Genomic DNA, 224,740 nt, shown 5'->3' with positions numbered 1-224,740 from the left:
GCCTGGTCAAGTCAAGGCCGCGAGCGGGGCCTTTCGCCAAAGCGTGATCGTGCCGGGTTCGGTCCGGCGCAGGCTGGCCAAGAGATGCGGGGTTGAGAGGCCCTCGAGCCGGGTGAAAGCATCAAACAATATATCTGCTCCGCTCGCATCCGTGGGAATGACCAGCACCTGTTCCACTTCGGCCAAGACCCAATAGGTCTTCCCATCGCCAGCGCGGCGAAGCGACAAGGCCTCCAACTCATCCAGCGCGACCGCGCCGCCGTAATAGGGACCCATATAGGTGACCTTCCCCTCAATCAGATCGACAACCCCCGGCCCCTCGCCCGAGCCTGCAAACCGCATCCGGCGCACGGCAATTGCCCCCATCGGCACCGCCACGACCACCAGAACCCATCCGAATGCCGGTACGATCCGCCCGTGATCCAGCGCGATCCAGAGGCCCAGTGCGGCCAGGACCAGGGCCGCCAAGACCTCACGCCAGCGATAGAGCGTCCGACGTGCCTCGGGGCGGAGAAAGCTAGACATGGGTCGGCTCCTCAAAAAGGCAGATTGAAAACGTCCCGATCCGTTCAAATCCGATTGCAATATAGGCCCGCGCGGCGCTCTCGCTGGCGGCGAAAAGCGTTGCGCGGGAGGCCCGGCTAGCGTCGCGCAACCCAGCTAGGTGCAAGGCCACTGCCCGGCGTGCATAGCCGCGACCACGCAACTCCGGTGGCGTATAGACCCCGCCGACCTGCACAACATCCAGAGCCGAGGCGTTGATGCCAGTCAGCGCCAGCGGCACGCCATCGTCGATCAACACGGCATGCGAGCCCTGCACCAACCAATCCGATATCGCCGCCTCTGCTTCGGCTTCGGCACGCTCCGGGGAGCGGCCAACCACCTCGATCTCATAGGCCACACGCCAGTCATACAGAAATGGGCGGTGCGTGTCGGAGAGCGGAACCAGTTCACCCGGCCCGTCAGGCACCCGCAGATCGCTCAGATCAAGCGCGAATTGAGGCTCATCATCATCAATCGACATCGGCTGCGCAGAGAGACCTAACGCGGTGCAAAGGGGCCGCACTTGATCTTTTGCGCCGACAAACCCGGCCAGCGGCAAGTCTTGGAGCAGGGTTCGCGCATCGGTCCAAGGTGCTGCGCTTGTTCCTTGCGGCATCACCATACCACTCTCACTGACACCAAGAAGATCGGTGATCTCCTCCCCTGTCCGGGCAATCCAGAACCGCATCGCATGGCGGTGTCCGCCTACCATCCCGTATCTCAAAAGGTTAGAAAGCGGGAACATGGCGGTCATCACATGTTGGCCCAGAAACACAATAATCGCCTCCCGATCATCAAGCGTTGCGGGGATCATTCCCAATCGCCTTTCGTGGCCTGGAAGAGGGTAAGCGCCGCAACGGCCGCTGTATCGGCGCGGAGAATGCGCGGGCCGAGGCTGATTGGAGTGACATAGGGCAAGCCGTGCAAACGGTCCCGCTCCGATGGGCTGAAGCCTCCCTCCGGTCCGATCAGGATCGCCCATTTCGATCCATCTGGCGCACGCTCAAGCGCGGCTTTCGCCCCAACGAGCGCCTCATCCGCAAAGATCAGGTGCCGATCCTCGAGCCAATCGGCCAAAACGGCGCTCAGTTTCTGCAACCCCACCACCTCGGGCACATAGGTCCCACCGCACTGCTCCGCCGCCTCAACCGCGTGGGCCTGGAGCCGGTCCTGGCGGATGCGTTCGGCATTGGTGAACTCGGTCTGCACCGGGCAAATCCGGGCCGCACCAAGCTCGGCGGCTTTTTCGACGATGAAATCCGTCCGCGTCTTTTTGATCGGCGCAAAGAGCAACCAGAGATCGGGCGGCATCTGCAATGGCGCGGTCTGCTCGACACAGGCCAAGACACCGCCCCGCTTGCCGGCCTCCGCGATCTCGGCCCGCCATTCGCCATCGCGCCCGTTGAACAGCAAAACGGCCCCGCCAACGGCCTGCCGCATCACGCCAAAGAGGTAATGCGCCTGCTCCCGCGACAGAGGGACCATTTGCCCAGGACCCAAAGGGTGCTCTACATAAAGCCTGATTTTTGCATGTGCCGACATGGGGCCAAACTATGAGCGAGACGCCAGGAACGCCAGAGGGCCAAGTTGCCGATGCGGTGCGCGACAACTGGGTCGACACATATGCGCCAGATTGGTCGCGGCCCTATCTGCGGCTAAGCCGGGCGGACCGTCCGATTGGCACGTGGCTCCTGCTTCTGCCGTGCTGGTGGGGCGTGTTTTTGGCCGCCGCTGCTGACCCTGAGGGCTTGCGCCTCTTTGACCTCTGGATCGTTATCGCCACCGCTTTTGGGGCGTTTTTGATGCGCGGTGCTGGGTGTACGTGGAACGACATCACGGATCGCGACTTTGATGCTGCCGTCGCCCGCACCAAATCTCGGCCAATCCCGTCCGGGCAGGTGACCGTCAACCAAGCGCTCGGCTGGCTGGTGATCCAAGCGCTGATCGCCCTCGGCATCCTTTTGACGTTCAACCTGAACACCATCTTGCTCGGCATTCTCGCGCTTGTGCCGGTCGCGATTTACCCGTTTGCCAAGCGCTTCACCTGGTGGCCGCAGGTGTTTTTGGGTCTCGCCTTCAACTGGGGGGCGCTTCTGGCCTGGACCGCCCATAGCGGCAACCTTGCCGGGCCAGCGGTGGTTTTGTACCTGGCCGGGATCGCCTGGACGCTGTTTTACGACACGATTTATGCCCATCAGGACACCGAGGATGATGCGCTAATCGGGGTAAAATCCACCGCGCGATTGTTTGGCGAGCAGAGCAAACTCTGGCTCCGGGCGTTCTTGATCACCTCGGTCCTGGTGATGGCCATCGCCGTGATCATGGCGCTGGCGCCTGGTGGCAACCTCTTGGCGATGGTGTTTGCGCTTGCCGGGGCCTGGGCATTCGGCTGGCATATGGTCTGGCAATTGGGCCAGCTTGATACAGATGATCCCCAGACCTGCATGCGGCTTTTCAGATCAAACCGCGATACAGGCCTTCTTGTTGCGCTGTTTTTCGCCTTAGCCGCGCTGGTTTGATTGAACGCCCCCCACCAAGGCGCTAAGCCCTTTGGCATCCGTGACCAGAGCTGGACGTGACCTGATGAGCAAGATTTCCACCCTTATTGCCGCGCTGGCCTTTGTGGTCGCCGGCGCGCTCTGCGTTATCGTTGCGGTCGTCGCAGCGCTCCGGATTGAGGATCGCTCGACCGAGGCGGTGGCCTTTGCGATGCGCGAAGAAGGGTTGGATTGGGTCTCGGTCGAGGCGGATGGGCTGCAAGTCCAACTGATCGGCACAGCGCCTGATGAGGCCGCCCGCTTCCGGGCGCTGGCGCGCGCCGGTGCCGTGGTGGACGCGGATCGGGTGATTGACGCCCTTGATGTGACGGAGCCCGATAGTGTCGCGCCGCCACGTTTCTCCCTCGAGATGCTCCGGAACGGCGATGGCATTTCGCTGATCGGATTGGTCCCCGAGGCGATTGGGCGCGAGGCCGTGGCCGATGGAATTTCTGGCATTCGCGACGGTGTCGAGGTGGCCAATATGGTGGAGACCGCGACCTATCCGATCCCCGCCGATTGGGAGGCCGCGATGGCCTTTGGCTTCCGGGCGCTGAACGAACTGCCACGGTCACAAATCTCGGTCTTTGACGGGCGCGTCGAGGTGACGGCGGTGAGCGAAAGCATCGAAGAGCGGCGGCGTTATCTCGCCGCTCTGAACCGGGCGCGGCCCGATGGCGTCGAAGTGATCATGGACATCTCGGCCCCGCGCCCGGTGATCACACCCTTCACGCTACGCTTCGTCCGCGATCTCGACAGCGCGCATTTCGAGGCCTGCTCCGCTGATACCGTCACAACCCGCGCAGCCATTCTCAGCGCCGCCCGTGAGGCCGGGCTGAACGGCCCGGAAAACTGCGTGATCGGGATTGGCGTGCCGTCCCCGCGATGGGCCGAAGCGGTGACCATCGGGATGGAAGCGCTGACGGCGCTCGGCGCCGGAACGCTGACCTTTTCCGACGCCGATGTCACCCTGATTGCGGCGGAGGGCACACCGCAGGGGCTGTTTGATCGGGTCATCGGCGAACTGGACGCCGATTTGCCCCCGGTCTTCTCCCTCCATGGTGTTTTGCCGGAACCACCCGAGGACAGTGATGAAGAGGGCCCGCCCAGCTTTGTCGCGACCCGCAGCCCGGAAGGGTATGTGCAACTGCGTGGCCGCCTGCCCGATGATCAAGCGGAGCGTGCGATCTATGCCTATGCCCGCGCCACGCTTGGCCGTGACGACACTTATCTGGCCACCCGCAATGACGACGACCTGCCCGATGGCTGGGTTATCCGCGTTCTGGCCGGGCTAGAGGCCCTTGCGTTGCTGAACAATGGCAGCCTGACGGTGGAGCCCGGCCTCGTCTCCATCCGCGGCAACACGGGCAGCCAATCGGCAGTATCTGACCTCTCGCGGCTTCTTTCCGAGAAACTGGGCGAGGCCGATAATTACGAGATCGACGTCACATATCAGGAACTTCTGGACCCAACGGCCAACATTCCAACCGCCGAGGAATGCGTCGCGCGGATCACGACCCTTCTTGGAGAGCGCAAAATCACCTTCGATCCCGGCTCGGTTGAGATCAACGAAACCTCGGGCGAAATCCTCGACCAGATCGCCGAGATGCTGCCGGATTGCCGCCATGCGCGGATGGAGATCGGCGGCCACACCGACAGCCAGGGCCGCGAAGTGATGAACCTCAACCTCAGCCAAGCCCGCGCCGATGCGGTTCTGAATGGGCTTCTGGCGCGCGGCGTGCTGGTCTCAAACCTTACCGCGCAGGGTTATGGCGAGACGCAGCCGATCGATGACAATGGCACCGAAGAGGGCCGCGAGCGCAATCGCCGCATCGAATTCCGGTTGCTTGCGGGCGGCGTGCCGTCTAGCCAGAGAGAGACGGCGGAGGACCCCGCCGAAGAGGCTGCGGCAGAGGCGGACGACCCGCCCGCCGAAGAGGGATCGGATGAACAGAACTGAGTTTATTGTCGCCATTGCCATCATTCTGTTCGTGGCGTTTGTGTTGGGCTGGTTTGCGAATTGGCTGGTGCATCGGTTCAGCCGGGTGACCGGCGCCGATTTGAGCGAAATGGATGAGATGGCCAAGGCGCTGCACGATGCGGAAGAAACCCGCGATCAAGCGATCACGTATCTGCAGCAGCGCGAGGCCGAACTGACCAACCAGCTAAGCCAGACCGAAGCGGAACTGCGCGCGGCGATGGAGGGTTTGCGCGAAGCCCGGCAGGAAGCCGAAGAGCTGCGCGCGTATGTCGAGCGGGCCAATCAGGGCTAGACCTGTAAGCCCCGAGACTTACCAGCGCTTGAGCGCCGCCTCATCTTCGTCACGTGCCGCGACCCAATCGGCCTTATCGCCGGCGATTTCCTGTTTCCAGAATGGCGCGCGAGATTTCAGGTAATCCATCAGGAATTCGGCTGCGGCAAACGCATCCGCGCGATGGCGTGCGGCCGTGGCGACCATCATGATCGGCTCGCCTGGCGTCATCTCGCCATAGCGATGCAAGACAAATACATCCGTCAAAGACCAGCGGAACCGCGCTTGATCCGCGATCTCGCCCAACGCCTTCTCGGTCATGCCGGGGTAATGTTCGATGATCATTTTGCTGAGATCACCCGTCGCCACGTCCCGCACCAAACCGGAAAAGCTGACCACCGCGCCCGCACCTGCGGCATCGGCGGCGAACCGGTTCAGCTCAGCACCCATATCGAACAGGTCGGACTGCACACGGATCATGCGGCTCAGCCCCCGGTCATCGGTGGGAAAAACGCAATCTCGCGGGCACCAGCCAGCGGCGCATCAAACTCCACCAGTTCTTGATCAACCGCGGCGCGGATCGCAGAGAGGTCAGAGAACGCGAACGCATAGGCCTCGTCGCGCGCCTTGAGCTCGTTGATCAACTCGCCGACGGTGGCGGCTTCCGTCTCGACCTGTTCATGGCCGACACCGACGCGCTCCCGAAGCCAAGCAAAATAGCGCAGTTCCACCATATCAGTCCTCTCGCAGATGCGGCATCGCCTTTAGGAAATAGTCGACGCCAGTCACCAATGTAAGGCCTGCTGCCAACCACAGCAGCGCCAAACCGCCCCATGAGGTGAGCAGCAGCCCGTAATACTTCCAGATCAGCCCAAATTCGTCTTCGATCACGCCGCCCAGCACATCGCGCACGATCTCGCCATCCATGCCATAGGTCTGCATCCCGAAATAATGCTCAAACAGACCCCAGGCAAAAAGCAGCGCGATCGCCACCATCTGCACGGCTGTCTTCCACTTCGCCAATGGCGTGACCTTAAGCGTGCCAGCGGTGTCGCCCAAAAACTCCCGCAGGCCAGAGACAAATACCTCCCGAAACAGGATCGCGACGACCGGGATCATCAGCCAAACAGAGACCCCCAATATGCCAAGCAGCACCGCGAGCGCCATCACCACCATCGCTTTGTCGGCAATCGGATCCAACATCGCGCCGAATTTGCTCACCTGATTCCAACGTCGGGCGAGATCGCCATCGATATAGTCGGTGAGTGAGGCGGAGATGAACAGAACAACCGCCACCCAATCGGCGTAAGGCCTGTCCAGAAAAAGAAAAATCAGACCCAAAGCCGGGGCGGCCAAAAGACGGAAGACGGTCAGGATATTGGGAATGGTCCAACGCATGTGCCAGCCTTATCGCCTTAGCCGCGCTCATGGAAGAAGTCATAGATCGTCTCGGCCATCGCATCGGAAATCCCTTCAACGGCTTTGAGATCGGAGAGGTCGGCACGGGCCACCGCCTTGGCGCTCCCGAAATGGCTCAGAAGCGCACGTTTGCGGGTTGCACCGACGCCTGGCACGTCATCAAGCGGCGTAGCCCCGACCGCTTTCGACCGTTTCTGACGGTGCGCGCCGATGGCAAAGCGGTGCGCCTCATCCCGCAGACGTTGGACGAAATACAGCACCGGGTCGTTGTGTCTCAAGGCGAAGGGGCGCGTGCCGGGGCGGTGGAATTCCTCTTTCCCTGCATCCCGGTCGATGCCTTTTGCCACGCCGATGAAGGGCACATCATCGACGCCCAGATCGCCCATGATCTCCGCCACCGCGCTGATCTGTCCCGCACCACCATCGATCAGCAGAAGATCGGGCCAGGCCTCGGTCTGGCGATCAGGGTCTTCTTTCAGAAGCCGTTGGAACCGGCGAGTGAGCACCTCTTTCATCATCCCGAAATCATCGCCTGGCGTGATATCCGTCCCCTTAATATTGAACTTCCGGTACTGGGATTTCATGAAGCCATCGGGGCCGGCGACGATCATCCCACCAACCGCGTTGGTGCCTTGAATATGCGAGTTGTCATAGACCTCGATCCGCTTGGGCGGCGCATCCAGATCGAAGGCCTCCGCCAGCCCGCTCAACAGTTTGGTCTGTGTCGCGGTCTCCGCCATCTTGCGCGCCAAGCTCTCGCGGGCGTTGCGCTCCGCACCGGCCACAAGCTCTGCCTTTTCGCCGCGCTGTGGCACCAGAATTTCCACCTTGCGGCCAAGCTTCTGACTCAGCGCCTCGGCCATCAGGTCTGTGTTTTCGATGCCGTGAGACAGGATCAACTGCCGCGGCGGCTCTTTGGTGTCGTAGAACTGTCCGATGAAGGCTTCCAAGACCTCAGGTGCCTCGGCGCCCGCCACGCGGGGATAGAAATCGCGGTTGCCCCAATTCTGATTGGCACGGATGAAAAACACCTGCACACAGGCCTGCCCGCCCTCCATATGCAGCGCGATGATGTCGGCCTCTGTGACACCTTTTGGGTTGATGCCTTGGGCCGACTGCACATTGGTCAGCGCGCGGATCCGGTCGCGGAGCGCGGCGGCCCGTTCGAACTCCATCGCCTCCGACGCCGCCGCCATATCCCGGGCGAGGGTTTCTTGGATTTTGGTGCTGTTCCCCGACAGAAACCGCTCCGCATCCTTAACGGAGGCGGCGTAGTCTTCCTGGCTGATATAGCCGACGCAGGGCGCGCTGCAGCGTTTGATCTGATAGAGCAGACAGGGTCGGGTGCGGCTATCGAAGGTCGCGTCGGAGCAGTTGCGGAGCAAGAACACCTTCTGCAATTGGTTCAGGGTCCGGTTCACGGCGCCGGCACTGGCGAAGGGGCCAAAATAGCCGCCTTTCTCTTTCTTCGCGCCGCGATGTTTTTTGATCTGTGGGAAGTCATGCTCGGCCGAAACCAAGATATTCGGGAAGCTTTTATCGTCCCGCAGCAGCACATTGTAGCGCGGCTTGAGCTGCTTGATCAGGTTCTGCTCCAGAAGCAGCGCCTCGGTCTCCGTCCGCGTGGTGAGGAACATCATCGAGGCGGTTTCACGGATCATCCGGGCGATGCGAGGATCATGCCCCGTCGGTTTGGCATAGTTCGACACACGCTTTTTCAGCGCCCTTGCCTTGCCGACATAGAGCACCCGCGACTGCGCATCGAGCATCCGGTACACACCCGGCGAATTGTCCAAAACCTTGAGGTAGGATTGGATCACCTGGTGCCCGGTTGGCGTGGTTTTTTCGGCCTTATCAGACATGTCTCAACGGTCTTAGCGATTCCCGTTCTGGCTGCAATGAGATGGGTCAGGGATCAACCCTAAAGGTTTCCACCATTCCTGTGGATAAGCTTTCGGATAAATCTTGGGCAGGGCGATTTTTTTGTTGTTTTTGGCCCAGTTCATCGGTTTGCCTATTTTTTAGGCACTTTCTCAAAACGTTGTTTTCAAAGGAAACTTTTTGATGATTCCTTCATGGCAACACGGCTGTCATAAAAGAGTCGTCGGAGCGTTACATACGCGTTCACGGTGGACAACTGACCTTTCGGAACCGCGCGTGCTCCTATTCGACGCCCAACACATCCGGCGTCTGCCACCCCAGATGCTGCCCCCCGTCGACACAAATCAACTGTCCAGTGACAGCGCTGGCAGAGAGGAGATATCGCAGCGCCCCGACGATGTCCTCCGGTGACGCGCCGCGCTCCAAAACCGTTGCTTTGCGTTGTGCCGAAAAATGCTCAGCTGATTGTCGCGCACCCTGCAGGGTCGGTCCAGGTCCGATGGCATTGACCCGTACCTTGGGCGCCAGAGCTTGCGCGGCGGTCTGGGTGAACGCCCAAAGCCCCATCTTGGCAATCGTATATGTCATGAATTCGGGCGTCAGCTTGCGGACCCGCTGATCGATCATGTTAACGACGAGCCCCCGGGCCATGGGTTCACCCGCCGCATCAACAGCCGCCTCCGGGATCTGATCGGCCAACGCTTGCGTCAGAACAAACGGTGCGCGGAGGTTGGACTCCAAATGCCGATCCCAGCTTTCGCGCGTCGCGGTGGCCAGCGTGTCATATTCGAAGATCGAGGCGTTGTTGATCAGGTGCGTGATCGGGGTGCCCAACGCGTCCACCGCGTGCGGCAAGAGCGCGTCAGTTTCTTCCTCCGAGAGCAGATCGGCCTGCAAAGCAACCGCCCGCCGCCCAAGCGCCGTGATCTGCGCCACCGTTTCCGCGGCCTCTACCTCGGAGCTTGCGTAATGCACAGCCACGTCAAACCCCGCCTCTGCCAGGGCAACGGCCATTGCGCGGCCCAGACGTTTACCCGCCCCTGTCACCAATGCGGCCATGTTTCCCCCAAGTCTCAGGCCAGAAGAGTGCCGATATAGATGATGTAAAGCGCCACGAAGGCCAAACCAACCACCCGGCCCATTTTCAGCTTCATGAAGACAAACGGCGCCAAGACCAAGGATGCGGCCAGCATCACCCAGAAATCGAAGACAAAGAACTCAGGCGCAACCGGGATCGGCCCAACAAGGGATGCCACCCCAATAATCGCCAGCAGGTTGAACATATTCGAGCCGATGACATTGCCGATCGCCACCTCGGCATGCTGTCGGATCGCCGCCATGACCGTGGTGGCGAGTTCTGGTAGCGACGTACCGATGGCCACGAGGGTCAGACCAATCACCGTCTCACTGATCCCATACGCCCGCGCGATAGAGGTTGCACTATCCACTAGGAGGTCCGCCCCCAAGGGCAAGCCAATCAAGCCCAGAAGCATATAGAGACCGATTTTCCACCACGGCATCGACGGATCCGCTTCTTCCAGTTCTTCTTCGGCAATCATCGCGCCATTGGCTTCGGCGCGGTGGGCTTGTGCGCTGCGAAAAGCGTCGCCCAGTACCAAGCTCAAACCCGCCAGAAGCACCAACCCATGCCACCAGATAAACGGACCCGCATAGGCCAGGCCGATGAAAAGAAACGTCCCGGCAATCATCATCAAATACGTGCGACGGGTTTCGCATTGCCTGGTGTCCAGCCCGGAGATCAAGGCCGGAACCCCAAGCACCAAAAGAACATTCGCGGTGTTGGAACCGACAACATTGCCCAGCGCCAGCCCGGGCACGCCTTCCCAAATCGCCTGGATCGAGATCAGCAGCTCGGGCGCAGACGTGCCAAAGGCCACAACCGTCAAACTGACAATCAACGCCGGAATGCCCAGCCGCAGGCTCAAATTGACCGCACCCCGCACCAAGACATCGCCGGCCAAGAGCAAGATGATCAGGCCAAGGCCCGCAAGCAGAAACTCGATGATCATCTTTTAGTCCTGCTCCTCGGAACACCGACGGCATGGCCCGCCTTTGAGATTGTACCGGCCACATTCCGGGCAGAGCCGCGGTTTCGGCAATCCGCCGGACCCATCGCGGCGCCCGATCCGCGGCAGGCGCAACCGCCCAAACATCGCCAAAACGACCATACCAATCAAAAAGAGTGAGACGATTTTAACCATCATCAGAGCCCATACCTGGCCCAAGCCGCGCGGGCATCCACCGCACCGGCTAGGTCATCGACGATCTGCACGCCGACCCGCTGCAACAAACCGCGCCGAGGCCCGTAAGCTGCGAACCGGGTTTTGTCGCCATAAAGCTCTTTCATCTTTGGCTTGAGATGCGCCACACCGTCGGCCAGACCCAGACCAACCGCCGTCTCGCCCACCCAAAACTCTCCAGTGAACAGGTCATCATCCTTTGCCAGACGATCACCTCGGCTGGATTGGACATGCGCAATAAACGCATCGTGAATCTGCGTTTGGATCGACTTCAGACGCTCGACATCTTCGGCACGCTCGGCACGAAACGGGTCGAGCATGGATTTGTCTTTGCCCGCCGTGTGCACCCGCCGTTCAATGCCAAAGCGCGCGATAAAATCCTGCAATCCGAAGCTGGCCGAGATCACACCGATGGAACCGACAATTGAACTTGCATCGACCCAGATCTTCTCCGCTGCGCAGGCGAGCCAATACCCGCCAGAAGCCGCCACATCCTCGACAAAGGCGTGGACCGGCACCTCTTTCTCTTCCGACAGCCGTTTGATCCGCGCAGCGATGAGCGACGACTGCGCCGCAGATCCGCCCGGCGAATTGATGATCAGAGCCACCGCTGCGGGCTTGCCGCGCGAAAAGGCCTTTTCGATCATCTGAGCCGTGTTCGCGTCGTTCAAAACACCGCCGCGGCCCGTGCCTGCGATCACACCTTGCAACCGCAAAACCGACACAAGCGGATCGCTTTTCATAAAAGGAATGAAGCGCTTCATGGAGGGGCATGTAGCCTGCGACCTCGCTTGGAACAAGGTACAGGGCCAAGAATTGGTGTCCCTGTGATCAACAGGCGGCAGACAATCGGAAAAAACCGCGCAAGTGGTTGCGTTCCCCGGAAATCTGACGCGCAATTGCGCCATGTGCCGGAATACTCTCTTTGCCCCTTTGCGCGCCCTTGGGGTCGTGACCCTGATCTTCTCCGGGTTGCCCAGTCTGGCGCAGGCCGAAGATCTTCTGATCTTTGCCGCCGCCAGCATGCGCGATGCACTGGAAGATGTGGCCGAGGCTTGGGACGGCGCGCCGCTGGCGATTTCCTACGCTGGCAGCGCTGTTTTGGCCCGGCAGATCGAAGCAGGCGCGCCCGCCGATATCTTCATCTCGGCCAATGAAGCCTGGGTCAGCCACCTCGTGGATCAGGCGGCAATTGACCCGGCGCGGACCGAGGTGATTGTGTCCAACCAACTGGTCGTGGCAGGGCCGATAGACGCCGTGGAGACCAACACGGACTTCGCCGCCGCGCTCAACGCGCTGCCCGACGACACACGTATTGCAACAGGGTTGCTCAACGCGGTTCCCGCCGGGATTTATGCGCGCCAAGCACTCGAGGCCGAAGGGGTATTGGATCGTTTTCTGCCGAGATTGGTGCAGACCGACAATGTCCGTATCGCGCTGGCCCTCGCCGCACGGGGCGATGTCGCGCGTGCGATTGTCTATCGGACGGACGCGCTGGCTGACCCGCAGGTGGCGATTGACGTGCACATTCCGGGCCATCTGCACGACCCAATCCGCTATCCCGCCGCCGTGACCACGGGCAGTGACCACCCTGACGCCACCGCCCTGCTCGACTTCCTAACCTCGCCGCAAGCCCGCGCGATTTTTGAAAGCCACGGATTTGAGGTGCCGCAATGACCCTGGGGCTTGGTCCGGCGGAATGGCAGATCGTGGGCCTGTCGCTGCAGATTGCGGTTTGGGCGATCATGGCCAGCCTGCCCCTTGCGGTCTTGGTCGCGCTCGCCCTGGCACGGAGGCAGTTTTGGGGCCGCGAGATTCTCAACATTGCGGTGCATTTGCCCTTGGTTTTGCCGCCGGTCGTGACCGGCTACCTTCTGTTGATCCTCTTTGGTGCCCAAGGCCCTTTGGGGCGGTTCTTTGAAACAGTCTTTGGCCTCACCTTCGCGTTCCGCTGGACCGGGGCGGCGCTGGCCTGCGGGATCATGGCCTTCCCCTTAATGGTCCGCGCCATCCGCCTCGCTCTTGAAGCCGTGGACCCGAAACTGGAAGAGGCCGCGGCAACGCTTGGCGCATCGCGGGTCCGGATATTCGCGACCGTGACGCTTCCCTTGATGCTGCCCGGTATTCTGGCAGGCACCATCTTGGGCTTTGCTAAAGCGCTTGGCGAATTTGGGGCAACCATCACCTTCGTGTCGAATATCCCGGGACAGACCCAGACGATCCCCACGGCGATCTACAGCTTGCTCCAAGTGCCGGGGCAGGAAGCCGCAGCGCTGCGGCTGATCTTGATCTCCATCGCGCTTTCCGCCGGGGCGTTGATCGCGTCGGAATGGATGGCGCGTGGCATGGCCAAACGGGTGCGCGGCACATGAACGTGCATCTCTCTTTCCACCACCGGTTTCCGGATATGGAGTTGGCGCTCAACTGCACCATCCCGAACGGGGTTACAGCGTTTTTTGGCCCCTCGGGTGCGGGGAAAACCAGCGTTCTGCGCGTGGTCGCCGGGCTGGAAACACCCGATGAAGGGGTGGTCGAGATCGGCGATCACCGCGTCTTGGACACCGACGCCAAAATCAACGTCCCAACCGCCGCACGGCGCATCGGCTATGTGTTTCAGGAGCCGCGCCTGTTTCCACATCTGAGCGTCGCCGCCAATTTGCGCTATGGGCAAGCGCGCTCCGAAACCCGCGCCCTGCCCCTCGGGTTTGACGATCTTGTAGCACTTTTGGGCCTCGACGCGCTGCTTGACCGGCGCCCGGCGACCTTGTCAGGCGGCGAGGGGCAGCGCGTGGCGCTTGGGCGCGCTTTGCTCTCCGGCCCCGATCTTCTGCTGATGGACGAGCCGCTCTCAGCACTGGATGCGCGCCGCAAAGCGGAACTCTTGCCCTATTTCGAGCGGCTCAGGGATCAGCTTGGCCTGCCAATCCTGTATGTCAGCCATGACGTTGCCGAGGTGACCCGGCTGGCCGATACGATTGTCCTGATGGAGAAAGGGCAAATGCGCAGCATCGGCCCAGCGGCGGAGATCATTGCGGGCGGCGAAACCGGCAGCCAGATCAGCCGCGATCTGGCGGGCGCGATTCTCAACGTCACGATTGCTGGTCATGACCCGACCGATGGCCTGACCGAAGCCCGGATCGGCAGCCAGCCGATCTGGCTCCCCGGTCAAGTTGGGGCCGCCGGGGACCAACTACGTGTCAGACTCGATGCGCGCGATGTGATGTTGATGCGTGAAGCGCCGCAAGGGATCAGCGCGCTGAATGTGCTGCCTGTCACTGTGGTGAGCATCGTGCCCGGCCCTGGGTCCGGCGCTCTGGTGCGCCTTGATCACCAAGGCCAAATATTGGTGGCTCGGGTCACCAAACGCTCGGTCCGCGCCTTGGCTCTCGCACCGGGTATGCCCCTGCACGCCATCGTCAAATCCATGTCTGTCACGCCGGAGCGGGTCGGGACGGGGTAGCGCTCACTGCGCCGTCCAACCACCATCAATCGGGATCGACGTGCCCGTGACGTTATGAGCAATCGGCGCGCAGAGCCAAAGTACCAGCGCGCCGATTTCAGCCGGGTCAGACGTCCGCAAACTGGGTTGTTTCTCCGCCAACAGCTCCGCGACCCCGGCCGCCCGATCCCCACCATGGGCCTTGGCGCGCATCTCGATCTGCGGCTCTATGATCGCGGTTTCGGTCCAGCCTGGGCAAATGCAGTTGACCGTCACACCACCCGAAGCCTTCGACCCGGCTGCGGCATATTCCAGGGCGGCAACCCGGCTAAGCCCCACCAACCCAAATTTCGCCGCCACATAGGGCGCTTTGTCTTTCGAGGCGACCAACCCATGCACCGACGCGATATTGATCACCCGGCCATATCCCCGCTCCGCCATGATCGGCATGGCGGCTTGCATCGTGTGAAACGCGGCGGAGAGGTTCACCGACAAGATCGCCTCCCACATCTCGCGCGGCATCTCGGCCAGGGGTGCGGTATGTTGCACGCCCGCGTTATTGACCAAAACATCGGCCCCGCCCCAGGCCGCGACCGCCTCCATCAACGCAGCGATCTGGTCAGGGTGGCGCAGGTCTCCGTTGAAGAATTCGGCCTGCGGCGCGCCCAGCTGACGCAGATGTTCGCAGACCTCATGAATTTGCGCATCCCCCGCCAACCCGTGCACCGCGATTCGTGCGCCCGCGCTTGCCAAAGCCTCCGCAATCGCCAATCCGATCCCCTGCACCGATCCGGTGACCAAGGCGGTTTTGCCTCTGAGATCACTCATGCCTCGCTCTCCAATCTCTGGCGCAGTTCCGTCTTCAGGACCTTGCCATAGTTGTTCTTGGGCAACTCCGGCAGCGCGATATAGGCCTTCGGCCTTTTGAACCGCGCGATCTGCTCCAGGCACTGCGCGTCAAGCGCGGCTTCGTCCAAGTCGGCACCTGGCGCGCAAACCACAAAGGCCACGACATCCTCGCCCCATTCCGGCGAGGGGCGACCAACAACGGACACTTCATGGACGGTTGGATGTTGCAGCAAGACCTCTTCGATCTCACGCGGATAGATATTGCTGCCGCCGGAGATAATCACATCTTTCGACCGGTCTTGCAGGGTCAGATATCCATCCTCGTCCAACCGCCCCACATCGCCGGTCATCAACCAACCGTCTTTCAGCGCCGCCTTTGTCGCCTCTGGATTGCGCCAATAGCCGGGCATCACCGGCGCGCCGCGCACCATGATTTCGCCGACCTCGCCACTAGGCAACGGCACGCCATCGGCCCCCGCGATTGCGATCTCAACCTGCGACTGCGCGCGACCGACCGAGGCAAGACGTGCCCGCCAATTCGGATGGGTCCGGTCCGCGACCTCCGCGCGGCTCAGCGCCGAGATCGCCATGGGGCATTCGCCCTGGCCGTAGATCTGCACGAATTTCGGGCCGAACCAATTCACAGCCTCTTCGATATCCGCCCGATACATGGGACCGCCGCCATAGACGATGGTTTTAATCCCTTCCCCGGTCTTCTCGCTGGCTTTGGCAGTATCGATGAGACGGCGCACCATCGTGGGGGCCATGAACATCGACGTTGGCCCATGGGCCTGCGACAGGTCCAACAGCTCGACCGGGTCGAACGCGCCCGAGACCGGGCAAATGTGCCGAGCGCCCATCCGCACATGGATGGGGGCATAGATCCCCGCGCCATGACTCATCGGCGCGGCGTAATAGGCCGCATCCTCCACGCTGACCGGATCGACATCGACGGGGTAACAGAGCGAGGTGGCGGCGATCATCCCATGCGTGATCTGAACACCTTTCGGCTGTCCGGTCGTGCCGGAGGTGTAGAACAGCCAGGCGAGGTCGTCCGCATTTCGCGCGACGGTGGCGAGCGGTGGCGCCGCACACATGTCCGCAAACGCATCGGTACTGATGTCAGTCAGAGGCACGTCGGTCGCCTCGGCCAGGTCTGAGACAAGGTCGGGCGTGACAAATACTTGGCTTGCGCCGCTATCTTGCAAGATGAACGCCGCTTCTTTCGGATGCAGCTTCGCGTTGATCGGGACCACTGCCGCTCCCGCAGTCCAAACCCCATAATAGACCGTCAGATAGTCCGGACAGTTCTTCATAAACAAGCCGACTCGGTCACCCGGGCCGACACCCCTGGCCTGAAGAGCCGTCGCCAGACCTGCGGCCTGCCGGGCAAAATCTTCATAGGTTGCAACAACCTGATCGCCCAGCAACAGCGCCGGCGCGTTGCCATTCGTCTGCGCAACTCGGTGCAGCCAATCGGCGATGTTCATCGGCCCAACCCTCCCCGTTTCGATTAGTTGAAGCCGCAAATAGTCATGTATGCAACCCGTCGTCCCGACAGGTCTATTGGCGAACGTGGTGGCCATATCTGAGCGATTGGCGTTAAGGTCAGCAGGCTATCGGAGGTGGCTATTGGCACAGATCAGCTTGAAACAACTTGAAGCGTTTGTGCAGGTGGCGGACCTCGGCAGCTTTCGCAGGGCAGCTGAAAAACTTCACACGACACAACCCAACATCTCCTCACGCATTGCCGGGCTTGAGGAGCAGCTTGGGTTGAAACTCATGGATCGAGACGCCGGATCCGTTCGGCTGACACCGGTTGGCGAGACCTTGCTGGCCAAGGCGCGGGATGTCCTCAAATCAATGGACGCGTTTTTTGTGGCCGCAGGGGATGAGCACCTCTTCGATGGCGTGCTGCGCCTCGGCGTTACCGAGATGATCGTGCATTCCTGGCTTGGCGATTTTCTAAGTGCGCTGACGGAGCGGTTTCCGAATATCGACGTGGATTTGACGGTCGATTACTCGGCCAATCTCTCAACCTCGTTGTTCAACCGATCCATCGACCTGGCGCTTCAAAGCGGGCCGTTCAATCGACAGACCTCCGCCAATATCGAGCTGGGGAGTTTCGATATGATCTGGGTGGCCGAACCCAAGCTCGGCTTCACCGACCGCGTCTTGTCGATGGCCGATTTGGCGGAACGCCCGATACTCACACATGCCCGAGGCACGCTGCCCTATGAGCAGTTGAAAGATCACGTTCAGAAACTACCGGAAACCTCTGTCCGGCTCGTGGCATCGACCAATATGTCCGCCTGCCTTCAGATGACCCGCAATGGGCTTGGCATTGCCTGTTTGCCCGAGGTGATGGTGCGCGACGATATCAAATCAGGTGTCTTGGCGCCTCTCCGCTATCTTTGGGTCCCGGATCCGCTCTGGTTCCGCGCCCGGTATGATGGTGAGACCGCGCCGTCCTATGTCGCGCAGGCTGCGGAACTGGCCGGGCAAATCTCTCAGGCGTTCCAGCCAACGGATCAAGATCAATAATTTCAATCGTTTTGATCCAATATAATAATTTGTTTGAATTTTCCGACGTGTCTAGGATGACCTCGACCAAGACGAGAGGATTGACAGAATGGCGAGCGTCACAACCCGTTTGGGCGTCGATATCGGAGGGACGTTCACCGATGTCGTTCTTGAGATTGATGGGACCCGATATTCGACCAAGGTTCTGACAACTTATGCCGCCCCGGAAGATGCGATCATTGACGGGATGCATCAGGTCTGCGGCAAGGCAGGGATCGCAACAAACGAGATTGGTCAGATTATTCATGGAACGACCCTCGCGACCAATGCGCTGATCGAACGGCGCGGCGCGAAGACGGCTCTGATTACCACGAAAGGCTTTCGCGACGTGATCGAGATGCGGACCGAGAGCCGGTTCGAGCAATACGATCTAAACCTGACCCTTCCAGAACCACTTTTGCCTCGCAATCGCCGCTATGTCGTCGACGAGCGCATCGACGCAAGGGGCGATGTTTTGCGGCCTCTTGATCGCGCCGAAGTTGAGGCGCTGGCCGATGAGCTGGACCAAGCGGGTTATGAAAGCATCGCGGTCGGCTTGCTCCACAGCTATGTCAGCGATGTCCATGAACGTCTGATCGCCGAGGTTCTAGCGGAGAAGCTTCCCGGTGCGATGATCTCCCTGTCTTCGGACGTCTCGCCACAGATGCGAGAATACGAACGCTTCAACACCACCATCGCCAATGCCTATATCAAGCCGCTGATGAAATCCTATCTTGGCCGCTTGAAAGAGCGCCTAGCTGCGGAAGGCGCGGAATGCCCGGTGTTCCTGATGCATTCGGGTGGTGGGATTATGTCCTTGGAGAGCGCCGCGGAGTTTCCTGTACGCCTGGTCGAATCCGGCCCGGCGGGCGGCGCGATTTTCGCCGCCGATATCGCTGCGAAACACCAGCTCGACAAGGTGCTGAGCTTTGATATGGGCGGCACAACGGCGAAGATTTGCTTGATCAAAAACCAGACGCCGAAAACCGCGCGCGTCTTCGAAGTGGCCCGCACATATCGCTTCAAAAAGGGCTCCGGCATGCCGATTTCGATCCCGGTGATCGATATGGTTGAGATTGGCGCGGGCGGTGGATCGATCGCTCATGTCGACGCGATGAATCAAATCCGCGTCGGCCCTGAAAGCGCAGGGTCCGAGCCTGGCCCCGCCTGCTATGGTCGGGGCGGCGCTGAGCCCGCTGTTACCGACGCCGATCTTGTGCTTGGCAAGCTTGATCCCGACAATTTCGCAGGCGGTTCCATTCCGCTCCACCCAAAGAACGCCGCCGAGGCGCTTCAGGCGGCGATCGGTCAAAAGCTCGACATGGATCCCCGCGAGGCCGCCTGGGGCCTAGCAGAAGTGGTCGATGAGAACATGGCCAACGCCGCACGCGTTCATGCGGTCGAGAATGGCGAAGACCTCAGCGAGTACACAATGATCGCCTTCGGCGGCGCGGCCCCGCTTCACGCGGCACGCCTTTGCGAAAAGCTTGGTGTCGCGCGGTGCCTCGTCCCGCAAGGGGCCGGGGTTGGGTCCGCCATCGGCTTTCTCAGAGCGCCCTTTAGTTTTGAGGCAAACCGTTCCGTCTTTATGCGTCTCTCGGCGTTCGACCCCGATCTTGTGACCAAGCTTTTCGCGGACATGAAAGAGGAAGCGACGCGGTTCGTCCGATCCTGCGATGCGACTGCCGAGATACTGACGGACCACAAAATCTATATGCGCTATGCGGGCCAGGGATGGGAAATTCCGATCCAGCTGACCGCTGAGCAAGCCGCCAATCCGGATGCCGAGACGCTTCTTGCCCTGTTCGAAGCCGACTACGCCAATCTTTTTGGGCGGGCCGTTGAAAGCTTGGAAGTTGAGATCACCGTCTGGTCGGTCAACGCCTATACACAACCCGGCGAAGCCCAGCCGATTGGCGCGGTTGACGCCACCCGCCCCGCCGACACTGCGGGACAGCGGCATCTCTTCGACCCCGGCCTCGGTTCTCAGGTCACCGCGACGGTTGTAAACCGATCCGACATTCGTCCAGGGCAGATCGCAGAAGGCCCCGCCATCGTTGTCGAAGACGAGACCAGCGTCGTCGTGCCGAGCAGCCGCGAAATTCTGTCCCATTTGGACGGGACATTGGATGTCCGGCTGAAGACCAACAAAGACCGATCAGCGTCAACGCCGCAGACAACCGAGGAGACAACTCATGCCTGATCACAGCAAAGTCGCCTATCAGGTCATGTGGAACCGCTTGATCTCCGTCGTCGAAGAGCAGGCCCAAGCCCTGGTCCGCACGGCGTTCTCCACCTCTGTGCGGGAGGCGGGCGATCTGTCGGCTGGTGTCTATAACGAAAAGGGCGAGATGCTTGCCCAGGCCGTCACCGGCACACCGGGCCATGTTAACGCCATGGCCGATGCGGTGGGCCATTTCATTCGGCGGATCGGCCTGGCGAATATGGCGGCGGGCGATATCTACATCACCAATGATCCTTGGGAGGGGACGGGTCATAAGCATGACATCACCGTCGTCACCCCATCCTTTCATGAAGGTACCCTTATCGGGTTCTTTGGCTGCACCGCCCATGTGACCGATATCGGCGGGCGTGGCTTCGGAGCGGACGCCAATGATGTGCATGAGGAAGGGCTTTATATCCCAATCATGAAATTCGCGGACAAAGGCACGGTCGATCAGACGCTCTTGTCGCTCATCCGCGGGAATGTTCGGGAACCGGATCAGTTGGTGGGCGATATCTATGCCCTGGCAAATTGTAACGAGATCGGCCACCGACGCCTGATTGATATGATGGCTGAGTTCGGGCTGACCGATCTGCGCGGGATTTCCGACTTCATCCTGACCAACTCGCGTCAGGCCACATTGGAACGGATCAACGCGCTCAAACCCGGTATAGCCGATGGCCATATGCGGATTGATGGGTATTCCAAGCCCATTGACCTCAAGGTCCGGCTGACCATCGAAAAAGATCGGGTGTTGAGCGATTGGGCGGGAACAAGTGGCATCGACAAAAAGGGCATCAACGTCCCACTGGTCTACACCAAAGCCTATGCTTGCTATGCCTTGAAATGCGCGATTGCGCCGGAGATCCCCAATAACGCGGCCTCGCTCGCACCCTTTGAAATCGTGGCCCCAGAAAACTCGATCGTGAACGCCGTCCACCCGGCTCCGGTCGCGCTGAGGCACGTCATTGGCCATATGGTCCCCGATACGGTCTATGATGCGCTCGACAAATTGCTGCCCGGTGTTGTGCCCGCGGAAGGGGCGGGATGCTTGTGCAACTTCCAGGTTTCTTTGCGGCCACGCATGGATGCGCCCGCGCCGGAAGATGCGGTTCGGGCCGAGGTGTTGACCTTCAACTCCGGCGGCTCAGGTGCGCGACCGACCCTTGATGGGATGAATGCAACCGCCTTCCCTTCTGGCGTCATGACCATGCCGGTGGAGGCGACGGAGCAGGTTGGCCCCGTGATCATCTGGCGCAAAGAGCTCAGGCCCGATAGTGGCGGCGCCGGTCAATATCGCGGCGGGCTGGGACAATTCATGGAGGTTGGCGCGCGCGACGGGCACGAGTTCGACATTTCCGCCATGTTGGATCGTGTCGATCACCCCGCCCACGGACGCCAAGGTGGCCAAGATGGCGCGCCGACACGCATTGCGCAGGATGACGGCACCCCGATGAAAGGCAAAGGTAAGCAATTCGTGGCCCATGGCCAACGCGTCTGCATGGCCTTCCCGGGCGGGGCTGGATATGGCGCGCCGAAGGACCGATCCTTGAACGATATCAAACGCGATTTGGCGTATGGCTATATCACAGCGGAGTTTGCCGCAGAGCACTATGGGCTTGCCGACGCGCAAATCACTGACATCCTGACTCGGGCAAAACTGGGCGAGGTCTTCTGATGGCAAATGGTCAGGTTTCGGCATCGCCGACCAAATCCTCTTATGATGTTGTCATCATTGGCGGCGCGATCATGGGGTCTTCGACCGCTTGGTTTTTGTCGGATAATCCGGATTTTAATGGCTCTGTTTTAGTCGTAGAGCGCGACCCGACCTATGAAACCGCATCGACGACCCACACGAACTCCTGCATGCGGCAACAATTCAGCACCGAGCTGAATGTCCGCGTCTCTCAGTTTGCCGCCGAGTTTGTAAAAAATCTCCGCAGCTATATGGGAGGAGATGACCGGGTGCCCGCGCTCTCCATCCGCTCGTTTGGCTACATGTACCTGGCCGATACAGATGCGTTCGCCAACGTCCTGCGCGCCAACCAAAAGGTGCAACTGGCCGCTGGTGCCGCCACGCAACTGATGACGCCTGAGGAGATCGCGGCGGCATATCCGTTCTACAATACCGATGACATCGTGCTTGGCTCAATCAATCTCGTTGACGAGGGCTATTGGGACGGGGCGACCGTGTTCGATTGGTGGCGTCGGCAAGCCCGCGAGCGAGGCGTCGAATATGTGACCAATGAGGTCGTCGCGATGACCAAGAACGCCTCCGGCACACGGGTGGACAGTGTGACATTGAAATCAGGTGACGTCATTTCATGCGGTCAGGTGGTGAATGCTTCCGGCCCACGCGCCGCACGGACCGCGCGTATGGCTGGCATCGATGTGCCTGTTGAACCACGCAAACGGTATTCTTGGGTCTTCAAAGCCGAAACGCCGCTGGATCGCGATCTGCCACTGACCATCGATCCGTCTGGCGTTCATGTGCGCGAGAATGGCGGCGGTACCTATCAATGCGGTGGTCATTCTGATGCCGACCCGGCAGTGGCCCATGATGACTTCTCCATGGACCACGGGATTTGGACCGATCATGTTTGGCCCATCTTGGCGACGCGCATTCCGCAATTCGAGGCCATTAAGGTTCAAAACGAATGGGCCGGGCATTATGCGATGAACACCTTTGATCACAACGCGATCACAGGGTCTCATCCGGAGATTGAGAATTTTGTCTTCCTTAATGGGTTCTCAGGGCACGGATTGCAGCAATCTCCGGCAATGGGGCGGGGAACAGCCGAATGGCTGACCTATGGCGAATATCGCAGCCTTGATCTAAGCCCGTTCAGCTTTGACCGCATCGGACAGAATGCCCCCATCGTCGAGAAGGCGGTTATCTGACGGGCTGGGGTCAACATCCGAACGTAATGGCCCCCGAGGTCTGTCTGGGAGCGTCGCGCCTGATCTGACGCGCCTACTCGACCGCCTCATCGGACTTGAGCGAGGTCCACGCATCATATTGCGACAGAAAGACCTCTCCATTCAGGGCATCAAGAAAATGCGCCTTCCCAAGCCGGTCCATAACCGGCCCCTTCACTTCGCTCAGGTGCAGCCCAACACCCAGATCGGTGAGCCGGTGATTGATCGCCTCGAGACTTTCCAGGGCCGAATAATCCACCTCGTTCACAGCAGAGAACATCAGAACGACATGGCGAATCTCGCAGCCTTCGGCGATCCGATCCTGAACCAAGTCTTCCAAGAACCGGGCATTGACGAAGTAGAGGCTCTCATCCACGCGCAGTGTCAGCACGCCCGGGTCGGTTTTCACCTCATGGCGGAGGATATTGCGAAAGTGCTGCGTATTGGGAACAAGCCCAACCTCGGCAACATGCGGCCTGGATGTTTTGTAGAGATGCAGCGCGATGGACAGCACCACACCACTGGCAACCCCAACTTCGACACCGGCGCCGAGTGTTAGTAGAATCGTCGCGGTGACGGCGGCAAAGTCACTCTTCGAATAGACCCAAGTTTTCTTGAGGATGGAGAAATCCACCAGGCTCAGAACCGCGACAATGATCGTCGCCGCAAGGGTCGCTTTGGGCAGGAAATAGACCAGCGGTGTCAGCGCGAGGGCCGCAATCGCCAGGCCAACGGCCGTGAAGGCACCGGCCGCGGGCGTCTCTGCGCCCGCATCGAAATTCACGACCGATCGCGCGAATCCGCCCGTCACTGGGTAACCTCCAGTAAAGGCCGCCCCCAAATTGGCCGTGCCCAGGCCGATGAGTTCTTGGTTCGGATCGATCCGCTGCCGCTTTTTGGCCGCCAGCGTTTGCGCGACCGACACCGATTCCACAAAGCCGATTACCGAAATCAGGATCGCCGGAACGGCGAGTTGTCGGATCAAATCCGGTGACATCCCCGGCAGGGTCAGCGGCGGCAAGCTCTGAGGCACCGCGCCGACAATGGCGACACCCTGGTCGGCCAGGCCGAAGGCCCAAGTCGCGACCGTGGTCACCACGACCGCTGCAACCGGCCCGGCTTTGGTCAAAACATCCGCAGCCCGCGCGCCAAGCCCCAGGGCGCGCAAGAGCGGCTTCAACCCCTTTCGGACCCAAAACAGGAAAGCTGTCGCGGCACCGCCGATGATAAGGGTGATCGGATCGACCTGCCCCAGATGCGACAAGAGCGTCGCCCCCATTTCGATCAGGGTGTGGCCGCCAGCCGGAACGCCAAGAATATGGGTCAACTGACTGGTCGCAATCAGAATACCAGACGCCGTGATGAAGCCCGCGATAACCGGATGGCTTAGAAAATTCGCAAGAAAACCGAGCCTCAGGACACCCAGGAGCAGAAGGAAGCCGCCGGAAAGAAACGCCAGTGTCAGAGCGGCGATCGCATATCCCGCCGTCCCCTGCTCCGCCACCTGCCCAACGGCAGACGCGGTCAACAACGACACCACTGCCACTGGCCCAACCGCGAGCGCGCGGGACGTTCCAAAGATTGCATAGAGGATGATCGGCACAATCGAGGCGTAAATCCCGGCCTCGGGCGGCAAACCGGCCAGAAGCGCATAAGCCAGCGATTGTGGGATCAGCATGATCGTGACGATCACAGCCGCAATCAAGTCGTTTGAAAATGCACCGCGACTATATCGCCGTCCCCAATCGAGAATCGGTACGTAGTTGGAGAGCTTGCGCATTCAGGGTCTCGGATCAAATGGTTAGACAGGGATCGGCGGCGAGCCATGGAGGCAAACCGCCAAGTCCAACAGTTTCATTCAGCGGCGCCAATAGGTGTCTACCCTGCGCGGGATGCGGCAAGTTAGTCTCTAGCAATCCTGGCAGGTCTTGAGGCCCACAATGCGATAGAGCGGGCAGTTGCCGAGCAAAGCCGTGATCGTGAAGATCGCCGCGACCGCGATGGCGAGCCAGTGTAGGAGGCCTGTGGCCGCGAGCGTCGTGCCGAAGGCGACCCAGAGTAGCAGTGCAGCCGCCACAAGGCGTAGGCCGCGATCAAGTTTGCCCATGTTGATTGTCATGTCATGCTCCATCTCGAATCATTTCGAGGCCGATCATCTCACGAAACATCGCGGCTCAACGGTGACTAGGTCACAAAGCGGTTGGTTCTGCCCGGACAGCAGATCAGTTTGCGCCCGCTGACCGGGCAAACCGCGCGAGGCTCGGACGGTCAGTTATGCGCACCGCACCACGCGTTTGCTCGACCCATCCGCGGCGATGAAACTCAGACAGAGTTCGAGAGATCACCTCGCGCGCGGTCCCTAACTCCGTCGCCAAGACGGCATGAGTCGCGTGAACAGTGTCAGTCTGACCCACCAGCTCGAGAAGTCGCTCGGCAAGCCGAACATCCATCCGCTGAAAGACGATGTCATCGATCAAAGCAAAGAGGTCCGTGATACGACGGGAATAAGCGGCAAAGACAAACTCTCGGAAGATCGGTGACCGGGCGAGGAGATCGTCGAATGTCTTGCGCGGAATGGCGGCTGCGGTGACATCCGTTTCGGCGATGCCGTCGGCAGAGTAATCTTCGAAGGCAAGCATGCATGCGGTCGTCAAAACGCAGCTTTCGCCAGCATGCACCCGATAAAGAAAAATCTCTCTACCAGTCTCAGAGCGCTGCTGAACCCGCACGGTACCGTCGATCAACAAAAGCAAGTTGTCGGCGGATTGTCCGGGTTGGAAGATTTGGGTCCCTGCCGCGACCGACAGGACCTGACTTCCCCTGACAAGGTCCGCGCGAATATCGGATGGGAGCTGCGCAAGGCCCCGAAATCGCTCGATCCAGCTTTCATTGGAACCCGAGAGTTCTTCTTTCATTTCAATCCTCTGACATTCTTGTAACGTCGTCCCTCCAGCCATCATGCGCTGCGACAGTTCGTATGCAGCGCAGGGTAAGCCACGCGGCGTTGTATCGTCAGGTCACGCCAACACTTGAGCCGAATAAGTCAAAGTCCAAGGCAGATACAACCACGCGGCATTGTGAGACAACTCGCTTTACGAGCGGAGAGAATGTGGGGTTGGGCGCTCGACCGAAACAAATGGCTCGGAAATTGGTTGCGGGGGTAGGATTTGAACCTACGACCTTCAGGTTATGAGCCTGACGAGCTACCGGGCTGCTCCACCCCGCGCCAATGGCTTGTCATCTATCTGTCATTGACGAGAGCCGCAAGAGCACCAGTCAGAAAAAAAGTCTTGATGGGCGGAAGGAATCAAGCATCGTCTAGCGAACCTGCTTTCCCTTCGGCGCCAGCACCACAGGCCTTAGAGTGGCGCGATCAGATGAGGATCGTCAGGATCGGTTTTAAATCAGGCTGTCCAACACCTGATCAGCGTCACGCATCCTTGCAGAGCATCGAAGCCTAACCTCGGCATTCCTCGACGAACTCTTTGAATTGCGCGCGTTCGAGATAGAGGGGCCTATGGTGTGCCAGTTCGACAAGTTGTTTCTGGAGACCGTGTTGTGTGACAAACTCCCGTATGACTCTCGCGAACCTCGGCCTGAGCTCCAATGGAAATCCATCCCAGTTGGGCTCAAGTCCAGGCAAGACACCAAAGTTTTGCACGATACGCCAGGAAGACGCAGTTGCATCGACCGTGTGTTCGAAAAGTGGTGTATCGCCAACAAACAGCTCATTGTAGCGGCGGTAGACTTCGCTCTGCCACAACACGGTGATCATTGAAGGGTCCATTTCCTTAATGAGACGCGCCATAAGGTATGGGCCGGCGAAATCCATCACTCGATAAACATCTTTGCGTTCACGCAAGTTCTTCGTGATCTGTTCGAGCATCGCGCGAGCCAAGTCCGATCCGCGGGGCATATAGAGAAACCCGTTCATCACATCGCCGCGCTGTTTCAGCCTCGGCTTCGTGTCACGGAAAACGATGACATTCGTATCACCGGTCAATGGCCGGAGATCTCCAGTGGGGAGGGTGTCTGCATCAAGATACCAGCCGCCAAACGCATAAAGCGCCGCCAGCCGCGCGATGTCGGAGCGGCAAGCAGGGATCCATATGTCATTGTATTCTTTGGCGATCTCCGGCCAATCGCGCTCAAGCAACCGGTGTGCGGCGACATCAGTAAGGATCGAAAATGTCCACTCTGGATAGCGTGCCTCTGCAAAATCCAGGTTTTCGTGAAACGCTTTGGGGAGCGACTCAAGATCGTGCCAAAAATAGAAAAGATTTGGAATCCCTTGATCCGTCAAAGCGCCCAAGTGTTCTAGATCAATCTCAGCGGTTTTCATTACCCTCGTTACGCGATTGTTTTCTTTTTGCGCATCGTGAAGGAGACAGCCGCCATTGGCAACGGTCAGTCATTCGAGATGCACGAAGACACGCTTGTCGGTCAGGCGCTTATGTTTATGGTGGAGACTATCGTCAGAGAGATAAAAGATGTTTCTTACTAGGTTTGGCGGTGACCTACTCTCCCACACCTTAAGATGCAGTACCATCGGCGCAACGGCACTTAACGGCCGGGTTCGGAATGGAGCCGGGTGTTTTGCTCGCGCTATGACCACCAAACCGAGAAAGAAACATCGTATCCAAGTCAGATACACGTGGTGTATGCTTTTGATCCGCAAAGCCTAGCTTTTACTGGATCAAATCAAGCCTATCGAACAATTAGTACCGGTCAACTGAACGCATTACTGCGCTTACATCTCCGGCCTATCGACGAGATGGTCTATCTCGGTTCTCAGGGATACCTTGTTTTGAGGGGGGCTTCCCGCTTAGATGCCTTCAGCGGTTATCCTTTCCGATCATAGCTACCCAGCACTGCCATTGGCATGACAACTGGTCCACCAGTGGATCGTTCACCCCGGTCCTCTCGTACTAGGGGCAACTCCTCTCAAGTATCCTACACCCACGGCAGATAGGGACCGAACTGTCTCACGACGTTCTAAACCCAGCTCACGTACCTCTTTAAACGGCGAACAGCCGTACCCTTGGGACCTGCTCCAGCCCCAGGATGAGATGAGCCGACATCGAGGTGCCAAACGGTGCCGTCGATATGGACTCTTGGGCACCATCAGCCTGTTATCCCCGGCGTACCTTTTATCCGTTGAGCGATGGCCCTTCCACTCGGGACCACCGGATCACTATGGCCGTCTTTCGACTCTGCTCGACTTGTCAGTCTCGCAGTCAGGCTGGCTTCTGCCATTGCACTCAACGAGCGATTTCCGACCGCTCTGAGCCAACCTTCGCGCGCCTCCGTTACGCTTTAGGAGGCGACCGCCCCAGTCAAACTACCCGCCACACAGGGTCCCGGATCCGGATAACGGACCGCGGTTAGACATCAAGCAATGCAAGGGTGGTATCTCAAGGGAGGCTCCACAGAAACTAGCGTTCCTGCTTCAAAGCCCACCACCTATCCTGCACATGCATGGCCTGATGCCAATGTGAAGCTGTAGTAAAGGTGCACGGGGTCTTTCCGTCTAACCGCGGGAAGCCTGCATCTTGACAGGCAATTCAATTTCGCTGAGTCGATGTTGGAGACAGCGGGGAAGTCGTTACGCCATTCGTGCAGGTCGGAACTTACCCGACAAGGAATTTCGCTACCTTAGGACCGTTATAGTTACGGCCGCCGTTTACCGGGGCTTCAATTCGGAGCTCTCACTCCTCCTTTTAACCTTCCGGCACCGGGCAGGCGTCAGACCCTATACGTCGTCTTGCGACTTCGCAGAGCCCTGTGTTTTTAGTAAACAGTCGCCACCCCCTGGTTTGTGCCCCCAGCCACTAGTTGCCTAGAAACTGGGCCTCCTTCTCGCGAACTTACGGAGGTATTTTGCCGAGTTCCTTCAACATCGTTCTCTCAAGCGCCTTGGTATTCTCTACCAGTCCACCTGTGTCGGTTTAGGGTACGATCTCATGGAAGAGCTATTTCCAGGAACCTCTTAGCAGCCCATTCAATCCGATAAGGATGAACTACCTTCGAGATCCGTCACTACTTCCTGGCCCAGGAATATTAACCTGGTTCCCATCGACTACGCCTTTCGGCCTCGCCTTAGGGGTCGGCTTACCCTGCTCAGATTAGCTTTAAGCAGGAACCCTTGGACTTTCGGCGACAGGGTCTCTCACCCTGTTTGTCGCTACTCATGTCATCATTCTCGCTAGTGATCACTCCACCGGATGGCTCACGCCCCGGCTTCACAGTCAAACCTGGTCCTCCAAAACACCCGAAGGCGCTAAAGAGGAACGAGTTTATTCACACTACGCTCCGCTACCATGCACTATGTGCATCCTCAGCTTCGGCTCATGGCTTGAGCCCCGATACATCTTCGCCGCAGGACAACTTAATTAGACCAGTGAGCTGTTACGCTATCTTTAAAGGATGGCTGCTTCTAAGCCAACCTCCTGGTTGTTTTGGTCGTCCCACCTGCTTTCCCACTTAGCCATGAATTAGGGGCCTTAGCTGGAGGTTAGGGTTGTTTCCCTCTTCACAATGGACGTTAGCATCCACTGTGTGTCTGCCATCTAGTACTCCCGGGTATTCGGAGTTTGGTTAGGATCAGTAAGCCTGTGGGGCCCCATTACCCATCCAGTGCTCTACCCCCCGGGGTATTCGGATGACGCTCTACCTAAATAGATTTCGCGGAGAACCAGCTATCTCCGAGTTTGATTGGCCTTTCACCCCTAGGCACAACTCATCCCGACCTTTTTCAACAGGTGTGGGTTCGGACCTCCAGTAAGTGTTACCTTACCTTCATCCTGGTCATGCCTAGATCACTCGGTTTCGGGTCTGATCCCACGAACTCATGCGCCCTATTAAGACTCGCTTTCGCTGCGCCTACACCTATCGGCTTAAGCTTGCTCGTGAGACCAAGTCGATGACCCATTATACAAAAGGTACGCCGTCAGCTCTCAAGGAGCCTCCGACTGCTTGTAGGCGCTCGGTTTCAGGTACTGTTTCACTCCCCTCGTCGGGGTGCTTTTCACCTTTCCCTCACGGTACTGGTTCACTATCGGTCAGTAAGGAGTACTTAGCCTTCGAAGGTGGTCCTCCGATGTTCAGACAGGATTTCACGTGTCCCGCCCTACTTAATACGTCTGATCATGCTTCCAATACGGGGCTGTCACCCACTATGGCCAACCTTTCCAGGTTGTTCTTGTCACATTCACAGCTCGGCTGGTCCCCGTTCGCTCGCCGCTACTAGGGGAGTATCTATTGATTTCCTTTCCTCCGGGTACTTAGATGTTTCAGTTCCCCGGGTTTGCCTTTATAACCCTATGTATTCAGGTTATAAATCCCTGGTTCAGCGACCTATTGATTACCGAAGTAACAATAGGAAACTGTCAGGTGGGTTGCCCCATTCGGAGATCTGTGGGTCAAAGCCTATTCTCGGCTAACCACAGCTTATCGCAGAGTATCACGTCCTTCATCGCCTCTTACTGCCAAGGCATTCACCAAACGCCCTTCTTGCGCTTGATTTGATCCAGAAAAAGACAGGCTTTTTCTGCACCCGACCCCCTTTTGTGAAAAGGTCGGGCATTGATCAAAAGCATACTTTCCCGCTCCCCCGACTGGTTCATCCGGGGGAACTTTGTCGGCCGTCCGAAGACGACCTTGGGTTAGTGTACTTGACTTGGATTAGTTATCTTCACTTTCGGGGTCGAACCCCAGACCTGCCACACTTGGCAGCTCAGTGAAGAAACTGATGTTATTATCTCTCTATACGATGTCAATTCGTCCGATTGGACGGCTAAACGCAGCTGCGCTTAACGGTCAAATCGAAATCGGGTTTTGGTGGAGCCTAGCGGGATCGAACCGCTGACCTCCTGAATGCAAATCAGGCGCTCTCCCAGCTGAGCTAAGGCCCCTAGGGATATGGTGGGTCGAGGAGGACTTGAACCTCCGACCTCACGCTTATCAGGCGTGCGCTCTAACCACCTGAGCTACCGACCCAAGTCCCGGGCGGTAACCCGTTCATGTTCTGAAGAGATATGAGGACGGCTCGGTCCGATGCGGTCATCTATGATGACCTTATGCTCTTGCGAGCTGCTAAGTGTTTCATGAGATGAGCAAGCTCATCTGACTAGAAACATCCTTAGAAAGGAGGTGATCCAGCCGCAGGTTCCCCTACGGCTACCTTGTTACGACTTCACCCCAGTCGCTGATCCTACCGTGGTTGGCTGCCTCCTGCGAACAGGTTGGCGCACCACCTTCGGGTAGAACCAACTCCCATGGTGTGACGGGCGGTGTGTACAAGGCCCGGGAACGTATTCACCGCGTCATGCTGTTACGCGATTACTAGCGATTCCGACTTCATGGGGTCGAGTTGCAGACCCCAATCCGAACTGAGATAGTTTTTGGGGATTAACCCATTGTCACTACCATTGTAGCACGTGTGTAGCCCAACCCGTAAGGGCCATGAGGACTTGACGTCATCCACACCTTCCTCCCGCTTATCACGGGCAGTTTCCCTAGAGTGCCCAGCCGAACTGCTGGCAACTAAGGATGTGGGTTGCGCTCGTTGCCGGACTTAACCGAACATCTCACGACACGAGCTGACGACAGCCATGCAGCACCTGTCACTGATCCAGCCGAACTGAAGGAAACCGTCTCCGGTAACCGCGATCAGGATGTCAAGGGTTGGTAAGGTTCTGCGCGTTGCTTCGAATTAAACCACATGCTCCACCGCTTGTGCGGGCCCCCGTCAATTCCTTTGAGTTTTAATCTTGCGACCGTACTCCCCAGGCGGAATGCTTAATCCGTTAGGTGTGTCACCGAGATGCAAGCATCCCGACGACTGGCATTCATCGTTTACGGTGTGGACTACCAGGGTATCTAATCCTGTTTGCTCCCCACACTTTCGTACCTCAGCGTCAGTATCGAGCCAGTGAGCCGCCTTCGCCACTGGTGTTCCTCCAAATATCTACGAATTTCACCTCTACACTTGGAATTCCACTCACCTCTCTCGAACTCAAGACTTCCAGTATTAAAGGCAGTTCCAGGGTTGAGCCCTGGGATTTCACCTCTAACTTAAAAGTCCGCCTACGTACGCTTTACGCCCAGTAATTCCGAACAACGCTAACCCCCTCCGTATTACCGCGGCTGCTGGCACGGAGTTAGCCGGGGTTTCTTTACCAGGTACTGTCATTATCATCCCTGGCGAAAGAGCTTTACGACCCTAGGGCCTTCGTCACTCACGCGGCATGGCTAGATCAGGGTTTCCCCCATTGTCTAAGATTCCCCACTGCTGCCTCCCGTAGGAGTCTGGGCCGTGTCTCAGTCCCAGTGTTGCTGATCATCCTCTCAAACCAGCTATGGATCGTCGGCTTGGTGAGCCGTTACCTCACCAACTACCTAATCCAACGCGGGCCGATCCTTCTCCGATAAATCTTTCCCCCGAAGGGCGTATACGGTATTACTCTCAGTTTCCCGAGGCTATTCCGTAGAGAAGGGCACGTTCCCACGCGTTACTAACCCGTCCGCCGCTCGCCCCGAAGGGTGCGCTCGACTTGCATGTGTTAGGCCTGCCGCCAGCGTTCGTTCTGAGCCAGGATCAAACTCTCAAGTTGAAAAGCAGTTACCTGCTTAACCTTGACGTTCGAACCTCTGCACATCGTCCCTCCCGGCAAGGAAGGGACAGTCTTCTGTTTGTTGTGCTTCTGGTTTCATAAGAAACCGGAAACCGTCCAAACAGTGAAGCTGACACTGGATCATCGGATCGAAACCCTACCAGCGCGATATACAGACGTTGATCCATCGAATGAACCAAACCGCCCACATATCTCTTCAGATACCATCGATTTCAAAGAGCGTGAGACAAAACAAACTGAGATGCGCCGTAACTTGTTTGGCGCGCCCCGCCTGTATTATCTCGATTTTAGTCTGCGTCTCGTTGCCCTGCGGCCCGTTTGGCGCCCCGGTCAGTCGCCTCAGCGCCGCCGGTGAGGGGGTATTTACGGATTGGGTGGGGGGGCCGCAAGGGGTTTTTTGCAGAAAGATGACATTTTTTGCGAGATAACGTGTTTTTTGTTTATTTTCATGATCTTAGATATCCACGAACCTTTAGGGTGAGGTCTTGGCTGGACGCCCCGCCAGATCGGCCCCACGACTCAGGGTACGGTAATACCCCAAGATATCGGCTTATCCCCAGAGATGTCCCCAGATATGGATTTTTGGCACGCCGAGTCCCTGCGACTCGGGCCGACTCAACTGGCGAGTCGGGTGCGAATAACCGGCAGTCGGAGTGCCAAAAGCCCCAAAACCACCGCCAGATAGATCATCGGCTCTAGCTGGAAGCCTTTTGCCAGCCAAACGTAATGCACCGCACCGAGAAGCGCCGCCGGGTACACAAGCTTATGCAGCTTGCGCCAAGCGGCCGCGCCCATCCGCCGAACCGACAGGTTGTTTGATGTGACCGCCAAGGGGATCAGCAAAGCAAAACCCGCCATCCCAATCGTGATATAGGGCCGGTCCACGATATCCGCCCAGACTCGGCTCAGGCTTTGGACATCAAGCAGGGCCCAGACCAAGAAATGCGCCAAGACATAGAAGAAGGCGACGACCCCGATAGCGCGGCGGAACTTAAACGCATTAATGCCTGCAATCTGGCGGAGCGGGGTGACGACAAGACCAAGGATGACCAGTTGAAGCGCGATCTCACCATATTCATGCTCCAGCGCTTCGATCGGCTCGACACCAAGCCCGCCGGTCGCCCCGAGATAGAACAACCATGCCGCCCAAGCCGCTCCTACGATGTAGAGAAGCCACGGCGGCACCAGCCGCAAACCGCGATTGATCCGATCGGTCAGCATGACGCACCTCGTGTCCCGTTGCGGACTTCAACGGTTGGCCCGAACGCATGGATGTTTGGCAAAAAACGATCAACCCGACTCATTTCAAGATCCACAGCAATTCTGGCCAGCCTGAATCGGTGGGCAGGGCACGGTTCCATAAGAACAGAAGACGCAGCAATCACCAGGGCGAGGTTTCAACACATCTCCACACCCGACGCAGGCGTGAAACCACTGGCAGGCCTCCGTTGGCATCGTAAGCGTCTCGACATGGCCGCAAGACGGACAGGTCAGCACGGAACTCAGCACAATATCAGCCAGCGCAGTGGACATCAGAAATACTCTGACAGATCCATGCCCTCATAGAGACTGGCCACCTCGTCCTCATAACCGTTGAACATCAGCGTGTCCTGGCGACTGGCAAAGAGCCCGCCACCGATCCGCCGTTCTGTGGCTTGGCTCCAGCGCGGGTGATCCACATTTGGATTCACATTGCTATAGAAGCCGTATTCCCGGGGTTGGGCCATATTCCAACTGGCAAGCGGTTGGTCTGCCGTCAGGGTGATCCGCACGATGCTCTTGATGCTCTTGAAACCGTATTTCCAGGGAACGACCAAGCGGATCGGCGCACCGTTCTGGTTCGGCATCGGTTCCCCATAAAGACCAGTCGCCATAATCGTCAGCGGGTGCATCGCCTCGTCCAGGCGCAATCCCTCCCGATACGGCCATTCCAGAACAGGGAAGCGGAGGCCGGGCATTTCCTCGGGCCGGTTCAGCGTCTCAAACGCCACATATTGCGCGCCATCCTGCACGCCGACCCGCTCCAGCAGATCGGCCAATTCAAATCCGTTCCACGGCACAACCATCGACCACGCCTCGACACAGCGCAGGCGATAGATACGTTCTTCAACCGTCATCCCCTCCATGATCTCGGCAAAGGAATAGGTGCCGGGATTGTCGACCAGCCCATCGACCACGATCTCCCATGGCTCGGTCGTCATCATATGCGCATGTGCAGCAGGGTCGTCCTTGCCGGTCCCGAACTCATAGAAGTTGTTATAGTTGGTGATCTCTTCCCAGGTATTGGGCTCCAGGTCCTGAGCCTGTGCCTGCCCCCCGATCAGCCCGGCGCCAAGAAGCGCGCCACTGCCCGCCATGATCTGGCGGCGGTTCAGATACATCTCTTTCGGGGTCACATCCGCCCAAGTCAGGGGGGAGCGATAACGTCCTGCCATGTCAATCTCCGTGTCGGTTGGCCGCAACTTGCCTTAAAAGATGCGTCCGGCCCAAGCCAAAGCACGTCTGATCACGAAACTGTTTGGCCCGCGCGATCAGACGGGAACAATTCGTTCATCGGGATTGACGTCCCATCTGGCTGCACGAGCCGCACATGGCGGCGACGCAGCAAACGCGGCTCGGACACCCCGACAGAATGGGCAATCGTCTCAACTTCTTTGACAATCGACGTGCCATACATCGCGACGCGCTTGTCCTTGTCTTCGACGACCAGCCCCGCCTGAAAACGCGGATCATGCGTAGTGATGCCGGTCGGACAGGTGTTTTTGTTACATTTCAGCGCCTGGATACAGCCAAGCGAGAACATGAACCCCCGCGCCGATGTTACAAAATCCGCGCCCGCCGCCAGCGCCCAGGCGACATCGCCCGGATTGACCAGCTTGCCGGAGGCGACAATCCGGATGCGATCCTTCAAACCCGCCTTGTTTCTGAGATCGGTCAAAAGCGGCAGCGCCTCACGGATCGACATGCCAACAAGATCCATCAGCGGCATTGGCGAAGCGCCCGTCCCGCCCTCGCCACCATCAAGTGTGATGAAATCGGGCGCGCATTCGCCGCCGCGCGCATTGATCCGGTCAAACAGATCGTTGAACGCCTCGACACCGCCCATCACGGTCTTGATGCCAACCGGTTTGCCCGTCACATCGCGGATATGGCAGATCATGTCCAAGAGATCGTCGAAATTGTTGATCTCCTTGTGCCGGTTCGGCGAAAGCGAGTCCTTGCCAGGATCAATTCCCCGAATCTCGGCAATCTCATCCGTGATCTTCTCCGCAGGGAGAATGCCGCCTTTACCGGGCTTGGCCCCTTGCGCCAGCTTCAACTCGAACATCTTGACTTCGGTCTTCTCGGCGACACGTTTCAGCTTCTCGTCATCGAGATTCCCATCCGCGTCGCGCACGCCGTATTTCGCCGTACCGATCTGATAGACAATGTCGGCCCCACCCTCGAGGTGATACGGCGACAGCCCCCCTTCACCGGTGTTCATCCACATCCCCGCAGCGCGCGCACCACGGCTGAGTGCGCGAACCGCTGGTTTCGAGATCGCGCCATAACTCATGCCCGAGATGTTGAAGAACGACCGTGCCATGAACGGAATCCGCGCATATGGCCCGATCTCCATCGGTTCGGATTTGGCGAACTGATCATCCAGCGGCGGAAATGGGTCCGGCGTAAAGAGCGGCGTGCCGACGACACCAATATTCCGCGTGGAACCAAAGGCCAGCGTATTGCTGCCCCCATCCGCCGCATGCTGCACCCAATCGCGCTGCGCCCGGTTGAACGGCAATTCCTCACGATCCATCGCAAAGAAATACTGCCGGAAAAACTCCCCCAATGTGCTGAACAAGCTGCGGAACCGCCCGATCACCGGGTAGTTCCGCCGGATCGCATCGCTCTTCTGCGCCCGGTCAAGCACGAAGATCACGACGATCAGAAGAGCGCCAAGACCGATCACCAGCCAAAACACCAGGGCGAGAGCTTCCAAATACCAGGTCATATTCTTCTCCAAACCGCGCTGCGCCATCTTTGCGATCACATATCACAAGGCAAGCCAAACCCGCGTGATCGGTTCACGTCCGATAACACCGGGTAACATCCGTTTTACTGGATTTCGTTAACCGTCCCGGCTTAGGCGCGAAGGACATCCCGTCAACCCCCTCAGCGGGTCGTCGCTTATCTTGTCTGCCTGTCGACCGCGGCCATCTCCCGCCACACGGGGAGCAACCCCGCAGATGACTTATGGGAGACATCCAATGCTACGACGTACGCTTCTTGCCCTCACGGCTTCAAGCTTTCTGGCCGCTCCGGTTTTCGCCGATGGCCACGCGATGGATATCGTCGACACAGCCGTTGATGCCGGCACCTTCAACACACTCGTGGCGGCTGTTGAAGCCGCTGGCCTGGTCGACACGCTGAAGAGTGAAGGGCCGTTCACCGTTTTCGCCCCCAACGATGATGCCTTCGCCGCCCTGCCCGAAGGCACGGTCGAGTCGCTTCTGATGGAAGAGAACCGCGATCAGCTTGTGGCGATCTTGACCTATCATGTGGTGCCGGGCGCCGTGATGTCCGGCGATCTCAGCGATGGGATGATGGCGGCCACGGTCCAAGGTGGCGAAGTCATGATCGGAACCGAGGGCGGCGTGACGGTTAATGAGGCCAATGTGGTGGCCGCCGATATCGAAGCGTCCAACGGCGTGATCCATGTGATCGACGCGGTGATCTTGCCGGAGATGTAAGTAGGAGTGCCAGTCGAGCGCGGTCTCAGACCCGGCCGACGGGTGATACTCATCAGAGATAGACAAAGGCCCCGGCGCAAACCGGGGCCTTTTCATAGTGACATCGGGTGTCCCTAGTGAACGACGGCATCCTCGGGCGGTTGCCTGTTTGAGGCGCTAACCCGATCGCCCACAATCAACCCTTCGGACCCGGCGCTGATATGAAGCGTCTCGCCGTCTTTCACCTCACCCGCCAAGATCATTTCGGCCAATTGGTCTTGGAGACTCCGCTGGATCACCCGTTTCAACGGACGGGCCCCAAAGACCGGGTCATAGCCCTCATCGGCCAGCCAGGTCATTGCGCCCTCATCCAGATCAAGCGTGATTTTGCGCTCGGCCAGTCGCGCGCCAAGCCGCTGAAGCTGGATCGTCACGATGCCGTCCATATCCGCCCGGCTCAGCCGGTCGAAGATGATCGTCTCATCCAGACGGTTCAAGAACTCGGGCCGGAAATGTGCCCGAACCGCATCCATCACATCGCGTTTCGCGTCTGAGGCATCGGCCCCATCTGGCAACTGGCTCAACGCCTGCGCGCCAAGATTCGAGGTCAGCACAATCAGCGTCTGCTTGAAATCGACCGTCCGCCCCTGACCATCCGTCAGTTGCCCGTCGTCAAGCACCTGCAACAGCACGTTAAAGACATCCGGGTGCGCTTTCTCCACCTCGTCGAAGAGAACGACCTGATAGGGCCGTCGCCGCACCGCTTCGGTCAGCTTGCCGCCTTCATCATAGCCGACATAACCCGGAGGCGCCCCGATCAGCCGGGCGACCGAATGCTTCTCCATAAACTCGCTCATGTCGATCCGGACCATCGCCTGATCATCATCGAAGAGAAACTCAGCAAGCGCCTTGGTCAACTCGGTCTTGCCGACACCGGTCGGCCCAAGCATCAGGAAGGAGCCAAGCGGCCGATTCTCGTCATTCAACCCGGCACGCGCCCGGCGCACGGCGTTTGAAACGGCCCGCACCGCCGTATGCTGGCCAATGACGCGCTTGCCGATCTCCTCTTCCATCCGCAGAAGTTTCTCCCGCTCACCTTCCAGCATCCGAGACATCGGAATACCGGTCCAGCGCTCGACAACAGACGCGATCTGCTCGGGCCGCACGGCCTCTTCCACCAGCATCTCGTCTTCTTGCGCTTCAGCCTCGGCGAGATCTTTCTCCAATTGCGGGATGACGCCATAGCTCAACTCACCCGCCTTGGCCAAATCACCGGCGCGCTTGGCCTGATCCAACTCCGCCCGCGCATGGTCGAGCTTTTCTTTGATGCTCCGCGCACTTTCCAGTTTATCGCGTTCCGACTGCCATTGGGCGGTCATCTCCGCGGATCTCTGCTGCAAATCGCCCAGCTCTTTCTCAAGCTTCTCAAGCCGATCTTTCGAGGCCGCGTCATCTTCTTTCTTCAACGCCTCCGCCTCGATCTGCTTTTGCAGAATGTCGCGATCCAGCGCATCCAACTCCTCGGGCTTCGAATCCACCTCCATCCGCAGGCGGGAGGCCGCCTCATCGACCAAATCGATCGCCTTGTCGGGCAAGAACCGATCCGTGATGTAGCGCTGACTCAATTGCGCTGCGGCCACCAAAGCGCCGTCCGAGATTCGCACCCCGTGGTGCAGCTCGTACTTCTCTTTGATACCCCGCAGGATCGAGATCGTGTCTTTGACCGTTGGCTCTTCCACCATCAATGGCTGGAACCGGCGCGCTAAGGCCGCGTCTTTCTCGACATATTTCCGATATTCATCAAGCGTCGTGGCCCCAACGCAGTGCAACTCACCGCGGGCCAAAGCCGGTTTGATCAGGTTCGCCGCATCCATCGCGCCATCGGTCTTGCCCGCACCCACCAGCGTGTGCATCTCATCAATAAAGAGGATGATCTCACCGGCGGCGGCACTGATTTCGTTCAAAACCGCCTTCAGGCGCTCTTCAAACTCGCCGCGATATTTCGCGCCCGCAATCAACGCCCCCATATCAAGGGACATGAGCGTCTTGTTGCGCAAACTCTCCGGCACATCGCCATCGACGATCCGCATCGCCAAGCCCTCGGCGATCGCAGTCTTACCCACGCCCGCCTCGCCGATCAGCACCGGGTTGTTCTTGGTCCGACGGCTGAGCACCTGCATCGCGCGGCGGATTTCCTCGTCGCGCCCGATGATGGGGTCGATCTTGCCCTCTCGTGCAGCCTCGGTCAGGTCGCGGGCATATTTGCTCAACGCCTCGTAATTGTCCTCGGCGCTGGCACTGTCGGCGGTCCGCCCCTTACGAATATCGTTGATCGCTGCGTTCAAGCTCTGCGCATTCACGCCACCGGCTTCCAACGCGCTTTTCGCAGCCGATTTCACCATCGCAAGCGCCGTCAAGAGGCGCTCGACCGGCACAAAACTGTCGCCGCCCTTTTCGGCCAGTTTCTCCGCCTCGCTCAGCACTTTCGTAGTCTGACCATCAAGATACAGTTGCCCTGCGTCGCCGGTCACCTTAGGCAGCTTGCCCATCGCGACATCCAGCGCCTCGACAACCCGCGCGGGCTCGCCGCCGGCGCGCGCAATCAGATTGGAGGCGAGCCCTTGCTCGTCATCCATCAGCGCTTTCAGCACATGTTCCGGGGCCAGTTTCTGGTGGTCTTCACGCTGCGCAATTGTCTGGGCAGCCTGCACAAACCCGCGCGCGCGATCCGTGAACTTTTCAAAGTTCATCACGTCTCTCCTTCTCAAAGCGCTTGACCTTTGCCTCGCCCTCAAGCGGCACGACGACAGTTGCAAGCCTTGAGGGATAGATGGGAGAACACCGCGCCAATCTCAAGATTATTGCGGCAAATTCACCCCAAATTCCCGCGCCAAAGCCCGCGCGCGCGCCTGCATTGCCTTGGACCGGTGGGTCAGACCTTGACGGATACGTGCCGCCCGGTCGGCCTCTTCTCCCGCCGGCGTGGTCCGGCAATAGGCGTCGAACGCCCAAACAGTCACCAACAGCTTGGGATGCCCCGCCAGAGGCACGATGGCCTCCCGGATCGGGCGCGCCAGGTCCGGCGCGTGTTGAACCATCTGGAGGATATGGAGAATGGCGTCGGGCTCCGAGAGCTTCGGCAAGGCCGCAAAAGACAGCGTGAGCGCACCCGCGGGAAGCCGTCCGGTCTCGGCCAGCGCTTTCAGACACCAGGTGGCGGCAATCTCATTCGGTCCTGGCAAAGCGGTTACAAGAGCATCAACAGCCTCCGGCTCCATCCTTGTCTGAACAAGCGCCTTAAGCGGCGTGGTACGCACCCCATCAAAGGCCCGAATTGCCTCGGCGACGGCTTTGGCGGTTTGTCTCATGCGCCCAATAGTGCCGCATCCGATGCCGACGCGAAAGGTCGTTGACCCTGAGCTTCTATGTCCTCTTGCGCAGATAGCTGACGTCATTTGTCAGGAGGCCCATGATAGGGTTCCGCGCGACTGCGATCACACAAAGGATCTGCCGGTGCACATCATTCTTAGCGGAACAGGACAGGTTGGCTCGGCGACAGCGCGCGCGCTGCTCCAGGCCGGTCAAGCCGTGACGATTGTGACACGCGATCCGCAGCGGGCCGAGGCACTTGCCAAGAAAGGGGCTCACGTTGCCGTCGCCGATTTGCGGGACCGTGATGCGCTCGGCGATATCTTCCGATCGGGCCAGCGTGCTTTCGTGCTCAACCCACCTGCCGATCCATCGACCGACACCGATAAAGAAGAACGCCAAAACGTGGCTGCGATCCTCGCCGCTTTGGAGGGATCAGGGCTGGAGAAAATCGTTGCTGCATCCACCTACGGGGCTTTCGAAGGTGAGCGATGTGGTGATCTCACGGTGCTCCACGAACTGGAGACACAGCTTCTGGCGCAGTCCATACCCACGGCCATCAACCGTGGCGGTTACTACTTTAGCGACTGGGCGGGGATGGCTGGGATGGTGCAGGAGAGCGGTCTGCTGCCCAGCTTCTTTCCCGCCGATTTATCCATCGCAATGGTCGCGCCACATGATCTTGGTTTGGAAGCCGCGCGGCGGATGATGTCGGATGTCTCCGATATTGGCATCGAACATATCGAGGGGCCGGAACACTATACGCCAAATGATGTGGCGGCGGCGTTCGCAGAGGTGCTGGGTCGCGAGGTTGAGGTGCAAGAGATCCCGCAAGATCAACTAGAAAATACGTTCATTCAGTTTGGGTTCTCGGAACACGCCGCCGCATCCTATGCCTGCATGACGCGGCGCTTGATCGACGGCAAGATCGAGATGGTCGGCAAAGCAATCAAAGGACAAACAGGTTTGAAGTCCTATATCGCCTCGGCGCTGAAGGGCTGAGCAAAATCCGCTTAACTGACTGCGTTGGACCCCCGCCGGCTCCAGGTATCGGTTAGCGATCGACTCCAACCACCTCCTTTTGATGCGACCGTTTGGACCGTCACCAACAGCGGCGCGCCGGTAGAGACCATCCCGCAGGCCGATTTCAATATCTCCGCCCGCCGGTTCAAGAAAGATTTGAACCCTCCGCTCTGCCGGACCGTCCTACAGGCAGAGATGAAGGAGGTCATTATGCCCCGTATCAGATTGAACACCGTGATCTACGATGCCCGCCGCCGGGGCTTTTCGGCGCCCACCCGCATCGATGACGCCCCGCTTCCGCGCCATCTGGCTTGTTTCTGGCCCGGCCCGCAGACAGCCGAGTTTTCGCAGATCAGCCGAGGCCTGGCCCACGCGGCGGCCCGCACCACACATTGAGTTCCCTCTGGGTTGCGGCCTGTCCCGGCTGCACCCCATCCCGCAGATTCGGGCTTCTGTCTCGCCCGGCTGCTGCCTCAGGCCCGGATCGCGGATCATCCTCCGCATCCGGGTCCTTTTTTGTCTGGAGCGATGGACAGCTTGATCGACCACCTCTAATCACGGCTCCGGACAAGTTGGGGGAATTGATATGAGTGATGACCGTCTGATCGTGGCCTTGGATGTGCCAGATGCGCTCTCCGGCCTGCAATTGGCCGAGCGGATCGGCGATGCCGTGAGTTTCTACAAGATCGGCTTGGGCATGTTGACCGGCGGCGGGCTGGCGCTGGCCAATGAGCTGAAACAGGATCACGGCAAGCGCATATTCCTCGATATGAAACTGTTCGACATCTCCGCGACGGTCGAGGCCGCCGTGCGTGGATTGGCGCAGTTTGATCTGGATTTCCTGACGGTTCATGGCGACCCGCATGTGGTCCGCGCTGCGAAAGAAGGGGCGGCGGGCTCAGATATGAAAATCCTCGGTGTCACCGTGCTGACCTCGCTCAACCGCGCCGATCTCGACGCCTGCCTGATCCGTGATGGCGCGATCCCCGATCTGGTGGTCGAACGCGCCATCCGGGCATTTGAAGCGGGCGCCGATGGCATCATCGCCTCACCGCAAGAGGCTGCGATGATCCGGGCGCTGCCGGAGGCGCAGGGTCGCTTGATCGTTACGCCAGGTGTTCGCCCGTCTGGCGCAGATTTGGGTGATCAAAAGCGCGTCGCGACCCCGGCCAAGGCGATCGCCGAGGGCGCGGATCATATCGTGGTGGGGCGTCCGGTCTGGCAGGCCGAAGACCCTGCCGCAGCAGCCCAAGCGATCTTGGCCGAACTGCCGTAAGACTCAGTTGTCGTTGATATCGTGATCGAAGGTCCGCACCTGCCCGGTTCGGACCCCCAACCAACGGCGGAGCCCCAACCACGCCAAAAGCGAAAAGATCGCAAAGGCCAGGAGCGTCAGATAGACGGACGCGCCCACCCAGACCGCCACCGGCCCGCCCACCAGCAGGATCACCCCGACCAGCACCGCGCCGATGCCGAAGCCAAGGAGGACATAGCTCGGTAGCAAAACCTCTCCGACGGCGAGCACAAGCCCCGCCGCCATCCAAGCCCACCATTCGCCGAGCAGCATCAGCCCCGCCCTTTCAACATCTGGAACGCCTTGCCAAAGGCATCCGCCGCATCCGCAGGGACAACAATCGTCTGCGTGCCTTGGCCCGCGGCGATCTGCGAGATGCCTTCGACTTGTTTCAGCGCGATATTGTACTGCACCGCCTCAAGCCCACCTTTGGCAATCGCTTCAGCCACCACATTGGTTGCGTATGCCTCCGCATCGGCTTCAACCCGGCGGGCCTCGGCGGCCTGTCTCGCGGCATAAAGCTCCGCATCCGCTTGCAACTCGACATCGCGCTTTTGGCCTTCCGCACGGGTCACTTGCGCCCGGCGTTCCCGCTCTGCGTTGAGCTGCTGCAACATCGCATCGCGCGTTGCCTGGTCCAGCGCCACGTCGAGAATCTCGGCACGCGTCACCTCGATCCCCCAATCGTTCACGGCCGTTTCCACCATCGCCTTGATCTGGCCGATCAACTGGTTCCGGTTGGATTGAACCTCATCAAGCTCCATTTTGCCGATTTCCGCCCGCACGATACCCGCAACGGTTGTGGAAATCGCCGCATCCACATCGCGAATCCGATAGACGGTCTTTTCAGGCTCCAACACACGGTAGAAAACGCTGGTCTCAACCTGCAACAGCACGTTGTCCGACGTGATCGCGTCTTGGCTCGCATTGGGCAACTGCCGCTCCAAAATACTGACCTTATGGGCCACACGGTCCAAAAACGGGACGATGAAGTTAATCCCCGGCCCCAGCACCGATTTGAGACGGCCAAACCGCTCCACCACATGCTGTTCGGATTGCGGCACAATCCGAATACCCAGGAAAATGCAGAGAATAATGAAGCCGGCCAGCAGCAGGATCACGATATTCCCGCCCAGAAGATCGGCGAGCAGCTGATTAAAATCCATTGTGTTATCCTCAGGTTTCATAGCGCTATATAGGCGCGCTCAGATCGATTTGCCTAGAACGAACTGCTGCCAATTGGGATCGTATATCATGCCCGCGCTGTGCCGCGATTGCCTGACCACCTTTGAGACTGGTGCCCGCTGCCCCGCCTGCGCCCGGCCGCGAATCGTGTCGCATCCCGAACTGTTTGATCTCTCCATCGCCCATATGGATTGCGATGCGTTCTACGCCTCGGTCGAAAAGCGCGACAATCCGGAGCTGCGCGACAAGCCGGTGATCATCGGCGGCGGCAAGCGCGGCGTGGTCTCGACGGCCTGCTATATTGCGCGGATCAAAGGCGTGAAATCCGCCATGCCGATGTTCAAGGCGCTGAAACTGTGCCCCGAGGCGGTGGTGGTGCCCGGGCGGATGGAGGTCTATGCCCAGGTCTCCCGCCAAATCCGCGCGATGATGGAAGATCTCACACCGGCGATCGAGCCGCTCTCTCTTGATGAGGCGTTCATGGACCTGGCCGGCACCGCCCGCCTGCATGGCAAACCGCCCGCCGCGATGCTTGCCGGCTTGGTGCGCCGAATGCGCTCAGAGCTTGGGATCACCGGCTCGATCGGCCTCAGCCACAACAAATTTCTCGCCAAGATCGCCTCTGACCTCGACAAGCCGCGGGGGTTTTCGGTGATCGGGGCCGCGGAAACGCTGGACTTCCTGGCGGAGAAACCCGTCCGGATGATCTGGGGCATCGGCGAGGCGGGCCAGGCCTCGCTCGACAAGGCCGGCATCCGCACCTTCTCGGATCTCAGGCGGTGGGACCGCAAATCCCTGTCAGAACGCTTTGGGACTATGGGGGATCGGCTCTATTTCCTGTCGCGCGGGGAGGATTATCGCCGTGTCAAACGCGACCGCGCGGTCAAAAGCATCTCCAACGAAACCACATTTTTTGACGACATCGCCGATCCGGATATCCTCGACGGCCATATCTGGCGGATGACTGAGAAAGTCGCCGCCCGGGCCAAGGCGAAAGACATCGCCGGGCGTGTTGTGACGCTCAAACTGAAACGGGCGGATTTCAGCCAGATCACCCGCCGCATCTCGCTTGGCGACGCGACCCATATGGCCGACCGCATCTATCGCACGGCGCGGGAGCTTTTCGACGCGGTGGAGCACACGAAACCCTACCGGCTTTTGGGCGTCGGCCTCTCCGATCTGGTCCCGGCCGATGAAGCCGACCGTTCGGGCAACCTGCTCGACCCAGACCAAAGCAAACGCTATGAGGCCGAACGCGCCGCCGATGCGATCCGAGATCGGTTCGGCAAAGATGCCATCGTGAAAGGCCGCGCCCTCCGCTGATGGATCGAAATTCCCGATCTACGATGACCCGCTCACCTCCCTCAAAGGTGAACGTCCCCTAGCTTCTCTGCTTCAAAAATATCCCCGCCGGAGGCATCTATCATCGGCCACGGGGCGCAACCGCGGTTCAACTCACTCCGCCGCCAGCGGCACTTGCCCGGCTTGCGGCCCGATCACCCGGCGCAGAACCTCCGCAATCAGCGCCTTCACGTTTTCGAAATTGCCATTCGGGCGGATCAATTGCTCGTTCATATAAAGCGACCGGTCGATCTCGATCTGCACCGCATGTCGTCCGCGCGCGGGGCGGCCATAATGCTGCGTGACGAACGCCCCGGCAAAGGGCGCATTCCGGCTCACAATCAAACCGGCCTCCTCAAAAGCCGCCTCTATCTCCTCGACAACAAACGGATCACAGGACGCCCCAAAGCGATCGCCCAATACCACTTCGGGCCGTCGCTGCCCCGGTCGCGACATGCTGTCGAGCGCCTCATGTGGCATGGAGTGGAAATCCAGCAGCACGGCGCGCCCAAACCGGTCATGAGCCTGGCGCATCAGCCCGTCCAGCGCCTCATGATAAGGGTGCCAGACCTGGCTAAGCCGCGCTTCCGCCTCTTCCAGGGTCAGTTTCCCGCGATAGATCACCCGCCCATTGGCCACCACGCGCGGGATCACGCCAAGGCCTGAACTGATCCTTGGGTTCTGCGACGGGCGGCGCAGACCAGCCACGACACTGGGGTCCAACTCATCAGAACTGCGGTTCAGATCCACATAGGCGCGGGGATATTCCGCCACCAAAAGCGGCGCGCCAAGCGCGGGCGCATCGGCCACCAGCATATCCATAAACGCATCTTCCGAGGAACGGATCGCGCGTTCATCCAGCACCGTCCGACGGGTAAAACTCCAGGGATAATGCCGCCCCGAATGCGGCGACGCAGCAACCACCGGTGTGGTCACGGTCTCAGGCAGATCGAGGCGATAGGCTTGGCGCGGCATCTAAACCCTTTCCTTGCCCTGAATATAGTCGGATTCTTCTCGTGGCCAAAAGCCCCTGAAAGCTCTTGAACCACCCACCGACTCCTTTTATAGAGCGGCTTCACTGTGCGGCGGGTGCCGGACCGGGCCGTCTCTCGGCTTGTTCTGATTCTCGGTGTCACACGGGCGATTAGCTCAGCGGTAGAGCACTTCGTTGACATCGAAGGGGTCACTGGTTCAATCCCAGTATCGCCCACCATTTCCGCCCTTATCTAAAGGGCTTAACCCTAAGGCGCATCGCCGCGCCGCGACGAAGGAGATAGGCCATGAAGGTCAAGAACTCGCTCCGCTCGCTCAAGCAGCGCCATCGCGATTGCCGCGTCGTGCGCCGTAAGGGCCGCGTTTATGTGATCAACAAAACGCAGCGCCGGTTCAAAGCCCGCCAGGGCTAAGCCAAAGCGCCAGAGCTGAAAAGGCCGCCCTTGGGGCGGCTTTTTTGTTGTCTGCGCTCAAAAGACCGATGGTGAACGGCGCGACCCTAAGCCGAACCAGTCACGCGCCGAGGATGAGGAGTTCTTCAAACCGGGTCATATCATTGAACCGACAGAATGCAGGCGCGGTCAGCGGAATGACCGGCGCCGCTTCTACGAGGTCTTCGAGAATCGCAGGCAGCTCGGCCTCCCAGACGGGCAAATCGGCATCTGTAATCCAGCCAGTCGGATAGGCAAAGGTCATGTGGTGGCGATAAGCATCATGCTCCTCATGGCGGTACCCGAACGGCTCGGTCAAAGCCTCGCGCCACGCCCGCATATGCGCCGCATCCTCAACCGTCGCACCTTCGAGGATGAGACCCGACGGCCTGATCCCAACGGCGCTCACGGCAAAGCGCGGCGGCGGACGAAACCGCGCCAACCGGTCGGAGAGGATCTCCGTCACATGCGCGATGGAGGCCTCTCGATCAAGGCCCTCTGGCCAGGCGTCGGGCGTTCGGCGGGTCTCGATCACACCTTCAAACACTGTCATATGCAGGCTGTCGACAGGCGTGTAGAGAAACTGCTCCGCACCTGGCAGGGCCTGTATACGGGCACGGGCCTCAATCACGGCTTGATGGGCGGGTGCATTGAAATCCAAATGGCAGACCACCGTATTGCCCGCTTCGGGCAGAAAGCGCGTCGCGTCATAGCGTGTGCCCAAACGCGAAGGTGGGCCGCTATGGCTGCGGGCGGCGTAGTTGATGATTTCGATATTGCGCGTCATGGCCTCTCTCCAGCTGTTGTGCCGCATTTAGGGGCCTGCGTTAACAGCACGATGACACTAGAGATGACGACCCTTAGCGCCCCTCACCGCGCCAAGCCAAGCAAACCGCTCACATCCAAATGCGCCTCCATATGATCGGCCAGCGCATCCAAGGTCTGCTCGACACTCTCCCCGTAAGCGGCATCCGACGCGGCGACATCAAATTGACCAAGCCACGCGGCCCGGAACTCATCATCACGGAACATCCCATGCAGATAGCTACCCTGCACCCGCCCATCCGCGCTCACCGCCCCTTCGGGCGTATCGGCGATATAGGCAAAGGGGCGGGCGCGATCCGGCCCGTCGCTCACCCCGATATGAATCTCATAGCCGTGAAATCCTGCCCCGCTCGCCGCGTGAACCGCGTCCACTTCCGTCAGCCGCTTCGCTGGTGTCATCACCGTCTCAATATCCAAGAACCCAAGGCCAGGCGTTTCGCCGGCCGGCCCTTCGATCCCCTCAGGGTCAGCCACAACCCGGCCCAACATCTGATAGCCGCCGCAAATCCCCAGGATATGCCCGCCCCGGCGATGATGCGCCGCCAGATCAACATCCCAGCCCTGCGCCCGCAAAAAGGCCAGATCCCCACGAGTCGACTTCGTCCCCGGCAAGATCACCAAATCCGCATCCCCGGGGATCGCCCGGCCCGGCCCCAGCATGGTCAGCCGAACGCCCGGTTCTTGCATCAACGGGTCCAGATCATCGAAATTCGCGATCCGCGAAAGCGCCAGACAAACGATATGAAAACCACCTTCGCGCTTCGGCGCGCCCATCGACAGCGCATCCTCCGCAGGCAGCTTCCAAGCGTCATGGAACCACGGCAGGACGCCGAATCCGGGCCAGCCCGTCTCGCTCTCAATCCGCGCATATCCATCATCGAAGAGGCTCACATCGCCCCGGAACTTGTTGACCAAGAACCCCGCAATCATCGCTGCATCGCCCGGGTCGATCACCGCTTGCGTGCCGACAATCTGCGCAATGACCCCGCCGCGGTCGATATCACCCGCCAACACAACCGGCACATCCGCCGCCACAGCAAATCCCATATTGGCGATGTCGCGCGGGCGGAGATTGACCTCCGCCGGGCTGCCCGCGCCTTCGACAATCACCAGATCATGCGCCGCTTTCAGCCGCGTGAAGCTCTCCAAAACCGCCGCCATCAGCGTTGGTTTCAGCGCGCCATAATCCCGCGCCGAGGCCGAAGTCAGCCGTTGGCCCTGCACCACCACCTGCGCGCCGATATCGGTTTCCGGCTTCAACAAAACCGGGTTCATATCGGTCATGGGCATCAGGCCACAGGCCATCGCCTGCAACGCCTGCGCCCGCCCGATCTCGCCGCCATCGGCGGTCACCGCAGCATTGTTCGACATGTTCTGCGGCTTGAACGGCGCGACCGAGAGCCCGCGCCGTCGCGCGGCTCGGCAAAGCCCGGCGACCAGCATCGACTTGCCCACATCCGAGCCCGTGCCTTGGATCATCACTGCCCGCATGAAGGCGCCCTATTTTGCCGCACTCACCACTGGCTCTCGCGCTGGCGCAATTGCTGCAAGGTGTATCGTGGTGCAATCGGTCCGGCATCTCCGGCGATAAAACGCGGGTCCTGGCCCATGCAGCCCAGGCCACAGATTTGCGTCGCAACGCCGGTGCGACCATCGATGAACCAGAGCCGCCCGCCGGGCGTCGCCACATAGCCGTTCACACCTTCGGACATGTCGCCTTCGACATCGTTGCTCGACGGCACCTCGCTATCGGCTTCGGTGTCAAACCCGGCATGGGTGTGGAACGAGGCCGTCACCTCGACGAACCGGCTCTCATCGCCGCGTGAAAGGCAGCTGTCGCTGCGCCCGCGCGTCACCTCGGTGGCGGCATATTGGCCGTTTTCGATGATCCCGATATAGCCGCAGTATTCCCGGTTTTCGGCGAAGGACCGACCCTGCAACTGGCCCAAAGCCTGCCGCGCGGCGGCCAACTCACCCGCCGGTTGCGCTGACGCCGGAACGGGTAAACTCATGACAACCGCAATAGCCAAGATTCCAAAGCTGCGCATGAAGGGTCCCCATTTTTCGTCTTATTGCCGGATGATCACACCCACCGCATCGGCCAACAGCCGAACCACCGTAGACTGATCCAGATACCCCGTCACCTGCAAGTTGCGTGCCTGTTGATAGCGGCGCATCGCGCGGCGGGTGTCGTTGTCAAACACACCGTCGACCGGCCCCGGGTCGAGGCCCGCGCCCGCCAAGCGCTGTTCGATCAGGCGCCGCGTTACAGGGGTCAAATTCAAACCCGCTTCCCGCGCCTCAAGCTGCGCAATGACATCGCGGTCGCGCCCGTCATCGTCCAGCTCATCCAACCGCGCATTGGCGGCCCCAGCAAAGGCACCATCCGGATAGTTCTCCAGATACCCGCGATAAGCGGCCTCCGTGTCCTGATCCTGCGCCCAGTCCCAAGCCGCGCGCTCCTCCGCCTCGGTTTCCGCGCGGGCCACAGCTTCGATCTCGTCCAACCGGTCGCGGGCGAGATCGGAAAACACCCCATCGGGATACCGCTCCAAGTAAGACCGAAGCCCGGCTTCATCCGCTCCCTGACCCGAGGCTTGCCAATAAGCCCGGTCAGCCCGTTCCTGCGCCTCGGCCCGCAACTGTGCCTCTCGCTCCAACTCCGCTGCCCGCGCATCGGCCATATCCGACAGTCGGGTGATCTGACCGGTGTCGAGATAACCTGACGCCTCGATCCCCTGCGCTGCCTGCCAAGCGCCGATCGCGCCGCGAGAACCGGGGCCGAAAATCCCGTCAATGCCGCGTGGATTGTAGTCCAGAAGGGTCAGATCGCGCTGAATCTCCTGCCGTTCCGCCCGTGTTAGCTCCAGCGCCTCTTCGGCCAAACGCGCCGCCCGGCCCGGTTCGGCGCGAATAGCATCGACCCGCGCCCGCGCTTCGGCCGCATTCGGCCCTGCGGGGTATTCGTTGAGATAGGCGGTATAAGCCGCTTCGGTGTTCAGTTCAGCAACCGCCTCCCAAAGCGCCCGTTCCTCAGGGTCCGGCCCAGTCTCGATCGGCGGCGGTGCGATAACCTCGGCGCCGCCTTCGGCCTCTGGCACGTCGAGAAACGGCAGTGATTGCGGCAGAAACCCAAACCCGGTCAAGGTGTCGGACTGAGCCACCATTTCACCGATAGACACGCCCGGCTCCAACAGGTCCCGCCGGGCAAACCGGGCTACATCCCGCGCCTCACCTGTGATCACCGTAACCCCTTGCGGCACATCGATTTGCCCCATGCCTGGCTGCAACCCCGTCCCAAGTTCAATCGACCGATCCTCGGTGCCCAAGAGCACAATAGCCCGCCCCTGGGCTTGGCTCGCGATCTCGAGAATGGTGCTCAGCGCGACGCCCTGTCCGCCAACGGTCGCCAGATCGGGCGCATCCACGTCGCGGCCCAGAAACCAGCTCTCTCCGCCAGCGCCGTCGAAGACGGTCGACTGCACAAAATGCCCACTGAGCGCGACGACGAAACGGCTCTCCTCACCTTCAGCCAAAACCTCCGAAAGCAGCGCCCGAATCTCTGCGGCGGTTTGATCCTCGCCGGCGAAGACCCGAAACCCCGCCTCTTCCAAATCATCCGCCGCATCCAGAAGATCATCCGCCGCCCGGATCGTCACGGCCTCGTCAAAGCGGCTGTTGCCAATCACAAGCGCCGTATCGGCAAACGCGACTTGCGGCAAAAGTAGGCCAAACGCGGCCCATAGATAACTATAGCTCATACGGTCTCTCCCAGGGGTCGATTTTACCCCAAGAGACTTAGCATGATGCGCTTTGTTAGCCGATAACAGGTGCGCGGTTAGTCATAAACCCGCTGATCATCGATGACTTTGCCATCATTGGGCAGGCTCCCCGGGGCCACCAATTCGATCTTGGCTTTCAGCTTCAGACTATCCACCACGCTTGCCGCGTAAACATCAGCTTCGCCTCCCTCGGCCTCGATCTGAACCGTCATCGCATCCATCTCGCCCTCGCGTGTGGCGATAACGCGCGCCTTGCCCACTTCGGCATGTTTGGCGACAAAATCGGCCACCTGTTCCGGGCGCACGAACATACCCTTGATCTTGGTGGTCTGATCCGCGCGGCCCATCCAGCCCTTGATCCGCATATTGGTGCGTCCACAGGGGCTTTCTCCCGTCATCACGGCGCTCAGGTCACCCGTTGCAAAACGAATGAGCGGGTAATCGGGGTTGAGCGTCGTGACCACAACCTCGCCCACTTCGCCTTCGGCGACCCGATCGCCGGTGCCCGGGCGCACGATCTCCACGATCACGCCCTCGTCGACAATCATCCCCTCCATCGCGGCGGACTCGTAAGCGATATTGCCCAAATCCGCCGTGGCGTAGCTTTGCAGACAGGAAATCCCACGATCCGCGTATTCCTGGCGCAAGCTGGGGAACAGCGCGCCCCCCCCCACAGCCGCCTTGGTGATCCCAAGCGGCACACCCATCTCTTCGGCCTTGTCGAGGATAACTTTCAGATAATCCGGCGTCCCCGCATAGGCGGTGGAGCCGACATCTTTTGCCGCCCGGACTTGCAATTCGGTCTGCCCCACACCAGCGGGCAACACCCTTGCACCAACCGCTCGTGCACCGCTTTCAAAAATCATCCCCGCAGGCGTCAGGTGATAGCCGAAGCAGTTCTGCACCACATCACCGGCGCCGATTCCGGCAGCATGTAAGAACCGCCCCATCCGCCACCAATCATGGGTGATCCCACCGGGTTCATAAATCGGACCTGGGCTTTGGAACACATGGGCCACATTTGACACCGGAATGCCCCCAAAGGGCGGCGCGGCGGCCTGCCATTCGCTCAACTGCGATTTCCGCAGAACCGGGAGTTTGGCCAGATCATCGAGGCTTTCTACCTGTCCGATTCCCGGCAAACAGCTCCCTGGCGCGGCCAAAACCCGGTCGATCTGTGCCTGCAGGCCAGCCAGTTGATCGGCGGCGCGGGCGTCGGCGCGGCGGGTCTCTAAGGTGTCGAAATACTGGGTCACATCGTCCCTCATTAGCTCAGCCACCGTTTGCGGCGACGATAAGAGCGCACGTCACGGAACGATTTGCGCCCGTCATCGCCCACACCGAGATAGAATTCTTTGACATCCGGGTTTTCGCGCAGATCGGCGGCGGGGCCATCCATCACCACGCGCCCGCTCTCCAGGATATAGCCGTAATGGGCAAAGCGGAGCGCCACATTGGTGTTCTGCTCAGCCAAGAGGAAGCTCACGCCCTCTTTCTCGTTCAGGTCTTTGACGATCCCGAAAATCTCTTCGACCAGCTGCGGCGCGAGGCCCATGCTCGGCTCGTCCAGCAGAATCGTCTCTGGCCGCGACATCAGCGCCCGGCCAATCGCCGTCATCTGCTGTTCGCCGCCGGAGGTGTAGCCCGCGAGGCTCTTCCGCCGCTCTCTCAGCCGCGGGAAATAGTTGTAGACCAGTTCGAGATCGGCATCGATCGCCCCGCGCCCGTCTTTGCGCGTATAAGACCCAGTCAGAAGGTTCTCTTCGACGGTCAAATGCTCAAAACAGTGGCGGCCTTCCATCACCTGGATCACGCCCCGTTCCACCAGATCGGAGGGGCTCAAATCTTGCACCCGCTCGCCGCGATATTGGATCGACCCTTTGGTGACCTCACCGCGTTCGGAATGCAGCAGGTTGGAGATGGCTTTTAGTGTCGTGGTCTTACCGGCCCCATTGCCGCCCAAAAGCGCCGTGATCCCGCCCTTCGGAACAGTCAGGCTAACGCCTTTCAATACCAGAATCACGTGGTTGTAGATCACCTCGATATTGTTGACCTCAAGAAGCGTCTCCGCCCCTTCCAACTCTGGGGCTTTTCCGTCCCCGTGGATCTCGGCATCCAGCATGTCGTGGCTCTCCAACTCCGGCCTGGGGATCACTCGATCGCCCCACCGTCATCTTTCCAAAAATTCGAAAAATCCCCGGCGGCAGCATTGGCCGCCGCCGGAGGTGTTCAGATCAGCTTTCGTTGCACCGCAGCTCGATATTGTTCTCGGCTGCAAACGCGGCGCTGTCTTCCAGAACCAGCGGCGTGGTCACACTGTCATCGGGTGCGATGAACTCGGTGAGGGTCACCCATTCGCCGGCTTCGGCATTCCACTGCTGCATCCGGGCCATGCCGGTGCCGCCGTGATCTTCGCAGGAGACCGCGAATTCCGGCCCAATGCCTGGCATGCCAAGCTCGTCCATCCGTGCATTGGTCAGCTCAAGCGCCTCCATACCGTCACGCATCATCGATGCATCGATATCGGCTACGCCGTGGATTTCCTGCGCGGTGCGGGCAGCTTCGGCGGCCAACATCGCGGCATACATGCCACGGGTGTAGAGCACCGAACCCAGATTGGTGCCGTCACCGGCGGCCATGCCCGCATCGATCACATGCTCCTGGATCTCGTCAAAGACCGGCAGATCGCCCAGCACATTCATGTTCAACGCGCGGTAGCCATTGGCATCCATGCCCGCAGGTTCCACGTCATGCTCGGCCCCGGCCCACCAGTTGCCGATGAAGTTTTCCATCGGGAAGCGGATGTTCGCGGCTTCTTGGATCGCGACCTGGTTCATCACGCCCCAGCCCCACATGATCACATAATCCGGACGCTCACGGCGGATGGTGAGCCACTGGTTGCCCTGCTCTTGACCAGGATGGTCCACGGCCAGTTGGCTCAACTCGAAGCCATGCATCTCTGCCAGGGTTTCCAAGGTCCGGATCGGCTCCCGGCCATAGGCCGAGTTGTGATAGAGCAGTGTAATCGACTTACCTTCGAGAGATCCATCATTCTCGGTCAGCAAGTTGTTGATGATCACCGAGGCCGCGTCCCAGTAGTTCGCCGGATAGTTGAACACATGGGAGAAGACGGCACCGTTGGAGGCCGAGGTCCGGCCATAGCCCATCGTGTGAAGTGGGATGCCATCCGCCGTCGCGCGCGGGATCAACTGATAGGTGATACCAGTTGAAAGCGGCTGATAGACCAACGCGCCTTCGCCTTTGGTCGACTCATAGCATTCCACACCACGCTCGGTGTTATAGGCGGTTTCGCATTCGATCACCCGGGTCATCACCCCGCCGATGCCCCCATCGCGTTGGTTCAGAAGCGTCATGTAATCCTGGTAGCCATCCGAGAACGGAATGCCGCCCGCCGCATAAGGCCCTGTCCGATAGCTGAGATCGGGGAACACAAGATCGGCAAGTGCCGGGCCTGCGGCCATCGCGCCTGCGATGGCGAGGGTTGCAAGTTTCTTCATCGGGGTAATCCTCCCTTTGGTTGATCCGATGTTGCGAATGCCGGGGTACGCCCCCGGTCGTCTGATGCGGCCCGCCCCGTCAGTGCGGGAAGGGCCACAGCCGTAGTTTTTCCTTCAAAAGTGCCCAAAGACGGGCCAGGCCGTGCGGCTCAACAATCAAGAAGAACATGATCAATGCGCCCACGATGACAAACTCGAAATGGGTGGCCAGCGCCGTATCCCAGCCCAGCACATCCGTCAGAACGTTCCGTAGCAGCACCGGCAGCAAGACCATGAAGGCCGCGCCCGCAAAGGCTCCAAAGATCGACCCGAGCCCGCCAATGATGATCATGAAGAGCACCAGGAAGGACTTGGTGATGCCGTAAGCCTCACCCACTTCAACCGCACCCAGATAGACGGTGAAGAGCAGCGCGCCGGAAACGCCAACATAGAAGGAGCTGACCGCAAAAGCCGTCAGTTTGGCCTTCAGCGGATTCACACCAATGATCTCCGCCGCAATATCCATATCGCGGATGGCCATCCATTGCCGCCCAATCGACCCGCGTGTCAGGTTCCGTGCGGCCCAGGCCAAAACGAAGACAAACCCCAGACAGAACAGGTATTTCACCCAAGATTCCGCGTTCGGCCCGGTGATCGCGAGGCCGAACATCGTCCGCTCCGGCGCGTTAATCTGCCCCGAGGCGGAATAGTTGTAGAACCACGGCACCTTGTTGAAGAGCCAAACCAGGAAGAACTGCGCCGCCAGCGTCGCCACGGCGAGATAGAACCCCTTGATCCGCAAACTTGGCAGACCAAACATCACACCGACAATCGCGGTCATGAACCCCGACAGCAGGGTGATCGTCACCATGTCCATCCATGGGAAGGCCGTCATCAGTTTGTAGGAGGTATAGGCACCAACCGCCATGAACCCGCCGGTCCCCAGGCTCACCTGCCCGCAATACCCGGTCAGGATGTTCAACCCCATCGCCGCGATGGCGTAGATCAGGAACGGCAACAGAATGGCGTTGGACCAGTAGTCGTTGATGATGAAGGGAATAACCGCCAGCGCCACAAACAGGACGAAGTAATAGCGATAGCGATCGAACGCGATCGGGAAGGTCTGGTTGTCCGTTGTGTAGGACGTTTTGAAATCGCCGGCTTCACGGTAGAACATCAGACCGCCTCCTCGTCGTCAAAAGTGGGCGTCCCACGGTTCGGCCGTTTGGCATAGCCGGTGTTTTCGGAATGGCGGACCAGCCAGAGATAGGCGAAGAGGCTCAAGCCGCCGCCCACCGCTGCCAGGATCACGGCGGTGATCATCTGCCCAGTCTGGGAAACATCCGCCGAAAGCGCCAGGTAACCAAAGGCCCAAAAGCCGGACCAGGCCACCACATTGAGGATCGCAATAAGCTTGGCCATCGCTATACCCTCTCGATGATTTTTTCGCCGAAGAGGCCCTGCGGTCGGAAGACCAGGAAGACCAGCGCCAGCACATAGGCAAACCAGTTCTCCGTCGCGCCGCCGATCATCGGGCCGATGGCGAATTCAAACAGCGCTTCGCCCACACCGATGATCAACCCGCCGACAATCGCGCCCGGGATCGAGGTGAACCCGCCCAGCATCAGAACCGGCAGCGCCTTCAGCGCGATCAGCGACAGCGAGAACTGCACGCCCGATTTCGAGCCCCACATGATGCCCGCGACCAACGCCACGATACCGGCCAGGGACCAAACCAAAATCCAGACGTAGTTCAGCGAGATACCGACAGACAACGCCGCTTGGTGATCATCCGCCACCGCGCGCATCGCGCGGCCGTTCTTGGTGTATTGCGAATAAGCGATCAGCCCGGCCACCAGAACAGCCGCGATCACCGCCGCCCAGATATCCAGATTGTCGATGAAGAACCCATAGCCGAAGATATTGAAGGTCGCCTGATCAATCGCGTCATTGATCCCCTGCGGCAAACCCACATCAAGATTGCGGATCTCCGAGCCCCACATCAGATCGCTCACGCCTTCGAGGAAATAGGCCAAGCCAATCGTCGCCATGAACAGAATGATAGGCTCCTGCCCCACCAGATGTTTGAAGATCACCTTCTGCACAAAAAGCGCGAACAGGATCATCACACCCACGGTCAGCAAAATGGCGATCAGCGCCGGGACCTCCCACCCGAAATAGTGGATATCCGTGCCGAAAATCTCGTTGATCAGATGGCCAAACGGCACCCGGCCATCCTGGATGCCCACCAGCGTCATCGCCGCAAAAAGCGCCATCACGCCTTGGGCATAGTTGAAGATACCCGAGGCCTTGAAAATCAGCACAAAGCCAAGCGCAACAAGGGCGTACATAACCCCTGTCATGAGGCCGTTCAGCGTGACCTCCATCGCGAAGATGAGTTGTTCAGGCATTGGTGCCTCCGCTTGCTTTGTGTCTGCTCTGGGAGAGAGAGGGGAAACAGGGGTCAGTCATGGGCCACCCCCAGATAGGCGTCGATCACATCGGGGTTGTTGCGCACCTCATCGGGAGTGCCGTCACCGATCTTCTTGCCATAATCCATCACGACCACGCGGTCGGACAGGTCCATCACCACACCCATATCATGCTCGATCAGCGCGATCGTGGTGCCAAACTCGTCATTCACGTCGAGGATGAAGCGCGACATGTCTTCCTTCTCCTCCACATTCATCCCCGCCATCGGCTCGTCCAGCAGCAAGATGCTCGGCTCCGCCACTAGGGCGCGCGCCAGTTCGACCCGCTTTTTCAAACCATAGGGCAGGCGGCCAACGGGCGTTTTGCGGATGTTCTGAATTTCAAGGAAGTCGATGACCTCCTCGGCCTTCTCGCGATTCTCAACTTCTTCGCGCTGCGCCTTGCCCCACCAGAGCGTCTGATCAAGGAAGTTCGACGTCATATGGTTCAGACGCCCGGTCATGATGTTGTCGAGCACGCTCATCCCGTCAAACAGCGCGATATTCTGAAATGTCCGCGCGATCCCCTGGCGGGCAACCTGATAAGGCCGCATCGCCGGGCGGCGTTTGCCGCGATACCAGACCTCGCCTTCCTGCGGATTGTAGAAGCCCGAAATCACGTTCAGCATCGAGGATTTGCCGGCGCCATTCGGCCCGATGATCGCCCGGATCTCGCCTTCGCGGATATCGAAAGAGATATCCTTGATCGCCACCACACCGCCAAAGCGCAGCGTGATATTGCGCATCTCCATGACAACGCCGCCGATCTCACGACCGTCTGCCGTGGTGTAGCCCTCTGGGCTCATCTCATTCATCACGTCTCCTCCCGCCGCGCGCGGGCCGCGCGAAAAACCAGGGCCCCGACGAACCCGTAAGCCAGCATAACGCCAACCGCGATCACCAACTCGTTGGCCCAAAGCTCAGGCATTCCCAAGATCAAAGCGGCCACCCCGCAAAGCCCGATGGCGCCGCCTTGCACGACCGTCGCGCCGCGCTGCAAAAAGCGCCCCGCGATCCAACTGGCAGCCAGGCCAATGGCAAAGAAACCAACCGCGATCAGGCTCATTCCGCAGCCACCTTCTGCACCGCATCCGTCGCGGCGATTGCGGCGTCGCGAATCTCCAGTGTCGCGGTGATCTTGCCCTTGCGCCCATCCTCATAGGTCACTTCGGTTTCGGTATAGACGCTGTCCGATCCGTCATAGAGCGCGGTGATCAGGTCCGCGAACTTGTCTTCAATGATCCGGCGGCGCACCTTCCGGGTCCGGGTCAGCTCGCCATCATCCGCGTCCAACTCCTTGTGCAGCACCAGGAAGCGATGGATTTGACAGCCCGAGAGCATCTCGTCCTGCGCCACGCTGCGGTTCACCTCTTCCACATGGGCTTGGATCGTGTCCAAAACCTGCGGGTGGCCCGCCAGTTCCTGATACGACGCATAGGCAATGTTGTTCCGCTCGGCCCAGTTCCCCACCGCGGTCAGGTCGATATTGATGAAAGCGGTGCAGGTGTCGCGGTCACTGCCGAACACAACAGCCTCAAGGATATTCGGGAAGAATTTCAGCTTGTTCTCGACATATTTCGGCGCGAACAGACGACCATCGGCCATCTTACCGACATCCTTGGCCCGGTCGATGATCCGCAAATGCCCGGTATCGGGCTCGATGAACCCGGCATCGCCGGTTGCGACCCAGTTTTCGGCGTCTTTGGTCGAGGCCGTGCTTTCGGCATTCTTGTAGTATTCCACAAACACGCCAGGCGAGCGGTAGAAGACCTCGCCATTATCCGCGATGCGAATCTCCACACCGGGGCTTGGCACACCAACCGTATCGGGGCGCACTTCATTGTCGGGCTGTTGGGTGATGAACACGCTCGCTTCGGTCTGACCGTAGAGCTGTTTCAGGTTGATCCCCATCGAGCGGTAGAAATCGAAAATCTCCGGCCCAATCGCTTCGCCCGCCGTGTAGCCAACGCGCACGCGGGTAAACCCAAGTGTGTTTTTCAACGGCCCGAAGATCAGCAACTCACCAAGCTGATATTTCAGCTTATCCATCGCGCCGACCGGCTTGCCGTCAAGCAGCGCGGGGCCGACCTTCTTCGCGTGATCCATGAAGTAATGGAACATGCGCTTTTTGAAATTGCCGGCATCTTCCATCCGGATCATCACATTGGTGAGCTGTGTCTCAAACACGCGCGGTGGGGCGAAGTAATAAGTCGGCCCGATCTCGCGCAGGTTGGTCATCATCGTCTCGGGGCTTTCGGGGCAGTTCACGCAGAACCCCGTCCACATCGCCTGCCCGATGGAGAAGATGAAATCGCCAACCCAAGCCATGGGCAGATAGGCCAACACCTCATCGCCTTCGCGCAGATGATCGAACTCGGCGGAGTTTTTCGAGGTCTCGATGATGTTCTGATTGCTAAGCACCACGCCCTTGGGCTTCCCCGTGGTGCCTGAGGTGTAGAGCATCACGCAGGTGCTATCCCATTTCAGCTCGGCCTCGCGGGCAGCGAGTTCCTTTTCAAACCGTTCATGGGCCGCGCGGCCCTCCGCCTGCACATCGGCCAAAGCGTGCAGTTTCGTATGGTCGTATTTCCGCAAACCGCGGGCATCTTGATAGACGATATGCTCGATCTGATGCACGGTCTCTTGCACCTCGATCACCTTGTCGACCTGCTCCTGATCGCCGCAGATCACAAAGCGCGCCCCGCAATGCTCCAGCACATAGGCCATCTCTTCGGCAACAGCGTCCTGGTAAAGTGGCACCGGCACCGCGCCGACTTTTTGCGCCGCAACCATCGACCAATAAAGCGCCGGCCGGTTCCGCCCGATCACCGCGATATGGTCGCCCCGATCCACGCCCAATGCCAAAAGACCGAAGGCGATCGCGTTGATCTCCTCTTCGGCCTCACGCCAGGTCCAGCTTTGCCAAATCCCGAACTCTTTTTCGCGATACGCAGGTTTCGAACCGAACTGCGCGACGTTCCGCGCCAAAAGTGCGGGAACGGACTCGGGAATTCCCGCCGCCACGGATGCTTGTGCCAAATCTTCTTCCTCCCTTTGTCGGCCATTGCCGACACCACGGGTCGCATAGCTCTGCGACTCTCGCCGCCTTACCGTGGCATGAAATCTTTCACGGTCAAACTTTTCCTGACTTTTTCCCAAACCTAACGAATTGTAACAGGCACCGTGCAGGGCTTGACGCGCGGTGTCCGCCGGTGCCAGCGATGAAAGAGGGAGGCCCGAGACAGCATGCCCAGAGGCGATTTAACCAATCAGATGACGCGCGCGGGGCTGAACCTGATTCAGCAGGCGTTGACGATCTATGATGCCGATCTCCGCTTGGCGGTCGGCAATCGCCCCTTCCGCACGATGTTTGGCCTGCCGCAGCATCTGGTGACACCGGGTGCCAGTTTCGAAGACACGATCCGCTATCTCGTCACCCATGGCGAATATGGCGAGGTGGAGGATACCGAAGGGTTCGTCCGCGACCGGGTTGAGCAGGCGCGCGCCTTCGTGCCGCATTACATGGAGCGCCAACGCTCCAACGGCCGCACGATCAGCGTCGAGGGTTCCCCACTGCCCGACGGCGGATGGGTAACCGTCTATACCGATATCACCGAGATCAAACGGCAAGAGAAACTGCTCCGCTCGCATTCCAAGGAACTGTCCGATCAGCTTTTGACCCATGCCGAACAACTGGCGCAGACCAACCGCGAACTGGCCGCCACCAATGCGCAACTTGAAGAGGCCAAACGCGGACTGTCCGAGATGGAAGCGCGCATCCGCCTCACCACCGAGATGACGCCGGCCCATATCGCCCATGTGGATCGCGACCGGGTCTATACCTATACCAATCACCGCCTCTCCGAGATCCTGCCCGGGCGCCCGAAAGATGTGGTCGGCCTCGATATGGGCCAAGCGCTTGGGATCAGTACCGCCGCACGGCTGTCCCCGAATCTCGAACGCGCCCTGGCCGGCGAAGCGAGCGTTCTTGAGTTTACCGAGCCTGACAGCGGTCGCCGCATCCGCACCGCCTTCACGCCGGATCAGGCGGCGGAGGGAGAGATAGTCGGCTGCTATCTGCTCTCCACCGATGTCACCGAAGAGGCGCAGGCGCGGGCGGCGCTGACCCAGACCCATAAACGCGAATTGGCCGCGCAATTGACCAGCGGCTTGGCGCATGATTTCGCCAATCTTCTGACCATCATCCTTGGCCTTCAGGGCCGTTTGGAAAAACTGCCTCTACCGGTCGAGGCCACCGAGTTGACCGGCGCAACGAAATCCGCGGCGCGGCGCGGCGGTATGCTGCTCGACAAGATCGCCCGCATGTCGGGCCCGCGGGAGATTCACCCCACGCCCACCGACCTGGCCGAGATGCTCACGGCTTTCGCGCCGCTGGCCCGCGCGCCGCTGCCGGACGGAACCACGCTCACCATCGATGTGGACCTGCCGTCGCAACCGCTCCTGCTTGATGTCGGGTCCTTGCAAGACAGTCTTTTGAACTTGGTTTTGAACGCCCGGGACGCAATTGGCGCGGGCCCAGGCGAGATCATGCTCCATGCCCATGCCGTCTCAGAAACCTGGCTGGAGATCACCGTCAGCGATACCGGGCCGGGCTTTACTGAAACCGCGCTTGACGCTGCTCTTGATCCGTTTTTCACCACCAAAGGCGAACACGGCTCGGGGCTTGGCCTGTCTATGGTCTATGATCTAACGCAGCTCTCCGGCGGCACGGTGAAGCTCTCCAACGGACCACGCGGCGCACGGGTGAGCTTGCGCCTGCCTCTCCGGCCTGCCGGTCAGGGTGACGCCCCGCATCTCGTTCTTCTTGTCGAAGACCAGGCTGAGCTGCGGATCACGATCCGCGATATGCTGACCGATCTCGGCCATCAGGTGATCGAGGCGGCCAGCGCCGAAGAGGCGCTTGGCCTCGCCGATTTGCCTGGGCTGACTTGGGTTCTTTCCGACATCAACCTCGAAGGCGAGACCGATGGCGTCGCCCTGTTAGAGCAAGTGGCTACGCGCCACCCCGATATGCGCTTGGCGCTGACCACGGCCCTGCCGCATAGCGACCCGCTCCGCCAAAGAGGCGCGGCGCGCTGGCCGGTTCTCTCAAAGCCCATTGAGCCTGCGGCACTGACTCATCTGTTCCATGCGGAGGCTGTCGCATGAGCGCTTTGGTCACCATCCTTGATGACGAGCCGCAGATTCGGACGATGCTCTCAGACGCACTCTCCGAGGCCGGGTTTCGCACCGCCGCCTATGCCCGCGCCACGGAGTTCGAGGCCGCTTTGCGCAACGCCACGCCGGATGTCTGCCTCGTCGATCTGGGCCTACCCGACCGCGACGGCCTGGCGGTAGTCCATCGCCTCGCGCTCGAATCCGGTGCTGCGATTATCATCATCTCGGGCCGCGCCCAGGTCCAAGATCGGGTCACCGGGCTCGAACTCGGGGCCGATGACTACATCATCAAACCCTTCGACCCGGCGGAGGTCGTGGCCCGGGTCCGCGCGCGTCTTCGGCAGTCGAAACCCCGCGAGCAGGCCGGCAACACGGCGCAATTCAACGGTTGGACCGCGTATTTCGACCGTTATGTTCTGGTCGATGACGCTGGCGAAGAGATCGGGTTTTCCCATGCCGAGGGCGAGGTTCTCCGGCTTTTCCTTGATAGCCCGAAGCGGCTGATTTCTCGGCAACAAATGCAGGAAACACTGGGTGGGGCAGCGGGCGAGAGCTTTGACCGGGCAATGGATGTGCGCATCTCGCGGCTCCGCACGAAACTCCGCGAAGACCCCAAAAACCCGCAACTGATCAAGACGATCTACGGCGCCGGATATATCTTCCTCGGCGATGTGAGCTGGAGCTGACCCCTGGCCGCCATCAACGCGGTGCCAGAGCATCGGCCGCCGCTGCCAAGACCTTGAGGCCAGTCACCAAATCGGCCTCATCGGTGTCTTCCGCAAAATCATGGCTGATCCCACCAATCGACGGCACAAACAGCATGCCGACCGGCATCAGATGCGAGACATTCGACGCGTCATGCAACGCACCCGATGGCATCGACCGCCAATGCCCCGGTGCATGCACCTCCGCCGACGCGCGCAAAGCGGCTTGCATACCCTCATCCATCGGCACCGGCGTTAGGTCATGGCGCAGCCGGTCGGCCTCCACCTGCATGCCGGTCTCCGCGGCAACACCGGTCAGAACCTCGTCAATCACCCGCTCCATCCGATCCAGCCGATCGGCATCGCCATCGCGCCACTGGATGGTGAACACCGCCCGGCCCGGCACGATCGACGACGCATTGGGGTGCAGTTGTATATGCCCAATCGTCCACACCGTTTGCGGTGTGACAACATTCGCGAAGCGCTCATTCAAGAGCCCGGCAATCCGCGCCGCACCCTGAAACGCATCCTGCCGCATCGCCATAGGCGTCGTGCCTGCGTGGTTTTGCTGACCCGTCACGGTCACCTGGATCTGACGTAAACCCACAATCGAGGTCACAACGCCAACGCTTTCTCCCACCTGGTCCAGAACCGGTCCCTGCTCGATATGCATCTCCAAAAACCCGGTGAACCGCGCCGGGTCGACGAAATCTTCTTGCATAAGATGTGCCAAGCCTTGCCGCGCCTGCCCGAAGGTCAGCCCATCCGTGGCAGCGAAGCCATCAGCCTCGGCCAGGGTCGTCCGCCCGGCCCAAAGATCGCTCCCGGTTAGTGCTCCGAACTGCCCCTCTTCATCCTGAAAGCTGACCATCGAAATCGCGGGCCCGCCCGCCTCGACGGCGGCGCGGGCAATCTCCAACGCCGCAATCACGCCATAAGCCCCGTCGAGCCAACCGCCTTCGGGCTGCGTATCGGAATGCGAGCCAATTAGAAGCGAGCGCTCCTTGGCCAGGCCGAACACATTGCCAGCCGGGTCGACATGCGCGGTTAACCCTATCGCCTCGATCTGCGCCACCAGCCATTCCCGCGCGGCGACATCCGGTTCGGAAAACGCGCGCCGCATCACGCCATGCCCGGCGGCCCCAAAACTGCGCAGATAATGAAGGTCAGACAGAAAACGTGCGGGATCAGGGGTCATGCGGGCTCTCTTGATTTGGGAACCCCCAAGACATGGCAGCAGATTATGCTATGGTCCAGCCATGGACGTGACGGCACTCGCATTCTACGCGGCGGTCTGCGGGCTTCTGAGCTTGGCGGGCCCGCGCCTCGGCGCGCCGCTGACCCGGATGGCGATCGGCGCACTGGTCGGCATCGCGGCGGCGGCTCTGCTCCCGGCGATCCGGGCACAGATCGGGCTTTGAGCCGCTACTCGGCCGCCACCTGATCTTCGACCACCTCAACCTTCACCGCGCAGAATTTGAACTCGGGGATTTTCCCGAATGGGTCCAGTGCTGCGTTGGTCAAGAGGTTCGCCGCTGCCTCGACATAGGCGAAGGGCAGGAACACCATATCCTCGGCGACATTCCGATCCGCCCGCGCCATGATCTCGATCGACCCGCGCCGTGTACTCAGCCGCAACATCTCGCCCGGGCTGACGCCCAGCTTGCGGAGGGATTTCGGATGCAGCGAACAATTCGCTTCCGGCTCCACCGCGTCCAGCACCGCCGACCGCCGCGTCATCGAGCCGGTATGCCAATGCTCCAATTGCCGCCCGGTGGTCAGGATCATCGGATACTCCGCATCCGGCACCTCATCGGGCGGGATCACCGCGGCGGGGGTGAATTTCGCCCGCCCTTCGGCGCGCGGGAAGCCATCGCCGAACACAATCGCCTGGCCTGGGTCTTCCGGGCTGAGAGACGGGTATGTCACAGCGTTTTCACCCGCCAAGCGATCCCAGGTGATGTTGTCGAGTGAGGCCATGCCAAGCTTCATCTCGGCAAAGACATCGGAAGGGTGGGTATAGGTCCAGCCGAGGCCCAAGCGTTTCGCCAGCTCCAAGGTGATCCACCAATCCTCTTGCGCCTCGCCCGGCGGCGGCACGGCGGGCCGCCCCATCTGCACCTGCCGGTTGGTGTTGGTCACTGTTCCCGACTTCTCGGCAAAGGCCGAAGCGGGCAAAATCACGTCGGCATAATTGGCGGTTTCGGTCAGGAAAATATCCTGCACCACCAGATGATCCAGCATCGCCAACGCGGCGCGCGCATGATCAACATCGGGGTCCGACATGGCCGGGTTTTCGCCCAGGATATACATGCCCTTGATCGTGCCGTCATGGATCGCCCCGACAATTTCCACCACCGTCAGACCCGGGTTCGGATTGATCTCAAAGCCCCAGAGATCGGCGAATTTCGACTGCACGTCCTCGCTACCAACCGCTTGATAATCCGGCAGAACCATGGGGATCAGCCCTGCATCGGAGGCCCCTTGAACGTTGTTCTGCCCCCGAAGCGGATGCAGACCCGCGCCGGGGCGGCCCACATGACCGCACATCAGCGCCAGCGAGATTAGGCAGCGGGAGTTGTCCGTACCATGAACATGTTGCGAGATGCCCATGCCCCAGAAAATCATCCCCGCCTGCGCGGTCGCGAAGTCGCGCGCCACGGCGCGGATCACATCCGGCTCAATGCCGCAGATCGGTGCCATCTTCTCCGGTGAAAAACCTTTCAGATGCGCCTTCTCCGCCTCCCAATTCTCGGTATAGGCATCGATATACTGCTGATCATAGAGCCCTTCCTCCACGATCACATGACAGATCGCGTTCAACAGGCTCACATCCGCACCGGGGCGGAATTGCAGGTTGTGCGTGGCATAACGCGAAAGTGCCTGACCACGCGGGTCCATCACGATCAGCTTGCCGCCGCGCTTGGTGAACTGCTTGAAATAGGTCGCCGCCACGGGGTGGTTCCCCGCCGGGTTACACCCGATGACAATCGCCACATCAGCGTTCTCAATCTCGTTGAAGGTCGCGGTCACCGCGCCAGATCCGACATTCTCCATCAGCGCGGCCACCGATGACGCGTGGCAAAGCCGGGTGCAGTGATCCACATTGTTATGGCCAAAACCCTCGCGGATCAGCTTTTGGAACAGATAGGCCTCTTCATTGGTGCATTTGGCCGAGCCGAAACCAGCAACGGTGTCGCCGCGTTCGTCGCGAAGCCGCGCCAGGCCGTTGGCGGCCGCATCAAGCGCCTCGTCCCAACTCGCCTCGCGGAAATGGGTCTGCCAATTGCCCGGGTCGACATTGAGGCCCTTCGCAGGTGCGTCCTCGCGCCGGATCAGAGGTTTGATCAGGCGATGCGGATGGTGGATATAGTCGAAACCGAACCGGCCTTTGACGCAGAGACGCCCTTCATTTGCGGGGCCATTGATACCCTCGACATATTTCACCTTGCCGTCTTTGACCTTGAGCGACACCTGACAGCCGACACCGCAGAAGGGGCAAATGCTCTCGACCTCTTCGTCGAAATCCGCCCGGTCGCCGACCTGGTTTTCATCGACAACGCTGGACGGCATCAGCGCGCCGGTGGGGCAGGCCTGGACGCATTCGCCGCAGGCCACGCAGGTGCTCTCGCCCATCGGATCGTTGAAATCAAAGACCGGATAGCTGTCCTGCCCTCGGCCTGCCATGCCGATCACGTCATTGACCTGCACCTCGCGGCAGGCCCGAACGCAGAGGCCGCATTGGATGCACGCGTCCAGATTGACCGACATCGCCACATGGCTGTCATCCAGAAGCGGGATGCGCCATTCTTCGAGCTTGGGGAAGCGGCTTTGGTCAATGCCGTTCGACTCGGCCATGTCCCAGAGATGGGCGGATTTGTCATGCGCCACATCGCGCTCCGGCTGATCAGCAAGGAGCATTTCGACCACCAGTTTCCGAGCATTTTTGGCACGGCTCGAATCGGTGACGACAACCATCCCCTCGACCGGTTCGCGGATGCAGGAGGCGGCCAAAGTCCGCTCGCCCTCGATCTCGACCATACAGGCGCGGCAATTGCCATCGGGGCGGTACCCGGGCGCGGGTTTGTGACACAAATGCGGGATCACCAGGCCACGGCCATTGGCCACTTCCCAGATCGTTTCTCCGGGCTGCGCCTCGACTTCTTGGCCATCCAGCGTGAAGCGGATCATGTCACTCATACGCGTATCTCCCTAAGCAGAGACACCCTATCGCAGATTCCCGCCCCCGCCAGTCCCAGTTCGCGACCGGGATAGGTCCAAATCCGGCATGACCGCATCTAAATAGGTTACGAAAATTCGCAGATGCCGCGATCTTTGTAACCTATTCTTGCCAAACAGGCCCTGATGCCCACGCTTGCCGATGCGATTGCCCAGCCGTAAAACGCCCGTACACCATCGAAGGACATCGCCGATGACACATCTCTGGGTCCGCGCCGAACAGCGCCCGAATGAAGAGCGCGTTGGGCTCACGCCGGCGGGCGCGAAAGCTCTGGTCGCGGCGGGTCTGCGGGTGACGGTCGAGGAAAGTTCGGTCCGCGCCATCCCAATCGATGGCTATCGCGCCGCGGGCGCGGAAATCGCTGCCGAGAATAGCTGGCCCGAGGCGCCCGAAGACGCGATCATTTTCGGGCTGAAGGAGCTGCCCGAAGATGGCACGCCGCTCCGCCATCGGCATATCATGTTTGGCCATGCCTATAAGGGACAACCGGCGGGGCAAGTGCTGCTGCAACGTTTCAAGGCTGGCAGCGGAGCGCTCTACGATCTGGAATATCTGGTCGACGAAGCCGGGCGGCGCGTTGCGGCTTTCGGCTATTGGGCCGGGTTCGCGGGCGCGGCGGTGGCGCTGAAATGCTGGACGGCGCAACACCGCGGCGAGATTTGTGGGCCGGTGGGCGTATATCCAGGCAAAGACGCCCTGGTCGCTGACCTCCGGTCCGAGATGTCGGGCATGACACCGCCAAAAGCCTTGGTCATTGGAGCCCTCGGACGGGTTGGCACGGGGGCCGCAGATCTCTGTGAGTCGATGGGAATGACGGTGACAAAATGGGATATGGCCGAAACCGCCTCTGGCGGGCCGTTTCCCGAAATCCTGGCGCATGAGATTCTGCTCAACTGCATCCTGGCGCAGCCTGGCGCACCGGTTTTCGTGCCCGCAAGCGCCAAGACGGCGGCGCGGAGCCTGTCGGTGATTGGCGATATCGCCTGCGATCCAACGTCTGATTTCTCGCCGATCAAGGTCTATGACCGGACCACCGATTGGGCCGCGCCTGCGCTGCGCGTCCACGACGAACCGGTGCTGGATGTCACGGCGATCGACAACTTGCCCTCGATGCTGCCGGTGGAAAGCTCCGAGGATTATGCGGCGCAATTGCTGCCATCTCTGATGACGCTTGGCGATCTAAACGCGAGCGTTTGGGGACGGGCGAAGGCGGAGTTTGACCGCCATATCGCCTTGATTTAGAAGGTTAAACCGGCAGCACCGCCCTACATGATGTCGTCTTCTTCGTCCTTCGCATCGACGCCCAACATCTCTAGCCCGGCCTCTAGATGGTCCGACATATGCGGCGTGCCGATCAGGTAATCCGCCGTCGGCGTCGTCGCCTCGGTCCGCGCCGTTCTCAGCGCTTCGGCAAAATCCTCTGGCTCAAAGCTGCCGCGTCCAATCCACATGATCGCGACCAGCTCGGCCATCTCGTCTTCATTCAGAGTGTCGATCAGACCGCGCATTTCAGGCTCAGCCCGGTCAAGCTCATGGCCCATCAGAATGATCTGCGCCACTTTCCGTGTTGATATTGCAAGCATGATTTGTCCCTTCTCGCGCGGTGGTCTGCCCCTGTTATCGGTCAACCCAGGGTGGAGCGTCTTTGATCTTGCGCAAATTGCGGGTCAACCGAAAAGACGGACATAAAGCCAATTTGGCAGGAACACACTCCCCCGGAACAAGAGGCTAAACGCCCACGGGAAGCTGCGCTGAAACTGATCGGTGTTCATGTGTTCGAACATCACGGCGGCGGCGTCATCTGGCTCCATGATAAACGGCATGGAGATGGTGTTTTTGTCGGTCAGGCGGGTTTTGATGAAGCCGGGATTGACCGATTGCACCTCAACGCCCGTATTCCGCAGGTCGAGATACATCGACTGCGCCAGCGACATCATCCCCGCCTTCGACGCGGAATAGCCGATGGCGCCGGGTAAGCCCCGAAACGCCGACAGTGAACCGGTGAGCACGATATGGCCGCGGTCGCGGGCGACAAATTTCGGCACCACCTGGCCAAGACAGCGCGCGGCGCCGGTCAAGTTGATGTCGAACATCGCCTCGACCTGATCGGCATCCCACTCCCGCGCGGATTGCGGCCAATAGACCCCGGCTAGGAAGACAAACCCGTCAATTTCGCCCACCTCTTCCGCAGCGGCTTTGACCGAGGCGGTGTTGGAGATGTCGATCGGGACGTAAGACGCGCGGCCAGGCAATTCGGCCACCAAGTCTTGCAGCCGGTCTTCATTCCGCGCGCTGAGGACCAGATCGACACCGGCGCGGCTCATATGGTGCGCGAGCACCCGGCCGAGACCTTCGGAGGCGCCCACAAGCCAATAGCGTTTTCCGGTCCAGTCGCGCATGGGTCAAAGACTCCTTGGGTTATCTTCGGGCAGGGGTGTGGCCGCCAAGAGGGCAATTGCCGCCAGTTTCAACACACAAGGAACCAGGGCGTAAAGGAGGGTCAGGAGCGACAAAGCCGCCGGATCGTTGGAACCGCCTGCGACAAATCCGACCCGGTCGAGCGCGGGCAGAAGGGCGACGGCGGCGAAGGCGAGGGTGAATTTCGACACGAAGGACCAGAGGCCGAAGGCCGCGCCGGCCTCTGGCGCGACGCGGGCCATCCGGCGGGCGAAGATCGCGGGCAGCAGCGTGAGGTCTGCCCCGAGGGTTGCGCCGGAGATCAGGCAGATGAGCGCGAAGAGGGCCGTGTCGCCGGGGCCAAGCGCGAGCACGGTGGAGAAAGACAGGATCGCGGCGACCATGGCCGCCAGCAGGGTGCGGCGTGCCCCAAAGCGTTGCGCCAGACGGGACCAAAGCGGCGCGCTGGCGGCAGCAGCAAGGAAGAAGAGCAGGAGCAGCGGGCCTTCCCAACCGGGCGCATCGAGCGCGCTTTCGACGAAGAACAGGAACAATGTCGAAGACACAGCGACAGGCGCGGCATTGACCAGCGCGATCAATAGCAGGCGGCGGGCGATTGGGTCCGCCAAAACGCTACGAAAGCCGCCTTGCGCCTGAGGCGGGGGCGGGGGCGGGCGCCATTCGCCCTGCATCAGAAGGAGCGCAACAAGGCAAAGACCTGCGAAGCCCGTGGCAAACGCGGCGAAGGGTGCGCCAGTGAAGAGCAGAACTGTCGGGGCCACAGAGGCGAGGCAGACGCCAAGCAGCGCGCCCGTCTCGCGCCAGGCGGCAAGGCGGAGATGCCCTTTGTCACCGAGGCTGCCCGCCGTGTGGACCCCTTGGGCATAGAAGCAGATCGTCAGGAAAGAAAAGGACGAGAAGAGGCCGATCAGGGTGAGCGCGAACCACCAAAGCGGGGCGATGGGCGGGGTGACGGCAAAGAGGCCGATCATTGAAAACGCGAGGATCACAGTGGCGATGGTGATCGCCAAGGCGCGACGTTTGCGGGTGGTTTGGGCGAGCCAGCCAAGCGCCGGGTCTTGGATCACGTCGAAGAGGCGGAGACCGAAGAGGACGGCAGCCAGCGCGGTCAGGCCCACGCCATATTCATCGACAAAGAATTTCGGCGCGTGGATGTAGATTGGCAGTCCGGCGGAAGCAAGCATCGCCGCAAAAACCGCATAGCCCGACAAGCGGGGGTGGCTCACCGCGAGACCTCGTCGGCGGGCGGCGTTGGGCGGACGCGATACTTTGCGCCCTTCCACCAGAGCTTCAGCGCCTGCCAGTGGATCAGGCCCAGCACCCGGCGCGACCCGAGCGGGCGGCGGAGGGCGGCGCGGAGCAATCCGAGAGTGGTCAAAGGTTTGCGCGTGCCCGTGAGCGTCGCGATCAGACCCTCATTGCCGGTGGCATAGTCGATCCAGATGCCGATGCGATCCTCCCGGATATCGAAACGGAAGGTGTAGCCGCCCGAGATGGGCTGGAATGGCGAGACGTGGAAGATCTTTGCGGCTGTGAGCGTGTCGGAGCGGGTGATTTCCGCGTGATCGGGATGGGCACAAAGATAGGAGTGACGGTCGCCGAACGTGTTAGACACTTCGGCAATCACCGCGCTGAGAGCATGGTCTGCGTCATAGGCCAGCCAGAAGCTGACGGGGTTGAACACATGACCCAGCATCCGGGGTTGGGCGAGCAAATAGAGCGGGCCATCCGCAACCTCCGACAAGCCATGCGCGGCGAGCACTTCACGCGCCCATGGCGCGCCTTCGCCCTGTTTCGGCGGGCCGCCATGGTCGCTGTCCCAAAGCGACGCGAGATTGCCTCGGTTCCGGCCAAACAGGCGCGGTGTGGGCAGCTCCGCCTCGGCATCCAGCATCACGTAATCAATGCTGTATTTGAACGCGTTTTCGACCGCGCCGCGACGCCCGTGGAAGGTCTCGCCTGCGATATGGTCGATCCGCGCGGTCATGCAGCGAGCGCAACCCGGTCGCGGGCGGCCATGGCCTCGACCACATCAATGGCGCTGGCATAGCCGTCTTCGTGGAAGCCGTTTTTCATCCACGCACCGCAGAACCAGGTGTTGTTGGTGCCGTTCATAGCCCGGATTGTGCCCTGCGCCGCCAGCGCCGCCAAGTCATAGACCGGATGGCGGAAGGTGGTTTGGTCGTAGATCAGCGCCTCATCAATCGGCCCTCGGCTGTTCAGCGTCACGAAAAGCGGGTCGCTTTCGGGGATCGGCTGCAAGCAGTTCATCCAATAGGTGAGGTCGATTGGGCCGCCGGTATGCCCCTTCCGCTCGGTGTAGTTCCAGGAGGACCAGGTCGCGTGGCGCTTGGGCATGGCGCTGGCATCGGCATGCAGGATGGCTTCGTTGGGTTGATACCGCACGGCCCCAAGGGCCGCGGCCTCCTCTGGGCTTGGGTCAGCGAGCATCGCCAGCGTATCATCGGAATGGGTGGCGAAGACCACATCGTCAAACATCTCCCAATCGCCGCCGCGACGGACCTCAACGCCGCCGGGCACACGGCGCACAGCCTCAATCGGTTTGCCGAGGCGGATATCGACACCCTGCCCGCGCATCGCGGCATCAAGCCGTTTGACATATTCGATGGAGCCGCCTTGGACGGTCCACCATTGATGCTGCCCCGTGGCGCTTAGAAGCGCGTGGTTGCGGAAGAACCGCACCAAAGCCTGCGCCGGGAAATCCATGATCTCCTCTTTCGGTGTCGACCAGATCGCGCCCGAGATTGGCGTCAGATAATAATCGCGGAACCAGCGGCCCATCTGCATCTGATCCATCAATTCGCCAAGCGTGCCAGCATCATCATCGGCCAGTTCTTCGGCGCGCGCATTGAAACGCAGGATGTCGCGGATCATCCGCGCAAAGCCGGGGCGGAGCAGGTTGGATTTCTGCGCGAAGAGCGTCGGCAGGTTGCGCAGGCCATATTCGATCCTACCTCCGCCGATGGATGCCGCGAAGCTCATATCGCTTTTCGCAACCGGCACGTCGAGCGCATCAAAGAGCGCGGTCAGGTGCGGGTAATTGGAATAGTTGAAGACGATAAAGCCGGTATCGACCGGTTGATCGCCGTTTTTTCCGGCCAAGACCGTGCGCGCATGCCCGCCCAGCCGTCGCTCAGCCTCTAGCAGCGTCACGGCATGGGTCCGCGACAAGTGATAGGCCGCCCCCATCCCGGAGATGCCAGCGCCGATCACGGCAATTCGACGCGGCAGGGCAGCGATAGTTTCAAATGGCACGGAGGACCCCCAGAGACAGTTTTTCAATGTTTAGACAGGTCTACGGCCAAAGTCCCAATATGGATGAAAGAAAAAAACTTTGATCCAGTCTCGGGCTGGGGTCGTAAGCTTGGTATGCTCTTGTTAAATGATCTTTCTGAGACACAAGACCTGTCACCGCCGCCGACGCGTTACGAAGACGCTGTTCGGGCACGGCACGCAGGACATAGGAGAGTCGTGACAAGCGCAGCACAGGATGACGCGCAGTGGGTGGCCAAGGTGACGGCCATCGCCGCGAGCCAGGATCAGGCGGCCTTTGCCGATCTGTTCAGGCATTTTGCACCCAAGGTGAAAGCGTTCCTGATCAAATCGGGCGCGGATGTCAGCCTGGCTGAGGAATGTATGCAGGATGTCATGGCGACGCTCTGGCGTAAGGCGCATATGTATGACCCGGCGCGCGCCAGCGTAGCGACTTGGATATTCACCGTCGCACGAAACCGGAAGATCGATCTTCTGAGAAAATATGCCCGGCCCGAACCGGAAGACCTGCCCTGGGGGCCCGAAGCGGCGCCTGATCAGGCCGAGGTCATTGCCCTCCAACAGGATAGCGCACGGCTTGCCGAGGCGCTGAAGAACTTGCCCGAAAAGCAACGCATTCTGATCGAACGCGCCTATTTCGGAGATTTAACCCATAGCGAAATTGCCGCGGAGACGGGTCTGCCCCTTGGCACGATCAAGTCGCGCATTAGGTTGGCGCTGGACCGGCTGCGGCACAATATGACGTGATATGATATGACCGATGTAAAACACCAAATCCCCGATGACCTGTTGATGGGTTATGCCGCCGGCGCCCTGCCCGAGGCCTTTGATCTTGTGGTCGCCACCCATGTCTCGCTCAGCGACGACGTGCGGGCGCGGCTGGAAAGCTTCGAAGCGGTTGGCGGCGCGATGTTAGACGAGGTTGAGTGTGCCGAACTGGCCGAAGACAGTTTCGAGGCGACGCTGGCCCGGATCACCGGGATGGAGATGCCGGAGGCGCGGCCAACCCCGCCAAGTAGCGGGATTTTCCCAGGGCCGCTGCGCGATGCGGTGGGCGGCGATCTGGATGCTGTGAAATGGCGCTCCGTGGGGATGGGCGTGAAGCAATGTGTGCTGCAGTCGAGCAAAGATGCCAGTGTACGACTCCTGTCGATCCCGGCGGGGCAGGCGATGCCGATGCACAGCCATCACGGCACCGAGATGACGCTGGTTCTGCAAGGCGCCTATGCCGATGAGGATGACCGGTTCGCGCGCGGCGATATCGAGGTGGCTGATCAAGATGTGCATCACACGCCGGTGGCCGAGGCGGGGCAGGATTGCATCTGTCTGGTCGCGACAGATGCACCGTTGAAGTTCGACGGGCTACTGCCCCGGATCGCACAACCCTTCGTGGGCATCTAAGCGCACAATTCCGACAGTCTCCGCAAGATTGATGTCGCGCGCTGGTCTTTCCGGCGCGCGATCTGGTTTAAGGTGGCGCCAGGAGGTGCCCCAATGTCCGAAAGCTTTCTTGCGCATGTGTCCGACACGCTCGATCAGATCCGAGCCGACGGGCTGTATAAGGTCGAGCGCCCGATCACCTCGCCGCAAGGCGGGCATGTGGCCGTTGAGGGTACTGCGCAGCCACTGTTGAACCTGTGCGCCAACAATTATTTGGGTCTGGCCGATCACCCGGCCCTCATCGCGGCGGCGAAAGACGCGATGGATGGGCACGGCTTTGGCATGGCCAGTGTGCGGTTCATCTGCGGCACGCAGGATTTGCACCGGGAGTTGGAACAGGCCCTGGCGCGGTTTTTGGGCAAGGATGATTCGATCCTTTTCGCGGCCTGTTTCGATGCGAATGGCGGCTTGTTCGAGCCGCTCCTTGGCCCCGAAGACGCGGTCATCTCGGATGCGTTGAACCATGCCTCGATCATTGATGGCATCCGCCTCTGCAAAGCCAAGCGCTATCGCTATGCCAATGCGGATATGGAGGAGTTGGAGGCGCAGTTGAAAGCCGCCCGGGGCGAGGGCGCGCGGCATATCATGATTGCGACCGATGGCGTGTTTTCGATGGATGGCTATCTGGCGCCCTTGGCCGAGATCACTGCCCTTGCGGCGCGTTACGATGCTGTGGTGATGGTGGATGATTGCCACGCGACTGGCTTCATGGGGCCAGGCGGGCGCGGCACGCCGCATCATGCGGGCGTGGCCGATGGGGTGCATGTGCTGACCGGAACCTTGGGCAAAGCACTGGGCGGCGCGATTGGCGGCTATATCGCCGGGCCGCAGCCGGTGATCGACCTTCTGCGCCAGCGGGCGCGGCCTTATCTTTTTTCGAACGCTTTGCCGCCAGCCGTCTGCGCCGCCGGGTTGGCGGTTCTGAAACTGGTCGAAGAAGGCGGTGCGCTTCGGGCGCATCTCTTTGAGAACGCCGCCTATTGGCGCGCAGGGCTGACCGAACTGGGTTTCGATCTGTTGCCTGGGGAGCATCCAATCATCCCGGTGATGCTGGGCGATGCGCGGTTGGCGCAAGAGATGGCGGCGGCGCTTTACAAACGCGGGGTCTATGTGGCCGGGTTCTTCTTCCCCGTTGTGCCAAAGGGCCAGGCGCGGATCAGAACGCAGATGAATGCCGCGCTTACCAAGGGCGATCTGGATCAGGGTTTGGCGGCGTTTGCCGTCGCAGGCCGGGCTGTCGGGGCGATCACATGACCGGTGAGGCCGCCATTACAACCTATGAGGCGCATGCTGAGACTCTGTGCGACCGCTATAACGCCGTGACGAGCGAGGATGTGTTATCTGCCGTCCTCGACCTTTTCCCCGCGCCACCGGCGCAAGTGCTAGATGTCGGTGCAGGCAGCGGGCGGGATGCGGCATGGTTCGCCGCACGAGGTCACGACGTCACCGCCGCGGAGCCCGTGGCGGCCTTCCGCGCCGCGATCCAGGCGCGGCTGCCTGAAGCGCTTGTGATGAATGCGCGGCTGCCCGACCTTGAAGGGGTCGACGGGGCGTTCAGCCTGATCCTCGCCAATGCGATCTGGCATCATTTGCCCGCGGCAACCCGAGCGGCGTCCCTGGCGCGTATGGTCACCTTGCTCGCGTCAGGTGGCCGGCTCATTCTCTCGCTGCGCCACGGGCCGGTGCCCGACGGCCAACCAATCCACCCGCTCGACGCCACTGAGGAAATCGCACGTGCCGAGGAGGTTGGCCTCACGCTTCTGCGCGACGCGGCTGCCCCATCGCACCAGCCGCAAAACCGCGCCGCCGGTGTTACCTGGACCTGGCTTGCCTTTGAACGGAGCAAAACCGATGACAAATGAGATGCGCGCGCTGGTGAAACCAGGTCCGGTCGTTGGGCTGGAGATGCAAACCGTGCCCGTTCCGGAGATCGGCCTAGATGATGTGCTGATTCGGATCAATAAAACCGGGATTTGCGGGACCGATATCCATATCTGGAACTGGGACGAATGGGCCGCGAAGACGGTGCCGACGCCGCTAGTCACGGGGCATGAGTTTGCAGGGGAAATCGTCGATATGGGGCGGCATGTGGAGGGGCTCAGCCTCGGGCAACGCTGCTCTGGCGAAGGGCATCTGATCGGCAAAACCTCGCGGCAAAGCCGGGCCGGGAAGTTTCATCTCGATCCGGAAACGCGGGGCATCGGGGTCAATGAGCAAGGGGCCTTCGCCGAATACCTGGCGCTGCCCGCGTTTAATGTCGTGCCGCTGCCCGATGATGTGGATGACGAGATTGGCGCGATTTTGGACCCGCTTGGCAACGCGGTGCACACGGCGCTGAGCTTCGATCTTCTGGGCGAAGATGTCCTGGTGACCGGCGCCGGACCGATCGGGATCATGGCCGCCGCCGTGGCCCGGCATGCAGGCGCGCGGCATGTGGTGATCACGGATGTGAACCAAGCGCGGCTCGATCTCGCCGGGCAAGTCGCGGATGTCCGGCCAGTCAATGTTCTAGAAGAAGACCTGGCCGCGGTGATCCCGGAACTGGGTATGAGCCAAGGGTTTGATGTCGGCCTGGAGATGTCGGGCAATCAGATCGCACTCGATCAGATGGTCGAGACACTGGTCATGGGTGGCCGGATCGCGCTTCTGGGCATCCCGCCGGGCAAATCGCCGGTTGATTGGAGCCGAATCGTGTTCAAAGCGATCACCATTAAAGGCGTCTATGGTCGGGAGATATTCGAGACCTGGTACAAGATGATCGCGATGCTGCAGAACGGGCTTGATGTGCGGCGTGTGATTACACATCGGTTCAAGGCGGACGACTACCAAGACGGGTTCGCCGCGATGCTCTCGGGGCAGTCGGGCAAGGTGGTGCTCGATTGGACCTAGGCCCGATTTGACAGCGATGTTAGCGGCTCTAACTTCCCTGTCATGGCGCAGATCTACATCTCCATCACCGGGCTGAAGCTCAAAGCTATCTGGCATGCGCCGCGCTTCTGGTCGCTCGCCATGCCCGCCATGGCGGAAGCACAATCTGCGCCGGGCAATTTGGGCGCTAGCGCGCGCAGCATCGACGGGGTGCATCACACTCTCAGCATCTGGGAAAGCGAGGCCGCAATGCGCGCCTTCCTGACCATGCCCCGGCATCTCAAAGCCATGCGCGTCTTTCCCGGGATCGCAACAGGCAAAACCATTGGGTTCTATGCTGATCAGGCGCCCGACTGGCCAACAGCGCGCCGGATTTGGGAGGCAAGGGCCCGCGAATATGAAGTGCCGCGCGCTCGGCTTCCTTGACTTCGTTGCAAACACAACGATACTTTCCTCATCGGCCCGAGGAGCCTTGGAGGATGCGCAGATGAACACACAGAACACGCCCGCTGGCATGGTCCAGGCGGTCACCCCCGTCGGCACGACCGAGGGCTATATGCCCGGTTTCGGCAATGATTTTGAGACAGAGGCGCTACCAGGGGCCCTGCCGCAAGGGATGAACAGCCCGCAGAAGTGCAATTACGGGCTCTATGGCGAGCAATTGACCGGCACCGCCTTCACCGCGCCACAGCATCAGAATGAACGCACCTGGTGCTACCGCATCCGTCCCTCGGTGAAACATTCGAGCCGCTATACCAAGATCGATCTGCCCTACTGGAAATCGGCCCCGCATGTTGACCCCGATGTGATCAGCCTCGGCCAATACCGGTGGGATCCGGTGCCGCATTCCGATGCGCCGCTGACCTGGCTGACCGGCATGCGCACGATGACCACGGCGGGCGATGTCAACACGCAGGTTGGCATGGCGAGCCATATCTATCTGGTCACCGCCTCGATGGAGGATGCTTATTTCTACTCCGCCGATAGCGAGATCCTGATTGTGCCGCAGGAAGGGCGTCTGCGCTTCTGCACCGAGCTTGGGATCGTCGATCTGGAGCCGCAGGAGATTGCGATCATCCCGCGCGGGCTGCTGTATCGGGTGGAACTGATCGACGGGCCAGCGCGTGGTTTTGTCTGCGAGAATTACGGTCAGAAATTCGAGCTGCCCGGGCGCGGCCCGATCGGTGCGAACTGCATGGCCAACCGGCGGGACTTCAAAACCCCCGTGGCGGCATTTGAAGACCGCGAGGTGCCCTCAAGTGTCACCGTAAAATGGTGTGGCCAGTTTCACCAGTGTGAGATTGGGCATAGCCCACTCGACGTGGTTGCCTGGCATGGCAATTACGCGCCGGTGAAATACGACCTGAAGACCTATTGCCCAGTCGGCGCGATCCTGTTCGACCATCCCGACCCGTCGATTTTTACCGTGCTGACCGCGCCCTCCGGCGTGCCGGGCACTGCAAATATCGACTTCGTGCTGTTCCGAGAGCGCTGGATGGTGATGGAGGATACGTTCCGCCCGCCCTGGTATCACAAGAACATCATGTCGGAACTGATGGGTAATATTTACGGCCAGTATGACGCGAAACCGCAAGGCTTCGTGCCGGGCGGGATGAGCCTGCATAATATGATGCTGCCGCACGGGCCGGATAAGCAGGCCTTTGAAGGCGCATCGAATGCCGATCTGAAGCCCGAGAAGCTGGACAACACCATGTCCTTCATGTTCGAGACCCGGTTCCCGCAGCATCTGACCGGCTTCGCCGCCAACGAGGCGCCCTTGCAGGATGACTACATCGATTGCTGGACCTCGCTGGAGAAGAAGTTCGACGGCACACCGGGGAAGAAATGAGACCGGACCGGCTGGTTCTATTGGGGACCAAAGGCGGCCCAGCGATCCGACCGGGTGGGCCGATGCCAACGGCCTCGCTGCTTGAGATGGGCGGCCGGCGGATCGTCGTCGATTGCGGGTTGGGGGTTGCAAAGGGTTTGGTCGAGGCAGGGGTGTCGCTGAAAGAGCTGGACCTGATCTTCGTCACCCATCTGCATTCCGACCACGTGTTGGAACTGGGGCCGTTGATCCACACCGCCTGGACGGCGGGGCTGGCGACGCCAGTGACGGTCTATGGGCCAGCGGGCATCGGCGCGGTTTGGGCCGGGTTCCTGCAATCGCTCAGCTACGACATCGCACTGCGGATTGATGATGAGGGCCGCCCCGACCTCAACGAGCTGGTTCAGATCGTTGAGTTTGGTGAGGGACCCTTAGTGGTGCCGGGCCTGGAGGTCGCCGCTCTGCGTGTGCCACATCCGCCGGTGATCGACTGCTTTGCTTTACGCTTTGAGTACGACGGCTGGCGGGTCACCTTCAGCGCCGATACTGCGTATTTCCCGCCGCTGGCCGATTTCGCCGCTGGCTCGGATATTTTGATCCATGAGGCGATGTTGGAACGTGGCGTTGACCGGATCGTGGCCAAGACCGGCAATGGCGAACGGTTGAAAGCCCATATCCTGGCCGCCCATACCGAGGCGCGCGATGTGGCGCAGATTGCGGCGGCGGCGGAGGTGCAACTCTTGGCGCTGCATCATCTGGTTCCGGCTGATGACCCAGAAATCACCGAAGCCGATTGGCTGGCCGAGATCATGCCGGTCTTCGACGGTCCGGTGATCGTGGGGCGAGACGGGACCGAAATCCACCGCATGCCCGCAGAGGATTAGGTCGGTCTTCCGATGAGTTTGCACAAGGTCAAGCCCCGGGGCAATACGCTCCCTTGACCTCGCTCGACTATCGCCCACCAACGGCCCCATTGGACGTGATCTTTGAAAATTACGAGTTGATTTTATAAATAAAGCCAGCAGGTTAATGAGGGCACCAGGCAAGGGGGATGACCTCTCGGACTACCCTTGATCTTGGATTGGCCGAATCTCCCGTTGCAGCATGTGGACCATGAGAGGGGCAAACCAGGAAAAGAAATAGCCCCACCATCCTTGGCAAACCGCGTGCACCCTGTGTAAGCCGGGCGCGTGTTTAACTTTTTTTGCGAGGACACGCGCGGAATGGATTTCACACTGGTCGATCCACCGATCCCAAGCTTTGCCGACTGGCGGCGGCTAAGGGCCAAGGGGCGCGACATGACCATCTTACGCGCCATGGAGTACGACATTCTGGACCGATTGCAGGTCACTGGCCGGGTTTTGGATTTCGGTGGCGGGCGGAATGCCGAATACGCGCCTATTTTTCCATCCGACACGCAGGTTTTGTCGGTCAATATTGACGCGGAGTTCGATCCCACTCATATCGTCACCCCAGGTGCGCGCTTGCCTTTCGATGACGCAACGTTTGACACGGTTCTCACCTTCAACACGCTTGAGCACATCTTTGACGATATCGGTGCCTTGATCGAGTTGGCGCGGGTGATGAAACCAGGGGCTGCGCTGCATATTACAGTGCCGTTTCTTTATCGGGTTCACGGTCATCCGGACGACTACAATCGGCACACTCCGTCTTGGTGGCAACAAGCCCTGGCGCAGTGCGGGTACCGCCGGGCCACGCTTTTGCCGCTCGTGTTCGGCCGGGCGACCGCCGGGCAGTTGATCACCGGGCGCGGCGACAAGCTTGTGCGCCCGCTCACGACCGAATGGGCGGCGATGAAAGACATCCTCTCAGCCAAGATCAGGATGCGCGGCCAGAGCCACTATACTGGTCGGCGGGGCGAACGGGTCTGGCATTGCGCGCCCGGCTGGTACATTTGCGCAACCCGATGAGTGGCAGGCGTCTCCAAACAGGCGGAAATGACGGCACGCCGATCCGCGTGCTGGGTTACCAACCACCCGACACCGCGCTGGAGATTCTGCATGAGGATCACGAGTTGATCCTGGTTAACAAGCCAAGCGGCCTTCTAAGCGTTCCCGGTCGCGGCGAACATCTGGCCGATTGCCTTCTGTCCCGGGTTCAGAAGGCATTTCCCGAGGCGCTTTTGGTGCATCGGCTGGATATGGACACCTCCGGCGTGATGGTGTTTGCGCGCAGCCCGCATGCGCAACGTCATCTGGGTCTGCAATTCGAGAAACGCCAGATGAAGAAGGTCTATGTCGCCCGGGTTTGGGGGGAGATGGCGGCGAAGGAGGGGCATATCGACCTGCCCTTGATCGTGGATTGGCCGAACCGCCCGTTGCAGCACGTAAACCATGAGATCGGCAAACCGGCGCAAACCGATTGGCGGGTGGTGCGGGTTGAAGATGGGACAACGCGGGTGCGCCTCTACCCGAAGACTGGCCGGTCACATCAGCTACGGGTTCATATGAAAGAAATCGGCCATCCGATTCTGGGCGATCCGTTTTATGCCGAGGGGGCCGCGCGCGATTATCCCCGGCTGATGCTGCATGCGGAGAGCTTGAAGCTGCGCCATCCCGATGGCGGCAAAGGCATCAGCTTCCGGGCGAAAGTGCCGTTTTAAGGCGAGCGCTATAGGTGTCTCTGACCGTCCTACGCGCCTCTCGCGGCCGCGAATGCCGCCAACCAAAGAGCGTCGACGCCGCGCAACTCGGCGGCATCGAACTGGTCCGCCACTTCCCAATAGCGACCCGACGGCACCGCATAGCCCAGTGCATGCTCCCGTGCCTGAGCCGCCGCCAAGCTGTTAGGCTCCGGTGTGATCACCTGCGCATCCGACAGCGTCTCTGGGATTCCGCGCGGGAATGTCAGCCGACTTTCGCCGTCCGACAGATTCACGCAGGCACAACCACGGGCCGCCGCCATGAGTTCGAGCCGCGCAGATTTCGCCTCAAGAGATTGCAGCGTGATATCATCGCGCAGCGGGTCCGCCGCGCCAACGCCGTAGAAATGCGTGTTGCCTGTGGCGGGGTAGACCATGTTGCACCCGACAAACCCCATCGCGGCAGGTTTGAGGCTGGCCAAAGCCCAATATCCTGCCGTGAACGCCATCGTGCCACCGGCATAGACGAAGCCACCCAGGGTGTTTTGAACCGGAACGTAATCCGCCGCCTCAACAATCCGCTGCCCCGGGCGCAGACCCGTCGGCCGACGGTCCACCGGCAAATCCTCCGGGTAGATCGCGAAATCCCAATCGGGTCGGATGGCGAAAGCGTTGTTGATCGCGACGATATGCGTAAAGGCGTCGCGATCCCACGCCGCCGCCTCGACCGCATTCGGTCCACTGCCGATGATCAGAACGGTCTTTCTCTGCGAATGCGTCGGCACGGGCCTCAATCCTGTCATGCTCCGGAACGAGTTAGGCGGCGATCTGGGCTTGCCCAGAGCGAATCATCAGATAACCCTTATGGCTATGTTGCCCGACCCAAACCACCTGCAAGAAACGCCAGAAGGTGCCATTGCCGACATGTGTGGCGGAGGTCATGAGAGGTCGAACGTTGAAAGACGTCTGCAACTGACTTATGCGCTGATCTCTCAGCGCGCCGACAAAATCCGGCGTATCACGACTGCAACTGACTGGAGAAACCGACAATGATCGTAAGAGACGGCACCATCGAAGATGTTGAACAGATCAGCGCGTTTCTTCAGCAATTGACTGCGTCTGGCAAACGGACGCGGCCCGATGACGAGGCTTTCGTGCGGGCCAACTACATTGAGGATGCGGACAAGATCTGCTGCGCGGTGGCCGAAGAGGATGGCGTCGTATTGGGGTTCCAGTCGCTCAAGCGCGCCCGGGCTGGGAATGAATGGGGCGTCGAACCCGGATGGGGCATCATCGGTACCCACATACGGCCCTCGGCGGCTAGGCGCGACGCCGGTCTGGCGCATATCGATGCAACCATCGGGGCCACGAACCCCGAAGCGCTGTCGTATTATGAAGCGATGGGCTTTCAGACCTATCGGACGCCCGAGGGTTCGGTCTGTAAACGGTTCGATGTCTCGACGTGAATGCTGAGGCAGGCGCCATCGTATGGGCCGCATCAGCGACTTCAGACGATGGCGACACTTAAAGACCAGGCCCTGGCGCGGCATCACAGCACGCGCGCGTCTCGCCTATTCGCCCCAGCCACTCACGGCCTTGATCTCCAGGAACTCGTGGAGGCCAAAGCTTCCGCCCTCCCGACCGTTGCCGGATTGCTTGAACCCGCCGAAGGGTGACCCCTGACCAAAGCCCACGCCATTGCCTTCGACCATGCCTGAGCGGAGCTGCCGGGCAACGCGGCGGAGTTTCTCATTATCGCCGGTCTGGATGTAGTTGGTCAGGCCATAGGGCGTGTCATTGGCCATCTCGACCGCATGGGCCTCATCCTCGAACGGAATGACCGAAAGGACGGGGCCAAAGATTTCCTCGCGATAGATCGTCATATCCGGCGTCACATCGGCAAAAACGGTCGGGCGGATGTAATAGCCGCGGTTGAGGTTCTCGGGGCGTCCCGTGCCACCGGCGACCAAACGCGCGCCTTCGTCGATGCCTTTTTGGATCAGATCTTGGATCTTGTTGAACTGCATTTCCGACACGGCGGGGCCGATATGGCGGCCTTCTTCATTGGCGGGGCCCACGGTGGTGGCTTGCGCTGTCGCCGCAGCAATCTCCACCGCTTGATCATAGCGGGACCGCTCCACCATCATCCGCGTCGGCGCGTTACAGCTTTGACCGGTATTCCGGAAGCAGCGGATCACGCCGGATTTCACCGCTTTCTCGTCGGCATCGGCGAAGATGATATTGGCGCCCTTGCCGCCAAGCTCCAAGCTGACGCGTTTGATCGTATCAGCCGCCGCGATGGAGATCAGACGCCCGGCACGGGTCGAGCCGGTGAAGCTGACCATATCCACATCCGGGTGGGCAGAAAGCGTGCTGCCGACGCCGGGGCCATCGCCATTGACCATGTTGAAGACGCCGGGTGGCAGATCGGCCTCATCCATCATCTCGGCAAAGAGCAGGCCCGAAAGCGGGGCGATTTCCGAAGGTTTCAAGATCATCGTGCAGCCGGTGACCAGCGCCGGGGCGCATTTCAGCACGATCTGGTTCATTGGCCAGTTCCAGGGCGTGATCAGCGCGCAAACGCCAATCGGCTCATGGAGGATGCGCTCGGTCGGCGCTTGCGGCCCGAGCGGGTGATCCCATGCAAACTCTTTCGCCGCATTCAAGAACCCATCGAGATGCCAGATGCCTGCGCCAACCTGCTGCTGCTTGGCCAGATCAATCGGCGCGCCCATCTCTTGGCTGATCGCTTCGGCCATCTCGCCTGCGCGTTTCTTGTAGACATCGCGGAGGCGCTGCAGGGCCGCAATCCGATCCGCAATGGGTGTCGCGGCCCATCCGTTAAACGCCGCCTTCGCGGCGGCGACGGCTGCGTTCGTATCAGCCTCGGATCCAAGCGAGATGGTCGCGCAGACCTCCTCCGTCGACGGGTCGATGACCGGGAAATCATCGGGCTGATGCGGCGCCACCCATTGGCCGTTGATATAGAATTCTGTCGATGCGGGCATGGCGATATCTCCCTTCGCTTCGCGCGGAGCCTGTCACTGCGATTTGGCGCGCGCAAGAGGCGATGTTCGCCGCCATCGTGACGAAACGGAACGCGCGTTCGCGCAAGCGGAGGGTGCGCGACCTGTTGCTCTTATCTGCCCCTGCGACGCCACGCGCGGGTGCACAATCCGTGTTATATGCCTATCTGACACATGACGACGGCACTGACAGGAAAAGGAGGCACTGCCCATGTCCCTGCGCATCAATGATACGATCCCGAACCTCACCGTGGAAACCGATCAAGGCAGCTTTGCCCTGCATGATTGGATTGGGGATGACTGGGCAATTTTGTTCAGCCACCCGAAGGATTTCACTCCGGTTTGCACGACCGAATTTGGCGCGGTTGCCCAGCTGGCCGATGAATGGGCCGCGCGCGGCACTAAGGTCATCGGCGTCTCCGTCGATGGGGTCGAGGATCATAAGAAATGGAAAGGCGATATCGAAGCGGTTGGCGGCGCAAAAGCGGGCTTCCCAATCATCGCCGATGACGGTCTGGAGGTGTCCAAATCCTTCGACATGCTGCCTGCCGAGGCCTATTTGCCCGACGGACGCACGCCCGCCGATAGCGCCACGGTGCGCTCAGTCTTCATCATCGGGCCGGATAAGCAGCTGAAATTGTCCATGACCTATCCGATGAATGTGGGTCGGAACTTCGCCGAAGTTCTGCGTGCGCTCGATGGGTTGCAGACCGCCGCGCGCGAGAATGTGGCGACGCCGGCGAACTGGGTACCGGGCGAAGATGTGGTGGTACCGGTGGCAGTCTCCGATGCGGATGCGATTGCCAAATACGGGTCGATCGACACCAAGCTGCCCTATCTGCGGATGGCGAAACTGCCGGAGTAAGCGGCGGGCCTCGACGACCCAGGCAAAACAGACCTAGGACAAACCATAAAGGCCCGCAAAACTGCGGGCCTTTCCTATTCGGTCAACGGCAGGAACTAGGCGGAATGCAGCGTGATCCGCGCCCCAAGCGGGACGCGAGGATAAAGATCCATCACGTGATCATTGACCATCCGAACGCAGCCAGAGCTGGCCGAAGTGCCAATTGACCAAGGCTGCGGCGTACCATGCACCCGCAGATAGGTGTCCCGGTTACCATCATAGAGATAGAGCGCCCGGGCCCCGAGCGGGTTATCCGGCCCACCTTCGACACCATCGGCATATTGCGCATAAAGATGCGGCTCACGTTCGATCATCGCATCGGTCGGACGCCAGGAGGGCCATTCAACCTTGCGGCGGATCGTGTAGGTGCCAGGGCTTTGCAGGCCAATCCGGCCCACAGCCACGCCATAGCGCAGAGCGGTCAGTCCATCTTCCCGGATCAGGTAAAGATAACGCGCGACGGGATCCACATGCAGGTCGCCCGCGGCAAGCCCCGCGCGGGCTTCAACCACGGTGGGCATAAACCGGGGGTGCAAACCCCAAGGGTTCGGGCCCTCTGACTCCGGACGAACCACGGATTCGTCAAAGGAAACAGCGTCTTGCCCAAATACGGGCGTCGCGGCCAAAGCGGCCCCTGTGATGATGAAATGTCTGCGGGTCAGCATGTGAAATCCCCGAAATCGATCCAAGTTCAGTGCGGCGGTGAGTCTACGTGATTTCCCCTTTGCCACAAGGCAGAGGCAGTCACGTTTCAGTTAGTGTTGCAATATTCGAAGAGCAAACCAGCACCAAGAAGAAACGGGGTCAGTGTGACCTGACCCCGCATGGTGTTTTGTGATGGAAGACCGGCCTTAATCGGCGGCCTCTTCCTTGGCTTGCTCTTCGCCGGTCTCTTGGTTGACCATCTTCATCGCCAAGCGGACCTTGCCGCGATCATCGAAGCCCAAGAGCTTGACCCAAACTTCCTGGCCCTCTTTGAGGACGTCGGAGGGGTGGTTCAGGCGGCGGTTCTCGATCTGGCTGACATGGACCAGCCCGTCGCGCTTGCCGAAGAAGTTCACGAAGGCGCCGAAATCGACGATCTTCACGACCTTGCCTTTGTAGATCTTGCCTTCCTCGGGCTCGGCCACGATGGAATGGATCATATCATAGGCTTTTTGGATCGACTCGGCGTTGGCCGACGCGATCTTGATCACGCCATCATCGTTGATGTCGACCTTGGCGCCGGAGACTTCCACGATCTCGCGGATCACCTTGCCGCCCGAGCCGATCACTTCGCGGATCTTGTCGGTGGGCACGGTCATCGTTTCGATGCGTGGCGCATGGGCGGAGAACTCCTGACGGCCTTCGGTGAGCGCTTTGCCCATCTCGCCGAGGATGTGCATCCGACCGGCTTTCGCCTGATCAAGTGCTTTCTCCATGATCTCCGGCGTGATGCCGGCGACTTTGATGTCCATCTGCAGCGAGGTGATGCCGTTTTCGGTGCCCGCCACTTTGAAGTCCATATCGCCCAGGTGGTCTTCGTCGCCCAGGATGTCGGTCAGGACCGCATAGGAGCCGTCCTCTTCCAGGATCAGGCCCATGGCCACACCAGCAACCGGTGCTTTCAGAGGCACACCGGCATCCATCATCGACAGCGAGCCGCCGCAGACAGACGCCATCGAGGAGGAGCCGTTCGACTCGGTGATCTCGGAGACCACGCGGATCGTATAGGGGAAGTCGGTCGGAGCAGGCAAAACCGCCTGCAACGCCCGCCAAGCCAGTTTCCCGTGCCCGATTTCACGACGACCCGGAGGGCCCACACGACCGGCTTCACCGACCGAATAGGGCGGGAAGTTGTAATGCAGCAAGAAGTTCGAGCGGAACGTGCCATGCAGCGCGTCGATCATCTGCTCATCATCGCCGGTGCCGAGCGTGGTCACAACCAAGCCCTGCGTCTCCCCACGGGTGAAGAGCGATGAGCCATGGGTCCGGGGCAGAAGGCCCACTTCGGAGACAATCGGGCGCACGGTGTCGAGGGCCCGGCCATCGATCCGCTTGCCGGTTTTCACCACATCGCCCCGCAGCACGGACGCTTCGAGCTTTTTCAGGGCGGAGCCGAGATTGGCGTCTTCCTGTTGCTCTTCGCTGAGCGCATCGATGATCGCGGCTTTCGCGTCGGAGACGGCGGTGGTGCGCTCCTGCTTGTCGGTGATCGCATAGGCGGCGCGGATTATCTCCTCACCGGCGGCTTTCACGGCGGCATAGAGCTCACTGTAATCCGGCGGCTGGAAGTCGAAGGGCTCTTTCGCCGCCTCTTCGGCCAGCGAGATGATCAGGTCGATCACCGGCTGGATCTGCTCATGGGCGAAATTCACCGCACCCAGCATCTCCGCCTCGGTCAGCTCATAGGCTTCCGATTCCACCATCATCACCGCGTCTTTGGTCCCGGCAACCACGAGGTCCAACCGCTGATCGGGGTTCATGCGCAGCTGGTGCATGTCATCCACGGTTGGGTTCAGGACGTATTCGCCATCCTCAAAGCCCACGCGGCAAGCGGCGATCGGACCCATGAAGGGCGCGCCCGACAGGGTCAGCGCGGCGGAGGTCGCGATCATCGCGACCATGTCGGGGTCATTGACCAGATCATGGGAAAGCACTGTGCACATCACCAGCACTTCATGTTTGAAGCCAGGCACGAAGAGCGGGCGGATCGGACGGTCGATCAAGCGGGCGGTCAGCGTCTCTTTTTCAGTCGGACGCGCCTCGCGCTTGAAAAAGCCGCCAGGCACTTTACCGGCGGCATAGTATTTCTCTTGATAATGCACGGTGAGCGGGAAGAAATCCTGCCCCGGCTTGGGCGATTTGGCGAAGGTCACGTTGGCCATGACCGAGGTTTCACCCAAGGTGGCGATGACCGAGCCATCTGCCTGACGGGCAACCTTGCCCGTTTCGAGCGTGAGCGTTTCTTCGCCCCACTCCATCGATTTTTTTGTCACGTTAAACATCTACGGTTCCTGTGTTGGCCCAATTGGCCATTGCATAGGGGGCGCATTCCCCCTGACCCCGATATCTTCTTTGTCAGGCGCTGGGGTCCGGGCGCCGGATTTCAGATTCTGCGGCCATACATGAGAAAGCTCTGTTTGGGAAGGTGCCCTGAGGGCGGGGAGAGAGGAGGCGGCACGATGGCCGCCTCCCTCAATGTCTTAAGCCGCGTCCGCAGCGCCGAATTTCCGGATTTCACCGGATTTCAGTCGGGCGGTGTAAGACGCCAGCTCGGCGCGGACCACTTTCATCAAGAAGTAAAGCGCTGTGATGTTAACCACGGCCATGGCGAAGATCGCCGCGTCCGAGAAGTCGATCACCGGGCCAAGGCTGGCCGCCGCACCGATCACCACGAAGACGCAGAAGATCAGTTTGAAGATCAGTTCCGAGGTCTTGCCTTCGCCAAAGAGATAGGTCCACGCCTTCAATCCGTAATAGGACCACGAGATCATCGTGGAGAAGGCGAAGAGCACCACCGCAATCGCCAGGATATAGGGGAACCAACTGATCGACGCGCCGAAAGCGGCCGAGGTCAGGGCGACACCGGTATTGCCATCAACAGTGGCAATATGGTTGCCATCGAGCAGGTAGAGGCCGGTTTCGGGATCGTTGATCAACTGACCGGTGATGATGATCACCAGCGCCGTCATGGTGCAGATCACCACGGTGTCGATCAGCGGCTCCAGAAGCGACACGAAGCCTTCGGTGATCGGCTCTTTGGTGCGCACCGCCGAGTGAGCGATCGCCGCCGAGCCAACGCCCGCCTCGTTCGAGAAGGCCGCTCGCTTGAAGCCTTGGATCAGCGCGCCGACCATGCCGCCCGCAACCCCGAGCCCGGTGAAGGCGCCCGCGAAGATCTGACCGAAGGCCCAGCCGATCATGTCGTAATTCACGGCAAGGATGATCAAAGCTGCGCCGACATAGAGGATGCCCATGAACGGTACGACCTTTTCGGTCACCCGTGCGATGGACTTCACCCCGCCGATAATCACCGCATAGACCACCGCCGCGAAGACAAGGCCGGTGATCCAGCCTGGATAGTCTCCGACGATCCCGGAGATCTGCGCATGTGCCTGATTGGCCTGGAACATATTGCCCCCGCCCAACGCGCCCAAGATACAGAAGATCGAAAACAGCACGGCTAGGAGCTTACCGCCGGGCAGGCCCAACTCCTTGAACCCTTTCGAAATATAATACATCGGGCCGCCAGAGACGGTGCCATCGGGGTACTCGTTGCGGTATTTCACGCCCAAGGTGCATTCGGTGAATTTCGACGCCATGCCTAAAAGACCCGCCAGGATCATCCAGAAGGTCGCGCCCGGTCCACCAATGCCGACGGCCACCGCGACGCCGGCGATGTTGCCGAGACCAACCGTGCCGGAGAGCGCCGTTGCCAGCGCCTGGAAATGGCTGACCTCACCCGCATCATCGGGGTCAGCATAGTCGCCTTTGACCAGCGAGATCGAATGCATGAAGTATTTGATCTGCACAAAGCCGAAATAGAGCGTGAAGACGGAGGCCGCGATCACCAGCCACATGACGATCCAGGGGAATTCTGTTCCCGGAAACGGGGCGAAGATCAGGCTCACAAATGGCCCGGTGAACGACGCGAAGGCCGCATTGACGCGCTCATCAAGGCTCATCGCCTCTTGCGCCATCGCAGGGGTCACCATCGCGGCCAATGTCCCGAGGGACAGGCCCATTTTCTGATATGTTTTCATGACTTAGTCCCTTATCCCACGACCGTGACGGGCACGTTGGCTTCCATCACCAGATTGGCGGTCGAGCTGCCGAAAATCCGCTTGGACAACCCACTTTCAGTGGAGCGAGCTACGACGATCTGCGTCGCGCCTTCCTTGACGGCGACCGCGTTCAGCGTGTCGGCGACATTGCCATGGCGGACCAATCCCGTTGCGGTCAGACCGGCGTCGTTCAGGCGGGCAAGCGCCGGGGTGACAACCCGTTCCATCGCTGTTGAGATTTCCTCCTCACGGCGTTTATGCCGCTCGGCGTTTTCTTCCGGTGTTTGGAAGGAATATGGCGACCATTCGATGACATAGACGACCAAGAGCTCACACGCTCCGATCAGCTTTGCCATTTCTTCACCATATGCCAGCGCCCGTTCACCGGAACTATGGCCGTCAAGGCCAACTAGCAGTTTTGTAGACATCCTAGGGTGGCTCCCATCGTTCCGCCCGGGGTCCATTCATATCGGGAAAGACATGGCGGTCTGCGCTGTGCAGCCGGCGATACCGACCCTGGGATTGATTTTTATTGTTCGCGTCTTTCCTATTGCCATGATAGTCTTTTTGGCTAGTTTTTGGGCCTCTTATTGCGGAAATCTTGGGTTTTTTCCCTTTTTGCAGGCAAAAAACAGGAAAAAAGACCAATGCGAAGACCATTAGACGTTATCGATCGCAAGATTCTCGACGAGTTGCAGCAAAACGGACGGCTCTCGATTGTTGATCTCGCCAAGCGGGTGAACCTGTCAAAAACACCCTGTTCCGAGCGGGTGCGGCGGTTGGAAAAAACGGGAGTGATCAGCCAATATCGCGCGATCCTCGACCCAGCCTTGGTCGACATGAAACATGTCACGATCGTGCATATCAGCCTGACCCAGACGAGCGACAACTCACTCGATGAGTTCAACGCGGCGGTTCAGGCCATTCCCGAAGTTCAAAGCTGCCTGATGATCGCCGGGCAATTCGACTACATGCTGAAAGTGCGCACCCATGACATCGCGCATTTCCGAGAGGTTCTGGGCGAAAAGATCGGCAAACTGCCAGGCGTGATGCAGACCCATTCCTTCGCTGTCATGGAAACCGTCAAGGAAAACGACCTGATCCGGATGGCGGATGTCGGGGCCTAGACGCATCGCCCCGCAAAGAAAAACCCCGCGACCGGATCGGCAGCGGGGCATCTCTATCACATCTGTGACGCTGGGTTAGCGGCGCAGACCCAGGCGTTCGATCAGCGACTGATAGCGCGCTTCATCTTTGCCTTTGAGATAGTCCAGCAATTTGCGGCGCTGGGCGACCATCATCAACAGACCACGGCGGGAATGGTTATCCTTCTTGTGGCTTTTGAAATGTTCGGTCAGCGTGGCAATCCGCGAGCTGAGGATCGCAACCTGCACTTCGGGCGAACCCGTGTCGCCTTCTTTGGTCGCGAATTCGGTCATCACGCGGGCTTTTTCTTCGACCGTAATCGACATCGGGGTCTCCTTGGTTTGAGAAAAAGGAATGGCACAAGCCGGGATGTCGTCCAGCAGGGCCCGTGGAGATTTGCCCGCCTCTTGCGAAGCGGATGCGCGCGTATAGGGGGTTTTAGACGGAAAGAAAAGTGCGAATGACGTCTCGCTGGTTTCGAGTTCTCATCTGCGGCTTAGGGTGGTGCATCCGGCTTACTAGAGGGTGCTTGATGACATCATTGAAACCACTTGAGGCACTTTAGTCGATAAAATGCGACCCGATGGCGGCAAGTACGGCATCGGGCACCTCCTCCATTGCGAAATGACCACAGCCGGAAACCTCCGTGCCGGTGACATCCTCAGCCCAATTCTGCCAGATCCCAAGGGGGTCGCCGGTACGCGCCGGAAAGCCGCCCTTGGCCCAAACGAAATGCAATGGCGCGGCGATTTTACGGCCAGCGGCGCGGTCCGCCTCGTCTAGTGCACGGTCAAACGTGGCCCCCGCGCGGTAATCGTCGCACATGGCGGCAATCCGCGCCGGGTCGGCGGCTTGGCGGCGATAACTGGCCAGCGCTTCGGCGGTGAAGGGTGAGAGGTCTCCGGCGAATGTCCAACTGGCCAGGGTCCAGTCCATATAGCCAGGCCCATCGGTTGAAATCATCCGCTCGGGCAAAGGTGCGGGCTGTGCCAGGAAGGTCCAATGATAGCCCTTCATCGCCAAATCCGCGTCCCAAGAGGCCCAGAAATCGCCGGTGGGCACAATCTCGATGATGCCCAATCGGTCGACCCGCTCTGGATGATCCAGCGCCAGCCGATAGGTGACCCGCGCGCCCCGGTCATGGCCAAGGATATGGGCGCGAGGCAAATCAAGCGCATCCATCAGGCCGATGATGTCCAGGGCCATCTCTCGTTTCGAATAGGCCCGGTTGTCGGGGTCGCTTTTGGGGATATCGCTCTCGCCATAGCCCCGAAGATCGGGGATGATCACGTGGAAATCTTCGGCCAGTTTCGGCGCGATTTTCACCCAGGTCATGTGATTCTGCGGATAGCCGTGCAACAGGATGAGCGGCGCGCCCTGCCCGGCCTGATGCACCGAGAGGCGGGTGCCATTTGTGGCAATCATACTCTGTGTGAACCCTGGAATATCCGACATTTGACACCTCCCTTTTGAGAGCGGACCCTGCCGCGCCCGCCGGGCCGCGTCAATCAGATGGCCAGAGCACCGGCTGGACCGCATACCCGATATAGAGTGGATGTTTCGGGTGGCCCTGTTTCGAGAGGCCCAGGTGGTAAAGGGGCGTCCCCGTCTGGCGCAGCAAGGCCTCTACCTCTGGCCCGCGATTGAGATGTGCGCCATGTGTGCCCCAAGCGGCGATCGTCTGATCCGCCCATGGCAGGCTGTCGATAATCGTTGCGTCGTTGTCTGGGCCCACCGGATCCGCAGCGGCGCGCATGGCCTTTGGGTCGGTATCGCGCCACGCAAAGATGTTAAGCACGCGGAAGGCGCCAAACCCAAGCGTGCGTGCCCGGCGCTCACAACGTTCCACTGTCGGGTCATTCTGAACTTCGGTGGCGGTCGAGGGGTTGAGCATGATGAACAGCGCCTTGGTCCCGTGCGGATCCCAAACCCGGGTCAGGCTATAGCGGTATCGCTCGCAATCGGAATAGACGGCGACACTATCCGCATCGCCCTTTTTGAAGCTCCGCTCGATCATAGGTTGAACACACGATGCGGATGCAGCGTGCCGCCCCGATAGATGCCGACCGCCACGGGCGTGCCGTCATGCGCCGCCCAACACTCTTCGCCATACTCGGCCGACGTGATCACCTCCCCCGGATTGCCGTTTTTGAGCCGCGCCGCCCCAAGATCGGTACAGTACAGCTGCGGCAAGTCAGATAGGCCGGTTTCCAACGGCAAAAGCAGCGCGTCGATTTCCTCGGACCGGGCGAGTGCTTCGATCTGCTCCAAAGTCACGCCCTCCTCCACATCGAAGGGCCCCGACCAAATGCGCCGCAGATGCCGCACATGGGCGTAGCAACCCAGCTTCTCACCAAGATCGCGGGCAATCGCGCGGACATACCCGCCTTTGCCACAGATCAGTTCCAATTCGGCATGATCAGCGTCAGGTCGGCTGAGCAGTTTCAGGCTCTCCACATAAAGCGGGCGCGCGGCAAGCTCGAGATCCTCGCCATCGCGCGCCAGCTTATAGGCGCGCTGACCATCGATTTTGACAGCGGAGTATTGTGGCGGGACTTGCGTGATATCCCCTTCGAAAGACGGCAACGCTGCTGCGATCTCGGCGTCACTTGGGCGCAGGTCACTCTCGGCAATCCCTTCGCCCTCGGCGTCGTCGGTATTGGTGGCCTGGCCCAGACGGATGGTGAAGGTGTAAGCTTTCATCGCATCGGTCACATAAGGCACGGTCTTCGTCGCTTCACCCAGTGCCACGGCCAGCACACCGGTCGCCTCGGGGTCGAGCGTGCCGGCGTGGCCCGCCTTCTTCGCGTCGAACGCCCATTTCACCTTGTTCACAATCGCGGTCGAGGTCAGCCCGGCGGGTTTGTCCACCACCAGCCACCCTGAGATATCCCGCCCTTTGCGTTTGCGCGCCATTGCCTTGCCTATCTTTCAATGAAGGCCGGTCTGCTATCCGCCTGCGACGGTCTCGTCAACAACCGTGCCGAGGATTGGGCCAATGGGAAAGCCCAGATCACTTCGGCCCAAGTCTGGGGCATAGAGCCGTGAGACACTCCCATCGAGGAACAGAGCATTGGGCAGATCCAGCCCATCGCGGAACAACCGCGCGAAATGATGGAAGTTCACCTGCTGATCCGAGATCGCCATAACAACCCGCGTGCCGGTTTCGTCAACCCCAACCCCATTTCGGATGTTGAGACTATCGCTGTGCTCGAGAAAGCGGGGATGCAACTCCCCATCGATCACCAGCATCGGGCCGGATTGCGTTGCATATTTGCAGGCGGGTGGGTCGGCGGCATAGGCACGGCTTTCGATCACCTGCGCCCGATCCCCGTTCAGGCAAAACACGCCATTGGGCAAGAGGCCGAAATTCCCTGGACCGTCCGAGGTGATGACGCGCATCTCCTCAACACCATCTTCGATATAAAGCCCGACCGGCGCGCGATTGTCATGGAACATACCGGCATTCATCGCCATGCCGAGGCGTTGCCCCTCGGGCAGGCTTTGGTTGAGCCGGGTGAAGGAGCCGAAGACCTGGCCGGCCTCGTCGCGTAGAAAGAGGCGGATATCGTCATCCACCGTCGACATCTCGCAAATCGTGAACCGCGCGCCGTCGAACGTGACCGCGTTGCAAGCCGCCTGGGCAGCTTGGGGCGCAAGCGTCGCAAGAACGCCAAGAGCGGCCAGCCGGATCATTCGGGATCGCGGTCCAAGTCTTGGCGGACCTTATCTTGCGCGAAAAGGCGGCGGCTTTCATCCATCCGGTCAAACGTGTCGTCGATCACAAAGCGCAGATCCGGCGCGTATTTCAACGTCATCTCGCGGCTGATCGCGCGGCGTAACTCGGATTTGTTGCGTTTGAGCGCTTGGATCGCTTCCTCGCGCTTGTCGCCGCCCAGCGGCATGACGTAAACGGTCGCGATTTTCAGATCGGGAGAGGCGCGCACTTCGCCCACGGTAATCGACATCGCGTTCAACTCGGGGTCATGTACGTCGCCCTGATTCAACACATCAGAGAGCGTCCGACGGATCAGCTCCCCCACGCGCAATTGGCGCTGCGACGGGCCGGGACCATCATGAAACTTGTTTTTTGCCATTGGCTCTATCCTCTGATCCCAGCATCTATGGGATCAGATGGCCGCTCGCAAGCAAGCGCTTTGCGAAACGGGCGGGCATCGGCTAGATCGGGCCAAACCCCGGAGGGATCGATATGAGCGACAGTGTTGGCATTGCGGTGATGGGCGGCTCTGGCCGGATGGGCCAGATGTTGATCGAAACGATCAATGCCAGCGACAAGGCGCATTTGATCGGCGTGACAGAGCGCGCGGGCCATGACTGGGTCGGGCAGGATTTGGGCGAAGCGATGGGCGGCGCACGGTCGGGCGTGCCGGTGTTTGATGACCCGCTTGAGGTGATCGTCAAAGCGCAGGCCGTGATCGATTTCACCTCACCACACGCGACGGTGGATCACGCGCTTCTGACGGCGCAGGCGCGATGCGTCCATGTGATCGGCACTACCGGGTTCGAACCGGCGCATTTGGAGAAAATCGCCGCCGCCGCGCGTCATGCGACGATCATCCGAGCGGGTAATATGAGCCTGGGGGTAAACCTTCTGGTGCAACTGACCCGACAAGTCGCCGCCGCGTTGGATGAAGAATTCGATATCGAAGTGATCGAGGCGCATCATGGCAAGAAGGTCGATGCACCCTCCGGCACCGCTTTGATGTTGGGCGAGGCCGCCGCCGAGGGGCGCTGCATGTCCCTGGAAGAGGTTGCGGACCGAGGTCGCGACGGCATCACCGGCGCGCGGACGACCGGACAGATCGGGTTTTCCGCCATTCGCGGTGGCGACATCGTGGGCGAACACGATGTGCTTTTTGCCGGGCCGGGTGAGCGGATCGTGCTCCGCCATATGGCGACAGATCGCGGGATCTTTGCGCGCGGTGCCTTGAAAGCTGCGCTTTGGGGGCAAGGCAAAGGGCCTGGCGAGTTCTCGATGCTTAGTGTTTTGGGCCTCGGGTGATCCAGAGGCGCCGTTGATCCGTATCTGACGCGTAGCGGTTTTTTTTGGGAGAGACCAGTTATGCTGCGCAGCATCATGATCACGGCCGCCTTTGTGGTCGCAACACCGGCAGTTGCAGATAGTTTCAGCATCGTGGAGTCCAGAGAGCGGTTCGTATCCCTTGTCGACGGCCGGGACCTCACCCGATTTGGCATCCGTCTGAACGTCGGCCCGGGCGGCGAGATTACCGGACGCGCTTTTGGCACGCGGGTAACCGGCCAATGGGATTGGGAGAGTGGTTATTTCTGCCGCGATCTCTTCTTTGGTGACGAAGATTTGGGCCCAAATTGCCAGTTGGTGCAAGTTGATGGCGATACTTTGCGCTTCACCTCAGACCGGGGCGCGGGGATTTACGCCGATCTGCGCCTACGCTGATCGGCGCGACCTTACGCCTATGACATCCGAAAGAAGAGCTTTTTCGACCTCATATTGAACCGGCCCCCGATGATCCGCGACCGATAGGTATAGCTGATCAATGGAGGGCCAACCAATGCCAAGCACCACGTCAAAAGACCTCATACTTCTGGATGTGGCACCCGCAAAAGGCGCCTTCATCGCTGGCCCCACGGTTTTCGGCCATAATGGCCCATCATCGCGGTCTGATAAATTGGCCATTCCAGATGGGAGCCATGATGGGTATCCCGGCGGGAAACCGTCCTCAACAGAGGTGCATGGCACCGGAGGCGACGACGCGATCGACCATTTTCACGTCGGCATCGGCCAGAGCCTTTATGGCTTCGCGGGCGACGACACGATCATTGCCGGATACGCAGATGACAAAGTCTTCGGCGGGCTCGGCAATGACGAGATTTACGCAAATGCGGGCGATGATGTGGCAGTTGGCGGCGATGGAGATGACTTCATCGCTGGCGAAGATGGCAATGACTCGCTTCACGCGGGCGACGGCATCGATATGCTCTATGGCGGGCAGGATGACGACTTCATCTTCCTCACCGATGATGGCGATGTGGACACGGTCTTGTTCCAACAAGGCGACGGCAACGATGTGATCGACAATTTCGAACTTGGCGTAGATCAGGTCAGCCTCGGCAATTTCGGCTTTGCCTCTTTCGCCGAGATTGAGGGGCTGATCACCTATTCGGGCGATCAGGCGCTGCTTGATCTTGGCAATGGCGATACGATCATCTTCACCAATTTGGATGGGCCACTGGGCGCCGCTGACTTCATCTTCTGATGGCCGAGGCGGTGCGCGCTAGAAATCGATCGCCAAGCCCTTCTTTTCCCAATCGCCATAACGCACCGGCTCGGGCCCGTCGCGACCACCCAACTCGGTCGGCAGTTTATCATCCGCTTTGGCTTTGCGGCGCGCCTCGGCTTCGGCCAGCGCGCGTTTCGCGGCGGGCGGCAGGTCAGGTTGGTCGTCGTTTGTCGTTACGTCAGACATTATGGGCACTCCTTGCCTGGGCGTTGCTTGTGATATACCCCGCCGCGGCGGCTGAGCAAGAGGAGCGTCGATGTCAACCGAAGGGCTAGAGGCGCGCCGAGCGGCGCTTGATGCGCTTTATGCGGTCTTGTGGGAAAAGCGGCTCCTGTCTCACCTGGGGTTCGGCGATCTGCCGCCATCCGAGGCCGCGCGCGCCGGGCGTTTGACCACCGAAGTGCTGCGGCACTTGGGCCGTCTCGACGCCGTGCTCCGCCCCTATCTGACGCGGCGACCCAATATGGCGGTGCAAAACATCCTGCGCCTCGGGGCCTACGAATTGTTGGTGGATGGCAGTGGTGCTCATGGCATTGTGAACAGTGCTGTGGCGCTGGCCAAACGCCATCCGCGCACCGCGCGCGCCTCGGGTATGGTCAACGCCGTGCTTCGGCGGGTGGCGGAGGAAGGGGCCGAGGCCTGGGCGAAAACACCGCCGCATCCCCTGCCGGTTTGGCTGCGCAAGCCGATCGGCAAGGCGTTCGGTCATGATGTCCTTCTGGCGATCGAGGCGGCGCATGAGAAGGGTGCACCGACCGATCTGACTCCAAAACATACTGGCGTGACAGTGCCGGGCACCGATTTGCTGCCGACGGGCAGTTTGCGATTGCACCAGGGGCAGGTCAGCGCGCTGGAGGGCTATAGCGAGGGGCGTTGGTGGGTGCAGGATGCCGCCGCGGCGCTGCCCGCCAGTCTCTTGGGCGATATCGCGGGGAAAACCGTGTTGGACCTCTGCGCGGCACCGGGCGGCAAGACGCTGCAACTGGCGGCCGCCGGAGCGCATGTTACCGCGCTTGATATCTCCGAAGATCGGATGCGGCGGGTGGAAGAAAACCTGAACCGGACCGGATTGCAGGCCGATCTGGTCGTGGCCGATGCCTTGGCCTGGAACGGTGGCCCGTTCGACGCGATCTTGCTGGACGCGCCCTGTTCGGCCACCGGTACGATCCGCCGACATCCTGATTTGCCCTTTGTGAAGTCTGCGGACGAAGTCGAAGCGCTAACGAAACTGCAAATGCAGATGATCGACCGGGCGCTGACATTTCTGAAACCCGGTGGGCGCATGGTCTATTGCACCTGCTCGCTCTTGCTGAACGAGGGCGAAAACCAGGTCAAAGCCGCACTGAAGCGCCACGAGGATTTGGAGATCGTGCCGATTGATCCCGTCCCGCTTGGTGGCGCGGCCGATTGGGCCAGCCCCGAGGGTGGCCTGCGTCTGCGTCCCGACTTTTGGGCCGACCGTGGCGGGATGGACGGGTTTTATATGGCGCTGCTGCAAAGGCGGTGACACTGCCGCCCGGCGCAGGTATCTTAACCGCGAGACAGGCAGAGCAGTAAACGCCAGAATGACAGAGCCCTTGTCCCCTGCCCCCGTCGCCTTGCGGGAACGCCCCGGACGCAGATCGCGCATCCTTAACCGGCTGGCCGCCTGGCAAGCGGGTCTCGGCCATGTCGCGCGCGGCTTTGTCTCGCAACCCGAACCCAAAACAATCGGCAGCGATGCGCGGGGGCGGCAGTTGATGGCCGGCAATCTGATCTTCGCGGGGGTTTTGATTGAGGCAGCAGACACCAGCCCTTGGGCGCTTGATGCCCCCACCGACGCTTTTGAAGATGAGTTGCACGGGTTTGAGTGGATGGATCATCTGGCCGCCGTGGCCGATGGCAGTGGGCGCATCCTGGCGCAGGACTGGCTAGCGGATTGGCTGGCCCGATATGGGCGCGGGTCCGGTCCGGGCTGGACCCCGGATCTAACCGGGCGGCGACAGATCCGCTGGATCAATCACGCGCTTTTTCTGATGAACGGTCAGGACCAAAGCGTTGGGCAACAGTTTTATGCCGCTCTTGGACGGCAAACGGTGTTTCTCGCGCGGCGGTGGAAGGCCAGCTCGCACGGGCTGCCGCGGTTTGAGGCACTGACCGGGCTGATCTATTCGGCCTGTTCGTTGACCGGGATGGAGACCCATTTGGCCCCCGCCCTTCGCGCCCTGGCCCAAGAATGCGCCCGTGAGGTCGACGCCAGCGGCGGGATCATCACCCGAAACCCCGAAGAACTGCTGGAAGTTTTCACGCTGCTCACATGGGTGTCCGCGATACTGCATGAGACAGGCAAACGCCCGGACCCGGCGGTCGATACGGCCATCATGCGGATCGCGCCGACCTTGCGCAGCTTGCGCCATTCAAACGGGGCATTGGCCCGGTTTCATGGCGGCGGGCGCGGCGCAGCGGGGCGGTTAGATCAGGCGTTGGCGCAATCCGGCGTCCGGCCCGGCACCACAACCGGGCTGGCAATGGGCTATGCCCGGCTTCAGGCGGGACGAGTCTCGATGGTGATCGACGCAGCCCCGCCGATGATGGGCAACCGCGCGTTCAACGCCCATGCGGGTACGCTCGCTTTCGAGCTGACCTCCGGGCGGCGCCCGGTGATCGTGAACTGCGGCTCTGGCGCGAGCTTTGGTGCCGAGTGGCGGCGGGCTGGGCGCGCGACGCCGTCGCACTCGACCCTATCGATTGAAGGGTACTCCTCCTCCCGGCTTGGTGCGCGGGCGGCCGATCATGGCGTGGTGCGGCAAAGCCTGATCGACGGACCCGTCAAGGTCGAGGTGCAGCACTCTCAAAGCGGCGGCGCAAAGGCCGTCGCGCTCAGTCATGATGGCTATCGCAAGACCCATGGACTTCTGCACCTGCGCAGCTTGTCTTTGGAGGAAGACGGGCGGCTCCTGAGGGGCGAAGACGGGTTGGCCGCCATGAATGAGGCCGACCGCGACGTGCTCGACCGGGTAATGTCGCGGCTGAGCCCTGAAGGCTTGGGTTATGCGGTCCGGTTCCATTTGCACCCCGAGGTGGAAGCGAAACTCGACATGGGCGGCCATGCGATCTCGCTCGGGCTTAAAGGTGGCGAGACCTGGGTCTTTCGTCATAGCGGCGTTGGCGAGATGCGCCTGGAGCAGTCGGTTTACCTGGAAACCGGGCGGCTGAAACCACGCGCGACAAAACAGATCGTTCTCTCCGCCCGCCTAACCGATTATGGCAGCGCGGTAAGCTGGAGCCTGGCCAAGCCGACCGACGCCCCGCGCGGGCATCGGGATTATGAGGCCGATACGCTCTGGCAATGAGACAATTGGAGACCACATGACCGACCTCGTCCCGCTGCGCCGCGCGCTTCTTTCTGTGTCTGACAAAACCGGATTGGTGGAATTTGCCCAGGCGCTTGCCGCACGTGGCGTGGAACTGCTCTCCACCGGCGGCACCGCCGCCGCGCTGCGCGATGCGGGGCTGGCAGTCGTGGATGTGGCCGAGGTCACCGGATTTCCTGAGATGATGGACGGCCGGGTCAAGACGCTGCACCCGATGGTGCATGGCGGCCTCTTGGCATTGCGCGACAATGCCGAGCACCAATCCGCGATGGAAACCCATGGGATCGGCGCAATCGACCTTTTGGTGGTCAATCTCTACCCGTTCGAAGAGACCGTTGCCAAAGGCGCGGACTATGCGACCTGCATCGAGAATATCGACATTGGCGGCCCGGCGATGATCCGCGCGGCGGCCAAGAACCATGCCTTTGTGACGGTGGTGGTCGATACCAAGGATTATGCGCCGCTTTTGGACGAGCTACAGGAGAATGACGGCGCGACGCCTCTGGCGTTCCGGCAAGGGATGGCGCGCACGGCCTATGCCCGGACGGCGGCCTATGACGCGGCGGTCGCGACCTGGATGGCCGGCGCGCATGAGGACAAGACACCGTATCGTCGAGCCGTCGCGGGGACGCTGGCGCAACCGCTCCGCTATGGTGAAAACCCGCACCAAGGGGCGGCGTTTTACACCGATGGGTCGAACCGGCCCGGCGTGGCGACCGCGGAGCAGCATCAGGGCAAAGAGCTGAGCTATAACAACATCAACGACACCGATGCGGCGTTTGAGTTGGTGGCCGAATTCGATCCCACCGATGGCCCGGCCTGCGCGATTATCAAACATGCCAATCCGTGCGGCGTGGCGCGTGGGTCCAGCTTGATCGAAGCCTATAGCCGGGCGTTTGACTGCGACCGGACCAGCGCCTTTGGCGGGATCATCGCGATGAACCAGCCGCTGGATGCCGCGACCGCCGAAGCGATCACCGGTATTTTCACCGAAGTGGTGATTGCCCCCGGCGCCGATGCCGGTGCACGCGAAGTCTTTGCCGCAAAGAAGAACCTACGCCTGCTAACAACAGAGGGGTTGCCTGATCCGCGTGCGGCGGCGCTGACCTATCGCCAAGTCTCGGGCGGGTTTCTTGTGCAGGATAAGGACAATGGCCATATCGGGCTGGACGATCTGAAGGTTGTCACCAAACGCGCACCGGATGCCGATGAAATGACCGATCTGCTCTTTGCTTGGAAAGTGGCGAAACACGTGAAATCGAACGCGATTGTTTATGTGAAAGATCAGGCCACCGTCGGCGTCGGCGCGGGGCAGATGAGCCGGGTGGATTCCAGCCGGATCGCCGCGCGGAAGGCCGCAGATATGGCCGAGGTTCTGAGTCTGTCCGAGAGCCCGGCCAAAGGATCGGTTTTGGCCTCGGATGCATTTTTCCCCTTTGCCGATGGTCTCTTGGCCGCTGCCGAGGCCGGCGCGCGCGCCGTGATCCAGCCGGGTGGCTCGATGCGCGATGATGAAGTAATTGCCGCTGCCGATGAGGCCGGGCTGGCGATGGTTTTCACCGGCATGCGCCATTTCCGGCACTAGTTTAGGACCCTCCCCTATGCGCCTTGTCTTTCTCGCCGCCGTGTTCTGGTTCGCCGCCGATCAGCTCAGCAAATGGGCCGTGGTGCATTGGATGCGGCTTGACGAGATCGGCCATATCGCTGTCTGGCCGCCCTTTCTGAATTTCCACATGGGCTGGAACACAGGGATTAATTTCGGCCTCTTCGCTGGATATGAAGACACGACCCGGTGGATTTTGATCGCGGTCGCGATTGCAATCTCGGCCTGGGTGCTTTGGTGGGCGAAAACCGGGCTGACCCGACCCATCGCGTTGATCGCGGCGGGCTCCATCGTTGGCGGGGCGCTTGGCAATGCGCTCGACCGGGTGATTTACGGCGCAGTTGCGGATTTTCTGAATATGTCCTGCTGTGGGATTGTGAACCCATTTGCCTTCAATGTGGCCGATATCGGCATCTTCGCGGGCGCCTTTGGCTTGCTCTTCTTTGCGGACAATAAGAAGATCACCCCGTGACGGCAGCGGTGTCTTGAGCTACACCCAGGGCCGAAGGAGACGGTGATGAGACATTGGTGCGGTCTGATAGCGACGGGATTGCTGCTGCTGAGCGTGGCGGCATGTGGCCGTGGTGAGCCGCGCCTGATGAATGTCACCGCCGATGGCCCCGGCCCGGATGAGTTTTCGATCCTTCCGACGCGGCCACTGGAGATGCCGCCCAGTTTCGCCGAGTTGCCGCAACCGACACCCGGCGGCGTAAACCGCACCGACCCAGATCCAGAGGCAGATGCGATCGCGGCCTTGGGTGGCAATATCGACCGCGCCAGCACCAACAATGGCAGCCTGGTTGGGTATACGAGCCGGTTTGGCATCGGCGCAGGCATTCGTGAAACATTGGCGGCCGAGGATTTGGACTATCGGCGGCAGAATGATGGGCGGCTTCTGGAACGGCTCTTCGATGTGAACATCTATCATCGCGCCTATGAGCCGCTCTCGCTTGATCAATACCGCGAGTTGGAGCGTATGCGCCGCGCCGGTATTCGCACGCCAGCCGCGCCCCCCGAACCCCAAGAGTGACGCGTTATCACAGGCCTGTCAGGTCAGTTGAGGATTTGCGCCGCGCGCTTATGTTGCACTGAACGCAGATGCCCGAGCCGGAGGCCTTGATGATCCTACGCCGTCTTTTGACGATTGCCGTCGCCGCGACCCTTCCAGGCGCCCTTTGGGCCGCGGGCGAGGTCACAGAATTCACCTTGGAGAACGGCATGGAAGCCGTGGTGATCGAAGACCACCGGAGCCCCGCCGTCGTCCATATGGTGTGGTACCGCACGGGTGCCGCCGATGAGCCGCCCGGCGTCTCCGGCATTGCGCATTTCCTCGAACATCTGATGTTCAAATCGACCGATGACCTGGAAAACGGCGAGTTCAGCCGGATTGTTGAGGCCAATGGCGGATCAGACAACGCCTTCACCTCATGGGACTACACCGCCTACTTCCAACGGGTGGCCGCAGACCGTTTGGGTCTGATGATGCAGATGGAAGCCGACCGGATGCGCGATTTGGTGATCACCGAGGCCGATGTTGTTACGGAGCGCAGCGTGGTTCTCGAAGAGCGGGCGCAGCGCACCGACAGTAGCCCTGGCGCGCTCTTCAACGAACAAATGCGGGCGGCGCTCTATCTCAACCATCCATATCGCATTCCGATCATCGGCTGGCGACACGAAATGTTAGAGCTCGATCTTGATGATGCGCTGGCCTTCTATGAACGGTTCTACGCGCCCAACAACGCAATCCTGATTGTGGCCGGGGATGTGGAGCCGGAAGAGGTTCAACGGCTCGCCGAAGAGCATTACGGCCCGCTGCAACCGACGCCCGACCTGCCCGAACGCGTTCGGCCTTCGGAGCCAGATCACATTGCCGACCGGACTGTACGCTTTGAAGATGGCCGCGTCGCCAACCCGTATGTCAGCCGCACATATTTGGCGCCCGAACGGGACAGTGGCGCACAAGAAGAGGCCGCCGCGCTGACCCTTTTGGCGGAAATCCTTGGCGGCAACGGCACAACTGCCGTTTTAGGCCGAACCCTCCAAAACGAGGAAGGCCGGGCGCTCTTTGCCGGGGCCTATTATCAAGCGACGAGCCTTGACGATACCAGCTTCACTGTTCTGAACGTCCCGGTGCCGGGCATCAGCCTGGAAGAGGCGGAGGCCGATCTCGACCGGGTGATCGCCGATTTCCTGGAAACCGGCATCGACCCGGCGCAGTTTGAGCGGATCCAGTTTCGCTACGCCGCCTCAGAAATCTACAATCAGGACAATGTGCAAGGCTTGGCGCGGATGTATGGTGTCGCGCTCACCACCGGTTTGACCGTTGAAGATGTTCAAGCTTGGCCCGATGTGATCGCCGCCACCACGGCGGAAGATGTGATGCAGGCCGCCCGCGCGCTGTTCGGTGGCGATACGCGGTCGGTCACCGGATATCTTGACCGCCCCGCGACCGTTGAAACCGAGGAGGCGACCCAATGATCCGCGCCACGCTCACCGCACTTATCGCAATGGTCTGCTCCTTGCCTGCTTGGGCAGTGGAGATCCAAGAAGTCACGTCGCCGGGCGGCATCACCGCATGGCTGGTAGAAGACTCGTCGATCCCGTTCGTGGCGCTGGACATTCGGTTTCAGGGCGGCACCTCAATGGACGCGCCGGAAGATCGCGGCGCGGTCTATCTTATGACCGGGCTGCTAGAGGAAGGGGCCGGCGAGCTGGACGCACAAGGCTTTGCACAAGCAACCGAAGCCTTGGCCGCAGGCTTTTCTTTCAATGCCTATCGCGACAGCGTCTCGGTCAGCGTGGAAATGCTGACGCAGAACCGTGACCAGGCCGCTGATTTGCTGCGCCAAGCGCTGATCACCCCCCGGTTTGATCAAGACGCATTTGATCGCGTGCGCGGTCAGGTCATGGCCTTGATCGAGTCGAACTTGCAGGACCCGGATTCCATTGCGCAAGAACGGTTCAACGCGCTGGCGTTCGGTGCGCATCCCTATGGCAGTTCTCAGCTTGGCACGGTCGAAACGGTCTCTGCTCTGACGCGCGAGGATATGGTTGCCACCCATACCGCTGTCTTCGCCCGTGATCGGGTTTATGTCGGGGCTGCGGGCGACATTAGCGCCGAAGAATTGGGGCTGCTTCTGGACACACTCCTGGGCGACTTGCCCGCCGAGGGCGCACCACTGCCTGGCCCGGCGGAGTATCTGTTGGAGGGCGGCACGACGGTTGTGGACTTCCCGACCCCGCAATCGGTGGCGGTATTCGGCCATCGCGGGATCGAGCGGACCGATCCGGATTTCTTCCCGGCCTTCGTTCTGAACCAGATCATGGGTGGCGGCAATTTCCGCTCGCGCCTTATGCGGGAAGTTCGGATCGCACGCGGACTCACCTACGGTATTTACTCCTACCTCGCGCTTTCAGACCACCAGCCGATGATCGCAGGTCAGTTTTCCTCCTCCAATGATCTGGTGGCCGAAGCCGTCGCCGTGACCCGAGATCAATGGGCCGATATCGCGGCCAATGGCGTGACAGACGAAGAGCTGCGCGATGCGATCACCTTCATGACCGGGGCCTACCCCCTGCGTTTCGACGGCAATGACACCATCGCCGGGATCATGGCTGGCATGCAGCAAGACGGCATGCCCGTCGACTATATCGCGACCCGAAACGCGCAGGTCGAAGCGGTCACAATGGACGATATTCGCCGGGTTGCCGGAGAGTTCTTGCAGCCCGACGGTTTGCATTTTGTCGTCGTTGGGCAGCCCGAGGGGTTGGGCCCGTCCAACTGAGACACCCGTTTCCGAATCGGCATTGGCCATGCTACCCATAGTGGCATGGCCAACCCACACCCCAAGATAGGCGACCCACCCCGGGTGATCCGACAATTGGACGACACCGCAATCAATCGGATTGCGGCGGGGGAAGTTGTCGAACGCCCTGCGTCTGCGGTGAAAGAGCTTGTGGAAAACGCGATTGATGCGGGCGCCAGCCGTATCTCGATTGATGTCGGCCATGGCGGCAAGCGCCTGATCCGAGTGACGGATGATGGGTGCGGCATGGGGCCGGAGGATTTGCCGCTGGCCTTGGCGCGGCACGCCACGTCGAAAATCGACGGCTCGGACTTGCTGAACATCCGCTCCTTCGGGTTTCGCGGCGAGGCTTTGCCCTCGCTTGGCGCGGTCGGGCGATTGACGATCACGAGCCGGATGGCCGGTGGCGAGGCGCATCAGGTCAGCGTGAGCGGCGGCGCGATAGGTCCGGTGAAACCCGCCGCTCTGTCCGCTGGCACCGTCGTAGAGTTACGCGATTTGTTTTTTGCCACGCCCGCCCGGCTGAAGTTCCTGCGCACGGATCGCGCCGAGATGCAGGCGATCTCCGATGTGGTGAAACGGCTCGCGATGGCGGAGCCTGGCGTTGGGTTCACCCTGCGCGATGTGAGCGATGGCGCGGCGCGGGTGACCTTCCGCGCCGATGCGGAACAGGGCGAGTTATTCGACGCGCTGCGCGCCCGGCTTGGCACCGTGATGGGGCGCGAGTTTACTGAGAACGCCCTGCCGATCGAGGCCGAGCGAGAGGGGCTGCGGTTGATTGGCTATGCGGGCCTGCCGACCTATTCGCGCGGGTCTGCCGTGGCGCAGTATCTCTTCGTCAATGGCCGCCCTGTGCGCGACAAGCTCTTGGTTGGCGCCCTGCGCGGGGCCTACGCGGATTTCCTGAGCCGGGACCGGCACCCCGCCGTGGCGCTTTTCATCGACTGCCCGCCCGAGCGGGTGGATGTGAATGTGCATCCCGCGAAGGCGGAGGTTCGGTTTCGCGAGCCGGGTGTGGCACGGGGCTTGATCGTCACAGCGCTCCGTCATGCCCTGGCCGAAGCGGGGCACCGTGCCTCGACCACTGTGGCGGGGGCCACGCTTGGGGCGATGCGGCCCGAACCAGTGGAGCCACGCATCTATCAGATGGACCGGCCAAGCCAGACCACCCTGCGCGCCGCGCGCGAGTGGCAGGCGCCCGGTCTTTCTGAAACCGCAGAGCCCTTTGCCGAGGCCAGCGCAAGGGTTGAGGTCATCGAAGAAGACCCGGGCGAGGTTGAAGCTCTGCCCTTGGGCGCGGCGCGGGCGCAGGTGCATGAAAACTATATCCTGGCTCAGACCGAGGATGGGCTGGTGATTGTCGATCAACACGCGGCCCATGAGCGGCTGGTCTATGAGAAACTGAAACGCCAGATGGCGGAAAATGGCGTTGCCGCGCAGGCTCTGTTGATCCCGGAAATCGTGACGCTTGGCACGGACGCTGAACGGCTCTTGGACATGGCCCCGGAGCTGGCGCGCTTTGGGCTCGGGATCGAGGCGTTTGGGCCGGGCACGGTTGCGGTGCGGGAGACGCCCGCGATCCTGGGCGCCGTCAATGCCGAGGCAATGCTCCGCGATATTCTCGATGAGCTGGATGAGCTGGGCGACAGTCAGACCTTGCAAGCCCGGATCGAAGCGATTTTGAGCCGCGTTGCCTGCCATGGATCAATCCGGTCGGGGCGGCGGATGCAGGCCGATGAGATGAACGCGCTTCTGCGTGAGATGGAGGCGACGCCACATTCGGGGCAATGCAACCATGGGCGGCCGACCTATGTGGAGCTAAAACTCAGCGATATTGAACGGCTGTTTGGGCGGACATGATACAGTTTGGCGAGACCCAGATTGACCTCAGCGACCCGCTGATCCTGGCACTTGTCATCGGCGGCGGTATCCTTTTGCTCATGCTGATCCTGATCGTCCTGGCGATGCGTGCCGCCAACCGCTCGGCCCGCGCGGTGGAACCGTTGGCGCAGCATATCGGCGGGCTTGGGCAACGGGTGCAGGGGTTGAGCGATGGTCAACATCAACTGGCCGGCGGACTTTCCCATGTCTCGGAAATGCAGGCCAAAGCACAGGCGCAGATGCTGGAAGCAATGGAACGGCGTCTGGAAGATGTGCAGAAATCCATGGGCGAGACACTGCACGGCACCTCAACCCGCACCGCGCGGAGCCTGGGCGAGTTGCAGCAGAAGCTGGAGCAGATCGACAAGGCCCAGGCGAATATCGAGAAGCTTTCGGGTGATGTGTTGAGCCTGCAAGATATTCTGTCGAACAAGCAAACACGCGGCGCATTTGGCGAGATTCAGTTGAACGATATCGTATCGAAGGCGCTGCCATCGGACAGTTATGCGTTTCAGGCGACGCTTTCCAACGGCAAACGCGCCGATGCGCTGATCCATCTGCCGAACCCACCGGGACCGATTGTGATCGACTCGAAGTTTCCCCTGGAGGCCTATGAAGCGCTTCGTCGGGCGAAGACCGAGTATGAGATGAATGAAGCCGCCAAGCAGATGCGCGTGGCCGTCAAAGCGCATATCAAGGCGATCTCTGAGCGCTATATTCTGGAAGGGGAGACCGCCGAGGGGGCGCTGATGTTCCTACCCTCCGAAGCGGTTTACGCCGAGTTACACGCGAATTTCCCGGAGCTTGTGCGCGAAGGGTTCGCCGCGCGTGTTTGGATCGTGTCGCCCACCACCTGCATGGCAACGCTCAACACGATGCGCGCCGTCCTGAAAGATGCCCGGATGCGAGAACAGGCCGGTGAGATACGCAAAGCGCTGAAGCAGTTGCATCGGGATGTGGAGATCGTGGAGGAACGGGCTGGCAAGCTGGAAACGCATTTGCGGCAGGCAGGCGAGGATTTGGCGGGAATCCTGACTGCGAGCGCCCGGGCCGGCAAACGCGCCGAACGGCTCGACAATTTCGATTTCGAGGAATTGGCCCCAGATGCGCCCGGCGACAGTGTGGTGCCCCTGCCGCGCCGTTAGCGCTGGAAGGTGTCCGCCAAGATCGTGGTTAACCGGTCCGCATCTTTTTTGGTGAAAGCGCTCGGCTGATCGCTGTCGATGTCGAAGACACCAATCAGGTCGCCAGCTTTGTTCCAGACCGGCAGGACCAGTTCGGATCGGGTCGAGGAGGCGCAGGCGATATGGCCGGGGAAGGCATCCACATCGTCGACGAGCTGCACCGCGCCGGTCCGGGCCGCAGCGCCGCAGACCCCGCGCGAAAACGGGATATGCAGGCAGCCATGTCCGCCTTGGTAGGGACCGATTTTAAGGAGTTCCGGCTCTGTGACCCGGTAAAACCCGGTCCAGTCGAAGCGATCATCGGCGTGATGCACCTCGCAGGCAACGGTCGCCATGAGCGCGACCTCATCGGTTTCGCCGTCGGTGAGGCTGGCGAGGGTCTGGGCGAGGGTCTGGTAGTTTACATTCATGGTAGCGCTTTGGATTTCTGTGGGAACGAGGGGTTTTCCACCCCTCGCGCTCCCCGAGGATATTTTTGAAGCAGAGAAGGTCAGACCCGCTCGATGGCAATGGCCGTGCCTTCTCCGCCACCGATACAGATCGCCGCGATACCGCGTTTGAGGTCGCGTTTTTCCAGCGCGTTGAGCAGGGTGACCATAATCCGCGCGCCAGAGGCCCCGATTGGATGGCCGAGGGCGCAAGCGCCGCCGTTCACATTGACCTTCTCGCGCGGCAGGTTGAACGCGTGCATGAAGGCCATGGGAACAACTGCGAAAGCTTCGTTCACTTCCCAAAGGTCGACATCTTCGGCGGTCCAGCCAAGCCGGGCGAGCAGTTTCTCCGCCGCAGGGACCGGCGCGGTGGTGAACCAACCGGGCTCCTGCGCATGGGAGGCGTGGCCGAGAATGCAGGCGCGGATCGGCAGGCCGTTTTCTTCCGCCACGGTTTCGCGGGCCAGGACCAAAGCCGCCGCCCCGTCGGAGATCGAGGATGCATTTGCGGGTGTCACAGTGCCATCTTTGCGGAAGGCTGGTTTCAGGGTCGGGATTTTCTCGGGCCGGGCATTTCCGGGCTGTTCATCGACGGCGACTTCAAAGGCGCCCTTGCGGGTTGTCACCGTTACAGGGGTCACCTCATCAGCGAAGGCGCCGCTTTCGATCGCAGCCAAAGCGTTGGAGAGTGAGCCCAGCGCATACTCGTCCTGCGCCTCGCGGGTGAATTGGTATTTCTCGGCACAATCCTCGGCAAAGGTGCCCATCAGACGGCCTTTGTCATAGGCGTCTTCCAACCCGTCGAGGAACATATGATCGATGGTTTGCCCATGACCAATGCGGGCACCGCCGCGCATATTGGGCAGGAGGTAAGGCGCGTTTGTCATGCTCTCCATGCCGCCCGCCACAATAAGATCGGTTTGGCCAAGCGCGAGTTGATCATAAGCGATCATCGCCGCCTTCATGCCGGAGCCGCACATTTTGTTCAGTGTGGTGGCCGGAACGTCCTGGCCAAGGCCCGCCTTGAAGCCAGCTTGACGCGCGGGAGCCTGGCCCTGACCGGCGGGCAGAACGCAGCCCATCAGCAACTCGTTCACCTGCGCGGCTGTCGCGCCAGATTGTGCCAAAGCAGCCTCAATTGCCGCACCGCCAAGATCTGCCGCGGTGACATCAGAAAACGCCCCCTGAAATCCGCCCATCGGCGTTCGCGATGCGCCGCAAATGACGACCTTATCCATGTTTCCCTCCGCTTTCTTCGCCCAACCCTTCGATACCGAAGAGCAAGCCCTAACTTCCAGACTCTATCTTACGGGCGGCGCAAGGAACAGGGATGACGCTGACCAAGGAGACCGAGGCGACGCCTGCATGATCCATATGGAGGACGATCGTCACACGCCAAGATAAGTGGGGTTGGCCAGGTCATCATCCACGATCCAACTTGGGGTTAGGACAGGTCTTGAACGCGCGAGAGAATCACCCGGACGTTTCGATTGCCCGGCCACCGAAGCCAATCACCGGATCATATCATGATTGTTTCCTGGCCACCCAAATTGCCACCGAAGCGCCACAATCGTTCCCAAACTTGGCCCGTTTGAGTCGCCAGACCAAGGCTGTAGCTGCATAGGCTTCCCTCGGTGCCGTGTCGCAAAGCCCCCACCCAGTGGCGCGGTTCCGAGGTCCTTGCAGTTTTCCCACTTGCTCCTGCTGACCCTTCCCCTACTTTGCCTTCGGATCATCGACGGAAAGGTAGACATATGCGCGATTTTCACCAACCCGGCCGCTCAACGGTGTTTGCAGAAAACGGCATGTGCGCAACTTCACATCCTCTCGCCGCAAAGGCGGCGGTCGGCCTCTTGGAGCAAGGTGGCAACGCCGTTGATGCCGCAATCGGGGCGGCGATTCTTCTCGGGTTTTGTGAACCTCAGATGACCGGCCTTGGCGGCGATATGTTCGCCATGGTGAAACGCGGCGACAGCGATGAGATCATTGGGCTGAATGCGTCGGGCAAAGGTCCGACCGGATTGTCCGCAGCCGCATTGCGGGCTGACGGCCACGAGACGATGCCGCTCTACCATCCGGCCGCCGTGACCGTGCCCGGGGCCGTGGATGGGTTTTGTCGATTGCACGGCGATATGGGGCAGCTCGCTCTCGCCGATGTCCTTTCTCCCGCCATTCGCTATGCGGAGGACGGCGTGCCGGTCGCACCGCGTGTCGCCGCAGATTGGGCAGAAGCAGCCGGAAATCTGTCTGGCAAGGCGCGAGACTTGTTCTTGCGACAAGGCCAAGTTCCGAAACCCGGGCAGGTGTTCCGCGCACCCGGGCAGGCAGAGGTATTGCGCAAGATCGCCGCCGAAGGGCGCGCCGGATTTTATGAGGGGGAAGTTGCCGCCGATATGGTCGCCAGCCTGCAGGCCTTGGGCGGCACGCAGACGGAGGCGGATTTCGCCAATGTCGCCTGCGATTACGTCACGCCGATCAAGACCACCTATCGCGGTGCGGAGCTGATCGAGCTGCCGCCGAATGGTCAGGGCGCCGCCGCAATCCTCCTCGCCAATATATTGGCGGAGTTTGACATCGCCAGCATGGACCCTTGGGGGACCGAACGCGCACATATTGAGGCCGAAGCGACCAAACTGGCCTATGATGCGCGCAATCGCTTCATCGCGGATGCAGAAAGCTGCACTCGGGTTGACCATCTGACATCGCCGGAAACCGCCAAATCCTTGGCCGCGCTGATTGATCCCAACGGCGCGATGACGGATGCCGAAGCCGTCTCGGAAGCGGTGCATAAAGAAACCATCTATATCACGGTGGTCGACAAGGATCGGATGGCGGTCTCCCTGATCTACTCAATCTTCCACAGCTTCGGCTCGGGCCTGGCCAGTGACCGCTTTGGCATCCTGTTCCACAACCGCGGCGCAGGCTTTGCCTTGACAGAGGGGCACCCAAACGAGGCTGGCCCCGGCAAGCGCCCGATGCACACCATCCTTCCAGGAATGCTGCGTGACCCGAACGGCAACCTGATCTCCTTCGGGGTGATGGGCGGGCAGTACCAGGCCACAGGACATGCGCGCTTTTTGACCAATGTGGTCGATTTCGGCATGGGGCCACAGGCGGCAATCGACGCCCCCCGCTGTTTCGCCGAGGCCGGAGAACTCAAGATCGAGCGTGGCTATGCACAGGATGTGCAGGACGCATTGGCCGCAAAAGGACACAAGATCGCGGTGCCTGATCTACCGATCGGTGGTGCGCAAGCAATCCGCATTGACGCCGAAACCGGCCTCTTGGAAGGCGGCTCAGACCCGCGCAAAGATGGGTGTGCTCTCGGGTATTGATCGCGCGGCGCTTCGGCGCCGCAGTAGCTCAATTCAGCTGATATTCAAGCGGATACCGTCCGTCTTGGAAATCGCCGAACAAATCGGGCAAATCCGGGTGATCAACCGGCTCGCCGGTGTTGTCGGGAACAAGGTTCTGCTCCGACACATAGGCGACATAGTAGGTCTGATCATTCTCCGCCAAGAGGTGATAGAAGGGCTGCGCCTTGGACGGGCGGCTGCCCTCCGGTATGGCGTCATACCATTCCTCTGTATTGGCAAACTCCGGATCGATATCGAAAACCACCCCGCGAAACGGGTGTTTTTTGTGCCGAACAACCTGCCCGAGGTTGTATTTTGCGTTGCTGGTCAACATGGCGAAGCGCCCCCTTAACAATTTCCTAAACCTTGGGGCGGGCCCTTGTCCATCGAACATCGCCAGATTTGCGGGAAACAGACTGTGAACCTTAATTTGACAGTGCAAAATTCTCAATCAGACGAATGGTTTGGCCAGCACCATCACAATGCTGTTCATCCTGGGCGATGATGTGCAGCTTGGCATTTCCTGATCCGCAGAAATCCCGTATACTCCTTCAAAACAAATATAGAATTCGAGCAGGCAAAAATTCATGAAACAGGCAGTGTTTTTCCTGATGTTGCTGGTATTGGCAGGCTGTGGGCGCAATTTCTCGGCCCCTCGAGACCTGGATAATGCCTGCGAGATCGCAGACGAACGCCCGGCGTATTTCCGCGCGATGCGCGCGACCGAGCGTAATTGGGGCGTGCCAATCCATGTGCAGATGGCGACAATTTACCAGGAAAGCCGGTTTATCGGCGATGCGCGGACGCCGTTTCGCTATGCGCTTGGGGTGATCCCCATGGGGCGCCAAAGCTCCGCCTTTGGCTATAGCCAGGCGTTAGACGGAACTTGGGAAGAATATCAGCGCTCTACCGGCAATCGCCGGGCCCGGCGCACTGATATCGGCGATGCGACCGATTTCATGGGCTGGTATATGACCCGCACAGTGGAACGGAACGGTGTGCCGCTAACCGATGCGCGGAACCAGTATCTGGCCTATCATGAGGGCCACACAGGCTATGCCCGCGGCAGCTATAACGCCAAACCCTGGCTTCTCCGCGTGGCCAGCGATGTGGCCGACCGCGCGCAAACCTATCAGCTACAACTGGCCAGCTGCCGCCGCTGATCCGTCAATCGTTCAGACCGCGGGCATCAATCTCTTGCGGGATATTGAAGAGCCGGGCGCGAACCGTCACGTCTGTCTCCAGTTCTCCCAGAATGACCGTCGTATCGCTGCCCGCTTCGTCGGTGATCACCCATTGGCGAAGTTCCACCGGATTGCCGGTGAAAACCAAAGTGATTTGACCGATCTCCGGATGTTCGGGGTCTTGTGCGACCACCCGTGTTGATGTGCCATCGCCCTCATGGCCGATCACCATACCGGATCGGCCCAGATCTACATTCCGCGCGAGGATCAGGTGCAGCGGCGTGCGGCGGAGCGGATATTGTTCGGGCCTTTGGTTCGAGCGCGCGTCGAAGATCGCAACTTGGCCGCCCCCTGCAATGACCAACAGGTCATCATCGCCGCCGCCATATTCAAATCGCACACGTCCAGGCCGCTGAAGATAGAGCGTTCCGGTTGAGATTGTGCCATCGGCGTTGATCTGCGTGAACGACCCTTCGGCGGTGCGCAGCGTGTTCAGATAGGCCGACAGTTGGGACAGCGGGATCGCTTGCGCCCAAGCCGGCAAGGCGGTGGTGACGACCAGCGCCACGGACAGAAGAAACCGTTTCATGGCTCCAATTTAATCAGTCCGCGCCGGAGTTACACCTCACGTCCGCGCCATCGGCGGAAAATCACGCTTGTTCCGGCACCAAAATCTCGCGTTTGCCCACATGGTTGGCGGCAGAGACCAGCCCGCTATCTTCCATCTGCTCCACCAAGCGCGCAGCTTTGTTGTAACCAATCGCCAGTTTGCGCTGGATGTAAGAGGTGGAGCATTTGCGGTCATTGATCACAATCGCCACTGCCTGATCATAGAGGGCGTCTTCGCCATCGGTGTTGCCACCAAGGCCCAGCACCATGTCGATATCGCTTTCTTTGTCCTCATCGGGACCATCCAGAACGCTCGCGGCATAATCGGGCGGTCCGAAGCTCTTCAGATGACGCACGATCTCTTCAACCTCTTCATCGCTGACGAAGGGGCCATGGACGCGGGTGATCTTGGCGCCACCCGCCATGTAGAGCATATCGCCCATGCCTAAGAGCTGTTCAGCCCCCTGCTCACCCAGAATGGTCCGGCTGTCGACTTTTGAGGTCACGTGGAACGAAATCCGCGTCGGGAAGTTGGCTTTGATCGTCCCGGTGATCACGTCAACCGAGGGCCGCTGCGTCGCCATGATGATATGGATGCCTGAGGCCCGCGCCATCTGCGCCAGGCGTTGGATGCAGGCCTCAATCTCTTTGCCCGCCACCATCATCAAATCCGCCATCTCATCGACGACAACAACGATGAACGGCATGCGCTCGGGTGCAAACTCCTCGGTCTCGAAGACGGGTTCGCCGGTTTCGTCGTCAAACCCGGTCTGCACCGTGCGGCTGAACATCTCGCCTTTGGACAGCGCATCATCGACGCGGCTGTTATAGCCTTCGATGTTGCGCACACCCATTTTGGACATTTTGCGATAGCGCTCTTCCATCTCGCCGACAGTCCATTTCAACGCAACCACAGCCTTCTTCGGGTCGGTCACAACGGGCGAGAGCAGATGCGGGATGCCGTCATACACGCTGAGTTCCAGCATTTTCGGGTCGATCATGATCATCCGGCACTCTTCCGGTGTCATTTTGTAGAGCAGGCTCAGGATCATCGTGTTGATCGCAACGGATTTACCCGAGCCGGTGGTCCCCGCGATCAGGAGGTGAGGCATTTTCGCCAGATTCGCGACCACAGGATCACCGCCGATATCCTTGCCGAGCGCCAAGGGCAGGCGTTGGTTGCTGTCGCCGAAATCGCGACTCGACAGAATCTCGCGCAGCACCACCTTCTCGCGATGCTGGTTCGGCAATTCGATCCCGATGACACTCCGGCCCGGCACGGTGGAGACGCGCGCCGAAAGCGCCGACATGGACCGCGCGATATCGTCGGCCAAACCAATCACCCGGCTGGCTTTCAGGCCAGGCGCAGGTTCAAGCTCATACATGGTCACGACCGGGCCGGGGCGAACGCTGACGATCTCGCCTTTCACACCGTAGTCATCCAACACATTTTCCAGCATCCGCGCGTTTTCTTCGAGCGCCTCATCGCTCAGATGATGCCGCTCGATGGCAACCGCGCTCGTCAGAAGCGACAGGGGCGGAAACTCATACTCGGCCGCCTCCGCCTCCAAGGGCAGTGACGGTTGTGCATCGGCCATTGCCGCGCGAGAGGGCGTCATTTTGCGGGCCTGATGCTGGACCACCTTTTTCGGTTCAGCTTGCGGGACGGCAAAGGCGGCCGCGCGGGACGGCTCGGCATCATACTCGGCCACACGCTCGGAATGCGGCAGTGGGATCGTCTCCTGCGGGGCTAGGGGCTGCGCCTCACTTGCGACGCTGGTTAAGGGCGGCTCAACCCGCGTGAGTGGCGGCGCGGCCCGTGTCGCGGTCATCGCTTTGTGCCGCGCGACGGCTGCTTGCGGTGTGGTCAGCGGTCGCCGCACGCGACTTTTGATCACATCGGCGATTTTCTCGCGAATGCGGTCGTCATCAGGGGCATCAATATCATCAACCGCTGCGGTGCCGCGTTCGGGCAACTCGGGTTCTAGATCAACTGCCCGCTCCTTGCTGCGCAAAAGCGGGACACGGGCCAAGAGGCCGGGGCGCGGCGCGGCGATGGGGGCCGGATCAAGCTCTGCAATATCCTCATGGAAGATATTCTCGTCTTCAATCTCGTCTGCCTCGTGTCGGGCAAGGGCGCGCGCCTGACGCCGTGCCTGTAGGGATTGCGCAGCTTGTCCAGCACCGCGACCGGCCTGCCCAAAGAGCGTGGCCAACCCCGCAATGGTCGATACCAGCCCGACCAGCAGGAAGCGCAAAGCCACACGCAGTTCAGGTTTGTTGACGCCAAGCACAAACAGGCCGAGCGCCAGGAAGGCCAGGAAGCTGAGCGCGGCGAGGAGTTTCAGGCCGAATTCCGACCCAAATGGCAGGATGTTCAAAAGCGCGCCAAGCACCGTGTCGCCAAACAGCCCGCCCAATCCAAAGCTATGGCTCCATTCCGACCCCGGCGCATAGCTCGCGGCATAGATCGCCGCTAAAGCAACCGCAATTGGCAGGAACACGACCCGCCCAATCGCCCGGTCAGCGCCACGATGGAAGAGGAGCCGCGCACCCCAAACGAGGGCACCAATGGCGAGGCCGTAAGCCCCATAGCCGACGATCAACATCAAAACCGCCGCAATCGCCGCGCCCACATGGCCCAGATAGTTCTGCGGCACTGCATCCGTCGCAACGGTCCAGTTCGGATCTTCCGGCGAGTAGGAGACAAGCATCATAACCAGCGCGACACCGAGCACCATCAAGCCCAGCCCCAGAAGCTCTTGACCGCGTCGTTCAAGCGCGGCTTGCATCCGGCTGTCCAAAAGCGGGTCGCGCTGTCGTGTCTGATACGCCATAGATCTCTACCTCACCGATATAAACAGTCGCGGAGCTTGATCAGCCCGCGCCGCATGTCGTCTTTTTCAGCCACCATCGCCACGCGGATGCGATCCGCGCCCGGCGTGTGGCCCTCGATTGTCCGCGCCAGATAGGCCCCGGGCAGAACCCGAACACCCGTCTCGCGCCATAATTTCAGGGTTGCCGCCTCGCCGTCCTCCGCCGGAAGCCAGAGGAAAAACCCCGCCTCGGGCGGCCTGTAGCCTTGGAGGCCGTCGAAAACCTCGTCGGCGATGGCATACTTCTCCGCGTAAAGCGCGCGGTTGGTGATCACATGGTCTTCGTCCGCCCAAGCGCGCGCAGCGACAGCTTGGAGCGGCATCGGAAGAGGCGCGCCCGCATAGGCGCGCAGCTGTTTCAGGCGCGCGATGCTCTTTTCACCGCCAGCGGCGAAGCCAGAGCGGAGGCCGGGCAGGTTGGACCGCTTCGAAAGCGAGTGGAAAATCACGACCCGGTCAGGGTCCGCCCCGATCTCAGAGGCGATCTGCAACGCGCCCGGCGGCGGCATCTCGCGATAGATCTCCGAATAGCACTCATCCGCGAAAATCTGGAAATCATATTGCTCGGCCAGGCTGATCAGATCGGCCCAATACGCTCGATCCGCCACCGCGCCCTGCGGGTTCGCGGGCGAGCAGATATAGGCGACCGTGACCCGCTCCAATATCTCGGGCGGCAAGCCTGCATAATCCGGCAAGTTGCCCGTCGTGTCGGTCGCGGGGACATAGACCGGCTCCGCCCCGACGGCCAACGCGGCCACGGCATAGACTTGATAAAACGGGTTGGGCGTCAGAATAACAGGCTGTTTGCCGCCCTTCGTCTCGGGGCTCAGCGCGATCAGCGCGTTGAAAAGCCCCTCGCGCGTGCCATTCAAAGGCAAGACCTGGGTCCCCGCATCGACCGAGACATCATAGCGGCGTTTGATCCAATCGGCGATGGCTTGCTGCAACGCCGGGCTGCCATCATTCGCCGGGTATTTGGCGAAGCCGTCGACGTTTTCGGCCAGCACATTGCCCACCCAATCGGGGAACGCGTGGCGCGGTTCACCGATCGTCATGACAATCGGTTCGTCCCCAGGCTGATGGGAATCGAGCAAGGTCCGCAAACGCGGAAACGCATATTCTGGCAGGTCCGAAAACCGCTCTGGAAAGTCCATGTCTGCCTCAGTTTCAGGATCATAGCGCCCTGATTTGCAGACAGTGTACGGCGATGGGCCGCGTGGGTCCAGAAAAACGCGCCTTTTCAGGGCGTAAAGGCGCAACGCCTGTGGCGCTTAGGCCAATGCCCGCTCCGCCGCCGCCGCAATGCGCAGAAGTTGTGGCTCTGCCATCGGTGGGCACAAGATCATGATGCCTGTTGAGGGAATACCCGTCGGCAGGGTCACGGCGCAGAGCCCCATCAGGTTGCCAACACGGGTGTTGCGCAGGGTCAAAAGGTTCTCGGTCACGAAATAATCGTCGTCATTCATCAGGCGCGCGGCATTTGCGGGCAGGTTCGCCGCCGTTGGCAATAGCACCGCGTCATAGGCGGCGGTCTCACGCGCCCAATCTCGCCTCAGACGGCGCAACCGCTGCCATCCGGCAACGAAATCAGGCGCGCTGACCTCGCGCCCCTGGCGGAACCGGTCGCGGACCCGGTCAAACATCTTCTCGGGCGCGGCCTCGATCGTCTCGCCCCAGGTGCCATAGGCCTCTCCGGTGAACAGCATCAGCGTTGTCTGCATCGCCTCGTCGATAGCCGGGATCGTCCCGGTATCGATCTGCGCCCCGGCTTGGGCAAGCCGGGCGACGGCGGATTGAAATGCCGCACCGGACGCGTCGCGCACATCCGAAGAATAGGGCTCCAGCACCAAAAACCGTTTGTCGGCCAGTCGCGCGCCGGTGAGATCGACAGGCTTGTCGCCCTCCATCACCGCCAGCAAATGCGCCGCATCTTCGACAGTCTTGGTTAGCGGGCCAACAGTGTCGAAGCTCTCCGCCAAGGGCACAACGCCTTGACGGCTGAGCCGCCCGTGGGTGGTTTTAAGGCCGACCAGATCGTTGTAAGCGGCAGGCAAACGGACCGACCCACCGGTATCCGACCCGATCCCTGCCGCCGCCAGACCGAAGGCGACAGAGGCGGCCGCGCCGGAAGACGACCCGCCCGGCACGAGCGCGGGATCATTCACATTGGGGGGTGTCGCGGTGATCGGGTTCACGCCCAGACCGGAAAAGGCCAGTTCCGTCATATGGGTCTTGCCGAGGCAGACCAGACCAGCCCGCGTCGCCCGCGCCAAAACCTCGGCATCTTCAGACGGCACGCGACCTTTCAACAGAGCCGATCCCGCCTCCGTCGGCAGGCCAGCGGTATCGAACAGGTCTTTCCAGGAGATTGGCACACCATCCAAAAGCCCGCGCCGCACGCCGTCTTTTGCCCGCGCCGCCGAGGCCTCTGCCTCCGCCAGCGCGCGCTCTGGCGTCAACATCGTGTAGATTCGGTCTGTATCCGGAAAAGCCCCACAGGCGGTCAGATAGGCTTCGGTCAACGCCACCGGGTCGATCTCGCCCGCGCCGATCGCCCGACCCAAATCGCTCGCGCTCAAGCTTTGCCAATCGTCCCGCATATTCCTGCCCCCGTCATGGTGTCGCGGGCCACGCTATCTGTGCGTTCCGCGTTGGACAATCCTCGACGCACCTGCATATTCCCTCTTATGGCACATGACGCAGATGTTCTGATTGTCGGCGGCGGCTTGAACGGCCCCTGCCTGGCGCTGGCCCTGGCGCAAGCGGGGTTTTCCAGCCTGGTTTTGGACGCGCAAAGCACCGAAAATCGAGGCGCAGACACGTTTGACGGGCGGTCTTACGCGCTGGCCCTGGCCTCGACCAAACTGCTGGATGCGTTGGGGCTTTGGGAGGATTTGGCCGATCACGCGCAGCCAATCTTGGAAGTCATTGCAAGCGATGGGCGGGCCGGCGAAGGGCCGTCGCCGTTTTTCCTGCATTTCGATCATGCGGAGATTGAAGAAGGCCCAATGGGCCATATGCTGGAAGATCGCTATCTGCGGCAGGCCCTGCTCGCCGCGATGGAGGCCGATCCTCTGGTCACACACCGCCCGGGCGCACGCGTCATCGCACAGGATACGGAAACAGGCGCGCGCGTCACGCTCGACGATGGCACCGACCTGACCGCACGGCTGCTTATCGGCGCCGATGGGCGGCAAAGCGGTGTGGCCGCGCGCGCCGGGATCAAACGCACCGGATGGGATTATGGGCAAACCGCGCTGGTCTGCGCGATTGCCCATGAGAAACCTCATAACGGCATCGCGCATCAGTTTTTCATGCCGCCCGGGCCGCTGGCAATTCTGCCGCTGCCCGGCAACCGGTCGTCAATTGTTTGGAGCGAAACTCATGAGGCTGCCGCGCGGATCAATGCGCTCTCCGACGCAGACTATCTCGACGCGCTCCGCCCCCGGTTCGGCGATTTTCTGGGCGAGATCAGCCTTGAGGGCGCGCGGTTCAGCTATCCATTGACCCTGACACTCGCCAGCAGCTTCGTGGCCCCAAATCTGGCCCTGGTGGGGGACGCCGCCCATGGTGTGCACCCGATTGCGGGCCAAGGTCTGAACCTAGGCCTCCGCGATGTCGGCGCATTGGCCGAAGTGCTGGCGGATGCGAAACGGCGTGGCGAAGATTTTGGTGCCATTGATGTGCTGGAGCGCTATCAAACTTGGCGCCGCTTTGACACCGCCGCGTTGGCCGCCGGGATGGATGCGGTGAACAAGTTGTTCTCCAACGATAATCCGCTGCTGCGTGCCGGGCGTGACCTGGGTCTTGGCGTGGTGAATGCGCTGCCGGGTCTCCGGCGTCGGTTTATCCGCGAGGCCGCCGGGCTGGCCGGCGATTTGCCGCGTCTGCTGCGCGGCCGTCCACTTTAGTCGATTTTCCGAGCTTCTTCTTCCAAGAGAATCGGAATCCCGTTGCGGATCGGGAAGGCCAGATGCGCGGCTTTGGAGATCAGCTCCTGCGCCTCCGCATCATAGCTGAGCGGCGCATGGGTCAAGGGGCAAACCAGGGCCTCCAACATCCGGCGATCGGCTTGAGCAGCAGGGGTCATTGCAGAACCTCTTCGGTCGCACCACCGCGCAGCGCAAATTCGATCAGCGTCACCAGGGTTTCGCGGCGGGTGGTCAATGATGGCGCCTCCAGTAGCGCCTGCTTCTCTTCGGGCTCAAACGGGCAGAGCATCGACAGCGAGTTGATCAACAACTCATCCTCCGCATCTTTCAGACTGTCCCAATCCGTCGACAGCGACAGCGCTTCGAAATAACGCGAGAGAAGGTCGAGAAATTCGGGCCGGTTGAAGCTTTCATCCCGCTCAATGCCGCCCCGGTCGGCCTCAAACCCGTCCCAAGATACATCCGCCTTCAAATATGGGCTGAACCCCGAGACCTCACGCGTCACGCGATAGCGCGAGATGCCCGACAGCGTGATCATGTAGCGCCCATCCTCGGTCTCCGAGAATTGCGTGATCCGGCCCGCGCACCCAATCGCATGAAGGCGTTTGTCAGCATTACCCGGCACGTCGCGCGGCTGCACCATGCCGATCAAGCGGTGCCGAGTTTTGAGCGTATCATCCAGCATCGCGAGATAGCGCGGCTCGAAAATATGCAGCGGCAGACGCGCGCGCGGCAAAAGCAGCGCGCCCGGAAGTGGGAACACCGGAAGGGTGTCGGGAAGGTCGGCTGAGGACATCATACCCAACATGTAGCACGCTGTGCGTTTAGGCAAAGATCATTGAGCTGAGTTTCCGGCGACCGGTGAGAACAATCGGGTCCTCAGGTTTGAGCGCATCGAAAATCGTGAAGAGCTGTGTCTTGGCGGCGCCATCGTTCCACTCTCGATCTCGGCGGAAGAGATCAAGCAGTTGATCAACTGCCTCTTCAACTTGACCGGCAGCATGCAAGGCCAGCGCGTAATCAAACCGGGCTTGATGGTTGTCGGGGTCGGCCTCGACCGCGGCGGACAGATCTCCCAAAGGCCCTGCATCGGCGGCCTGACGCGCCAGTTCCAATTGCGCCCGCGCGGCTTCAACCTCTGCCGAGTTGGCAATCGCCTCGGGCGCATTCGCCAAGAGCGCGTCGGCCTGATCGGTGTCACCCGTCGCCAAATGGGCACGAACCAAACCACCATAGGCGGCGGCGTTTTCGGGTTCTTCGCCGAGGATGGCGGCAAAGGTCTGCGCGGCATCGACGGCGGCGCCTTCCTCCAGCATCGCCTCAGCCGCCTCAACCGCCTCGCTCAACCCATCATCGCCGGCAAGCGCCGAAAGCTTCTCGACAAAGCGTTTCACCTCGGCCTCGGACACCGCGCCTTGGAACCCATCCACCGGCTGCCCCTGGTGGAATGCATAGACAGTCGGGATCGACTGGATACGCAACTGACCCGCGATCTGTTGGTTCTGGTCCACATCGACCTTCACCATTTTGACCTTGCCCTTGGCCGCCTTGACCGCCGCCTCAAGCTGCGGCCCGAGCGTTTTGCACGGCCCGCACCAGGGCGCCCAGAAATCGACGATCACCGGCACGTCTTTGCTGGCCTCGATCACATCGACCATAAAGGTCGCTTCAGAACTGTCTTTGATCAGATCGGCCGCACCGGCATCCGCCGCGCCTTGCCCCAACTCCAACATGGGTCATATCCCTTCAGATTCACTTGGCAGTGTATATGGAACCTGAACGCGCCGAGGCCAAGGGGCGATGCGCCGCTCCTAGAGATCGAAGGTCGCAAAAACCGGCGCGTGATCGGAGGGTTTCTCCCATCCGCGCACATGGCGCAAAACGCGCGAACTGTGCGACGCGTTTGCGATATCCGGCGTTGCCCAGACATGATCGAGCCTGCGGCCCTTATCTGCGGCCTCCCAATCCCGCGCGCGGTAGGACCACCAGGAATAAAGCACGCCCTCGGGGATATCTTTGCGGGTCACATCGACCCATCCGGCACTGTCTTGCACTTGCGCCAGATGCTCCACTTCGATCGGCGTATGGCTCACAACCTTGAGCAATTGCTTGTGGGACCAGACATCATCCTCACGCGGTGCAATATTGAGGTCGCCGACAAGAATGCTCTTCTCGGGCGTCTCACCATGGAACCAATCCCGCATCTCCGTCAGGAAATCGAGCTTATGGCCGAATTTCTCGTTCTTCTCGCGGTTCGGCTCGTCGCCCCCGGCCGGGACATAGAAATTATGCACCGTAACGCCGTTTTCGAGCTTCGCGGCCACGTGGCGCGCGTCGCCCTTACCAACGAAATCCCGGTGCCCGACATCCTCGAGTGGCAGCTTCGACAGGATCGCGACGCCGTTATATCCCTTCTGTCCGCGCGCCACCATGTGGCCATATCCAGCGGCGGCAAACACTTCGACCGGAATTTTCTCAACCGGCGACTTACACTCCTGCAAGCAGAGCACCTCCGGCCCTTCGTCGCGCAAAAGCTTGGTAACAAGCTCGGCGCGAAGCCGAACGGAGTTGATATTCCAGGTGGCAAGCGTGAAAGACATGATGCGGTCCCGATCCCCGTGTTGTGCCGCTTCGGTTTACGTGCCAGCGTCGGGCTTTGCAAATGTCCGAAAGGTGGGCGTGATGGCGTGGCTCCTTCTGAAACAGAACCGGAACTACCGCCTGCTTTTCTCCGGCGCGGGCGCCTCCAATCTCAGTGACGGGGTGGGCGCTCTGGCCTTTCCTTGGCTGGCCACGTTGATTTCGACAAACCCGTTCGATCTTGCCCTTGTGGCCTTTGCCACCCGGCTGCCGTGGTTCCTGCTCTCGTTACCTGTCGGGGTCATCACCGACCGGGCGGACCGGCAACGGTTGATGGTGCGCGCGGACTTGGTGCGGATGGGGCTGGCCTTTGGCGTGGTGGCGCTGATTGCCGCCGGGCCGCCGCTGCCTGCGGGCGAAAACGCGACTTGGATGATCGCGGCACTGGCGGGCCTCGCGTTCCTGATGGGCGCGGCGGAAGTCGTCCGTGACAATGCGGCACAAACGGCTCTGCCGTCCCTCGTGGAAAAGCGCGACCTGGAAACCGCGAATGGCCAGATCTGGAGCATCGAGCAGATTATGGGGAGCTTTGTCGGCCCGCCGCTTGCCGGTCTGCTGATCGCGCTGGCCGTGCCCGCCCCCTTCCTTTTTGAAGCGATCGGCTTCGCCTTGGCCGCCTTCGCCGTCTGGGCCATAGCTTTTCCACCGCGCCTCAACCGGGGTCTGCCCGCCGGGTTCTGGGTAGAGCTGATCGAAGGTGCGAAGTGGATCAAGCAGCATGGCGTTCTCTTACAACTTGCCATCATGCTTGGGCTGATGAATGCTCTCTCACTGGCCGCGATGACCTATCTGGTGCTCTTTGCACAGGATATCCTCGCGCTAGAGGCCGTGGGCTACGGCATCCTGCTCACCGCCGGAGCGGCGGGCGGCGTCACAGGGGGGCTCTGCGGCCCTTGGATCGCCGCGCGCCTCGGTCCGCAGCAAAGCGTGATCCTCGCCCTCTTCGGCATGGCCCTGCCGTTCTCCTTGCTCTATCTCACGTCGTCCGCGTTGGTCGTGGGTGCCGCGCTTTTTGCAGGGATCCTCTTCGGCATGCTCTGGAATGTGGTCACCGTCTCTTACCGCCAAAGGGTCGTGGCCGACCTTCTGCTTGGACGGGTCAACAGCATCTATCGGTTCTTCGGATGGGGCATGATGCCCCTCGGTGCCCTGGCGGGCGGAGCGTTCATGGCATGGGCCGAGCCGGAAATGGGCCGGGAGCTTGCCCTGCGGGTGCTTTACCTCGGCGTCTCAGGCGGCCTGGGGCTGATGTTTCTTTACGGTCTCTGCTGCCTGCGCCTGCCCCGGACGTGAAAAAAAGAGGCCCGGACGCGAGGGTCCGGGCCAGTCCAACAGGGAGGTAATAAACCTGTTCTACGGCGCAACCAAAAGTTGCACTTTGATTTCGATCAATACCGCCAGGCGGTCGTCACGAGACCAGCCGATAGCCGCCGCTTTCGGTAACCAAAAGCCGCGCATTTGACGGATCTGGCTCGATTTTTTGCCGCAAGCGATAGATATGGGTCTCAAGCGTGTGCGTGGTGACACCGGCATTGTAACCCCAGACTTCGTGTAGAAGAATATCGCGGGCCACAACACCATCCTGAGCGCGGTAGAGGAACTTCAGGATGTTCGTCTCTTTTTCGGTCAGGCGGATTTTCTTGTTGTCCTCGGTCTCCAAGAGCTTCATCGCGGGCTTGAACGTATAGGGTCCAAGCTGGAACACGGCGTCTTCGGACTGTTCGTGCTGGCGGAGCTGGGCACGGATACGCGCCAAGAGCACCGGGAACTTAAATGGCTTGCTGACGTAGTCATTGGCACCAGCGTCGAGGCCCAGAATCGTGTCGGCATCACTGTCATGACCGGTCAGCATCAGGATCGGGCATTTCACCCCTTGCTTACGGAGCAAACGGCAAAGCTCGCGCCCATCGGTATCGGGCAGACCCACATCGAGGATCACCAAATCATAGATCGCTTCTTTCGCGCGCTCCATCGCGCCGGTGCCGTTACCGGCTTCGAACACGTCAAACTCTTCGGTCATCACCAGCTGTTCCGACAGCGCCTCGCGCAAATCTTCGTCATCGTCGACCAGCAGAATCTTTCGCAAAGTGGCCATGGGTCTACCTCGTTCCTGTTTCTGGTCCCCGACATGCGCCTCACTCACGCTGTTGGCAAGGTGGTCGAAAAAAACCTCACGCAGCCGTGTCAGGCCGGGAGGGAATGTTTCAAATTCCTTCTGTAGCGGGTAAGGAACGGGTCTGAGCCCCGCGCTTATGTGAGAGACTATGAGCCTGATCCCCTCGTCCACCGAACTTGTCGCCCGTGCCCGCGCCGATCTTCGTGTCGGTGTGCCCGTGGTTTTGGCCGATGAGGCTGGTGCTGGCATCATGGTCCTCGCCGCTGAGCGGGTGAGCGCGGCGCGGCTCGCAGATATCTGCGGATTGGGCGGTGAAGTAAGTGTCGCGATTACCGCATGGCGGGCGGAGACTTTGAAAGCGCGTGCCTATGACGGGGATCTGGCGCGGCTTGTGTTGCCAAGCGACGCGGATACGGCCTGGCTAAATGCGATTGCGGACCCGGCCTATGATCTGCAGGCGCCGATGAAGGGCCCGTTGCAAAGCCTCCGCACGGGAGAGGCCGGGCTTCATCGCTTGGCATTGCTGCTGGCAAAATCGGCACAGCTTTTGCCAGCCGTTCTGACCAGTACCGTAGAGAACGCACGCAAATTGGCCACTGAGGCTGGGCTGACTTGTCTGATGGCCCGTGATGCGCAGAAGGATTTGGCCGCCCATCACCCGCTGCATCCCGTTGCCGCCGCGCGCCTGCCGATGGAGGCCGCTGAGGCAGGCCGGTTGCATATCTTCCGACCCGATAATGGCGGCATTGAACATTACGCAATCGAAATTGGCCGCCCCGACCGGGAGACACCAGTTCTGGCGCGCATTCATTCGGCCTGCTTCACCGGCGACGTTTTGGGCTCGCTGAAATGCGATTGCGGGCCGCAGCTTCACACAGCTCTGGCCGAGATGGGCAAAGCCGGTGCCGGCGTCTTGCTCTATCTCAACCAGGAAGGTCGCGGGATTGGGTTGGCCAATAAAATGCGCGCCTATTCCCTGCAAGATCAAGGGTTTGACACGGTCGAGGCCAATCACCGGCTGGGTTTTGAGGACGATGAACGCGACTTTCGCCTCGGTGCGGATCTGCTGAAACGCATGGGGTTTGGTGCCGTCCGCCTGATGACCAACAACCCGCGCAAAGTTGAAATCATGACCGAGATGGGCATTGAGGTCACCGAACGTGTCCCGCTGATCACCGGCACCAACCGCCACAACGCGCATTATCTGGCGACCAAGGCCGCGAAGTCGGGGCATCTCTTGTGACACCGGAGGATCTGGTGCTGACCCCGATGGGCATCCGGTTTCAGAACCGGGTGTTTCCCTGTTCCATCGGGCGTGGCGGGGTCAGGGACGAGAAACGTGAAGGCGATGGTGCGACCCCGGCGGGGGGTCATCGGATCGTCGGCTGCCTCTATCGGGCGGACCGGATCGAGCGACCTTGCGAATGGGCCCTGCCGATTAGCCCGCGCGATCTATGGTCTGATGATCCCGCGGATGCGGCTTATAACCTAATGGTTCGCGCGCCATATGCTCATAGCCACGAACGCCTCTGCCGTGCCGATCCGCTCTACGATCTGATCTTGCTGACCGATTGGAATTGGCCAGATGCGACATCCGGCCGAGGGTCGGCGATCTTTCTGCATCAATGGCGGCGGCCGGGCTTCCCAACCGAAGGATGCATCGCGTTTGACCGCGCCGATCTACATGGGATCACAAGGCGGATCGCGCCGGGCACGAAACTCCATGTTCCGACCTGAACTTATTCGGGGTAGCGCCTCTGTGCCGTTGCAACGCCCAAGACTTGGCGGCCAGCACGGGCGGTTGCTTGCCATTCATAGGTATGAACTTCACCCGGCGGGCATGGACTGCGGTAGGTGAAAAGGCCTTCGGGCACCGTACCGCTGCCGCTGATCCTGAGCCGTCCACCACCGTGGTTGTAGGACGGCACATCCAAATCAACGAGGCGAAATTCAATCGTCTCGGTCCCAGCCGGCACATCGCGCAACGTGAACGCCGGGTTGCCAACCGTATTCGGCCGGCCCGTGGTGCAAAGCGGGATATCCCCCCACTCGAAGGAAAGCCGAAACTCTGCCAAAGCCGCCGTCGCGGACAAAGCCAATGCAAGAACCGAGATCGTGAGGGTTTTCATAGCCGCCTCCCAAAAGTTGGATGCGGTCAGCATGCGGCGGAGATGTACGGGCAATCAAGTCTGCGGCGCGACCCGCTCCCCGAATATCGCCGAGCCGACGCGGATATAGGTCGCGCCAAACGCAATCGCCTTCTCGAAATCGGCGCTCATGCCCATGCTGAGTTCCGGCAAACCATTGCGCTCGGCCAGCTTGGCCAAAAGGGCGAAATGCAGGCTGGCCTCTTCCTCAATCGGCGGGATGCACATCAGCCCGGTGACGGGCAGGTCCAAAGCCCGCGCCTCGGCAACAAAAGCATCGGTTTCCGCAGGGAGAATGCCCCCCTTTTGCGGCTCTTCGCCGGTGTTGACCTGGATCAGAAGCTCAGGCGACGCGCCGCGCTCTTGCGCGAGATCCGCGAAGCGACGCGCCAATTTCGGCCGGTCGAGCGTGTGGATCGCGTCGAACATCTCAACGGCTTGGCGCGCCTTGTTGGTCTGCAACGGGCCGATCAGATGGAGAGAGATATCAGGGTATTGCGCTTGAAACGGTGGCCAGCGCCAGGCGGCCTCCTGCACCCGGTTTTCACCGAAAAGCCTATGCCCCTGGCGCAACACATCTGCGACCCGATCTTCCGGTTGCACTTTCGACACCGCGATCAGTCGCACCGATCCAGGCACACGGCCCGCCTTGGCTTCAGCAACCGAAATAGCTTCCGTGATATCGGAAAGTGACATGCGCGATCCCCAAACAGAAAAGAGCGGGCCAAAGCCCGCTCTTCCCTTACCAAATAATCCGTTCGGATTAGAAGGACATTGCAACGCCGAGCGACCAAGAGTCGGAGTCAACACCGCCGGTTTCGCTGTTGCCGTAACCGAGGTGGATGCCAGCACCGCCGCCCAGATCATAGGCTGCTGCGATCCCGTAACCCGAGTTGCCGCTGTCAAATTCACCCCAGTTGGCGTGAATCGAGAACGCGTCGAAGGAGTAGCCGACACCGATGCCGATATGGTCGTCATCGTTCCCAACGGTGCCCCCGCGGTCTTCCCAGTCGCTATACTGGATGCCTGCTTCAAACCCGCCTGCAAATACAGCAGCGATGCTCACACCGACGATGTTCTGGTCAACACCTCCGATGTCGCTGGTCTGATAACCCAAGCCGAGGTTAAGCTCAACGCCACCCAAGTCGGTGCCATAGCGGAAACCGATAGCTGCGGAGCCGTCAGACGCGCCAGCGGGAACGACACCGGAGTCTGCATCGCCAGCTTGCTCAACCGATACCGCGACGCCGAAATCACCAAAGGTGTTGTCGTAACGCAGAATCTGGCCATCAAACGCGCCGTCACCGTACGCACCCAAGTAACCAGCATGCTCGGTTTCTGCATCGTTGATCGAACCTGGGTTGCCAACGTTACCGGCCTCAGTCAGAGCCCAGTCCAGAGCACCGTCGGTGTCACCCATGGTAACCGTACCGAAGTTGCCGGAGATGAAGATGGTGGTACCACCGTCATCATTAGGATCGAACGCGCCAGAGGCACCGCGCGTGTCGCCGTCAGCGAAGGTACCGGAGCCATCGGACTCATCGAGATCGACGCTTGCGCCGAAGGTCAGGCCGTTGTCGGTGGTGCCGGACATGGTGAACGTAACGTCCAGATCCTGGAAGAACTGGGTTTCGACACCGTCGCCGCCATAGATACCCATTTCGGCCGAGCCGCTGAGCGTCACGCCTTGGGCAGCTGCTACGCCAGCCGAGGCAACCAGTGCCGTGGTAGCGAAGAGAACCTTTTTCATGGTTTTTCCCTCGTATTCTTAGAATAAGGTGCACCTCAACACGGGGAATTCCGAATTGAGTATGCCCCTACCTCTCTCTTCGCCCTTCGAATTGCAAGAAAGGCCAAAGAGATGCCGCGATCTTGCCGCCCGCCTGGTGCAGAGTTGCCACAGTCGGTTTTGCGCCCGGAAACCAATGCCTCTTGCCGCGCAAGAGGGGCTAAGATACCAAGCGGACAGAGTTCTACGACAAAGAGGCAGCAGGGCATGATGTTTTCGGGAACGGCAAGAGCCTTCTGCGCGGTTTTGCTGGTTTTGAGTGTTGCAGCATGCTCGGGCCGAGGCGGTGGGCTGTTCGGCTCCGGCAGCCTGGATAATGAGATGAGCCCAGAAACCAGGGAGCAGTTGGTGGAGGCCGGGGCCATACCCGACCCGAATCGCCGCACCATCTTTGATCTTTTCCAGAATAGCGCCGATCCGAATGTCACCGTCGAGGTGAACCGTTACCTCTGGAATGCGTCGCTTGAGATCCTGGATTTCATGCCAATCGAAGCCGCTGATCCGTTCTCAGGCGTTATCGTCTTTGGCTACGGCACCCCGCCAGGTGCTGGCCGCGCCTATCGCGCCACGGTTTACGTGAATGACCCCGCGCTGGATGCGCGCAGCCTGCGTGTCGCCCTGCAAAGCCGCGGCGGTGCCGTCAGCCGCGAAACCGCGCGCCAGATTGAAGACGCTATTCTCACCCGTGCGCGTCAGCTACGGATTCGCGACGGCGACCTCTAGACCCTGCGGCACACTCCCCCTAAACACAGCGCCGGGTCCACAGCCCGGCGTTTTTGCGTTCGACCTTAAGGAAATCCGATGTCCCGTTATCAACCGTCAGAGTTGGAACCGAAATGGCAAAAGGCCTGGAACGAGGCTGGCACCTTCCGCGCGACCCGCGAGGGGGGCAAGCCAAAATATTACGTGCTTGAGATGTTCCCCTACCCGTCTGGCCGGATTCATATCGGCCATGTGCGCAACTACACGATGGGCGATGTCATCGCGCGCTATAAGCTCTCGACCGGGCACAACGTGCTGCACCCAATGGGATGGGACGCGTTTGGTATGCCGGCTGAAAACGCGGCAATGGCCTCCGGCGGGCACCCCGCCGATTGGACCTATGACAATATCGCGGTGATGCGCGAGCAGATGAAACCTCTGGGCCTCTCCATCGACTGGTCCCGTGAGTTTGCGACCTGCGACCCGGAATATTACGGCCAGCAGCAGGCCCTGTTCCTGGATTTCCTGAAGGCCGGGCTGATCGACCGGAAAAATGCCGTGGTCAATTGGGACCCGGAGGACATGACCGTCTTGGCCAATGAACAGGTAATCGACGGCAAAGGCTGGCGCTCGGGCGCGGAGGTCGAACGCCGCGAGTTGACGCAATGGTTCTTCAAGATCAGCGATTTCTCAGAGGAACTGCTGGACGCGCTGGACGGGCTCGACAACTGGCCGGACAAAGTGAAGTTGATGCAGGCCAACTGGATCGGCAAATCCCGCGGGCTGCAATTCTCCTTCGGCCTGACCGAGAGCGCTGGTGGCCATGATCGTGTGGAGGTCTACACGACCCGTCCCGACACGCTGATGGGGGCAAGCTTCATTGGCATCTCGCCTGATCATCCATTGGCCAAGGAGCTGGAGGCGCATAATGCAGACGTGGCGGCCTTCTGCGCCGAATGTCGTGCCACAGGGACATCGGAAGAAGCTTTGGAGAAGGCCGAGAAGAAAGGCTTCGACACCGGGCTCACCGTGCGCCACCCGTTTGACACCTCTTGGGAGTTGCCGGTCTATATCGCCAATTTCATCTTGATGGATTACGGCACCGGCGCGATTTTCGGCTGCCCCGCCCATGACCAGCGCGACTTGGATTTCGCGCGGAAATACGGGCTGGATGTGATCTCCACCTATGTGCCCGCTCAGGGCGAAGCTGGGTTCACCCGGCCCGAGGAAGGCGGCGAGGCCTATGTTCCGCCCAAGCCCGAGAAGGTCCGCTATGTCAAAGGCTTCGCGGGCGACGAGGTGCAGACCGGGACAGAGGGAATCGACACAGCCATCGCGTTTTGCGAGGCCAATGGCGTGGGTCAGGGCGTCACCAAATTCCGCCTGCGCGATTGGGGGCTTTCGCGGCAGCGCTATTGGGGGTGTCCGATCCCGGTCGTGCATTGCGAGAGCTGCGGCGTGGTGCCCGAGAAGAAAGAGAACCTGCCCGTCGAACTGCCCCGCGATGTGGATATCAGCATCCCGGGCAACCCGCTCGATCGGCATCCAACTTGGCGCGATGTGCCCTGCCCGTCTTGCGGTGCACCGGCAAAGCGCGAAACCGACACGATGGACACGTTCGTGGATTCGTCATGGTATTTTGCGCGCTTCACTGCACCTCACGCGGCCACGCCGACCTCTGCCGAGGACGCGGCCTATTGGATGAATGTCGACCAATATATCGGCGGTATTGAGCACGCGATCCTGCACCTGCTCTATTCCCGCTTCTTCGCCCGCGCGATGCAGATCACCGGCCATTTGCCGGGGAGCGCCATCGAACCCTTCGATGCGCTCTTTACCCAAGGCATGGTAACCCACGCGATCTATGTCACCCGCGACGAGAAAGACCGCCCGGTCTATCACTTCCCAGAAGATGTAGAGATAACCGAGTCGGGCGCGAAGCTGGGCGCGACCGGCGAAACTGTCGAGGTGATCCCCTCCGCCAAGATGTCGAAATCGAAGAAAAACGTCGTCGACCCGGTGGCGATCATCGACCAATACGGCGCCGACACGGCCCGCTGGTTTGTGCTCTCCGACTCGCCGCCCGAACGCGACGTGGAATGGACCGCGGCCGGGGCCGAGGCTGCGTTCAAACATCTCAACCGCGTCTGGATGCTCTGCGACCGGATTGGTGCGATGGAACCGGGCGCGGCGGGTGAGGGGGATGAAGACCTGATCCGCGCGATGCATCGAACGATCCATGACGTGACCATGGGCGTCGAAAGTTTCGGCTTTAATGCAGCAATCGCGAAGCTTTACGCTTTCACCAACACGCTGACCAAATCGAAAGCCAGCCATGCCGCGCAACGCAAAGCGATCATGGTTCTGGCGCAGTTGATGTCGCCGATGACCCCGCATCTGGCCGAGGATATCTGGTCGCATCAAGGTGGTGAGGGGCTGATCGCCAATGCGCCTTGGCCACAGGCCGATGACGCGATGTTGGTTGATGACACCGTGACATTGCCGATTCAGATCAACGGCAAACGTCGCTCGGAAATCATCGTGGCCAAAGATTTGCCGAAGGAAGAGGTTGAAAAGCTGGCGCTGGCGGATGACGCTGTGATCAAGGCCCTGAATGGCGGGGCCCCGAAAAAGCTCATCGTTGTGCCGGGCCGTATCATCAATGTCGTTATCTGATCGTCGCACCTTTCTGACCCTGCTTGCCGCAGCCCCGCTTGCGGCTTGCGGCTTCACGCCCGTCTATGCGCCGGGTGGGGCGGGGGATGTGCTGCGTGGTCAGATCCTGGTGGAGCCGCCTGAGACACGGACAGAGTTTCTCATGGTGGCGCGATTGGAAGACCGGCTCGGCCGCGCCTCCAGCCCGCGCTACGCCATGACGATCGATACGGTTATTGATGAAAGAGGCATCGCGGTCACTGGCTCAAACGACATCACCCGGATCAATTTGACTGGCGCGACCCGGTTTCGCGTGGTTGAGGCGGGTACCGATGTGCAGGTCCATGCGGGCCGGGTGCAAACCTTCACGGCCTATTCAACCACCGGCTCGACCATTGCGACGGCGGCGGCGGAACGCGATGCGGAAGAACGGCTGATGATCGCGCTCGCGGATCAGATCGTCTCGAATCTTCTGGCCAGCGCCAGCCGCTGGTCATGAAGCTCGGCCCGCGCGACGCGGCGGGCTATTTTGCCCGACCCAACCCGGACGCCACTGGCCTTTTGATCTACGGCGCCGACGCGATGCGCGTGGCGCTCAAACGGCAACAGATGCTGGAGGCGCTGTTGGGGCCTGAGGCAGAGGCCGAGATGCGGCTGACGCGCATTCCCGCCTCCGATCTCCGCTCGGACCGCGCCGCGTTGCTGGACGCCATCAAAGCGCAGGGCTTCTTTCCCGGCCCGCGCGCCGCCTTCGTCGAAGACGCGGGCGACGGGCTTGCGCCCACAATCAAGACCGCGCTGGACGAGTGGCAGCCGGGCGATGCGCAGATCATCGTCACCGCGAAACAACTCAACGCCCGCTCGGCCCTGCGCAAACTTTTTGAGGCCCATCAAAACGCCTATGCGGTGGGGATCTATGACGACCCGCCATCGCGTGCCGAGATCGAAGAGACCCTGCAAAAGGCTGGCATCGCGCAAATCGGCCCCGATGCGATGACCGATCTGACCACCTTGGCGCAATCCCTCGACCCCGGCGATTTCCGCCAAACGGTGGAGAAGCTGGCGCTCTACAAACATGGTGATCCAACACCGGTGGCCCCCGAAGATGTCGCCGCCTGCGCCCCCGCGACCATCGAAGCGGAACTGGATGACATCCTGCACGCCGCCGCCGAAGCTCAGGCGGGCGCGATTGGCCCTTTGATCACCCGATTGGGGGGGCAAGGCGTGCAGCCGGTAGGGCTGTGCATCGCCGCGCTTCGGCATTTTCGGATGCTGCATATGGCGGCGAGCCATCCCAATGGTGCCTCCGCCGGGATCGCCGCTGCCCGCCCGCCGATCTTTGGCCCCCGCCGGGATCGGATGACCCGGCAGGCGCAAAACTGGGGCATGCATAATCTGGAAGCGGCGCTGAGCCTGTTGGTCGAGACAGATTTGTCATTGCGCTCCACACAACAGGCCCCACAAATGGCGTTGATGGAACGCGCGCTCATTCGGTTGGCGATGATGCGGCGCGGGTAAGGGAGACCGAGATGTATCAAGTGATTGGTGGGGTCAAAAGCCGCACGCTTCGGGTGCTTTGGGCGCTGGAGGAGATGGGGCTGGACTATGAACATGTCGCCGCCCCCCCGCGCTCTGACGAGGTGGTGGGGTTCAACCCGGCGGGCAAAATCCCGGTGCTCGTCTCGGGCGGTGTGCCGATCACCGACTCGGTCGCGATCATGACCTATCTGGCCGACAAGCACGGGCAACTGACCTTTCCCGCCGGCACGGTTGAACGCGCCAGGCAAGACAGCCTAACGCAGTTTATCGTCGATGAGTTCGACCTCCTGCTTTGGACCGCCGCGCGGCATTCCTTCATCCTGCCGGAAGACAAGCGCGTGCCGGAGATCAAAGACAGCCTGAAATGGGAGTTTGAGCGCTCCCAGAAAGCGCTGATCCCGCGCATGGCTGAAGACGGACCATTTCTGATGGGCGAGACGATGACCATCGCTGACATCCTGCTGGCGCATTGCGGTGGATGGGCGATCACCGCGAAATTTCCAATTGTAGAGCCGCAATTCCGCGAGTTTGTGAGCCGTCTTCGGGATCGGCCCGCCTTCCATCGCGCGATGGCCGCCTAAGACCTACGGAGCGGCCCATTTGGCGGCGTGCTGCCCGGCCCATTTGCCCGTCGCAAGGCAGGCGGTGATCAGGTAGCCGCCGGTTGGCGCCTCCCAATCCAACATCTCCCCGGCGCAAAAAACACCTGGCATCGCGCGCAACATAAGGCCATCGTCGAGCGCGACGCGCGCAACGCCGCCCGCGGTGGAAATCGCCTCATCCATCGGCCGCGGGCCTTGATGAGGAACCGGAAGCGCCTTGATCACCGACGCCAAGGCCGGACCCTCCGGCAAGGGCCGCCCGAACTCCTGCAACAGCGCCAGGCGCGCGCCGGTCAAACGCAGGGTTTTGCGCAAGAAATTCGCGAGGCTGTCTTTCCCCCTCGGTCGCGACAGCCGCGCCGCGACCTCCTCGACGGTCAAATCTGGCAACAAATCGAGCGTCAGTGGCGCGCCCTGTCTCAGCGCTCGCGAGACCGTGTAAATCCCGCCGCCTTCCAAACCGCGGGCCGAGATCACGAACTCGCCGCGATGTCTCTCATCCCCCGCGATCAGCGCCGCGTTTTTCACCGGCGCACCGAAATGCGCCGCCATATGGGCCGACCAAGCCACATCGAAGCCCATATTTGCAGGTTGAAACGGCGTAATCTCAACGCCCCTTTCTTGCAGCCATGGGGCCCAAGCCCCGTCCGAGCCCAGCCGGGCCCAACTCGCCCCGCCAAGCGCCAGAACCGTGACCTTCGGCTGCAACACCTGCCGCCCTTCGGGTTTGTCAAAGGCAAACCCGTCGCCGTCCCAGCCCTGCCAATGCCAACGGGTTCGCAGATCGACCTGCATCCGCCCCATCCAGGCCCGCAGTAAGGGCGAGGCTTTCATCACAACCGGAAAGACGCGCCCGGTCGTGCCGGTGAACAGCTCCTGGCCGAGGCTACCAGCCCAGCCTTGCACCTGTTTCGGGCCAAACGCGTCCAACATCGGCGCAAGCCATGGTTCGGCCTCGTGATACTGGGCGTAGAACGTTGCCTGCGGCTCAATCTTGGTGAGGTTCAGCCCCGATTTGCCCGCCATGAGGAACTTGCGCGCGGCGGAGGGCTTGCCCTCGGCCAAGACCACCTGCCGCCCGGCCCGCGCCAAGGTCTCTGCGGCCATCAGACCGGCGGGACCCGCGCCGATCACCAAGGCGTCGATCATGGAACGTCACCCGGCCCTTGCCCGGCTTTCCATTCCAAAACACGGTGCGGATAGGGGATGGTGATGTCGTTCTCTTTCAGCGCGTTCCAGATCAGGAACAGCACATCGGAGGTGTATTTGTTCTCGCCATCGTCGATACCGTTCACCCAGAACTCAACGCTGAAATCGACGCCGCTGTCGCCGAAACCTCTCAACTCGCAATCGGGCGGGAAGGGATCATCCAAAACGCCGGGATGGGTTGCAACGGCGGCCTCGACAATCGCGGGGACCTGATTGATATCGGTGTCATAGCTGACCGAAAACGGCGCCTCATAGCGGTTCGCGCTGCCGCTATCCGAATAATTCACCACCCGTGTGGTGATGAAATCCTCATTCGGCACCACGATCCAACGCCCGTCAAACGTCTCCAGAATCGCGGCGCGGGCGGTCATTTTGACGATCTTGCCGTGCTCACCGCCGTCCAACTCGACATAATCGCCAACCGTCGCCTGACCTTCGAGCAGCAGGATAATGCCAGAGATGAAATTCGCCGCGATCTTCTGCAGACCGAAACCGAGGCCAACACCAATCGCCCCGCCAAGAACCGCAAGCGTGGTGAGGTCGATGCCCATGATGTTCATCAAGAGCAGGAAGGCCGCACCGAAAATGACGATCTCCACCGTCTTGATCGCCAACTCGCGGGTCGCGGGCCGCATCTCCTGCTGTTTGCCGATGAACTCGGCGCTTTGGGTGTTGGACCAGCGCCCAAGCCAGAACAGAAGACTGCCCGCAATCACGCCGCGCACCAGCGACATGACGGAGAAAGAGATATTGCCCAGATTGACCTGCAGTTCGGTCAGCGCGACGGTTACGTCATCCAACACGCCCAGCGCATAGAGCGCCGCAACCGGCACCAGCACATAGCGGCCCAGAAGCTTCAAGAACGGGTCACTGATGATGTGTTTGACCAGGCTTCGCGCCGCAAGAAACAGGAAGACGCGCTTGCCAAAGGCGATCACCGCGCCACTGTCGAAGAGCGAGCGGACAATGGTCTCCCCAATCGCTGTGAACGCATAGGCCAAGACTGGCAGGAGCAGCGGCAAGAACATCGCCAGAAAGCGCCGCGCGGTAGCGAGAATCGTCTGGCTGTCCTCAGACGGGGTCAGCAGTTTGGTCAGGGTCGGAGTCAGCCGTCGCGAGACAAGAAGCGCAACCAGGAAGGCCACCACCAAAAGCGCGAATTGCGACCAAGCGGCAGGGCTGGTCAGCCAACCCAACGCAAACGCATAGCTGTCTTCGGCGACATCCAGCGCCTGTTGCACGATTTCCGGCTGATTTTCCATCACGCCACCCTTGCCACGAAGCAAAACTCCCTCAGTCTAATGACGAGGGATCGGCAAAAGGACAAGATAGATGGGGAAAGAGGCACCGATTTGCCCCCTATGTGATCGGCCGATTCCCGAGGGCGTAAGGCAAAGCCTGCATCACCTGGTCCCGCGCCTGCGCGGCGGCAAGGGTGGGCCGACGGTGCTGCTGCATCAGATTTGCCATAACGAAATCCACGCGACCCTGTCCGAGGCCGAGCTGGCCCGCAGCTATTCCACGGTCGCGACGCTCAAAACCCATCCGCGCCTGGCCAAATTCATCGCCTGGGTGCAAAAGCGCCCGCCAGAGTTTCAGTCGAAAACCCCGGGCGACCGGCGCGCCTGGAAACGGCGATAGCCCGGCCCGGGCGCGCTTAGCCGCAGAGCCGTTTGATCCCGCGCAGATTGGCCGCATCGCCCGCCAAAGCATCCGCCGAAAGCATCCTGGCCGTCTCCAACAAAGCGTCCGGCGCCACCATCCGGTCAATCAGGCCAAAGCTCAGCGCCTCTTCGGCGGTCAGTTTTTGCCCGGCCAGCAACACCAGTTTTGTCCGCGCCGGTCCAATCAGGGCCGCCATGCGCTTCGGATCTGACGGCTGCGGCAGGAAACCAAGCTTGGCCACGGGATAGAAGAACTTCGCACTCGGCACCGCAATCCGCAGATCGCAGGCCAAGGCCATCCCAAACGCGCCACCGGCCAGCGTGCCATTCAGCGCCGCAATCGTCAGGCAAGGCAGGGTCGCAATCGCGCCGGACGCCCGCTCCCAAACCGGCGAGGTCGCGAGCCCCGCCTTGGCCGCCTCCAAATCCGCACCGGCGCTGAACACCCGGTCGCCCGCCCCGGTGATCACCAACGCCCGCACGGTTTCGTCTTGCCCCGCCTCCTCGGCAATCTCGGCCAGATGCCGCAGCATCTCTTCGGTCAGGGAGTTGGCTTTGTCCGGACGGTTGAGCGTGACGGTCCACAACCCGCCGTCCCGGTCCAAATCGATCATGCGATCAACCCGATCTCGCGGCGCAGGCCTTCGTCCCGCAGCGAAAGCTCCGTCCCCAAATGCGCATCCGCCGCAGATGAACACATCCAGACCAGCGCCTTGGCGGGCCATTCCGGCGGGATGTGATCGGACCAATCGAGCTCGCTCACGGGGTTCAATCCGCTCGATTTGATCTCGCGCTGCATCTCGGTGGCGACAGTGCCGGGCGACAGACCCATCGCGCGGATCCCATTCTCGCCCCCCTCTTTATGGGCACACATGGTCAGCATCGCGGCCCCCGCCTTAGAGGTGCAGTAATGGCTCCAGCCTTCCAGCGCGTTATGGGCCGCGCCCGAACTGATCGTGAGGATCGTGCCGCCACCCCGCGCCATCATGCCGGGCATGGCCGCGCGCATGCCATAGAAGACGCCTTTGAGATTGATATCGATCACATGGCTCCACGCGTCCGGGTCGGCCTCCGCCAGATGTGAGATCGGCTCGATCACACCGGCATTGTTGATCAACACATCAAGCCCGCCGAAGGTCTCTTCCGCGGCAGAGACTGCCGCCTCAACCTCCCAATACCGGCTCACATCGCAGGGTACGGCCAGGGCCTGGTCGCCAATTTCGCCGGCCAACTCCACCAAGCTCTCCCGCGACCGGGCCAAAAGCGCCACATTGGCGCCCTCTGCCGCAAAGGCGCGGGCCGCCGCCGCCCCGATCCCTCGGCTCGCGCCGGTGATCATGATCGTTTTTCCGCTCAACTCACTCATATCATTCCCCTGTCGTCGCTGCCTGGCAGATGAGCCCTTGACGCCCCCTGGCCAGAGGCCGAACATCACCCATGCAATTCACCCTTGGTAGGTCATTATGTCAAAGATGAAATCCCTTTCTATTAGCCTTTCTTTTGCGGCACTTACCGCCGCAGCCCCCGCATTCGCCGATGTCGATGCCCAAGAGCTTTGGGCCGAATGGCAAGCTCAAATCGCCGCAACCGGTCAGACGATGACGACGGAGTCGGTCACCGAAACCGCCGATGGCCTGGTCATCTCTGGGCTGACAACAACCAATGTGCAAGCCGATGTCACGTCAACCGGTAGCATCGATCAAGTGACCTTGACGGAGAATGCCGATGGCACGGTCAGTGTCGAGATGTCTGAGGTCTATCGCATCCGAACCCAAACCGATGCCGGAGCCGGACCGGCATTCGATGTCTCAATGGAAATGCGGCATCAGGGCCTTGAGGTGACTGTATCCGGCACACCAGCAGCGCGGCAATATGACTACTCAGCCGACAGCATGATTTTCACGACAGAACAGATCACGGTCGATGGTGAATCCGAGGGCATGTTCGATCTCGACTTCACGATTTCAGACCTCGTCGCGCAATATCTCGTCGAAGGTGCAGATGTCGACGATGTGTCTTTCACCTCGACCAGCGAACTTGGCGGCGTGACCGGCACCATCGACGCGGCGGCGCCAGATGGCGAAGCCGGGAACTTCAAACTGAGTTTCAATATGGGTGCAACCACCTCGTCCGGGTCGGGCACCCTTGGCTCAATGGCGGCGCTCTCGCAAATGTCGAGCGGTGGCGTGCTTCCGGAAGAGTTCGATCTTGAGGGGCAGGCCAGCTACGACCGGTTGAGCTATGAAATGACATTCGAGGCACCCGGCAGCAACTTCAACATGGCCTTTGCCAATGAAGGCGGCGATCTTGGCGTGGCCTTTGGCCCAAGCGGACTGACCTATGATCTATCGAGCGAGAATGTGGTCTCCACCGTGCAGACCTCGGATTTCCCGCTCCCGATTGAAGTCAGCGCCGCATCCGCTGCATTTTTGCTGACGATCCCAATGATGCCCGAACCCGAGCCCTCCGACATGGCCCTGCGCCTCGACTACCAGGAACTGACGGTCAATGACGCGCTTTGGGGCATGATCGACCCGGGCGCAGCCATTCCACGCGATCCCGCAACGCTGGTTTTGGATGTAACGGGCCAGGTGCAGATGCTCGTCAATCTGATGGCCGGTGATCCAAGCGCCTTCCAGGGCCCTCCGGGCGAATTGCGCGATGTGACGTTGAACGAGCTTGAGGTGTCTGTGGCCGGTGCCTCGCTGACCGGTGAGGGCGATTTGGATTTTGCGCCGGGGCAGATGATTCCGCAGCCTGTGGGCGCGATTGATCTGCAGCTTTCGGGCGCAAATGCGCTCATCGAGCGCTTGGTTGGCGCAGGGCTGCTACCGGCGCAGCAAGCGGCCATGTTCCAAGGTATGGCGGGCATGTTTGCTCGTCCCGGCGCGGCACCCGACACGCTGGAAACCACCATCGACTTCCTGCCCGGCGGCGGCATCACCGCCAATGGTGTTCCGCTGCAATAAGCGGATCTGACACGAATAAACCGCCCGGTGCCCGTCTGTGGTCCGGGCGGTTTCCTTTGACCCGATCTTGCGCCTCCGCCGCGCGCGCCCTAGGTCACAAGCCAACGCGCACCGCCTTGGCAGGACATTCTTCATATGACCCGATCCCTTTCCGACCTCACCTCCGATCTCCTCGCCGCAGCCAGCAAAGCCGGCGCAGAGGCGGCCGATGCGATTGCGGTCGATGGAACCTCGATCTCGATCGACGTCCTGAACGGGAAGCTGGAGCAGGCCGAACGATCCGAAGGCGTCGAGGTCGGCCTGCGTGTGCTGGTCGGCGCGCGGCAAGCTTGCGTATCTGCATCCGACATCAACCCAGCAACTCTGACAGAGATGGCCGACCGCGCCGTGGCGATGGCGCGTCTTGCGCCCGAAGACCCCACCATCGGCTTGGCCGATCCCAACCAACTGGCCACAAGCTGGGATGCAGACGCCCTTGATTTGATCGACCCAAGCGCCGAGCCCGCGCCCGCTGCCCTCGAAGAGGCCGCGCGCCAAGCCGAGGCTGCCGCCCTGGCCGTTAAGGGCATCTCACAAGTGCAATCGGCAACGGCTGCCTATGGGCAGCGCCGCGTTCACCTCGCCGCGACCAACGGGTTTTCCGGCGGCTACGGGCGCACCGATCACGGGCTGAGCTGTGTCGCGATCACCGGCGCAGGCACCGAGATGGAGCGCGACTATTTCGGCGAAGGCCGGAGCCATGCCGAAGATATGATGAGCCCCGAAGAGGTCGGGCGCTTGGCCGCCGAACGCACCATCGCTCGCGCCGGGGCACGCAAACCGCCGACCGGGGCCTACCCGGTGCTGTTTGACGAGCGGATCTCCTCTTCGCTCATCGGCCATTTGCTGCAAGCCTCCAACGGCACCTCCGTTGCACGGGGCGCATCCTGGCTCCGCGATGCTTTGGGCGAGGCGGTTTTGCCCAAGGGCCTGACGATCCTGGAGGATCCACACCGCCCGCGCGTCACCGGCTCCCGCCCGTTCGATGGCGAAGGTCTGCCGACCGCGAAACGCGAGATTGTCGCCGATGGCGTGCTCACCGGCTGGACCCTCGACCTCGCGACCGCGCGCAAGCTCAACATGACGTCTACCGGCAATGCCGCGCGCGGCACCTCCGCGCCGCCATCGCCCTCCGTGGGAAATATCGCGCTGACGCAAGGCGCGGCCAGCCAAGCCGACCTCTTGGCGCAAATGGGCACTGGCCTGATGATCACCTCGATGATCGGCTCCTCCATCAACCCGACCACCGGCGACTATTCGCGCGGAGCCTCGGGCTTCTGGGTCGAGAACGGCGAGATCACCTATCCGGTCAATGAATGCACCGTTGCGGGCAATCTGCGCGAGATGCTGCGCACAATCACGCCGGCCAATGACGCTCGGACCCATCTGTCCCGCATCGTACCCTCGCTTTTGGTCGAAGGATTGACGATTGCCGGGGCCTGAATCCGAGCTCGACCTGCTGATCGCCGCCGCGCGAGACGCCGGAGACATCGCCGCCCGGCATTGGAAATCCGACCCGAAGACTTGGGAGAAATCCGGTGGCGAAGGCCCGGTCACCATTGCCGATCTCGAAGTTGATGAGATGCTCCGCGAGACGCTGACCGCCGCCCGCCCGGGATATGGGTGGCTGTCAGAGGAAACCCCCGATACCGAAGCGCGGCTTAGCCAAGACAAAACCTTCATCGTCGATCCGATTGACGGCACGCGTGCCTTTATCGATGGCTCGCGCAATTTTGCCCATTCCATCGCGCTCGCGGATCGCGGACAGGTCATCGCCGCCGTCGTCTATCTGCCGGTCAAGGACCAGCTTTTCGCCGCCGCCCTCGACCAGGGGGCCACCTTGAACGGTGAGACCCTTCAGGCCTCACATCGCGAAGACGAGGCTGGCGCTACGGTTCTAACGGCGAAGCCCAATCTCAAACCCGGGCTTTGGCCTGGCGGCCCGCCACCGGTCACGCCACAATTTCGCTCTTCTCTGGCCTATCGGCTGGCTGTGGTCGGCCAAGGCCGGTTCGACGGGATGATCACGCTTCGCGATAGTTGGGAATGGGATATCGCCGCCGGTGCACTGATCGTGACCGAAGCGGGCGGCGCGATCTCGGACCGTCACGGCGCGACGCTTCGCTTCAACAACCCCACGCCACAACTGCCCGGCGTTTTGGCCGCCGCGCCGCAAATCCATCGGCAGTTCCTGGCCCGTCTGACCCCGCCTCAAGCTTGACGGCTCACCCCATATCCGTAGGGTGCCCGCAAATTTGATCCCTTCACCATAAGGCCGCGCATTCATGACCCAACGCTTGCACCTTGTCTTTGGCGGCGAGTTGATCGACCCCGCCAAAAGCGAATTCAAGAACCCTGATGACATCCATCTGGTCGGCATGTTCCCGAATTATGCCAGCGCCTATAACGCTTGGAAATCCGAGGCGCAGCGCACGGTCGACAACGCCCATATGCGCTATTTCATCGCCCATATTCACCGTCTGCGCGACGAAGAAACCGAAGCCTCGCCGACCGAAGAACTCGGCGGGTAAGCCGACATCATGAGCCGTTCTCTGGCGCTTCGTCTCTACCTCATGTTTTCGGCCCGCGCCGAAGGCTTCGCGGAGCGTAAGCTGGCCCAACGCCTTGCCATCGGCAAAGAAGACGCCAACCGGCTGGATGAGCGTCGCGGGATCGCATCACGGGACCGCCCGGATGGGCCGCTGATCTGGTTTCATGCCGCCAGCGTCGGCGAGTCACTGGCCTTGCTGGAGTTGATCCGCCGTTTGACCGAAGAACGGCCTGAGATCCACATTCTGGTCACCACCGGCACGGTCACCTCCGCAAACGTGATGGCGCAACGGCTGCCAGATCGCGCCGTGCATCAATACGCGCCGCTCGACGCCTTGCCCTTTGTCCGCCGGTTCCTCGATCATTGGCGACCCGATCTGGCGGTTTGGACCGAGAGCGAGCTTTGGCCCGCGCTGATCACTGAAACCGATGCGCGCCATATCCCGATGCTGTTGATCAATGCGCGAATGTCGAAGGCCAGCCATGACAAATGGCGGTTTCTCCGCGGCATGGCCGAAAATCTGCTCCGCCGGTTTCGCCATGCCCATGTGCAGGATGATGTGACCTCGGCCTATCTGCGCCGCCTCGGCCTGCCAGGCAGGCGTCTGGAAGTGACCGGCACGCTCAAAGAAGGGGCGGCCGCTTTGCCCTATGAGGAAAGCGAGCGGGAGCGGATTGCCTCGCGACTGTCGGGCCGCCCGGTCTGGCTTGCGGCGTCGACCCATGAGGGCGAAGAAAAGAAGGTGCTCGAGGCCCATAATCTGGCCCTGCGCGCCAATCCACGCCTGCTGCTGATCTTGGTGCCGCGCCATGCCGACCGCGGCGACGCGGTAGCCGAGCTGCTGCAATCCGATGGTTGGAGCTATGTGCGCCGCACCGCCGAAGAGCTGCCGGATGGCGATACGCAGGTCTATCTTGCCGACACGATGGGCGAGTTGGGGCTTTGGTATCGGGTCTCCCCAATCAGCTTTGTCGGCGGATCGCTGGAACCGATTGGCGGGCATAACCCGTTTGAGCCCGCGGCCCTAGGCTCGGCCATTTTGCACGGACCCTATGTGACCAATTTCGTCGATATCTACCAACGCTTGACTGAAGCGAAGGCCGCACGACTGATCTCCGCGCCCGACAGTCTCGCCGCCGCGATCAATGATCTGATGAACCCAGATCGCGCCGCTGCAATGGCCAATGCCGCGTGGGAGGTTTCCTCCTCCGGCGCGGATGTCACCGATATCGCGGTCGATTTGCTGCTTGAGACCCTCGACGCCCCGGCGCAGGCGCGCGTCGCGGACCAAAGCTGATGCAACCGCCGAGGTTTTGGCATCGTCCGCCAGGGTTTGTGTCGACACTGCTCGCTCCCCTAGGCGCCCTTTATGCCGCAGGAACGGCTTGGCGGCTGAAACGCGGGGCCCGGGCCTGCGTCGGCGTGCCGGTCATCTGCGTCGGCAATATCAACGCGGGCGGCACCGGCAAGACCCCAACCGTCATCGCCCTGACCGAACGGCTCCGCGCCCTTGGCCACACACCCCATGTCGTCAGCCGAGGCTATGGCGGGACGTTGGAAGGTCCGGTGCAAGTATCAGAGACCGATCACACAGCGGCTGAGACCGGCGATGAGCCGCTGCTTCTCGCCGCCTTTCTGCCCACTTGGGTCGCGAAAGACCGGGCTGCGGGCGCCCGCGCGGCGGTCGCGGCAGGGGCAGATGTCATTGTGCTCGACGATGGGTTTCAGAACCCCGCCCTCGCCCATGACCTTTCGCTTGTGGTGGTCGATGCGACGCGCGGGTTTGGCAATGGCAAGACTCTCCCCGCCGGGCCACTGCGCGAGCCAGTGGCCACCGGCCTCGCGCGCGCCGATCTGCTGCTCTCGATTGGGCCGGACTCGGCGCAAGCCGCGTTTCGGCAAAGCTGGGCCGATGACATATCACTGCCCCATCTAACCGCGCGACTTGAGCCGCTTCCAACCGGCCTACCGCTTACCGGCTTGCCGGTTCTGGCCTTTGCCGGCATCGGACACCCCGAGAAATTCTTCGCCACGCTCCGCGCCTTGGGTGCCGATCTGATCCGTGCCGAAGCACTTGCCGATCATCAACCGCTGACCGACACGCTAATGGCCCGGCTACAAAAAGAGGCCAAACTGCGGGGTGCTCAGCTTGTCACCACAGAAAAGGACGCCGTGCGCTTGCCGCAAGCCTTCCGGCAATCGGTGATGACCGTGCCCGTCAGGCTAGTGTTCGACGATCCCACGCCGCTTGATGCCGCGTTGGAACACCTGTTCAACTAGGGTCATCCTCGCCCAATTTCGGGGCTGGGCAGTGGAGCGCGATCTCCGCGTCTGAGAACCGAAACGGCGGGCGCACACCGGGCACACCGTCCAACTCGATCTGCAAACCCCGCGCTTGCACCTGCGGGTCGGCGAAAACCTCCGCCAGATCATTGATCGGCCCCGCCGGCACCCCTTCGGCCTCGCACGCCGCCAGAAGCGCGGTTTTGCTGCGCACCCGCGTCGCTTCGCTCAGCCGCCGCGTCATCTCATCGCGATGCGCGATCCGGTCGGCATTGGTCAGGTAATCAGGGTCTTCGGCCATATCCTCCAACCCCAAAACTCGACAAAGACGGCGATATTGCCCGTCATTGCCAGTTGCGATGATCAGCCAGCCATCGGCGCAATCAAACACCTGGTATGGCGTCAGATTTTGATGCGCATTGCCGATCCGCCCAGGCGCCTCGCCAGTCACCAGATAGTTCATCGCCTGATTGGCGGTGAAAGCGGTCGCCACGTCCAGCAGGGCCATATCAATGTGCTGACCCTTGCCGGTCGCCGCCCGCTGATGCAGCGCCGCCAACACCGCATTTGTGGTGTAAAGCCCAGTCAGAATATCGGTGACCGCAATGCCGACCTTCTGCGGCTGCCCTTCGGGGTCACCCGTGACCGACATGATCCCGCTCATACCTTGGATGATATAATCATAGCCCGCGCGATGCGCATAAGGCCCGGTCTGCCCAAAACCAGTGATCGAGCAATAAATCAGCCCCGGATTGAGCATCTTCAGACTGTCATAGTCGAGCCCATATTTCGCCAACCCGCCAAGCTTGAAATTCTCGATCAGAATATCCGCCTCGGCGGCCAGCGCACGGACCTTCGCCTGCCCATCGGCGGTGCGGAAATCGGCGACAACCGAGCGTTTGCCGCGATTGCAGGCATGGAAATAGGCGGCCGAGACATCGCCATCCCGCTCAACAAAGGGCGGCCCCCAGCGGCGCGTGTCATCCCCTTCGGGGGCCTCAACCTTGGTGACCTCGGCGCCCAGATCCGCAAGCGTTTGACCGGCCCAAGGGCCGGCCAGGATACGCGCCAATTCCAGAACTTTGACGCCCGCAAGCGGCGCCGTCATTGGGCGGCAGCCAACCGTTCATCCAGGATCTCGGCAAAGCTGGCATAGCTCATATTGCTATACATCTCGCCATCGATGATGAAAGACGGCGTGCCGGTGACGTTATGCTCCGCCTGATGACCCTCATAGCGGTCGATCAAGGCCTGGGCCATATCGCCATCGGTCAGGCAGGCTTCAAGCTCCGCCTCGCCCAGACCGACCGAGCGGCCAATGCGGCGCAGGTTCTCGGCCACCGTCGCAGGCTCACCTTGAACCCATTCCCGTTGCGTCCCGTAAATCCGGTCGACCACGGCGAAATACCGATCCGGGCCTGCGCACCGCGCGACCATCGTCGCCCACAGGCCGAAGCGGTCGAAATACACCTCCCGATGGATGAACCGAACCTGGCCCGTATCGATGTAGTTCGCCTTGATCTGCGGATAGACATCCTCATGGAAACTCGCGCAATGCGGGCAGGTGAAGGAGGCATATTCGATCACCGTGACCGGTGCGTCCTCCGCCCCGACGGCCATTTCGACGATTTCAGGCACCGCTGCGTCAGCGGTCTGCGCGCCAGCGGCACCGACCGGCGGCAAAAGCGGGCTTTGCTGGCCCTGCCACGGTCCAAACAGCGCCGCGCCACCAATGGCGAGGCCCGTGGCCCCCAATCCGGTCAGAATAATCCTGCGCTTCATCAGTCGCTCCTTCAGGGTTTCGAATGGGTCATTATGTTGCGGGCCAGTCGCTCCAGCGCGGCCTTAAGCTCGGGGCTTTCCACCCCCTCGGCGGCGGCTTTGGCGGCGGCATCAATCTCTGGGCGCGGGGCAGGCGCGGCTTTCGGCTTCGCAGTGAAGGCGACGCGGCCTTCAGAAAACCCGGTCGCCGCCGTCTGTGTGATCTGGACGCGCGAGACGGCGCGATAGCCGTAACAGGCGTTCACCCGATCTTTGATCTGCTCTTTCTGCATCTCCAGCACCGGCGCATGCGCCCCGATGGTCAACAACACCAGCGTGCCGCCCAACGTACCGCCACGCCCATGGCTGATCTTGACCGGCTGCGCGATTTGCGCGGTCTCGTCACCGACAATCTCGGCCCAATGGGTCAACAGCTTGGCTTCTGAAAACCCGCGCTTCTCAAACGGCCCGCGCAACTGCCCCGCCACCAGCCGGCTTGCGGGCTGAAAACCACGGCCCTTTCGCGGGCGAGAGGTTGGCGTTGACGCGGCCATGTGAATGCTCAGGCTTTCCTTGGTTGAAGATCAATGTATCTGTGGTGCAGATGTCATCCAATAACAAGCCAAAGAGCGGGCAGATAAACCTTGCGTGATCAACAAAAAAGCGCGGCATTGCTGGACTGGTACGACGCCCATGCGCGCGATTTACCCTGGCGGGTCGGACCCTCGAAACACCAAGAAAACAAGGGGCCAAACCCCTATCGCGTGTGGCTGTCCGAGATCATGTTGCAACAGACCACGGTTGCCGCCGTCAAATCCTATTTCGAGCGCTTCACATTGCTCTGGCCCACGGTTTCTGACCTCGCGGCGGCCGAAGATAGTGTGGTTATGGGGGAATGGGCCGGTCTGGGCTATTACGCACGCGCGCGAAACCTATTGAGATGCGCCCGCGTGGTGGCAAACGAGTTCGACGGCCACTTCCCCGATACCGAAGCCGCGCTGTTGGAGCTGCCAGGCATCGGGCCTTATACCGCCGCCGCCATCGCCGCGATTGCGTTTGATCGCCCGGCGGTTGTCATGGATGGCAATGTGGAACGGGTCATGGCGCGGCTCTTTGCCATCGAAACGCCCCTGCCTGCGGCCAAACCGGAGTTGAAGGCCCTGGCCGCACGGCTCACGCCGCAGACTCGCCCTGGCGATCATGCGCAAGCGGTGATGGATCTGGGCGCGACCATCTGCACACCTCGGAACCCGGCTTGCGGTATCTGCCCGCTGCGGGAGCCTTGCGCTGCGCGGGCCAAGGGGATCGCCGTGAATCTCCCGCGCAAATCTCCGAAGAAACCGAAACCGACCCGCCAGGGTATCGCCTATCTTGCCTTGCGGGAGGATGGCGCCTGGCTGCTAGAAACCCGCCCCGACAAGGGTTTGCTTGGCGGGATGCTCGGCTGGCCCGGTACGGATTGGCGTGAGGCTGCGGCGCCGGAAGCGCCACCGCTCAAGGCCGATTGGCACGATCCGGGCGGCGAGGTCCGCCACACCTTCACCCATTTCCACCTGCGCCTGGCGCTGCGTGTCGCCTTGGTGCCGATGGCGGCGACACCAGATCGCGGCGCGTTCCTGCCACGCGCCCAATTTCGGCCATCCGACCTACCGACCGTGATGCGCAAGGCGTTTGACCTCGCGCAAGGCAGCATCGCCAAAGATTGAGATCATCGGCGGACTGCGGCACACTACGCCCGAACCCAGGCATGGAGACCCCGATGATCCCCGCTGCTCAAGTCGCCAAACTACAAAATGCGCTGCCCTTCTGGCTATCGCTTTGCCTGATCCCGCTGATCATCTTTGTCGCCAATCAGGGCGGCTGGTGGCTGCTCCTGATGCCGCTCTCGACTTGGTGGCTGTTCACCATGCTGGATGCCGCGACCGGGCTGAACCTGGAAAACGCCGATCTTGAGACCCGCGAGGAAGATCTCTTTTGGTATCGACTGGTCACGCTGATCTGGTTCCCTCTGCAGTTCTGCGTGATTTTCGGGATGATCTGGTATGTCTCTGTCACCGACCACCTAAACGTGCTTGAGCAAATCCTGCTCTTCTTCGGCGTCGGCGTGATCTCCGGCACAATTGGCATCAATTACAGCCATGAGTTGATGCATCAGAAGAGCAAGGCCGAGCGCTGGCTGGGCGATCTGCTCCTCGCCACGGTGCTCTATTCCCATTTCCGGTCCGAGCATCTTCTGGTCCATCACCGCTATGTCGGCACCAATCGCGACCCGGTGACGGCGCGCTATAACGAAGGCTTCCACCGCTTCTTCCCGCGTGTGCTGATCGAATGCTGGCGCTCGGCCTTCCGCGCCGAGAAAGCGATGCTGGCGCGCAAGGGCCTACCCTGGACCGATCTCTCCAACCCGTTTTGGCGCTATTGGGCCCTGCAAGGCGGCTTCCTTCTGCTGGCTTTTGCAATCGGCGGCACCGCGGGCGTGGCGCTCTTCATCTACCAAGCCTTCATCGCGATTTGGCAGCTTGAGCTGACCAATTATGTCGAACATTACGGCCTGACCCGGAAACATCTGGGCGACGGGAAATACGAACATGTCTTGCCGCGCCATTCCTGGAACGCGGCGCATAAGGCCTCAAACTGGCTCCTGATCAACCTGCAGCGCCATTCCGATCACCACTACAAACCCGATCGCCGCTTCCCGCTTCTGCAGAACTATACCGAAGCCGACGCGCCGCAATTGCCCTTCGGCTACCCGGTGATGACCGCCGCAGCGATGATCCCGCCAGTTTACAAGCGGATGATGAACCCGCGCGTCAAGAAATGGCGGCAGATGTATTACCCCGAGATCACCGACTGGCACCCCTATAACAAGGCGCTGCACCCAGCCCCGCGTTAGGCCGCCTGCGCCATCGGCAAATGTCCGGTCTTCACGTAGATCAGGCAGCCCTCGTCAGACCACGGATTGTGCTGCGACAGATGCGGGCTTCTGATCCAGCTGCCCGCCGGATAGTCGCCATGCTCGTCCTGAAACGTCCCTTCGATCACGAAAATCTCTTCGCCGCCCCAATGGGCATGTTGCGCGAATTTCGTCCCCGGCGCCCAGCGCACCAGCGCGACGTTTTCGCCCGTCACCGAATGCAGCGGCAGAACCGTCAGCCCCGGAACCGATCCGGGCAGAAACGCCGCCGTCTTCGTATCGATCACCTTCTGCTCGGTATCCGCCGCATCGAATTGATGGAGCTTCACCAAGATCGTACAGCCCTCGGGCCCGATATGCGGCCGATGTGAGGTGCCAATCGGGTTCCGGACATAGCTGCCGACCGGGTAGTCGCCGCTCTCGTCGGAGAAGACGCCGTCCAGCACCAGATATTCTTCGCCGCCGCCATGGGTATGGGCGTCAAACTGACTGTTCGGAGCGAAGCGCACGATGGTCGTAGCGCGCGCCACCTCATCGCCGATCCGATCCAGCATCATCCGCTCCACCCCGCTCGCAGGCGAGGAAACCCAGGCATAATCCTCGGGCCGGATCACCACACGCTCCGAAAAATCCGCGTTCACTTTCATGCCGTCTCTCCTGTCTCAATCCGCCCGCGCAAGAGCGCCACGGCCTCATCGAACCGCGCCGGCGATACACCTGCCCGCGCCACAATCTGCGCCCCCTCCACAAGGGCAAAACACGCTGCTGCCTCGGCCCTCGGGTCGGTGACGCCCGAGACCGATCCATCCCCTTGGGCGCGTCGAAACAGGGCCTCCAACCAAGCGACCGATTGCGTGCGGAAAGCTTCAACCAGGGTTTGCGTCGCCGGCGGAATCGCATCGCGCAGGGCGCTGAAGGCGACGCAAAGGCAAACCGCCTCACCACCCTTCAACGCCGCGCGATAGAGCGCCAGATAGCCGTCAAGAGCCGCACCTGCCGTCGGTTCTTCAACCAAATCCGCGAGATCATCGAAAAACCGGGCGGAATAGACCTGCATCAACCGCTCGGCCAAATCCGCCTTGGTCGGGAAGTGATAATGCACACTGGCCTTCCGAATGCCGGCCCCGGCCGCCAGATCGGCAAAGCTGAACCCGTCATAGCCGCAGCTTCGCGCCAGATCCTCCGCATGGGTTAGAAGTGTGGTTTGCATATCCATGCCTACCTACTAATAGGTAGATTTCAGAATTGCCAGACACATACCCGTGAAAAAACCCCGCCAGTCTTGGGACCAGCGGGGTAAGGGTCGTGCCTGACCCCAAGGGGCCGCAGGCACGGGCGGTATTCTTTTGAAGAGTTTAGCTCTGCATCTCCGAGCGGATTTGCTGGCGCAGCAGGTCGATCGGCACGGTCTTCCCCTCGCGGCGAAAATGCCAATAGGTCCAGCCATTGCAACTCGGCGCGCCTTCCAGCTTGGCCCCGACTTGATGGATCGAGCCTTTGGTATCCATCGCCACCAGCGTGCCATCGGCGCGAATGCGCGCGCGGTGCCGCCCATTCAAGCTGGTCAGTTCTTCGCCCGGGTTCAACAACCCGCGCTCGACCACCTGGCCGAACGGCACCCGGGGCTCGGCCCGTTTGCTCTGCGAGACCTCCAGCGAGGCACGGTCAAACTTCCGCACCTTGGAGATACGTTTCTCGGCAATCTTGCGATACTTTTCTTCCCGCTCGATCCCGATGAAATCCCGGCCCAGCTTCTTGGCCACGGCCCCGGTGGTTCCAGTGCCAAAGAACGGGTCCAGCACCACATCGCCCGGATTTGTCGCGGCCACCAGGACCCGGTGCAGCAAGCTCTCCGGCTTCTGTGTGGGATGCGCCTTGTCGCCCTTCTCATCTTTCAGCCGCTCGCCCCCATTGCAGATCGGCAGCACCCAATCAGAGCGCATTTGCACACCCTCGTTCAGCGCCTTCAGCGCCTCGTAGTTGAAGGTGTATTTCGCGCCTTCGGATTTCGAGGCCCAGATCATTGTCTCATGGGCATTGGTCAGCCGCTTGCCGCGGAAATTCGGCATCGGGTTGGACTTCCGCCAGACCACGTCATTCAGGATCCAATAGCCTTGATCCTGCAACGCCGCACCGACTCGAAAAATATTGTGATAACTGCCGATGACCCAAATCGCGCCATGCGGCTTCAAAAGCCGCTGCGCCGCTTTGAGCCACGCGCGGGTGAAAGCGTCATAGACCGCGAAACTGTCAAACTGGTCCCAGGCGTCGTCGACCGCATCCACAAGGCTGTTATTCGGCCGGTGCAGATCGCCTTTCAATTGCAGGTTATAGGGCGGATCCGCGAAGATAAGATCGACGGATGCCTCGGGCAAACTGTTCATCGCCTCGATGCAGTCGCCGGACAGAATGGTGTTGAGCGGAAGCGATTTCGCCCCCGGGCCTTTGGTCTTTGTGGTCATCACTGCCTCTGTGATTGGCGCCTCTTTTGGGCGCTGATTTGTTATCCACAAGGATGAGTCAAAGGCGATTCGGCGTCAAATTCTTTTTTGAATCAGAGGCTTAGTTATTTGCTTGATACAAGATATTGTGGACAGGTTTGAACGAACGCCTATGAGCGGGGGTCACACCCAAATCTCGCAGAGCGGCCAAATGCTCCGCCGTGCCATAACCCGCGTTCCGCTCCCATCCATAGCCGGGGTGCTGTTGCGCCAGTGCCACCATCACCCGGTCGCGCGCCACTTTCGCCACGATGGAGGCCGCCGCGATCGATAGGGATCGTGCGTCGCCTTTGATGAGCGTCGTCGCAGCGCAAGGCATATCCGGCGGCACCGTATTGCCATCAATCAGCGCATGAGATGGCAGGCGAGGGAGCCCCTCCACCGCACGACGCATCGCCAGGAGGGAAGCGCCGCGAATATTCAGCGCATCAATCTCATCGATATCCGCCCAGCCAATCGACACTTGAGCGACCTGATGCAGGGCGTCAAACAACACCTCCCGCTTTGCCTGAGGCACTTTCTTGGAATCGTTCAGCCCCTCCGGGATCGCACCCGGATCAAGCACCACAGCCGCCGCCGTCACCGGCCCCGCCAGCGGTCCGCGTCCCACCTCATCGACACCGGCGACGATGCCACCAAGGGCCTGTTCGTGGGAAAAATCTGGTCCATCTTGCATGGGGCCAGAAACCACGCCGCGCGCCCCGGCACAAGCAAAGGCGGCGGTGTTTCGCACCGCCGCCCCCTGCCTCACTGCTCGTTATTCAAACGTCAATGGCGCCAGCCGGCCTCCCGATGCCAGCCATTCTGCACCAGACACCGCCCACCATAGAGGTTGCGTGTGCCACGATAGGTTTGTACCCGCCGGATACATTCCGGCGGCAGCAACCCGGGACGGCGGACATTGTTCTGCATGCAGCGCGCGCCATAGCCACGCCGAACACCATTGCGCGTGTCGAACTCACGGAAACACCGGGCGGGTGCGACGCGCGGGCCGCGATGGCCACCGTTTCCAGCCCCGGGTCGCGGGCGTATCGGATCAGCCCGATGGTCATCATTGTTGTCCTGGATCGCGCGCCCGATGGCGTAAAGCGCGGCCAATCCGGCGAGCACACCAATGACATCCTCGGCATCGGCGGCGCGCGCCTGGTTCGGGGTTGCGGCCACGCTGGTGAACGCGAGGGCGAAAGTGAGAACCGCCACCATGGCGGATTTAGGGAGATGTTTCAGCATGGGGTCCTCCAAGTGGTCAGTGCTGATCGAGGCGCCTCCATCATGGGAAACGCGATGACCCAACCCTCACCCGAAGCTCGAAAGTCGCTCAATAACGCCGCCCCGCTATCGGATAACCGGGCGCTCAACCCCTTGCCGTTATTGAATAACGGGTCAGTTTCGCCCATCGTGGCCTCATGAAACAGCGTTTGCATAAACTCGGGCTTGCTCTGGTCCTGGCGCTTGCCGCAGGGCCGCTGCACGCGGCGTGCTTTGCCGATTACAAAGCGAAGATGGATGACCCACTCCGGCTCCACTATGGTGTGATTGAACTGCCGGACAATGCCTGCGACCCAGACGCGGCATTCAATGCCATCGCCCCGCGCGTCGCGGCAGGCGGCTGGGAATTGCTGGAAGTGATGTCGATCTTCGACGAAACCGGGTTGGACGCAAGGAGGGGTGATGCAGGACAGTTCTACCTCCGCTTCTGACACCCGCGCGGCCGGTACACGCGTGGTTCAGATCGGCATCGCCGCCATCGTCGTGATCCTCCTGGGTGCGGCGATCTTGCTGTTCCTCAGCCTGCCCGACGCGAACGCCTTCAACGAACGGGTCGAGCGGATCTTTGTCGAGAATGACACGCTGACCTCGGGCGAGTCGATCCGCCTGCTGGAAGTCCTGGCGCAATCCGGCACCTCGTTTTCCGAAGTCTTGACCAGCTACCGCGCGATCATCTTCGTGCTGCTGGTCTTTGCCACGGCCCTGCTCATCGCCTGTCTTGTCTTCCTCGTCACGATCATCGCCCTCAACCGCCGAATGGGGGAGATCGAACGCTCCGGCATTCAAGTCTCCTCCCTTATCCTCAGTCGCGAGGAACGGGTCGTGCTGCTCAACAACATGGAATTCAAACTGACCGATGCCGCGATGGAGACACTGTCGGTCCTGGCAGAGGCGCGCATGGATGACGATGTGCTCTCCGGCGCGGAGATCGAAGCCATGGTCTCTGGAAAGGACGCCGCCGATTGCGACGAAGCGGCCGGGGCGACGCGGATCAAACGCTTGCGCGACACGCTCGGCAATCAGATGGTCAGCGAGCTTCTGGTGAAAAACATCGCCCGGCGCGGCTATATGCTTGCCATCGACAAAGACGTCATCCGCATGGTCTGACCCCACGAAAAAGGGCGCGACCAGATCGGCCGCGCCCTCAAAAATGGTCTAATCAATCAGCTCAGCAGTAAGGTGCGCCGCGGCCATACCCGCCCTGGTCGGTAATCGCGCCATTGTCGCTATCGGTTACGCCGGTGAAAATACCGCCGCCACCGCGCGGGCAACTGCCGCTATCGGTCCAGGTGCCATTATCCACGTCGGCGGCCTGCGCCTGCTGCGCGGTGCCTACAACCGTGGCCGCCGCACCACCAACCGCCATCAGGCCCAAAAAGCCTCGGCGACCGGTTGCACGTTCGGTGCTGATCTCGTTATCTGTCAGGCTTTTGAGCCTGTTTTTGCGTTCCTCGGACATACGTCCCTCCCGTATTAGGTAGCCTCAATGCTGCCTGGCGCGACCGTAGTTCAGCGACGGCCCCAACGTCAACGATAGTTGCCCTCTATTATGACTCAGTAGATTGCCTAACGCGTGCCAACATGGTCAGTGTTGCATCATATAATTGCCAGGCCCGCAAAAGGACCCAGATAATGTCTCAAGATTTTGGTTTTGATTGGGCGATTGCGCCCCTGACCCGTGACGAGTTCTTCAACACCTATTTTGAAAAGAAACATGTGGTCGTGAAGCGCGGCCAGCCGGACTATTACAGCAGTCTCCTATCCTTCGCCCAGATCGACCATGTAGTGACAACGATGGGTCTCTACAGCCCCGAAATCACGGTCACCAAATCCGATGGCCACGCCCACGGAACAGATAGTGACACCGACGCTGCGCCAAAGCCCGCAACCGACAGCGACACGGCCGCGAAAACCCAGGCGACAGACAGTGCCGCCGCGCCCGCTACAGATAGCAACACCCACGGCAGCGGTGGCCACGGCGCTCATACGATCCAGCCCGGCGATTACAGCTATGAAAGCGGCTATATCGATCCGGTCCGTGTGGCGCAGCTCTTCGCCGATGGCGCGACGGTGATCCTGTCGGGGCTGCATGAGCGCCTGCCACAGCTTGGGCTTTTCTGCCGTGCATTGGAGAACGTGCTGTCCTGCCGGGCGCAGACCAATATCTACATGACACCCACGGCATCCCAAGGGTTCCGCCCGCATTACGACAGCCATGACGTTCTGGTGCTTCAGGTCGAGGGCACCAAGGAATGGCGGATCTATGACACGCCGGTCGAGTTGCCGCTGAACTCTCAAGGGTTCAACCCGCATGACGTGCCCATCGGCGAAGAGACCGATCGGTTTGTTCTTGAGCCTGGCGATATGTGCTATGTGCCACGCGGGCTGGCCCATGACGCTGTGGCAACCGACGAGACCTCACTTCATATCACCACCGGCCTGATGACCCGGAGCTGGGCCGACCTAATGGCTGAGGCGGTGAATGTGATGGCGCATAAAGACCCCGCCTTCCGTCACGCGCTTCCGCCCGGGTTTGCCAGTTCGGATTTTGACGCCTCCGCCTATGAACAGACCTTCCGCGACTTGATGCACAAGCTGGCGGATACCGCGCCCTTTGCGCCGCTTCTTTCCGGTTTCAAGCAAGAGTTCATCGCCAACCGCGTCCCGCGAGTCGAGGGGCAATTGGCGCAAGTTGGAAAGCTCGGTGATCTGTCAGGCGACAGCATCGTCGGCGCCCGTCCGCATCTGGTCTATGACATGGCCGTTATGGATGGTGGTGACGGGAAAGACCCCTCCGTCAGCGTCCTCTGCTATGGTGCCGAGATCACACTCCCGGCCCACGCGGAAACGGCGCTGCGCTATGCGCTGGAGACACCTTCGTTCAAATTGGCCGACATGCCCGGCGATCTGGACGACGCGGGCAAGATCGTTTTGGTCAAAAGACTGGTCCGCGAGGGGATGATGGTGCTGCACGACTAATACATACTCACGCACAAAAGCTCGAGAAACCTCCTCCGATCGTGCGAAAATCGCGTATGTATGGAATCTGTATGAGATCTGTATCGGATCTGCATGCCGGATATTGGCGACCCCGGCAGGACTCGAACCTGCAACCTATCCCTTAGGAGGGGATTGCTCTATCCAGTTGAGCCACGGGGCCGTCTTCGGCGTTTCTGTGGGATTTCCGCGAAAGGCGCAAGCGCGTCCATTCTCTTGGACAAGCAATTTCAGACCGCGTATCAACAAGATGACAGCGATGTAAAACGGAAACGGCGATTTGCGCGGACGCAACCCCTTTGACGGCAAACCCCAACTGACCCTTCGCGACGTGGCCGAAGCGGCGGGCGTCTCGGAAATGACCGTGAGCCGGGTCCTGAGAAATCGTGGCGATGTCTCCGAACGCACCCGCGTTCGCGTTTTCGAGGCCGCGCGAACACTTGGCTATGTGCCCAACAAAATCGCCGGCGCCCTAGCCTCGAACCGGGTGAATCTGGTGGGGGTAGTGATCCCATCGCTCTCCAATATGGTCTTCCCGGATGTCCTGAGCGGGATTGGTGACGTTCTCGACGAGACCCCCCTGCAACCGGTCATTGGCACCTCGCAATACAACCCGGAGACCGAAGAGAAGGTGATCTACGAGATGCTCTCGTGGCGCCCATCCGGGTTGATCGTCGCCGGGTTGGAACACAGCACCGCCGCCCGCGCGATGATGCGCAGCGCCGGTATTCCGGTGGTCGAAGTGATGGATATTGACGGCGCCCCGGTGGCAGCGGCGGTTGGCATCTCGCATGTTAAAGCCGGTCGTGAGATGGCCCGCGAGATTATCGCGCGCGGCTATCGTCGGATCGGCTATCTCGGCTCTGGTTCCGGGGGAGATCACCGGGCCCAAAAGCGGTTGCAAGGGTTCCGCAAGGGGCTTGAAGATGCGGGAATTGAACTCGTCGAACGCTGTTTCTATGAGGGCACCTCCGGCTTCGGCACCGGTCGCGCGATGACGGCAGAGGTTCTCACGCGCATCCCCGATCTCGACTTCCTCTACTACAACACCGACATGAACGCCGCTGGCGGCCTGCTCTACTGCCTTGAAAAAGGCATGAAAATTCCAGATGATATCGGGCTGGCCGGGTTCAACTCTTTCGAAGTGCTGGACGGGCTGCCGATGCGTATCGCCACGATGGACAGCCGCCGCAAAGAAATCGGCGCGCGGGCCGCTGAGTTGATTGCCGCCAATGCCCTTACGGATGAGGTGATTGAGTTGGATCCCGAATTCCTACCCGGCGATACGGTTCGGCCAGCCAGCTGACTGCTGAAAAACATCCGTGGCAACGCGGGCCGAGGATGGCTCCTTCAGGGGCCTGACGAGGCCCGCCCCCTTAACACTCGGGCAAGTTCACCGCCAAGCCACCCAGGCTCGTTTCCTTATACTTGGTGTTCATATCGAGGCCGGTTTGGCGCATCGCCTCGATACAATTGTCGAGCGGCATGAAATGCGTCCCGTCCCCGCGCAGGGCCAATGATGCCGCCGACACAGCTTTGATCGCCCCCAAACCATTGCGCTCGATACACGGCACCTGCACCAGACCCGCCGCCGGGTCGCAGGTCATACCCAGATGATGCTCGAGCGCGATCTCGGCTGCGTTTTCGATCTGTTCATTCGACCCGCCCAAAGCCGCACAGAGCCCTGCCGCCGCCATCGCTGCCGCTGACCCAACCTCACCCTGACAGCCGACCTCAGCGCCCGAGATCGACGCGTTGTGCTTGATCAGCCCGCCAATCGCCGCCGCCGCCATCAGGAAGTCCATCGCGCCAGCCTCGCTCGCCCCGATGCAATGCGCTTTGTAATAGCGCAGCACCGCCGGGATCACGCCCGCCGCGCCGTTGGTCGGCGCGGTCACCACCTGTCCGCCAGCCGCGTTTTCCTCATTCACCGCCATCGCATAGACGCTTAACCAATCATTCACTGTATGCGGCTGCGCGATGTTCTGCCCCGCCTCGGCCTGAAGCTGTTCATGGATCGCCTTCGCGCGTCGCTTGACCTGCAGCCCGCCCGGCAATTCGCCCTCGATCCGCAATCCGCGGTCGATGCAGGCATCCATCACACCGCGCAGAGCCGCGACTTTCTGCGTCACAGACCCACGATCCGAAACTGCCAACTCATTGGCCCATTTCATCTCGACAATGCTTTTGCCCGACCGGCGCCCCATCTCCAGCATCTCTGCGGCGGACCCAAACGGATAGGGATAGCCGACCTCCTCCTTTTCGGCGTGAAACTGCGCGGCACCGCCATGGCTTTGCGCCTCCAACTCGGCAGCGGTCAGCACGAAGCCACCGCCAATCGAGTAATAGGTCTCTTCCAGGTAGAGGTTTCCCGCATCGTCAAAGGCGCGCAGGATCATCCCGTTGGCATGGCCCGGCAGCGTCTTGTCATAGTCGAACACCAAATCCCGCGCCGGGTCGAAGCGCAATTCCGGCAACCCCTCAGGTGTCACACGCCCAGTTTCCATGACCTCGGCTTCGATCGAGGCCGCTGCATCCGGGTCCAACGTATCGGGGCGGAGTCCGCAGAGCCCCAATATCACCGCGCGGTCGGTCGCATGGCCTTTGCCGGTGAAGGCCAAGGACCCGTGAAGTGAACAGAACAGCGCCGCGACCTCGCCCGCGCCCGGCTCTCGCTCGCGCCCATTGCGCAGGTCGTCGAGAAACCGCGCCGCCGCACTCATTGGGCCCATAGTGTGGGACGAAGACGGCCCAATGCCGATCTTGAAGATGTCGAAGATACTTAGAAACATTGGCCGACGCGCTCCCTTGGATGGGCGGACCATAAGCCAAAGCCAAGGCTTGCCAACCCGGATTGCGACCAGCGCGTGATGGGCTGCGACCTCAACGCGGGATCATCGCCCCGCTTGGCTCCAGCCTGGACAGATCATAGCCGTTGAACGCCAGCACCTCGCGCGCCGCAATCAGACGGTCTGCCGGGATCACCGGATCGCGATTGAGGATCCACCCTGCACGCCCATTGGGTTGGCCGATCACCGCTGTCCGATAGCCTTCATCGACCCATAACACCCAATAGGGGGCCGATGCCGGCACCCCTGACAACCTGAGCGAAAATCGGCCCGGCCCGGATTGTGTCGCCCGGCCAGCGATGGTGCGAATTGCGTCGCCATTTGCATCAAGACAAGTGTTCTGCACCAAGATTTCGCCGACAAGCCCCAAAGAATAATCGGCGATGGCCCCTGCGCAACCGTCTTGGAAGGCATTCGGATAGCGCGCCACCTCATACCAGCGGCCAAGATAGCGGTTCGGGTCAAAACTCGCGTTGGAGGCGATCGTGACAGAGGGATCGCGGTAGCTCGGCGCGGCGAGGCCGCACGCAGCAAGCAAGAGCAGAATTGGTATCAGACGCATAGGGGCCTCGCCATCTGGGGCTCGAACCATACCCTCGGGCAGTTTTTCGGGCCGAGCAAGCATCACGACAGAGGTCGATCCCGACGAAAAACGTCAGAAACTCGGCCAGCGCATCTTGTGCCTCCCATCCCGCATCGCCTAGAGCAGGGGCATGTCACGGCGCTCTTCTTCCACCAAACGTCTTAGTTGGCTCGCTTGGCTGGCCGCAGGCCTCTGCCTGCTGCCGATTTGCGCGGTGATCCTGGCGGCGACTATGGGCGGTCTCGACACGGTGCGAAGCCTGCTTGGCACGGTTCTGCCCCGCTATGCGGGAACGACCGCCGCCTTGGTGCTAATCGTTGGCTTGGGCACAGCGGTGATCGGAACCGGTGCGGCCTGGCTGGTGACGATGACCCGCTTCGCCGGACGGCAGGTGCTTGAGATCATGCTGGCGCTGCCGCTGGCCTTCCCGGCCTATGTGCTCGCCTATGCCTATACGGATTTCTTGGATCACCCGGGCTGGGTGCAAACGACGCTGCGCGATCTGACGGGCTGGGGGCCGCGCGACTACTGGTTCCCGGAAATCCGTTCGCTTGGCGGTGCGGCGGCGATGCTGACCTTCGTGCTCTACCCTTATGTCTACCTGCTCGCGCGAGCGGCCTTCTTGCAGCAATCGGCCACGGCCTATATCGCGGCGCGGACACTTGGCCAAACGCCTTGGGGCGCGTTCCTGAGGGTGTCGCTGCCTATCGCCCGGCCCGCCATCGCGGGTGGCATGCTGCTCGCCATCATGGAGACCTTGGCCGATTTTGGCACAGTCTCGTATTTCGCCGTACAGACTTTCGCCACCGGCATCTACCAAAGCTGGTTCGCCTTTTTCGATCGGGCTGCGGCGGCGCAACTGGCGCTCTGCCTGCTGGTTGTGGCCTTGGTCGTTGCCTCCCTCGAACGCATGCAGCGGAGAGATCAGCGCCATCATGGCGCGGGCCGCCGGTTTGAACGGATGCAGCCGATCGAGTTGACGGGTGCGAAGGCCGTGGGCGCCATCGTATTTTGCGGATTGCCGGTGTTGCTCGGCTTCATCGGCCCGACGATTCTGCTGATCACGATGGGGTGGGACTCGGGCCAGATTCTGTTCACCCCGCGTTACTTGGCCTTCTTGCAGAACTCCGTAACGCTTGCGGCAATTGCCGCCGTCCTAACGGTCGCGGCGGCCGTGTTTCTCGGCTTCAACGCCAGGCTGCACCCGACAAGACCTGCGCGGACCGCCGTGCAGATCGCCGGGATCGGCTACGCCGTCCCTGGCGGGGTCATCGCGGTTGGACTTCTCGTACCGTTTGCCGCCTTCGACAACGCCGTCGACGCCTTCATGGAAGCGAATTTCGGGATCGATACGGGCCTTCTGATCACCGGCTCGATCTGGCTGATGATCGTTGCCTATATGGTCCGCTTCATGGCGGTCGCGATCAACACCTATGAGTCGGGTATGTCCACGGTGAACCCGAACCTCGATGCCGTCTCGCGAACGCTTGGCCATGATCCAAGCTCGATGCTGCGCCGGGTGCATATCCCAATCATCAGCCCTTCGGTCCTGACAGCACTTTTGATCGTCTTCGTGGATGTGATGAAAGAGCTGCCCGCCACACTCATCTTGCGGCCGTTCAATTACGACACACTCGCGGTGCAGGCGCATCGCCTGGCCGCCGATGAACGCTTGCACGAGGCTGCGGTGCCAAGCCTGGTGATCGGGGCGGTCGGCCTCTTGCCGGTCGCGCTCTTGTGTTGGGGCATCGGTCGCGAATCTCGCCGGGCGCAAGATATGCGCCACGCCACCCCAGCGAAAACATAGCCCAAAGAGAAACGGGCGCCCGCTATGGGCGCCCGCTAAATTCATGCAACCGTTGATGGTAGGGATTATTCCCAGCCAGCGGCGTTCAGGATTTCCGTTGCGGTCTCGATATTGTCCGCGATCTCGGACAGATCGATCACGTCGGGGCGGAAGAAGCCCAGTTCGGCAACCGACGGAGCCAATGCCACACCAGGCACAGCAGGGTACTCGTCATTACCGGCCGAGAAGTATTCCTGCGCCTGGTCGGAGGCGAGATACTCAAGGAAGGCAATCGCGTTCTCACGGTTCGGCGCATGCGCCGCAACACCACCGCCCGAGATGTTCATGTGAGCGCCAAGGTCGTTTTGGTTCGGGAACACCCATTCAATCATGTCGAGACTGTCCGACAGACCATCAACCGGTCTCCGGATCGCGCGCGCGAAATAGTAGGTGTTCGACATGGCGATATCACATTCGCCCGACACGATGCCACGCAGCTGATCGGTATCGCCGCCCTGCGGGTCACGCGCGAAATTGCCGACCACGGCTTCGGCCCATTCGGCCACAGCCTCTTCACCCAGATGGGCCACCAAGGCCGCGGTGATGTTCTGTGTGTAGACGTTGGTCGAGGAGCGGATGCAAATCTGCCCTTCATATTCGGGGCTCGCCAGATCTTGATAGGTCTGCGGTGGGTTCGGCACATCAGCGGGATCGTAGAACAGGATGCGCGAACGCTGCGAGAAGCCGAACCAACGGTTGTCATCGTCCTGCAAGAATGCCGGGATGCTCGCTTCGAGCACATCGCTCTCGGTCGGCTGCAACAGGCCAAGGTTGGCGGCGCGCGCCAGGCGTACGGTGTCGACGGTCAGGAAGACGTCAGCGGGGCTGTTCTCGCCCTCGGCTTCCATCCGCGCGATCAGCTCGTCGGCATTGCCTTCGATCCGGTTGATGGTGATGCCGGTCAGATCGGTGAAGTCAGAATAGAGACGCTCATCGGTGTCGTAGTGACGCGAGGAATACAGGTTCAACTCTTGCGCCTCGGCAGCGGTCAGCGCGCTTGCGGCGATGGTCGTGCCCAAAAGGACGGCCAGTGTGCGGGTCATTGGAGAAGCTCCGTTGTTAGAATTTGGTATTACCTGACCGTTTTTGTCGGTTGGGTGCCGGTGTTGAACCCGATCGCTCTTGGGGTGTCAAGAATATCCGACAGAAAACATCGGAAATCCTATTGGCAGCGTTGGTCTTGCCGTTCGGCGACGCGAGTTGCAGGGTGCCTGGCAAGGGAAGGTGGTATCTTGTGAAGGCTGGTATCGGGTTTTTGGTGCTGGGCTATGTGCTCAGTCAGTTTTATCGCGCGTTTTTAGCCGTTTTGGCGCCGGTTCTAGAGGCTGATATCGGGGCAAGCACCGATGACCTCGCTCGCGCATCAGGCCTTTGGTTCGCGGCCTTTGCCTTGATGCAATTGCCGGTTGGTTGGGCGCTTGATCATCTTGGTCCGCGGCGCACCTCCTCTATTCTCTTCGCACTTGGGGGTGCAGGTGGGGCCGCGCTCTTTGCTGTCGCGCAAGGGCCTGTGGCGATTCAGATTGCGATGGTTCTAATCGGCCTCGGCTGCGCGCCGGTCTTGATGGCCAGCTATTTCATTTTTGCCCGCGTCTACTCGCCGGGCGTCTTTGCGACACTCGCCGGATTGACCGTGGGCGTCAGTTCTCTCGGCAATATCGCCAGCGCTTTGCCGATGGCCTGGGCGGTGGAGGCCATCGGTTGGCGCGAAACCGTCGCGGGTTTGGCGGCGCTGACTCTTGCGGTTGCAGCGGGGATGGCGCTTTTGGTCCGCGACCCAGAGAAGCTCGACGGCACAACACGCGGATCGCTGTTCGATCTGCTCCGCAATCCCGGGCTCTGGCTGATCCTACCGCTGATGTTCATATGCTACGCCCCCGCAGCGGGCATGAGGGGGCTCTGGATTGCGCCCTATGTAACCGACATCTACGGTGCCGATCTTGTTCAAATTGGCCATGTCACTTTAGCGATGAGCATCGCGATGGTGATCGGCAGCTTTGCTTATGGACCGCTTGATCGACTCTTTGGCACGCGAAAATGGGTCCTGCTGCCGGGCAACCTCCTGGCTGGCCTACTCTGCATCGTTTTCTGGTTTGCCCCGCCAACGACCCTCTGGAGTGCAACGGTCCTTTTTGCCGCGATTGGGCTTTTCGGAGCGTCTTATCCAATGATGATCGCCCATGGGCGGAGCTTCTTTCCACCACATTTGATGGGGCGCGGCGTCACCCTCTTGAATCTATTTGGCATGGGCGGCGCCGGGGTGATGCAATTTGCGAGCGGACCCTATTTTGCGCATCTCTCGACCCGGAATGATCCCGAAGCGGCCTATGCCGCGCTCTTCGGGGCGTTCGGCGTTGTCGTGCTGATCGGCGTTGCAATCTATCTGTTCAGCCAGGATCGCACCGACTGAGGCTTGCGCGCCACGCAGGGCCGTTTCCCGCATGACCCCCTAGCCAATCCGGGCCAAGCGCCGTATGGCCGCCGGAAACGTGCACCCGGCCGTGACCCGGCCCAGACGGAGACACCCTATATGTCCCCTGATTTCCTCACCCGCATGCGGGTCGATTGGCTTGGCAATATCCGCGGCGACTTGCTGTCGGGCTTGGTTGTGGCGCTCGCATTGATCCCTGAGGCGATTGCCTTCTCGATCATCGCCGGTGTCGATCCGAAGATTGGGCTCTACGCGTCTTTCTCGATCGCCGTCATCACGGCCATCGCAGGTGGGCGCCCCGGAATGATCTCGGCGGCAACGGCGGCGACAGCAGTTCTGATGGTGACGCTGGTTCGCGACCACGGGCTGGAGTATCTCCTGGCCGCGACGGTTCTGGCCGGTTTGCTGCAGATTGCAGCGGGAGCCTTGAAACTCGGGCGTGTGATGCGCTTTGTCTCTCGTTCGGTGATGACGGGGTTCGTGAACGCGCTGGCAATCCTGATCTTCCTGGCGCAATTGCCCGAGCTGATCGGGGTGCCATGGCTGACCTATGTGATGGTCGCGGGCGGGTTGGCGATCATCTATCTCTTCCCCTATCTGACCACCGCGATCCCCTCACCCTTGGTCTGCATCCTTGTCCTGACCTCGCTGGCGTTGGTCTTCGGGATGGATCTGCGCACCGTGGGCGATATGGGCGAATTGCCCGATACACTGCCGATGTTCCTGATCCCCGATATCCCACTCACCTGGGAAACCTTGCAGATCATCCTGCCCTACTCCGCCGCAGTGGCCGCAGTGGGCCTGCTTGAAAGCCTAATGACGGCGCAGATCGTCGATGATCTGACGGATACAAAATCGGACAAGAACCAGGAATGCATTGGTCAAGGCATCGCCAACACCGCAACCGGATTCATCGGCGGCATGGCAGGCTGTGCGATGATTGGTCAGTCGATGATCAACGTGAAATCCGGCGGTCGCGGGCGGCTCAGCTGCTTTGCGGCGGGTGTGTTCCTTCTGATCCTGATCGTTGTGCTCGGCGACATCGTCTCGATCATTCCGATGGCGGCGCTGGTTGCGATCATGATCATGGTGTCGATCGGAACCTTCTCTTGGTCGTCGATCAAGAACCTCCGCGATCACCCGCGCAGCTCTTCAATCGTCATGCTCGCCACGGTGATTGTCACGGTCTACACCCACAACCTGGCGATTGGGGTGCTGACCGGTGTGCTGCTGTCCGGCATTTTCTTCGCGGGTAAGATCGCCCAACTCTTCAAGATCACATCCGAGTTGTCCGACGATGAAACAACGCGGACTTATCACGTGCATGGGCAGTTGTTCTTCGCCTCCGCCGATGATTTTGCGGCGGCATTTGACTTTGGCGAGGTTTTGGAGCGGGTCGTGATCGACGTCACCCGCGCCCATATCTGGGACATCTCGTCTGTTACCGCGCTGGACATGGCCGTGCTGAAATTCCGCAGAGATGGCGCGGAGGTTGAAATCAAAGGCCTAAACCAAGCGTCCGAAACCATCGTGGATCGGCTGGCCGAGCATGACAAACCCGGCGCAATGGAGCGCCTTATGGGCCATTGAGGGAGAGCGGCATGGGCAAGATTATCGCATTGGTAGACGGCTCGACCTATTCGGAAAGCGTCTGCGATCACGCGGCCTGGGTAGCAAAGGGCAAAGGCTGGTCAGTGGATATCCTCCATGTGATCGGGCGGCGCGATGAAAGCACGGACCCGCGCAACCTGTCCGGCAATATCGGCTTGGGCGCGCGCACAGCACTGCTGCACGAACTGGCCGAGCTTGATGCGCAGCGCGCCAAACTGGCGCAGAAGCGCGGGCGCGCGATTTTGGAAGATGCGGTGGCGCGGGTCAGCGCCGATGGAGTTGAGGCGCATTCCAAGCTGCGTATGGGCGACCTGGTCGAAACGCTTCGCGAGATGGAGACCGAGGCCGACCTGGTCATCGTTGGGAAACGCGGCGAGGCGGCAGATTTCGCCACGATGCATCTGGGCAGCAATTTGGAGCGCGCCGTGCGTTCCTCGACCAAGCCGGTCTTGGTCGCCTCCCGGGCGTTTCAACCAGTGAAGAAGCTGCTGGTGGCTTTCGATGGCGGGACGTCCGCCCTGAAAGCGGTCGATCACATTGCACGGTCGGAGCTTTTCGCCGGTCTCGATATTCACCTGCTGACCGTCGGTAGCGAGAGCACCGCTGCGAAACGCGGGATCGAAGGGGCGGCGGCGCTCTTGAAGGGGGCGGGCTATGAGGTGACCTGCGAGATCGTGGCGGGCGAGCCGGATAAGGTGATTGCCGACCGCGCCGAAGCGCATGATTTCGATCTGTTGATCATGGGGGCCTATGGCCATTCCCGGATCAGGAGCCTCTTTATCGGCTCAACCACGACTGAGATGATCCGCTCCTGCAAGGTGCCTGTCTTGCTGTTCCGCTAACAAATGGTGCTTGCGCCGGTGGCACCTGTTCGATGCCTCCGGCGGGGATATTTATGAAGCAGAGAAGCCCGGGGGGTTCCCGACGCTCAGGCCGCACGGCGACGGCGGGGCCGGCGCGGCTTGCGGTTGCTGTTGTTACCTTGCGGTTTGCCTGCGCCTTGGCCTTGCGGCTTGTTGCCACCGCCGCCTTGACCACGGCGGCGTTGACCACCTCTGCGGCCGGTTTTCTCGGGTTTGACAGCGGCGGGTCGCGTGCCGCCAGCGACTGGGATCTCGATCTTCATCAGCTTTTCGATCTGGTTCAGATAGTCGATCTCATCGGCGGCGCAGAACGAGATCGCCTCGCCCTCACGGCCCGCCCGTGCGGTGCGCCCAATCCGGTGCACATAATTGTCTGGCACATTTGGCAGGTCGAAATTCACTACATAGGCCACGCCTGGGATGTCGATACCGCGCGCGGCCACATCGGTGGCCACCAGAATGGTGATTTGGCCGTCGCGGAAGGCTTTGATCGCCCGGTCACGCTGACCTTGCGATTTGTTGCCATGGATCGAGGCGGCATTGAACCCATCGGCAACCAAGCCTTTCATCAGCTTTTCGGCACCATGTTTGGTGCGGGAAAAAACCAGAGTCAGCGCGTCGAGATCACGGGAGAGAACCTCGCGGAGCTTCGTTGGCTTATCGGCCTTTTCGACAAAATGGACCGATTGGGTGATCTTGTCAGCGGCTTTGCCCGGGGGCGAGACCTGTACCCGGCGCGGGTTGGTTAGGTAGGCCTGGCTGATCTCTTCCATCTGCTTCGGCATCGTGGCCGAGAACAGCATGGTTTGGCGCGGCGTGCCCAGTTTCGGGGCGATACGGCGCAGCGCGTGGATAAAGCCCATATCGAGCATCTGATCGGCCTCATCCAGCACCAGATGCTGAACCGTGTGCAGCTTCACCGCACCACGATCCATCAGGTCGATCAGCCGGCCCGGTGTCGCGACGAGGATATCCGTGCCTCGCTCCAAACGCTTCATTTGCGCATTGATCGACTGGCCGCCAACGACGACCTGCACTTTCAATGGTGTGCCAGTGGTAAAGACCCGCAGGCTTTCGGCGATCTGATTGGTCAGCTCGCGGGTGGGCGCAAGGACCAGCGCCTTTGCCGTTTTGGGATCGGGTTTGCCGGGCAGCGCCAAGAGGTGCTCAATCAAAGGCAGGCCAAAAGCCAGGGTCTTGCCGGTGCCGGTTTGGGCCAAGCCCATGATGTCATGGCCGTCGAGGGCAAGCGGAATCGCCTGGTTTTGAATCGGTGTGGGTTCTGTGAAGCCGGTTTTCTTCAACGCGGTCATCAAGGTCGGCGAGAGGCCGAGCATATCGAAATCGAACAAAGTGTACCTTTCTGGCGCGGAGCCACATCGGCGCCCGCGCGATAACATGAGTCGGGGCCGCGACGAAGCGCGGCGGCGAAGGGTGCGACCTGACGCTAATCTACGCGGGCTAATCCCGCGCAAACCGGCCAAATCGTCAGACCCTGCGTGATGGGGACTGTTGGGAATCTTCATCCTGTAGCGCGATCAAGGCGCGCGGCTGCTCACGCGGCAGCGCAGAATGCTTGAAAAGGCACATGTCGCTTCGCAGTGTATAAGTCAAGCCGTGCGAGGGCTTTTCCTTTCGACCTGCATCCATTATGTGCCGCGCATCCACACCTAAAGGATAAGGAAAAATGGGCTATAGAGTCGTTATCGCGGGCGCCACGGGCAATGTGGGCCGCGAAATGCTGAACATCCTGGCCGAGCGCCAGTTTCCGGTCGATGAGATCGCGGTCTTGGCATCGCGCAAATCTCTCGGCACCGAATGCAGCTTTGGCGACGAAACCCTGACCACAAAGGATCTGGATACGTTCGATTTCACCGGATGGGATATCGCGCTGTTCGCGATCGGCTCCGATGCGACGAAAACCTACGCGCCCAGGGCCGCCAAGGCCGGCTGCGTGGTGATCGATAACTCCTCGCTCTACCGCTATGACCCGGACGTGCCGCTGGTCGTGCCGGAGGTAAATCCCGAGGCGGTGGATGGCTATGCCAAGAAAAATATCATCGCGAACCCGAATTGCTCGACGGCGCAGATGGTCGTCGCGCTGAAGCCGCTGCATGACCGCGCAACGATCAAACGCGTGGTGGTCTCGACCTATCAATCGGTCTCGGGCGCGGGCAAAGGCGGCATGGATGAGCTCTGGGATCAGACCAAGGGCATGTATGTCCCGGGTCAGGAAAAAGACCCCGATCAGTTCACCAAACAGATCGCCTTCAACGTGATCCCGCATATCGACAAGTTCATGGATAGCGGCGAGACCAAAGAAGAATGGAAGATGGTCGCGGAGACCAAGAAGATCGTTGATCCGAAGATCAAGGTCACGGCAACTTGCGTTCGCGTTCCGGTGTTCGTCGGGCATTCCGAAGCGGTGAATATCGAGTTCGAAGACTTCCTCGACGAAGATGAAGCGCGCGATATCTTGCGGGAAAGCCCGGGGATCATGGTGGTCGATAAGCGCGAAGATGGCGGTTACACGACGCCGGTGGAATGCGTCGGCGACTACGCGACCTTCATCAGCCGTATCCGCCAGGATTCTACCATTGATAACGGTCTGAACCTCTGGTGCGTATCTGACAATCTACGCAAGGGCGCAGCCTTGAACGCGGTGCAGATCGCCGAGACGCTTGGCAAGCGCGCGCTGAAAAAAGGCTGAGATCTACGCCGGTTATTGAATAACCGGCGCGGACGGGGGAAGCTTCGGGCAATTTCAGCCCCGGAGGTTTCCCCCATGCGTTTTTCCGTTTCCGTCTTGGCCCTGCTCGTGGCCAGCGCCGCCCATGCCGACGATATCATCACCCGCGCAGATATCGCCGAAGCGACGGTTTATATGGGCATTGCGGAGGTTAATCGTGTGGCATCTGTGACCGTGCCGGCCGGGACACATCGGTTGATTGTCGCCCTGCCAGACGCCCTCAATGCCGAGGTTCCTCACTTCTCATCCGACGCGGATGTCATTTTCGGGCCGCCAAGCCTGGTGCGGGGCATTCAAATCTCCGAAGGCGCGCTGGATACAGCCGAACAGGCAGCGGCGCGCGCCGCTGTTGAGGCGGCTGAAGACGCGGTTCAAGCGGCACAAGACCGGATCGCCCTGGCCGATGCCACGATCCGCGCGGCAACGCTGCAACTGGCCTATCTGGAAGCCCTCGCGCGGGGGGGTGAAGACGGGGCGGACTTGCCCGATGATTTGAGTGATCTGACGGCGCAAATCGGTGCGATTGGGACCGAAACGGTCCGAGTCGCCGAAGCGCTCCAGGCCGCGCAGATCGCCCGTCGCGAGCTGACCGATGCGCTTGAAGACCATCAGATCGAGCTTAATGCAGCTCAACAAGCGCTATCAGCACTCCGGCCGTTCGGAACCATGGTCAATGGTCTGGCCGTTGAGGTGATCGCGACCGCCGAAACCGAGGTGGATTTTGTCCTGGAGCATCTCATGGGCGACGTCGGGTGGTCGCTTGTCTATGAGATGCATCTGGATAGTGACAGCGGTGCCCTGTCGATCGATCGCTTCATTGCATTTGGTGTCGGAACTGTTGAGCTTTGGCGCGATGTGGCAGTGACCTTCTCTGCCGCCGACCCGTTTCGCGCCCACGAACCAAGCCGCCTTTATCCGCGCCCGGCACGGATTGAAGAGCCGCGTCCGCCCGCGCCCAGCCCGACGCTGCGTAGCGTGACGGAGGAATCCGAAGCGCTTTCGGGCCTCACCCAAACTCTCATGGAACCGGTCATCATTGCGGAGGATACGGTCGACTTCGCAATGCTGGGTCTGAACGTCAGCTACAGCTACAACCGCCCGGTCTCCATCGGCACGTCCGGTGAGACATTGCTGCCGCTCGATGGGTTGGATTTTGACGCGGAGTTGGCAAAGCGGGCGGTGCCGCGCCAAGACGATACCGCGTTTCTGATGGCGGAGATCGAGAACGACAGCGGTGAGCCGATCTTGCCCGGCGAGGTGATATTCTTTCGCGACGGCGGCCCGATTGCGGAGGGGTATGTCGAGATGATCCCCGCTGGCGCAACGGAAGAGTTTGCGTTTGGTCCGGTCGATCATATCCGACTTGAGTGGCAGGACTTGTCTCTGGACGAAGGGGACCGGGGCGTTTTCGTGCAATCCAACACCCAAGACCGCCGCATTCGCTTCTCGGTCGAAAACACCTCGGACCAGGTCGAAGAGGTGCACGTGCTTTATGCCACGCCGTTTGCCGAGCAAGAGGATTTAGACGTCGAGGTCACGCTTAGTTTGGCCCCGACAAAAGAAGACTATGACGACCTGCGCGGCGTCATGGCCTGGGACATCACCCTTCAGCCTGGTGAAACCCAAGAGATCGAGATGGAGGTCAGCCTGGATTGGCCCGACGGCCAAATCCTGACCTGGCGACCGTAAGCTACCCGGCTTCGACCAGGGCTTTCAGATTGGCCAAGCCCTGCTCGTAATCCGCGCCAACCATGCCGTCCATCATCAGACCCATCCAACGGCCCATGGGGTTCATCCCCATATCTGCATTCAACCCCCACGTGACAGAGGTCCCGCCGCCATTGGGGACGAGGTCGAACCAGGCCTCAGCCGTGCCCATATCACCGAAATCAAGCGCGGTGGCGACGCGCGTATCAGCAACGCTTTCAATGATCTCTTGTCGGCCATTGCCAACGCTCGGCTCATCCGAGGCCCACTCCATCGTGGCGCCCACACCTGCGGCGGGGCCGGTATGCGATATTTGGACCTCTGGATCGCGCTCCAACCACGGCGACCACTCCTCCCCCCTCTGCAAAGAGTTGATCAGGGGAAACACCGCACTTGGCGGGGCATCGATGGTGATCTCACGTTCGACAATGACATTGCGCGGCAGCAGATAAGCCCCCGCTGCCAGCAAAAGGACCAACCCGATAAGACCAATGAACAGATTTCGAATAAGGCGCATGATGCTCCCTCCATGCCGCGTTCGGCGTTCAGAATAGCACGACAGGACGGGGTCTAGAAACGCTCGGCGCGCAGGACCTGGCAATCGACCACGCTCACCACCCCGATATGCCGATCCACGACACTAAAGGCGGCGTCGAGGAGGGCGTCCAACGTCTCGGGCCGGATGATGCACACGACACTGACCATTCCGCCGGCGCGGCTGACTTGGCCCTCGCGGCTCCAACGGCCCGACCGGCCTGAGCCGCCCAAAACGGGCAGCACTGTAAACCCCGTGACGCCCGCCTCGATCAGCGCGGCGGATAACCGGCTCTCCATCACAGATTCAATTGTGATTTCAACACGTTTCGCCTGATGAGTTTGCATGGAGCTAGCCTCCGGTGACGGCACGGGCGATCGCGAGATAGATCGGAATGCCAAGCGTCAGGTTAAAGGGAAAGGTAACCCCAAGGGAGAGGGTCAGATAGACCGACGGGTTCGCTTCCGGCAGCGCCACACGCATCGCCGCGGGGACAGCGATGTAAGAAGCGGATGCCGAAAGCGTCATGAAGAGCGCAACCCCGCCGGTCGAGAGGCCAAGCAGCATGCCCGCGGCCAAACCAAACAGGCTGCCAACAAGTGGCATGATCACGCCGAACAGGAACAATGGCGGGCGAAGAACGCCGCGCGCCTGACGAAGGCCTCGGCCCGCGACCAGCCCCATATCGAGCAGAAACAGGCAGAGCACGCCTTGGAACGGCGCAACGATGAAGCTTGAGATCATGTCGAGCCCCTCTTGGCCGGTGATCCAACCGATGAGGAACGAGCCAACCAAGAGAACAATTGACCCGTTGAGCAAGATTTCCCGGATCAACCCCGGCTCCATCCCACCTTGCCCGGCTGATCCGAACCGCGCGATTAACCAAAGGGCCGAGAGGATCGCGGGCGCCTCCATCATCGCGGCAACAGCCACCATATAGCCTTCGCTTACGATGCCCGCGCTGGTGATGACCGAGGTTGCCGCGACAAAGGTCACAATCGAGATCGACCCGTAATGGCCCGCAACGGCCGCTGCATCGACAACACTCAGACCCGTCATCGCCCGCAAGAGCGCGAAGGCGACAAAGGGGATGATGAAGGACAGAACCCCGCCCGCAACAAGCGACATGACCAATGTCAGGTCCAGCCCGTGGGCGGCCACACTCGCGCCGCCTTTGAAGCCGATCGCAAAGAGCAGATAGAGCGACATCCCCTTGGCCACCGCTTCGGGGACCGACAGATCAGACCGGGCAAAGGCCGCCGCAAGACCCAGTGCGAAGAAGAGGATGATCGGCGAAATCAGATTGTCCGCCGCAAGTGCCAGTATTCCGTCCATAGCCCCGCCTGTGCCAAGGTTTACGCGGGGATAGTCTCTGCCCCGACAGAGGTAAAGGGGCCTAACTCTTTACAAATCGGCGTACAGATCCGTCAAACATCTCTAGATCGCCTTCGGCCAGTTCTGCCCAGACGCCATGAAGGGTCAGTTCCTCGCGATCGACAGCCTCCATCACAAATGGGTAAGTCATGAGGTTCTCAAGGGAAACTTGAATGCCCTCTTTTTCCAGCGCCGTCTGCCGCATCTCGGGGTTTTCGATGTCGCTCACCCGGTCATACCCGACTTTGAGCACATCGAGCCACCGGCCGATGAAGCTTTCCTGCGCCTCCAACTCGGGCGCGGCGCCCGAGCACATATCAATGCAGCCCCGCACACCACCGCAATTGGAATGACCCAGCACCAGAATATGCGCAACTTTCAGCACCTTAACGGCATATTCAATGGCTGCGGCGGTGCCATGATGCTCCCCATCGGGCGTGTAGGGCGGCACCAAATTGGCGATGTTGCGATGAACGAATATCTCGCCAATCTCTTGCCCAAAGACCGACGTGACCGCCACGCGGCTGTCACAGCAGGCAATGGCCATGGCCCGAGGACGCTGCCCCTCCACCGCCAAACGCCGAAACCAAGCGCGATTTTCGACAAATGTCGTCGCTTTCCAGCCTTTGTAGCGGCTCATCAGATAGGAGGGCAAAGCCTTGACACGATGCATTGCGGACCTTTCCAGCGTGGGCTTAACGGAGTAGCGCGGATTCGGTGTAATTTCGAGATGTTTTTCAACTGCACCGAAGGCGTTTCTTTGGCAGAATGGATGCGGGTGCCCTACGCCGTTGGGGAAGAAGTGGAGTGAGAAATGAAGCCACCCGTGGCCATTTTGCGGTTGGATGAACCTGCGCGGTTCAATCCGGACCAGCTTGAGAAGCTATGCACCGAGTTGGGCGAAGTACGCGCTGAGTCAGAGGTCGCCGACGCGCTTGGCGTTATCGGCAAGCTTCTTCAGGACGTCGAAAACCTTGACCAAGGCCAGCATCCGCACGGGTTAGGCCAGCCGGTTCGTCACCTGATTGCGGCATCCGACAGAATTGGGATGGCGACCCTCGCGCGGGCTGCACGCAATGTGGAAATGGCCCAGGCAAGCGGCGATGCGGTCGCGCTCTCGGCAACCTTGGCGCGGCTGCAACGGGTGGGCGAGCGCTCGATTCTGGCGATTTGGGACCTGGAAGACCTCTCAGGCTGAAGGGGGCTTGCGGCAGGGATCGGGCACGCTAGGGTGGCGACATCTTAGGAAAGCGCCCAATGCCAGCCCGATTTAGCGAAGCCAAAACCGATACCATTCCGATCCGATTGATCGCCCCTGCCGACGTGCCGGATGCCTTCGCCGATCTGACCGAAGCGCAGAGATCTTGGGTTGATCATATGGGATTTGCCGCCAAAGCCGGCCAAGTCTTGAGTTTGGCGGATGCATCGGGTCGACCGGCACTGGCCCTAATTGGCCTCGGCAAACCCGAAGCGCGGAAACGCACACGGTTTGCTGTCGGTGCCACCATCGCCCAACTGCCGACTGGCATCTATCGCATCGACGCGTTGCCAGAGGATGTGTCAGGCGACGAGGTCGGGTTAGGCTATCTCCTGTCGTGCTATCGCTTCGACCGATACCGGAACCAACCGCAAGTGAAAGCCGGTTTGGTTGCCCCGCCCCAGACCAATGCCGCGAGGCTAGAGCAAATCGCCGAGGCCGAAGCTCTGACCCGCGATCTAATCAACACACCGGCCGAAGACATGGGGCCAGATGCCCTTGAAGCCGCGATGCGCGATCTGGCGGGCCGGTTTGGCGCGGACGTAACGGCGACAGAGGGAGAGGCGTTGATTGGTGCCAATCTGCCTTTGATCCACACCGTGGGCCGCGCCGCGACGCGCGCGCCCCGCCTGTTGGATATGACCTGGGGGAACAGCGGGCCAACGCTGACCCTCGTGGGCAAAGGCGTCTGTTTCGACACCGGCGGATTGAACCTGAAACCCGGCGCCTCCATGGGCCTGATGAAGAAGGATATGGGCGGCGCGGCCACGGTTCTCGGCCTCGCCCAGATGATCATGAGCGCCGCTCTACCGCTTCGGCTTCGCGTCTTGATCCCCGCCGTGGAGAACAATGTTGCGGGCAACGCGTTCCGGCCCGGCGATATTCTCACGGCCCGGAATGGGCTGACCGTGGAGATCAATAACACCGACGCCGAAGGCCGCTTGGTCTTGGCCGATGCATTGGCGCTGGCAAGCGAGACGCCATCAGATTTGCTGATCTCAATGGCCACCCTGACCGGCGCTGCGCGTGTGGCGGTTGGGCCAGATCTTGCGCCGTTTTACACCGATGACGATCCACTCGCCGCCGCCTTTGCGATGGCCGCGAGTAACGTCGCCGACCCGGTTTGGCGCATGCCCTTCCACACGCCTTATGAGAGCATGATCGAACCCGGAATCGCTGATCTCGACAATGCACCGAAGGGCGGATTTGCGGGCTCGATCACCGCCGCGCTGTTCCTGCGCCGCTTTGTGAAAGACACGCCGCGTTATGCGCATTTCGACATCTATGGCTGGCAACCAAATGCGGCACCCGGGCGCCCCAAGGGTGGTGTCGGTCAGGGCGCGCGCAGCGTGTTTGAAGCCCTACCAGAGGTCTTGAACCTATGACGGATTCCCGGACAACCCCAAGCAACGGGCGCGTGGCCCATGTATCGCTGCAGGGCAAGATTGAAGCGGAGCGGTTTGTTCAGGGTCGCTGGACCATGGTGCAGCAGCCGATGGCCAACATCACGGACAAGCCGCAAGGCGGCCGGGTCAGCCAGTTGGTGTTTGGCGAACGGTTTCTGGTGCTCGAAGCCAAAGACGGCAACGTTTTCGGCCAGGCCGAGCGCGACGGCTATGTCGGCTATATGGCAGCCGGCGCATTGACCGAACCGGAGGAGCCGACACATTGGGTGGTGGCCCCTGCAACGCATCTGTATCCGAAGGCGAATTTCAAATCGCCGCCGGATGTCTCGGTGTTCTTCGGCTCCCGAGTGCGGGTTCGGGCGGAGCGAGAGGATTTTCTGCGCATTCATACCGGCCATTTCATCCCACGCTCGCATCTTCAGCCAATCAAGGCGCGGTTTGGCGACCCGGTTGGCGTCGCCGATCTGTTCTTGGGCACGCCTTATCTCTGGGGTGGAACCAGCCGATGGGGCATCGACTGTTCCGGCTTAACGCAAGTGGCGCTTTTGGCCTGTGGGGTCGATTGTCCGCGTGACAGTGATCAGCAGCAGGCCGCTCTTGGGCGGGAGCTGCAGCGTGGCGAGCCGTTACAACGCGGTGATCTGGTGTTCTGGGAGGGCCATGTGGGGATCATGGCGAATGAGCGGATGTTGCTGCATGCCAACGCCCACCACATGGCGGTGGCTTATGAGCCGCTGAAAGACGCCGCCGCCCGGATCGAAACCGCAGGAGACGGGCCGATCACCGGTCGGCGACGGTTGAACATCACCTGAGTGTTAGTCGACCGCGCGGATCAGTTTCCGCTCCAAGACCCGCAGAACGGTTTTCAGATCATGGCCGCGTTTCAGGATGCGGCCATCCATTCCGATCACAGCGTATTGCCCTTGCCGCTGCGCCAATTTCGGGCGTTTCTCGACACGATAAATGGGATGCTCCGCGCTGCGCCGGAAGATCGAGAAAATCGCCACGTCGGAGAGCAACGAAATTCCATAGTCGCGCCATTCCCCGGCGGCGACCATCCGGCCATAAATCGTCAAGATCACCGCAAGCTCCTTGCGGTCGAAAGCGACCTTTTCGGGAATACGCACGGGGCCTCTGGGCTGGATCTGCACGACCATGTTTCAAACTTGGCCTGGGTTCGACGACAAATCAAGATTCACGAAGTACCTGGCCTGGCTCACTTAGCTAAATCGGTTGCTACCTACTCTTCGTCACTCATCTGTCTATGGTTGATTCTGCTAGCAAGTATTCTTGCTGCGAATGGGCCACCCACAGATACGATAGCTATGACCGCCGCCGTAAATGATCCCGACCAACTTTCATTAAAAACTGATACGAGACCGGCGATAACGAGGCCGGCAATGGCCACAATAGGTCCAAACATGGAACTACGAGAACGCAGTAGTCTTGCTTCTTCAAAAGCTTCACGCTCTAACTGCCTGCGATGGGTCGTCTCGCTTTCAGACCACTCAACGAGTTTCTTGTCCAAGTTCGGGATAACATTCCCATAACGCTGGAGAACTTCTGGTGGCAGTAGCGGACTCTGAAACCCCTCGAGGCGGACTGAGAACTGATCTTTTTCCTCCGAGGTTAGCTTGTCCCAGTCTTCTCGGGAGATAACCTCAGGTTCTGGCCGATTGTCCGGCGTATCACTCATCTTTCATTACAATCCGACGAGCTGCGTTATTGCTCATGGCACGGTTGGTATCTTCTGATATCCGGACAAAATCATCCCAAAGAGCCGCAGCCCCCCGCCTTCTCGAAGATGAAAAGCAAGCTGGGTTTGCATCGAGAGACGCACCATATGCATCAAGAAACAAGTCAAGACGCTCCTGCTGCAGAGGTCGATCACCGAGCAATCTCAGGTTATAAAGAGTCTTGGCCATACGCCTTTCATATAGGCGAATCCAGAAACCCCACAAGCTGGTGAAGCCAGACTCATGATGCATGTCGTGTTATCTCTCTATATATAGTATCTGCGTTCTGCTTTTGGTCAACATGATGAATCAGCTGAAACTTAGCGTCAAGAGTCAGATACCAGACTATTCGCTATGTCACTCCCGAACCTTAACCTCATAGCCCTCTGCAATATCTCGGGCCAGCGCGCCAACTTCGAAGTTATAGTCGCCGATCTGCCCCACCGGCGTCACCTCGGCGGCGGTGCCGGTCAGCCAGCATTGCTCGAAGCTTTCCAACTCTTCGGGCATGATATGGCGTTCATGCACTTTGATCTGACGCTCTTTCAACATCCCGATCACGGTCTGCCGGGTGATGCCGTTTAGGAAGCAATCCGGGTCGGGCGTGTGCACCTCACCGTCTTTGACAAAGAAGATATTCGCCCCCGTCGCCTCGGCCACATAGCCGCGATAGTCGAACATCATCGCATCCGAGCAACCTTTGGCCTCCGCCGCGTGTTTCGACATGGTGCAAATCATATAGAGACCGGCGGCCTTGGCGTGAGACGGGATCGTCTCCGGCGACGGGCGTTTCCATTTCGAGATGTCGAGCTTGGCGCCTTTCATCTTGGCATCGCCGTAATAGGCACCCCATTCCCAGGCCGCGACGGCCAGGCGCACCGGGTTTTTCTGCGACGCGACGCCCATATCTTCGCCCGAGGCCCGCCAGGCAACCGCGCGGACATAGGCATCGGTCAGCCCATTGGCTTTCATCACCTCGTATTTCGCGGCTTCGATCTCATCGACGGTCCACGGGATCTCAACATCGATCATCCGGCCCGAAGCCAGAAGCCGTTCGGAGTGACGGCGGCTTTCGAAGATTTTGCCGTTATAGGCCCGCTCGCCCTCAAACACGCTTGAGGCGTAATGCATCGCATGGGTCAGAATATGCACATTGGCATCGCGCCACGGCACCAGTTTGCCGTCCATCCAGATTGCGCCATCGCGGTTGTCATAGCTGCCGCTCATCTTTCCCATCCTTCATCAATTCGCGGCTGGCAAGCCGCTATCTTTCTGTTTGTTGCGCCCAATATGGCCGGATCGGACATAATATTGCGCAAAACCGTGCAATCGCTATCAATTGATTCTTGGAAAGTCAACAAGGCTGACATAAACTGTCTCAAAGCCCGAACGGGCGTGACGGAAGGGACGTGACGATGGCAGATCGTGGAACAGCCAATGCGCTGGTCGGCGGCGAAAGCCTGCTGTTTTTGACCGATGAGCAGCTGCGGCGCGGAATCGAGGCGATGTTTTTCGCCTATCGCGGGTTCACGGCCGACCCCGACCGAATTTTGCAGAACTACGCTTATGGCCGCGCGCATCACCGGGCGATCCATTTCATCAACCGGACGCCGGGCACAACGGTGAACAATCTGCTCGATATTCTGGGCGTCACCAAACAATCGCTGAACCGAGTGTTGCGCGCCCTGGTCGAGGATGGGTTGGTTGAAAGCCGCGTCGGCACGCGCGACAAACGCGAGCGGCATTTGTTCCTGACCGAGGCGGGCACGGCCCTGGAGCGCGAACTGTCAGATGCGCAGCGCAATCGGATGCGCGCCGCCTATCGCGCCGCCGGGCCGGAGGCCGTCGCCGGATTTCGCACTGTGTTGGAGCAGATGATGGACCCCGAGCTGCGTCGACACTATCAAATCAAGATGGAGCATCATCATGAATGAAGCCGCCGCCCATCTGCTGATTGTCGATGACGACGAGCGCATTCGCGGCTTGTTGCAGAAATTCCTGATCCGGCATGGTTTTATGACCAGTGTCGCGCGCGATGCCGCCCATGCTCGGCGCCTGCTCTCGGGGTTGGAGTTCGATCTGATCGTGATGGATGTGATGATGCCGGGCGAGGATGGTCTGAGCCTGACAAAGGCGATCCGGGAAACGCTGACGACACCGATTTTGCTGCTGACCGCCAAGGGCGAGGCCAGCGATCGGATCACGGGCCTTGAAGCAGGGGCGGACGACTATCTGCCGAAACCGTTTGAGCCGAAGGAGTTGTTGCTCCGCATCAACGCAATCTTGCGCCGGGTGCCCACGATGACGGAGCCGCAAGATGCGCCAAAGGTCCTGAATCTCGGCAGCATTCGCTACGATCTGGAACGCGGTGAGATGTGGCAAGGCCAAGATAGCGTCCGTCTGACCGCGACCGAAGCTGCCTTGATGCGCATCTTCTCGGCTTGTCCGCATGAACCCGTGAGCCGCGCGCAACTGGTCGAAGACCTTGGCCGGGACAAAGGCGACAGCGCTGGCCAAGCGCAAGAACGCGCCGTCGATGTGCAAATCACCCGGTTGAGACGCAAGATCGAGACCGATCCGAAACAACCCCGCTATCTGCAGACCGTTCGCGGCGCGGGTTATATGTTGGTACCTGATTGATATGACCACACTTCTTGTCGAAAACCGCGCCGGGTTGGCTCATGAAATGCCACCCGGTCACCCGGAGCAGATTGCGCGGCTTGAATATGTTTTTGAAGCACTCGCGGCCCCAGAATTTGACGCGCTGACCCGCGCCGAGGCGCCATTGGCCGACGAGGCCGACCTGCGCCTCTGCCATCCCGAGAGCCACGTCATGGCAGTCCGCAATGCCATCCCGGATGCCGGTCTCGTGCCGCTTGATGCGGACACGACCGTCTCGCCCGGCTCATGGGAGGCCGCGCTCAAAGGGGTCGGCGGTTGCCTGTTCGCGGTTGATCAAGTGTTGGCTGGCGCGGCGCAAAACGCTTTTGTCGCCACACGCCCGCCGGGCCATCATGCCGAGGGCACGCGCCCGATGGGGTTCTGTCTCTTCGGCAATATCGCCATCGCCGCGAAACATGCGTTGGAACGGCATGGCCTCGCCCGTGTGGCAATCGTCGATTTCGACGTCCATCACGGCAATGGCACGCAAGATTTGCTCTGGGACGAGCCGCGCGCTTTGTTCATCTCCTCCCATCAGATGCCGCTTTATCCCGGCACCGGTGCACCAAGCGAACGGGGCACCGCCAACAACATCCTGAACCTGCCGCTCGGCCCCGGGAGCGGCAGCGCCGAGATGCGGCAGATCGTGGAAAACCGCATGCTGCCGCGTCTCGAGGCATTTGAGCCTGAGCTTCTGTTGATCTCCGCCGGGTTTGACGCCCATCGTGCCGACCCGCTGGCCAATTTGAACTGGGACACCGAGGATTTTGCCTGGATCACCCAGCAGCTTTGCGCCTTCGCCAAGACCCATTGCGACGGTCGCGTGGTCTCGACTTTGGAAGGCGGCTATGATCTGGATGCGCTCGCGGCTTCGGTCGCGGCGCATGTGACGGTGCTGATGGAGCAAGGCGAATGAGTGACCCAAAACCGATCGAAGAAATGAGCTTTGAAGAGGCCATTCGCGAGCTGGAAACGGTCGTGAATGCGCTGGATCGGGGCGATGTGCCGTTGGAAGACTCCATCACGCTTTACGAACGCGGCGCCGCTTTGAAAGCCCGCTGCGAGGCCAAGCTGAAAGAGGCCGAGGAGAAGGTCGCCCAGATCACGCTTGATGCGGATGGTCAGGCGACGGGAACCACGCCTGCCGAAGGACTGTAAGTGTTTCACACGGCGCTTGGCGATGCCCGAAGCGATATCGGGCACTTCCTGACAGATCAGATGAGCGAGTTCGGCACGGACCCGGTGGCCGAGGCAATGCGCTATGCGACCCGGGGCGGCAAACGTCTTCGTGGGTTTCTGACGTTGGAGGCAGCGGCGCTTTTCGATGTACCTCGAGGTCAAGCGCTTTACGCCGCAGGAGCGGTTGAATGCCTACATGCTTACAGCCTGGTTCATGACGATCTGCCCTGCATGGATGACGATGACCTGCGCCGGGGTCAGCCGACCGTGCACATCAAATGGGATGAAGCCATTGCGGTTCTGGTGGGCGATGCGCTGCAAAGCTTCGCCTTTGAACTGCTGGCCGATCCCAATGCCGGAGCGCCGGATCAACGGATCGAGCTTGTGGCCACGCTGGCCAAGGCGTCCGGCGCGCAAGGTATGGTGCTGGGCCAAGCGCAGGACATCGCCGCCGAGACCGCCGATCAGCCGCTCTCCCTCAACGCAATAACCGAGTTGCAGGGCAATAAGACCGGGGCGTTGATCACCTGGCCCGCCGAGGCTGGCGCCATTCTCGGGCGGGCCGACCCGGCCCCCCTGCGGCGTTACGCGCAGGCCATCGGCCTTGCCTTCCAGATCGCAGACGACATTTTGGATGTAGAAGGCGATGCCACGAAAGCGGGCAAACGGCTGCAAAAGGACGCCCAGGCCGGGAAAGCAACCTTTGTCTCGCTCCTCGGCGTTGATGGTGCCAAATCGCGTGCAAGTGATCTGATTGCCGATGCGGAATCCGCGCTCGACCCGTATGGAGAGAGAGCAGAGACCTTGAAGGCGCTGGCGCGGTACATTATCGCCCGCGACATGTAACCCGGACCGGGAGGCCAGCAGAGTGACCAGCCAACCCCATACCCCGCTTTTGGACCGGGTGAAGACGCCTGCCGATCTGACTCCGTTGTCCGACTCGGAACTGCGCCAAGTAGCCGATGAGTTGCGCCAAGAAACCATCTTTTCGGTAAGCAAAACGGGCGGGCATTTGGGCGCGGGCCTGGGCGTTGTAGAACTGACCGTCGCGCTTCACGCGGTGTTCGACACGCCGCGCGACCGGCTGATCTGGGATGTGAGCCATCAATGCTACCCTCATAAGATTCTGACGGGGCGGCGGGATCTCATGCTGTCGATCCGCCAAAAAGACGGGCTCAGCGGATTCACAAAACGCTCCGAAAGCCCCTATGACCCGTTTGGCGCGGCGCATTCCTCGACCTCGATCTCGGCGGCGCTTGGCTTCGCAGTGGCGCGCGATTTGGGTGGCGCGCCAGAGCATGGGTTGGGCGATGCAATTGCCGTGATCGGCGATGGCGCCCTATCGGCGGGCATGGCCTATGAAGCGATGAATAACGCCGGTCATATGGGCAAACGCCTTATTGTGATCTTGAACGACAATGAAATGAGCATCGCGCCGCCAACCGGCGCAATGTCCTCTTACCTTTCGCGTCTCTACGCAGGCGCGCCCTTCCAAGAGCTGAAAGCCGCCGCGAAAGGCGCGGTGTCGCTGCTGCCAGAACCGTTCCAAGAGGGCGCCCGCCGCGCGAAGGAGTTGCTGAAAGCCGCCACAATTGGCGGGACCTTGTTCGAAGAGTTGGGCTTTTCCTATGTCGGGCCGATTGATGGCCACGATATGGAACAGCTTCTTGCGGTTCTGCGCACCGTCAAAGCGCGGGCCGATGGCCCGATCCTGATCCATGCGATCACGACCAAGGGCAAGGGCTATGTCCATGCCGAAAGCAAACCCGATGGTGGCCATGCCACCGCGAAATTCGATGTGGTGACCGGGGAACAAAAGAAGGCTCCATCAAATGCGCCGTCTTACACCAAGGTCTTTGCGCAATCCCTGATCCGCGAGGCCGAAGACGACCCGACGGTCACGGCCGTCACCGCGGCAATGCCGGATGGCACAGGCTTGAACCTCTTCGCCGAACGTTTCCCAACCCGGTGTTTCGACGTGGGTATCGCTGAGCAACACGCGGTGACCTTCTCTGCGGGGATGGCGGCGGGCGGTTTGAAACCGTTCTGCGCACTCTACTCTACCTTCCTGCAGCGCGGCTATGACCAGGTCGTCCATGACGTGGCCATCCAACGTTTGCCGGTGCGCTTTGCAATCGACCGTGCCGGTCTCGTTGGGGCGGACGGTGCGACTCATGCGGGCAGTTTTGACATCGCCTATCTGGCGAATTTGCCCGGGTTTGTCGTCATGGCCGCCGCCGATGAGGCGGAACTGGTCCATATGGTCGCCACCGCGACCGCGATTGACGACACGCCATCCGCCTTCCGGTTTCCACGCGGTGAAGGCGTGGGCGTTGAGATGCCCGAGCGCGGCACGGTTTTGGAGATCGGCAAAGGCCGGATGATCGCCGAGGGCAACCGCGTTGCGATCCTGTCGTTCGGGACGCGATTGAAAGAGGTGCAAGACGCTGCCGAAGCGCTGACCGCCAAGGGCATCACGCCCACGATCGCCGATGCGCGATTTGCCAAGCCGCTCGACGAAGAGCTGATCCTGCAACTCGCCCGCCATCATGAGGCGCTGATCACCATCGAAGAGGGCGCAATCGGCGGGTTCGGATCGCATGTGGCGCAGCTTCTGGCCGAAAACGGAGTCTTCGACACCGGGCTCAAATACCGCTCCATGGTGTTGCCGGATATCTTCATCGACCAAGCCAGCCCGCACGACATGTATGCGGTCGCGGCAATGAATGCTGAGGATATCGAGGCGAAAGTGCTGACGACACTCGGTGTCGAGGTGATCGGCAAACGCGCCTAAGACGGCAGGTCCGCAGGTGGATTTGGCTGCGGTCTCATATGCGGGCTGATCTCCATCGGCAGGCGCCGCCCGCGCCCCGGTTGCCCGAGCAGTTTACCGTGATCGACGACAACCTCACCGCGCGACAAAACCGTCTCTGGCCAACCGGTGACGCTCCGCCCGGCATAAGGATTGTAGCCCGTATTATCGTGCAGATCGTCGACGCCAAAGGTGACGGTCTTATCCGGGTCCCAGAGCACGATATCCGCATCCGCACCGGGCGCGATCCGACCTTTGCCGGGCAGGCCGTAAATCTCTGCGGGGTTAGTTGAGGTGAGTTCGACAAAACGTTCCGGCCCAATCCGCCCTTGGCTCACCATGGCATCAAACATAAGCGGCAGACGGGTTTCTAGGCCGGGCATCCCATTGGCGATCTTCGGGAAGGGCGCATCCACGCCATGGGCGAATTTACCGGTTTCATCCAAGCGATACGGCGCGTGGTCGGATGAGACGACTTGCAAATCACCTTGTTCCAACGCTTGCCAAAGCGCGTCTTGATCCGGCATCGCGCGCTGCGGCGGGCTGCACATCAGACCGGCGGCGTCATTGCCGGGCAAGTTCAGCTGATCGGCCGTCATGAAGAGGTAATGCGGGCAGGTTTCCGCCAAGATCGGCGCACCCCGCGCGCGGGCCGCACGGACAATCTCCGCCCCTTCGGCACAGGAGATGTGGAACAGCATCACCGGCTGCCCGGTAAACTCGGCAAAGATGCACATCCGGTTGAGCGCTTCGATCTCTGCGGCACGCGGATGGGAAACCGGGTGGAACCGTGAGCCGGTCTGACCCGCCTCAACCAAGCGCCGCACCATCCACCGGATCAAACCGTCATTTTCCGAATGGATGTTGACCAAGCCGCCATGCGCCCGCGCACACCAAAGCACATCAAGGATGTCCTCATCACCCATCCGCACCTTGTCATAGACCGTGAACAGCTTGATCGAGCGATGGCCTTGCGACAGCAGCGCTGGCAAATCCTCGGTGAGGTTGCCGCCAGACAGGTCGGACACGATGATATGAAACGCATGATCGCCAATCGCGCCTTTGGCAGCGAGCGCTTGATAATCGGCCACGACCTTCGACAGCTTCTGCCCCGGATGTTGCGCCGCGAAAGAGATCGTCGTCGTCGTCCCGCCCATCAACGCGGATCGCGTCGCTGTCTCGAACGTGTCGGCATTCATCAATCCGGCGCCGGAGAGTTGCTCGATATGGCAATGACTGTCGACACCGCCCGGCATCACCAGCCGCCCGGAAGCATCGATCTCGGTCACAGCCGATCCAAGCCCTTCTCCGACAGCGACAATCTTCCCATCCTGGATCGCAACATCGGTCCGTTCCGACCCTTCGGCCGTGACCACTGTTCCGCCACGAATAATCATGTCATGAGATTGCATTGCCATATCTGTGACCTGCTGAGAGTTGCCCCGTTCGGTACACTTACGGTATACACAGAGACAGGATTGAGGCAAGTTACGACGGCAGTAGACCGTTGGCCTATCGGTTGGGGAGGTGAGAGGGTTATGACGATTGTCCAGGCGCAAACCCTCAGCGCATCAGTTCATGATCGGCTGAAGGGCATGATCCTAAGCGGCGAATTGCCCGCCGGAACGCGGCTGCAGGAAAAGGCCTTTGCCGAGCGTTTGGGCGTGTCGCGCACCCCTGTGCGCGAGGCGATTGCGCGGCTGGTCAGCGAGGGGTTGGTCAGCCGGGTGAATGGCGGCGCGCCCACGGTCAGCAAAATTTCGATCACCGATATTATGGAATTGCTCCATGTGCGGCGCTTGCTCGAATGCGAAGCCGCGCGGCAAGCCGCCAGTGTCACCGGCCCGGCGGAGCCTTTCGTGACCCTTAGAAAACGGGTCTCTGACTTCCTCGGCCCCAATCGGCCAACGCCTGCGGAACATGCCGCACTTGATGATGAATTGCATGGCCTCATCGCAAAACGTGCGGGCTCTGCGCTGCTCAATGAGCTGATTGTTGGGCTGAAACTCAAGACCCGGATGTTCGACAATGGTTCGATCCCCGAACGCTTCGAGCCCGGCTGTCTTGAGCATATCGAGATCATCGACGCGATTCTGGCGCAGGACCCGGACCGGGCCGATACGGCCATGCGCCTCCATCTGGAAAATGTCCGGACGGCGATTCTAGCGCATGTAAACCGTCTGTTCTGACGGCACTCCTGCCTCTTTCCTAAGCAAATCACCCTGAGTTCCGGGCCTGAGCTTCGTCTCCGTTGACACGATATACTTTTGGTATACCGTCGGTATGGAATCAGCCTTGGGAGCGGCCTGACGTGAGCAATCCAAACACCGAGACAGACAAGATCGCCCGCCCCGAGGGCGAGACCGAACTGGCGATCACCTTCCTCTATTACCGCGACCTGCCCCAAGCGATGGCGTTTTATGAGGAGGTTTTGGGCTTGGATCTGGCCATCGATCAGGGCTGGTCGAAAATCTACCGCATCACAGGTCAGGCCCATGTTGGCTTGGTTGATGAAACCCGCGGGATGCAGCGCGCCTCGGAACAAAAACCGGTGCAGGTCTGCCTGCGCGCCGCGGATGTCGATGCTTGGTACGCCTGGATCAAGGCCAATGGCGTGGCCGGGCTGACCAAGATGTTCGAAAGCGCCGAGTTGGGCATCCGCGCCTTCGCCTTCAACGACCCCGAGGGATACCAGATCGAGATTCAATCGGTGCTGGGCTGAGCCCTGCGCACCGCAATCACATAAGGGCGGCAAACGTCCGTTCGGCAGAGCGCCACCAACAAGGAGACATGTGACATGACCAAACCCTTAACCTCCAGCCTCCGGGGCCTTTTGGCCACCGCCGCGATGGCCCTAGCCCTGCCCGGCATCGCGGCCGCGCAAGATCAGACCCTGACCGTGGGCTTGACCGCCGATGCCGTGCATCTCGATCCGCAAGCCGGTGAAGAGCTGTCGAGCAACATCATGTTCTATCATATCTATGACCCGCTGGTGCGTCGGGATGCGAACCTGCAATTCGGGCCCGGCTTGGCCGAAAGCTGGGAGCTGGTTGATGACACGACCTGGCGCTTCACGCTCCGCGAAGGCGTGACCTTCCATAATGGCGAGCCATTCACCTCCGATGACGTGGTCTTCACCTTCGACCGGTTGAAAGACTCGCTGATGTCGAACCTGGCGAAGAATATCGACACCTATTCAGCCATTGATGATCAGACCATCGAGATCGTGACCTATCAGCCCTACGCGGCCCTGCCGAACGATCTGGCGGCGATCCTGATCCTGAACCGGGATCATGCGGAAGCCGTGGGCGAGGACGAGATGGAGCAGCAGCCCATCGGCACCGGCCCGTATCAACTCAATGAATGGATTCGCGAGGATCGGATCGTTCTGGACGCGTTCCAGGAGTATTATGCAGGCCCCGCAGAGATTGATCAGGTCATCTTCCGCCCCCTGACGAACCCGGCCACGCGAACCGCCGCGCTTCTGACCGGAGAGTTGGATATTGTGCAGGATTTGTCGGTGCGCGATGTGGAGCGCGTGGCCTCCGAAGATGGGTTCGAGGTTGTGACCCGGCCCAGCCTTCTGAACCTGGTTCTGGCGTTGGATGTGCGGCCTCAGTCGCCGACCATCGATATGGACACCAACCCGATGACCGACCGCCGCGTGCGCGAAGCCATTGCGCGGGCGATTGATGTGGAAACCATCCGCACGGTGATCATGAATGGGCTGTCGACCCCGTCTGAGCAATATGTGCCGTCTTCCCATGTAGGTTACGTGGAGGGCGCAAGCTTCCGCGATCTGTATCCGTTCGATCTCGACGCCGCCCGCGCGTTGATGGCCGAGGCCGGGTATGCCGATGGCTTCACCATGACGCTGGACGCGACCAACAACCGCTATGTGAACGATGCGCAGATCGCGCAGGCCCTCGCCTCCATGCTGTCGCAAATCGGAATCACGCTTGAGTTGAATCTGATGCCACGGGCCAATTTCTTCGGCTATATCCGGGTGCCGTCTGAGCAATCGAGCTTCATCATGTCCGGTTGGGATGTGCCCTCGGGCGACGCCGGGTCGATGTATGCCAGCATGTTCTACAGCCCCGGCACGCGCGAAGGCTATGCGCAGGTGAACCGCGGCCACTACTCGAACCCTGAAGTGGACCGGCTGATCGATCTGGCGGATTCCACACCGCGGGTTGAGGAGCGCGACGCCCATCTTCAGCAGGTCACGGAGATTCTGCTGCAAGACATCCCGATGATCCCGGTTCACTACGAGCAGGACATCTATGGCGCCCGTGACGGGATCGAGTTTGAACCCCGGACCGACAAGTTCCTCTGGGCCTACGATATCCGGATCACTGAGTGACTCTCCCCCCGGGGCGGCGCCGCGTTTGGGGCCGCCCCACCCTTCCCCAAACCCCAACGATCTGAGTTAACGGATGGCTTCGGCCACCGCAGTAAGGACCCGGCATGTTCGCCTATACCATCAAACGCCTGATCCAAATGGTGGTCGTGCTCTGGGCCGTCTCGATCATTGTTTTCCTGATGATGAGCTTCACCGGCGATCCGGTTTTCATGGTGATCCCGATTGACTCGTCCGAAGCTGAGATCGAGCAAGCACGGCGGATTCTCGGCCTCGATCGATCCTTGCCGGAGCAATACATCATCTTCCTCGGCAACCTTCTTCAGGGCGATTTCGGAACGTCTTATGTGTTCCGTCAGCCCGCGATTGACCTGATCCTCGAACGTCTGCCCGCCACGTTGGAAATCGTCGTTGTCGCCATGGTCATCGCGACCACGATTGCAATCCCGCTTGGCGTTTATGCCGGTGCCAACCCGGGCAAGCCACTTAGCCGGCTGATCATGTCCGGCTCGCTTCTCGGCATCTCACTGCCCGGCTTCTGGGTCGGCATGATGCTGATCTATTTCCTGGCCGTCGAATGGCGGATTTTCCCGTCCTCCGGGCGGGGCGACACGGTGGAGGTGTTCGGCGTACCGACCTCGCTTCTGACAGCGGATGGATGGAGCCATGTGCTGCTCCCCGCAATCACCCTCTCCGTCGGGACACTCGCGATCCTGCTCCGCATCACCCGCGCGGGCATGATGGAGGTCACGCGGCAGGACTACATGAAATTCGCCCGGGCCAAGGGCGTGTCGCGCCGGGGGGTCCTTTACGGTCACGGGCTGCGTAACGGATTGATCCCGGTGGTCACGATCTTCGGCCTGCAATTGGGCGACCTGATTGCCTTTGCCACCATCACCGAGACGATTTTCGGTTGGCCCGGCATGGGCAAGCTCTTGGTCGATTCGATCTATCGCGCCGACCGGCCTGTGATCGTGGTCTACCTGATGTTGGTCGCTCTGATCTTTGTGGTCATCAATTTCCTGATCGACATCCTCTATACGATGATCGATCCGCGCATCACGGTGAAATGACATGATGCAGACCTTTCTAGCCTCGCAATTCTTCTTCAACTGGCGCCGCAACCTCTCGGCGATCATCGGCAGTGCGATCATTGCGATCTTTATCGTGATCGTCGCCTTTGGCCCGCTGATGGTGACGCAGAACCCCTATGACCTGACGCAACTCAACTTGCTCGACAGCTATAAGCCACCCGCTTGGTTGCCCGGCGGTGACCCGCAATACTGGCTCGGCACCGACGGGCAGGGCCGCGATGTTTTGGCCTCCATCATCTACGGCACGCGGGTCTCCGCCCTGATCGGTATCGCCGCTATGCTCTGTTCCTGCCTCATCGGCACGACGCTTGGACTGCTGGCCGGGTTCTATGGCGGGCGGCTCGACGCGATCATCATGCGGATCGCGGATTTGCAGCTCTCCTTCCCCTCGATGTTGATCGCGCTGTTTCTGATGTCGGCGGTCGGCACAGGGATCGACAAAGTGCTGATTGCGCTGACTGCTGTGGGCTGGGTTGTCTATGCCCGTACCGTGCGCGGCTCGACCCTTGGGGAGATCGAAAAGGAGTACGTTCAGGCCGCCCGGGTCGCGGGACTGACCAATGGCAAGATCATCCGCCGCCATGTGCTGCCCAATGTGCTCACCCCGCTGATTGTGATCGCCACGGTGCAGGTCGGCACCTTCATCCTGATCGAAGCCTCGCTGAGTTTCCTGGGCGTCGGCGTGCCGATCACCCAACCCTCGCTTGGTCTCTTGATCAAAAACGGGTTCGACGTGCTCTTTTCCGGCCTCTGGTGGACCTCCGTCTTCCCAGGGCTGATGATCATGGCGATGGTCTTTGGCATCAACCTGTTCGGGGACTTCCTCCGCGACGAGCTTAACCCGAGGCTGAAATGAGCATGGACGGCGGCACTCCAGAGACACTTTTGTCGGTGCGCGATCTGCGAACCTGGTTTCACACATTCTCCGGCGTGGTGAAGGCCGTGAACGGCGTTAGCTTCGACTTGGCCCAAGGCGAGATCATGGGGCTTGTGGGGGAATCCGGCGGCGGCAAATCCGTTGTCGGCTTCTCGATCCTCGGCCTGATCGACCCGCCGGGGCAGATCGAAGGCGGCGAGATACGGCTGGCCGGTGAGAACATCGCGCAAGCGCCCGAAGATCGGATGCGGAAGATCAGGGGCAAGGAGATCGCGATGATCTTCCAAGACCCGATGACCTCTCTGAACCCGGTCCACACGATCGGGAAGCAGATGGATGAAATGCTGCGCCTTCATACCGATCTGGACGAGGCCGGACGCAAGACACGCTGTATCGAGATGCTGGAAAGCGTCGGGATTTCGCAGGCCGAGGATCGGCTGCGCGCCTATCCGCATCAGTTCTCGGGCGGGATGCGACAGCGTGTGGTGATCGCCATCGCGATGCTGGCGCATCCGAAACTGATCATCGCGGATGAGCCCACCACGGCGCTCGACGTCACGATCCAATCCCAAATCCTGAAGTTGATGAAACGTCAGGTGGCCGAGCATGGTGCCTCGATGATCCTGATCACCCATGATCTCGCCGTGGTTTCGGAAGTCGTGGACAAAATAACCGTGCTCTATTGCGGGCAAGTCGTGGAACGCGGCGATGTGCGCGATGTGATCTCCAACCCGTCGCATCCCTATACCCGGGGTCTGATCGACTCGATCCCCAATCCTGACGACCGACAGGCGCGGCTGAAGCAGATCCCCGGCACCGTCCCTGACATTCGCAACCTGCCGAAAGGCTGCAATTTCCGCGATCGCTGCCCACGCGCGCAAGCGCGCTGCGCCGAGGAGGAACCGAAACTGACCCATACCCGCGACAGCCTTTATTCGGCCTGCCATTTCCCCGTCGCGGCAGGAGAAAGCGCATGAGTGCGATGCTGGATGTCGACGGGCTGGAACAGCGGTTCCATCTGAACCCCGGTTTCTTGGATCGCTTGAGTTTCGAAGGCGGTCGGCCTCGGCTGAAAGACCTTGTGGTGCATGCGGTCAATGGCGTCAGCTTCTCGATTGCGAAGGGCGAGGTTCTGGCGCTGGTCGGTGAATCCGGCTGCGGAAAATCCACTGTCGCCAAGACCATCGCGCGGATTTACGAACCCACGGCAGGGCGTATCAGGGTCGAAGGCGAGGATATCTCCGAGTATGGCCACGCCGATCTTCTGCCGGTGCGGGCCAAGATGCAGATGATCTTCCAAGATCCGTTTGCCTCCCTAAACCCGCGCCAAAAGGTGCGCGATATCGTGGCCGAGCCGCTGTTGCAGCAGGTGGGCGAAGGGGCCCGTGCGGAGGTTGCGGACAAGACCGAGGCGCTTTTGGCGCGGGTGGGTTTGAACGCCGAACATGCGGGCCGTTATCCGCATCAGTTCTCCGGCGGTCAGCGGCAGCGGATCGGAATCGCCCGCGCGCTCTCGGTCAACCCGGGCTTGATCGTGGCCGATGAACCCGTCTCGGCGCTCGACGTGTCGATCCAGGCGCAGATTCTTAATTTGATGATGGATCTGCGCGACGAATTCGGCCTGTCCTACCTTTTCATCAGCCATGACCTGTCGGTCGTGCATCACATCGCCGACCGGATCGGGGTGATGTATCTGGGCTTCATGGTGGAAACCGCGCCCCGCGACACCCTGTTTGCGATGCCGCGCCACCCCTATACGCGCGCGCTGCTCTCGGCCGCGCCCAGCATCCAGCCAAACCGCAAAAGCGATGAGATCGAGCTGACCGGCGAGGTGCCAAGCGCGCTATCCCTTCCATCAGGTTGCTGTTTCCGCACCCGCTGCCCCTTCGCCTGGGATCGGTGCGCAAAGGAACGCCCGGTTTTGCAAGATGTAGGCGGCGGACAAAGCGTGGCCTGCCATCTCCTCGATGAGCCAGAAAGAGACACCTTATGAGCCGCCCGTTGATCATCGTGCAGCCACGTTTGCCACTGCGGGACCCGCATGACTGCACCGATGCCAATGATGAACTGGCGATTTATGAGGCCGTGTTTGACACGCTTGTCCGGCGCAGCGCCAATGGATTTGCGCCGCGCCTCGCCGAGCGTTGGACGGTCTCCACCGACGCCAAAACCTGGGTCTTTCATCTGCGCCCCTATGTCAGGTTCCAAGATGGCAGCCCGTGTGATGCCCAGGCGGTTTGCCTCTCGCTGGCCCGGATGGCCCGCGCCGATAAGGGCTATACGCTCGGCTCGCCGGGTGTTTGGCGGCAATATCTGGGCGGCGCGGAGATCATCGCTGTTGATGATCTGACGGTTTCGATCGCACTCGCCGAGCCGATGGCTGATCTGCTGGATGTGCTGGTGCAAGGCTACATCGCGGCACCGTCCAGCTTGGCCGATCTGGATGCCGGGATCACCACCAAACCGGTCGGCACCGGCCCCTATCGGGCGGTCTCCGCCACGGAAACGGAGCTACAGCTTTCCATCGTGCCGGGGCATTTCGACGGTGAGCCGGCGCATGAGACGGTCACAATGCGTCTGGTTCCCGATGCGGCCGACCGTCTGACGGCGCTCACGAGCAGGGCCGCCGGGGTGGCCACTTCCCTTGACTATCACGCCAGTCAGACCCTAACCGCGCCTGGCCATACCCGTGTCGAAACCGTGGTGCCGGTGGCCATCATCTATCTGCTGAATGCCACCAATGGGCCGCTGGCCGATCCGCGCCTACGCCGCGCGCTGAACTTGGCGCTTGATCGAGATGTCTTGATCGAAACGGTGGTTGGCGGGGCCGCCGAGCCACTTTTGGGCTTTGTCAGCCCGATGCATTTTGGCGCTGGAGATGGGGCCGCCCTGCCGCAAGATTTGGACGCCGCGCGCGCCTTGGTTGCCGAGGCTGGGTATGCGGATGGATTGACCCTATCGCTCGATTGCCCAACCCGCCTTCCCGATGAAGCAGAACGCCTGACTGCGGCGCTTGGCGATCAACTGGCACGGATCGGCATCACCTTAGATGTCCACTTGCATCATGAGCGCGAAGACTATGCCCATATGGTGCGCCGCAAGGAGATTGGCGATCTTTGCGTGTTCGACTCTAGCCCGCTTTCCACCTTCCGTGTGCTCTATGAAAAGATCGACGCGCGGATCAAAGGCGCGTGGTGGCAGGGCTATCATAACGCCCAAGTCGAAGCCCTGATCGACCAGGCACGGGAAACACCGGATGACACCGAACGCGCGGCGCTGTTCCAAGCTGCCTATTCTGAGATGCAAGAAGACCCACCCTGGCTGACCCTCTACAACCCAATCCGGGTGACGGGCTTGCTTGGCAATCACCCCGGTTTCACGATGCCCGTTGATGGCGTGTTGAACATCGCGACGCTGCCGAAGATCGGAGACACGTGATGGCCGATCTTTTGATCACCGGGGCCACGATCATCACCGTGGACCAAGACCGCCGGGTGATTTCCGACGGCGCGCTGGCGGTCACCGATGGCCGGATTGCCGCCATTGGCCCCCGGGCAGAGATCGAGGTGACGCATGACGCCCCAGAGGTCATCGACGCGACGGGAAAGGTTATGCTCCCCGGATTGATCGACGTGCATGCCCATGCTGGTCACGGGCTGATCAAAAACATGGGTATGGACCAGGGCGATGTCTGGGAAGAGATCTGCGGCGAGGTTTATACAACCGGCTCGACGCCTGGGTTTTGGTACGCCGAGGCGCGGCTGGCCGCGTTGGAACGGCTCCGCTTTGGCGTGACTTGCGGTGTGTCTCTGTTGGGCGGCGGCGACACGATCATGCGCAGCGATAGTCCAGATTATGCCTCCGCACATATGGAAGGCGTAGCCGAAATCGGCACCCGCGATGTCATGGCGATTGGCCCGACGCGCGCGCCGCATCCGCGCACCTACGCCACCTGGTTGCCGAATGGCCGGGCTGAGCATCACCCTGTCTCCTTCGAGCAACAGCTGGCCACCTGCCAAGAGGTTCTGAGCCGCTGGCATGGGGCCAATGATGGGCGCCTGTCGGTCGCGTTGCTCTATCCCGTTCTGCGCGACGAGCATGAGCGCGACATGTCGCCCGGTGATTATGAGACCGCTTGCGGCGAGGCGCAGATCGTCCGCGCCATGTCGCGCGCGTCGGGGGTTATCTTCACCCAAGACGGCCATTGGCGCGGCTCGGTCCGGCGGGCGCAAGACCTCGGGCTTCTAGGGTCGGATGCGTTGCTCTCTCACGCGATCGACCTGCACGAGGATGAAATCACGCTTTGCGCCGAGACCGATACGCGGATTGCCCATAACCCCTCGGCGCTTGCCTCCGTCATGGGCCGTTGCCCCGCCGTGGAGTTGATGGAGGCTGGTGTGACGGTTGCCCTCGGCTCGGACGCCACCGCGCCGGACCGGTCGGGCGATATGTTCCGGCATATGCAACAAGCGATGCACTATCACCGCCGCCATTTCCAAGACACTGGCATCCTGCCCCCGGGCAAGACGCTGGAGATGGCGACGATTGACGGTGCCAGAGCGCTTGGGATGGAGGCCGAGATCGGCTCGCTCGAGGTTGGGAAAAAGGCAGACGCCATCCTGATCGATATGCAGCGCCCGCATCTTTACCCGCGGAATATGGAGCCCTTCCGCGTGATCTATTTCGCCAATGGCAATGATGTGGATACGGTGTTGGTCGATGGAGAGGTGCTTTTGCGGGACGGCGCGCCCACAAAAGTCGACATGGGGCGCGTCTTAACGGATGCACAACGGGAGGCTGATGCAATGATCGATCGGCTCGGGGCCCGCGATATGCTGGGCATCCCCAAAGGGTTCTGGGGCCAAACCCGCTATGACGGAGGTGGCGCGTGACCATCCACATCATCAACCCCAATAGCAGCCAGGCCGTGACCGATGGCATTGACGACGCGATGCTGCCCCTGCGCGCAGCAAGCCCTGTGCCGATTGTCGCCAGTCAGTTAGACGGCACCCCCGCCGGGATCGAGACGCAAGCCCATGTGGACGGTGTGGTCGCACCGCTTTTGGCGCGTGCCGCCGCACTAGAAGACGACGCATCGGCCTTTGTCATCGCCTGTTTCTCCGATCCCGGCATGGCAGCGCTGCGCGAGCAGAGCCGCAAGCCGGTTCTGGGCATCGCTGAAAGCGCCGTTCTGACCGCGATGACGCTCGGGCAGCGCTTTGGCATTCTGTCGATTCTGCCAACCTCAATCCCGCGCCATATGCGATTTCTGGGGGCCATGGGCGTAATGGACCGGTTGGCCGGAGATCTGCCACTCGATCTTGGCGTTGCCGAGTTGCAGGATGATGCCCGCACTTTTGCCCGGCAAAAGGAGGTCGGCCGCGCGCTGCGCGATCAGCACGGTGCAGATGTTCTGATCCTCGGCTGCGCGGGTATGACGGCCTATCGCCGCCGCTTGTCACAAGCCATCGGCTTGCCCGTTGTCGAACCCTGCCAAGCCGCCGCCGCAATGGCCATTGGCCGTGTCGCCCTGGCCGCGACGGATACGTAAAGAAGGACATCTGCCATGACTCACCTGACCGAAGACGCGCGCGGCGTCTATGTGATCGCCGTCACGCCGTTTCTGCCCGATGGCAGCTTGGATTTGGACAGCACCGACCGGATGGTGGATTTCTACCTTGAGGCCGGGGCAACCGGTCTAACCGTCCTGGGCATGATGGGCGAGGCGCCCAAGCTCACGGTTGAGGAGTCGCGTCTGGTCGTCCGGCGCATTCTCGCGCGCGTCGCCGGACGGGTGCCGGTGGTGGTCGGTGTCTCCTCCCCAGGTTTCGCGCAGATGCAGACCTTGAGCGCAATGGTCATGGATGACGGGGCCGCCGGGGTGATGATCGCGCCGCCCGGCAGTTTGAAAACCGATGATCAGATTGTCGGATATTATCACCAGGCGGCGGATTTCATCGGCGAGACCCCCTTTGTCTTGCAGGATTTCCCGCTGGTCACCGGCGTGCATATGCCCGTCACAGTCATCAAGCGGATCGTCGATGAGCTACCGACATGCGTCTGTCTGAAACATGAAGATTGGCCAGGGCTTGAGAAGATCTCGGCACTGCGGGCCGAGGGGCCGCTGTCCCGCCGCATTTCCATTCTCTGTGGCAATGGCGGGATGTTCCTCCCCGAGGAAATGGCCCGCGGAGCGGATGGCGCGATGACGGGATTTGGCTACCCCGAGATGATGATTGATGTCGTGCGGCATCACGAGGCCGGAAACCCGGATCGGGGGCAAGATATCTTCGACGCTTACCTACCGCTGGCGCGCTATGAGCAGCAACCCGGCGCGGGCCTCGCGGTGCGGAAATATGTGCTGGCGAAACGGGGGGTGATTGCGCATCCGACGCTGCGCCGCCCCGGAGCCGCGCTGAGCGATGCGGCGCGGGCCGAGGTAGATCGGTTGATCGAAAGACAAGAAAAACGCTTGAAGGAGATTGGGTGATGGAGCTTGGGATAACGGGCAAACGGGCTTTGGTTTTGGGCGCGAGTCGGGGTCTTGGCCGCGCGATTGCCGAAGGTTTGGCCGCCGAAGGGGCGCAGGTCTTTGCTGCCGCGCGGAGCACCGACAAGATTGCCGATTGGTCCACCGACATGCCCAATGTCACACCGATGGCGCTCGACCTGACCGATCATGCCAGCGTCAGCGCGTTGGCTGAGACCCTTCTGGCAGATGGTGGCGTCGACATCCTGGTCACGAATTCCGGCGGCCCCGCCCCTGGCCCGGCCGCAACCGCCGAGCGCGCCGCTTGGATTGCGCAATTCGAGGCGATGGCGGCCAATATCTTTGATCTCTCGGCACAGCTCCTTCCTGGCATGCGAGAGCGCGGTTGGGGCCGGATCATCTGCATCACCTCTTCGGGCGTCGAGCAACCGATCCCCAATCTGGCCCTGTCAAACGGCATCCGCTCTGCGGTCGTGGGTTGGGCCAAGACCTTGGCTTCAGAGGTGGCGTCGGACGGCGTGACCGTGAATGTCGTTCTACCTGGCCGCATTCATACGGACCGCGTGGATGAACTGGACGCCGCCGCCGCCAAACGCACGGGCAAACCGGTGGACGAGGTCAAAACCGCCTCGGCGGCGAGCATCCCGATGGGCCGCTATGGCAAGCCGTCGGAATTCGCCGATATGGTGGTGTTTCTCGCCTCCGAACGGGCCTCCTACGTCACGGGAAGCCGGGTTCGGATTGATGGCGGGTCCATCCGCTCCTAATCGGGGCGGCTGCGCTCGCGTTCCTGAAGGCGGGCCTCAATGGCTTCGAGTCGGGCCAATACCTCGTCGCGATAGGCATCTGTCGCGGCGTTGGTTTCCTCCGCATGGGCGTCTTGCATTGAGTTGACGATCAGGCCGACCAGCAGGTTCACCACCGCGAAGGTCGTCATCATGATGAACGGCACGAAGAACACCCAAGCGTATTGGTAAACCTCCAACACCGGCCGCACGATTCCCATCGACCAGCTTTCCAGCGTCATGATCTGGAACAGTGAATAGAGCGAGCGGCCAAGCGTGCCGAACCATTCGGGGAAGGAGGCGCCGAAAAGCTTCGTGGCCATCACCGCGCCGATATAGAAGATGATCGCCATGAGAAGGAACACACTGCCCATACCGGGCAGGGCGGTCACAAACCCCTCGACCACCCGACGCAGGCGCGGCGCAACCGAAATCACGCGCAGCACCCGTAAGATGCGAAGCGCCCGAAGGACCGAGAGGCCTTGCGTGACCGGAAGCAGCGCAATCCCCACGATCGCGAAGTCGAAGATGTTCCAGCCAGATCGGAAGAAGGCCAGTCGATGGGCGATGAGTTTCAGGATGATCTCAACGACAAAGATGCCCAGACAGATCCGATCAAGGGTCAAGATCAGCGGCCCGGCTATCCCCATCAGTGTGGGTGACGTCTCCATCCCTAGCAGGATCGCGTTGAAAATGATCACGCCGATGATCCCGAACCGCACCTGCGGCGTGTCCAGCCAATCCGCCAATTTTGCCCGTGTCATGCTCGCCTCTTCGTGGGTTCCGGCTCGATATGGGGCAAGGTCAGGCTGGCGGCAAGCTCCACATGCGGGCTCCAGCGGAACTGATCGACCACTTGCACCCAATTCAGGCGATAGCCGGCATCGGTTAGTATTTTTGCATCGCGCGCAAATGTCACCGGGTTGCAGGATACCATCGCGATGCGCGGCACCTGCGCTCTGGCAATTTCGGCCACTTGCGCCTCGGCGCCTGCGCGGGGTGGGTCGATCACCACCGCATCAAATCGCGCCAGCTCATCGGGCAAAAGCGGGCGACGGAACAGGTCCCGTGTCTCGGTCGTGACCTGTTTCAAACCTGTCGCGTGGCGCAGGCCATGATCCAGCGCGGCAATCATGTCGGCCTCCCCTTCCGCCGCATGGATTGCAGCACCCTCCGCCAATGGCAGGGAGAATGTGCCGCAACCGGCGAAAAGATCGGCGATGTTATTGGCTGGCCCGACGGCGTCTTTGATCGCGGCGCATAGGGCCGCCTCGCCATCCTCCGTCGCTTGCAGGAATGCGCCAGGCGGTGGCGTCACATGCGCGGCGCCAAAGCGCTGGCTTGGGGCGGCAACGGTAAAGACGGTTTCATCGTCCCAGCTCAACCGCGCAAATCGATCGGTGTATTTCGGCAATCCCATACGCAGGGCTTCATCAAGCGGCTTCCCACCGGCGACGGCGCAATCGATCCCGGCGTCGGACCGGGTCAGCGTGAAGCTCAATATGGCGCTGCGGGACCCGCCAAGCCGGGTGATCTCTTCCAGGGTCGGAAGAACCTGCATCAGGTCTGGATGGAGAACCAAACAGTCTCTAATCGGCACGATAGTGTCAGATCGACGGGCATGAAACCCGACCAAAGCCCCTTTCTTGGTGCGGGTTCCGGCCAGCGTGGCGCGGCGGCGGGTGCGCGGCGGCGACGTATGGATCGGGCGCATCTCAGCGGTCAAACCGTGCGCCGCCAGCGCGCTTGTCACAACCTCTTGCTTCCAATCCGCGACCAATCCATCCGACGCATGTTGCAAAGAACAACCGCCGCAGCTTCGGTAATGGGGGCAAGGCGCACTGACCCGAGCAGAGGAAGGCGTCACGATCCGCACATCGTCCAACCGGTCGCCCTGCAACTGGCCCGACACCGTCTCGCCCGGCAAGGCCATCGGCACAAAGATCGGCCCCGCTGCGACGCCGTCCCCCTTGTGACCGAGACGGTCGATTGTGGTTTCGAAAGGACCGGTCATGTCGTCACGCGCTGGAAATAGCCGGGCTGAATGCATAGCCCTCAGGGCTGAGGATCGTCGCCTCCCGCAACCCGTGAGGTTTATCGGCGACCGGCTCCAACACTATGTAGCCGGCCGCCTCAGCTCGCGCGACCGCCGAATCTGGATCGATATCAAACAAATACACCTGCAATCCGCCTCCCCGCGGCGGGCTTTCCGGTACAACCCCCAGAAGCGGGTGCGCGCCATAGGTGCCATCCGCGTGGATCTGCATCATCATGTCGCCGTGCCGCAAAATCGCAAAATCATCCGAGAGGCGATGCACGCTCAGGCCAAACACCTCGACCATCATCGCGGCCAAGGCGCGCACATCCGGGCTCAGCAGGTTGACACCAATGCCGGACAGGCTGCGCCCAAAAACCTCGGCGGGAACCGTCTCCAGGCCCATCTCGTCGCTCATTCCGCGGCTTCTTTCACGCCAATGAACCCGCCCGATTGCCGGTTCCAATAGCGCGCATAAAGCCCGTCCTGCGCCAGCAGGTCAACGTGACTGCCTTCTTCGACAATCCGACCCTGATCCATGACGACGATCCGATCCATCCGCGCAATGGTCGAAAGCCGGTGGGCAATCGCAATCACGGTTTTGCCCTCCATCACATCGGCCAAGGCGGTCTGAATGGCGGCCTCGACTTCGCTGTCGAGGGCGCTTGTCGCCTCGTCCAGAACCAAAACCGGAGCATCTTTCAAAAAGGCCCGGGCCAGGGCAATCCGTTGGCGTTGCCCGCCGGAAAGTTTCACGCCACGTTCACCAAGATGCGCATCATAGCCTTTGCGGCCCGTGTGATCTTCCAAATCTTTGATGAAGTCGTCGGCTTCCGCCCGCCGCGCCGCGGCCAGCATCTCTTCCTCCGACGCGCCGGGGCGACCATAAAGGATGTTGTCCCGGGCGGAGCGGTTGAACATCGCGGTTTCCTGCGTGACCATCCCGATCTGCCGTCTGAGGCTTTCCTGGGTCAGTTCCCGCACATCACATGCATCCAGAAAAATGCGACCCTTCTCCGCATCATAGAGCCTGAGCAGCAAGGCAACCAATGTCGACTTCCCGGCCCCCGAGGCGCCGACGATGCCGAGTTTCTCGCCCGGCTCGACCACCAGTGACAGATCCTCGATGCCACCCAACTCGCGACCATACGCGAAGCTCACAGCCTCAAACGTGATCTTGCCTTTCGCACGCTCCAACTCCAACGCGCTCTCGTCATCGATCAGGGTATGCGGCGGGGTCAGGGTTCGCATCCCATCCTCGATCTCACCGACATTGGCGTAGATGCCCATCAGCGTGAAGCTGACCCAGCCCGTCATCTGCGCGATCCGCATCGCAATGGCACCGGTCGCCACGATATCGCCCGGGCTGGCGATCCCCTGACGCCAAAGCAGAACCGCCCCGAGGATCAAGACCACCGGCAGAAGCCCCGCCACCGTCATCAGCGCGAAACGGAACCCGGTGGAGAGATAGCCAAACTCGAGCGAGCGATCCCGCAGGACCTCCATCGCGCCAATCGCCGCGCTATCCTCATGCCGGGTGTGACCGAACAGCTTGACCGTCTTGATATTGGTGATCGTGTCGACGACCTGCCCCGTGACCATCGCCCGCGCGCCAGCCCGGGCGGCGGACCGTTTACGGATGCGAGGCAAAAACCAGCCGATCATCCAGAAATAGAGACCAAGCCAGGCCAAAAGCGCCAAAGCGATCCGCCAGTCGATGACGGCAAGCATCAGAACCGACCCAATCATCGAGGCCAGCGCGAACGCAATCGCGTTGATCACCTCGCCCACCACATTGGTCAGCGCTTGGGCCGTCTGCATCTGCTTCTGAGCAATCCGGCCGGCGAAATCATTGTCGAAGAAGCTGACCGCATGACCAAGCGACCAACGATGCAAGCGGCTTTGCACCAACGGGTAGATGTTGGGCGGCAGAACGATGCCGTTAAACGCCGCGCTCGCGCCAAAGATCATGGGGCGCAGTAGGAGGAAGAACGCCACGAAGCCCAGGATCAGACCCCAGTTCTCGGCGAAATAGGTCAGCGGCGCGGCACTTTCGACCGCGCTATCAACGATCATGCCAAGCAGCAGGGCGCTGAACACCTCCAGCGTCCCGGCCAGCGCCGAGGCCAGCGTGGCAAGCAAGATCACGGGCCATGACCCAGCAAGGCACCATCGGAAGAATGCCCAGAGCGTCTGCGGCGGCGGTGTTTCGGCCGGCTTGAACCCGTCGATCAGGTCACCCAGCCAGGTCAGAACCGGTTGCAGCCGCGCAATCATTCCGCCGCCTCGGTGCCGATAAAGCCGCCCGATTGCCGCGCCCAGAACCCGGCATAGAGCCCATTTTGAGCCAGGAGCTCCGCATGGCTGCCTTCTTCGGCAATGCGGCCATTATCCAACACCAGAATCCGATCCATCTTGGCAATGGTGGACAGGCGGTGCGCGATGGCGATGACGGTTTTGCCCTCCATCACCCCATAAAGTGTGTCTTGGATCGCCGCCTCGACCTCGCTGTCGAGCGCGCTGGTGGCTTCGTCGAGGATCAGGATCGGCGCGTCTTTCAAAATGACCCGCGCCAGTGCGACCCGCTGACGTTGACCGCCGGAGAGTTTCACGCCACGCTCGCCCACCTGCGCGTCATAGCCCAGGCGACCTTCCGGGTCGGCGAGATCAAGAATGAACTCATGCGCCTCGGCCCGGTTCGCCGCTGCGATCACCTCCGCCTCGCTGGCCTCGGGCCGCCCGTAGAGGATGTTCTCTCGGACGGACCGATGCAAAAGTGAGCTGTCTTGCTGGACCATGCCGATGACCTGGCGCAGACTGTCTTGCGTCACCGCCGAAATATCTTGGCCATCGATCAGAATCTGCCCCTTCTCGGCATCATAAAACCGCAAGAGAAGCTTCACGAGGGTCGATTTCCCTGCGCCCGAGCGCCCAATCAAGCCGATCTTTTCCCCCGGCTGAATGCGCAGCGACACATCCTGCAACCCGCCGCTCTCGCGCCCGTAGTGATGGGTCAGCCCGCGCAGCTCAATTGCGCCCTTTTCCAAAACCAGATTTTTGGCATCGGGCTTATCCACCAAGGTGATCGGTTGCGCGATGGTTTCCATCCCTTCGGCGACGATCCCGAGGGAGCGGAAAAACGTGCTGAGCGCCCACATGATCCAGCCGGTCATCGCATTCAGCCGCAGCGTGAGCGCGGTGGCCGCAGCGACAACCCCGACCGAAGCCGCACCTTGCGCCCAGAGCCAAACGGCCCAACCAACAACACCGACGATCAAGAAGCCATTCAAGGCGGTCAGCGCCACATCCATCGTGGTGAAAATCCGCATCTCACGGGCGAACGTCTGGCGGGTGTGTTCAATCGCCTCTTTGGCGTAGTCCAACTCGCTGTCATGATGCGCGAAGAGCTTCACCGAATGGATATTGGTGTAGCTATCGACAACGCGGCCCGTGGTCATCGACCGCGCGTCCGAGCTGGCCTTTGACGCTGGCCCAACCCGCTGCATCGTCCAACGCACCAGAAGGGCATAGAGGCCCAGCCAAATGATCAGTGGCAGGGCAAGACGCGGATCTGCCTCGGCCAACAGGATCGCCGCACCGATCAAGTACGCGATAGCGAAGGTGAGAGCGTCAAACACCTGAAAAATCGCGTCGCCAGCAGCCGGCGGGGTTTGCATGATCCGATTTGCGATCCGACCCGCGAAATCATTCTCGAACCAGCCAACCGATTGACGCAAAACATGTTTATGCGCGCGCCAGCGGATCAACGTGCCGAAATTCGGCAAGATACCGTTGTTCAAAAGCGCGACATCGAGGCCTTGCAGCGCCGGGCGCAGGATCAAAATGAAGCCCGCGACCAGGAGAAGCTCGATGCCATATTGATCCAACACACTCGCAGGCTCACCCGAGGACAGCAGATCAACCACCCGACCCATGTAGTAGATCAGCGCGACCTCAACGATGGCGACGAACAAAGACATCGCTGCCGTGAATGCAAAGAGCCGTTTGAACGGTTGCGAATATTCCCACAAAAACGGCCATAGCCGCGTCGGCGGCGTATCTCGCTCAGGATACGCCTTGTAGGGATCGACCAGATTTTCAAAAAAACGGAACATGGGACTCTGGCCGAATAAGCGGCGCGGTTTGCGGGGTGAGACTCGGGATATAACCCCGGGATTACAGAAAAACCATGACAGCCGACGCGGCGAGCCCGGTTGCCATGACCCGCGCGAAAATCCGCCAAGCGCCGGGCGTGTTAAGAAGAAGGGCCAAAGCGGTGCCAGCGGCGCTCCAAAACAGGCACACAAAAAAATTCGTCCCGGAAAAGGCCAGAGCCAAACGCTGTGCTTCGTCCCATGGGGTCAGGCCGATGCCATAGCCCGCAGCCGCCGCCAGGGCCACCGCCCAGACCTTGGGGTTCACCCACTGAAACAGAACCGCTTCAACAAAGGTAAAGGGCCGATCCCGCGCCTGACGCGCCTCCGGTGCATTGGCGGATCGCCAGAGGGTCCAGCCCATCCACAGGATCCAGGTCGCGGCCGCAAGTTTCAACGTCAGAACCAAGCCGGGTCGCGCCTCCAAGGCCGCCCCGATCCCAAGCCCTGTCAGCCCAGCCGTCACACCAACCCCAACCACGACTCCCGCCACATGCGGCAGTGTCGCGCGCATCCCAAACCGCGCGCCCGAGGCTGTCAGCAAGATGACGTTCGGTCCTGGTGAGAAAAGGCCGACAAACACGAAGGCATAGAGCGGGTCGAGCACGCGGCCTCCGTCAAGACAGGAGCGCGGCGCGATCCAGGGCGAAATCCGAGGCGATCCACCGTGTTTCAAGCTCAGCCAGTTTCTCGCCGAGGGCTGGGCCGGTCAGCTCTGGCATGAGGTCAGCCGCGGCGATCGGAAACTGCGCCTCCGCGCCGCGCGTTGCGGTCTCCAGCTGCCGCTGATCAAACGGTTGCTCAAAAATCGCGGCGCGCAGCAGCAAGATGTCGCGCGCCGTCTCATAGCCATGACGATAGCCGAGTTCGCCCGGACCTTCTGCGCTACCCATCCTGTCGCGGAGCAGGGCGACATGCCTCGCATCGCGTTTGCTCAACCGCAACGCATCGGTCGGCTCTTCCCCGCCCAAACTTGCGAGGCGGCGCATCGGGTCTGGCGACACCGACTGTGCTGTCTCGATGGCGATTAGGATCGGCAGGGCGCGCGGATCTGCACCTCGTAGGACACAGCGCAAGACACCGCTCTGCATCATCGCCGCCAAAGCTGGACCAGGATCGTTGGCAGAGAGGAGCTTTGTCATCTCCGCGCCAATGCGCTCTTTCGAGAGTGTCTCTATTCCGCCGGATAGAGCCGCACAGGCTGCCAATCCGTCGGCGTCAAACCCATTGCCTGGATCGGCGTACCAAGCATGAAACCGGAAAAACCGTAGGATGCGAAGATAGTCTTCCCGAATGCGATCTTCCGCAGACCCGATGAAGCGGAGGCGACGGGCGGCGAGGTCATCCACCCCCTCGCCCATGGGGTCCAGCACGGTCCCATCTGGCGTCGCATAGAGCGCATTCATGGTGAAATCGCGCCGGGCTGCATCGTCGTGAATATCTGTCGAAAAGGCGACCGTTGCATGTCGGCCATGGGTGTCGACATCCTTGCGGAAGGTGGTCACCTCATGCGGACGACCGTCAGCGACAACCGTGACCGTCCCATGCTCGAACCCTGTCGGCACCGCGTGCAACCCCGCCGCTTCGGCAAGCGCTATCACCCGCTCCGGCACCGCATCTGTGGCGAGGTCGATGTCATCCGCCGGGTGCCCAATTAAGCCATTGCGCACGCAGCCGCCGACAAACAGCGCCTGATGGCCAGCCTCCGTCAGCGTCGTGCAGATCGCAACCGTTCCCGGATGCGCCATCCAATCCGCTTGTAGCTTCATGCCTCAACCCGATCCGCCAGAGATTTCAACATCCGCGCCGTGGCACCCCAAATGTAATACGGCCCATAGGGCACGACGTAGAACTGCCGCCAAACGCCGCGCCAACGTCGCCGCTCGACCCGATAGGCGCTCGGGTCCATGAGAAACGCAAGCGGGACCCGAAAGATCTCGGCAACTTCACCTGGCTCGGGTATCGGGTCAAAATCGCCATTTAGAGCCGCGACAACTGGCGTCACCTCATAACTGGTCACCGTCTCATGGATTGGCATCAACTCAAGGACAGAGACCAAATCTCGCGGAAGACCAATCTCCTCTTCCGCCTCACGCAGCGCTGCAGACACCAAGTCGGCATCGCCGTCATCAAGCTTACCGCCAGGAAAGGCGATCTGCCCCGGGTGGTGTTTCAGATGCGAAGCGCGTTTGGTCAGGATCACCTCCGCCCCGCCCGGCGAGTCAGCGATGGCGATCAACACAGCCGCCGGGCGCAGTTTGCGACCCTCTGGCCAAGCGATATCTGGGTTCAGATCGTAATCCGACGAGGGCGCTGCCGGCCGCTCCAGCGCGGCCCGCAAGATGTTGAGATCAACTGGTCGACCCATCATCGCCACCCACGGCCTTTTCGGCTTCGAACCCCAAGGTCAGAGGGTCAAATTGATAATGGGCACCGCAGAATTGACAATCTGCGGTCACGATGCCCGCGCCCGTCGTCATATGCGCAATGTCCTTGGCGGAGTAGATCGAGAGGCTCTGACGCACCTTGGCTGGCGAACAGGTGCAACCGAACTGCACTGGTTGCGCATCGAACACGCGCGGTGCTTCTTCGTGGAATAGCCGCACCAGAAGATCGGTCGGCGAGACGCGCGGGCCGATCAACTCCAACTCCTCGACCGTATCGAGAAGCAGATTGGCGCGGTTCCAGTTCTCGCCCTCAGCCGCATCCAAGATGTCTTCCGCGGCAAGCAATCCGGCTTCGCCAGATCCGCCTTCACCCGTCACATGCGGGGAGGCTTTCGGCATATGCTGCAACATCACGCCGCCCGCGCGCCAATGCACGGCCTCACCCGGTTCTTGCGACCTGCCATAGCTCAAGGCAAACCGGGTCGGCAGTTGCTCGGATTGCGCGAAATAGGCCTCTGCACAGGCGGTCAAAGCGCCACCCGCGATCGGCGTGATGCCTTGATAGGGCGCATTCCCGGCACCCTGATCGATCAGAATCGCGAAATAGCCCTTCCCGATCTGCTGAAACGGGTCGGCAGCCTCGTCGAATACCTCTTTGTCATAGCTCGCATAGGCCCGAATCTGCGCAGGCGCGCCTTCCTCCGCCGGTGCGAAGAAATCCGTCGCAATGAGCCGCAGCGGGCCATCGCCCCGCACCTGTAGCGACAGTTTCCAGCGCAGCTTGATAGTCTGCCCGACCAACGCGGTCAGCAACGCCATCTCCGCCACCATGGCCTCAACGCCGGCTGGATAGGCGTGTTGCGACAAGATTTGGTCCAACGTGCCATCCAGGCGCGCAACACGCCCCCGAATGTCCGTGCGGTCGAGTTGAAACGGCAGGACGGTATCGTCCCAAGCGATTTTGGTCGTCAATGTCATAAGAAGTCCTCGCGGCCCGCTCCGGCAGGCATATCGCGCCCATATAGGGGCGGCAACTGATATCCCAAGGGGTTGCCGGGTGACTTGGCCGCAATCCCTTGCTATCGAGCGCCATAATCCACCGCTGCCGAATATGGACCGCCTCTGTGAAGATTGAAACAACCACACTGCCCGATGTGTTGATCCTCACGCCCAAACGGTTTGGCGATACCCGCGGCTATTTCACCGAGAGCTGGAACCGCAAAACCCTCAAAGACCACGGTATCGACATCGACTTCGTGCAAGACAACCATTCCATGTCTGCGACGGTTGGCACTATCCGAGGCCTGCATAGTCAGACGCCCCCCTTTGCGCAGGCAAAACTGGTGCGTTGTGGGCGCGGGGTGGTTTTTGATGTGGCCGTCGACGCCCGTATCGGCTCGCCAACCTATGGCCAATGGGTCGGCGTCGAGTTGAGCGCTGAGAATGGCCGACAGTTGTTGATTCCCCAGGGGTTCTTGCACGGGTTTGCCACGCGCGCGCCTAATAGTGAGTTGATCTACAAATGCAGCAATTACTACGCTCCAGATTGCGAGGCGAGCGTTCGGTTTGACGACCCCGATCTCAACATAGATTGGGGTTTAGGCGATGTGGAGCCGGTACTTTCGGACAAAGACGCCATCGCGGGAGCTTTTTCTGGCTTCTCATCCGGCATTTCTTGGGGAGGACCCGCGACATGAAGCTTTTGGTCACTGGTGGCGCGGGGTTCATTGGCTCCGCCGTGGTGCGACTCGCAATCGCACGGGGCCATGCCGTCGTGAATGTTGATGTGCTAACCTATGCCGCCTGTTTGGAGAATGTCGCATCGGTTGCGGATGATCCAAACTACAGCTTCGAGAAGGCCGATATCTGTGACGCATCCGAGATGGACCGGATTTTGGCCCAACACCGCCCCGATGCCATCATGCATCTGGCCGCGGAATCGCATGTGGACCGGTCAATTGACGGACCTTTGGCCTTCATAGAGACGAATCTGCGCGGCACAGCGACCTTGTTAGAGGCGGCGCGGCGCTATTGGGAAGCTGCCGGAAAGCTAGAGCAGTTTCGCTTTCATCAGATCTCGACGGACGAGGTTTTCGGCAGTTTGGGACCGGACGGACGGTTTTCTGAAGACAGCCCCTATGCCCCCAACAGCCCTTATGCTGCGTCCAAAGCTGGCGCCGATCACTTGGTGCGCGCCTGGCATGAGACCTATGGATTGCCAGTGATTCTGAGCAATTGTTCGAACAACTACGGGCCATTCCATTTCCCTGAGAAGCTGATCCCCGTCGTGATCTTGAAAGCGCTCGCGGGTGAGGACATTCCTGTCTACGGAACAGGGTCTAATGTGCGGGATTGGCTCTATGTTGAGGATCACGCAGACGCCCTTCTGACGGTCCTGCAGACCGGTGAAACCGGGCGCAGCTACGCCATCGGCGGGGAGGCGGAAGCCCGCAATATTGACTTGGTAAAGAGCCTCTGCGCCATCCTGGATCGCAAACGACCCAAGAACCACGCCTATGCCGATCAAATCAGGTTCGTGGCCGATCGACCCGGCCATGATCAACGCTACGCGATCGATCCATCCCGCATCCGGGATGAATTGGGCTGGCGTCCCTCAGTCACTTTGGAAGAAGGACTCGAGCGCACAGTTGATTGGTATCTCGACAATGAAGCCTGGTGGCGGGCGCTCTTGGCTCGGGAGGGTGTGGGGAACCGCTTGGGGCTTTTGTCATGACGATCCTGGCATTTGGCGCGGCCGGGCAGGTCGGGCGTGTCTTGGTGCGGATGCCAGAGGTCACAGCGCTCACCAGGGCGGAGGTTGATTTGTCTCAACCGGGGCAATGTGGTGAAGCCATCCGCAACCTGCGGCCAAAATATGTGATCAACGCGGCCGCGTATACCAATGTCGATGGTGCCGAAAGCGCCGAAGAGCTTGCTTTTCGGATCAATGCCGACGCCCCGACGGAAATGGCGCAGACATGCGCTGATCTTGATGTTCCCCTGGTTCATATCTCCACCGATTACGTTTTTGACGGTAGCGGCACGAGTGCTCGCAGACCGGATGCACCGACGGCGCCGCTGAATGCTTATGGGCGGAGCAAACTGGCCGGCGAGGCCGGTGTTCGCGCCGCTGGCGGCCCTCATGCGATCTTGCGAACATCCTGGGTGTTTGATGACCAGGGGCAGAATTTCTTGACCACAATGCTCCGCCTCGGCGCGAGTCGCGACCACTTGACCATTGTAGCGGATCAGATCGGCGGCCCGACCCCCGCGGACGCGTTGGCCAGGGCTTTTTTAGCGACCGGTCGACATCTGATGGCAGACCCGGGTGCAACAGGCGTGTATCACTATGCGGGCCAGCCAGATGTCAGTTGGGCCGATTTCGCACGGGCGATCTTTGAGGTTTCGGGTCTGTCGTGCCGAGTTGAAGACATTCCAACATCCAACTATCCAACACCGGCCGCGCGCCCCCTGAACTCACGGCTAGACTGTCAAAGCTTTGAAACCGTGTTTGGCTTGCAACGGCCCGATTGGCGGGCAAACTTGGCGGCATATCTGTCCAAATATGAAGGCCCCTGACATGACGACGCGCAAAGGCATCATCCTGGCTGGTGGCTCCGGCACCCGGCTTTACCCTGTTACGATGGGCCTCTCGAAGCAATTGGTGCCGGTCTATGACAAACCAATGATCTATTATCCGCTTAGTGTCTTGATGCTGGCCGGGATTCGCGAGATTGCCGTTATCACGACGCCGCAAGACCAGGCCCAGTTTCAAGCTGTCTTGGGGGATGGAACGCAATGGGGCGTCGCGCTCACTTACATCACACAACCCGCGCCCGAGGGTCTGGCGCAAGCCTATGTCCTGGCTGAGACCTTTCTCAAGGGTTCTCCGTCCGCGATGATCTTGGGAGACAACCTGTTCTTCGGGCACGGCCTGCCTGGTTTGCTGGCTGCTGCGCCCGAAACCGGCGGTACCGTGTTTGGGTATCACGTAGCTGACCCAGAACGGTATGGCGTTGTCAGTTTCGATACCGCCGGGCGGGTCGAAGCCATTGTGGAGAAACCAACCAAACCCGCATCCAATTACGCGGTCACAGGGCTCTATTTCCTCGATGGATCAGCCTCCACCAGGGCGCAATCCGTGACCCCGTCGGCACGCGGCGAACTAGAAATTGCCGACCTGTTGCAAAGCTACCTAACCGAAGAAGCGTTGAATGTGCAGTTGATGGGGCGAGGCTATGCTTGGCTCGACACCGGGACCCATGACAGCCTGCTTGAGGCCGGAAATTTCGTACGCACGTTGGAAACCCGACAAGGGCTGCAGGTCGGCTGTCCGGAAGAAGTTGCGTTCGCGGCAGGTTGGATCAGCGCCGATGAGCTCGCGGCACGGGCCGCCTTGTTCGGCAAGAATGGATATGGCGCGTATCTGTCGGACCTTCTCAAAGGCAATCGCTAGCTGCTTGCCTGCCGCTCCAATTATATGAAAGCTGGTCAGAGCTTTAGAAAGTGCGGCGCGGCTATGAAGATCCTTTTTGTGCACCAGAATTTCCCTGGCCAATATCGACAATTGATTGATTGGCTGATTGCCCAAGGTGGCCATGAGATGGTCGCGTTAACCCAAAGCAAAACGCCGCCAAACATCCGTGGCATCAAGATATTTGGGTATCGCCCGCATCATCGCCCGAAAGACGATGCCTACGCACTGTCCAAGTATTGGGAGGAGTGCTGTGGCTCAGGCTTTGGGGTCGTACGCGCGTGCAAAAGGCTTGAAGAGCAAGGGTTTGTGCCCGATCTCGTCCTCGGTCATGTGGGATGGGGTGAACTGACCTTCATGAAACAGATTTGGCCGAGCGTTCCGGTTCTGGGTTTTTTCGAGTATTTCTATCTCGCACAGGGCGGCTCTGTCGGGTTCGATCCTGAGTTCCCGGCTTCCGAACACACGCCATTCATTATGCATGCCCGCAATGCCGTCAACTTCGCGAATATAGAAACCGTCGATCTGGGCCATGCGCCGACCCAATGGCAACTCAACACCTTCCCGGAGAGCTTCCACTCAAAGATTTATTGCTGCCATGACGGCATTCGGGCCGATCTGCTGAAACCCAACCACGCGGCGAAAGTCCCTCTGGGCCGACTGGGCCGCGATGTGACCCGGGAGGATGAGATTTTCACCTATATGGCCCGAAACATGGAACCCACGCGCGGCTTTCATGTGTTCATGCGGGCGCTGCCCGACATCTTGGCCGCGCGGCCCAAATCTCGGGCGCTGATCATCGGCGGCAGCGAGACATCCTATGGCAAGAAAAGCGATGCCGACGGAGGGTATCGCGCCGAAATGGAACGGGAGGTGGGAGATCGGCTCGACTGGGATCGTGTCCACTTTCTAGGCCGCGTGCCTTATGCGGATTTCCAGAAGATCATCCAGATCAGCCGTTGCCATATCTATCTGACGGTGCCGTTTGTCCTGTCTTGGTCCCTTCTGGAAAGCATGGCCATGGAAGCAACCATTGTCGCCTCAGACACCGCGCCGGTCCGCGAAGTTGTGACACATGGCGAGACGGGGCTTCTCGCCGATTTTTTCGATCCCAAGGCATTGGCCAATCAAGTTGCCGAAGTGTTGGCCAACCCGGCGGACTACGCGGGGTTGGGCCCGGCTGCACGACGCCATGTATTGGAAAACTACGATTTCCTGAGCCACACGCTGCCGATTCATCTTGAGAAAATGAACAGCCTTGTTCCCAAAGCCGCCCAGATTCCGATGCCGGTCTGAACGGCTCTGTCCCCTATGCCGCCGCCTAATGCCAATCTCCCGCAGGTGTGTCTTTGTTCTTTCGCGGATGTTTGACGCCGTCCGGCGCCCGCTAGGCAACAGTTTAGGCGCAGCCCAAATCACGGTCAGCGGGCTACGCGGCTGGATCTGATTTACCAGGGTTCCGGAGAGATCTGCGATGACCGGATTTGGACTCTGGGCAGGTAAACGACGTGTTTTGGCACGACTTTACTCGGACACCATGTGTCGTTTGACCTCTATCGGGATTCGTGAGAGCACTCGGCCAACAAGACGTGAGGCTCTTAAAATGGCGGGCAAAATCCTCCTCGCAGGCGGCGCAGGATATATCGGCTCTCACACCTATCTCGCACTGGTAGCGGCGGGGTTTGAGGTGATTATCTTTGACAACTTCGTCAATTCGCACCCGAGTGTGACGGAGCGATTGGCAGAGATCAGCGGCGCGCCGGTCACATGTGTCACCGGGGATGTTCGCGATTCCGCCGCGCTGGATCGGCTCTTTGCCGAACACGATATTGCGGCGGTGGTTCATTTTGCGGCGTTAAAGTCAGTCGCCGACAGCGTCAAAGACCCGCTTGGGTATTTAGATAACAATCTCGGTGGTTTGGTGACGTTGCTCACCGCGATGGACCGGGCCGTTTGTCGCAACCTCGTCTTCTCTTCCTCGGCGACAGTTTACGGCATCCCCGACGAGACGCCGACACCCGAAACGGCCGAGCGTCGCGCGATGAACCCCTATGGCAGAAGCAAAATAATGTGCGAGGAAGTCCTCGAAGAGCTCGCGGCCGCCGATGCTGGCTGGGCATTCGGCATCCTGCGGTACTTTAACCCGGCAGGCGCACATCCCTCTGGCCTGATTGGAGAAGATCCGAAGGATGTGCCCAACAATTTGATGCCTTTCGTCGCCAAAGTTGCAATCGGCGAAATCGCGCAAATCAAAGTTTTTGGAAATGACTATCCCACGCCCGATGGCACCGGGGTTCGGGACTACATCCATGTGGAAGATTTGGCGCGCGGTCATCTCTTGTCGTTGCAGTCGCTTCTGTCGACCGGGCAGGGGCATGTAGTCAATCTTGGAACCGGTAAGGGGCAGTCTGTCTTAGACGTCATCAACGCCTATAGCGCGGCCTGCGGGCAAGACTTGCCCTTTGTTTTCGAAGCGCGGCGGCCCGGCGATGTCCCAATCTATTGCGCACAAACCGATCTCGCGAAATCCGTTCTTGGGTTTGAGACAGAGAAGAGCTTGGCCGATATGTGTGAAAGCAGTTGGCACTGGGTCGCGTCACAGGCGCATCTGACACGGCCCTAGCCCGATACCGCAAAAAAAGGTCGCGCCGACAAGCGCCACATCCATCGCGATACACCACCATTGACGCTCCATGTCGGTTGTAGGCTTGGCCACAGTCGAAGCGATTGTTATGGCTGCGATGATCCGCCCCATAAGGAAACGCTATGGCCCAAACCCTGCCCCGAACAGCGCTCGTGACTGGTTCCGCTGGTTTTATCGGGTTTCATGTGTGCAAGCGACTCCTCGCAGATGGCTGGCGGGTTGTCGGCATCGACGCTTTGACCGACTACTACGATGTCGCTTTGAAGACCCGCCGCCATGCGATGCTTCTCCAAAATCAGAGGTTTCAAGCCGTCACCGAGCGGATCGAGGCCGAAGATCTGCTCCAGACCCTTTTTGAAGAGCATCGTCCGGATGCGGTCATCCACCTGGCCGCGCAGGCCGGGGTACGCTATTCCATCGACAATCCTGAAAGCTATGTGCAGGCCAATCTGATCGGGACGTTCCGATTGCTGGAAGCTGCCCGCGCCTATCCGCCTGCCCATATGCTGCTGGCCTCCACCTCCTCGGTCTATGGGGCCAACACGGTCATGCCTTATGCCGAAACGGCAAAGGCCGACACGCAAATGTCGTTCTACGCGGCGACGAAGAAGGCCAATGAATCGATGGCGCATTCCTATGCCCATCTTTACGATCTACCGACAACCATGTTCCGTTTCTTCACGGTTTATGGCCCCTGGGGTCGCCCAGATATGGCGCTGTTCAAATTCACCAAGGCGATCCTCGAAAACACACCGATCGATATCTACAACCATGGCGATATGGCACGCGACTTCACCTATGTGGACGATCTGGTCGATGGCATCACCCGGTTGATCGACACCGTGCCCGTCCGACCCGAAACCGCCGACGATATCCCAGAAGGCGATAGCCTCTCGCCCGTCGCGCCCTGGCGTATCGTCAATATCGGTAACTCCGAGCCGGTCCAGCTGCTCGATTTCATCGCGGCCATCGAAACCGCGATCGGCAAACCCGCGATCCGCAACATGATGGAGATGCAGCCCGGCGATGTGCCGGCGACCTGGGCGGATGCATATCTGCTGCAGCGGTTGACCGGCTACACACCGAAAACCAAGGTTGCAGACGGCGTTGCAGAATTCGTCGCTTGGTATCGGGATTTCTACCAGGTCTGACGCCTCGCCTTAAGAAATCGCAGATGATAGAGTTTCTAAAACCACGGCCCGCAAAGGGCATGACGAAAGGGCAGTGAGCAGATGCGTATTGCGATGATCGGTACCGGCTATGTCGGCCTCGTCTCCGGTGTGTGTTTTTCCGATTTCGGACATGACGTGATCTGCGTCGACAAAGACCCGCGAAAGATTGAGATGTTGGAGGCCGGTGAGGTCCCGATCTATGAGCCCGGGCTTGATACGTTGATGGCCAAAAACGTCGAGGCCGGGAGATTGTCTTTCAAGACCGATCTGGCGGCGGCAGTAGATGGCGCAGAAGCCGTGTTTATTGCGGTCGGCACGCCGACACGTCGCGGCGATGGCCATGCGGATCTGACCTATGTGATGGCCGCGGCCGAAGAAGTGGCCCAAGCACTGACCGGCTATGCCGTGATCGTCACCAAATCCACCGTGCCTGTCGGCACCAATCGCCGGGTCAAGCAAACCGTGGCCAAGGCCAACCCGGCGGCTGAATTCGATGTCGCCTCGAACCCGGAATTCCTCCGCGAAGGGGCCGCGATTGACGACTTTATGCGGCCAGACCGGGTCGTGGTCGGCGTCCAGACCGAACGGGCGGGCGACGTGATGGCCGAGATTTACCGGCCCCTCTTCCTGCGCGAGTTCCCGATCCTCACCACCGATCTAGAAAGCGCCGAGATGATCAAATACGCCGCCAATGCGTTTCTGGCGACCAAGATCACCTTCATCAACGAGATCGCGGCACTCTGTGAGCGCGTCGGCGCGGATGTGAAAGAGGTCTCCAAAGGCATGGGTCTCGACGGGCGGATCGGCAACAAATTCCTCCATGCCGGGCCGGGCTATGGCGGCTCTTGCTTCCCGAAAGACACCTCGGCGCTGGCCCGGATTGGGCAGGAGCACGCCGTGCCCCAGCACATCGTCGAAACCGTGATCCGGGTGAATGACGAGGTGAAGCACCGGATGATCGAGAAGCTCCGCGACCTCTGCGACGACTCATTCAATGGCAAAACCATCGCGGTTCTGGGTGTGACCTTCAAACCCAACACTGATGACATGCGAGATGCCCCCTCGCTCAGCATCGTGCCAGCGCTGGTCGGCGGCGGCGCAAAGGTTCGCGTTGTTGACCCGCAAGGCAAACGCGAAGGCGAGAGGCTTCTGCCCGGGGTTCACTGGCTGGATGATCCTTACAAAGCGGCGAACAATGCTGATTTGGTTGTGATTCTGACCGAATGGAACGAGTTCCGCGCGCTGGATCTCAAGAAAATAGCTAAGAAAATGACCACACCCCGCATGGCCGATCTACGGAACATCTATTCTCCGAAAGACGTCAAACGCGCCGGTTTTGAAGCCTATGCAGCCGTTGGGCGCGGCTAGGCGATCCCAGCGCGAAGGCAATCATGTAGATGCAGTAGGCCCACGGGGCGATCGCTGTCATCAACCACAAAGAGCGCGGTTATTTTGTGTTCTGACATGACGGCCATGGCTTCGGCGGCCAGCATGTCAGGACCGATGCTCCGCGGGCTGTTTGTGGCGACGTCGCCGGCTTTGCGCTCCATCAGCCCGTCCATATTGCGCCGCAAATCGCCGTCGGAGATCACGCCGACCAGCTTATGATCCTCCACCACACCCGCGATCCCGAAGCTCTTCTCGCTCATCTCGATCAGCGTGTCGCCCATGGCGCTGCCTGGGTGCACAAGCGGCAGCTCTTCAACCCCATGCATCAGCTGCGCCACCTTGCTCAACTGCGCACCAAGCTTGCCGCCAGGATGGAAGGTGCGGAAATGCTCGGGCAAAAACCCGCGCCGTTCCATGACCGAGACAGCCAGTGCGTCACCCAATGCCAGGGTCAGCGTGGTCGAGGTGGTCGGCGCCATACCAATGATGCAGGCCTCTGATGCGGGCGGCAGTGTCAAACGCCAATCGGCGGCCTGCATCAGTGTGCTTTGGTTGTTGCGCGAAATGCCGATCATCGGGATCGAGAACCGCGCCACATGGGCCACGATATCCCCCAACTCCGCGGTTTCACCTGAATTGGAAATCAGAATGACCAAGTCACCGGGCATCACCATACCCAGGTCACCATGGCTGGCCTCCGCTGGATGCACAAACGCCGATGGTGTTCCGGTTGACGCCAGGGTCGAGCTGATCTTGCGCGCAATATGCCCCGATTTGCCGATGCCAGAGAGGATCACGCGACCCTCAACCTCCAGAATGGCGGCCACTGCCGCCTCAAAATCGGCAGGCAGGTTCTCGGCCATGTCCACCACAGCTTGGCCTTCCAGGCGTAAGACACGGGCGGCGGTTTTGCGGATCATCTGATTGGCAGTCTTATCCATAGCGATTCCTTAGCCGATGGTTTCGGCGAAGGACAGGCCCCGGGGTTTTCATCGTTTAGGAAGGCTGGCATAGCGAGACCCCAAGCCACCTCACAGCAGGCTCCATCATGAACCGCCGATTTGGCCGTAACCCCGACCCCGCGCGCCGCTATACGCCGCGTGCCGGCGTCTACGCAATTATCGCCAGCGGCGATGAGATTCTGGCCACGTTTCAAGAACGTCCACGGCCTGAGTTCCAACTCCCCGGCGGCGGTATCGACCCTGGTGAAAGCGTCTTGGCGGCGCTGCACCGCGAAGTGATGGAAGAGACCGGCTATCGCATCCATGCGCCGCGCCGGTTGGGCATGTTCCACCGGTTCACCTATATGCCCGATTACGATCTTTGGGCGCAAAAACAATGCCATATCTATTTCGCGAAGGTCGGTCGCCGCATCGCGCCACCAACAGAAGCAGGACACTGGCCGGTGTTTATGCCCTGGGCCGAGGCGGCCACCCAACTGGCTGTCTCGGGCGACCGTCACTTCGTGACCCAGATTATGGGGCAATTCGGCTAAGCAGGCCGCGCATCTCGACCGCAGGAAACGGCCTGAGCCCTCAGATGGCAAAGCCCGGGGCCGGACATGACTGATGCGTTGATCAAGACGCCTCAACGGCCACGTTCTGCCCGATCAAATCAGGAACTGCCCCAGAAGGTCGTCATCTGTGATGTCCCGGATCGCAAAGCCACGCGCTTCGATCCGGGACATCAACCCATCGAATTGCGCCGCCTCTCGGGTCTCGATCCCGATCAGAACGGAGCCAAAGTTTCGCGCGGATTTCTTAAGATATTCGAACCGCGCAATGTCGTCATCAGGGCCCAAGAGGCCGAGGAATTCCTTCAACGCACCGGGCCGCTGCGGCAACCGTAAGATGAAGTATTTCTTCAACCCTTGATAGCGCATCGCGCGCTCTTTCACCTCGGGCAGGCGTTCGAAGTCGAAATTGCCGCCGGAGGTCACGCAGACGACGCGCTTTCCGCGAAGCTGATCGGCCAAATGCTCCAAGACATCCACCGCCAACGCCCCGGCAGGCTCCAACACGATGCCTTCGACATTCAGCATCTCGCCAATCGTCACGCAAATCCGGTTTTCCGGTGCCAAAATGACCTGCGCTGGATCAAGCGACCTCAACACTTCGAAGTTCGATGCGCCAATCCGCGCCACGGCTGCCCCATCGACAAAATTGTCGGTGATCGGCGTCGCAACGGGGGCACCCGCCCGCAACGCAGCGGTCAGGCTCGGCCCGCCTTCGGGCTCGACCAAGGTCATCTCGACCGACGCCTCAATCGCATCCAGATAGCGGATCACGCCCGATGACAGTCCACCGCCGCCGACGGGTAAGATCATATGATCTGGCGCGCCACCCATCTCATCGACCACTTCCAGGGCAACCGAGGCCTGGCCTTCAATCACATCCGCATCATCAAAGGGGGATAGAAAATGTGCAGCTTCCTGGGCACAAAACGCCTGCGCTGCCGCCAGGGTTTCATCGAAGAAATCGCCGACCAGACGGATTTCGACCGCCTTCCCGCCAAACGCCTTGGTCTTGTCGATTTTCTGTTTCGGCGTGGTGACCGGCATGAAAACCGTGCCGCTCAACCCGAAATGCTGGCACACATAGGCCACGCCCTGGGCATGGTTCCCTGCGCTGGCACAGACAAACTGCCGCTGCTTCGGATCAGAGGCCAAAGCCTTTCGGATCGCATTGAACGCGCCCCGGATTTTGTACGACCGGACGGGGCTCAAATCCTCGCGCTTCAGCCAAATCTCCGCGCCAAACCGCTCAGATAGATGAACGTTGCGCTGAAGCGGTGTGGGCGGAAACAGCGCGCGCATCGCCTCGGCCGCGGCGCGCGCATTTTGGGCAAAATCGGTCATATCCCTGCCCTGCCTCTAATCCTGCAGACTGTCCAGAGCTCAGTTCAGGGCGCGCCCCTCAACCAAATTGCCATAGAGCGTGGTCATCAGAGCGAGATTGACCAGCACCTGTAGCCAGCCAAGCACGAAGCTCAACAAAAGCCCGACAACCGGCACAATCTGCAAAAGCCCGTTCAAAAGCAAAAAGACAATCGGGATCACAATGATCGGCAGCAAAATGGCGCCAGACACCGGCTCAGTCAGGGTCCAACTCTCGCCAATCCGCATCGGCTGACCCAACGCCGCCGATGGCAGAATCAGCCCCACGCGCGTTATCACCCAGGTCAAAGCGATCGCATAACCGATACCCATAAAGAAAAAGAACGCGGGCGATTGCACCGCAACGGCTGCGACGCCGATTGCAAATCCAAGAGCGAAGCCGGTCAGCAGGGCAATCAAGAAAATCCGGATGACGGCCCAAAGATAGCTTTTCACCAGGTCCCAATTCCAGGTTGGCAGAAGACCGGCGCCATACTCTTCAAGCAGCACATATCGGTGCCAGCCAATTGCGGCCCAAGCATAGCAAATTACTGCCACCAAGACGATCAGGGGCATCAGGACCAATAGACTCGGGCCGATCTCCAAAAACCGTCTGCCGATCTCATCCATTCGTTGCGCGTCGTAGGACGCCGTCGGGTCATGGGTGAGAAAGTCCCAACCGACAAGCGATCCGATCACGAATATGCCAAACAGATATGGCAGAACCGTCAACAGCCCCGTCAGCCGGGCCGCTTGCCCCAAGTTCCCAAACACCTGTTGCACCACATGGCGCAGCAACTGATACCCATAGTCCATTACACACCCCCACTCATCTTGCCCCGCCTTTGAAAACCCGCTATCGCCGCGACGGTCAATCAAAAAACCTGACGGAGCCGCCGATGTCCGCGCCTAAGAAAGTCGTCCTTGCCTATTCCGGCGGTCTCGACACCTCGATCATCCTGAAATGGCTGCAAACCGAGTATAACTGCGAGGTCGTGACCTTTACGGCCGATCTGGGCCAAGGTGAGGAACTCGAACCGGCACGCAAAAAGGCCGAGATGATGGGCGCGAGCGCCATCTATATCGAGGATTTGCGCGAGGAGTTCGTTCGCGATTTCGTCTTTCCGATGTTCCGCGCCAATGCGCTTTACGAAGGGCTCTACCTGCTCGGCACTTCCATCGCCCGCCCGCTGATCTCCAAACGTTTGGTCGAGATTGCCGCCGCCGAGGGCGCGGATGCCATCTCCCATGGCGCGACGGGAAAGGGCAACGATCAGGTCCGATTTGAACTGGCGGCTTATGCGCTAAACCCCGAGATCAAGGTCATCGCGCCCTGGCGCGAATGGGATCTGTCCAGCCGGACAAAGCTGATCGATTTCGCGGAGAAGAACCAGATTCCGATCGCCAAGGACAAGCGCGGCGAGGCCCCGTTCTCGGTCGATGCGAACCTGCTGCACACCTCGTCGGAGGGCAAGGTTTTGGAAGACCCGGCCGAAGATGCGCCCGATTATGTTTACCAGCGCACGGTTCACCCCGAAGACGCACCCAATGAGCCGGAATACATCGAAATCGGCTTCGAAAAGGGCGACGCAGTGTCGATCAATGGTACGGCACTGTCGCCCGCCACGATCCTGACAAAGCTCAACGAGCTGGGTGGCAAACACGGCATCGGGCGCCTTGATCTGGTCGAAGGCCGCTTTGTCGGGATGAAGTCCCGCGGCATTTATGAAACGCCCGGCGGCACGATCCTGCTCGAAGCGCATCGCGGCATTGAGTCGATCACGCTCGATCGCGGCGCGGCGCATCTGAAAGACGAGCTGATGCCGCGCTATGCGGAACTGATCTATAACGGCTTCTGGTTCTCGCCCGAACGCGAGATGCTGCAAGCCGCCATCGATCACAGCCAGGCTCATGTCACCGGCACGGTGCGGTTGAAACTCTACAAAGGCCTCGCCCGGACGGTTGGGCGCTGGTCCGATCACAGCCTCTATTCCGAGGCGCATGTGACTTTCGAGGATGATGCGGGCGCCTATGATCAGAAAGATGCAGCAGGGTTTATTCAACTGAATGCGCTGCGCCTGAAGCTGATCGCCGCACGAGATCGCCGCCTCAAAGGCTAGTCTCGCAACGTCACCGTTGCCGAAATACCCCGGCCTGCCTAGCGATAGGCGGGCCTTTCATTTTTCGGAGATACAGATGGCGTTGCAACAGATGGCAGATCGCATTCAAGACGGACTCACCGGCAAAAGCTTCGACGGGTCGTTGAAGTTTGATTGCGGGTCAGACGGTGTGATCGTGCTGAGCAATGGGCGGGCCACGACAGAAAACCAAGACGCTGATTGCACCATCGCCATCTCGAAGGACAACTTGACCAAACTGCTCACCGGCAAGCTTAACCCGATGACCGGGGTGATGATGGGCAAGTTGAAAGTGTCCGGTGATATGGGCGTCGCGATGAAGCTTGGTAAGTTGATCGCCTAAAGCGCCGCGGCCAATCGCGCGCCTTGATCAATCGCCCGTTTCGCGTCCAGTTCTGCCGCCACATCCGCGCCGCCAATCACGTGCGGGGTGATGCCAGCCGCCTCTAGATCATCGGCCAGGCTTCGCTCCACCTCCTGACCTGAACACAGCACAACCGTGTCGACCGCGATCAGGGTTGGGTTTTCGCGCGCCTCGCCAAAACTCACATGCAGCCCATCTGCATCGATGCGTTCATAGTGCACGCCGGTGACCATCTTGACGTCTTTCATTTTCAACGCAGCGCGGTGAATCCAACCAGTCGTTTTGCCCAAACGCTTACCCGGCTTCTCGGCCTTTCGCTGCAACAGCGTGACCTCACGGGCCGCAGGCTCCGGGCGTGGTCCTTCCGGCGCCAACCCGCCACGATCCGTCTCTGGATCGCTGACACCCCATTCTTTGCGCCAAAGCGCGGGGGTTTCGGTTGGGCTTTCGCCTTCGTGGACCAGATATTCGGCCACATCGAAACCGATGCCACCGGCCCCGATAATCGCCACTCGCCGTCCAACAGGCGCTTTCCCGGCCAGCACATCTACATAGCTCAACACGTTTGGCCCATCCTGCCCAGGAATGCCCGGATCGCGCGGCTTCACACCGGTTGCGACAACCACCTCATCAAATCCGGTGAGGTCCTCAACGGATGGCGCTGCGCCCAACCGAAGATCAATGGCGCGTTTGTTCATCATCGTCTCGAACCATTGGGTTAGACCCTTAAATTCCTCTTTCCCGGGGATCTCTTTTGCCATGTTCAACTGGCCACCAATTTGATCGGCCTTGTCGAACACCACCACCTGATGCCCCCGTTCCGCCGCCACCATCGCCGTAGCCAAGCCGGCGGCCCCGGCCCCCACAATCGCAATCTGTTTCGCGGTTTCAACCGGCTCATAGCGCAGCACAGTCTCATGACAGGCGCGCGGGTTGACCAGACAACTCGTCAGCTTGCCGCTGAATGTGTGATCCAGACAGGCCTGGTTGCAGGCGATACAGGGCGCGATCTCATCCGCCTTGCCCGCTTCAGCCTTCGCGACAAACTCCGCATCCGCCAAAAACGGCCGCGCCATGGAGACCATATCGGCGGCGCCTTCGGCCAAGACCTCTTCGGCCACATCGGGCATATTGATCCGGTTCGATGTGATCAGCGGAATGCCGACCTTACCCATCAGTTTCTTGGTGACCCAGGCGAACC

The 224,740-nt window shown here is 60.7% G+C and carries 220 protein-coding genes, 5 tRNA genes and 3 rRNA genes (1 of these 228 cut by a window edge); 108 read left to right on the top strand and 120 right to left on the bottom strand.

Annotation, left to right across the window (positions count from 1 at the left end):
• Nucleotides 1-6: 6 nt before the first annotated feature.
• Genes GTF44_RS01675 through GTF44_RS01665 form a run of 3 tightly spaced genes read right to left on the bottom strand, consistent with a single transcriptional unit; the run spans nt 7 to nt 2,085 of the window.
• Nucleotides 7-525: a hypothetical protein gene (locus tag GTF44_RS01675; RefSeq protein WP_171557054.1), complete on the bottom strand. Its 519-nt coding sequence runs from the start codon at nt 523-525 to the stop codon at nt 7-9.
• Complete coding sequence (locus GTF44_RS01670; RefSeq protein ID WP_171557052.1) at nt 518-1,357, bottom strand: GNAT family N-acetyltransferase; 840 nt, start codon at nt 1,355-1,357, stop codon at nt 518-520. Before GTF44_RS01670 ends, GTF44_RS01675 begins: the two co-directional genes overlap by 8 nt.
• Nucleotides 1,354-2,085 carry a 16S rRNA (uracil(1498)-N(3))-methyltransferase gene (locus GTF44_RS01665; protein WP_171557050.1) on the bottom strand — a complete coding sequence of 244 codons (732 nt, stop codon included), beginning with the start codon at nt 2,083-2,085 and terminating at the stop codon, nt 1,354-1,356. The genes GTF44_RS01670 and GTF44_RS01665 overlap by 4 nt, the downstream gene beginning before the upstream one ends.
• Before the next feature lie 11 nt (nt 2,086-2,096).
• Between GTF44_RS01665 and ubiA the strand changes: the two genes are divergently transcribed.
• The 3 genes from ubiA (at nt 2,097) to GTF44_RS01650 (ending at nt 5,353) form a co-directional block, all read left to right on the top strand.
• A complete protein-coding gene (ubiA, locus tag GTF44_RS01660) occupies nt 2,097-3,062 on the top strand; it encodes a 4-hydroxybenzoate octaprenyltransferase (protein ID WP_171557049.1) in 966 nt (321 codons plus the stop codon).
• Between the two features lie 64 nt (nt 3,063-3,126).
• On the top strand, nt 3,127-5,040 hold the full coding sequence (locus GTF44_RS01655; RefSeq protein WP_171557047.1) for an OmpA family protein: 1,914 nt from the start codon (nt 3,127-3,129) through the stop codon (nt 5,038-5,040).
• Nucleotides 5,027-5,353, top strand: coding sequence for a hypothetical protein (locus GTF44_RS01650; protein ID WP_145212979.1), 327 nt, complete (start codon nt 5,027-5,029; stop codon nt 5,351-5,353). Before GTF44_RS01655 ends, GTF44_RS01650 begins: the two co-directional genes overlap by 14 nt.
• An 18-nt stretch (nt 5,354-5,371) precedes the next feature.
• On the opposite strand, the gene GTF44_RS01645 is transcribed toward GTF44_RS01650, so the two are convergent.
• The 8 genes from GTF44_RS01645 to GTF44_RS01610 form a co-directional block, all read right to left on the bottom strand.
• Nucleotides 5,372-5,812: a molybdenum cofactor biosynthesis protein MoaE gene (locus GTF44_RS01645; protein WP_171557045.1), complete on the bottom strand. Its 441-nt coding sequence runs from the start codon at nt 5,810-5,812 to the stop codon at nt 5,372-5,374.
• Between the two features lie 5 nt (nt 5,813-5,817).
• On the bottom strand, nt 5,818-6,066 hold the full coding sequence (moaD, locus tag GTF44_RS01640) for a molybdopterin converting factor subunit 1 (protein WP_145212985.1): 249 nt from the start codon (nt 6,064-6,066) through the stop codon (nt 5,818-5,820).
• Nucleotide 6,067: 1 nt separating this feature from the next.
• The gene (gene pgsA, locus GTF44_RS01635; RefSeq protein WP_145212987.1) at nt 6,068-6,730 is read right to left on the bottom strand and encodes a CDP-diacylglycerol--glycerol-3-phosphate 3-phosphatidyltransferase; all 663 of its coding nucleotides are present in this window, start codon (nt 6,728-6,730) and stop codon (nt 6,068-6,070) included.
• 17 nt (nt 6,731-6,747) lie between these two features.
• Nucleotides 6,748-8,613, bottom strand: a complete 1,866-nt coding sequence (gene uvrC / locus GTF44_RS01630) for an excinuclease ABC subunit UvrC (protein ID WP_171557044.1) — start codon at nt 8,611-8,613, stop codon at nt 6,748-6,750.
• 301 nt (nt 8,614-8,914) lie between these two features.
• On the bottom strand, nt 8,915-9,691 hold the full coding sequence (locus tag GTF44_RS01625; protein WP_171557042.1) for an SDR family oxidoreductase: 777 nt from the start codon (nt 9,689-9,691) through the stop codon (nt 8,915-8,917).
• A gap of 14 nt (nt 9,692-9,705) precedes the next feature.
• On the bottom strand, nt 9,706-10,662 hold the full coding sequence (locus GTF44_RS01620; protein ID WP_171557040.1) for a calcium/sodium antiporter: 957 nt from the start codon (nt 10,660-10,662) through the stop codon (nt 9,706-9,708).
• Between the two features lie 3 nt (nt 10,663-10,665).
• A complete protein-coding gene (locus GTF44_RS01615; RefSeq protein WP_171557039.1) occupies nt 10,666-10,857 on the bottom strand; it encodes a hypothetical protein in 192 nt (63 codons plus the stop codon).
• Entirely contained in the window at nt 10,857-11,657 is an 801-nt protein-coding gene (locus GTF44_RS01610; RefSeq protein ID WP_171557037.1) for a S49 family peptidase, read from the bottom strand. The genes GTF44_RS01615 and GTF44_RS01610 overlap by 1 nt, the downstream gene beginning before the upstream one ends.
• Before the next feature lie 142 nt (nt 11,658-11,799).
• Here GTF44_RS01610 and modA point away from each other — a divergent pair, with 142 nt between their 5' ends.
• The 3 genes from modA to modC are packed head-to-tail and all read left to right on the top strand — an operon-like array spanning nt 11,800 to nt 14,353.
• Nucleotides 11,800-12,570 (top strand): molybdate ABC transporter substrate-binding protein, encoded by a 771-nt coding sequence (gene modA, locus GTF44_RS01605; RefSeq protein WP_171557035.1) that lies wholly within the window; start codon nt 11,800-11,802, stop codon nt 12,568-12,570.
• Nucleotides 12,567-13,265, top strand: a complete 699-nt coding sequence (modB, locus tag GTF44_RS01600; RefSeq protein WP_171557033.1) for a molybdate ABC transporter permease subunit — start codon at nt 12,567-12,569, stop codon at nt 13,263-13,265. Before modA ends, modB begins: the two co-directional genes overlap by 4 nt.
• Complete coding sequence (modC, locus tag GTF44_RS01595) at nt 13,262-14,353, top strand: molybdenum ABC transporter ATP-binding protein (RefSeq protein ID WP_171557032.1); 1,092 nt, start codon at nt 13,262-13,264, stop codon at nt 14,351-14,353. Before modB ends, modC begins: the two co-directional genes overlap by 4 nt.
• Nucleotides 14,354-14,356: 3 nt before the next feature.
• Here modC and GTF44_RS01590 read toward each other — a convergent pair whose 3' ends face one another.
• Both GTF44_RS01590 and GTF44_RS01585 read right to left on the bottom strand, forming a co-directional pair.
• Entirely contained in the window at nt 14,357-15,160 is an 804-nt protein-coding gene (locus GTF44_RS01590; protein ID WP_171557030.1) for a 3-hydroxybutyrate dehydrogenase, read from the bottom strand.
• Entirely contained in the window at nt 15,157-16,671 is a 1,515-nt protein-coding gene (locus GTF44_RS01585; protein WP_171557028.1) for a class I adenylate-forming enzyme family protein, read from the bottom strand. The genes GTF44_RS01590 and GTF44_RS01585 overlap by 4 nt, the downstream gene beginning before the upstream one ends.
• A gap of 142 nt (nt 16,672-16,813) precedes the next feature.
• Here GTF44_RS01585 and GTF44_RS01580 point away from each other — a divergent pair, with 142 nt between their 5' ends.
• The 4 genes from GTF44_RS01580 to GTF44_RS01565 all read left to right on the top strand — a co-directional run bounded on the left by GTF44_RS01580 (nt 16,814) and on the right by GTF44_RS01565 (nt 22,868).
• Entirely contained in the window at nt 16,814-17,725 is a 912-nt protein-coding gene (locus GTF44_RS01580) for a LysR family transcriptional regulator (protein ID WP_253261125.1), read from the top strand.
• 88 nt (nt 17,726-17,813) lie between these two features.
• Nucleotides 17,814-19,946, top strand: a complete 2,133-nt coding sequence (locus tag GTF44_RS01575; protein WP_171557025.1) for a hydantoinase/oxoprolinase family protein — start codon at nt 17,814-17,816, stop codon at nt 19,944-19,946.
• Nucleotides 19,939-21,645: a hydantoinase B/oxoprolinase family protein gene (locus tag GTF44_RS01570; RefSeq protein ID WP_171557023.1), complete on the top strand. Its 1,707-nt coding sequence runs from the start codon at nt 19,939-19,941 to the stop codon at nt 21,643-21,645. The genes GTF44_RS01575 and GTF44_RS01570 overlap by 8 nt, the downstream gene beginning before the upstream one ends.
• Nucleotides 21,645-22,868: an FAD-binding oxidoreductase gene (locus tag GTF44_RS01565; protein WP_171557021.1), complete on the top strand. Its 1,224-nt coding sequence runs from the start codon at nt 21,645-21,647 to the stop codon at nt 22,866-22,868. Before GTF44_RS01570 ends, GTF44_RS01565 begins: the two co-directional genes overlap by 1 nt.
• A 73-nt stretch (nt 22,869-22,941) precedes the next feature.
• On the opposite strand, the gene GTF44_RS01560 is transcribed toward GTF44_RS01565, so the two are convergent.
• From GTF44_RS01560 to GTF44_RS01500, 14 genes are all read right to left on the bottom strand, one after another.
• Entirely contained in the window at nt 22,942-24,666 is a 1,725-nt protein-coding gene (locus GTF44_RS01560; RefSeq protein ID WP_171557020.1) for a SulP family inorganic anion transporter, read from the bottom strand.
• A gap of 129 nt (nt 24,667-24,795) precedes the next feature.
• On the bottom strand, nt 24,796-25,005 hold the full coding sequence (locus GTF44_RS01555) for a DUF2892 domain-containing protein (protein WP_145213028.1): 210 nt from the start codon (nt 25,003-25,005) through the stop codon (nt 24,796-24,798).
• 103 nt (nt 25,006-25,108) lie between these two features.
• Nucleotides 25,109-25,801, bottom strand: coding sequence for a Crp/Fnr family transcriptional regulator (locus GTF44_RS01550; protein WP_171557018.1), 693 nt, complete (start codon nt 25,799-25,801; stop codon nt 25,109-25,111).
• Between the two features lie 234 nt (nt 25,802-26,035).
• Nucleotides 26,036-26,112, bottom strand: a tRNA-Met gene (locus tag GTF44_RS01545).
• Between the two features lie 231 nt (nt 26,113-26,343).
• On the bottom strand, nt 26,344-27,228 hold the full coding sequence (locus GTF44_RS01540; RefSeq protein WP_171557016.1) for a glycosyltransferase: 885 nt from the start codon (nt 27,226-27,228) through the stop codon (nt 26,344-26,346).
• A gap of 162 nt (nt 27,229-27,390) precedes the next feature.
• Nucleotides 27,391-27,505: ribosomal RNA gene (gene rrf, locus GTF44_RS01535) — 5S ribosomal RNA — on the bottom strand.
• A gap of 78 nt (nt 27,506-27,583) precedes the next feature.
• Nucleotides 27,584-30,410 (bottom strand): 23S ribosomal RNA (locus GTF44_RS01530).
• 313 nt (nt 30,411-30,723) lie between these two features.
• A tRNA-Ala gene (locus tag GTF44_RS01525) sits at nt 30,724-30,799 on the bottom strand.
• 8 nt (nt 30,800-30,807) lie between these two features.
• Nucleotides 30,808-30,884, bottom strand: a tRNA-Ile gene (locus GTF44_RS01520).
• Nucleotides 30,885-31,030: 146 nt separating this feature from the next.
• A 16S ribosomal RNA gene (locus GTF44_RS01515) occupies nt 31,031-32,500 on the bottom strand.
• The 16S, 23S and 5S rRNA genes sit together here with 2 tRNA genes alongside, the layout of an rRNA operon.
• A gap of 636 nt (nt 32,501-33,136) precedes the next feature.
• Nucleotides 33,137-33,742, bottom strand: coding sequence for a protein-methionine-sulfoxide reductase heme-binding subunit MsrQ (msrQ, locus tag GTF44_RS01510; RefSeq protein ID WP_145213040.1), 606 nt, complete (start codon nt 33,740-33,742; stop codon nt 33,137-33,139).
• Between the two features lie 84 nt (nt 33,743-33,826).
• On the bottom strand, nt 33,827-34,054 hold the full coding sequence (locus tag GTF44_RS22050; protein WP_367383352.1) for a GDCCVxC domain-containing (seleno)protein: 228 nt from the start codon (nt 34,052-34,054) through the stop codon (nt 33,827-33,829).
• Nucleotides 34,054-34,956, bottom strand: coding sequence for a protein-methionine-sulfoxide reductase catalytic subunit MsrP (gene msrP / locus GTF44_RS01505; protein ID WP_171559535.1), 903 nt, complete (start codon nt 34,954-34,956; stop codon nt 34,054-34,056). Before msrP ends, GTF44_RS22050 begins: the two co-directional genes overlap by 1 nt.
• A gap of 71 nt (nt 34,957-35,027) precedes the next feature.
• The gene (locus GTF44_RS01500; protein ID WP_171559532.1) at nt 35,028-36,515 is read right to left on the bottom strand and encodes an FMN-binding glutamate synthase family protein; all 1,488 of its coding nucleotides are present in this window, start codon (nt 36,513-36,515) and stop codon (nt 35,028-35,030) included.
• 256 nt (nt 36,516-36,771) lie between these two features.
• Here GTF44_RS01500 and GTF44_RS01495 point away from each other — a divergent pair, with 256 nt between their 5' ends.
• Nucleotides 36,772-37,254 (top strand): fasciclin domain-containing protein, encoded by a 483-nt coding sequence (locus GTF44_RS01495; RefSeq protein WP_171559529.1) that lies wholly within the window; start codon nt 36,772-36,774, stop codon nt 37,252-37,254.
• Nucleotides 37,255-37,367: 113 nt separating this feature from the next.
• Here the strand turns inward: GTF44_RS01495 and clpB are convergent, their stop codons facing one another.
• Nucleotides 37,368-39,983, bottom strand: a complete 2,616-nt coding sequence (gene clpB / locus GTF44_RS01490) for an ATP-dependent chaperone ClpB (RefSeq protein WP_171559526.1) — start codon at nt 39,981-39,983, stop codon at nt 37,368-37,370.
• Between the two features lie 108 nt (nt 39,984-40,091).
• Nucleotides 40,092-40,601 (bottom strand): hypothetical protein, encoded by a 510-nt coding sequence (locus GTF44_RS01485; RefSeq protein ID WP_171559523.1) that lies wholly within the window; start codon nt 40,599-40,601, stop codon nt 40,092-40,094.
• 145 nt (nt 40,602-40,746) lie between these two features.
• Here GTF44_RS01485 and GTF44_RS01480 point away from each other — a divergent pair, with 145 nt between their 5' ends.
• The 3 genes from GTF44_RS01480 to pyrF all read left to right on the top strand — a co-directional run bounded on the left by GTF44_RS01480 (nt 40,747) and on the right by pyrF (nt 42,901).
• The gene (locus tag GTF44_RS01480; protein WP_171559520.1) at nt 40,747-41,604 is read left to right on the top strand and encodes an NmrA family NAD(P)-binding protein; all 858 of its coding nucleotides are present in this window, start codon (nt 40,747-40,749) and stop codon (nt 41,602-41,604) included.
• A gap of 231 nt (nt 41,605-41,835) precedes the next feature.
• Nucleotides 41,836-42,021, top strand: coding sequence for a hypothetical protein (locus tag GTF44_RS01475; protein ID WP_171559517.1), 186 nt, complete (start codon nt 41,836-41,838; stop codon nt 42,019-42,021).
• 190 nt (nt 42,022-42,211) lie between these two features.
• Entirely contained in the window at nt 42,212-42,901 is a 690-nt protein-coding gene (gene pyrF / locus GTF44_RS01470; RefSeq protein ID WP_171559514.1) for an orotidine-5'-phosphate decarboxylase, read from the top strand.
• Between the two features lie 3 nt (nt 42,902-42,904).
• On the opposite strand, the gene GTF44_RS01465 is transcribed toward pyrF, so the two are convergent.
• On the bottom strand, nt 42,905-43,192 hold the full coding sequence (locus tag GTF44_RS01465; protein WP_145213063.1) for an NfeD family protein: 288 nt from the start codon (nt 43,190-43,192) through the stop codon (nt 42,905-42,907).
• Nucleotides 43,192-44,085 carry an SPFH domain-containing protein gene (locus tag GTF44_RS01460; protein WP_145213066.1) on the bottom strand — a complete coding sequence of 298 codons (894 nt, stop codon included), beginning with the start codon at nt 44,083-44,085 and terminating at the stop codon, nt 43,192-43,194. Before GTF44_RS01460 ends, GTF44_RS01465 begins: the two co-directional genes overlap by 1 nt.
• Before the next feature lie 88 nt (nt 44,086-44,173).
• Here GTF44_RS01460 and GTF44_RS01455 point away from each other — a divergent pair, with 88 nt between their 5' ends.
• Nucleotides 44,174-45,427 carry a DNA polymerase IV gene (locus GTF44_RS01455; RefSeq protein WP_171559511.1) on the top strand — a complete coding sequence of 418 codons (1,254 nt, stop codon included), beginning with the start codon at nt 44,174-44,176 and terminating at the stop codon, nt 45,425-45,427.
• 132 nt (nt 45,428-45,559) lie between these two features.
• On the opposite strand, the gene GTF44_RS01450 is transcribed toward GTF44_RS01455, so the two are convergent.
• On the bottom strand, nt 45,560-46,420 hold the full coding sequence (locus GTF44_RS01450) for an N-formylglutamate amidohydrolase (RefSeq protein ID WP_171559508.1): 861 nt from the start codon (nt 46,418-46,420) through the stop codon (nt 45,560-45,562).
• A gap of 163 nt (nt 46,421-46,583) precedes the next feature.
• Here GTF44_RS01450 and GTF44_RS01445 point away from each other — a divergent pair.
• Nucleotides 46,584-46,658: transfer RNA gene (locus GTF44_RS01445), tRNA-Val, on the top strand.
• Nucleotides 46,659-46,725: 67 nt separating this feature from the next.
• Nucleotides 46,726-46,851 carry a type B 50S ribosomal protein L36 gene (gene ykgO, locus GTF44_RS01440; RefSeq protein WP_012177066.1) on the top strand — a complete coding sequence of 42 codons (126 nt, stop codon included), beginning with the start codon at nt 46,726-46,728 and terminating at the stop codon, nt 46,849-46,851.
• Nucleotides 46,852-46,951: 100 nt separating this feature from the next.
• Here the strand turns inward: ykgO and GTF44_RS01435 are convergent, their stop codons facing one another.
• From GTF44_RS01435 to GTF44_RS01375, 13 genes are all read right to left on the bottom strand, one after another.
• The gene (locus GTF44_RS01435) at nt 46,952-47,656 is read right to left on the bottom strand and encodes a DUF1868 domain-containing protein (protein WP_171559505.1); all 705 of its coding nucleotides are present in this window, start codon (nt 47,654-47,656) and stop codon (nt 46,952-46,954) included.
• Nucleotides 47,657-47,739: 83 nt separating this feature from the next.
• The gene (locus GTF44_RS01430; protein ID WP_171559502.1) at nt 47,740-49,185 is read right to left on the bottom strand and encodes a cobyric acid synthase; all 1,446 of its coding nucleotides are present in this window, start codon (nt 49,183-49,185) and stop codon (nt 47,740-47,742) included.
• Nucleotides 49,186-49,208: 23 nt separating this feature from the next.
• Entirely contained in the window at nt 49,209-49,742 is a 534-nt protein-coding gene (locus GTF44_RS01425) for a DUF4329 domain-containing protein (protein WP_171559499.1), read from the bottom strand.
• 21 nt (nt 49,743-49,763) lie between these two features.
• The gene (locus GTF44_RS01420; RefSeq protein ID WP_171559496.1) at nt 49,764-51,455 is read right to left on the bottom strand and encodes a peptidoglycan-binding domain-containing protein; all 1,692 of its coding nucleotides are present in this window, start codon (nt 51,453-51,455) and stop codon (nt 49,764-49,766) included.
• A 77-nt stretch (nt 51,456-51,532) separates the two neighbouring features.
• The gene (locus GTF44_RS01415; RefSeq protein WP_171559493.1) at nt 51,533-52,744 is read right to left on the bottom strand and encodes a phenylacetate--CoA ligase family protein; all 1,212 of its coding nucleotides are present in this window, start codon (nt 52,742-52,744) and stop codon (nt 51,533-51,535) included.
• Entirely contained in the window at nt 52,744-53,598 is an 855-nt protein-coding gene (locus tag GTF44_RS01410; protein WP_171559490.1) for an ABC transporter ATP-binding protein, read from the bottom strand. Before GTF44_RS01410 ends, GTF44_RS01415 begins: the two co-directional genes overlap by 1 nt.
• A 112-nt stretch (nt 53,599-53,710) precedes the next feature.
• Nucleotides 53,711-54,994, bottom strand: a complete 1,284-nt coding sequence (locus tag GTF44_RS01405) for an ABC transporter substrate-binding protein (RefSeq protein ID WP_171559487.1) — start codon at nt 54,992-54,994, stop codon at nt 53,711-53,713.
• Between the two features lie 79 nt (nt 54,995-55,073).
• Nucleotides 55,074-56,150, bottom strand: coding sequence for a branched-chain amino acid ABC transporter permease (locus GTF44_RS01400; protein WP_171559484.1), 1,077 nt, complete (start codon nt 56,148-56,150; stop codon nt 55,074-55,076).
• Nucleotides 56,150-56,395 carry a hypothetical protein gene (locus GTF44_RS01395; protein ID WP_171559481.1) on the bottom strand — a complete coding sequence of 82 codons (246 nt, stop codon included), beginning with the start codon at nt 56,393-56,395 and terminating at the stop codon, nt 56,150-56,152. The genes GTF44_RS01400 and GTF44_RS01395 overlap by 1 nt, the downstream gene beginning before the upstream one ends.
• A gap of 2 nt (nt 56,396-56,397) precedes the next feature.
• A complete protein-coding gene (locus GTF44_RS01390; protein WP_171559478.1) occupies nt 56,398-57,384 on the bottom strand; it encodes a branched-chain amino acid ABC transporter permease in 987 nt (328 codons plus the stop codon).
• A gap of 53 nt (nt 57,385-57,437) precedes the next feature.
• Nucleotides 57,438-58,259 carry an ABC transporter ATP-binding protein gene (locus GTF44_RS01385; protein ID WP_171559475.1) on the bottom strand — a complete coding sequence of 274 codons (822 nt, stop codon included), beginning with the start codon at nt 58,257-58,259 and terminating at the stop codon, nt 57,438-57,440.
• Nucleotides 58,259-58,510 (bottom strand): hypothetical protein, encoded by a 252-nt coding sequence (locus GTF44_RS01380; RefSeq protein WP_171559471.1) that lies wholly within the window; start codon nt 58,508-58,510, stop codon nt 58,259-58,261. The genes GTF44_RS01385 and GTF44_RS01380 overlap by 1 nt, the downstream gene beginning before the upstream one ends.
• Entirely contained in the window at nt 58,507-60,483 is a 1,977-nt protein-coding gene (locus tag GTF44_RS01375) for an AMP-binding protein (RefSeq protein WP_216364840.1), read from the bottom strand. Before GTF44_RS01375 ends, GTF44_RS01380 begins: the two co-directional genes overlap by 4 nt.
• 207 nt (nt 60,484-60,690) lie before the next feature.
• On the opposite strand from GTF44_RS01375, the gene GTF44_RS01370 reads away from it, so the two are divergent.
• Both GTF44_RS01370 and GTF44_RS01365 read left to right on the top strand, forming a co-directional pair.
• Entirely contained in the window at nt 60,691-62,613 is a 1,923-nt protein-coding gene (locus tag GTF44_RS01370) for a PAS-domain containing protein (protein WP_253261249.1), read from the top strand.
• Nucleotides 62,610-63,308, top strand: a complete 699-nt coding sequence (locus tag GTF44_RS01365; RefSeq protein WP_171559468.1) for a response regulator transcription factor — start codon at nt 62,610-62,612, stop codon at nt 63,306-63,308. Before GTF44_RS01370 ends, GTF44_RS01365 begins: the two co-directional genes overlap by 4 nt.
• A 13-nt stretch (nt 63,309-63,321) precedes the next feature.
• On the opposite strand, the gene GTF44_RS01360 is transcribed toward GTF44_RS01365, so the two are convergent.
• Nucleotides 63,322-64,524: a hydantoinase/carbamoylase family amidase gene (locus tag GTF44_RS01360; protein ID WP_171559465.1), complete on the bottom strand. Its 1,203-nt coding sequence runs from the start codon at nt 64,522-64,524 to the stop codon at nt 63,322-63,324.
• A gap of 61 nt (nt 64,525-64,585) precedes the next feature.
• Here GTF44_RS01360 and GTF44_RS01355 point away from each other — a divergent pair, with 61 nt between their 5' ends.
• Complete coding sequence (locus GTF44_RS01355; RefSeq protein ID WP_171559462.1) at nt 64,586-64,747, top strand: hypothetical protein; 162 nt, start codon at nt 64,586-64,588, stop codon at nt 64,745-64,747.
• Between the two features lie 4 nt (nt 64,748-64,751).
• Here the strand turns inward: GTF44_RS01355 and fdhF are convergent, their stop codons facing one another.
• Nucleotides 64,752-67,526, bottom strand: coding sequence for a formate dehydrogenase subunit alpha (fdhF, locus tag GTF44_RS01350; protein WP_171559459.1), 2,775 nt, complete (start codon nt 67,524-67,526; stop codon nt 64,752-64,754).
• 232 nt (nt 67,527-67,758) lie between these two features.
• On the opposite strand from fdhF, the gene GTF44_RS01345 reads away from it, so the two are divergent.
• Nucleotides 67,759-68,808 (top strand): saccharopine dehydrogenase, encoded by a 1,050-nt coding sequence (locus tag GTF44_RS01345; protein ID WP_171559456.1) that lies wholly within the window; start codon nt 67,759-67,761, stop codon nt 68,806-68,808.
• Nucleotides 68,809-68,831: 23 nt separating this feature from the next.
• Here the strand turns inward: GTF44_RS01345 and GTF44_RS01340 are convergent, their stop codons facing one another.
• The 5 genes from GTF44_RS01340 to GTF44_RS01320 all read right to left on the bottom strand — a co-directional run bounded on the left by GTF44_RS01340 (nt 68,832) and on the right by GTF44_RS01320 (nt 73,260).
• Nucleotides 68,832-69,149, bottom strand: a complete 318-nt coding sequence (locus GTF44_RS01340; RefSeq protein WP_171559453.1) for a DUF3775 domain-containing protein — start codon at nt 69,147-69,149, stop codon at nt 68,832-68,834.
• An 84-nt stretch (nt 69,150-69,233) separates the two neighbouring features.
• The gene (locus GTF44_RS01335; protein WP_171559450.1) at nt 69,234-69,965 is read right to left on the bottom strand and encodes an SDR family oxidoreductase; all 732 of its coding nucleotides are present in this window, start codon (nt 69,963-69,965) and stop codon (nt 69,234-69,236) included.
• A 3-nt stretch (nt 69,966-69,968) separates the two neighbouring features.
• Complete coding sequence (locus GTF44_RS01330) at nt 69,969-71,210, bottom strand: MFS transporter (RefSeq protein ID WP_367383351.1); 1,242 nt, start codon at nt 71,208-71,210, stop codon at nt 69,969-69,971.
• Entirely contained in the window at nt 71,207-71,971 is a 765-nt protein-coding gene (locus GTF44_RS01325) for a DUF1365 domain-containing protein (protein ID WP_171559447.1), read from the bottom strand. Before GTF44_RS01325 ends, GTF44_RS01330 begins: the two co-directional genes overlap by 4 nt.
• Nucleotides 71,968-73,260 carry an FAD-dependent oxidoreductase gene (locus tag GTF44_RS01320; protein WP_171559443.1) on the bottom strand — a complete coding sequence of 431 codons (1,293 nt, stop codon included), beginning with the start codon at nt 73,258-73,260 and terminating at the stop codon, nt 71,968-71,970. Before GTF44_RS01320 ends, GTF44_RS01325 begins: the two co-directional genes overlap by 4 nt.
• Before the next feature lie 216 nt (nt 73,261-73,476).
• On the opposite strand from GTF44_RS01320, the gene GTF44_RS01315 reads away from it, so the two are divergent.
• The 10 genes from GTF44_RS01315 (at nt 73,477) to GTF44_RS01270 (ending at nt 82,037) form a co-directional block, all read left to right on the top strand.
• Nucleotides 73,477-74,025 carry a sigma-70 family RNA polymerase sigma factor gene (locus tag GTF44_RS01315; RefSeq protein ID WP_367383350.1) on the top strand — a complete coding sequence of 183 codons (549 nt, stop codon included), beginning with the start codon at nt 73,477-73,479 and terminating at the stop codon, nt 74,023-74,025.
• A gap of 6 nt (nt 74,026-74,031) precedes the next feature.
• Nucleotides 74,032-74,679, top strand: a complete 648-nt coding sequence (locus GTF44_RS01310) for a ChrR family anti-sigma-E factor (protein WP_171559437.1) — start codon at nt 74,032-74,034, stop codon at nt 74,677-74,679.
• Nucleotides 74,680-74,772: 93 nt separating this feature from the next.
• The gene (locus GTF44_RS01305; RefSeq protein WP_171559434.1) at nt 74,773-75,972 is read left to right on the top strand and encodes a glycine C-acetyltransferase; all 1,200 of its coding nucleotides are present in this window, start codon (nt 74,773-74,775) and stop codon (nt 75,970-75,972) included.
• The gene (locus tag GTF44_RS01300) at nt 75,969-76,580 is read left to right on the top strand and encodes a bifunctional 2-polyprenyl-6-hydroxyphenol methylase/3-demethylubiquinol 3-O-methyltransferase UbiG (RefSeq protein WP_171559432.1); all 612 of its coding nucleotides are present in this window, start codon (nt 75,969-75,971) and stop codon (nt 76,578-76,580) included. The genes GTF44_RS01305 and GTF44_RS01300 overlap by 4 nt, the downstream gene beginning before the upstream one ends.
• Entirely contained in the window at nt 76,570-77,607 is a 1,038-nt protein-coding gene (tdh, locus tag GTF44_RS01295; protein WP_171559429.1) for an L-threonine 3-dehydrogenase, read from the top strand. Before GTF44_RS01300 ends, tdh begins: the two co-directional genes overlap by 11 nt.
• Nucleotides 77,608-77,649: 42 nt before the next feature.
• Nucleotides 77,650-78,012 carry a hypothetical protein gene (locus tag GTF44_RS01290; protein ID WP_216364839.1) on the top strand — a complete coding sequence of 121 codons (363 nt, stop codon included), beginning with the start codon at nt 77,650-77,652 and terminating at the stop codon, nt 78,010-78,012.
• Between the two features lie 61 nt (nt 78,013-78,073).
• A complete protein-coding gene (gene hmgA / locus GTF44_RS01285) occupies nt 78,074-79,435 on the top strand; it encodes a homogentisate 1,2-dioxygenase (protein ID WP_171559427.1) in 1,362 nt (453 codons plus the stop codon).
• The gene (locus GTF44_RS01280) at nt 79,432-80,298 is read left to right on the top strand and encodes an MBL fold metallo-hydrolase (RefSeq protein WP_171559425.1); all 867 of its coding nucleotides are present in this window, start codon (nt 79,432-79,434) and stop codon (nt 80,296-80,298) included. Before hmgA ends, GTF44_RS01280 begins: the two co-directional genes overlap by 4 nt.
• Nucleotides 80,299-80,637: 339 nt before the next feature.
• A complete protein-coding gene (locus GTF44_RS01275) occupies nt 80,638-81,345 on the top strand; it encodes a class I SAM-dependent methyltransferase (protein ID WP_171559422.1) in 708 nt (235 codons plus the stop codon).
• A complete protein-coding gene (locus tag GTF44_RS01270; protein ID WP_171559420.1) occupies nt 81,342-82,037 on the top strand; it encodes an RluA family pseudouridine synthase in 696 nt (231 codons plus the stop codon). Before GTF44_RS01275 ends, GTF44_RS01270 begins: the two co-directional genes overlap by 4 nt.
• A 29-nt stretch (nt 82,038-82,066) precedes the next feature.
• On the opposite strand, the gene GTF44_RS01265 is transcribed toward GTF44_RS01270, so the two are convergent.
• Entirely contained in the window at nt 82,067-82,801 is a 735-nt protein-coding gene (locus tag GTF44_RS01265) for a hypothetical protein (RefSeq protein ID WP_367383349.1), read from the bottom strand.
• A 264-nt stretch (nt 82,802-83,065) separates the two neighbouring features.
• On the opposite strand from GTF44_RS01265, the gene GTF44_RS01260 reads away from it, so the two are divergent.
• Nucleotides 83,066-83,482, top strand: coding sequence for a GNAT family N-acetyltransferase (locus tag GTF44_RS01260; RefSeq protein ID WP_171559414.1), 417 nt, complete (start codon nt 83,066-83,068; stop codon nt 83,480-83,482).
• Nucleotides 83,483-83,587: 105 nt separating this feature from the next.
• On the opposite strand, the gene GTF44_RS01255 is transcribed toward GTF44_RS01260, so the two are convergent.
• Entirely contained in the window at nt 83,588-85,024 is a 1,437-nt protein-coding gene (locus GTF44_RS01255) for an aldehyde dehydrogenase family protein (RefSeq protein ID WP_171559411.1), read from the bottom strand.
• 229 nt (nt 85,025-85,253) lie between these two features.
• Here GTF44_RS01255 and GTF44_RS01250 point away from each other — a divergent pair, with 229 nt between their 5' ends.
• The gene (locus GTF44_RS01250; RefSeq protein ID WP_171559409.1) at nt 85,254-85,907 is read left to right on the top strand and encodes a peroxiredoxin; all 654 of its coding nucleotides are present in this window, start codon (nt 85,254-85,256) and stop codon (nt 85,905-85,907) included.
• A 95-nt stretch (nt 85,908-86,002) separates the two neighbouring features.
• On the opposite strand, the gene GTF44_RS01245 is transcribed toward GTF44_RS01250, so the two are convergent.
• From GTF44_RS01245 to GTF44_RS01230, 4 genes are all read right to left on the bottom strand, one after another.
• A complete protein-coding gene (locus tag GTF44_RS01245) occupies nt 86,003-86,611 on the bottom strand; it encodes a L,D-transpeptidase (protein WP_145213168.1) in 609 nt (202 codons plus the stop codon).
• Nucleotides 86,612-86,797: 186 nt separating this feature from the next.
• Nucleotides 86,798-88,933 (bottom strand): polyribonucleotide nucleotidyltransferase, encoded by a 2,136-nt coding sequence (pnp, locus tag GTF44_RS01240; RefSeq protein WP_171559406.1) that lies wholly within the window; start codon nt 88,931-88,933, stop codon nt 86,798-86,800.
• 198 nt (nt 88,934-89,131) lie between these two features.
• Nucleotides 89,132-90,691, bottom strand: a complete 1,560-nt coding sequence (locus tag GTF44_RS01235; RefSeq protein WP_171559403.1) for a sodium:alanine symporter family protein — start codon at nt 90,689-90,691, stop codon at nt 89,132-89,134.
• 11 nt (nt 90,692-90,702) lie between these two features.
• Nucleotides 90,703-91,140, bottom strand: coding sequence for a universal stress protein (locus GTF44_RS01230; protein ID WP_145213176.1), 438 nt, complete (start codon nt 91,138-91,140; stop codon nt 90,703-90,705).
• A 219-nt stretch (nt 91,141-91,359) separates the two neighbouring features.
• On the opposite strand from GTF44_RS01230, the gene GTF44_RS01225 reads away from it, so the two are divergent.
• Nucleotides 91,360-91,839 (top strand): Lrp/AsnC ligand binding domain-containing protein, encoded by a 480-nt coding sequence (locus GTF44_RS01225; protein WP_145213179.1) that lies wholly within the window; start codon nt 91,360-91,362, stop codon nt 91,837-91,839.
• Nucleotides 91,840-91,914: 75 nt separating this feature from the next.
• On the opposite strand, the gene rpsO is transcribed toward GTF44_RS01225, so the two are convergent.
• The 6 genes from rpsO to rbfA form a co-directional block, all read right to left on the bottom strand.
• Nucleotides 91,915-92,184, bottom strand: coding sequence for a 30S ribosomal protein S15 (gene rpsO / locus GTF44_RS01220; protein ID WP_171559400.1), 270 nt, complete (start codon nt 92,182-92,184; stop codon nt 91,915-91,917).
• A gap of 235 nt (nt 92,185-92,419) precedes the next feature.
• Complete coding sequence (locus GTF44_RS01215) at nt 92,420-93,313, bottom strand: alpha/beta fold hydrolase (RefSeq protein ID WP_171559397.1); 894 nt, start codon at nt 93,311-93,313, stop codon at nt 92,420-92,422.
• A gap of 49 nt (nt 93,314-93,362) precedes the next feature.
• On the bottom strand, nt 93,363-93,875 hold the full coding sequence (locus GTF44_RS01210) for a DUF1643 domain-containing protein (RefSeq protein ID WP_171559394.1): 513 nt from the start codon (nt 93,873-93,875) through the stop codon (nt 93,363-93,365).
• A complete protein-coding gene (truB, locus tag GTF44_RS01205) occupies nt 93,872-94,774 on the bottom strand; it encodes a tRNA pseudouridine(55) synthase TruB (protein ID WP_171559392.1) in 903 nt (300 codons plus the stop codon). Before truB ends, GTF44_RS01210 begins: the two co-directional genes overlap by 4 nt.
• A gap of 33 nt (nt 94,775-94,807) precedes the next feature.
• Nucleotides 94,808-95,554, bottom strand: a complete 747-nt coding sequence (locus GTF44_RS01200; protein ID WP_171559389.1) for a phosphodiester glycosidase family protein — start codon at nt 95,552-95,554, stop codon at nt 94,808-94,810.
• Nucleotides 95,551-95,955, bottom strand: a complete 405-nt coding sequence (rbfA, locus tag GTF44_RS01195; RefSeq protein ID WP_171559386.1) for a 30S ribosome-binding factor RbfA — start codon at nt 95,953-95,955, stop codon at nt 95,551-95,553. The genes GTF44_RS01200 and rbfA overlap by 4 nt, the downstream gene beginning before the upstream one ends.
• A gap of 113 nt (nt 95,956-96,068) precedes the next feature.
• Here rbfA and dapB point away from each other — a divergent pair, with 113 nt between their 5' ends.
• From dapB to GTF44_RS01180, 3 genes are all read left to right on the top strand, one after another.
• Entirely contained in the window at nt 96,069-96,881 is an 813-nt protein-coding gene (gene dapB / locus GTF44_RS01190; RefSeq protein WP_171559384.1) for a 4-hydroxy-tetrahydrodipicolinate reductase, read from the top strand.
• A gap of 60 nt (nt 96,882-96,941) precedes the next feature.
• Nucleotides 96,942-97,295, top strand: coding sequence for a dihydrodipicolinate reductase (locus tag GTF44_RS01185; protein WP_145213202.1), 354 nt, complete (start codon nt 96,942-96,944; stop codon nt 97,293-97,295).
• Between the two features lie 115 nt (nt 97,296-97,410).
• Nucleotides 97,411-98,115: a calcium-binding protein gene (locus GTF44_RS01180; RefSeq protein ID WP_171559381.1), complete on the top strand. Its 705-nt coding sequence runs from the start codon at nt 97,411-97,413 to the stop codon at nt 98,113-98,115.
• An 18-nt stretch (nt 98,116-98,133) separates the two neighbouring features.
• Here GTF44_RS01180 and GTF44_RS01175 read toward each other — a convergent pair whose 3' ends face one another.
• Nucleotides 98,134-98,325: a DUF1674 domain-containing protein gene (locus tag GTF44_RS01175; protein ID WP_171559378.1), complete on the bottom strand. Its 192-nt coding sequence runs from the start codon at nt 98,323-98,325 to the stop codon at nt 98,134-98,136.
• Between the two features lie 70 nt (nt 98,326-98,395).
• Between GTF44_RS01175 and GTF44_RS01170 the strand changes: the two genes are divergently transcribed.
• The 9 genes from GTF44_RS01170 to GTF44_RS01130 all read left to right on the top strand — a co-directional run bounded on the left by GTF44_RS01170 (nt 98,396) and on the right by GTF44_RS01130 (nt 109,927).
• Entirely contained in the window at nt 98,396-99,646 is a 1,251-nt protein-coding gene (locus GTF44_RS01170) for an RsmB/NOP family class I SAM-dependent RNA methyltransferase (protein ID WP_171559375.1), read from the top strand.
• Nucleotides 99,647-99,716: 70 nt separating this feature from the next.
• Nucleotides 99,717-101,471 (top strand): heparinase II/III family protein, encoded by a 1,755-nt coding sequence (locus GTF44_RS01165; protein WP_253261418.1) that lies wholly within the window; start codon nt 99,717-99,719, stop codon nt 101,469-101,471.
• Between the two features lie 16 nt (nt 101,472-101,487).
• The gene (gene purH / locus GTF44_RS01160) at nt 101,488-103,077 is read left to right on the top strand and encodes a bifunctional phosphoribosylaminoimidazolecarboxamide formyltransferase/IMP cyclohydrolase (RefSeq protein WP_171559370.1); all 1,590 of its coding nucleotides are present in this window, start codon (nt 101,488-101,490) and stop codon (nt 103,075-103,077) included.
• A gap of 16 nt (nt 103,078-103,093) precedes the next feature.
• Nucleotides 103,094-103,567: a signal peptidase II gene (gene lspA / locus GTF44_RS01155; protein ID WP_171559367.1), complete on the top strand. Its 474-nt coding sequence runs from the start codon at nt 103,094-103,096 to the stop codon at nt 103,565-103,567.
• Between the two features lie 45 nt (nt 103,568-103,612).
• Complete coding sequence (locus GTF44_RS01150; protein WP_171559363.1) at nt 103,613-104,125, top strand: DUF3035 domain-containing protein; 513 nt, start codon at nt 103,613-103,615, stop codon at nt 104,123-104,125.
• Nucleotides 104,126-104,214: 89 nt separating this feature from the next.
• The gene (locus GTF44_RS01145) at nt 104,215-105,573 is read left to right on the top strand and encodes a pitrilysin family protein (protein ID WP_171559360.1); all 1,359 of its coding nucleotides are present in this window, start codon (nt 104,215-104,217) and stop codon (nt 105,571-105,573) included.
• On the top strand, nt 105,570-106,880 hold the full coding sequence (locus GTF44_RS01140) for a pitrilysin family protein (RefSeq protein WP_171559358.1): 1,311 nt from the start codon (nt 105,570-105,572) through the stop codon (nt 106,878-106,880). Before GTF44_RS01145 ends, GTF44_RS01140 begins: the two co-directional genes overlap by 4 nt.
• A 45-nt stretch (nt 106,881-106,925) precedes the next feature.
• A complete protein-coding gene (gene mutL, locus GTF44_RS01135; RefSeq protein ID WP_171559355.1) occupies nt 106,926-108,761 on the top strand; it encodes a DNA mismatch repair endonuclease MutL in 1,836 nt (611 codons plus the stop codon).
• Nucleotides 108,758-109,927, top strand: a complete 1,170-nt coding sequence (locus GTF44_RS01130; RefSeq protein WP_171559352.1) for a DNA recombination protein RmuC — start codon at nt 108,758-108,760, stop codon at nt 109,925-109,927. Before mutL ends, GTF44_RS01130 begins: the two co-directional genes overlap by 4 nt.
• On the opposite strand, the gene GTF44_RS01125 is transcribed toward GTF44_RS01130, so the two are convergent.
• Both GTF44_RS01125 and GTF44_RS01120 read right to left on the bottom strand, forming a co-directional pair.
• Entirely contained in the window at nt 109,924-110,376 is a 453-nt protein-coding gene (locus GTF44_RS01125) for a GAF domain-containing protein (RefSeq protein WP_171559350.1), read from the bottom strand. The genes GTF44_RS01130 and GTF44_RS01125 overlap by 4 nt on opposite strands.
• An 80-nt stretch (nt 110,377-110,456) precedes the next feature.
• Nucleotides 110,457-111,635 (bottom strand): acetyl-CoA C-acyltransferase, encoded by a 1,179-nt coding sequence (locus GTF44_RS01120; protein ID WP_171559347.1) that lies wholly within the window; start codon nt 111,633-111,635, stop codon nt 110,457-110,459.
• Nucleotides 111,636-112,151: 516 nt separating this feature from the next.
• On the opposite strand from GTF44_RS01120, the gene GTF44_RS01115 reads away from it, so the two are divergent.
• The gene (locus GTF44_RS01115) at nt 112,152-113,732 is read left to right on the top strand and encodes a gamma-glutamyltransferase family protein (RefSeq protein ID WP_171559344.1); all 1,581 of its coding nucleotides are present in this window, start codon (nt 112,152-112,154) and stop codon (nt 113,730-113,732) included.
• Nucleotides 113,733-113,760: 28 nt separating this feature from the next.
• Here GTF44_RS01115 and hspQ read toward each other — a convergent pair whose 3' ends face one another.
• Nucleotides 113,761-114,087 carry a heat shock protein HspQ gene (gene hspQ, locus GTF44_RS01110; RefSeq protein ID WP_145213245.1) on the bottom strand — a complete coding sequence of 109 codons (327 nt, stop codon included), beginning with the start codon at nt 114,085-114,087 and terminating at the stop codon, nt 113,761-113,763.
• Between the two features lie 253 nt (nt 114,088-114,340).
• Between hspQ and GTF44_RS01105 the strand changes: the two genes are divergently transcribed.
• Nucleotides 114,341-114,916 (top strand): lytic transglycosylase, encoded by a 576-nt coding sequence (locus tag GTF44_RS01105; protein WP_171559342.1) that lies wholly within the window; start codon nt 114,341-114,343, stop codon nt 114,914-114,916.
• 4 nt (nt 114,917-114,920) lie between these two features.
• Here the strand turns inward: GTF44_RS01105 and GTF44_RS01100 are convergent, their stop codons facing one another.
• The 4 genes from GTF44_RS01100 to GTF44_RS01085 form a co-directional block, all read right to left on the bottom strand.
• On the bottom strand, nt 114,921-115,526 hold the full coding sequence (locus GTF44_RS01100) for an outer membrane lipoprotein carrier protein LolA (RefSeq protein WP_171559339.1): 606 nt from the start codon (nt 115,524-115,526) through the stop codon (nt 114,921-114,923).
• A gap of 61 nt (nt 115,527-115,587) precedes the next feature.
• Nucleotides 115,588-118,383 carry a DNA translocase FtsK gene (locus GTF44_RS01095; protein WP_171559336.1) on the bottom strand — a complete coding sequence of 932 codons (2,796 nt, stop codon included), beginning with the start codon at nt 118,381-118,383 and terminating at the stop codon, nt 115,588-115,590.
• Nucleotides 118,384-118,394: 11 nt separating this feature from the next.
• Nucleotides 118,395-119,576, bottom strand: coding sequence for an aminotransferase class I/II-fold pyridoxal phosphate-dependent enzyme (locus tag GTF44_RS01090; protein WP_171559333.1), 1,182 nt, complete (start codon nt 119,574-119,576; stop codon nt 118,395-118,397).
• 117 nt (nt 119,577-119,693) lie between these two features.
• Entirely contained in the window at nt 119,694-121,022 is a 1,329-nt protein-coding gene (locus tag GTF44_RS01085; protein ID WP_171559331.1) for an amidase, read from the bottom strand.
• Nucleotides 121,023-121,109: 87 nt separating this feature from the next.
• On the opposite strand from GTF44_RS01085, the gene GTF44_RS01080 reads away from it, so the two are divergent.
• Nucleotides 121,110-122,333 (top strand): FAD-dependent monooxygenase, encoded by a 1,224-nt coding sequence (locus GTF44_RS01080; protein WP_171559328.1) that lies wholly within the window; start codon nt 121,110-121,112, stop codon nt 122,331-122,333.
• On the opposite strand, the gene GTF44_RS01075 is transcribed toward GTF44_RS01080, so the two are convergent.
• The 4 genes from GTF44_RS01075 to GTF44_RS01060 all read right to left on the bottom strand — a co-directional run bounded on the left by GTF44_RS01075 (nt 122,330) and on the right by GTF44_RS01060 (nt 124,954).
• Entirely contained in the window at nt 122,330-122,512 is a 183-nt protein-coding gene (locus tag GTF44_RS01075; protein ID WP_145213265.1) for a Trm112 family protein, read from the bottom strand. The genes GTF44_RS01080 and GTF44_RS01075 overlap by 4 nt on opposite strands.
• Complete coding sequence (locus tag GTF44_RS01070) at nt 122,509-123,153, bottom strand: LON peptidase substrate-binding domain-containing protein (RefSeq protein ID WP_171559624.1); 645 nt, start codon at nt 123,151-123,153, stop codon at nt 122,509-122,511. The genes GTF44_RS01075 and GTF44_RS01070 overlap by 4 nt, the downstream gene beginning before the upstream one ends.
• A 25-nt stretch (nt 123,154-123,178) precedes the next feature.
• On the bottom strand, nt 123,179-124,087 hold the full coding sequence (gene trxA, locus GTF44_RS01065) for a thioredoxin (protein WP_171559325.1): 909 nt from the start codon (nt 124,085-124,087) through the stop codon (nt 123,179-123,181).
• Between the two features lie 78 nt (nt 124,088-124,165).
• The gene (locus GTF44_RS01060) at nt 124,166-124,954 is read right to left on the bottom strand and encodes an exodeoxyribonuclease III (protein WP_171559322.1); all 789 of its coding nucleotides are present in this window, start codon (nt 124,952-124,954) and stop codon (nt 124,166-124,168) included.
• Between the two features lie 82 nt (nt 124,955-125,036).
• On the opposite strand from GTF44_RS01060, the gene GTF44_RS01055 reads away from it, so the two are divergent.
• A complete protein-coding gene (locus GTF44_RS01055) occupies nt 125,037-126,287 on the top strand; it encodes an MFS transporter (protein WP_171559319.1) in 1,251 nt (416 codons plus the stop codon).
• Between the two features lie 115 nt (nt 126,288-126,402).
• On the opposite strand, the gene GTF44_RS01050 is transcribed toward GTF44_RS01055, so the two are convergent.
• On the bottom strand, nt 126,403-127,089 hold the full coding sequence (locus GTF44_RS01050; protein WP_145213279.1) for a response regulator transcription factor: 687 nt from the start codon (nt 127,087-127,089) through the stop codon (nt 126,403-126,405).
• Between the two features lie 169 nt (nt 127,090-127,258).
• Between GTF44_RS01050 and ribA the strand changes: the two genes are divergently transcribed.
• Both ribA and GTF44_RS01040 read left to right on the top strand, forming a co-directional pair.
• On the top strand, nt 127,259-128,353 hold the full coding sequence (gene ribA / locus GTF44_RS01045) for a GTP cyclohydrolase II (RefSeq protein WP_171559316.1): 1,095 nt from the start codon (nt 127,259-127,261) through the stop codon (nt 128,351-128,353).
• The gene (locus GTF44_RS01040) at nt 128,350-128,847 is read left to right on the top strand and encodes a L,D-transpeptidase family protein (protein WP_171559314.1); all 498 of its coding nucleotides are present in this window, start codon (nt 128,350-128,352) and stop codon (nt 128,845-128,847) included. Before ribA ends, GTF44_RS01040 begins: the two co-directional genes overlap by 4 nt.
• Before the next feature lie 2 nt (nt 128,848-128,849).
• On the opposite strand, the gene GTF44_RS01035 is transcribed toward GTF44_RS01040, so the two are convergent.
• The 3 genes from GTF44_RS01035 to GTF44_RS01025 form a co-directional block, all read right to left on the bottom strand.
• On the bottom strand, nt 128,850-129,239 hold the full coding sequence (locus GTF44_RS01035; protein WP_171559311.1) for a phospholipid-binding protein: 390 nt from the start codon (nt 129,237-129,239) through the stop codon (nt 128,850-128,852).
• A 54-nt stretch (nt 129,240-129,293) separates the two neighbouring features.
• Nucleotides 129,294-129,953 carry a YggS family pyridoxal phosphate-dependent enzyme gene (locus tag GTF44_RS01030; protein WP_171559308.1) on the bottom strand — a complete coding sequence of 220 codons (660 nt, stop codon included), beginning with the start codon at nt 129,951-129,953 and terminating at the stop codon, nt 129,294-129,296.
• Between the two features lie 67 nt (nt 129,954-130,020).
• Nucleotides 130,021-131,007: a porin gene (locus tag GTF44_RS01025; protein WP_171559306.1), complete on the bottom strand. Its 987-nt coding sequence runs from the start codon at nt 131,005-131,007 to the stop codon at nt 130,021-130,023.
• A gap of 246 nt (nt 131,008-131,253) precedes the next feature.
• On the opposite strand from GTF44_RS01025, the gene GTF44_RS01020 reads away from it, so the two are divergent.
• The 5 genes from GTF44_RS01020 to GTF44_RS01000 all read left to right on the top strand — a co-directional run bounded on the left by GTF44_RS01020 (nt 131,254) and on the right by GTF44_RS01000 (nt 136,523).
• Nucleotides 131,254-131,769, top strand: a complete 516-nt coding sequence (locus GTF44_RS01020; protein ID WP_171559303.1) for a DUF3576 domain-containing protein — start codon at nt 131,254-131,256, stop codon at nt 131,767-131,769.
• A gap of 78 nt (nt 131,770-131,847) precedes the next feature.
• Nucleotides 131,848-134,424 (top strand): leucine--tRNA ligase, encoded by a 2,577-nt coding sequence (gene leuS / locus GTF44_RS01015; RefSeq protein WP_171559300.1) that lies wholly within the window; start codon nt 131,848-131,850, stop codon nt 134,422-134,424.
• Nucleotides 134,411-134,902 carry an LPS assembly lipoprotein LptE gene (gene lptE, locus GTF44_RS01010; RefSeq protein WP_145213301.1) on the top strand — a complete coding sequence of 164 codons (492 nt, stop codon included), beginning with the start codon at nt 134,411-134,413 and terminating at the stop codon, nt 134,900-134,902. Before leuS ends, lptE begins: the two co-directional genes overlap by 14 nt.
• Nucleotides 134,899-135,921, top strand: coding sequence for a DNA polymerase III subunit delta (holA, locus tag GTF44_RS01005; protein ID WP_171559298.1), 1,023 nt, complete (start codon nt 134,899-134,901; stop codon nt 135,919-135,921). The genes lptE and holA overlap by 4 nt, the downstream gene beginning before the upstream one ends.
• 11 nt (nt 135,922-135,932) lie before the next feature.
• Nucleotides 135,933-136,523, top strand: a complete 591-nt coding sequence (locus tag GTF44_RS01000) for a glutathione S-transferase family protein (protein WP_171559295.1) — start codon at nt 135,933-135,935, stop codon at nt 136,521-136,523.
• Between the two features lie 3 nt (nt 136,524-136,526).
• Here GTF44_RS01000 and GTF44_RS00995 read toward each other — a convergent pair whose 3' ends face one another.
• Both GTF44_RS00995 and GTF44_RS00990 read right to left on the bottom strand, forming a co-directional pair.
• A complete protein-coding gene (locus GTF44_RS00995; RefSeq protein ID WP_171559621.1) occupies nt 136,527-137,690 on the bottom strand; it encodes a TIGR03862 family flavoprotein in 1,164 nt (387 codons plus the stop codon).
• Nucleotides 137,690-139,015 (bottom strand): mechanosensitive ion channel family protein, encoded by a 1,326-nt coding sequence (locus GTF44_RS00990; protein ID WP_171559292.1) that lies wholly within the window; start codon nt 139,013-139,015, stop codon nt 137,690-137,692. Before GTF44_RS00990 ends, GTF44_RS00995 begins: the two co-directional genes overlap by 1 nt.
• Before the next feature lie 70 nt (nt 139,016-139,085).
• On the opposite strand from GTF44_RS00990, the gene GTF44_RS00985 reads away from it, so the two are divergent.
• Nucleotides 139,086-139,394 (top strand): HNH endonuclease, encoded by a 309-nt coding sequence (locus tag GTF44_RS00985; RefSeq protein ID WP_171559289.1) that lies wholly within the window; start codon nt 139,086-139,088, stop codon nt 139,392-139,394.
• Nucleotides 139,395-139,410: 16 nt separating this feature from the next.
• Here GTF44_RS00985 and GTF44_RS00980 read toward each other — a convergent pair whose 3' ends face one another.
• Together GTF44_RS00980 and GTF44_RS00975 are read right to left on the bottom strand one after the other, a co-directional pair.
• On the bottom strand, nt 139,411-140,031 hold the full coding sequence (locus GTF44_RS00980) for an enoyl-CoA hydratase/isomerase family protein (protein WP_171559286.1): 621 nt from the start codon (nt 140,029-140,031) through the stop codon (nt 139,411-139,413).
• The gene (locus tag GTF44_RS00975) at nt 140,028-140,783 is read right to left on the bottom strand and encodes an SDR family oxidoreductase (protein WP_171559284.1); all 756 of its coding nucleotides are present in this window, start codon (nt 140,781-140,783) and stop codon (nt 140,028-140,030) included. The genes GTF44_RS00980 and GTF44_RS00975 overlap by 4 nt, the downstream gene beginning before the upstream one ends.
• Before the next feature lie 106 nt (nt 140,784-140,889).
• Here GTF44_RS00975 and GTF44_RS00970 point away from each other — a divergent pair, with 106 nt between their 5' ends.
• The 6 genes from GTF44_RS00970 to lpxK all read left to right on the top strand — a co-directional run bounded on the left by GTF44_RS00970 (nt 140,890) and on the right by lpxK (nt 147,256).
• Nucleotides 140,890-142,386, top strand: a complete 1,497-nt coding sequence (locus tag GTF44_RS00970) for a DUF2125 domain-containing protein (RefSeq protein ID WP_171559281.1) — start codon at nt 140,890-140,892, stop codon at nt 142,384-142,386.
• A gap of 135 nt (nt 142,387-142,521) precedes the next feature.
• Nucleotides 142,522-143,868 (top strand): TldD/PmbA family protein, encoded by a 1,347-nt coding sequence (locus GTF44_RS00965; protein ID WP_171559279.1) that lies wholly within the window; start codon nt 142,522-142,524, stop codon nt 143,866-143,868.
• Nucleotides 143,855-144,646: a 3'(2'),5'-bisphosphate nucleotidase CysQ gene (locus GTF44_RS00960; RefSeq protein ID WP_171559276.1), complete on the top strand. Its 792-nt coding sequence runs from the start codon at nt 143,855-143,857 to the stop codon at nt 144,644-144,646. Before GTF44_RS00965 ends, GTF44_RS00960 begins: the two co-directional genes overlap by 14 nt.
• Nucleotides 144,647-144,710: 64 nt before the next feature.
• The gene (locus GTF44_RS00955) at nt 144,711-144,956 is read left to right on the top strand and encodes a DUF4170 domain-containing protein (protein ID WP_145213331.1); all 246 of its coding nucleotides are present in this window, start codon (nt 144,711-144,713) and stop codon (nt 144,954-144,956) included.
• Between the two features lie 9 nt (nt 144,957-144,965).
• Nucleotides 144,966-146,273 (top strand): 3-deoxy-D-manno-octulosonic acid transferase, encoded by a 1,308-nt coding sequence (locus tag GTF44_RS00950; protein ID WP_171559273.1) that lies wholly within the window; start codon nt 144,966-144,968, stop codon nt 146,271-146,273.
• Complete coding sequence (gene lpxK, locus GTF44_RS00945; RefSeq protein WP_171559271.1) at nt 146,273-147,256, top strand: tetraacyldisaccharide 4'-kinase; 984 nt, start codon at nt 146,273-146,275, stop codon at nt 147,254-147,256. The genes GTF44_RS00950 and lpxK overlap by 1 nt, the downstream gene beginning before the upstream one ends.
• On the opposite strand, the gene GTF44_RS00940 is transcribed toward lpxK, so the two are convergent.
• From GTF44_RS00940 to GTF44_RS00930, 3 genes are read right to left on the bottom strand one after another with little or no spacing between them, the layout of a single operon-like run.
• Entirely contained in the window at nt 147,249-148,367 is a 1,119-nt protein-coding gene (locus tag GTF44_RS00940; RefSeq protein WP_171559268.1) for a CaiB/BaiF CoA-transferase family protein, read from the bottom strand. The genes lpxK and GTF44_RS00940 overlap by 8 nt on opposite strands.
• On the bottom strand, nt 148,364-149,041 hold the full coding sequence (locus tag GTF44_RS00935; protein ID WP_171559265.1) for a DsbA family protein: 678 nt from the start codon (nt 149,039-149,041) through the stop codon (nt 148,364-148,366). Before GTF44_RS00935 ends, GTF44_RS00940 begins: the two co-directional genes overlap by 4 nt.
• Nucleotides 149,042-149,052: 11 nt before the next feature.
• Nucleotides 149,053-149,574, bottom strand: a complete 522-nt coding sequence (locus GTF44_RS00930; RefSeq protein WP_145213346.1) for a DUF721 domain-containing protein — start codon at nt 149,572-149,574, stop codon at nt 149,053-149,055.
• Between the two features lie 90 nt (nt 149,575-149,664).
• On the opposite strand from GTF44_RS00930, the gene mutY reads away from it, so the two are divergent.
• The gene (gene mutY / locus GTF44_RS00925; RefSeq protein WP_171559263.1) at nt 149,665-150,726 is read left to right on the top strand and encodes an A/G-specific adenine glycosylase; all 1,062 of its coding nucleotides are present in this window, start codon (nt 149,665-149,667) and stop codon (nt 150,724-150,726) included.
• A gap of 53 nt (nt 150,727-150,779) precedes the next feature.
• Nucleotides 150,780-151,913, top strand: coding sequence for an alkane 1-monooxygenase (locus GTF44_RS00920; RefSeq protein WP_171559259.1), 1,134 nt, complete (start codon nt 150,780-150,782; stop codon nt 151,911-151,913).
• Here the strand turns inward: GTF44_RS00920 and GTF44_RS00915 are convergent.
• The 5 genes from GTF44_RS00915 to GTF44_RS00895 form a co-directional block, all read right to left on the bottom strand.
• Complete coding sequence (locus GTF44_RS00915; RefSeq protein WP_171559256.1) at nt 151,910-152,581, bottom strand: cupin domain-containing protein; 672 nt, start codon at nt 152,579-152,581, stop codon at nt 151,910-151,912. The two genes, GTF44_RS00920 and GTF44_RS00915, sit on opposite strands and share 4 nt — an antisense overlap.
• A complete protein-coding gene (locus GTF44_RS00910) occupies nt 152,578-153,144 on the bottom strand; it encodes a TetR/AcrR family transcriptional regulator (RefSeq protein WP_216364835.1) in 567 nt (188 codons plus the stop codon). Before GTF44_RS00910 ends, GTF44_RS00915 begins: the two co-directional genes overlap by 4 nt.
• Before the next feature lie 145 nt (nt 153,145-153,289).
• Nucleotides 153,290-154,396 carry a site-specific DNA-methyltransferase gene (locus GTF44_RS00905; protein ID WP_171559251.1) on the bottom strand — a complete coding sequence of 369 codons (1,107 nt, stop codon included), beginning with the start codon at nt 154,394-154,396 and terminating at the stop codon, nt 153,290-153,292.
• A 100-nt stretch (nt 154,397-154,496) separates the two neighbouring features.
• Complete coding sequence (locus tag GTF44_RS00900) at nt 154,497-155,111, bottom strand: ribonuclease HII (RefSeq protein WP_171559618.1); 615 nt, start codon at nt 155,109-155,111, stop codon at nt 154,497-154,499.
• A gap of 92 nt (nt 155,112-155,203) precedes the next feature.
• A complete protein-coding gene (locus GTF44_RS00895; protein ID WP_171559248.1) occupies nt 155,204-155,665 on the bottom strand; it encodes a hypothetical protein in 462 nt (153 codons plus the stop codon).
• A gap of 176 nt (nt 155,666-155,841) precedes the next feature.
• Between GTF44_RS00895 and GTF44_RS00890 the strand changes: the two genes are divergently transcribed.
• Both GTF44_RS00890 and GTF44_RS00885 read left to right on the top strand, forming a co-directional pair.
• Nucleotides 155,842-156,135 (top strand): hypothetical protein, encoded by a 294-nt coding sequence (locus GTF44_RS00890; protein WP_171559246.1) that lies wholly within the window; start codon nt 155,842-155,844, stop codon nt 156,133-156,135.
• A complete protein-coding gene (locus GTF44_RS00885; RefSeq protein WP_171559243.1) occupies nt 156,107-156,811 on the top strand; it encodes a response regulator transcription factor in 705 nt (234 codons plus the stop codon). The genes GTF44_RS00890 and GTF44_RS00885 overlap by 29 nt, the downstream gene beginning before the upstream one ends.
• Before the next feature lie 61 nt (nt 156,812-156,872).
• Here GTF44_RS00885 and GTF44_RS00880 read toward each other — a convergent pair whose 3' ends face one another.
• Nucleotides 156,873-157,163, bottom strand: a complete 291-nt coding sequence (locus GTF44_RS00880) for a hypothetical protein (protein ID WP_171559240.1) — start codon at nt 157,161-157,163, stop codon at nt 156,873-156,875.
• A 173-nt stretch (nt 157,164-157,336) separates the two neighbouring features.
• Here GTF44_RS00880 and GTF44_RS00875 point away from each other — a divergent pair, with 173 nt between their 5' ends.
• On the top strand, nt 157,337-158,683 hold the full coding sequence (locus tag GTF44_RS00875; RefSeq protein WP_171559238.1) for a cupin domain-containing protein: 1,347 nt from the start codon (nt 157,337-157,339) through the stop codon (nt 158,681-158,683).
• Between the two features lie 104 nt (nt 158,684-158,787).
• Here GTF44_RS00875 and GTF44_RS00870 read toward each other — a convergent pair.
• Nucleotides 158,788-158,864: transfer RNA gene (locus GTF44_RS00870), tRNA-Arg, on the bottom strand.
• A gap of 117 nt (nt 158,865-158,981) precedes the next feature.
• Here GTF44_RS00870 and GTF44_RS00865 point away from each other — a divergent pair.
• Complete coding sequence (locus tag GTF44_RS00865; protein ID WP_171559235.1) at nt 158,982-160,007, top strand: LacI family DNA-binding transcriptional regulator; 1,026 nt, start codon at nt 158,982-158,984, stop codon at nt 160,005-160,007.
• Between the two features lie 70 nt (nt 160,008-160,077).
• On the opposite strand, the gene GTF44_RS00860 is transcribed toward GTF44_RS00865, so the two are convergent.
• Both GTF44_RS00860 and GTF44_RS00855 read right to left on the bottom strand, forming a co-directional pair.
• Nucleotides 160,078-161,493, bottom strand: a complete 1,416-nt coding sequence (locus tag GTF44_RS00860) for an L-serine ammonia-lyase (RefSeq protein ID WP_171559233.1) — start codon at nt 161,491-161,493, stop codon at nt 160,078-160,080.
• 91 nt (nt 161,494-161,584) lie between these two features.
• Nucleotides 161,585-162,112 (bottom strand): lipocalin family protein, encoded by a 528-nt coding sequence (locus tag GTF44_RS00855; RefSeq protein ID WP_171559230.1) that lies wholly within the window; start codon nt 162,110-162,112, stop codon nt 161,585-161,587.
• Nucleotides 162,113-162,263: 151 nt separating this feature from the next.
• Between GTF44_RS00855 and GTF44_RS00850 the strand changes: the two genes are divergently transcribed.
• Nucleotides 162,264-163,940, top strand: coding sequence for an iron ABC transporter permease (locus tag GTF44_RS00850; RefSeq protein ID WP_171559227.1), 1,677 nt, complete (start codon nt 162,264-162,266; stop codon nt 163,938-163,940).
• A gap of 65 nt (nt 163,941-164,005) precedes the next feature.
• Here GTF44_RS00850 and GTF44_RS00845 read toward each other — a convergent pair whose 3' ends face one another.
• Complete coding sequence (locus tag GTF44_RS00845; RefSeq protein ID WP_171559224.1) at nt 164,006-165,022, bottom strand: extracellular solute-binding protein; 1,017 nt, start codon at nt 165,020-165,022, stop codon at nt 164,006-164,008.
• 191 nt (nt 165,023-165,213) lie between these two features.
• Here GTF44_RS00845 and GTF44_RS00840 point away from each other — a divergent pair, with 191 nt between their 5' ends.
• From GTF44_RS00840 to GTF44_RS00830, 3 genes are all read left to right on the top strand, one after another.
• Nucleotides 165,214-166,389 (top strand): MFS transporter, encoded by a 1,176-nt coding sequence (locus GTF44_RS00840; RefSeq protein ID WP_171559220.1) that lies wholly within the window; start codon nt 165,214-165,216, stop codon nt 166,387-166,389.
• A gap of 144 nt (nt 166,390-166,533) precedes the next feature.
• Nucleotides 166,534-168,000, top strand: coding sequence for a SulP family inorganic anion transporter (locus GTF44_RS00835; RefSeq protein WP_216364898.1), 1,467 nt, complete (start codon nt 166,534-166,536; stop codon nt 167,998-168,000).
• 11 nt (nt 168,001-168,011) lie between these two features.
• Nucleotides 168,012-168,863, top strand: coding sequence for a universal stress protein (locus tag GTF44_RS00830; protein WP_171559213.1), 852 nt, complete (start codon nt 168,012-168,014; stop codon nt 168,861-168,863).
• A gap of 86 nt (nt 168,864-168,949) precedes the next feature.
• Here the strand turns inward: GTF44_RS00830 and GTF44_RS00825 are convergent, their stop codons facing one another.
• A complete protein-coding gene (locus GTF44_RS00825; protein ID WP_171559211.1) occupies nt 168,950-170,236 on the bottom strand; it encodes a DEAD/DEAH box helicase in 1,287 nt (428 codons plus the stop codon).
• A gap of 335 nt (nt 170,237-170,571) precedes the next feature.
• Here GTF44_RS00825 and GTF44_RS00820 point away from each other — a divergent pair, with 335 nt between their 5' ends.
• Entirely contained in the window at nt 170,572-171,594 is a 1,023-nt protein-coding gene (locus GTF44_RS00820; RefSeq protein ID WP_145213404.1) for an aspartate-semialdehyde dehydrogenase, read from the top strand.
• Between the two features lie 75 nt (nt 171,595-171,669).
• Entirely contained in the window at nt 171,670-173,322 is a 1,653-nt protein-coding gene (locus GTF44_RS00815; protein ID WP_171559208.1) for a mucoidy inhibitor MuiA family protein, read from the top strand.
• A gap of 1 nt (nt 173,323) precedes the next feature.
• On the opposite strand, the gene GTF44_RS00810 is transcribed toward GTF44_RS00815, so the two are convergent.
• The 4 genes from GTF44_RS00810 to GTF44_RS00795 form a co-directional block, all read right to left on the bottom strand.
• Complete coding sequence (locus GTF44_RS00810; protein WP_171559205.1) at nt 173,324-173,857, bottom strand: SRPBCC family protein; 534 nt, start codon at nt 173,855-173,857, stop codon at nt 173,324-173,326.
• A 53-nt stretch (nt 173,858-173,910) separates the two neighbouring features.
• A complete protein-coding gene (locus GTF44_RS00805) occupies nt 173,911-174,222 on the bottom strand; it encodes a transcriptional regulator (RefSeq protein WP_171559202.1) in 312 nt (103 codons plus the stop codon).
• Between the two features lie 4 nt (nt 174,223-174,226).
• Entirely contained in the window at nt 174,227-175,210 is a 984-nt protein-coding gene (locus GTF44_RS00800) for a sodium-dependent bicarbonate transport family permease (protein ID WP_171559200.1), read from the bottom strand.
• Nucleotides 175,211-175,271: 61 nt separating this feature from the next.
• The gene (locus GTF44_RS00795; protein WP_145213417.1) at nt 175,272-175,922 is read right to left on the bottom strand and encodes a carbonic anhydrase; all 651 of its coding nucleotides are present in this window, start codon (nt 175,920-175,922) and stop codon (nt 175,272-175,274) included.
• 141 nt (nt 175,923-176,063) lie between these two features.
• Here GTF44_RS00795 and GTF44_RS00790 point away from each other — a divergent pair, with 141 nt between their 5' ends.
• The 3 genes from GTF44_RS00790 to GTF44_RS00780 are packed head-to-tail and all read left to right on the top strand — an operon-like array spanning nt 176,064 to nt 178,725.
• Nucleotides 176,064-176,447, top strand: a complete 384-nt coding sequence (locus tag GTF44_RS00790; RefSeq protein ID WP_171559197.1) for a hypothetical protein — start codon at nt 176,064-176,066, stop codon at nt 176,445-176,447.
• 59 nt (nt 176,448-176,506) lie between these two features.
• Nucleotides 176,507-177,892 carry a M17 family metallopeptidase gene (locus GTF44_RS00785; protein ID WP_171559195.1) on the top strand — a complete coding sequence of 462 codons (1,386 nt, stop codon included), beginning with the start codon at nt 176,507-176,509 and terminating at the stop codon, nt 177,890-177,892.
• Nucleotides 177,889-178,725, top strand: a complete 837-nt coding sequence (locus tag GTF44_RS00780) for a C40 family peptidase (RefSeq protein WP_171559192.1) — start codon at nt 177,889-177,891, stop codon at nt 178,723-178,725. Before GTF44_RS00785 ends, GTF44_RS00780 begins: the two co-directional genes overlap by 4 nt.
• Before the next feature lie 3 nt (nt 178,726-178,728).
• On the opposite strand, the gene GTF44_RS00775 is transcribed toward GTF44_RS00780, so the two are convergent.
• From GTF44_RS00775 to GTF44_RS00760, 4 genes are all read right to left on the bottom strand, one after another.
• Nucleotides 178,729-179,070: a DUF2794 domain-containing protein gene (locus GTF44_RS00775; RefSeq protein WP_171559189.1), complete on the bottom strand. Its 342-nt coding sequence runs from the start codon at nt 179,068-179,070 to the stop codon at nt 178,729-178,731.
• An 83-nt stretch (nt 179,071-179,153) separates the two neighbouring features.
• On the bottom strand, nt 179,154-179,609 hold the full coding sequence (locus tag GTF44_RS00770) for a DUF2335 domain-containing protein (RefSeq protein WP_171559186.1): 456 nt from the start codon (nt 179,607-179,609) through the stop codon (nt 179,154-179,156).
• A complete protein-coding gene (locus tag GTF44_RS00765; RefSeq protein WP_171559183.1) occupies nt 179,602-179,838 on the bottom strand; it encodes a hypothetical protein in 237 nt (78 codons plus the stop codon). The genes GTF44_RS00770 and GTF44_RS00765 overlap by 8 nt, the downstream gene beginning before the upstream one ends.
• 168 nt (nt 179,839-180,006) lie before the next feature.
• Nucleotides 180,007-180,876: a branched-chain amino acid aminotransferase gene (locus tag GTF44_RS00760; protein WP_145213432.1), complete on the bottom strand. Its 870-nt coding sequence runs from the start codon at nt 180,874-180,876 to the stop codon at nt 180,007-180,009.
• Nucleotides 180,877-181,064: 188 nt separating this feature from the next.
• Between GTF44_RS00760 and GTF44_RS00755 the strand changes: the two genes are divergently transcribed.
• The 6 genes from GTF44_RS00755 to dxs are packed head-to-tail and all read left to right on the top strand — an operon-like array spanning nt 181,065 to nt 186,283.
• The gene (locus GTF44_RS00755; protein ID WP_145213435.1) at nt 181,065-181,583 is read left to right on the top strand and encodes a MarR family winged helix-turn-helix transcriptional regulator; all 519 of its coding nucleotides are present in this window, start codon (nt 181,065-181,067) and stop codon (nt 181,581-181,583) included.
• Entirely contained in the window at nt 181,576-182,289 is a 714-nt protein-coding gene (locus GTF44_RS00750) for a response regulator (protein ID WP_171559180.1), read from the top strand. The genes GTF44_RS00755 and GTF44_RS00750 overlap by 8 nt, the downstream gene beginning before the upstream one ends.
• Nucleotide 182,290: 1 nt before the next feature.
• The gene (locus GTF44_RS00745) at nt 182,291-183,226 is read left to right on the top strand and encodes a histone deacetylase family protein (protein ID WP_171559178.1); all 936 of its coding nucleotides are present in this window, start codon (nt 182,291-182,293) and stop codon (nt 183,224-183,226) included.
• Complete coding sequence (locus GTF44_RS00740) at nt 183,223-183,468, top strand: exodeoxyribonuclease VII small subunit (RefSeq protein WP_145213442.1); 246 nt, start codon at nt 183,223-183,225, stop codon at nt 183,466-183,468. Before GTF44_RS00745 ends, GTF44_RS00740 begins: the two co-directional genes overlap by 4 nt.
• Before the next feature lie 60 nt (nt 183,469-183,528).
• Complete coding sequence (locus GTF44_RS00735; protein ID WP_171559615.1) at nt 183,529-184,335, top strand: polyprenyl synthetase family protein; 807 nt, start codon at nt 183,529-183,531, stop codon at nt 184,333-184,335.
• A gap of 22 nt (nt 184,336-184,357) precedes the next feature.
• Nucleotides 184,358-186,283, top strand: coding sequence for a 1-deoxy-D-xylulose-5-phosphate synthase (gene dxs / locus GTF44_RS00730; RefSeq protein ID WP_171559175.1), 1,926 nt, complete (start codon nt 184,358-184,360; stop codon nt 186,281-186,283).
• Here dxs and hydA read toward each other — a convergent pair.
• A complete protein-coding gene (hydA, locus tag GTF44_RS00725) occupies nt 186,280-187,719 on the bottom strand; it encodes a dihydropyrimidinase (RefSeq protein ID WP_171559172.1) in 1,440 nt (479 codons plus the stop codon). The genes dxs and hydA overlap by 4 nt on opposite strands.
• Nucleotides 187,720-187,839: 120 nt before the next feature.
• On the opposite strand from hydA, the gene GTF44_RS00720 reads away from it, so the two are divergent.
• The 12 genes from GTF44_RS00720 (at nt 187,840) to GTF44_RS00665 (ending at nt 199,889) form a co-directional block, all read left to right on the top strand.
• Nucleotides 187,840-188,490, top strand: coding sequence for a GntR family transcriptional regulator (locus GTF44_RS00720; RefSeq protein ID WP_171559170.1), 651 nt, complete (start codon nt 187,840-187,842; stop codon nt 188,488-188,490).
• A gap of 122 nt (nt 188,491-188,612) precedes the next feature.
• Nucleotides 188,613-189,023 (top strand): VOC family protein, encoded by a 411-nt coding sequence (locus tag GTF44_RS00715; protein ID WP_367383347.1) that lies wholly within the window; start codon nt 188,613-188,615, stop codon nt 189,021-189,023.
• Between the two features lie 75 nt (nt 189,024-189,098).
• Nucleotides 189,099-190,664 carry an ABC transporter substrate-binding protein gene (locus GTF44_RS00710; protein ID WP_171559167.1) on the top strand — a complete coding sequence of 522 codons (1,566 nt, stop codon included), beginning with the start codon at nt 189,099-189,101 and terminating at the stop codon, nt 190,662-190,664.
• A gap of 104 nt (nt 190,665-190,768) precedes the next feature.
• On the top strand, nt 190,769-191,734 hold the full coding sequence (locus tag GTF44_RS00705) for an ABC transporter permease (RefSeq protein WP_171559164.1): 966 nt from the start codon (nt 190,769-190,771) through the stop codon (nt 191,732-191,734).
• Nucleotide 191,735: 1 nt separating this feature from the next.
• On the top strand, nt 191,736-192,611 hold the full coding sequence (locus tag GTF44_RS00700) for an ABC transporter permease (RefSeq protein WP_253261247.1): 876 nt from the start codon (nt 191,736-191,738) through the stop codon (nt 192,609-192,611).
• Entirely contained in the window at nt 192,608-193,609 is a 1,002-nt protein-coding gene (locus GTF44_RS00695; protein WP_253261246.1) for an ABC transporter ATP-binding protein, read from the top strand. The genes GTF44_RS00700 and GTF44_RS00695 overlap by 4 nt, the downstream gene beginning before the upstream one ends.
• The gene (locus tag GTF44_RS00690) at nt 193,606-194,625 is read left to right on the top strand and encodes an ABC transporter ATP-binding protein (RefSeq protein ID WP_171559162.1); all 1,020 of its coding nucleotides are present in this window, start codon (nt 193,606-193,608) and stop codon (nt 194,623-194,625) included. Before GTF44_RS00695 ends, GTF44_RS00690 begins: the two co-directional genes overlap by 4 nt.
• Nucleotides 194,622-196,070, top strand: a complete 1,449-nt coding sequence (locus GTF44_RS00685) for an ABC transporter substrate-binding protein (protein WP_171559159.1) — start codon at nt 194,622-194,624, stop codon at nt 196,068-196,070. The genes GTF44_RS00690 and GTF44_RS00685 overlap by 4 nt, the downstream gene beginning before the upstream one ends.
• A complete protein-coding gene (locus GTF44_RS00680) occupies nt 196,070-197,524 on the top strand; it encodes an amidohydrolase family protein (RefSeq protein ID WP_171559156.1) in 1,455 nt (484 codons plus the stop codon). Before GTF44_RS00685 ends, GTF44_RS00680 begins: the two co-directional genes overlap by 1 nt.
• The gene (locus GTF44_RS00675) at nt 197,521-198,183 is read left to right on the top strand and encodes an aspartate/glutamate racemase family protein (RefSeq protein WP_367383346.1); all 663 of its coding nucleotides are present in this window, start codon (nt 197,521-197,523) and stop codon (nt 198,181-198,183) included. The genes GTF44_RS00680 and GTF44_RS00675 overlap by 4 nt, the downstream gene beginning before the upstream one ends.
• Before the next feature lie 15 nt (nt 198,184-198,198).
• Nucleotides 198,199-199,122 (top strand): dihydrodipicolinate synthase family protein, encoded by a 924-nt coding sequence (locus GTF44_RS00670; RefSeq protein WP_171559154.1) that lies wholly within the window; start codon nt 198,199-198,201, stop codon nt 199,120-199,122.
• On the top strand, nt 199,122-199,889 hold the full coding sequence (locus tag GTF44_RS00665) for an SDR family oxidoreductase (protein ID WP_171559151.1): 768 nt from the start codon (nt 199,122-199,124) through the stop codon (nt 199,887-199,889). The genes GTF44_RS00670 and GTF44_RS00665 overlap by 1 nt, the downstream gene beginning before the upstream one ends.
• On the opposite strand, the gene GTF44_RS00660 is transcribed toward GTF44_RS00665, so the two are convergent.
• The 9 genes from GTF44_RS00660 to GTF44_RS00620 form a co-directional block, all read right to left on the bottom strand.
• Nucleotides 199,886-200,671: an ion transporter gene (locus GTF44_RS00660; protein ID WP_171559148.1), complete on the bottom strand. Its 786-nt coding sequence runs from the start codon at nt 200,669-200,671 to the stop codon at nt 199,886-199,888. The genes GTF44_RS00665 and GTF44_RS00660 overlap by 4 nt on opposite strands.
• Entirely contained in the window at nt 200,668-201,921 is a 1,254-nt protein-coding gene (locus GTF44_RS00655; protein ID WP_171559145.1) for a class I SAM-dependent RNA methyltransferase, read from the bottom strand. The genes GTF44_RS00660 and GTF44_RS00655 overlap by 4 nt, the downstream gene beginning before the upstream one ends.
• A 4-nt stretch (nt 201,922-201,925) precedes the next feature.
• Nucleotides 201,926-202,360, bottom strand: coding sequence for a VOC family protein (locus GTF44_RS00650; protein ID WP_253261245.1), 435 nt, complete (start codon nt 202,358-202,360; stop codon nt 201,926-201,928).
• Complete coding sequence (locus tag GTF44_RS00645) at nt 202,357-204,219, bottom strand: ABC transporter ATP-binding protein (protein ID WP_171559143.1); 1,863 nt, start codon at nt 204,217-204,219, stop codon at nt 202,357-202,359. The genes GTF44_RS00650 and GTF44_RS00645 overlap by 4 nt, the downstream gene beginning before the upstream one ends.
• On the bottom strand, nt 204,216-206,057 hold the full coding sequence (locus GTF44_RS00640) for an ABC transporter ATP-binding protein (protein ID WP_171559140.1): 1,842 nt from the start codon (nt 206,055-206,057) through the stop codon (nt 204,216-204,218). Before GTF44_RS00640 ends, GTF44_RS00645 begins: the two co-directional genes overlap by 4 nt.
• 61 nt (nt 206,058-206,118) lie before the next feature.
• On the bottom strand, nt 206,119-206,703 hold the full coding sequence (locus tag GTF44_RS00635; RefSeq protein WP_171559136.1) for a LysE family transporter: 585 nt from the start codon (nt 206,701-206,703) through the stop codon (nt 206,119-206,121).
• Nucleotides 206,704-206,713: 10 nt separating this feature from the next.
• The gene (locus tag GTF44_RS00630; RefSeq protein WP_171559134.1) at nt 206,714-207,865 is read right to left on the bottom strand and encodes a CCA tRNA nucleotidyltransferase; all 1,152 of its coding nucleotides are present in this window, start codon (nt 207,863-207,865) and stop codon (nt 206,714-206,716) included.
• Entirely contained in the window at nt 207,862-208,464 is a 603-nt protein-coding gene (locus tag GTF44_RS00625) for a CoA pyrophosphatase (protein ID WP_171559598.1), read from the bottom strand. The genes GTF44_RS00630 and GTF44_RS00625 overlap by 4 nt, the downstream gene beginning before the upstream one ends.
• A complete protein-coding gene (locus GTF44_RS00620; protein WP_171559132.1) occupies nt 208,448-209,461 on the bottom strand; it encodes an Hsp33 family molecular chaperone HslO in 1,014 nt (337 codons plus the stop codon). The genes GTF44_RS00625 and GTF44_RS00620 overlap by 17 nt, the downstream gene beginning before the upstream one ends.
• A 146-nt stretch (nt 209,462-209,607) precedes the next feature.
• Between GTF44_RS00620 and rfbC the strand changes: the two genes are divergently transcribed.
• The 8 genes from rfbC to GTF44_RS00580 all read left to right on the top strand — a co-directional run bounded on the left by rfbC (nt 209,608) and on the right by GTF44_RS00580 (nt 218,141).
• Nucleotides 209,608-210,180 carry a dTDP-4-dehydrorhamnose 3,5-epimerase gene (gene rfbC / locus GTF44_RS00615; protein WP_171559129.1) on the top strand — a complete coding sequence of 191 codons (573 nt, stop codon included), beginning with the start codon at nt 209,608-209,610 and terminating at the stop codon, nt 210,178-210,180.
• Nucleotides 210,177-211,217, top strand: coding sequence for a dTDP-glucose 4,6-dehydratase (rfbB, locus tag GTF44_RS00610; protein WP_171559127.1), 1,041 nt, complete (start codon nt 210,177-210,179; stop codon nt 211,215-211,217). Before rfbC ends, rfbB begins: the two co-directional genes overlap by 4 nt.
• Nucleotides 211,214-212,062 (top strand): dTDP-4-dehydrorhamnose reductase, encoded by an 849-nt coding sequence (rfbD, locus tag GTF44_RS00605; RefSeq protein WP_171559124.1) that lies wholly within the window; start codon nt 211,214-211,216, stop codon nt 212,060-212,062. Before rfbB ends, rfbD begins: the two co-directional genes overlap by 4 nt.
• A 1-nt stretch (nt 212,063) precedes the next feature.
• Nucleotides 212,064-212,939 (top strand): glucose-1-phosphate thymidylyltransferase RfbA, encoded by an 876-nt coding sequence (rfbA, locus tag GTF44_RS00600; protein WP_171559121.1) that lies wholly within the window; start codon nt 212,064-212,066, stop codon nt 212,937-212,939.
• Between the two features lie 63 nt (nt 212,940-213,002).
• On the top strand, nt 213,003-214,253 hold the full coding sequence (locus tag GTF44_RS00595; RefSeq protein ID WP_171559119.1) for a glycosyltransferase: 1,251 nt from the start codon (nt 213,003-213,005) through the stop codon (nt 214,251-214,253).
• Between the two features lie 307 nt (nt 214,254-214,560).
• Entirely contained in the window at nt 214,561-215,580 is a 1,020-nt protein-coding gene (galE, locus tag GTF44_RS00590) for a UDP-glucose 4-epimerase GalE (protein WP_171559116.1), read from the top strand.
• Between the two features lie 143 nt (nt 215,581-215,723).
• Nucleotides 215,724-216,752 carry an SDR family NAD(P)-dependent oxidoreductase gene (locus GTF44_RS00585; RefSeq protein WP_171559113.1) on the top strand — a complete coding sequence of 343 codons (1,029 nt, stop codon included), beginning with the start codon at nt 215,724-215,726 and terminating at the stop codon, nt 216,750-216,752.
• Nucleotides 216,753-216,833: 81 nt separating this feature from the next.
• The gene (locus tag GTF44_RS00580) at nt 216,834-218,141 is read left to right on the top strand and encodes a UDP-glucose/GDP-mannose dehydrogenase family protein (RefSeq protein ID WP_171559111.1); all 1,308 of its coding nucleotides are present in this window, start codon (nt 216,834-216,836) and stop codon (nt 218,139-218,141) included.
• Here GTF44_RS00580 and GTF44_RS00575 read toward each other — a convergent pair.
• Nucleotides 218,138-219,103, bottom strand: a complete 966-nt coding sequence (locus GTF44_RS00575) for an SIS domain-containing protein (RefSeq protein WP_171559108.1) — start codon at nt 219,101-219,103, stop codon at nt 218,138-218,140. The genes GTF44_RS00580 and GTF44_RS00575 overlap by 4 nt on opposite strands.
• A gap of 107 nt (nt 219,104-219,210) precedes the next feature.
• On the opposite strand from GTF44_RS00575, the gene GTF44_RS00570 reads away from it, so the two are divergent.
• Entirely contained in the window at nt 219,211-219,657 is a 447-nt protein-coding gene (locus tag GTF44_RS00570) for an NUDIX hydrolase (protein ID WP_171559105.1), read from the top strand.
• Nucleotides 219,658-219,771: 114 nt separating this feature from the next.
• On the opposite strand, the gene ilvA is transcribed toward GTF44_RS00570, so the two are convergent.
• Complete coding sequence (gene ilvA / locus GTF44_RS00565; RefSeq protein WP_171559103.1) at nt 219,772-221,019, bottom strand: threonine ammonia-lyase IlvA; 1,248 nt, start codon at nt 221,017-221,019, stop codon at nt 219,772-219,774.
• A 39-nt stretch (nt 221,020-221,058) separates the two neighbouring features.
• Nucleotides 221,059-221,853: a hypothetical protein gene (locus GTF44_RS00560; protein WP_171559100.1), complete on the bottom strand. Its 795-nt coding sequence runs from the start codon at nt 221,851-221,853 to the stop codon at nt 221,059-221,061.
• Between the two features lie 83 nt (nt 221,854-221,936).
• On the opposite strand from GTF44_RS00560, the gene GTF44_RS00555 reads away from it, so the two are divergent.
• Both GTF44_RS00555 and GTF44_RS00550 read left to right on the top strand, forming a co-directional pair.
• Nucleotides 221,937-223,157 (top strand): argininosuccinate synthase, encoded by a 1,221-nt coding sequence (locus GTF44_RS00555; protein WP_171559097.1) that lies wholly within the window; start codon nt 221,937-221,939, stop codon nt 223,155-223,157.
• Between the two features lie 76 nt (nt 223,158-223,233).
• Entirely contained in the window at nt 223,234-223,518 is a 285-nt protein-coding gene (locus GTF44_RS00550) for an SCP2 sterol-binding domain-containing protein (protein ID WP_145213544.1), read from the top strand.
• Here the strand turns inward: GTF44_RS00550 and GTF44_RS00545 are convergent.
• Nucleotides 223,515-224,740, bottom strand: partial view of an NADPH-dependent 2,4-dienoyl-CoA reductase gene (locus GTF44_RS00545; protein WP_171559094.1) — the 3' portion only. The gene runs 808 nt beyond the window's last position; the window shows 1,226 of its 2,034 coding nt (coding positions 809-2,034); its start codon lies off the right edge, out of view; the stop codon is at nt 223,515-223,517. The two genes, GTF44_RS00550 and GTF44_RS00545, sit on opposite strands and share 4 nt — an antisense overlap.

It is taken from the genome of Roseobacter sp. HKCCD6576-2 (assembly GCF_013179285.1).
Taxonomy (GTDB): domain Bacteria; phylum Pseudomonadota; class Alphaproteobacteria; order Rhodobacterales; family Rhodobacteraceae; genus Rhodophyticola; species Rhodophyticola oceani.
This window is presented reverse-complemented; position numbering and strand designations above follow the sequence as displayed.

What these genes read in the sequence shown, in the direction of transcription:
- GTF44_RS01675 (WP_171557054.1), bottom strand. Translation starts at nt 525, where the DNA reads ATGTCTAGCTTTCTCCGCCCCGAGGCACGTCGGACGCTCTATCGCTGG.
- GTF44_RS01670 (WP_171557052.1), bottom strand. Translation starts at nt 1,357, where the DNA reads ATGATCCCCGCAACGCTTGATGATCGGGAGGCGATTATTGTGTTTCTG.
- GTF44_RS01665 (WP_171557050.1), bottom strand. Translation starts at nt 2,085, where the DNA reads ATGTCGGCACATGCAAAAATCAGGCTTTATGTAGAGCACCCTTTGGGT.
- ubiA (WP_171557049.1), top strand. Translation starts at nt 2,097, where the DNA reads ATGAGCGAGACGCCAGGAACGCCAGAGGGCCAAGTTGCCGATGCGGTG.
- GTF44_RS01655 (WP_171557047.1), top strand. Translation starts at nt 3,127, where the DNA reads ATGAGCAAGATTTCCACCCTTATTGCCGCGCTGGCCTTTGTGGTCGCC.
- GTF44_RS01650 (WP_145212979.1), top strand. Translation starts at nt 5,027, where the DNA reads ATGAACAGAACTGAGTTTATTGTCGCCATTGCCATCATTCTGTTCGTG.
- GTF44_RS01645 (WP_171557045.1), bottom strand. Translation starts at nt 5,812, where the DNA reads ATGATCCGTGTGCAGTCCGACCTGTTCGATATGGGTGCTGAGCTGAAC.
- moaD (WP_145212985.1), bottom strand. Translation starts at nt 6,066, where the DNA reads ATGGTGGAACTGCGCTATTTTGCTTGGCTTCGGGAGCGCGTCGGTGTC.
- pgsA (WP_145212987.1), bottom strand. Translation starts at nt 6,730, where the DNA reads ATGCGTTGGACCATTCCCAATATCCTGACCGTCTTCCGTCTTTTGGCC.
- uvrC (WP_171557044.1), bottom strand. Translation starts at nt 8,613, where the DNA reads ATGTCTGATAAGGCCGAAAAAACCACGCCAACCGGGCACCAGGTGATC.
- GTF44_RS01625 (WP_171557042.1), bottom strand. Translation starts at nt 9,691, where the DNA reads ATGGCCGCATTGGTGACAGGGGCGGGTAAACGTCTGGGCCGCGCAATG.
- GTF44_RS01620 (WP_171557040.1), bottom strand. Translation starts at nt 10,662, where the DNA reads ATGATCATCGAGTTTCTGCTTGCGGGCCTTGGCCTGATCATCTTGCTC.
- GTF44_RS01615 (WP_171557039.1), bottom strand. Translation starts at nt 10,857, where the DNA reads ATGATGGTTAAAATCGTCTCACTCTTTTTGATTGGTATGGTCGTTTTG.
- GTF44_RS01610 (WP_171557037.1), bottom strand. Translation starts at nt 11,657, where the DNA reads ATGAAGCGCTTCATTCCTTTTATGAAAAGCGATCCGCTTGTGTCGGTT.
- modA (WP_171557035.1), top strand. Translation starts at nt 11,800, where the DNA reads ATGTGCCGGAATACTCTCTTTGCCCCTTTGCGCGCCCTTGGGGTCGTG.
- modB (WP_171557033.1), top strand. Translation starts at nt 12,567, where the DNA reads ATGACCCTGGGGCTTGGTCCGGCGGAATGGCAGATCGTGGGCCTGTCG.
- modC (WP_171557032.1), top strand. Translation starts at nt 13,262, where the DNA reads ATGAACGTGCATCTCTCTTTCCACCACCGGTTTCCGGATATGGAGTTG.
- GTF44_RS01590 (WP_171557030.1), bottom strand. Translation starts at nt 15,160, where the DNA reads ATGAGTGATCTCAGAGGCAAAACCGCCTTGGTCACCGGATCGGTGCAG.
- GTF44_RS01585 (WP_171557028.1), bottom strand. Translation starts at nt 16,671, where the DNA reads ATGAACATCGCCGATTGGCTGCACCGAGTTGCGCAGACGAATGGCAAC.
- GTF44_RS01575 (WP_171557025.1), top strand. Translation starts at nt 17,814, where the DNA reads ATGGCGAGCGTCACAACCCGTTTGGGCGTCGATATCGGAGGGACGTTC.
- GTF44_RS01570 (WP_171557023.1), top strand. Translation starts at nt 19,939, where the DNA reads ATGCCTGATCACAGCAAAGTCGCCTATCAGGTCATGTGGAACCGCTTG.
- GTF44_RS01565 (WP_171557021.1), top strand. Translation starts at nt 21,645, where the DNA reads ATGGCAAATGGTCAGGTTTCGGCATCGCCGACCAAATCCTCTTATGAT.
- GTF44_RS01560 (WP_171557020.1), bottom strand. Translation starts at nt 24,666, where the DNA reads ATGCGCAAGCTCTCCAACTACGTACCGATTCTCGATTGGGGACGGCGA.
- GTF44_RS01555 (WP_145213028.1), bottom strand. Translation starts at nt 25,005, where the DNA reads ATGACAATCAACATGGGCAAACTTGATCGCGGCCTACGCCTTGTGGCG.
- GTF44_RS01550 (WP_171557018.1), bottom strand. Translation starts at nt 25,801, where the DNA reads ATGAAAGAAGAACTCTCGGGTTCCAATGAAAGCTGGATCGAGCGATTT.
- GTF44_RS01540 (WP_171557016.1), bottom strand. Translation starts at nt 27,228, where the DNA reads ATGAAAACCGCTGAGATTGATCTAGAACACTTGGGCGCTTTGACGGAT.
- msrQ (WP_145213040.1), bottom strand. Translation starts at nt 33,742, where the DNA reads ATGCTGACCGATCGGATCAATCGCGGTTTGCGGCTGGTGCCGCCGTGG.
- GTF44_RS22050 (WP_367383352.1), bottom strand. Translation starts at nt 34,054, where the DNA reads ATGTCCACTGCGCTGGCTGATATTGTGCTGAGTTCCGTGCTGACCTGT.
- msrP (WP_171559535.1), bottom strand. Translation starts at nt 34,956, where the DNA reads ATGGCAGGACGTTATCGCTCCCCCCTGACTTGGGCGGATGTGACCCCG.
- GTF44_RS01500 (WP_171559532.1), bottom strand. Translation starts at nt 36,515, where the DNA reads ATGACCTGGTATTTGGAAGCTCTCGCCCTGGTGTTTTGGCTGGTGATC.
- GTF44_RS01495 (WP_171559529.1), top strand. Translation starts at nt 36,772, where the DNA reads ATGCTACGACGTACGCTTCTTGCCCTCACGGCTTCAAGCTTTCTGGCC.
- clpB (WP_171559526.1), bottom strand. Translation starts at nt 39,983, where the DNA reads ATGAACTTTGAAAAGTTCACGGATCGCGCGCGCGGGTTTGTGCAGGCT.
- GTF44_RS01485 (WP_171559523.1), bottom strand. Translation starts at nt 40,601, where the DNA reads ATGAGACAAACCGCCAAAGCCGTCGCCGAGGCAATTCGGGCCTTTGAT.
- GTF44_RS01475 (WP_171559517.1), top strand. Translation starts at nt 41,836, where the DNA reads ATGCCCCGTATCAGATTGAACACCGTGATCTACGATGCCCGCCGCCGG.
- pyrF (WP_171559514.1), top strand. Translation starts at nt 42,212, where the DNA reads ATGAGTGATGACCGTCTGATCGTGGCCTTGGATGTGCCAGATGCGCTC.
- GTF44_RS01465 (WP_145213063.1), bottom strand. Translation starts at nt 43,192, where the DNA reads ATGCTGCTCGGCGAATGGTGGGCTTGGATGGCGGCGGGGCTTGTGCTC.
- GTF44_RS01460 (WP_145213066.1), bottom strand. Translation starts at nt 44,085, where the DNA reads ATGGATTTTAATCAGCTGCTCGCCGATCTTCTGGGCGGGAATATCGTG.
- GTF44_RS01455 (WP_171559511.1), top strand. Translation starts at nt 44,174, where the DNA reads ATGCCCGCGCTGTGCCGCGATTGCCTGACCACCTTTGAGACTGGTGCC.
- GTF44_RS01450 (WP_171559508.1), bottom strand. Translation starts at nt 46,420, where the DNA reads ATGCCGCGCCAAGCCTATCGCCTCGATCTGCCTGAGACCGTGACCACA.
- ykgO (WP_012177066.1), top strand. Translation starts at nt 46,726, where the DNA reads ATGAAGGTCAAGAACTCGCTCCGCTCGCTCAAGCAGCGCCATCGCGAT.
- GTF44_RS01435 (WP_171559505.1), bottom strand. Translation starts at nt 47,656, where the DNA reads ATGACGCGCAATATCGAAATCATCAACTACGCCGCCCGCAGCCATAGC.
- GTF44_RS01430 (WP_171559502.1), bottom strand. Translation starts at nt 49,185, where the DNA reads ATGCGGGCAGTGATGATCCAAGGCACGGGCTCGGATGTGGGCAAGTCG.
- GTF44_RS01425 (WP_171559499.1), bottom strand. Translation starts at nt 49,742, where the DNA reads ATGCGCAGCTTTGGAATCTTGGCTATTGCGGTTGTCATGAGTTTACCC.
- GTF44_RS01420 (WP_171559496.1), bottom strand. Translation starts at nt 51,455, where the DNA reads ATGAGCTATAGTTATCTATGGGCCGCGTTTGGCCTACTTTTGCCGCAA.
- GTF44_RS01415 (WP_171559493.1), bottom strand. Translation starts at nt 52,744, where the DNA reads ATGAGGGACGATGTGACCCAGTATTTCGACACCTTAGAGACCCGCCGC.
- GTF44_RS01410 (WP_171559490.1), bottom strand. Translation starts at nt 53,598, where the DNA reads ATGCTGGATGCCGAGATCCACGGGGACGGAAAAGCCCCAGAGTTGGAA.
- GTF44_RS01405 (WP_171559487.1), bottom strand. Translation starts at nt 54,994, where the DNA reads ATGAAGAAACTTGCAACCCTCGCCATCGCAGGCGCGATGGCCGCAGGC.
- GTF44_RS01400 (WP_171559484.1), bottom strand. Translation starts at nt 56,150, where the DNA reads ATGTTCTACCGTGAAGCCGGCGATTTCAAAACGTCCTACACAACGGAC.
- GTF44_RS01395 (WP_171559481.1), bottom strand. Translation starts at nt 56,395, where the DNA reads ATGGCCAAGCTTATTGCGATCCTCAATGTGGTGGCCTGGTCCGGCTTT.
- GTF44_RS01390 (WP_171559478.1), bottom strand. Translation starts at nt 57,384, where the DNA reads ATGCCTGAACAACTCATCTTCGCGATGGAGGTCACGCTGAACGGCCTC.
- GTF44_RS01385 (WP_171559475.1), bottom strand. Translation starts at nt 58,259, where the DNA reads ATGAATGAGATGAGCCCAGAGGGCTACACCACGGCAGACGGTCGTGAG.
- GTF44_RS01380 (WP_171559471.1), bottom strand. Translation starts at nt 58,510, where the DNA reads ATGAGCCTGATCGCGGTTGGTTTCTTTGCCATTGGCCTGGCTGCCAGT.
- GTF44_RS01370 (WP_253261249.1), top strand. Translation starts at nt 60,691, where the DNA reads ATGCCCAGAGGCGATTTAACCAATCAGATGACGCGCGCGGGGCTGAAC.
- GTF44_RS01365 (WP_171559468.1), top strand. Translation starts at nt 62,610, where the DNA reads ATGAGCGCTTTGGTCACCATCCTTGATGACGAGCCGCAGATTCGGACG.
- GTF44_RS01360 (WP_171559465.1), bottom strand. Translation starts at nt 64,524, where the DNA reads ATGACCCCTGATCCCGCACGTTTTCTGTCTGACCTTCATTATCTGCGC.
- GTF44_RS01355 (WP_171559462.1), top strand. Translation starts at nt 64,586, where the DNA reads ATGGACGTGACGGCACTCGCATTCTACGCGGCGGTCTGCGGGCTTCTG.
- fdhF (WP_171559459.1), bottom strand. Translation starts at nt 67,526, where the DNA reads ATGAGTGACATGATCCGCTTCACGCTGGATGGCCAAGAAGTCGAGGCG.
- GTF44_RS01345 (WP_171559456.1), top strand. Translation starts at nt 67,759, where the DNA reads ATGACACATCTCTGGGTCCGCGCCGAACAGCGCCCGAATGAAGAGCGC.
- GTF44_RS01340 (WP_171559453.1), bottom strand. Translation starts at nt 69,149, where the DNA reads ATGCTTGCAATATCAACACGGAAAGTGGCGCAGATCATTCTGATGGGC.
- GTF44_RS01335 (WP_171559450.1), bottom strand. Translation starts at nt 69,965, where the DNA reads ATGCGCGACTGGACCGGAAAACGCTATTGGCTTGTGGGCGCCTCCGAA.
- GTF44_RS01325 (WP_171559447.1), bottom strand. Translation starts at nt 71,971, where the DNA reads ATGACCGCGCGGATCGACCATATCGCAGGCGAGACCTTCCACGGGCGT.
- GTF44_RS01310 (WP_171559437.1), top strand. Translation starts at nt 74,032, where the DNA reads ATGACCGATGTAAAACACCAAATCCCCGATGACCTGTTGATGGGTTAT.
- GTF44_RS01305 (WP_171559434.1), top strand. Translation starts at nt 74,773, where the DNA reads ATGTCCGAAAGCTTTCTTGCGCATGTGTCCGACACGCTCGATCAGATC.
- GTF44_RS01300 (WP_171559432.1), top strand. Translation starts at nt 75,969, where the DNA reads ATGACCGGTGAGGCCGCCATTACAACCTATGAGGCGCATGCTGAGACT.
- tdh (WP_171559429.1), top strand. Translation starts at nt 76,570, where the DNA reads ATGACAAATGAGATGCGCGCGCTGGTGAAACCAGGTCCGGTCGTTGGG.
- GTF44_RS01290 (WP_216364839.1), top strand. Translation starts at nt 77,650, where the DNA reads ATGGCGCAGATCTACATCTCCATCACCGGGCTGAAGCTCAAAGCTATC.
- hmgA (WP_171559427.1), top strand. Translation starts at nt 78,074, where the DNA reads ATGAACACACAGAACACGCCCGCTGGCATGGTCCAGGCGGTCACCCCC.
- GTF44_RS01280 (WP_171559425.1), top strand. Translation starts at nt 79,432, where the DNA reads ATGAGACCGGACCGGCTGGTTCTATTGGGGACCAAAGGCGGCCCAGCG.
- GTF44_RS01275 (WP_171559422.1), top strand. Translation starts at nt 80,638, where the DNA reads ATGGATTTCACACTGGTCGATCCACCGATCCCAAGCTTTGCCGACTGG.
- GTF44_RS01270 (WP_171559420.1), top strand. Translation starts at nt 81,342, where the DNA reads ATGAGTGGCAGGCGTCTCCAAACAGGCGGAAATGACGGCACGCCGATC.
- GTF44_RS01260 (WP_171559414.1), top strand. Translation starts at nt 83,066, where the DNA reads ATGATCGTAAGAGACGGCACCATCGAAGATGTTGAACAGATCAGCGCG.
- GTF44_RS01255 (WP_171559411.1), bottom strand. Translation starts at nt 85,024, where the DNA reads ATGCCCGCATCGACAGAATTCTATATCAACGGCCAATGGGTGGCGCCG.
- GTF44_RS01250 (WP_171559409.1), top strand. Translation starts at nt 85,254, where the DNA reads ATGTCCCTGCGCATCAATGATACGATCCCGAACCTCACCGTGGAAACC.
- GTF44_RS01245 (WP_145213168.1), bottom strand. Translation starts at nt 86,611, where the DNA reads ATGCTGACCCGCAGACATTTCATCATCACAGGGGCCGCTTTGGCCGCG.
- pnp (WP_171559406.1), bottom strand. Translation starts at nt 88,933, where the DNA reads ATGTTTAACGTGACAAAAAAATCGATGGAGTGGGGCGAAGAAACGCTC.
- GTF44_RS01235 (WP_171559403.1), bottom strand. Translation starts at nt 90,691, where the DNA reads ATGAAAACATATCAGAAAATGGGCCTGTCCCTCGGGACATTGGCCGCG.
- GTF44_RS01230 (WP_145213176.1), bottom strand. Translation starts at nt 91,140, where the DNA reads ATGTCTACAAAACTGCTAGTTGGCCTTGACGGCCATAGTTCCGGTGAA.
- GTF44_RS01225 (WP_145213179.1), top strand. Translation starts at nt 91,360, where the DNA reads ATGCGAAGACCATTAGACGTTATCGATCGCAAGATTCTCGACGAGTTG.
- rpsO (WP_171559400.1), bottom strand. Translation starts at nt 92,184, where the DNA reads ATGTCGATTACGGTCGAAGAAAAAGCCCGCGTGATGACCGAATTCGCG.
- GTF44_RS01215 (WP_171559397.1), bottom strand. Translation starts at nt 93,313, where the DNA reads ATGTCGGATATTCCAGGGTTCACACAGAGTATGATTGCCACAAATGGC.
- GTF44_RS01210 (WP_171559394.1), bottom strand. Translation starts at nt 93,875, where the DNA reads ATGATCGAGCGGAGCTTCAAAAAGGGCGATGCGGATAGTGTCGCCGTC.
- truB (WP_171559392.1), bottom strand. Translation starts at nt 94,774, where the DNA reads ATGGCGCGCAAACGCAAAGGGCGGGATATCTCAGGGTGGCTGGTGGTG.
- GTF44_RS01200 (WP_171559389.1), bottom strand. Translation starts at nt 95,554, where the DNA reads ATGATCCGGCTGGCCGCTCTTGGCGTTCTTGCGACGCTTGCGCCCCAA.
- rbfA (WP_171559386.1), bottom strand. Translation starts at nt 95,955, where the DNA reads ATGGCAAAAAACAAGTTTCATGATGGTCCCGGCCCGTCGCAGCGCCAA.
- dapB (WP_171559384.1), top strand. Translation starts at nt 96,069, where the DNA reads ATGAGCGACAGTGTTGGCATTGCGGTGATGGGCGGCTCTGGCCGGATG.
- GTF44_RS01185 (WP_145213202.1), top strand. Translation starts at nt 96,942, where the DNA reads ATGCTGCGCAGCATCATGATCACGGCCGCCTTTGTGGTCGCAACACCG.
- GTF44_RS01180 (WP_171559381.1), top strand. Translation starts at nt 97,411, where the DNA reads ATGCCAAGCACCACGTCAAAAGACCTCATACTTCTGGATGTGGCACCC.
- GTF44_RS01175 (WP_171559378.1), bottom strand. Translation starts at nt 98,325, where the DNA reads ATGTCTGACGTAACGACAAACGACGACCAACCTGACCTGCCGCCCGCC.
- GTF44_RS01170 (WP_171559375.1), top strand. Translation starts at nt 98,396, where the DNA reads ATGTCAACCGAAGGGCTAGAGGCGCGCCGAGCGGCGCTTGATGCGCTT.
- purH (WP_171559370.1), top strand. Translation starts at nt 101,488, where the DNA reads ATGACCGACCTCGTCCCGCTGCGCCGCGCGCTTCTTTCTGTGTCTGAC.
- lspA (WP_171559367.1), top strand. Translation starts at nt 103,094, where the DNA reads ATGCGCCTTGTCTTTCTCGCCGCCGTGTTCTGGTTCGCCGCCGATCAG.
- GTF44_RS01150 (WP_171559363.1), top strand. Translation starts at nt 103,613, where the DNA reads ATGAGACATTGGTGCGGTCTGATAGCGACGGGATTGCTGCTGCTGAGC.
- GTF44_RS01145 (WP_171559360.1), top strand. Translation starts at nt 104,215, where the DNA reads ATGATCCTACGCCGTCTTTTGACGATTGCCGTCGCCGCGACCCTTCCA.
- GTF44_RS01140 (WP_171559358.1), top strand. Translation starts at nt 105,570, where the DNA reads ATGATCCGCGCCACGCTCACCGCACTTATCGCAATGGTCTGCTCCTTG.
- mutL (WP_171559355.1), top strand. Translation starts at nt 106,926, where the DNA reads ATGGCCAACCCACACCCCAAGATAGGCGACCCACCCCGGGTGATCCGA.
- GTF44_RS01130 (WP_171559352.1), top strand. Translation starts at nt 108,758, where the DNA reads ATGATACAGTTTGGCGAGACCCAGATTGACCTCAGCGACCCGCTGATC.
- GTF44_RS01125 (WP_171559350.1), bottom strand. Translation starts at nt 110,376, where the DNA reads ATGAATGTAAACTACCAGACCCTCGCCCAGACCCTCGCCAGCCTCACC.
- GTF44_RS01120 (WP_171559347.1), bottom strand. Translation starts at nt 111,635, where the DNA reads ATGGATAAGGTCGTCATTTGCGGCGCATCGCGAACGCCGATGGGCGGA.
- GTF44_RS01115 (WP_171559344.1), top strand. Translation starts at nt 112,152, where the DNA reads ATGCGCGATTTTCACCAACCCGGCCGCTCAACGGTGTTTGCAGAAAAC.
- hspQ (WP_145213245.1), bottom strand. Translation starts at nt 114,087, where the DNA reads ATGTTGACCAGCAACGCAAAATACAACCTCGGGCAGGTTGTTCGGCAC.
- GTF44_RS01105 (WP_171559342.1), top strand. Translation starts at nt 114,341, where the DNA reads ATGAAACAGGCAGTGTTTTTCCTGATGTTGCTGGTATTGGCAGGCTGT.
- GTF44_RS01100 (WP_171559339.1), bottom strand. Translation starts at nt 115,526, where the DNA reads ATGAAACGGTTTCTTCTGTCCGTGGCGCTGGTCGTCACCACCGCCTTG.
- GTF44_RS01095 (WP_171559336.1), bottom strand. Translation starts at nt 118,383, where the DNA reads ATGGCGTATCAGACACGACAGCGCGACCCGCTTTTGGACAGCCGGATG.
- GTF44_RS01090 (WP_171559333.1), bottom strand. Translation starts at nt 119,576, where the DNA reads ATGGACTTTCCAGAGCGGTTTTCGGACCTGCCAGAATATGCGTTTCCG.
- GTF44_RS01085 (WP_171559331.1), bottom strand. Translation starts at nt 121,022, where the DNA reads ATGCGGGACGATTGGCAAAGCTTGAGCGCGAGCGATTTGGGTCGGGCG.
- GTF44_RS01080 (WP_171559328.1), top strand. Translation starts at nt 121,110, where the DNA reads ATGGCACATGACGCAGATGTTCTGATTGTCGGCGGCGGCTTGAACGGC.
- GTF44_RS01075 (WP_145213265.1), bottom strand. Translation starts at nt 122,512, where the DNA reads ATGACCCCTGCTGCTCAAGCCGATCGCCGGATGTTGGAGGCCCTGGTT.
- GTF44_RS01070 (WP_171559624.1), bottom strand. Translation starts at nt 123,153, where the DNA reads ATGATGTCCTCAGCCGACCTTCCCGACACCCTTCCGGTGTTCCCACTT.
- trxA (WP_171559325.1), bottom strand. Translation starts at nt 124,087, where the DNA reads ATGTTGGAGTTGGGGCAAGGCGCGGCGGATGCCGGTGCGGCCGATCTG.
- GTF44_RS01060 (WP_171559322.1), bottom strand. Translation starts at nt 124,954, where the DNA reads ATGTCTTTCACGCTTGCCACCTGGAATATCAACTCCGTTCGGCTTCGC.
- GTF44_RS01055 (WP_171559319.1), top strand. Translation starts at nt 125,037, where the DNA reads ATGGCGTGGCTCCTTCTGAAACAGAACCGGAACTACCGCCTGCTTTTC.
- GTF44_RS01050 (WP_145213279.1), bottom strand. Translation starts at nt 127,089, where the DNA reads ATGGCCACTTTGCGAAAGATTCTGCTGGTCGACGATGACGAAGATTTG.
- ribA (WP_171559316.1), top strand. Translation starts at nt 127,259, where the DNA reads ATGAGCCTGATCCCCTCGTCCACCGAACTTGTCGCCCGTGCCCGCGCC.
- GTF44_RS01035 (WP_171559311.1), bottom strand. Translation starts at nt 129,239, where the DNA reads ATGAAAACCCTCACGATCTCGGTTCTTGCATTGGCTTTGTCCGCGACG.
- GTF44_RS01030 (WP_171559308.1), bottom strand. Translation starts at nt 129,953, where the DNA reads ATGTCACTTTCCGATATCACGGAAGCTATTTCGGTTGCTGAAGCCAAG.
- GTF44_RS01025 (WP_171559306.1), bottom strand. Translation starts at nt 131,007, where the DNA reads ATGAAAAAGGTTCTCTTCGCTACCACGGCACTGGTTGCCTCGGCTGGC.
- GTF44_RS01020 (WP_171559303.1), top strand. Translation starts at nt 131,254, where the DNA reads ATGATGTTTTCGGGAACGGCAAGAGCCTTCTGCGCGGTTTTGCTGGTT.
- leuS (WP_171559300.1), top strand. Translation starts at nt 131,848, where the DNA reads ATGTCCCGTTATCAACCGTCAGAGTTGGAACCGAAATGGCAAAAGGCC.
- lptE (WP_145213301.1), top strand. Translation starts at nt 134,411, where the DNA reads ATGTCGTTATCTGATCGTCGCACCTTTCTGACCCTGCTTGCCGCAGCC.
- holA (WP_171559298.1), top strand. Translation starts at nt 134,899, where the DNA reads ATGAAGCTCGGCCCGCGCGACGCGGCGGGCTATTTTGCCCGACCCAAC.
- GTF44_RS01000 (WP_171559295.1), top strand. Translation starts at nt 135,933, where the DNA reads ATGTATCAAGTGATTGGTGGGGTCAAAAGCCGCACGCTTCGGGTGCTT.
- GTF44_RS00990 (WP_171559292.1), bottom strand. Translation starts at nt 139,015, where the DNA reads ATGGAAAATCAGCCGGAAATCGTGCAACAGGCGCTGGATGTCGCCGAA.
- GTF44_RS00985 (WP_171559289.1), top strand. Translation starts at nt 139,086, where the DNA reads ATGGGGAAAGAGGCACCGATTTGCCCCCTATGTGATCGGCCGATTCCC.
- GTF44_RS00980 (WP_171559286.1), bottom strand. Translation starts at nt 140,031, where the DNA reads ATGATCGATTTGGACCGGGACGGCGGGTTGTGGACCGTCACGCTCAAC.
- GTF44_RS00975 (WP_171559284.1), bottom strand. Translation starts at nt 140,783, where the DNA reads ATGAGTGAGTTGAGCGGAAAAACGATCATGATCACCGGCGCGAGCCGA.
- GTF44_RS00970 (WP_171559281.1), top strand. Translation starts at nt 140,890, where the DNA reads ATGAAATCCCTTTCTATTAGCCTTTCTTTTGCGGCACTTACCGCCGCA.
- GTF44_RS00965 (WP_171559279.1), top strand. Translation starts at nt 142,522, where the DNA reads ATGACCCGATCCCTTTCCGACCTCACCTCCGATCTCCTCGCCGCAGCC.
- GTF44_RS00955 (WP_145213331.1), top strand. Translation starts at nt 144,711, where the DNA reads ATGACCCAACGCTTGCACCTTGTCTTTGGCGGCGAGTTGATCGACCCC.
- GTF44_RS00950 (WP_171559273.1), top strand. Translation starts at nt 144,966, where the DNA reads ATGAGCCGTTCTCTGGCGCTTCGTCTCTACCTCATGTTTTCGGCCCGC.
- lpxK (WP_171559271.1), top strand. Translation starts at nt 146,273, where the DNA reads ATGCAACCGCCGAGGTTTTGGCATCGTCCGCCAGGGTTTGTGTCGACA.
- GTF44_RS00940 (WP_171559268.1), bottom strand. Translation starts at nt 148,367, where the DNA reads ATGACGGCGCCGCTTGCGGGCGTCAAAGTTCTGGAATTGGCGCGTATC.
- GTF44_RS00935 (WP_171559265.1), bottom strand. Translation starts at nt 149,041, where the DNA reads ATGAAGCGCAGGATTATTCTGACCGGATTGGGGGCCACGGGCCTCGCC.
- GTF44_RS00930 (WP_145213346.1), bottom strand. Translation starts at nt 149,574, where the DNA reads ATGGCCGCGTCAACGCCAACCTCTCGCCCGCGAAAGGGCCGTGGTTTT.
- GTF44_RS00920 (WP_171559259.1), top strand. Translation starts at nt 150,780, where the DNA reads ATGATCCCCGCTGCTCAAGTCGCCAAACTACAAAATGCGCTGCCCTTC.
- GTF44_RS00915 (WP_171559256.1), bottom strand. Translation starts at nt 152,581, where the DNA reads ATGAAAGTGAACGCGGATTTTTCGGAGCGTGTGGTGATCCGGCCCGAG.
- GTF44_RS00910 (WP_216364835.1), bottom strand. Translation starts at nt 153,144, where the DNA reads ATGCAAACCACACTTCTAACCCATGCGGAGGATCTGGCGCGAAGCTGC.
- GTF44_RS00905 (WP_171559251.1), bottom strand. Translation starts at nt 154,396, where the DNA reads ATGACCACAAAGACCAAAGGCCCGGGGGCGAAATCGCTTCCGCTCAAC.
- GTF44_RS00900 (WP_171559618.1), bottom strand. Translation starts at nt 155,111, where the DNA reads ATGCAAGATGGACCAGATTTTTCCCACGAACAGGCCCTTGGTGGCATC.
- GTF44_RS00895 (WP_171559248.1), bottom strand. Translation starts at nt 155,665, where the DNA reads ATGCTGAAACATCTCCCTAAATCCGCCATGGTGGCGGTTCTCACTTTC.
- GTF44_RS00890 (WP_171559246.1), top strand. Translation starts at nt 155,842, where the DNA reads ATGAAACAGCGTTTGCATAAACTCGGGCTTGCTCTGGTCCTGGCGCTT.
- GTF44_RS00885 (WP_171559243.1), top strand. Translation starts at nt 156,107, where the DNA reads ATGCAGGACAGTTCTACCTCCGCTTCTGACACCCGCGCGGCCGGTACA.
- GTF44_RS00880 (WP_171559240.1), bottom strand. Translation starts at nt 157,163, where the DNA reads ATGTCCGAGGAACGCAAAAACAGGCTCAAAAGCCTGACAGATAACGAG.
- GTF44_RS00875 (WP_171559238.1), top strand. Translation starts at nt 157,337, where the DNA reads ATGTCTCAAGATTTTGGTTTTGATTGGGCGATTGCGCCCCTGACCCGT.
- GTF44_RS00860 (WP_171559233.1), bottom strand. Translation starts at nt 161,493, where the DNA reads ATGTTTCTAAGTATCTTCGACATCTTCAAGATCGGCATTGGGCCGTCT.
- GTF44_RS00855 (WP_171559230.1), bottom strand. Translation starts at nt 162,112, where the DNA reads ATGCGTCTGATACCAATTCTGCTCTTGCTTGCTGCGTGCGGCCTCGCC.
- GTF44_RS00850 (WP_171559227.1), top strand. Translation starts at nt 162,264, where the DNA reads ATGTCACGGCGCTCTTCTTCCACCAAACGTCTTAGTTGGCTCGCTTGG.
- GTF44_RS00845 (WP_171559224.1), bottom strand. Translation starts at nt 165,022, where the DNA reads ATGACCCGCACACTGGCCGTCCTTTTGGGCACGACCATCGCCGCAAGC.
- GTF44_RS00835 (WP_216364898.1), top strand. Translation starts at nt 166,534, where the DNA reads ATGCGGGTCGATTGGCTTGGCAATATCCGCGGCGACTTGCTGTCGGGC.
- GTF44_RS00830 (WP_171559213.1), top strand. Translation starts at nt 168,012, where the DNA reads ATGGGCAAGATTATCGCATTGGTAGACGGCTCGACCTATTCGGAAAGC.
- GTF44_RS00820 (WP_145213404.1), top strand. Translation starts at nt 170,572, where the DNA reads ATGGGCTATAGAGTCGTTATCGCGGGCGCCACGGGCAATGTGGGCCGC.
- GTF44_RS00815 (WP_171559208.1), top strand. Translation starts at nt 171,670, where the DNA reads ATGCGTTTTTCCGTTTCCGTCTTGGCCCTGCTCGTGGCCAGCGCCGCC.
- GTF44_RS00810 (WP_171559205.1), bottom strand. Translation starts at nt 173,857, where the DNA reads ATGCGCCTTATTCGAAATCTGTTCATTGGTCTTATCGGGTTGGTCCTT.
- GTF44_RS00805 (WP_171559202.1), bottom strand. Translation starts at nt 174,222, where the DNA reads ATGCAAACTCATCAGGCGAAACGTGTTGAAATCACAATTGAATCTGTG.
- GTF44_RS00800 (WP_171559200.1), bottom strand. Translation starts at nt 175,210, where the DNA reads ATGGACGGAATACTGGCACTTGCGGCGGACAATCTGATTTCGCCGATC.
- GTF44_RS00795 (WP_145213417.1), bottom strand. Translation starts at nt 175,922, where the DNA reads ATGCATCGTGTCAAGGCTTTGCCCTCCTATCTGATGAGCCGCTACAAA.
- GTF44_RS00790 (WP_171559197.1), top strand. Translation starts at nt 176,064, where the DNA reads ATGAAGCCACCCGTGGCCATTTTGCGGTTGGATGAACCTGCGCGGTTC.
- GTF44_RS00785 (WP_171559195.1), top strand. Translation starts at nt 176,507, where the DNA reads ATGCCAGCCCGATTTAGCGAAGCCAAAACCGATACCATTCCGATCCGA.
- GTF44_RS00780 (WP_171559192.1), top strand. Translation starts at nt 177,889, where the DNA reads ATGACGGATTCCCGGACAACCCCAAGCAACGGGCGCGTGGCCCATGTA.
- GTF44_RS00775 (WP_171559189.1), bottom strand. Translation starts at nt 179,070, where the DNA reads ATGGTCGTGCAGATCCAGCCCAGAGGCCCCGTGCGTATTCCCGAAAAG.
- GTF44_RS00770 (WP_171559186.1), bottom strand. Translation starts at nt 179,609, where the DNA reads ATGAGTGATACGCCGGACAATCGGCCAGAACCTGAGGTTATCTCCCGA.
- GTF44_RS00765 (WP_171559183.1), bottom strand. Translation starts at nt 179,838, where the DNA reads ATGGCCAAGACTCTTTATAACCTGAGATTGCTCGGTGATCGACCTCTG.
- GTF44_RS00760 (WP_145213432.1), bottom strand. Translation starts at nt 180,876, where the DNA reads ATGAGCGGCAGCTATGACAACCGCGATGGCGCAATCTGGATGGACGGC.
- GTF44_RS00755 (WP_145213435.1), top strand. Translation starts at nt 181,065, where the DNA reads ATGGCAGATCGTGGAACAGCCAATGCGCTGGTCGGCGGCGAAAGCCTG.
- GTF44_RS00750 (WP_171559180.1), top strand. Translation starts at nt 181,576, where the DNA reads ATGAATGAAGCCGCCGCCCATCTGCTGATTGTCGATGACGACGAGCGC.
- GTF44_RS00745 (WP_171559178.1), top strand. Translation starts at nt 182,291, where the DNA reads ATGACCACACTTCTTGTCGAAAACCGCGCCGGGTTGGCTCATGAAATG.
- GTF44_RS00740 (WP_145213442.1), top strand. Translation starts at nt 183,223, where the DNA reads ATGAGTGACCCAAAACCGATCGAAGAAATGAGCTTTGAAGAGGCCATT.
- GTF44_RS00735 (WP_171559615.1), top strand. Translation starts at nt 183,529, where the DNA reads ATGAGCGAGTTCGGCACGGACCCGGTGGCCGAGGCAATGCGCTATGCG.
- hydA (WP_171559172.1), bottom strand. Translation starts at nt 187,719, where the DNA reads ATGGCAATGCAATCTCATGACATGATTATTCGTGGCGGAACAGTGGTC.
- GTF44_RS00720 (WP_171559170.1), top strand. Translation starts at nt 187,840, where the DNA reads ATGACGATTGTCCAGGCGCAAACCCTCAGCGCATCAGTTCATGATCGG.
- GTF44_RS00710 (WP_171559167.1), top strand. Translation starts at nt 189,099, where the DNA reads ATGACCAAACCCTTAACCTCCAGCCTCCGGGGCCTTTTGGCCACCGCC.
- GTF44_RS00705 (WP_171559164.1), top strand. Translation starts at nt 190,769, where the DNA reads ATGTTCGCCTATACCATCAAACGCCTGATCCAAATGGTGGTCGTGCTC.
- GTF44_RS00700 (WP_253261247.1), top strand. Translation starts at nt 191,736, where the DNA reads ATGATGCAGACCTTTCTAGCCTCGCAATTCTTCTTCAACTGGCGCCGC.
- GTF44_RS00695 (WP_253261246.1), top strand. Translation starts at nt 192,608, where the DNA reads ATGAGCATGGACGGCGGCACTCCAGAGACACTTTTGTCGGTGCGCGAT.
- GTF44_RS00690 (WP_171559162.1), top strand. Translation starts at nt 193,606, where the DNA reads ATGAGTGCGATGCTGGATGTCGACGGGCTGGAACAGCGGTTCCATCTG.
- GTF44_RS00685 (WP_171559159.1), top strand. Translation starts at nt 194,622, where the DNA reads ATGAGCCGCCCGTTGATCATCGTGCAGCCACGTTTGCCACTGCGGGAC.
- GTF44_RS00680 (WP_171559156.1), top strand. Translation starts at nt 196,070, where the DNA reads ATGGCCGATCTTTTGATCACCGGGGCCACGATCATCACCGTGGACCAA.
- GTF44_RS00670 (WP_171559154.1), top strand. Translation starts at nt 198,199, where the DNA reads ATGACTCACCTGACCGAAGACGCGCGCGGCGTCTATGTGATCGCCGTC.
- GTF44_RS00665 (WP_171559151.1), top strand. Translation starts at nt 199,122, where the DNA reads ATGGAGCTTGGGATAACGGGCAAACGGGCTTTGGTTTTGGGCGCGAGT.
- GTF44_RS00660 (WP_171559148.1), bottom strand. Translation starts at nt 200,671, where the DNA reads ATGACACGGGCAAAATTGGCGGATTGGCTGGACACGCCGCAGGTGCGG.
- GTF44_RS00655 (WP_171559145.1), bottom strand. Translation starts at nt 201,921, where the DNA reads ATGACCGGTCCTTTCGAAACCACAATCGACCGTCTCGGTCACAAGGGG.
- GTF44_RS00650 (WP_253261245.1), bottom strand. Translation starts at nt 202,360, where the DNA reads ATGAGCGACGAGATGGGCCTGGAGACGGTTCCCGCCGAGGTTTTTGGG.
- GTF44_RS00645 (WP_171559143.1), bottom strand. Translation starts at nt 204,219, where the DNA reads ATGATTGCGCGGCTGCAACCGGTTCTGACCTGGCTGGGTGACCTGATC.
- GTF44_RS00640 (WP_171559140.1), bottom strand. Translation starts at nt 206,057, where the DNA reads ATGTTCCGTTTTTTTGAAAATCTGGTCGATCCCTACAAGGCGTATCCT.
- GTF44_RS00630 (WP_171559134.1), bottom strand. Translation starts at nt 207,865, where the DNA reads ATGAAGCTACAAGCGGATTGGATGGCGCATCCGGGAACGGTTGCGATC.
- GTF44_RS00625 (WP_171559598.1), bottom strand. Translation starts at nt 208,464, where the DNA reads ATGGGTCGACCAGTTGATCTCAACATCTTGCGGGCCGCGCTGGAGCGG.
- GTF44_RS00620 (WP_171559132.1), bottom strand. Translation starts at nt 209,461, where the DNA reads ATGACATTGACGACCAAAATCGCTTGGGACGATACCGTCCTGCCGTTT.
- rfbB (WP_171559127.1), top strand. Translation starts at nt 210,177, where the DNA reads ATGAAGCTTTTGGTCACTGGTGGCGCGGGGTTCATTGGCTCCGCCGTG.
- rfbD (WP_171559124.1), top strand. Translation starts at nt 211,214, where the DNA reads ATGACGATCCTGGCATTTGGCGCGGCCGGGCAGGTCGGGCGTGTCTTG.
- rfbA (WP_171559121.1), top strand. Translation starts at nt 212,064, where the DNA reads ATGACGACGCGCAAAGGCATCATCCTGGCTGGTGGCTCCGGCACCCGG.
- GTF44_RS00595 (WP_171559119.1), top strand. Translation starts at nt 213,003, where the DNA reads ATGAAGATCCTTTTTGTGCACCAGAATTTCCCTGGCCAATATCGACAA.
- galE (WP_171559116.1), top strand. Translation starts at nt 214,561, where the DNA reads ATGGCGGGCAAAATCCTCCTCGCAGGCGGCGCAGGATATATCGGCTCT.
- GTF44_RS00585 (WP_171559113.1), top strand. Translation starts at nt 215,724, where the DNA reads ATGGCCCAAACCCTGCCCCGAACAGCGCTCGTGACTGGTTCCGCTGGT.
- GTF44_RS00580 (WP_171559111.1), top strand. Translation starts at nt 216,834, where the DNA reads ATGCGTATTGCGATGATCGGTACCGGCTATGTCGGCCTCGTCTCCGGT.
- GTF44_RS00575 (WP_171559108.1), bottom strand. Translation starts at nt 219,103, where the DNA reads ATGGATAAGACTGCCAATCAGATGATCCGCAAAACCGCCGCCCGTGTC.
- GTF44_RS00570 (WP_171559105.1), top strand. Translation starts at nt 219,211, where the DNA reads ATGAACCGCCGATTTGGCCGTAACCCCGACCCCGCGCGCCGCTATACG.
- ilvA (WP_171559103.1), bottom strand. Translation starts at nt 221,019, where the DNA reads ATGACCGATTTTGCCCAAAATGCGCGCGCCGCGGCCGAGGCGATGCGC.
- GTF44_RS00560 (WP_171559100.1), bottom strand. Translation starts at nt 221,853, where the DNA reads ATGGACTATGGGTATCAGTTGCTGCGCCATGTGGTGCAACAGGTGTTT.
- GTF44_RS00555 (WP_171559097.1), top strand. Translation starts at nt 221,937, where the DNA reads ATGTCCGCGCCTAAGAAAGTCGTCCTTGCCTATTCCGGCGGTCTCGAC.
- GTF44_RS00550 (WP_145213544.1), top strand. Translation starts at nt 223,234, where the DNA reads ATGGCGTTGCAACAGATGGCAGATCGCATTCAAGACGGACTCACCGGC.